This window comes from Streptomyces sp. NPDC056738 (genome assembly GCF_042790435.1).
GTDB lineage: Bacteria > Actinomycetota > Actinomycetes > Streptomycetales > Streptomycetaceae > Streptomyces.
On record NZ_JBHTZF010000001.1, the window covers coordinates 549264 to 765750 of the forward strand.

The window sequence follows — 216487 nt, forward strand, 5'->3', positions numbered from 1 at the left end:
CTACGGCATCACGGTGCTGGTCGGCACCATCGCCATGCTGCAGATCGCGTACAGCCGCTACGACGACCCGTCGGTCCGTACGCTCCGCAGGCGCCCCAAGGACCTCGCGTCGTTCCCGTCCCTGCCGGCCGTGCCGAAGGTGTCCTTCCTCCTCGCGGTCAAGGACGAGTTCGAGTACATCGAGAGCTGTGTGCGCTCGATGGCGGCCGGCGACTATCCCGACCTGGAGATCATCGTGATCGACGATCTCTCCGAGGACGGGACACGGGAGATCCTCGACGGGCTCGCGGAGGAGCTGGGCATCACCCTGCTCAAGCTGGAGAAGAACCTGGGCAAGAAGCACGCCCTGGTCCGGGGCGCGAGCATCGCGACCGGCGACGTGCTGGCGTTCACGGACTCCGACTGCGTCCTGGCGCCCGACGCCCTGCGCAAGTGTGTCCAGGCGCTGGTCGACCACCCCGAACTGGGCGCGGTCAGCGGCCACTGCCGGGCGCTGAACGTCGACGAGACGCTCTTCACCCGGGCTCAGGACGTCTGGTACGAGGGGCAGTTCCGGGTGGCCAAGGCGGCGGAGTCGGTCTTCGGATCGGTCACGTGCGTCTCCGGTCCGCTGGCGGTCTTCCGCCGGGACGCGGTGTACAACTACTTCCCCGCCTGGGCGGGCGACCGCTTCCTGGGCGCCCCCTTCCGGTTCGCGACCGACCGTCAGCTCACCGGCTACGTGCTGGGGCAACTGTGGGTCGGCAAGAAGCTGAAGAAGCAGTACGCCGACTCCCCGTTCGTCACCGCGCAGGACTATCCCGAGCGCAAGTGGCGTATCGGCTACGTCCAGTCGGCCAAGGTGTGGACCAACGTGCCCGAGCATTTCCGGCCGTTCATGAAGCAGCAGATCCGCTGGAAGAAGAGCTTCATCCGCAACACCTTCTTCACCGGCACCTTCATGTGGCGGCGCGGTGTCGGCCCGTCCTGTCTGTACTACGGACATGTGCTGTGGGTGATGGCCGCGCCGTTCATGGCGGTCCGCCACATGATCCTGTCCCCCCTGCAGGGCGGGATCTTCGTGAGCGTGCTCTATCTGTGCGGCGTCGTGCTCAAGGGCAGCATCTGGGGTCTGGCCTTCAAGATCGACAACCCCGGTGACGCCCGCTGGCGCTACCGGCCGCTGATGAGTCTGCTGTCGGCGCTGCTGCTGTCCTGGCTGCTGCCCTACTCCCTCGCGACCATCCGTCGCGGTGTCTGGTCGAGGACTCGGTGATGAGGAACTTCCTGCGGCGCAAGTCCGTCCGCGTCATCACCGATGTCGTCGCCATCGTGGTCGTCACCGGCATCTATCTGATCGTCCTGTCGCGAGGGAGCGTGCTCTGATGGCTCCGTGGCGCGAGCCCGCCACCGTCGTCGTGCACGACCACGGCAACGGTCCGGAACCCTGCTTCCGTGGTCACTACGCCGACACGGCCGCCCACGACCGCGGTCGTGGCCGCCGACACGGGTGGGGCCGGGGCTGGACGCAGTGGCCCGTCCGCGTCCTGCTCGGAGCCCTCACGCTCTCCGTGGTGGTGGCGTCGGGTGCCGCGGGCATCGAGCGCTACCTCAGCCGCAAGTACATGTCGCCTCAGGCCCCGCTGACCCAGGCATCCGTCACGACCGCGGACAAGGCCGGCTGGACGAGACAAGGCGGAGGCCTGCCGGACCACGCTCCGCCCGTCGTGCTGACGTTCCACGACGTCAACAAGAGCAGCAAGAGCCCGTACGCCCTCACCCCGAAGGCGTTCGACGCGCAGCTCACCGCCCTGGAGAAGGCCGGCTACCGCACGCTGACCGCGAAGCAGTTCACCGCCTACATGAACGGTGGTCCGGTGCCCCGGCGTTCGGTGCTGCTGACCTTCGACGACGGCACCGACGGACTGTGGAAGTACGCCGACCGCATCCTGGCCAGGCACAAGATGCACGGCACGATCTTCCTGATCACCGGGTCGATGGACAAGCACCGCCCCTACTACCTCACCTGGCGCGAGATCGAGCGGATGAACCGGTCGGGCCGATGGGACTTCCAGAGCCACACTCGGGCCATGCACAGCGTCAAGCAGGTGGACGGCGCAGGCAACACGGGCGCACCGCTGATGAACCGCCTGTGGCTGGAGGACGAGGGGCGGCGGGAGAACACGGCCGAGTACCGCGCCCGGGTGCTCCACGATCTCGCCGGATCCGTCAAGGACATCGTCGGCCACGGCATGCCGACGCCGACGATGTTCGCCGTCCCCTTCTCCGACGGACCCGGTCAGCAGGACGCCGACTCGACGGACTCTCAGGCCAGGCATCTGCTCAAGGAGCTGTTCCCGCTCGTGATGACGGACCATTCGAGCGTTCCGCTCACGGCCAGCCGCCGGTCCGCGACGGCGGGGCTCGTCCAGCGGGTCGAGGTCTACGCCCGGACCACTCCCGACCAGATGCTCACGGACGTCGCGAAGAACGTCCAGGTCCCGGCCGACGCGCACCGGCCGCTGGCCGAGCCGGAGAACTGGGGAGGACGCCAGACCCGTACGAGCTTCGACGTCTTCCTCGGCAAGGCGCCCGCGTCGGCGCGGACGCCCCGGTACGCCAAGGCGGACTACCGGCCGAACAGCAGCGTGGACTGGACGGACTACAGCGCCACCGCGCTGCTCGGGTCGCTGGGCAACGGCACCAACCAGGCCGCGCTGGGGGTCCGGACCAACAGCAAGGAGCCGGTGACCGTGGTGATCACCAGGAACCGGGCGACCCTGCTGGCCAACGGCTACAAGGTGGCATCGGGACCGCTGGACCCGAAGTCTGATCACACCGTGACGGTCAAGGTCGGGCGCAACACCACCACGGCGTACGTCGACGGCGGGGTGAAACTGAGCCATGTGTCGGACCAGCCGTCCGATCAGCTCTCCGGCGGCGTCACCATCCGGTCGGGTATCAACCGGGCCGGGAACCAGTGGCCGGTCTTCAAGTCGCTCGACGTCTCACCGCTCGCGGACGCGTCGCGCCACGGATGACCCGGCGGCCGTACGGCACTTGGTGGGTTCGTCGCGTTCCGGTGTGACCGGGACGGACGATCCCACCCCGTGTCGGGTGCCCTCTCAGGTGCCACTGTTGATCGTGGCGTCGGTCACCGCGCCCTCGCTGACGTTCCATCTCTTCAGGACTTCCATGTAGGAGCCGTCCCGGATGGCGGCGTCGAGGGCGGCCTGGATCGCGTCCCGCAGCCGTGTGTTCGAGCTGAGCACCGCGATGCCGTACGGGCCGGCGCCGATCTGTTCGCCGGCCATCTCGAAGTCCTTGCCGCCGCCCGCCGTCTTCACCGCGTAGGCGACCACCGGGAAGTCGGCGACGTCGGCCGCCACGGCGCCGCTCTTGAGGCGGGCCTGTGCCTCGTCATGGGTGTCGTAGGCCTCGATGTCCATCGGCTCGTCGCACCTCTGGGACTGGAGCAGGTCGTACGTGGTGCTGCCGCTCTGGACGGCCACCTTCTTGCCGCAGAGATCGGCCAGTGTCTTGACGCCCTCGGGGTTGCCCTTCTTCACCATGATCGACGAACCGGCCTCGAAGTAGTCGACGAAGTCGATGTCCTCGCCGATCTTCTCCCCGGTGGCGGGGTCCAGCCCCTCCTGACGGTCCTTGGTGTCGGTCATAGCGGACATGACCACGTCGTAGTGCCTGGCCCGCAGACCGGTGAGCAGGGTGTCGAGCGCGCCGTTGACGAACTGGAACCGCACGCCCAGTTGCCTTCCCAGGACGGCGGCCAGGTCGGGATCGACGCCGGTCGGCCTGCCGTTCCGCACGAACTCCATCGGTGGATAGAGCATGTCCGAGCCGACCCTGACGACCCCGGACCGCTTCACCGACTCCGGAAGTTCGTCGTGCAACGGCGCCTCGGCCGTGCCGGACGCGGAGGGCGAGGCCTTCTTCGGGGCGTCGTCGCCGCAACCGGTCAGGGCCAGGGCGGCGGCGACGGTCATCGCCCCGAGCGCGGCGAGGCGTTTCCTCATCCGGACAGCTCCTCTCGGGCGCCCTGCCGGGCCGCGAACCGGCACGTCACACCCGTAAGTGATCATCACCTCTCATTAGGTCATTTCGTCACTTTTCATGTCAACGTCCTGAGGTCGTTCCGGGGTGTCGTTCACGCATGCGGCCGTGGCTCTCCGGTCATCGACATGAGCAGGCGGTGGGTCCCGGCGTCGGCGGCCACCACGAGTCCCCGGCCGGACGGCCCGATCGGGGCACCGTCGATCCCGGTGACGACGCAGCCCGCCGCCCTGCACAGGGCGATGCCGGCCGCGAAGTGCACGCTCCCGGACAGGTCGCCGCCGTCCGTCACGTACGCGGCGCGCTTGCCGGCGGCGACCCAGGCCAGGGCCAGCGTGGTGGACCCGACCCGGGGCCGGAAGCGTTCCACGAACTCGGGCCGGGCCAGCAGGTCCACGGCGCGGAATCCGGGCGCGCCCGGGAACGGCGGGTCCAGGTTGACGTCCACGAGCCCGGTGGCGGACGAGGGCACCAGCCGGGCATCGGCACCGTCGCGGCGCACCCACGCGGTCTCACCGTCGGTGAAGTAGATCTCGCCGCCGAACGGGTCGGCCACCGCCGCCGCACCGCCGCGCAGCGCCACGTTGACGGCCACCAGCAGGGTGCCGACCGCGTAGTTCAGCGTGCCGCACAGCGGGTCCACCAGCCACTGGCGCTCGGCTCCCGCGACACCCTGCGGCCCGCTCTCCTCACCGAGCACGGCGTCATCGGGCCGGGCCTCCCGGAGGATGTCGAGGATCCTCTTCTCGGCCTCCACATCGGCGGTGGTCGCGAAGTCTCCGCCGCCCTTGTCGATGCGCGCGAGACGCCGCCCGTACAGGGCCCGCACCACGTCCGCCCCGGCGCCGGCCGCGGCTGTCGCGACCGCGGCATCGTCAAGTCCCGCATACGAGTTGCTCACCTCCGGCACGATATCGGCGGGGGGCGCGGGTCGGGTGCGGCCGCCGGGATCTGTGGGGCCGCGGGGCCGATTGTCAGTGGCCGCCGCTAGCGTTCGCTGCATAGTCGCACTCCGCCCGGGACGCACTGACCTGGGTGAACTGTGCTCTGATCCGGTGTTCTTGACGCGGAAGGCTGTGGCTCGTGGGGTGGGTGTCAGCGGGTGACGGGTATGAAGTCGCCCTTGTGGAGGGGCGGGTGGCGGCGCGTGCCACCTCGGGCCGGTCGGCGGGGCGGCAGCTCAAATCGCTCCCGCGCGCGCTGAAGGACCACCCGGAGGTGGACCGGTTGCGGCGCTTCGCCGAGTGGCTGGACCGCCACGCCACGGCGTGTGTGGCACAGGTCGACGCGTGGATGGTGTCGTCGCTGCCCGTGCCCACCGGCCTGCTGGCCCGGGTGTGGCCGGACGAGGCCTGGCAGTCCGCGCTGCGCGATCTGGTGGTGGTCGGCGACGACCCCGACGACGTGGGCTTCCTGCGCGGCGCCACCGACGCCGGCGAGCTGATGCTGGTGAACCTGGACGGCGAGACGGTCCGGATGGCCCCGCGCACGGTCACCCTGCCGCACCCCGTGCTCCTCCCGGACCTCGACGATCTGCGCGAGTTCGCGGCCGAACTCGGCATCGTCCAGCGCGTCGAGCAGATCCACCGGGCCACCTGGCGGCAGCCCGGGGACCTGCGCGCCAAGGCCACCGAGGTGAGGGACTTCGCCGGTGGCTCGTTCCGCTCCCGCTTCGCGCTCGCCGCCCGGGCGAGTTCGCTCGGCTACCGCGTGTCCGGCGGATACGCGACCGCCCGGGTGCGGGACGGCGGACGCGGCCTCGAATCCTCGGTCTGGATCGGGGAGCCGTACTGGGACAGCGAGGTCGAGACCGGGGCGCTCACCTGGCGGGACCAGGACGGCCGCGCCCTGCCGCTGGGCGAGGTGGGACCGGTCGCCTGGTCGGAGGGGATGCGCATGGCCGCGGCGCTGTACGCGGGCCGCGTCATCGAGGAGGGCAAGAACGCATGAGCGGGGGGACGCAGGTGTCGTACGAGGAACTGCTGACGGCGGGCGCGGTGCTGCCGCCCGGCACGGAGGGGGCCGGCGAACTGGGGGTGCCGCTGACGGCGCGGACGTACCGTCACCCAGGCCTGGACGACCGGGTGGTGGTCCGGCTGGTCGCGGGCGAACTGGGCGCCGCGGAGGACCTGGCCGCCGGGTTCCTCGGCCTGGAGCAGGACGCCGAACCCGTCGTCGTCGGATTCGGGCCGCGCCAGTCGCTGGGCTTTCCCGAATGGGTGCTGGTGCACCACCCGAAGGACGGTCACCACGCGCTGCGTGTGGTGCCGGACCTGGAGCGGGCCGGACGCCAGGCCAAGTCCCGTCCGAAGGCCGCCCTGGACGCCTTCGTGGAACTCGGGGAGCGGCTGGCCGCGTCGGTGCCGCACTTCCTGCCGACCTTCTACGAACAGGCCGGACGCGTGTTCCTCGCGGAGGAGAACGCGACCTACGCGGCCCAGCTCTTCACCCGGGCCCGCAAGGCCGAGGCGGAGCACGGTCTGACGGTGCAGGAGGAGCGGCTGGACGCCGTGTTCCTGGAGTTCGCGCTCGCCGGGGCCCTCCCGGTCAAGGTCCTGTCGGCCTACGCGAGGGAGCTGTCGGCGCGTGTGCCGGCCGAGGACGCGCTGCGGCGCTTCACCCGGCTGTGCCTGCGCCGGACGGCGGGCGGGCTGCCGCCGTCGGCGCAGATGGCCAACGACCTGCGCAAGCTGGCCCGCGCGGCCGGCCGGGACGCGAACCTCGCCGAGCAGGAGTACGTGTCCGAGCTCCTCACCCTGCCGGCGACGCTGCGCGCGGCGGCCGGCTGGTGGAAGGGACACCGCACGGCGCTGGTCGCCCTGGCCGCGCGCGAGCCGCGGGCGCGGGGCACCCTGCTCGATCTGATGCCCGCCGCTCACGACAGCGACATGCCCGCGATGTGGCTGGAGCTGCTGGAGGCCTCCGGAGCCACCGCCGGACTGTGGGACGCCTCCCTGCCCGACGAGCAGCGGCCGCAGGACGGTGCCGCGGGCTGGCTGGAGCGGTTCTTGAACTACCGCCAGCGGGCCCGGTCCTGGCGCGACTCCAGTCGCATGGCCGAGCTGTATCCGCTGGTGGAACGGACGGCGGACCGGCTGCGGGCCGAACTCGCCGCCTCCGGCGCCTCGTTGAGGGTCGTCCACGATCTCGATCTGATCGACCTGCTGCTGTCGCTGGACGTCCCGGTGGCCGCTCCGCGGAAGGGCGACGCGCTGCTGCTGACGCAGTGGTCCCTGGGCGAGGGCCGCCGCGACCTGCTGTCGGTGGCCGCGGACAACCGCTTCCACGGGGCCTTCCGGCGGGGCGCGGACCGGTTCGGCAACGACGACCAGTCGCTGCGGGCGATCGCCCTCCTCGCGTCCTCTCCGGGCGGCGGTCCCCTGCTCGCGGACTGGGTGCGTACGGTCGTACGGCGCTTCACCGCGGTCGGCCTGCCGCAACTGCCCGATGCGCTGGCCCGGCTGAAGTGGCTGCCCGCCGAGGCGCTGGCGTTGGCCGAGGACGAGGTGCGGGCCGCCGCCGGCACCGACCTCGCACCGGTGCTGGCGCGCACCCTGCGGGCGGGGCTCTTCGACGAACTCGGCTGGCCCGCCTGGGAGGACGCGGTCGCGTCTCTCGTCCCCAAGACCGACGTGGAGGACGTGGTCGTCGCCGACGCCTGGCCGCACCTCGTCGTGGCCGGGGCCGCCCAGGCGCGGGTCATCGGCGCCGAGGGCACGCTGCTCACCCACGACCTTCGGATCCCGGCGAACGGCACCTGGGGCGATCCGGGCTTCCACCATGTGGACGGAGAGCTTCTCGTCTACTGGAACGACCGCACCGAGGGCCTGCGCGGCTACTGGCACCCGCGCCCCGACCGCCTCGTGTCGCTGGAGGGCGCCCGGAACACCCGCGGCACCCGGATGGACTGGTACCAGGGCCACGGGCCGATCACCCTGCCGCTGGCCGACGGCGGCCGCACGACCGGCGGCGGCGTCCTGCACGCCGGGGACACCACCCTGCCCGAGGAGCGGCAACTGCTCTGCGACGGCGTCTCGTACTGGGTGTGGTGCGCGGACGGCGGCGCGCACGACTGGCACGAGTACGACCCGGCGACGGGTGAGCACGGCCGCGCGAGCAGGCCCGCCTTCTTCACCGACGCCCTGCGGGACGCCCCCGAGGGCAGCACGTTCGCAGGGGGCCGGCTGAGCCCGTCACCGACCGCCGGCACCCGGCCCGCCTCCGCGCCCGTGGACGGTCTGGTCGGCCTGCGCGTGGTGACGCTGCCCGACGGCTCCGTGCGCGCCCAGGATCTGGCCGGGCACACGGTCACCCTGCCCGCGGACGTCGGCCGGCCCTCGACGCTGGTGGTCTTCCCGGGCTCGCAGGAGGCACGGGGGATCGTCCGTGAGAGCTGGAGCCTCGCCATCGTGGACGCGGACGGCGTCGTCACGTCCGTGGCAAAGACCGACCGCGCGCCCGGAGCGTTCGGCGAGGGCTCGCTGCTGCTGCCGCCGGTGCAGTACTGGGAGTGCCTGACGGCGCGCGACCCCGAGGGCTCCGCGGCACTGCGGAACGTCGACCGCGACACGGCGGCGGCCCTGCTGTCCGCCGCGGGTGACGAGGACAAGGACGTCCTCCTCCAAGCGATCCGCTCCCGCCTCCCCGTCACCCACGACGCGCTGGTCGCGGGGATCGCCGGTGTCGTCCGGCACGCGGGCGGTCAGCAGGCCGTCCTGGACGCGGTGGCGGCCCGCCTCACCCGCGCCCTCGACGGCGGCCCGCAGGAGGAAGGCCCGGCCGGACCGCCGGACACCGTGCTCCTCGACGCCACGAACGGGCTGTGCGGATCGACCCGCTCCTGGTGGAACCGGGACGACGAGGCCGACACCGTCTTCCGCGCCCTGCGCGAGATGAAGCGGGCGGCCAGCCTCTCCGGCACTCCCGCCACCGAGGCACCGGAGGGGCTCCTCCACCTCGACGGACGACGGATCCCCGTCGGCCAGCCGCATCTGGAGACCCTGCTCGACCGCGTGCCCGCCCTCGCCTTCCGCACAGCGGCCCTCACCACCCCCGACGACCACCGTGCGGCCCTGCGGGCGCTGCTCGCCGAGGTCGACGCACTGGACCTGGCCACGACCGCCGAGTCCTCGCACTGGCGGGCCGTGGAACTGCGCCTGGGGGCGGGCGTGCTGCGCACCCCGTCGGGCGAGTGGCGCGAGGGCGCCTGGAACGGACTGCTGCCGCTCGGCGGCGGTTCCTTCATCGCCGTGGTGGGACGTGTGTCGCAGGGCGAGGACGGCTGCGTCTTCACCGGCTTCTTCCACGATCCCGCCGGCCGCTTCGAGACTCCGGAGCCCTACGAGCTCCACAAGTCGGCCCCGCTGGGCGTGGACCCGTACGCGGGCCGCCTCGGCGCGTTCCTCGCGGAGCTGTCCGCGCGGGGTCCGGCGCCCTGGTTCCCGCGGGCGGCCGAGGAGTTCGCGCGGCTGACGGGCGTCACCGACACCATGGCCCGGCTGATCGTGGCCGGTCTGCCCCAGGTCGACGTCTACGAACGGTCGTTCCTGACCGCGCAGGCGTGCGCGGCCATCGGGGTGAAGGCCGCCGCCGCGGCCGTCGCCAAGGAGGAGCTGCACCAGGTGGATCCGGCGATCCGTGCCGCGGTCGTGGCCGCGCTGCTGCCCGCCGAGCCTGCCCGCCTGTGGACCGAGGGCCCGGACTGGGCCGCCGCGGCCGAGGTCTGGAACGCCGGGGTGGGCCGACGGGCCGCCGTGCCCGAGGAGTTGCTCGCTGACGCGATCCGCGCCTTCAAGCACGGCCAGTGGAACGTCCGCCAGGCACTGCCCGCACTGCTGGACCCGGCCGGTGAGCCCCGGCTCACCCGTGACCTGGAGTGGGCGGTCGACGGTGACCGGGTCAAGTGCGTCGACCAGGACGGGGCCGGATTCGGCGGGCCGGTCCTGACGGGCTTCGTCGGACTCGCCGCCTGGCTCGCCCACCGGCTGCCCGCCGGCGATCCGATCCGCGCCGCCCTGCCCGCCACGCTCGACGTCGTCCGCGACCGGCTGTCCCACCCCGGGCTGATGCTCGACCTCAACCAGTACGTCAGCCTCACCGCCTTCCGGAAGACGGCGGGCGCACCGACCGAGGTCGGCAAGGGTTACGAGCGCTACGGCGCCGTCGTCCTCGCCACGCACGACGACCAGCCCTCCCCCGCCCTGCGGGTCTCCCTGCTCGACGAGGCGGGCCAGGACCCGTACCTGCCCGCGCTGCGCGTCGACGGCCAGCGCCCGTACCAGGTGGAGGTGGCCCTCCGCCTCGCCCGCTCGGCCGGCTTCGAGGCACTGCTCGCCGATCCCGGCGACCCGCAGGCCGGCGGGCGTTCTGCGGACGGCACCTGGTGGCCCCAGGACCCGACCCGATCGGTGCCGGATCTGGTGACCGAGGCCGCCAAGGAGTACGACCTCGGTGAGGACGCCGCCGCGCTCTACCTGATGCTGCTCGCCCTGCCCGACCCGACGGACCGGATGACGGCCCGCTGGACGGGGTGGAAGCCCGCCCGGCTCAAGGCGGCCCGCGCCGAACTGGCCGCCACCGACCTGGTGGTGGAGGCCAGTCGCACCCGGGCCGGGCGCTCGCTGTTCCTTCCCGGCGGCTGGGTGGTGCCGAAGGCTCCGCGCGTTCCGCTGGAGCAGTGGAAGCGGCCGCTGTACGAGGACCTGCTGTGGCAGGAGGAGGCCCTGCTCGCCGTGATCGTGCCGACCGAACCCGTCGCGGACCTGTACCGAAGGGCCTGGCAGCGGGTCCGGGAGGGCGACGGGCCCCGCTTCGAGGAGTTCGCGCTGCGGACGGGCCGCCGCCGCTGACCCACCGCCGGGGCCCTGGCCGCACCGACCCGCCCCCTGGGCCCCGGCGGGGCCGACCCGACACCGGGGCCCGGGCACGGCCGGCACGGGGCGGGGCTCCGGCGCCCTCGGGCACGGGCCCCGCCACCATCCGGCGCCCGCGACGCACCCGGCCGTCGAACGCCCCGTACACCTCCGCACCTCACGACCCGCCTGATCACCGCACGCCCCGGACACCATCCGCAACTCACCCCACACGTACCCGTCGAGCAAGGAACACGCATGACCCCGACCGACACGGCGACCGCCCTTCCGGCACGGCAGACCCTGCCCGCCGAGGAACGCCACGCCACCGAACTCGCCTTCCTCGCCGCCCACGACACGGGCCCCCGCCCGCCCGGCTGGCGGCTGACGCCGCGCGCCGTCATCACCTTCGTGTGCGGCAGCGGTGGCGAGCCCCTCGTCCTGCCCGAGCGCCACGACACGCTGCCCGACAAACTCGTCATCGCCCCCAAGTTCGTCGGCGAACGCGCCCTGGTGGAACGGTGTGTCGTCACCCTCGCCGGGGAGCGTGGTCTCCTGCTGGTCGGTGAGCCGGGCACGGCCAAGTCGATGCTCTCCGAGCTGCTGTCCGCCGCCGTCTCCGGCACCAGCGCGCTGACCGTCCAGGGCACCGCGGGCACCACCGAGGACGCCCTGCGCTACGGGTGGAACTACGCCCTGCTGCTCGCCCAGGGCCCGACGCCGCAGGCACTGGTCGACTCGCCGGTGCTGGCCGCCATGCGCGCCGGGCGGGTGGCCCGCGTCGAGGAGATCACCCGCTGTCTGCCCGAGGTGCAGGACGCGCTGGTGTCGATCCTGTCCGACCGGCGGATGAGCGTGCCCGAACTGGCCGGCACCGACGACGCCCAGGTCGCGGCGGCCCCCGGGTTCACCGTCATCGCCACCGCCAACCTGCGCGACCGCGGTGTCTCGGAGATGTCGGCCGCGCTCAAGCGCCGCTTCAACTTCGAGACCGTGCACCCGATCGCCGACGTCGACGCCGAGACCGCGCTGGTGCGGCGGCAGGCCGTCGCGGCCGTGGAGCGGGCGGGCGCCGCCTTCGGCGTCGACGACGCCGTCCTGGACGTGCTCGTCACCGTGTTCCGCGACCTCCGCGCCGGCCGGTCGGCCGAGGGCTGGGACGTGGAGCGGCCCGGCACGGTCATGTCGACGGCCGAGGCGGTGCAGGTCGCGGTCTCCCTCGGCGTGGCCGCCGCGTACCTTCCCGGCGCCGACTCCCTCGACCTGGTCCCCGGTCACCTGCTGGGCGTCGTCCGCAAGGACGACCCCGCCGACCACGCACGCCTGCTCGGCTACTGGGACGGCCCGGTGCGCCGCCGCGCCGAGGACGGCTCCGCGCTGTGGCGCAGGCTCTGGGACCTGCGGGAGAACCTCCGGTGACGTACACCCAGGAACCACGGGCGGCCGTCGCCGCCCTCGCCGACTCGGTGGCGCCGTACCTGCTGGGGGTACGGCACCACAGTCCGGCGCTCGCCTCGGCGGTGCCCGCCCTGCTCGACGCCTGCGCGGCCGAGGTCGTGTGCGTGGAACTGCCGGCCGACTTCCAGGCGTGGCTGCCTCATCTGGCCGCGCCGGGCACCCTCGCCCCGGTCGCGCTCGCCGGGGCCGGTGAGAACGGCAGGCTCGGCTTCTATCCGTTCGCCGACTTCTCCCCGGAGCTGGCCGCGGTCCGCTGGGCGCGGGACCGGGGAGCGGACGTGGTGTGCTGCGATCTGCCGATGTCCGATCCGCGGTGGAACGCGGACGGTCCCTTCCCGCCGGGGGACACGTCGCCGACCCCTGCCGGCGACACGCGGTCCGCCCCTTCGCGTGGCACGCGGTCCGCGGTGGCCGAGGAGGTTGCCGTCACCCCTGCCGTCTCCTTCGGGAACGCGCTCGCCGCGTCCGGGACCGGCCGTGACGGTGACGATCTGTGGGACCGCTGTGTGGAGGTCCTCGCCCCGGGATCCACTCCCGAGGCGATCCGCCGGGCCGCGCTCGGTGTCGGCTGGGCGCTGCGCAGCGACGCCGAGGCCTCGGGCGGTGCTCCGGCGCTCGACCTGGCCCGTGAGGCGTACATGCGCGAGACCATCGCCCGCACGGCGGTCGGCGGGCGCCGGGTCGCCGCCGTCGTCGGCGCGTTCCACGCCCCGGCGCTGACGGCGATCGCGCCGGTGGCGGACGTGGGGCCGGGCGCCGATCCGATGCCGGGTTCAAGCTCAGGTTCAGGTTCGACCTCGAGCTCAGGTTCAGGTTCAGGTTCAGGTTCAGGCTCGAGCTCAGATTCAGGCTCGAGCTCAGATTCAGGCTCGAGCTCAGATTCAGATTCAGCTTCCGGTTCCGGTGGCGCCGACGGGGTCTCGACGCAACCCGGACTCTGCGCTCGGACGAATGCCACAGAGGACGTCCGTCTCCGCACGAACGCCGCGGAGGTCGTCACCTCGCTCGTCCCCTACGCCTTCGATCTGCTGGACTCCCGCTCCGGTTATCCGGCGGGCATCCGGGACCCTCGCTGGCAGCAGGCCGTGTTCCGGGCCGGCGGCGACCCCGAGCGGGTGCGGGAGGCGGCCGCGCGTGCGGTCACCGACGTGTGCCGGGAACTGCGTGCGGCCGGGCACCCGGCCGGCACGGGCGAGGCCGCCGAGACCCTGCGGATGGCGGACGACCTCGCGCGCGTCCGCGGGCTCGCCGCACCCGGACGGGGCGAGGTCCTCGAAGCGCTGACGAGCGTGATGGGCCAGGGCGAACCGCTGGGCCGCGGCCGTGCTCTCGCGCGGGCGCTCGAAGTGGTCCTGGTCGGCACCGAGCGGGGCCGCGTCGCACCGGGCACGCCCCGCTCGGGGCTCGGCCCGTGCGTGGAGGCGGAGGTCGCCTCCCTCCGCCTGCCAGGACCCGACGACCCCGCGGCGCGTGAGCTGCGGCTCGATCCGCTCCGCTCCGCTCTCGACGGCCGCCGCGAAGTCCTCCTCCAGCGTCTCGCCGTGTGCGGCGCGGGCTATGGGGAGACCGTGGCGGTGGCCGGTACGGGCGACGGGTCCGCCCTCACCACGCGCTGGCGGGTGTCATGGACGCCGGCCGTCCCCGTACGTCTGGATCTGGCCGGGATGCGGGGTGTGACCCCGGCCCTGGCCGCCGAGGGCACCCTGCGGGAGACCTTCCGCCGGGAGTCCGCGGACGGCGGGCCCACCTGCGCCCTCGTCCTCGCGTCCCTGGGCGCCGCCGCCCGCTGCGATCTGCCCGCGCTCGTGTCGGAGCGGCTCGCCGATGCCGCCGAGCTGTTCCCGGCCGCGGCCACGCTTCCCGAACTCCTCACCGCGCTCGACCTGTTGGAGGCCCTGTGCCGCGGCCATCTGCCCGGCACCGACCCGGACACCCGGCAGGCCGCCGCCGAACTGGCCACGGATCTGCTGGAGTCGGCGGTACGCACCCTGCCCGGGCTGGCGGGCAGTGACCGTCCGGAGGACACGGCCGCGCTGATCGAACTGGCCTCGCGGGCCGGTGAACACCGCCTCGGACTCCGGATGGACGACGCGCTCGGCACCCTCGCCCGCACCGGCTCCCCACTCGTCCAGGGCGCCGCGCTGGCCGCCCGGGTGCTGCTCGACCTCGACGACGCCACCGTCCTCGGCGCCCGGACCGCGGGCTGGATCGACACGGCCACCGGCCCGGAGTCACGGCATGGGCTGGGCCGCCGTCTCGGCGGGCTGCTCAGCGGCGCGGCCGCCCTGCTCCAGTCGGCGCCGACGGCGCTCGACCCGCTCCTCGACCGCGTGGACACGCTCGGCGACCAGGACTTCCTGGACCGGCTTCCCGCCCTGCGCGGAGGCTTCGACACGCTGACCCCGGCGGGGCGCGACCGTCTCCTGCACACCGTGACCGAGCGGCTCGGTGACCGTCCCGACCTGTCGCTCACCGCCGCACCGCACCTCCTGGCGCTGTGGACGGCCGCGGACGCGGCGGGACGCGCGGCCCTCGGCGCGCTGGGTCTGGCCGCCGACACGGACCTCGCCGCAGCGGGCGACTCCGGGATCGGCGCGATCCCCGGCCCGCCCGAGGCCGGCCCGCCCGAGCCCGAGCCGGCCGCGTCCGAACCCATCGCATCGCCGCAGGCCCCGCCCACCGCACCGTCGCGCACCGGGATCACCGCACCGTCGCGCGCCGCGATCGCCGCAGCCCCGCGCTCGGCAACCACGGCGGCCTCCACAGCGCCGTCCGCCGATGTCCGGATCACGCCCGCCGACCGCTGGCGGCTGCTTCTCGGCCGCGAGACCGACAAGCTCCCGAAGAACGCCCGCCGGTACGCGCACGCGCTCGACGAGCTGTACGGGACCGGTCGCGGTGAGGGCTCCTACGACCTCGGCCGGGAAGGCGGCGCCTCCGGACAGGGCGGCGGCCGGGAGGCGTCCTTCCCGACGGCCCGCGAATGGGCCGCGGAGCTGGAGGCCCTGTTCGGGGCACAGGTCAGGGAAGAGGTGCTGGCCCGCGCCGCCGACCAGGGCCGCAGCGACGTACTGGCCGAACTCGACCCGGCCTCGGTCCGCCCCTCGGTCGACCTGCTGACCTCCGTGCTGTCCCTGGCCGGCGGGATGCCGGAGAAACAACTGGCCCGGCTGCGCCCGCTCGTACGGCGTCTGGTCGACGAACTGGCCAAGGAGCTCGCCACCCGGATGCGCCCCGCCCTCACCGGGCTCGCCACACCTCGCCCCACGAGGCGGCCCGGAGGCCGGCTCGACCTGCCGCGCACCCTTCGGGCCAACCTCGCCCACACCCACCGCACGGCCGACGGACGAACCGTGGTGGTGCCCGAGCGGCCGGTGTTCAGCACCCGCTCGCGCAAGGAGGCGGACTGGCGCCTGATCCTCGTGGTCGACGTGTCCGGGTCGATGGAGGCCTCCGTCATCTGGTCGGCGCTGACGGCGGCCGTCCTGGGGGGCGTGCCCACTCTGTCGACGCACTTCCTCGCGTTCTCGACGGACGTGATCGACCTGACGGACCGGGTCGACGACCCGCTGTCGCTGCTCCTGGAGGTACGGGTCGGCGGCGGCACCCACATCGCGGCCGGGCTGCGTCACGCCCGCTCCCTGGTCACCGTGCCCAGCCGGACCCTCGTGGTCGTGGTGAGCGACTTCGAGGAGGGCTACCCGCTGGGTGGACTCCTCGGCGAGGTCCAGGCCCTGGCGACCTCCGGGGTGCGTCTGATGGGCTGCGCCGCTCTGGACGACACCGGCACCCCGCGCTACTCGGTGCCCGTCGCGCAGCAACTCGTCGCGGCCGGCATGCCCGTCGCCGCGCTCAGTCCCCTCGCCCTCGCCCGCTGGGTGGGCGACCGTCTCCGCGGAGAAGCCCGTTGAACCCCGAACTGCCCCCGGTGGCACCCGATGTGGTCGCCTCCGCCGTGGAGGGCCTGACCAGCAGGCTGCGCAAGAAGCTGGACGCCACGATCACTTCGTACGCGGCCCTGCCGGTCGTCGCGGACGGCGTGGTCCGGCGCGTTCGGTGCGGTGAGGACGCGGAGGTCGCCCTCACGCCCGGCGCGTCCGGCTCGGTCACGGACGCGGGTCAGGTGGTGTGCAGTTGCCTGCTCGCACCCCGGTGCCTGCACAGGGCCGCCGTCCTCGGCGCCTGCCCGCTGGCCGACCCGGAAGCCGAAGCGGAGACCGCGGGCGGCGGGGAATCGGTGGGTTCGGAGACGGTGGCCGACGGGGCCTCCGACGCCGCGCCCACTGCTGCTCCCGTAGCCGCTCCGACCGCTCCTCCCGGCGCCCCTCCGTCCGCGCTTCCCGTCGCTTCTCCGGCCGCCCCTCTCGGTGTCTCCGCGGCCGGCGCTCCCGGCGGCTCGCGCACCGCCGCTCCCACCGCGTCGCCCGCCGGGGGATCCGCCGGGCAGCCCATCGCCGGAACCGGCATCGAGGCCGAGGAGGTTGTCTCCCTCACCGAGGCCCAGCGGGCCGCCGCGTCCGAACTCTGGTCGGCGGCCGCGGCGTTGCTCGCCGCCGGGGTGCCCGCCGCGGGCGCGGTTCCCCAGGCCGAGTTGCTGCGGGCCGCGCACACGGCCCGGCTCGCCGGACTGCACCGCGCCGAGGCGGCCGCGCTGCGGGTCGTCCGCGGGCTGCGTGGCGCGCGTGCCCGCCAGGACGGCCACCGGCTGGCCGACCTCGTCGCACAGGTACGGGAACTGCTCCTCACCACGGCCCTGTTGGGCTCGCAAGCCCCGGGGTCCGCACTGATCGGCACCGCCCGTCGCGCCTACCGGCCGGGCGGCAGCCTGCGCGTCCACGGGGTGTGCAGTGAGCCGGTCATCGCCGCGACCGGCTACAGCGGCGTGGTCACCCATGTCGTCGCCGAGGACGGCCGCTGGTACTCGGTCGCCGACGTCAAGCCGGGCGGACCCGCTCGTGCCCAGGGCGCGGTCACCGCGACCGTGGCGCTCGGCTCGGGGAACCTCGATCACGCCCAGCTCTCCCGCGGCGGGCTGCTGATCTCCGGTGCCACGGTGTCCGCGGACGGCCGGCTCGGCTCCGGAAAGGGGGTGCGGGCGACTCCGCTCGCGGGCGGGTCGTGGTCCTCGGGGCCGCTCGCCGCGCTGTTCGGGCGTCCGCTCGCCGCGACCGTCGCCGAACGGCTGGGCGCGGCGCCGGACGCCGACCCGGAGCGCGCCGAGCAGGCGGCCCGGGAGCTGGTCGGCTGCGATCTCGTCATCGTCGGGGCGGCCGGGGACCACCTGATCGCCCGGGAGCTGCCCGCCGGACGGCCGGACAGTGAGGGCATCCTGATGCGGCTGGCCCCGGCCGCCGACCACCCGGGGCTCACCCACACGGCCAACTTCCGCCGGCTCGCTTCCCGGCCGGGGCTGCGATTGCGGCTCGTCGGCCGCCTGGACCCGGACCGCGCCGCCACGCTCCGCCCGCTGGCCGTCGCGCCGCTGCCGGGAACGGAGGCGACGCTGCGGCTGCCCGCGGAATGGCAGGGGCACGCAGACCTGGGCTACAACCGGCTGGAAGGCTCCCACTTCCCGCCACAGGATGTCGTAGAGGCCGCCGCGGTGCCCGCAGTGGACGGGGCGGCCCACGAAACGCCGGATCCGCTGGCGCAGGCCCCGCTGTGGCGGCTGCGGCAACTGGTCGAGGTCGCCGTGTCGGGCGGCCGCAGAGCGGTGGCGGAGCCCGCGCGCGACGGCGACCTGCGCGGGGACGGACCGGCCTTGCGGCGCGGTGGTTTCCCGACGGCCGCGGATCTGGCGGCGGGCCTCACCGCGGAGGCCGACCGGCGGACGCGTGACGTCTTCGGCCGTGCCGGCGGGGCCGATCCGGACCGCTACGCCCGTGCCTGGCTCGCCGCCGCCGTCTATCTCGCGGGCGTCGAACGAGCCTTGGTCCAGGCGACCTGGCAGCCGGCGGCCGCCGGTTCCTGATCAGCCGTTCTGGCGTGGCAGGCGCACCACCTGCACGAAGAAGTCGTCGATCTGGCGGACGGCCGCGATGAACTGGTCCAGGTCGACGGGCTTGGTGACGTAGGCGTTGGCGTGCAGTCTGTAGCTGCGCAGGATGTCCTCCTCCGCCGCCGAGGTGGTGAGGACGACGACCGGGATGTGGGAGAGGGCAGGGTCCGACTTGATCTGCTCCAGGACCTGACGGCCGTCGTACTTGGGCAGGTTGAGGTCGAGGAGGATCAGGTCGGGCCGGGGCGCGTCGGCGTGGGCGCCGCGCCGGTAGAGGAAGTCGAGTGCCTCCTCGCCGTCGCGCACCACGTGGAGCGTGTTGCCGATCTTGTTGTCCTCGAACGCCTCCCGGGTCATCAGCTCGTCGCCCGGGTCGTCCTCGACGAGGAGGACGTCGATGGGGGTGCCGGCGGGAGTTGTCATATCAGGGCCTTGTCCTCGGTGCCGTCGTGAAGGGTGTCCGCCGTGTCGGCGGACGGGAGGGTGAAGCAGAAACGTGTGCCGTCGGTGTGGGTGGTGTCGATCCAGATGCGGCCGCCGTGGTATTCGACGATCTTCTTGCACAGCGCGAGGCCGATGCCCGTCCCACCGTAGGCATCGCGGGCGTGCAGCCGCTGGAAGATGACGAAGACCTTCTCCTCGAACTCACCGGGGATCCCGATGCCGTTGTCCGTGACGCAGAAGCGCCAGGCGCCGGAGTCCTCCGGGTCGCGCGCGCAGGTGATGTTGATGTGCGGGGTGCGGTCGGGGTGACGGAACTTGACGGCGTTGCCGATCAGGTTCTGCCAGAGCATCGTGGCCAGGGTCGGATCCCCGACGACCTGGGGGAGTTCGTCCGGCCGGTCGATGCGTGCGCCGCTGTCGGCGACCGAACTGTCCAGGTTGGCCAGTGCCTTGTTGAGGGCCTGGTCGAGATCGATCGGCAGGCGGGCGTCGTTGACCCGGCCGACGCGGGAGAAGGTGAGCAGGTCGTTGATGAGGATCTGCATGCGCTTGGCGCCGTCGACGGCGAAGCCGATGTACTGCCCCGCGCGGTCGTCCAGTTGGTCGCCGTAACGCTTCTCCAGCAGTTGGCAGAACGAGGCGACCTTCCGCAGGGGTTCCTGCAGGTCGTGGGAGGCCACGTAGGCGAACTGTTCGAGTTCGGCGTTGGAGCGGCGGAGCTCGACGGCCTGCGCGTCCAGGTCGGCGGTCTGCCGGGTGAGGATCTCCCGCTGCTCGCGAGACGCGCCCAGTTCGGCGACGATGCGCTGACGCATGTTCTCGACGTCGCCCGCCACGGCGGTGAGGTCGACGGGCCCGCCGCCGGCGATGACATGGTCGAAGTCGCCCTGCGCCACCCGCCGGGTGGCGATGCGCAGGTCGTCCAGCGGACGTGTCACCAGGGCGCGGATCAGGAACGTCAGCACGACACCGGTCAACAGGAACACCACCACCATGGCGGTGAGCACCGCGTCGCGGATCTTCCGTGAGGACTCCAACTGGTCCTGGCCGTCTTCGACCGCCGCCGCCAGTCCGGCGATCTGCTCGGCCGAGGCGCCACGGATACGGTCGAAGGACTTCTTGCCGCGTTCGGCGGTCGACGAGTCGATCGTGCGCGGCTTGCCCGGTGTGATGCTGCCGACGAGGGGTTCGGCGTAGGTCCGCCGCCAGTCGGCCGCCCGCTTCTCGACACTCTCCAGATCGCCGAGCAGTTCGGAACGGTCGCCGATGAGGGCACGCAGCCGGGCGACGGCGTGTGCCTCGTCCTGCTGTCCCTGTTCGTACGGGGCAAGGAACTGTCGGTCCGCCGCGATGGCGTAGCCACGGATGCCCGTCTCCTGGTTCACCAGGGCCGCCTGCAGCCGGTACGCCTCCGTCTGCGCGGGCTTGACGTCCAGGAGCAGATGGTCGGTGACCGAGGCCGTCCGCTGGAGCAGCGCGCCCCCGATCACGGCGCCCACGATCACCACCAGGGACATGAGCGCCAGTACCAGCCTGATCCAGCCCTGTACCGTCAGCCGACGTCCGGCCCATCGTGCGCCGGTCATGTTCCGTGTCCCGTCCTCGAAGTCAGTTTTCTCACGCTCGCCGTTCACCGGCGTCAGCGCCAGCGCAGATAGAGCACGGCGACGTCGTCGGCCAGCCCGCCCTGCGCCTCGGCCAGGGTCTCGGCCCGGTCGATGAGTCCGTCGACGAACGCCTCCGGAGGCCGACCGGCCAGCTCACGGGCCATCGTCAGCAGTCCTTCCTCGCCCAGCCGCTCCGTGCCGCGGCCCACGCGCCCCTCGAAGAGGCCGTCGGTGAACAGCACCATTGCGGTGCCCTCCGGGAGCGGCACCTCCTCCACGGGCCAGCGCGCCCCGCCCGGAACGATGCCGAGCGCGGGGCCGCCCGGGACCTCCACCCACTCGACCCCTCCGGTCCCGCACAGCAGAACGCCGTGATGACCCGCGCGCACCATCCGGGCGCTCCGCCGGCCGGGGCCGACACTGAGGATGACCAGGGTGGCGAAGACCCCGCTCTTGGCCCGCTCCGCCAGCAGGATCTCCTCGAGCCGACCCACCTGGTCGGCGCCGGTGACACCGCTGAGCACGAGCGTACGCCAGGCTATGCGCAACGCGACCCCGAGGGCCGCCTCGTCCGGACCGTGCCCGGACACGTCACCGATCAGGGCGTGCACGGTGCCGTCGGCGGTCTGCACGATGTCGTAGAAGTCACCGCCCAGGAGCGCGTGTGCCCGGCCGGGGCGGTAGCGGGTCACGACCTCGACGCCGTCCCCGCGCAGCAGCGGGCGCGGCAGCAGGCCGCGTTCCAGACGGGCGTTCTCCCGAGCCTGCATCTGGCTGGCCTGCAGGGCCACGGCGTCCCGCTCGGCCTGCTTGCGCTGGATCGCGTAGCGGACCGCCCGTCCGAACAGCTCGGGCTCGACCCGGCCCTTGACCAGGTAGTCCTGCGCGCCCGCGGCCACCGCCGCCAGACCGGTCCCCTCCTCGGCGAGTCCGGTGAGGACCACGACGGCGACGTGCTCGGCGCGCTCGCGCACTCTCGACACCGCTTCCAGGCCCTGCGCGTCCGGGAGGTGCAGGTCGAGCAGTACGCAGTCGGGGACCTCGGACGCGAGCACGTCACAGGCCTCGGCCATCGACCGTACCCAGCGCAGGCGCATGCCGAGCGCGCTGTCGGCGACCATCTCCTCCACGAGCAGCGCGTCGCCCGGGTCGTCCTCGATCAGCAGCACTGACGGCTCTTCCGTCCCCCAGGCCGCGGCGCGCTCCAGCTCGGGCGAAGCCACGCCGGCAGCCCCGGGCTGCGACGTCATCATTGAATGAACCCCCACACCCGCCACCACTCCGCCGCTTCATGACGGACAACTCCGCGAGCATACTCACGCCCGCACGAACGTACGTGGGGAGGACTTCGGGGAGGACTTCATGGTCGGGGCGCCGCCGCCGGAAATTCGATACCCCGCCGGGCGGGAAGGGCTCAGACTCGGCGCATGACCGACATGGGGGCGTTCCGGGAGACGGTGACCACCTGGGCGGCCGGCGGCACCGGGGACCTCGCGCGCGAGTCGGCGGCCGCGTTGTCCGTGAAGACGGTCGTCCTGCTCGAAGGGCCGAGCGATCTCGCGGCGGTCCAGGCACTCGCCGAGAGCCGCGGCCGGGACCTGGAGGCCGAGGGAATCTGCGTCCTGGCGATGAACGGCGCCATGAGCGTCGGCCGCTTCGCCCGCATCCTCGGCCCGACGGGCCTGGATCTGCGTCTCACGGGACTGTGCGACGAGGCGGAACGGGGTTACTACGCCCGGGCCCTGGAAGAGAACCCACCAGAGCGGGAACAGAACGCCTCGAAACGGGATCAACATGCCGTGGCACGGGATCAGCATGCCGTGGAACGGGAACGAAACACCATGGAACGGGCACGGAACGCCGTGGAAGGCGACGGGGCACGGCGAAGCGCGTTCTTCGTCTGCTCGGCCGATCTGGAGGACGAACTCATCCGTGCGCTGGGAGTGCCCCGGGTGGAGGAGTTGATCCAGGCGGAGGGCGATCTACGGGCCCTGCGGACCTTCGTCCGCCAGCCCGCCCAGCACGGCCGCTCCCCCCAACGGCAGTTGAGGCGCTTCCTCGGCACGAAGAAGGGCCGCAAGATCCACTACGGCCGCGTCCTCGTCGAGGCCCTCCCACCCGACCGCGTACCGGCCCCGCTCGACGCGTTGCTCGCCGACGTGTGACCGCTCCGTTCGGCGCGCGCACGCGTGAGGACCGATCGGCCCGCGTCCATGCTCGCCCCGTCCTCGACGGGCCCGGGACGAGAGCTGGTGATCCCTCTGGTGATCCCTGGCGCCAGGAGCCCGGCTTCTAGAGTGAGGCGTCAGGGCTGAGCGGCAGGGCGGGGAGGACGCGTGACGGAGATCGAGGTTCCTGGGCCGGAGCCGGACTGGGAGAGCGCGCCTTCGTACCAGGGTGGGAAACGAAACCCGGCGTTGCAGGCCGGCATGTGGGAGTACGCGGCGAGTTCGTTCCGGCTGGTCGCCGGCCTGTCGCCGTCCCTGGAGGTCCTGGCCGCGCGGCTGCGCTTGGACATCGAACAGAGCTGGGAGGATCTGGGCCGGGTGGAGGCGGCCATGTTCAGAGTCAAGAGGATCGATTTCGCGCTCAGCCGTCTGGAGGGCAACCCCTCCCCCGATGTCTTCGTCTGGGTCCACCGCGCTCAGTCCGACGTCGATACGGCGCTCGGCATCCTGCTCGACGCTCTCGGTGTCGGCCAGGAAGCCATCACCTTCCGCGACGACGGCGTGGGCGGATTCGTCGACCCGCGGAGCGCTCCCCGGCCCTGACGCCTGGAGGCCACCGTCCTCGCGGCTTCGCGAATGCCGGGACCCGATTCTGGCGGCAGGTCCCGCAAGCACATGATGGCGGCCGAGAAGGGGATGATTGCCGTCATGGCCCTGTCGACCGCGTTCACGGCGTTGTTCGGTGTCGAGCATCCGATCGCCCTGGCTCCCATGGGCGGATCGGCCGGCGGTGAGCTGGCCGCGGCCGTCTCGCGTGGGGGCGGACTCGGTCTGCTGGGTGCCGGAGGGGGTGATCCGGACTGGCTCGCGCGTGAGCTGCCGATCGTCGCCGGGGCCGGGAAGCCGTGGGGCGTCGGGTTCCAGACCTGGGCGGTCGGCCCGGCCGTGATCGAGCAGGCCCTGGAGTTCGGTCCGGCGGCCGTGATGTTCTCGTTCGGCGATCCCGGCCCGTACACCGAACGGGTCCGTGAGGCCGGTGCGGCCGTGATCGTCCAGGTCACCGATCTCGACGAAGCCAGACGGGCATTGGACGTCGGGGCGGATGTCGTCGTGGCGCAGGGCACGGAGAGCGGCGGGCACGGCGCCCGGCACGGACGGTCCACCCTTCCGTTCGTGCCCGTCGTCGTGGACCTGGCCGGGGGCGTACCGGTGCTGGCGGCGGGCGGGATCGCGGACGGCCGGGGTGTCGCGGCGGTTCTGGCTCTGGGCGCCGCCGGGGCGGTCATCGGCACCCGTTTCCAGGCCACCGCCGAGGCCCTCGTCGATCCGTCGACCGCGAAGGCGCTCCTGGACGGGCACGGTCAGGACACGGAGCGCAATCGGATCCTGGACATCGCCCGGAGCTCCCGATGGCCGTCGAAGTACACGGCTCGCACGCTGGGTCACCCGTACCTCGACCGATGGCGGGGCCGGGAGGCGGAACTCGCGGCGGATCCCGAGGCGGCACGCCTGGCGTATCAGGCCGACGTGGCGAGCGGGGACGTGCCCGCGCAGCCGGTCTGGGCGGGCGAGGGCGTCGACCTCGTCACCGACCTGCCGCCCGCGGCCGAACTCGTCGCCACCCTCGCGTCCGAGGCCGGTCAGGCACTGGCCCGCGCGGGACGCAGCACGTGACCGAGGCGGTCAGGCACTGGCCCGCGCGGGACGCTGCACCTGACCGGGGCGGCGCATGGGCGCCGGAGCAGCCGCCACCGCTGACATGAACCCCACTTCCCTCCTCGCGCACCACGCCAGGTGCGACTTGACGAAAGACGGGAAGTCGTACTGACGGAATGTCACCATTGCCGCGAGAAACCGTCCGAGTCCGCCCCTCAGCCCCCGGGGAGAGCCACCGTCGGCCTCCGCCCTGGTTGGCCCCTACTCCTTTGACCGCTGCCCCCTTGACCTCTGCCGCCTCGACCGCCGGCACAGTGCCACCGCTCGCCCCAGCTCGCCCTCTGCTCGCTCCCCCATCGCCGGAACAGGAGCACGCCCATGCGCCTTTACGCCCAGACCCCAGCGCGTCGGAGCCGTCAGGTGGTCGCCGACCTGATCGCCGTGGCACTCATCGCGGCCGCGGTGAAGTTCGCCCTGGTGGTCCACCACGCGATCATGCTGCTGGCCGAGCCGGGGCGAGAGGCCCAGAGCGCGGGCAACAGTCTCTCCAGCGGTCTCGACGACGCCGGCGACGCGGCTTCGAAGGTGCCGCTCGTCGGCGACACCCTGAAGAAGCCGCTCCGGTCCGCCGCCGACGCGGCCACCGGCCTGTCCGACGCCGGGCAGTCGCTGGAGGACCTGGTGGGGCGCGTGGCCCTGCTCGCCGCGATCGCCCTGATCGTGCTGTCGGTGGCGTTCGTCCTGGTGCTGTGGCTTCCGCCGCGCGTTCGCTGGATCCGGCGCAGTACCACCACCCGTCGTCTCCTGGACGCTCCCGGAGGCGCGGACCTGCTCGCGCTGCGCGCCCTGACGGGACCACAGCGCGCCCTCATGGCAGTCCCCACCCCACCCGGCGGCCTGGCCGACGCCTGGCGCCGCGGCGACCAGCGGGTGATCGCGGACCTGTCCAGGCTGTCCCTCAGGCAAGCGGGCCTGCGACCGTGACGACGGCGACAGCGACAGCGACAGCGACAGCGACAGCGGTACGGAACGCCAACCTTGGAAATCGGTCGCGGACCGCCTCGTCCGCCGCTAGACAGGGACGATGACAGGCAACGACTCCAGCATCAGTCAAGTAGCCCAGTCCGGACTGGTGGTGACGGTTCCCGAGGCGGAGCCCGCTGTACGAGCGTGGCGGGACCGGCTGGATCCGTCCGTCCCTTCCGGCATGCCGGCCCATGTCACGGTGCTCTTCCCCTTCCTTCCCGAGAGTCGCTTCGACGGCGACACCTTGGCCGCCATCGCCGACGTGATCGGGCGGCACAAGGCCTTCGAGGCGCGGTTCGAGGGGTGCGGTCGCTTCCCGGGGGTTCTGTATCTCGCCCCGGAGCCGGCCGCCCCGTTCCGCGCGCTCACCGAGGCCGTCGTGGACCGGTGGCCCGAAACCCCGCCGTTCGGCGGCCAGTTCGCCGAGATCGTGCCGCATCTGACCATCGCCCAGGGGCAGGACGACACCATCCTGGACGAGGCGGAAGCCGGGCTTCGAGACGGACTCCCCATCGTCACCCGCGTGGCGTCGGTCGATCTGATGGTCCATGACGGATCACGCTGGCGGCAGCGGGCGTCATTCGCGCTGGGGTGATCCGGGAAGAGGAGGGACCGGCCAGTTCCACGCGCGATCAAGGACCCTCGACCGCTTTCACCTTACTTTTCCCTTCACCTTCTTCGTCGCCTTCTCGGCCTGGCCGGGCGGCCGGCGAGCTTCTGACTTCGCAGCGCCGTGAGCTGCTGCGCCGGGCAGACCTGCTTTGCTCGACCTTGCGGGTACCGAGGCCGCGGACGAGTCTGGCGCTGCGCCGACGCCAGATGCGTGCATCGAACCGGCGGAAGCGTGTCCGTCACTTCGCCCCGGCACGCCGTCAGCGGAGCGACCGGTGCCGGTGCGTTCGGTAGGGACCTTCCCCGCAGGGGCCGTGGTCTGCTTCTTCCGCCCGGCGTCGGGGACGCCGGTGATCCCGGTCCCGCTTCGATCATCGCCGTGTGATGTGGAATTGCCGGAGACGCCAAGAGCAGTCACCAGGGCTGCGGCCAGAGCGACGCCGACACCGACGGCCAAGGGGCCCTTCCGCACCGCCCTGGTGCGCGCAGCCACCTGTTCCCTGCCGCCGGGCAGCGGGTTGCCGTGTGTGCGGCCCCCTGCGCGAGACCGCGTGTGGCTGATCACGGAACTCTCCGCGTGGTGCGCGGGGTTGACCGCGAGTTGCCCTGTTTCGGTCGACTCGGCCAGTGCGCGGGCGCAGTCGTCGGCTGTCGGGCGGTCGTTCTCGTCCAGGGCTGTCATGGCCCGCACGAGGTCGGCGAGTTGTGGTGGAAGATGGCGGGGCAACGCGGGTTGCCGGTGCAGGCGCGCGATCGCCGCTTCCAGCGGGGCGCCGTCGTACTCGAGCCGGCCGGTGAGGCATTCGAGCAGTACCAGACCAAGGGCGTAGATGTCGGCGGGCCGGCCGACGGGCTGTCCGAGGACCTGCTCGGGTGCGAGGTAGGCGGCCGTGCCGATGAGTGTCCCGGTGGCGGTCTGCGTGGTGGCGTCCAGCAGTCGGGAGATGCCGAAGTCGGTCAGGTAGGGCCGGTGAGAAGCATCGAGAAGGATGTTGGACGGTTTGACGTCTCGATGGACGACGCTCTCCTCGTGGGCGTGAGCCAGCGCGTGGGCGACACCGGAGCCCAGTGCGGCGGTGTCCTCGAAGGTCAGCGGACCTGCGGTGATGCGGCGCCTCAGCGTGGTGCCTTCGACGAGTTGCATGACCAGGAAGACACGACCGTCGTGCTGTCCGGCGTCGAAGGCGGTGACGAGTCCTGGGTGGTGCAGGCGGGCCAGGATCGCGGCTTCGCCTTGCGAGGTCTCCTCCGTGTCGAAACCGGTTTCGGGCCGGAAGACCTTGACTGCCACAGGCCGCCTCAGCCGCAGATCGAAGCCGCGGTGGACATCCGCGGCGCCACCCGAGCCAAGAAGGCCGTCCAGACGGTACCTGCCATTGAGTATGTCGGCCGAGCATCGGGACGCCACGGCCCGAGCCGATTCACGAAGCCTCATTTCCCTCTCCCACCGCATCGAGGGGCGGATACCCCTGGCGAGCCGTGGCCGACGCGCCGCCGCAAGCAGGTACCCGCAAGGAGCTGGATTACCCGTCACGGTCGCGCGAGTCGGTGCATAGGCCATCGTTCGCGGACGCTCAACCGACCGGACCACCAGGTAGCTCGGCATCGTCCTCCGCGGCGACTGCGCCGACCGGACGCGTGGCCGCCCAGCCGGGCAGCGGCTGCCTGCGGGCGCGACAGGCACGCGCGAGGGCCAGGCGAGCCTGTTCGGCGCCGTCCTTGGTGATCCGGTAGAAGCGACGACGCGGTCGACCGGCTTCCTCGTGGACGGTCGGGTCCTCCCAGGTGCTGTCCACCCAGCCGACCTGTTCCAGCCGGGCCAGGATCGGATGGCCGTACACGGGTGCGCCGTGGGTCGATGTGACGCGGGTCGCATTCGTTCGTGTCACAGGTGGGCGGGCTGCCTCGTCTCGGGGATGTAGACACCGCCGAACACGAGGAGTCCACGATGGAAGCGCGACTGAACTACTTCGCCGACCCGACCGCCGGCAAGGCCCTCAAGCACCTGATGGCGGCCGGGAAGGCGCTGAAGGACTCGGCGTTGCCGGCCGCGACGCAGGAGCTGGTGTCGCTGCGGGTGAGCCAGATCAACGGATGCGCCGTCTGCATCGACATGCACACCAAGGAGGCCGCGGCCGCCGGTGAGACCTCGGTGCGGCTGAACCTGGTCGCGGCCTGGCGGGAGGCGACGGTCTTCACGGAGGCCGAGCGCGCCGCGCTGGAGCTCGCGGAGGAAGGCACCCGGGTCGCGGACGCGGCCCAAGGGGTCGGCGACGAGGTGTGGGCGCGTGCCGTCAAGCACTACGACGAGGGACAGCTCACGGCCCTGGTCATGCTGGTCTCCTTCATGAACACGGCGAACCGGCTGAACATCATCGCCCGGCAGCCGGCCGGCGACTACGAGCCGGGACAGTTCCACTGATCGGCGACCGGGGCAGGGCAGGAGCGAGGGAAGGGGAAACAGGCGTGAACAAGGCCGAGGAGTTCGAGGAGCTGCGGGCGCTGCTGTTCTCGATCGCCTACCGGATCCTGGGCAGCGTCAGCGAGGCCGAGGACGCGGTGCAGGAGACCTGGCTCCGCTTCGACCGCTCGACGACCCTGCCCACCTCGGCGAAGGCCTTTCTGTCGGCCACGGTGACGCGGGTGTCGATCGACGTACTGCGCTCGGCGCGCGTACGGCGGGAGGAGTACGCGGGAGCGTGGCTGCCCGAGCCGCTGCTGAGTGATCCGTACGAGGATCCGGAGCGCTCGGCGGAACTGGCCGACTCCGTGTCGATGGCGGCGCTGCTCCTGCTGGAACGGCTCAGCCCGCTGGAGCGGTCGGTGTTCGTGCTGCGGGAGGTGTTCGCCTTCGGGTTCGACGAGATCGCGACGGCGGTGGGGCGTTCGGAGGCGGCGTGCCGGCAATTGCTGGTGCGGGCACGCCGCCACATGAAGGCCGGCCGGCCGCGGTTCGAAGCGGACCGCAAGGAGCGCCAGGAACTGGCGGAGCGCTTCTTCGACGCGCTGAGGGACGGAGACGTGGGCGCGCTGCGCAGTCTGCTGGCGGCCGACGTGCAGATGGTGGGGGACGGCGGGGGCAACGCCCCGGCTCTGGCCCGGACCGTCGTCGGCGCGGAGAACGTGGCCCGGCTCCTGGCCGCCGCCTTCCCGGTGCTGGCCCGGGTCGACGTCACCTTCGAGCCGCACGAGGTCAACGGGCAGCCCGGGGCGGTCTTCCGAACCTCGGACGGCAAGATCCTGCACACGCTGGCGCTCGATGTGCTCGACGGTCAAATCCAGGCCATCCGCTCGGTGCTCAACCCGGACAAGCTCGGGCACCTGGGCCCGGTCGCCGACGCCTGGGCCGTCCATCGCGAGGTGAAACAGGCGCGCCGCCGGACGGACTGACGCCCCGGTCCGCCGGCGGCGCGGCAGACCTCGCGTTCGGTCCGAGCCGAGGACGGTGGCGGTTGAGCCGAAAACGATTCGCCCCGGCCGGAGGGTGGCGGTTACCCTGCGCGACGTGAACGACCCCCGCGTGACCCACCGTCCCTCATGAGCCTGACCCGAACCTTGATCGACGTCCGCCCACTGCGTACGTCCCCGGCCTTCCGGCGTCTGCTGATCGGCCGGACCGTTTCCGTACTCGGCAGCTTCATGACCATGGTCACCGTCATGTACCAGGTCTGGGACATGACGCACAGCACGGTCTGGACCGGCGCGGTGGGGCTGGCGCAGGCGCTGCCGATGGTCGTGTTCGGACTGTTCGCCGGTTCCTGGGCGGACCGCGGCGACCGTCGGCGGATCTACCTGTCCGCGAACGTCGGTCAGGCGGCCGTCTCGCTGCTGCTGGCGGTGCAGGGCTTCACCGGGCATGTTCCGGTGGCGGGCGTACTCGCCCTGGTCGCCGCGCAGTCGTTCTGCTCGGCCGTCGGTGCCCCGGCGGCGGGCGTGTTCGTGCCGAGGCTGCTGCCGAAGGAGCAGGTGGCGGCCGGGCTGGCGCTCCAGCAGATCAGCGGTCAGGCCATGATGCTCGTCGGTCCGGCCCTCGGCGGCATCCTGCTCGGCTGGGCCGGCATCGGACCGTGCTACCTCGTCGACGCCCTGTCCTTCGGGCTCTCGTTCTACGGAGCGTTCGGGCTGCCCGCTCTGCCGCCCGAGGGCGAACCGTCCCGGGCCGGGCTGCACGGGGTGCTGGACGGACTGCGCTTCCTGGCCGGGCACCGGGCGGTGCGCGGTGCGCTGATCACCGACCTGGCCGCCACCGTGCTCTCGATGCCGACCAGCCTGTTCCCGCTGGTCAACGCCGAACGGTTCGGCGGCAGTCCGCGCACCCTCGGTCTGTTCCTGTCCGTGCTCGCCGTCGGCGGCATCGCCGCGTCCGCGCTGTCCGGGACGATCACGCGGCTGGGGCGTCCCGGGCCGGTGATGCTGTGCGGGGCCGGGCTGTGGGGTGCGGCCCTGGCGGCCTTCGGCCTGGTGCGCGACCCGTGGGCCGGACTCGCGCTCCTGGTCGTGGCGGGCGCCGCCGACGCCCTCTCGGTGATCGCCCGCAGCACGATCGTCCAGACACACACCCCGGACGCCCTGCTGGGCCGGGTGACAGCGGCCGAGACGATCGTCGGCCAGGCGGGACCGAACTTCGGCAACCTGCGCGGCGGCGTCGTGGCGGGCTGGACCTCGGGGGCCACCGCCCTGGTCAGCGGCGGCCTCCTGTGCCTGTTCGCGGTTCTCTGGGTCGGCGCGAAGACCCCGGAACTGCGTGGCAGACCCATGCCCGAGGCCGACGCCAGCGACACCCCGCTCAAGCCCGTGGACATCCCCGTAAGGGAGGCATCATGACCGGCGGGGCCGCTTGTCGGTCGGCGGGAACGCGAGACCGGTCGGGGTGTTGAGCCCGGAGGCGGGGAGCGTGACCTGGCCGCCGCCGGTCTCGCCGACTCGTACCACCCGGTTGTTGAACCCGTCGGCCACGTACAGGCCGCCGCGGCCGTCCAGGGCGAGGCCCAGCGGATCGCTCAGTCCGGTGATCGGCACCGTGCTCTGCGTACCGCCGGCCGCGGACACCTTGACGACACGGTTGTTGCCGCTGTCCGCGATGTAGAGGTCGCCGGCGGCGTTCAGGACGAGGCCGGTCGGCTGGGACAGGCCGACCGTGGGAACCGTGGTCTGGCCGCTGCCGTCCGCGGCGATCCTGACCACGCGGTCGTTGACGAAATCGGAGATGTACAGGTCGCCGCCGGTGCCCAGGGCCAGGCCCCAGGGGTGGAGCAGTCCCGTGGTGGGGACGGTGGTCTGCCCGCTGCCGTCGGAGGGGACCTTCACGACGCGGTCGTTGAAACTGTCGGCGATGTACAGCGTGCCGTGGGCGTCGACGGCGAGACCCAGCGGGCGGGAGAGGCCGACGGTCGGGACGGTGGACTGCGCGCCGCCCTTCTCCTCCAGCTTCAGCACCCTGTTGTTGCCCGTGTCGGAGACGTAGAGATCGCGGGCCGCGTCCCACGCCAGACCGGTCGGGCGTACGACACCGTCGATGGGCACCGTCGTCTGCCCGTCGCCCATCGCCGCGAGCCGCACCACACGGTTGTTGCCGTAGTCGGAGACGAACAGCGGGGGCCTGGCGGGTGAGGGCCCGCTCTCCTGGGACGCGCCCGCAGGTCCGGTGGGCAGTGCGCAGAGCACGAGGACTCCCGTGACGGCGGCGAGCCGACGGGCCCACCCCGCACGGCCGTCGGCCGGTGCGGACCTGCGTGTTCGTGCTTGCGTCGCCCTGTTCCTCACGGTTCGCCCATCTGTTCTCGACGGCCGGCGCGTCGCCCGGCCGTCCGCGGACACGATGATCGATGCCTTCCCCCGACGCGCGGCGCATCCCACCGCCGTCGCCCGCTCGGCCGACCGCCAGGTGCGAGGAACCGACGGCTCTGGGGTGCGCGGAGCCGCAGACGGCAGGGAGCCCGAGGAAGAGCAGACCGCCGGGGGTGCGCGGAGTCGCGGACCGCCGGGGCGCGAGGAACCGCAGACCACCGGGGCGCGAAGAACTACCGTGCGCCTGCGCGACGGGTGCCGGGCGAGGCGCTTGAATACCGGAGCGTGACTACCGAATCTCAGCGTTTCACCGTCCTGCTGGTACCCGAGTACGTCGAGCACACCGACGCCACCTCCGTCCAGGAAGCTGCCGTGCGGTCGGCCGACGTCGAGGCGACCGGAGAGACGGGCGAGACGGGCTACCCGCGCTACGCGGGCGAGGGCGTCGTGGCCGACATCGACCCCCGGACGCGCACGGTCGAGGCGGTTCTCGTCGACGGCTCGGAGCTGGACTACGGACTCAGCGCCATCGTCTCCCCCTGATCCGGCCACCGGGGCGCGTGATCCGACGAGAGAGCGGCCGCGGCGATGAATTCGGGGCGGCCGAGGAGTCGTTGTCAGGAAGAGGAAGGGAGTTCCGTCATGCCGACACAGGAACCCGTGAAGCAGCCCGCCACCGAGCTCGACGCCCGCTACAGCTCCGCGCTCTCTCCCCGCCCGGGAGCGGCGGACGTCACGGCCACCGAATGGGCCGAGGCCCTGCGCACGATGGAGGCCGCCGAGATCTTCTGGGTGTCGACCGTCCGGCCCGACGGCCGGTTGCACGTCACCCCCGTGATCGCCGCGTGGCACGAAGGAGTGCTGTACTTCTCGACCGGCCCGGGCGAGCAGAAGGCGAAGAACCTCGCCCACAACCGTCACTGCGCGCTGACCACCGGCGCGAACTCGCTCACCGAAGGCCTGGACGTCGTGATCGAGGGCGAGGCCTCACCGGTCTCCGATCCGGCCGTCGTGGAAGAGGTGATCACCGCGTACGCAAGGAAGTACGGGCCGCACATCACCTCCCCGGAGGGAACCTTCCACGGGATCGGGGACGCGTTCCGCAAGGGAGACGCGGTGGTGTACGCGGTCGCTCCGGCCACCGGTTACGGCTTCGGCCGGGACGACGGGGTCTACACCCATACGCGGTGGGCGTTCTGAGCCGCCTCCTCGACCTTCCCGCTCGGGTCGCTCACGTCACGAGCCATACCTCGTGCGACGACTCGAGCAACCCGACACGGACGGCGCCGTCACCGACCTCCTCGACCTCGAGGTCGGTCAGCCGCATGTCGTCCGGCACGGTCAGGTGCGGCAGACGCAGCCGGTGGAGCAGCTTTCCGCTGTGGACGTCCAGGACGAGCAGGTCGGCCTGGAGGTCCCGGTCCTCGTACTCTTCGAGGACCGTCGAGTTCTCCACGACGTAGACCCGTCCGTCGGCGATCCTGGCCCAGCCGAACGAGAAGCCCGCCGCGGCCCGGCGTTCCCAGGCGCGCTCGCCGATTCCCGTGTCGTAGGCCGTCAGGACGGTGCTGTGAGCACTGTCCGGCGGTACGTCCTCGCCTGCGGAGATGACGACGCCCTCCCGCGCGTCCATGGGAAACCACTCGTCGCTGGTGAATTCGGCCCGCGGTTCGGCACCGTGCCGGCCGACGTCCAGGAGTTGGACGCGGGCCGCTTCGCCCACGTTCCCGGAATCCGTCGGGGAGTCCGCGACCAGGGTGTGGTCGTCGGCCTGGTGGACCTCTTGCCGCACCGCACGGGTCCACAGGGTGGCGCCGGTGCGATTGTCGACGCCGATCACGACACCGGCCATGTCGCCCGAGGTCTTGCAGCTGAGTTCGACGACGGTCAGGTGCTCCGGAAAGTCGTACGCGTTCCAGGGCCCGGGGTCCTCGCAGGACCGGGGTTGTCTCAGCCTCCACAGTTCGTCTCCGTCGCGCTCGGAGAAGGCGGCGACACCGCCGGGGGTCTGCGCGACGACCTGGCCGGCGCCGATGTGAAGGTCCTGGAAGCCGTTCCGCGAGAAGTCGGTGCGCCACCGTACGCGCCCGGTGCGCAGGTCGATGCCCACGAGCTTCCCGTCCTCGAACCAGGCCACCACCGTGTCGGCCGACACCTCGACCGACGCGAGGTCGCCGTGGTGGTCGCGGCGCTCGTAACGCCAGTACTCCTCGCCCGTACGCACGTTCAGGGCCATGACAGCGGAGTGGGTGGAGTCGACGGCCAGTCCGTGGACCAGTGCTTCGGGGCGGTAGGACCGGTGCGCGGCATGTGTCGGTGCGGCCGGTGCCTCCGACCCCAACGCCGCCGGAAACGGCCCCTGGTTGCCGGTCACCAGATCCCGTTCTATGTACCAGTCGATGAAGGAGTGCCAGGCCATGGCGATCAGGAGGAGCACCGCGAGCATCATGGCGCGCCGCTGCGCCGTCGGGTCCGGTTGCCCCAGCAGACGTATCTCTCCCGCCACCGCTCTCCCCCCACCGTCAACCGGCAGAACCCCATGATCCGTCGGTCCGGTGATCTTCCCGTCTCACTTCTGGAGGACACAAGGGACGGAACCGGGGGATGCCAGGTTCAGCCCGCCCGGGCGACTTCGTCGTCCAGTGCGGCGCACAGCCAGTCGTGGATGGCGCCGGGGGTCGGTTCGGGTGAGGCGGTGATCTCGGCGGTGAGATTCCAGTAGTGGTCGATACGGGGGTCGGCGGCGAGTTGCCCGCTGAGCCCGCGGCGGAACGCGGGCGTGTCCCGGGTGTCACGGGAGCGGGCGTAGGCGGAGACGAAGCAGTCGAGCGCGTCGCCCGCTCGCGGTGTCCGGTGCGCACGCAACTGGGGTGAGGCCAGCGCGTACGCCTCGACGAGACCGTCGTAGAGCACGGCCGGACGGCCGCCGTCGGGCTGATGCGCCGCGGGCTGGCCGTTGTCCGCGCCGGGGCACGGGGCGGTGACGAAGGCGTGCAGCCGGGTGAAGGCCAGCACCTGGGCCGGTGTCGGGCCTTCGGGGAGTTGCGGGACCGAGTGTTCCACGATCGCGGAGACGAGCCGGGCCGGGAGCCGCGGCGGCAGCCAGCGCCGCCAGAAGCGGGCCAGTGGCGCGGTGCTGGGCGGTACGGACACGGCGCCGATCAGCCGCAGACGAGCGGCGCGTTCCTCGGGGGCGCTGTCCCGGAGCAGTTGGAGGGCCGCTTCCTGCCAGCGCAGGGCGGTGAGCCGCGAGCCGATCCGCCGCAGCTGCCCCGCGACGACGTCCTCCAGGATGTCGTCCTGGTCGAGGATCCGCTCCACTTCCGGTACCGGCAGGTCGAGGGTGCGCAGCGAACGGATCAGGTTCAGGCGGTCGAGCGCCTCGGGGCCGTAGCGGCGGTGGCCGCCCGAGCTGCGGGCGCCTTCGGGCAGCAGCCCACGGTCCGAGTAGAAGCGGACGGTCTTGACGGTGACTCCGGCGCGCTCGGCGAGCTCTCCGATGCTCCACATGGTGTCGGGGGACACGGACTTGAACCTCCCTCAGGGGGAGTTCCTACCGTACCGGCGAGCGCGGAGCGCCGGTACGCCCGGCCCGTGGAACCCGGTACGAGGAGACAGCGATGACGACCTTCATCCTGGTGGCAGGCGCCCACACCGGCGGCTGGATCTGGCGGGAAGTGGCCGCAGGGCTACGGGAGTCGGGGGCGCAGGTCCATCCGGTGACTCTCAGCGGCATGGGCGACCCCGGGCGTCCGGCCGGACCGGGCACGGACCTCGAGACGCACATCGACGAACTGCTCCTGCTCATCGACGAGTTGGATGCGCCGGAGGTGGTTCTGGTGGGTCACTGCTACGGCATCCACCCGGTGCTCGGCGCCGCCGACCGACGTCCTGAGCGGGTCGCCCGGATCGTCCATCTGGATGCCGGCATGCCACAGCACGGGGACCATGCGCTGGCCTTGGTGCCGGACGAGACGGTACGCGCCCGGCTGCTGCACCGGTCCGGTGCGGGCGGGGACGACTGGCTGATCCCTCCGCCGCCGTCGCCGGAGGCGTGGCAACGCTGGGGCAGCGTCGCCGGCATCCCGTCGGCCGCGCTCGCCCGGCTGGCGGAGAGCGCCGAACCGCAGCCGGCGGGCACGCTCATCCAGCCGCTGCGTCTGACGGGGGCGGTCTCCGCGCTGCCGGCGACCGGCGTCCTGTGCACCGGGAACGGTTCGAGCATCGCGATGGTCGAGGGCTTGGTGGGGTTGGGGGACCCCCGGTTCCTGGCACTCGCCGAGCCTCGTGTGACCTTCTTCGAACTCGACACCGGACACTGGCCGATGCTCTCCCGTGCGCAGGAGGTGGCCGCGATACTCCTCCGGGCCGCCGCGGGCGAAGGCCATCGGGTGAGCGCCGCGGTGAGCGAACGGCCCGCGCACCTCAGGCCGTTCCTGCTCGACGTACCGGAACGGCGCCGTGAGCGGATCGGGCGGATCGATCTCCACCTCCCCGGTGACGTCGCCGACGAGCCCTCGGGAGACGAAGGTCCGTGGCCGGCGGTCGTGTTCGTGCACGGTGGTCCCGTTCACCCCGGTGTGCGGCCGACTCCGCGCGACTGGCCGGGCTTCGTCGGCTACGCGCGCCTCGTGGCGGACCTGGGGGCGGTCGGCGTGACGCCGGACCATCGGCTGCACGATCTGGCCGACTTCGGGCGGGCCGCCGAGGACGTAGCCGAGGCGGTGGACCTCGTACGGGCCGATCCGCGGGTCGATTCCGACCGTGTGGCCCTGTGGTTCTTCTCCGTCGGCGGCCTGCTCTCGGCGGACTGGCTCGCGGCGCCTCCTCCATGGCTGCGGTGCGTGGCGGCCACGTATCCGGTCCTCGCTCCCATGCCGAACTGGGGGCTCGTCGATGCCCGGTTCCGCCCGGCGGTCGCCGTTCGAGGGGCGGAGGGGCTGCCGTTCGTGTTGACCCGGGTCGAGTCGGAGCGCACCGAGATCGCGGCGACGGTCGAGGAGTTCCTGGCCGCCGCCAAGGAGTGTGACACCGCGGTCGAGGTGATCGACGTGCCCCTGGGCCGGCACGGCTTCGAGACGACCGATCGTTCCGAGGGGGCCCGCGATGCCGTGGAGCGCGCGGCGCGGTCCGTCCTCGGCCACCTGCGCGGTTGATCGCTCGCCGCTTCCGCCCGGGCGGTTCAGGCTGAGGCGGCGGTTCGAGGCTGCCTGGCATGCAAGCACCGGCGAAGAGGGGCTGGTTGCCGAGGAATCAGTGGTCGGGTGTCGCGGGATCCGGCTTCCCGCGGAGCCGCGCCTTGCGCGTGAGGCTGACGAGAGCACCCGTGACGCCCACCAGTGCCGTCAGGACGGCGACGGGCCCGGCCGCGCTGTCGTCGACGGAGGCCACCGCGACGGTCAGTGCCCACAGGGCGACGCCGCCGAGTACCCAGGGCCGGGCGGCGAGTTCGCCTCGTACGCGCCACTGGTGGAAGAGGAGACCGAAGCCGCCCATGCCGAGCAGCATCACCGTGACGAAACCCCGTTCCGGCCAACTGTGCAGGCGCAGCGCGACGGATACGACGATGGACCCTACGCCGATCACTCCCCCGATGATCTGGCGCATCCGTGCACCACGCATCCCGGCCCCCGTCCGCCTTCGCCGTTTCAGCGCCGAAGCGTAATCCTCACGTCGCCGGGTGGAAAGATCCGCGTCCGCTCCTGAACCGCCTCCCCGCCTCCGGGCTCACTTCCGCGTCCGCTCCGGGACCCTTCGGGTGAAGGGGGTGACGGGGCGTTCCAGGGCTGCGCCGTCGACGGTGATGTCGACCGCCTCGTTGTAGAAGGACAGGAGATCCTTGATCGGGCCCACCGCCGGTAGCGGGTCCGGGTAGCTCCAGACGATGTTCGTGGCGTGGGCGGCTCCGTCCCGGAACGACCAGTAGCCGGCCGTGCCCTTGTAGGGGCAGCCGGTGTGGTGGCCGGTGGGGACGAACAGGTCCATGCGGATGTCCTCGCGCGGGATGTAGAAGCGCGTCGGCAGTGCCGTCTCGAAGAGCAGGACCGGGCGGACGGTGTCGGCGACGAGCGTGCCGTCGATCTCGACCGTCACATGCCGGGTGCTGGCCATGGCGTCCACCCGTTTGTGCGGGTCGCGCGGGTGGATGAAGATCTCTTCCTCCTCCTCGTACCAGTGGTCGAGGCCCCGGCCGACGCGGCCGAACCATTCGAAGGCGATGTGTCCGGCCAGGTCGGCGCCGGGGAACGTCCAGGCCGCGTTCTCCTGGAGCTCTCCGTCGATCTCGAGGTCGTAGAAGATCCGTGATCCGGTGTGCGTGCCGGTCGCGGGGTTCTTCGCGGGGCGGAGCAGGTCCTCGCGGACCTCCGCGCGCGGGAAGGCGTACAGCGGGACCGGTACGGCCGGCTCCCACACGAGGACGGGGTGCCTGCTGTCGACGACGGTCACCTCGCCGCGCACGCCGCGCACCCAGCGGTCGCTGGGCTCCCACAGAAGTCCCTCGGGGGTGGTCCGGACGGCTCGCTCGGTGGGGAATGGGGTCATGACCGGTTCTCCTTCGGATCTTCCGGGTGGTGACTCGGCACATCGGGCACGGTCGTCCTCGTCCCTCGCGAGCCGTCCAGGGGGCCGGAGACCCGCGGGGCGCGCCCGTCCGCCGCGGCCGCCGGAGCCGTTCGGGCCACCTGGACGACGGCTATATCCAGTCATCCGGCCCAGCGCTCACGGGTCTGCTTTTATCGGACTTGTTCAGCATCATATGCCCCATCGCGATGTCGCCTTCGGATGCTCGCCCGTGCACGGCAAGCGCGGGTTTGGCATATTGCGTACGGAGGCCGACCGTGCCGTCGTCCCGGATCGGCGCCGACCTGTACAGAGCGAAGAACGCTGACACGAAGCCGCAGGCTTCTCGCACTTCCTGGGGAGAACAGTGCGCAAGGTAAGGGTCATGCGTCGTCTGGTCGACGAGCTGGTCACCGGTGTGGAACTGCCGGTCCCCTCCGAGCCCGACGCCCTTTTCGACGCCTTGATCCGCCTGGTCGGCGCGAAGACCGGTCGCGAACTCGTCGTCCTGCGCAAGGAGTTCCCGCATCGGACGGCCAGTGGTCTCTGGCTCGATCTGCCCGACCGCGACATCATCGTGATCGACGAGCGTGCGACACCGCTCCATCAACTGGCGATCTTCTTCCACGAGGTCTGGCATCTGCTCGACGGCGCGTGCGGCAACCACGCCGTCGGGCACTCCGTGGCCACCCGGATGCTGGCCACCCGCCCGGATCTGCCCGAGCTGGACGAGACCGTGCGCCGGGTGGCCGCGCGCACCGAGTTCAAGCACAGCGAGGAGCGGGCCGCCGAGACGTTCGGCCTGCTGGCGGCCACGCGGTTCCGCGTATGGCTGGAGAGCGAGCCGGGCAGTGCGGCGACGGGTCGCGACGACATCGCCGGACGCATCAACGCGTCGCTGGGAAACCGTCGTCGGCAGGTCTGAGCCCGTGGACTCCTTCGACTACTACATACCCGCCGCCGCTCTGTGGATCTGCCTCGGCGTGAAGATTCCGGATCTGTGGAGAGCCTGGCGGGACCCGCTCGTCCGGTCGGTCTGCGTCGTCATCGCCGTGGGGGGCGCGGGATTCTTCTTCGCGGCGCCCCCGACGATCGCCGCCGTGAACAGGATCAGCGGGGTCCCGAACGCGTCGAGTCTGCTGGTGTACATCATCATCAGCGGGTTCAGCGCCTCCTGCCTGCTGCTCATCGTCCACTGGCGCGGCGGCTCGCCCGAGCACGTACGGCGGGTCTCGCGACACTGGCTCCTCGGATACACACTGGTCGTCGCCGCGCTGGTCGCGCTGTTCGGCCTGGGTCACGCTCCGGTGGAACGTCGAACCGATTTCGACACGTACTACGCGTCGACGCCCTACATCGGCGAGATGATCATGCTGTACCTGCTGGCGCACATGACCGCCGCTCTCGTCACCACGATGATGTGCTGGCGCTGGGCTCTCCAGGTCCAGGGCTGGCTGCGTGCCGGCCTGTGGATCCTGTGCGTCGGCTGGCTGCTGAATCTCTCCTTCAGCAGCCTGAAGCTGGTCGCGGTGGCCGCTCACAGGACCGGCCGGGACTGGGACGTTCTCAGCACCACCTTCTCCCCCCTCGTCTCGGCCATGGCCGCTCCCTTCGCCATCGTCGGATTCCTGCTGCCCCTGGTGGGCCCCTGGGCGGTCGGCATCGGACGGACCCTTGTCGCCTTCGTACGGCTCGGGCCGCTGTGGAACGAACTCAGTGGCGCCAGCCCCGGCACCTCCCTGGCCGCGCCCATCCGCTGGTACGCCTCGCCCCAGGTGCACCTGACCCGACGCGAGGCGGGCATCCAGGACGGGCTGAGCCTCGTACGCCCGCAGCTCGACGACGACGTCCGGGCACACGCGCAGTCGGCCGCCGAAGCCGCCGGCAGCAGCGGCCCGGAAGCCGTTCTCGTCGGTCAGGCGGCGATGATCCGCGCGGCCGCGCAGGCCACCCGCCAGGGCCGCACCCGCGCACCGCACGCTCCCGGGGACTCGGCCGTCCCGACCGCGCGTGCCGCTCTCGTGGGGGTGTCCCGTGCCCTGCGCAGCTCACCCGTCGCGGCCGCCGTCCGCACGGATTCGGCGGCGCCGCCCCGTCCTGCTGTCGAACACGTCGAGGATGGCGAGAAATCATCCACATGAGCCCATCCGCAGCGCCCGCCCCGGGTCCCGACCAGGCCGCCGCGAGCCCGCGCCCGGTCCGCACCCGGAAGGGCCGTGATCGATGAACGGCAGCGGCTTGGTCTTCTACATCCCCGGCGCCATCCTGCTCATCGCCGTCGCGATCAAAGTCCCCTCGCTGAGGGAGACATGGCGCGACCCCGCGATCATGCCCAGCAGCGCGATCCTTCTGATCGGCTCCGCCGTGTGCCTGTTCTCCGCGCCCCCGACGATCACCGCGGTCAACGCGTTCACCGGGATATCCAACTTCTCCGGACCGCTCGTGTACTGCGGCATGTCCGCGCTGAGCGCCGCCTACATCGTCCTGATGATCGTGTGGCGGGGCGGGCCCCTCCCGGAGGTCAGGCGGCGGATGCTCCTGGTGGTGGCCCTCTACACGGTGGTGATCATCGGGATCGTCGTGCTCTTCGCACTGGCCGACGCGCCCGTCGAGCGGACACGGGACCTGGACACCTACTACGCCAACACCCCGTACATGCGCGAAATGATCCTGCTGTATCTGGCGTTTCACACCCTCGCCACCGTCATTCTGACGGGCATGTGTCTCGGCTGGCTCCGGATGGTCACCGGAATCACCCACACGGGCCTGACCCTGATCGTGATCGGCAGTTGCTTCGACCTGTCCTACCAAGCGGCGAAGTACGCCTCCCTGGCGGCCCGTTGGACCGGCCGTGACTGGGACTTCCTCAGCACCGACGTGTCACCGCCGCTGGTCGCGCTCGCCGGCGTCCTGGTCGCCACCGGCTTCGCGCTGCCCCGCCTCGGCCCGCCTCTGGCGGACAACGCGCGCGCCTGGAACCGCTACCGGCTCCAGAAGCCGCTCTGGGCGGAGCTGCGCGACCTGCGGGGTTCGGCGACGGCGGAGTTCCGCTGGTGGACCTCGCCCGTGGTACGCCTGACCCAGCAGGAGATCACGATCCTGGACGGTGTCCTGGCCTGTGGGCCCTACCTGGACCTGGAGATCCGTGACGCCGCCTACGCCGAGGCACTTCGGCAGTCGGCCGCACCGGCGGAGTCCGGCCGCGCGCGACAGACGGTGCTGGAGGACGCGCGGGTGGTGGCGGACGCCGCCATGCTGGCCGCGGCACGCATTCATGTGACGGAGCGTCACAGTGCTTACCGCACAACCGAGGTGAGCCTGCTCGAAACCGTGGAACGCCCCCACACCAGGGTCCGACTCGCCCGGGCCATCGGGTCCTCGCCCATCGTCGCGGCGGCCCGTCGGCGCGCGGCCCTGCGCGACGTGCGGCAGGAGGGATCCCAACCGCCGCGGTCGTGAAGGTACGTTGTCTCCCCGCAGTTCGAACTTCGGTGCTCCTGGCGGCAACTGCCTGACAGGAGCCGTCACGGCCGGACGGCCGCGAGAAAGGGTGCTTCCGCCAATGCCCGAGAGAACGTCCGGTCGCCGGCCTGCCGCTCTCGTGATCGGAGGAGGGATGACCGGCATGCTCGCGGCGGCCGTACTCTCCGGCCACGCGGACGTCACGGTCATCGAGTCCGACGTCCTGCCCCGACTGCCCGCCCCTCGCAAGGGACTGCCTCAGGCCCGCCACGCGCACCTGTTGTGGTCGGGTGGGGTGCTGGCTCTGGAAGAACTGCTGCCCGGCATCACGGATCAGCTCGTCGCTCGCGGCGCCCGCCGCGTGCCGATCATGTCGGGCATGGTCAGCAAGGCTCCCTCCGGACAGTGGTTCAGGCGGTTCGAGAACGCCCACCACGTCAACCTCGTGTGCAGCCGCGACCTGCTCGACTCGACGATCCGCGCCGAGGTCCTCCGGGGGTCCGGTGTGACCGTGCGCGAGCGGACCGAACTCCTCGCCCTCGAAGGCGGCTCCGGCCACGTGACGGGGGTGCGCATACGCGGCGCCGAGGGAGCGGAGATCCTGTCGGCCGACCTGGTCATCGACGCGACGGGGCGGGCGAGCCGCGCACCGGTCTGGCTGGCCGGCCTCGGGCTGCCGCCGGTCCAGGAGAAGGTCGTCGACGCCGGTGTCGGCTATGCGAGCCGGATCTACCGCGCCCCCGCCTCCACGGGCGAGGACTTCCCCATCGTCAACGTGCAAGCGGATCCCTCGCGGCCGCCGGGCCGGGGCGGCATCATCCTCCCCATCGAGGAGGGCCGCTGGCTCGTCACGCTCTCCGGCAGCAGGGGAGGCCAGCCCAGCCGCGAGAACGACGAGTTCGTGCCCTTCGCCCGTACCCTCGCCCATCCCGTCATCGGCGACCTTCTCGCCAAGGCCGAACCACTCACCGATGTCGTCACGACTCGCAGTACGGCCAACAAGCGGCGCTACTTCGAGAAGGTGCCCGGGTGGCCGTCCGGCTTCGCCGTTCTGGGGGACGCCATCGCCGGATACAACCCGGTGTACGGACACGGCCTGACCGCTGCCGCGCAGAGCGTCCTGGAGCTCAGGAGAGTGCTCGCGAGGCAGGACATCGGCTCCCCGGAGACGGCCCGGCTCATCCAGCGTCGCGCGGCACGCCCCGTCGGGCAGGCCTGGGATCTCGCCGTGGGCCAGGACGCCCTCTACCCGGGTGCCACGGACGAGGCGCCGAGCGGACTGGAACGCGCCGCCGCCAGGTTCATCGACCGCGCCGTCGACGCCGGGGCGCGCAACCCCCACGCCTTGCGGGTCCTCCTGGACGTCATGAGCATGGAACGGCCCCCCGCCCGGCTCCTCGCCCCCGACATGCTCTTTCGTGTCTTCCTCGGCCGGAAGAAGCCCCTGCTGGACGGCCCTCCGTTGACGGAGGACGAACGCAAGGCCGCAGGGCTCTGATCCATCCCGCGCGATAGTCTGATGATCATGGTTGATTGGGATCTTCGTCCGGCGTCGCTTCGGGACGTCGATGCGGTGGTCGAGTTGCGTGCCGTGGTGATGCGGCCGGATCTGGAGCGGCTCGGGCGCTATGACCCGCAGCGCGTGCGTCAACGGCTGCGGGACGCGTTCGACCCGTCCCACACCTGGGTGATCGAGGTCGGCGGCACGTTCGCCGGTTCCGTGGCCCTGCGTCCGGCGGAGGACGCCCGGTGGTTCGAGCACTTCTACCTGGCGCCGCATCTCCAGGGGTGCGGGATCGGTTCGGGCGTGCTGAGCGAGTTGCTGGAGCGGTGCGACCGCGCCGGTGCCCGGGTCCGGCTCAACGTATTGCAGGGCAGTCCGGCCCGGAGGCTGTACGAGCGGCACGGGTTCGTGGTCGAGGCGGAGGATCCGGTGGACGTGTTCATGGTGCGTGAGCCTCTGCCGGTGGGTTAGGGAGGCGGGCCGGGCCGGTGGGCACGCCTGTGGAGGGGGGCGAGGCCTGCCGACGGGCGAACCTGGGTGGGCGAGCCCGGGTGACTAGGGCGGGAGCCCGTTCTCGGGTCGTTCGGGCTCGGGCAGGCCCTTCGGCTCCCCCTCAGTAGGGCCGACCGGCCCTATTCGGTCCCGGTGCGGGCAGGGACGATGGCTGGATGTCCCAGGAAGACACGATTCACGAACTCGACCGGCAGGAGTGCCTCCGCCTCCTGGCGAAGGTCCCGGTCGGCCGCGTGGTGTACACCCGGCAGGCCCTGCCCGCGGTCCTCCCGGTCAACTTCTGCCTGAACACGGACGGCTCCGTGCTGTTGTGCACCTCGTCGGACTCGGAACTCGTCCGTGCGATCGACCGTGTGGTGGTCGCCTTCGAGGCGGACGAGTTCGACGCCGAGACCCGGTCCGGGTGGAGCGTCGTCGTCACCGGCCGCGCCACCGTCGTGACCGACCGTGCGGAGCACGAACGGCTGGCGCAGGTCGGCCCGACCTCCTGGATGCCACTGCGGAACGCGGTGTTCGTACGGATCGAATCCGAGATGGTGACCGGCCGGGAACTCAGGGGACCCGCCTGACCCGGTAGCCGTCGAGCAGACCTCACACACCCCCCGGCCCGCGGCCTCCGGCGCCGGCCAGTCCCTCCCCCACCGTCTCCGGGTCCCGGTCAGGTGCTCCGGACGTCAGGTGATCATGTGCGGTGGAACGGTGAGTTCCTCCGTGGCCGACAGGCGTGTCAGCGTGGCCGGGTCTCCGGCGGCGCACGCCTCGGCCACCTTGTCGATGAGCAGGTCGTAATCGGGGCCCGTCGTGCCCTCGTAGGCCTCGGTCATCCGGCCCCACTCGTCCCAGGGCAGCATTTCCAGCTTGCGGAGCGCGGCGAGGTCGCGGACCGCGTTGCCGCTGATCTCGGCGGGGCCCCAGGCGTGGTCGGTGCCGAGCACTCCGAACCGGGCCGGATCGATGAGGCCCTCGCGGTGCCGTGTCCACGCTTCGCCGCCCGTGAGGAACTCGCCCGGCGCGAGGTCTTCCGGGTGCTCGACGAAACCGTGGCCCAGGTGCTCGGTGTCGACACGTACCCAGCGCTGTTCGACTGCGTGCCAGTACTCGGTGATCCAGTGGTCGAGTCCGCGCCCCTCCTGGAAGCACATGCCGAAGCCGCACCTGGCCCGGGAGGGGATGCCCCGTGCCCGCAGGATCGCGCAGGCGAGGGTGGCGAAGTGGCGGCATGTCCCCACCACCCGCGTCTCCGGTGTCCGGGCACGGTGGAGCGGAGCGGGATCCAACTCCGTCAAGGTGGCGACCAGTGCGCTCACCGGCCGGATGTTCTTCTCCGCGAGCCGCTCCTCGGGAACACCGAGGGCGGCGGCGTCGGTCGGCTGAACGACGAGGCCCTGTACGGCGGCGCACACCCCCACCGGGTCGTCCGGCAGGCCCTTGATGAGGCCGAGCTGGTCGGGGGTGAGGAGGGTGAGCAGACCGGGTCGGGCGTAGTCGAGCATGTCATCGGTCATGACGGGGGATCGTAGAACGCTGGTGTGACACCAGGAGGGAATCGCGTTGTTCGCGCGATCGCGTTGATCGCATTGATCGCGTGATCGCATTGATCGCGTCCCCCGTCCTGGTGCGCACGTCCGTGCTTCAGGCGTGTCGCCCGCGGCTCAACGGCCCCGTCGTTCGGGGATCTTCGGAAGGACCTTCTCGGCGATGTCGAGGAGAGCGGTGTCGTTCGGGAGGGCTCCGGACTCGCTCCACACGGTGATCTCGCAGTAGCCGCCGCGGTCACCACGGTCGAGGGCCACGGACAGCGTCCTCTCCAGGGGACCTTGTTCGACCGGTCCACCGGATCCGCCGCTGCCCCCGAGATTGAACTCGAGCTTCATGGTGTGGTCCGTCGAGAAGACCGCGGACCGGCCGTGAACCTTGAGCTTCTTGACGTCGGTCTCCTCCCCGTACTTCATCAGCTTCACGTACTGGTCGATCGACAGATCGTTGTACGTGGCCGAGACGTTCACGGTGTACGTGTCGAAGTCGACCTGGGCTTCCGGTCGGGCCACCTTCCCGTCCGTCAGCGGCGCGGTGTTGTCGCTGCCGGAGGCGGTGGTCGCCTTCTCGCCAGGCGTTCCGAGGAGCTCGGCCAGGTCCGGCCCGTTGAGCACCTCGCACAGCTCCTCACCGGTCACGGGCCGGGGCTTCTGCTTGAAGGCCTTCGGCAGTGCCTCGTGGGTCTCGTCCGAACACGAGGCGGGCGGCGTGGCGCTGACGTCGTCGGACGGCATGAAGCGCGGGCCCAGCCACAGCACCGCGCCGAGTACCCCGAAGAGGGCCACGGCGCCGACGGCCTGGGCCCACGGGTTGTGGTCCTTCTTGGGGGCGCCCGCGCCGGGACGCGGCCCGGTTCCGGCCAGGGCCTGCGGCTCCGCCTGAGACGGGGCCTGAGGCTGAGCCTGGGCCTGTGACATCGCAGGCTGAGCCTGGGCCGGGACGGCAACATCAGCGGTCGCTCCGCCCGCGGACGCCGCCGGGTTCGTGTTCCGGCGCGCACGCAGCGCCTGGACCACCCCGTGGACACGTATCGCGGTGAACACGAGGAACACCAGACCGAACCCCGCCGCGACCAGACCGTGACCGGTCGCGGCGAGATACATGAGGCGTACGCCGAGAACGGAGCCGATCACGATGAGGAGGGGTTCGCGAACCCAGAACGGCAGGAGACGGATGAGGAAACCGAGCATCCGGAGATCTCATCAGACCATGATCGGATTCGCCATGACGGAAGCCACAATTCCGGGCATGTACAGGACCAAACAAGCGGGAAATGCCAAGCCGCCGATCCCGAGGGGCGGGCTGGGCATCTGATCCGATCCGCGGGTGCGCGGACCGGCGCGGCCGTCGTCATGGTCGGTCCCGCGCCAGCGCGTCTCGAGTCGTTAGTCTGGGAGACATGACTGTTCTGCGGATGGACAACGTCGCCATCGTCGTCGACGACCTGGACGCGGCTGTCGCCTTCTTCACCGAGTTCGGCATGGAGCTGGAAGGCAAGGCGCAGATCGAGGGCCTCTACGCGGACCGCACCGTCGGACTCGACGGCGTCCGGAGCGACATCGCGGTCGTGCGGACCCCGGACGGTCACAGCAAGCTGGAGCTGACCAAGTACAACGCTCCGGCGTTGTCCGACGCCGGGCCGCGGAACCCGCCGCCCAACACCCTGGGCCTGCATCGCGTCATGTTCGCCGTCGACGACATCGACGCCACCATCGCCCGCCTGCGCGCCCACGGCGCCGAACTCCTCGGCGAGGTGGCCCAGTACGAGAACATCTTCCGGCTCTGCTACCTCCGCGGCCCCGCGGGGATCATCGTCGCCCTGGCCGAACAGATCGGCTGAGGCGGGCCTGTCGCGCGGAGGGTGTCGGCGGTCAGGACCGCTGCGACGCATGCGCGACAGAGGCAGTACGGAATGCTGTACGAGCCCGGGGTTCCGTCGGTGGACCGTTGCCGCGCAGGGTTCGTACGGTCTGCCGGTCGGATGCTGGGATCATCGGGCACGTGGCGGCCGACCGGTCCGGCCCCTAGCCCCCGAAGGAGACACCACGCCGTGGACGGCAGCGTCTGGGACACCATCGAGCAACTCGCCCGCCGCTTCGAGGAACACGACACCGCGCTCGGCCTGGACCAGGCGGAGCAGTGGAGCCTGCAAGTGCTCAAGATCGCCGAGGAGACCGGGGAGGCGTCCCAGGCCGTCATCGGAGCCCGTGGCACCAACCCCCGCAAGGAGACCACGCCCTGGGCCGACGCCCACGCCGAGGTCGCGGACGTGGTCATCACGGCCCTGGTCGCCCTCGCGCGCATGCGCCCGGACGACGCCCCCGAGTATCTGGCGCGGCATCTGGCCGCCAAGTCGGCCAAGTTCCTCTCCCCGGGCCCCGTGGCGGTGCCGACTCCGACGGACTCGGCATGACGGACGGACTGTCGAGCGGAGGCGACGATGCCGCCGCCACGTCGCTCGCAGGACGAGGCGGCCACGGCATGACGACCGATTGGATCGCGGAAGCCCGACGCGTCGCTCGCGGAAGGCGCTTCGAGGAGCTCGGTTCTCCACCCGCGCGGCGGGATCCCGCTCCGCCGCCCCTGTCCGAAGCGGAGATCCGTGCCGCGGAGGCGGAGTTGGGCGTCACGTTCCCCGACCAGTACCGCGATCATCTGCTCCGGCACAGCGCCGGCGGTGCCGTGAACCGCCTCCGCCGATCCGCGACGGGCTGGGGCTGGCAGGGGGACTCGACCACCAACTACGCCTTACTCACGTCCGACTTTCCCCATCCCGATTCCTACCGCGCCTACGAGGACGAGCTGGACGAACGCGAGCCTCGGGCTCAAGACTTCGCGGATCCCGAGGCCCACCAGGCGGCCTGGGACCAGTGGGACGCCGAGTACGAGGTGTTCCAGGAGCTCAAGACGTCCGGCGCCGTCTTCATCCAGGAGAACGGCTGCGGCTTCTCGACCCTGCTCGTCGTCACCGGTCCGCACCGGGGCTCACTCTGGTTCGACGGCCGGGCGACCTGCGACCGGATCCTTCCCATGAAGCTGGACGGCCGGCCCGTGTCGTTCACGGACTGGCTCCCGCGTCAGTGGCCGGACCTGGTCCAGTGGTGAACACGTCCGGCCCGGCACCGCGTTGAGCCGGACCGGCCGTCGGCTCACGGCAGGCCGGCCCGTGCACCGCGTACGGCGGCTGCTGGGACTCGGCGTCAGCCCGCGGCGGCGGTGAGTGCTCCGAGGGCGCTCGCCTGGGTCCGCCAGTCGGTCTGGTTGGGGAGGGTGCCGGCCCAGCGTTCACCGAGGGCGTTGAGGGAGGTGCGGTCCTGCGCCCACAGGGTGTCCGCCTGCTTCTGGACGTAGGCCTGGTAGGTGCTGGAACCGGTGACCGTCGCGAGGTCGGCGAGGTTGCGCATGAAGATGCCCTTGAACTGCTTCTGGTTGTCGTCGCAGGAGGCCGAACCGAGGTCGCAGGACTCGGTGAGCACGCCGTCCCGGGTGAGCGCGGGGTTGCCGATGGCGGCATCGGCCAGGGTCCGCGCGGTGGCCAGCAGTGAACTGTCCCCGGTCGACTTCCACAGCTCGGTGAAGGCGCCGATGGCCAGTCCCTGGTTGTAACTCCACACGGTCCCACCGTTGTTGGCGCAGGCGGAGGTCAGCCCGTCGTTCACCAGCCCGGATGAATCGATCATCCCGCTGGACCTGTACCAGGCGGCGGCGGTCCTTGCTCGCTGGAGCCAGACCGTGTCGCCCGGGATGCGCTGGTGCAGCGCGGTGGTCAGCCAGAGGTACTGGCCGTTCGTGACGGCGTTCTTGTAGGTGCGTTCCCGGTCCCACCACACGCCGCCTCCGCAGGTGCCGGTGTCCCAGTACTGCTGGACGTACCCGGCGATGGTCACGGCCTCGTCGAGATAGCGGGAGTCGCCCGTGTGGTCGTACGCGTCGATCCAGGCGATGGCCCACCAGCCCGAGTCGTCGATGGAACGGCTGATGAAGTGGCCCTCGATCGTGTCCGAACTGCGCACGCCGGCGGCGAAGTTGCCCTTGTTCTGGTCGAAGGTGCGCGCGACGGCCCAGTCGTAGTCGTGTGTGCCGGTCGTCCTGGCGAAGTCGACGAGCGCGGTGAGCGTGGCGGCGGAGTTCCACCAACTGCTGGGCCACCAGCCGTTGTAGGGGTCGTACGAGGACATGAGCGCGTCCGCCGCGGCGCGGGCCCGGGTCGGCGCGGGCCTGACCCACGCGGTGCAGCTTCCCTCCTGGTGTCCGGCCTCGCGGCCGCACGCGCGGACCGCTCCGCCGTAAAGGAGGCCGCGTGGATCCCGGGTGGCGTACATCGTCGTACGGGTGCCGGTGGCCCCCTGCGGCACGGCGGTGCGGCCGAGGGAGGAGCCGTCCGGCCAGGTCGAGCCGCCGTTCCAGGATCGGTCCAGCCAGATCTCGTCGCCGCCGGCACCGGATTCGATGCTCGCCCAGGCCATGGAGTTCTTCTGGTCGACGTGCAGGCGGATCGTACGGCCGTAGAGGGTGGCGGACGGCACCGGCCGGGCGTCGCCGGCCGCCTGGCCCGCGTCGGTGCGGTCGCAGAGCGTGTCGCAGACGGTGGGGTAGACCCAGTCGGTGCAGCCGACGGCGGCGGCGTCGCCGCAGGCCCGCACCAGTCCGCGTCGGTGGTTGCGGGGATCGGTGATGTTGTACATCAACGTCCTGGTGCCGGTCCACGTACCGGGTATGGCGGCCTTGCCGAGCAGTCCGTCCCAGGTGGCACCGCCGTCCCAGGAACGGTCGAGCCACACCGAGTCGCCGGTCACACCGCCGTCGATGCTGGCCCACGCCATGTCGTCCGCGTCGGAGACGTGCAGCTCGAGGCGGCGGCCGTTGAGGTTCTTGGCCGGGACCGGAAAGCTCTCCTGCCGCGCCTGCGAGGGGTCCAGGGTGTCGCAGGCCAGTACGCACACCTGGGTGGCGGCGGCCGCGGGAGACGCGGCCGGGAGGAGCACCGCACACGCGAGAACGGCCGCCAGGAGGAAACTGAGGAACCGCGATCCGACAACGATGTCGGCGCTGCGCAAGGTCACCGGAACTCGCCTCGATTTCACGATGGGGGATGCCGGGCGGCGGGTTCGCCCGAGGCCGACGGCGGCGTGGCGAGCCCGGCAGGCGGCGGTCGAACCTGGTCCGTACCTTCTTCAAGGAAGTGAATCCAGTTGGCGCGTTCCTGTCAATGTCACCAACAAGGCTTTCCCGTAAGGGAGTTCATGGTGTCGGCGACCTCGACTCACGACCCACGGCCGGAGATCCGGGAGACCGCGATCGGCGAAACGCCTACCATCACCTCCCATGCTCACCATGATCGTCACTGTCGGGCTGGCATTCCTCGGCTACCTCGCGACGTACGCCAACGGCCTGCGACTCACTCAACGGCAGGCCCGACTGGACCGGGTCAACGCGCAGTTGAACAACTTCTACGGCCCTCTCTTCGCGCTGATGGAGTCCAACAGCCGCGTCTACGACACCTTTTCGGCGATGTACGCCCGCGAGGACGGCCGGGACCCGTTCGACCACGACATACCGCCGACCGAGGAGGAGCTCGTCCAGTGGCGCACCTGGGCCACGAGCGTGTTCATCCCCAACATCCGGGCGATGCGGGACGTCGTGGTCACCAGGGCGGACCTGCTCATCGAGGAGGAGATGCCCGAAGCGCTGCTGGAGCTCTGCGCGCATGTCTCCGGGTACGAGATCACCGCCGCGCGCTGGGCCCAGGGCGACTTCAGGGAGCATCTGTCGGTGGTGACCTTTCCCGGCCGCGGGCTGCGGGAGTACACCCGCGATCGCTTCACACGGCTGAAGAGTGAGCAGGCCAGGCTGTTGGGGAACACCGGCCGTCGGCCACGTCGGTGACCACGGGGGTGTGCGCTCCTGCCGCCCGGAGCAGCCGGATCGCCGCGATCCGCTGGTGGCGCGGACGATCCTCGGTCAGTCGTGCGCGGAGCAGTTCCAGCGGTAGGCGGTCGGCCCACGGAAGCAGAGCCGCGGTCGCCTGCCTGACCACGACCGCCGACGGGTCGTCCAGCAGCGGCCGTACGTCGTCGATACGCACGGCGTCGAGCGCTCGAAGTCCCGCCACGGCGGAGGCACGCACCCCGGGTGCCGGGTGCGTGAGCAGCGGCCGGATCAGCTCGGCGTCCTCCCGGACCCCGCACTCGCCGAGTCCCGCCGCGGCGGCGGGACGGTTCGCCGGGTCGGCGCAGAGGGCGCGGTACAACGGTGCCGGGTCGGTGCCGCCCTGCCGCAGCACCCACCGGGCGCACGCCCGGACCACGGCGGACCGGTCGGTGAGATACGGCTCGGCGTCCGAGTGCCGCCCGGTGCGGCGCAGCGCCGTCACCCCCGCCGACCTGACCCGGGGCTGCCGGGACTCCAGCAGCGGCGCGACGACCTCGGCGGACCCCTCGGAGGTGCCTTCACCGAGGGTGGCCGCGGCCGCTTCGGCGCACAGGTTCTGCACCACGACGTCACGGTGGTGGGCGGCGGTCCGAGCGAGCCGCGGCGCGGGGAGCAACCGTCGCTCGACGGCGACCCGGTGCACGAGGCGGGAAGTGGCCCGGTCGCGGCTGTCGAGCAGCGCCTCGGTTCGGGCGGCCGGGCCCCCGCGCAGTGCGTGGGTCAGGAGTTCCTGGGCGAAGCCGCCCCGGGAGCGCCGCCCGACGCGCAGGATCAGCGGGGCGTGCGCGGCCAGCCGGTCCGGGGGTGTCTCGGCCAGGATCCCGCGAGCCCGTTCGCGTACCGGTCCCACCCAGTCCGCGCAGCGGATGACGATCAGCGAGAGCAGGGCGGGCCGCCCCTCGACACGGCTCAGCGCGGCCTCCCGGATGAGGCCGCTGGGGTGGCAGAGGGCGATGGCGATCTCGGCGTCGCCCGGCTTCCGGGACCACGTGACGGTGGGCGCGGACGACTCCGGGTCCCAGTACATCCGCCGTCCGGAGGGCGACGCGTTCGAGTGGAACAGCTCCGGCCGCCGCCGGGCCAGTCCGCGGACCTCGACGTCGAGATCGATCCAGGAGTCCGGCTCCGTCGCATCGAGCACCTGGTCCAGAGCGACCCCGGCAGCCAGTCGCCTGGCGCTCTCGTACGACTCGGCGTCACTGGTCAGCATGGACGAAGCCTAGACACCATCCAGTTGATCATGGTGGGGAGTGTGCCGGGGCACACTACGCTCCTGCCTGCTGCCAGGTCGATACGCTCCTGCTGCCAGGTCGATCGACAGCCGGCCGGCTTCGTGAACGACCACAGGAGCATCGTGTCGCCCTTCGCCTACCGGATCACCAAGTACGATCCCGCCGACCGCGACGAGCAAGGCAGCTACGTCGGCGCCGAGGACACGATCAGTGACCACGGTCCGGTCGAAGCGGCCTATCTGCAGGCGGTCGCGGCCTTTGCCGAGGACACGGGGGTCGACCGGCTGCACATCCGTGAGCCCGGGGTCGTCGGCCTTGCGCACTTCGGGCGGGAGCCCGTCGTCGACGGCCACGGCCTCGCGGGGCTCTTTCCCGCCGATCTCCGTGGGTATCACGACGGCGCCGAGGTGTCGCTCTCCGTCGGTCTCGAGCTGGTCCGGGGCATGCTCCGGGACAACGGCGCCTGGTGCCGTCTGGAGGTCGAGAACAGGTTCGCCGTGGACGTCGGATGGGATCAGTACGTCTACGTCACCAGCGAGGATCCCTGCGAGGGCGCCCTCGTCCGCACCCGGGCGCTCGGACTCTTCCCGGAGCGGCTGGCGGTCTCTCCCTACGCTGCGGATCTCGACGAACCGGGCGTGCAGCGGCCCGCCGACGAGGTCTTCTGGGCCCGGCTGCGCCGCTCCGTCGCCACGCGAGGGGCGGCCATCCTGGAGGAGGGACACGTCTTCAACGCATCCCGCTGGCACCGTCTCACCGAGGACAACCTCGACGCGGTACGCGGCACACTCGCCCCTCGTGCCCGACTGACCGTCTGGCCGGACCTGTCCGGCGACGTCGACGCGGTCCTCGCCGCGCTGCCGGACGACGAGACGGTGGAGTTCGTCTGGGAGGACGAGGACGGGGTGATCTCCAGCGTCGTCGCCGACGAGACCGAGCATCGGGAACTGACCGCCCGGGTCGCCGGTGCCCGGGCCGCCGCGGCGCTGTCCCTGTACGTCGACGAACGCCACCCTCTGTTCACCGCGGTCCTGCCCGACAGCGACGGCGTCCTGCGTGCCCGGTGGAGGACCGAGCCGACGCCGAGCGATCTGAACTGGGCGTTCCTGAAGACGCTCCGCCCTGGTGACACCTGCACCGGAACCGTCACGAGGATCGCCCCCTTCGGCGTCTTCGTGGACATCGGGGGCTTCACCGCGCTGATCAACATTCCCGAGCTGTCCCGACGGCCCATCCAGCATCCCTCCGAGGCCGTGAGTCTCGGTCAGCAGGTCTCGGCCGTCATCCTCGGCGTCGACCTGGTGACGGAGCGGGTGACGCTGTCCCTCAAGGCGCTGGAGCGCTGACACGGCCGCGGATGCACTCCGCCCCGCCGGTGCCGGGGGGTCACGCCGCTGGCCCACGTACCGCGTTGTCGTCCGTCACCTCGTACACCTCGATCAGCAGCGCCTCACGGACGTGTCCCGGAACCTCCTGCCATCGTGGAATCCAGCGACGTGCGGCCCCTCGCACTAGGGTCGTGGCACATGACCGTGCTGCGTGGCGCCTCCGTCGTTCTCCGGCCCACCGTCCCCGAGGACATCCCCGCCCTGGCCGCCATCCGGGCGACTCCGGAAGTACGTGCGCGATGGCGGGGCGGGGACGATCTCGAGGCGGAGCTCGCGACCGATCTCCAGGACCCTGACACCCATTGCCTGACGGTGGAGCACGACCGGCGGATCGTCGGCATGATCCAGTGGTACGCCGAGGAGGAGCCGGACTACCGGCACGCGGGCATCGACCTCTTCCTCGATCCCGCGGTGCACGGCAGGGGCCTGGGCACCGACGCCGTACGAACCCTGGCCTGCCATCTCGTCGATGCCCAAGGCCACCACCGGCTCATCATCGACCCGGCGGCCGACAACGACGCCGCGATCCGCTGCTACGCCAAGGTCGGCTTTCGCCCGGTCGGCATCATGCGGCGCTACGAGCGTGGCCTGGACGGCAGTTGGCACGACGGCCTGCTGATGGACCTTCTGGCCGACGAGGTGGTGCGCTGATCGCCGTCGGCCGTCGGCCGGGCTGTACAGGCGCCCAGGGACCGCGATAGCGTCGCACTGACGAGAATTCTCCTCAGTGCGACGCTATCTGTTGCGCGGTGTTACTTGTTTCGAGGGGGAGCCATGACACAGGCACTGCTCGCCGGGCGGTACCGGCTCAAGGACGTGCTGGGGCGCGGCGGCATGGGGGTCGTCTGGCGCGCAGAGGACGAGCGGATCGGCCGGACGGTCGCGCTGAAGGTGCTGCCGTCCGCGTACGGTGTGCCGGCCGCGCAGGAACGGCTCGCCTCGGAGGCCAGAGCGCTCGGGCGGATATGGGATCCGCGGGTGGTGGCGGTGCTCGACTACGGGCAGGACGCGGACGGCACGGTGTTCGTGGTCATGGAGCTGGTCGCCGGTCACACCCTGGACCGGGCCGCCGCCGGTGCGCCGGTGCCCTTGATCCTGGACTGGGCCGGGCAGATCTGCCGGGCCCTGGAGGTCACGCACGCCGCCGGACTGCTGCACCGTGACATCAAGCCCGGCAATGTGATGGTCACCCCCACGGGGACCGTCAAGCTCCTGGACTTCGGCATCGCCCGGTTCGTCCGGGAGCCGGACCAGGCGCACCCGCTCACCCTCGCCGGCCAGGCCGTCGGAACACCCGCCTACATGGCACCCGAACAGCTCGGCGCGCCCGGAACGACCGACGGCAGGGCCGATCTGTACGCCCTGGGCTGCGTGTTGTACGAACTGCTGACCGGCGCCCGCCCCGACTGCGGCGGCCTCTACGAGAGGAAGTTGCCGACCCCGCCCTCCCTGCACTCCCGCGAGCCGCTGCCTCCCGAGGTGGACGGACTCGTCCTCGCGCTGCTCGCCCCGGAGCGGGCGGACCGGCCCGCCGACGCGGGAACGGCGCGCGCCATGGTCGGGGCCGCGATGGACGCGTGGAGCAGGACGCACGGACCGGCCGGCCTCGGGTCCGACGCCCCCACGCCGCCCGGCGGGGGCGCCGGTGGCCCTGGGGACACGCCCGGCACCCCTCCCCCGTACGACTCGACCGTCCTGCTGGACGGCGTGGTGCCCTCCCCCGTGCGGGGCGGCGCGGTGGCCCGGACACGGGTCATGCCGATGTCACTGTCCGGCCTCGACCGTGTCCGCGAACTGGCCGACTGGCAGCGCGGGCACCGGGAGGCGTGCCGCGACCCGCGTACACCCGCCGTCAAGGAACTGCGCCACCTCGTCGAGGACCTGGTCTACCTCCCGGAAGGCCTGCTGGCCCACATCGACCTGTCCGGCCTGAACCTCGACAGCGCCGTCCTCATCCAAGGGAGGCTGGCCGGAGCGCGCCTGACGGGCACTCAACTCTCTTTCGCCCTCATGCCGTTCGCCGATCTGCGGGAGGCCCACCTCGCCGGTGCGGACCTCGCGGGCACCTACCTCGGCTCGGCGAACCTGGTGGGCGCCGACCTGTCGAACGCCCAGCTCTACACGACCCACCTCACGGAGGCGAACCTGGCGGGGGCCCGTCTGACGGAGGCCAACCTCGTATCCGCGGTGCTGTCCGACGCCGACCTGAAGGGCGCCGACCTGCGCGGCGCGATCCTGCACGGCGCCTCACTCCGCGACGCCCGGCTGAGGGGAGCCGATCTGTCGGGCGCCGACCTGCGGGGCACCGACCTCGCGGGCGCGGACCTGAGCGGTGTGCACTGGTCCGTCGAGACCTGCTGGCCGTTCCCGTCGACCGCCCTGCGGAAGCTGTCGTACTCCTCGCAGGCCCCGGGCGGATTCGTCCTGCCCGACCCGGGCACGTCGTGGAAGCTTCGGCGACTGCTGGACGGGGACGACGGGCGGTAGCGCGCGGTGGCGCCCCGACCGCCGCCGGCCGCCGCGGCTGCCGCCCCGGCCTCAAACCGGTGTGAGCCGGCGGCGGCCGTCTGCCATTCTGCGGGGCATGCCCGCGCGCGATCGAAGACTGCCCCGCCACCGTTCCTGGCCCTTGAGCACCACCGACGTCGAGGAATGCCTCGGCCCGTACATGAGCCGCGTGTCGGACCTGCGTTTCCTCACGGGGCAGGGCGGTGAGCCCATCGTCCTGGGCGTGGCATGGGTCGCTCCGCTCTCGCGCAACCACGGCCGCGGCATCCATCCGGACACGGTCGGCTTCCGTATAGACGTCCACCCGGTCGATGCCACGGAACGCGCCGCCACGCGCGCCCTCCTGAAGGCCCGTGCGCTCCCCCAACTCCACGCATGGATCGCGCGGGCCGGCGCCGCCGACGAGACCTGGCGACAGACGCCGCACCAGCACCACTGGCGCCTTGCCGACGGGCGTCTCACCCGGCACGACGAGGAGTGACGTCCGGCTCGGCCCGGGACGCGCGGCGCTGCGTCCGCGTCCCCACTCCCCCGGTTCGGCGTCCACCGCCATGCCGAACGTTCGAACCCTGACGTGCGGGTGGGCGTCGGGCAGGGAACCTACGCGTAGCGCTCCATCAGAGCGGCGATGTAGGCCTCGAGCCTGGAGGTCAGCAGGGCCGGGGTCAGATCGGTGCGGCCGAGTTCGCGCCAGGGGACGGCGACCTTCTCCGCGTCCGGCGCGAAGGCCAGGGCGTCGAGGAGCCGCCAGTACAGATGCGCGTCGTGCCGTTCGGCAATTCGCCCTCCCACGGCGAGGTACCGGTCCGCGAAGCTCATCCCCAGGGGAACACCGTGCAGCAGGGCCAGGGCAGTCGAGCAGTGGGCCACGTCGAGATCCGCCGGGCCCCATGAGGTCTCCACCCAGTCGACCACACCGCTGAGGCGTACGTCGTTCCCGTCGCCTTCGAACAGGACGTTGCCCGGGTGGAAGTCACGGTGCAGGAAGCACGGTTGGTGATGCGGAGGATCCTGCCGGATGACGTCGACGGCCCGCTGCCACAACTCCGGCCGCACCGTGGCCTCGGGGAGCGTCACCCGCTCCGGTGAGGTCCAGGCCTCCCAAGTCCGCGGTCTCGACTCCGCGGAGACTTCGACCCGATGGATGCGCAGCAATTGCGAGGCAAGGAGATCGGCCCGGCGCTCGGCGCCCCGGTCGTCCAGACGGACGGCCCCGGGCAGCGACGACATCAGCAAGGACGGGTGGTCGCAGTACGTGCCGGCCGCGTCCACGTCCACGAGCTCGGCCGCGGGGACGGACGTGGTTCCGAGCAGGCGCAGCATCGCGGCTTCGCGGGAGAGAAGACCGTTCGCGTGCCGTACGAAGAAGGGCTTCTCGAAGGAGCGCAGGACCAGGGCCCGTCGGCCGTCCGGCCCGGAGACGCGGAGCCTGCGCATGTGCGAGGTCCAGCCGCCGCGCAGGCGCTCGGCACCTTCCATCCGCTCGCCGGGGGCGAGTCGCTTCTCCACCCACGCTCGGGTCGCGCCCCACCCGTCCGCCTCGAGTCGGTCGCCGCCGCCGTCTCCGTCTCGAGCGCTGCCCTCACTCCTGATCACACAGGGGAGGCTATCGGCACGGCGGGAGGCCGATCCTCCGCACGGGGGCCGTCACAACAAGGTGATGGAGTCCGTCCTTCACGACTGTTCGGCGGTGCGAACGGCCGTCAGTGGCCGTCGGGGCCGTGCGGTTCGTCGGACAGCAGGTCGGCGGCGTGGCCGTCGAGTGCCTGCTGCATGTCGGCGGAGCGGGGCAGCATGGTCTTCTCGTAGGCCAGGACGGCGTCGCCGATGGTCTCGTGGTGGGCGAGCGCGAGGGCGAGTTCGCAGGCGTCGAGCATGGCGAGGTTGACGCCGACGCCCAGCGGGGGCATCAGGTGGGCGGCGTCCCCGAGCAGGGTGACGGTGGGGTCGTGCTCCCAGGTGTGCGGGACGGGGAGCGCGTACAGCGGACGGTCGACGTAGAGCCCGTCGTTGTGGCTGAGCATCCGCCGCAGGCGGGGCGACCAGCGGCGGTAGCGGTCGAGGAGGAGGTTCCGGATGCCGTCGGTGTCCTCGGCGGTGAGGCCGGCGGCGGTGATCCAGTCGGCGGGGACGCGCTGGATGACGTAGACGCGGATGTGGTCGCCACTGCTGCGCTGGGCGAAGAGCCCGCGCTCGCCGTCGGCCGCCGCGGCGCTGCCCTGGCCGACGAGTGCGGCGATGTTGGGGTGCCGGTCGTCGACGTCGTGGAACCACGCTTCGAGGAAGCTGATTCCGGTGTACTGGGGGGTCGCGTCGGAAAGAAGGCGGCGCACCTTGGACCAGGCGCCGTCGGCTCCGATGACGAGGTCGGCCTCGACGGTCGTGCCGTCGGTGAAGCGCAGCAGCCGGGGTCCCTCAGAGGGGCCGTCGACGGAACGCAGGGTGTGGCCCCAGCGCACGGTGCCGGGCTGGAGGGAGTCCAGGAGAAGGTCGCGCAGTTGCCCGCGGTCGATCTCCGGCTTGAACCGCTCGCCCGCCTCGGGGACGTGGTGGAAGCCGATCGTGCCGGCCGCGTGGTTCAGTTGCCGCATCTCCTGCCCTTCGGGGCGGGCCATACGGAAGAAGTCGTCCAGCAGCCCGGCCTCGCGCAGCGCGATCTGGCCGTTGTCCTCGTGCAGGTCGAGCGTGCCGCCCTGGTTGCGGGCCTCCGGGCCGGTCTCGTGGTCGTAGACCGTGGCGCCGATGCCGTACCGCTGGAGGATGCGGGCGCAGGTCAGACCGCCGGGACCGGCTCCGACGATGGCGATGCGGGGGGTGCGTTCGGTGTTCATGGTGGTGCTCCGTTCATGAGAGAGGGGATCTGCCGCGGGCGGGACTGATCGCTCCGTTCGCACAGCGGGAAATGCGGTGCGGGTGTCGGGGCCGGGCACTGCCTCGCGGCCACCACAACAGAAAAGCACACCGAGTCCATAAGTGCAACGACTCAACTTTTTGAGCGAGGCAACCAATGATGCTAGATTTGCTCCATGCCTGAAGCCACCCGCCCGAGCGATGGCGCTGCTGCCCCCGTGGGGCGTCGCGAGCGCAAGAAGGCGGCCACCCGCCAGGCCATCGCCGATGCCGCCCTGCGCCTGTTCCTCGACCGCGGGTACGACGACGTCGGCATCCGTGAGATCGCCGACGCCGCGGACGTGTCGACCACCACGCTGTTCAAGCACTTCCCCGTCAAGGAGGCGCTGGTCTTCGACGAGGAGGCCGATCAGGAGGCCGACCTCCTCGCCGCCGTACGCGAGCGGACCGCCGGTCAGTCCATCCCAAACGCCCTGCGCGAGCACGCGCTGCACCACCGCAGAGCGGGCGCCGACAGCGATCCCCGCTTCACGACCTTCCTCGCTCTGGTGAACAGCACACCGGCGCTGCGCGACTACCACCAGGCCATGTGGCTCCGCCACACCACCGCGCTCGCCGAGGTGATCGCCGAAGAGAGCGGCCTCCCCGCGGGCGATCCGGCCTGTACCGCCCTGGCCCACTTCGCCCTCGAAGCACCACACGCCGCCCGCTCCCATGACGACCCTCAGCAGGTCATCACGAGAGCCTTCGACCTGCTCGACAGCGGCTGGCGGGAACTCACCTGAGACCGCGATCTCACCGGAGGTGAGGCGCCGACCGCGTCAGCCCCATTTGATGCGGTCCTTCGGGAAGTTCTCGGCGCCACGGACACCGGGGTGGTTCCGTGGCGTGCCGACGCATTGGATCCGCAGGTCCGGCATGCGCTCGAGCCCCGTCAGATCGGCCTCCCAGCCGAGCCCCGTGACACCGAGCGTGAGTCGGCGCAGGGCCGGAAACACGGCCGGCAGGCGGGTCAGGTCGATCTCCTTGAGCCCGTGATCCGCGTGCACCATGAGCCCGAGGTGGTTCACTCCGCCGTGGCCGAGACCCGAGGGCAGGCTGAACTCCCGGGCCTCGCAGGAGACGGACAACTGTGTGAGGGCGGGCAGTGCCTCGAGCATGCCGATCCCTTCGACCGCGGAGCCGGTGAGCCAGACCTGGCTCAGACTCGTCCACTCGGTCACATGGGCCTGCCAGTCGAGCGGCATGGACGTGAGCGCCAGATCCCGTACCCCGGGCAGCGCGGGCAGGGTGAACCGGAGCTTCTCGTACTCCCGATGGGGTCTGAGGATCATGGAGGCGAGGAACAGCGGGTCACTCGTGGTCGGGGCGATGCCGAGAAGGAGGCTGGTCAGCCCCCGTACCTCGCCGAGAAGATCGAAGGACTTGGTGTACCTGAGGGCCGTGGGCGTCCAGTTCAGCAAGGTGGTCCGATGACGGTTGGCGAAGTCGACGACCTCGTCGAGCGGCACCGCCACACGTACGGTCAGACCCTCGACCGAACCCAGGACGCGGGCCTGGCCGAGCTGCGCGGTCGAGTCGGCCACCAGCCGGGAGACGTCCAGACCGGCGAGCACGGCATCGGCGTATTCCTGACCCGGACAGTTCTCCCAGATGCCGACGAGGACCGAGGCGAGCTTCTTCCGCTGCTCGAACGGCATCTGGGACAGAAAGGCGAGGGCCTCGGAACCACCCAGTCTGCCGGCCAGCTGGGCGGCGCTCCGGCAGAGGTCCATGTCCTGCCAGTCGAAGTCGCGTTGCAGAGCGGAGAGCAGGTCGGGGCCGACCGAGGCGTACCGGTCGGTCTTGTGCGGGAGCCCCTCGTCCGCGGACCCCGTGGGTTGTGACGGAGTCTTCTCCGGCCCCGCTGTGAGTGCCATGCTCTCCTCCTTCGCCGCGGCCCGGAAGGCCTTGGCGACGCCCGCGATCAGGGCTCCGCGGTCCTCCTCCTCCATCTGCACCGCGTAGGGAATGCACGACGCCGCGGCCAGCCGCATGCGGGCACGCTGATCCCGGTTGGTCACCAGTCGTGCCTTGCGCCGCAACTGGGCGACGAACTCGCGGGTGTCGGCGAGGTTGCACTGGCTCATGGCGAAGCGCAGCACGTCGTCCCACATCTCCTCCCCGGCGTGACCGGCGAGTTGACCGAAGGATCGCTGGGCGACCAGATCCGTGGCCGCGAGATAGTCCTGGAAGGTGCGGTGGCTGAAGCGCAACGTGTCCTCGGCCGGGGCGACGAGAAGCCCGCTCCGCTCGTGCAGGGCCTTGCGGATCTCGCCGGGCGTGTGGGCGCCGGGCTCCCGTCCCAGACTCGGCAGCCGGCTCCGCACCTTCTCGTCGAAGCGCGACAGGGTGATCTCCCGTTCGCCCTCCGCCGTCAGGTAGCCGGCGATCCAGGAGAGAACCGCCCTGCGTTGATCGATGTCCAGGCCCGGCAGCGGCTCGGGCACCTCGCGGTCCGCGTCGCGCAGCCCGAGCATCATGTCCACGGTCCGCGCGTACAGCTCCTGCCGGAACCGCGGGAGCCGGGTGCCGTGGACCTCGTGCAGTTTGCACAGCACGGCGCAGAGCAGCGGGGTAGCGGCGAGCGCGGAGAGATCCGACGACGCGTTGATGTGGCGGGTCAGGGAGATCTCGTACCGGGACAGACGGTCGATGCGCCGGTCTCGCTCCTCGTCCGTGAGCCGCGAGGCGCTGACCCCGAGAATGGCCGCCCGGTGCCATTTGTGGATGAGCTCCGCCCGTTGGTCGGCGTCGAGTTCGACGAGCTTGAGCTCCACGAAACCGAGGCTGGCGGGCGGGTACCAGTTCTGCAGCGCCTCGGGGCGTCCCGTCACGATGACATGCAGGGCGGGGAACTCGCGCAGGAGATCGCCGATCCAGCGCAGCACGCCGTCCCGGTGCCCCTCCAGCACCTCGTCGAGGCCGTCCACGAGCAGGAGCGCCCGCTCCTGGCCGAGCATCCGGCGAATCCACCCGTCCGGCGGGGCGACGTCACTCGCCATCCCGCTGAACTCGAGGAACTGCCCGATCCGCGGTGGAACCCCGTCGCGTCCCTCGACCCGTTTCCATCGCGGCGCGTACATGTCCCGCAGACGCAGCAGGAAGGGAATGCGGTCGTTGAACGGCGCGAGTTCGCCCTTGCACGAGCCGCGCGCCATCGAGACGGCGAGCCACTCGAGCAGGGTGGACTTCCCCGCTCCCGGGCTGCCTCTCAGCAGCAGCCTCGAGTTCTTCGCGATCAGGGGCTCGACCGGTCTGGTCTGCTCGGCGCTCGACGACAGGCGGAGCGACGGAACGCCCGCGCGCAGGCTCACGTACGCGTGGTCGATGCCGATGTCGTCCTCGAGGTGGCCCTGGAGGCCGAGCCCGAACAGCTCGATGTGCCCGTAGCGGCGGATCGTGTCGCTGCGGTACCTGTCCAGGAACGCGGCGTCGCGTGCGTCCGACTCCGTGAGCGGCGGCGAGGGCCGGACCCGGAACAGTGCGTCGGCGAGCGGCGCTCCCTGGAACAGGGCGCTGATGGGGCTCGCCTCCAGCCGGGAGTGGTTCCAGCCCGTCGAGTCCCGCACGACCACGCCGATCAGCCAGCGGCCCGCGTGGAACACCGGCGCGCCTGACATCCCCCTCCAGGGTTCCTGGCCCGTCGGCGCGTGTCCGTCGAGTTCGAGGGAGAGGTAGCCGTGGTTGTCCCCGCTGTTGGGCGCCACCTTGAACGCCGCCTCGAGCGGGGCGACTCCGGCGGTCGCGCGCGTCATCACGGCCGGCAGACCGAGGGCCGAGCAGGAGTCGAAGTGCGCGTCCGCCGCCAGCTCGCGCAGCGGCACCGCGGTCAGCTCGTCCGGTGCGGCAAGGTCCTCCGCCGTGAGGAGTACGGCGATGTCCTTCTCGATCCTGACCACTTCCGCGGTCGTCACGCGCAGGGTGTGCAGCCGGCACACGCGGAGGTCCTCGGCCGGAATGTCGTCCACCACGTGGCCGGCCGTCAGGACCACACGGCTGTTGAGGAGGTAACCGCTGCCGCGCACCTGGTCGTCTCCCGTCATCAGGGCGACCAGGTGGAGGCGGCTGGGGTGCCGGACGGCGGCGGTCATCGGACGATGCGGTGGACGGAGTCGGTGTTGCGGATCTCGGGGCTCTCGCCGGTGGCGGCGGACACCGGCGTGAGGTTGAGCGTCACCCGATGAGTGTGCGCCGCGGACCGCTTGCGCTCCGCGTCGGCGGAGACGACCCACGCCCTGACCCCGCCCTTGGCGGTCCGGTCACGGGTCAGCGTGACGGTGAACTCAAGTTGGATCGGGCCCACTTGGAATCGGACGTCCGAGTCGGGGTCGGACGCGGCCGCCTCCGTGATCTGCGTACGCAGCGCCTCCACGGCGGCCACCAGCTCGACGGAAGTCCCGGCGGGACCGTCGTCCGGTCTGCCACGAGAGAACCACATCTCGCCAACTCCTCCCCCGGACACAGCATTTGGGACACATCATGATGAGCCCCGAGGCGTGGCCGAGCAAGACCGTCTTCCCCGGCGCCCCCACCACCCCCGGTGCTGCCCCGGTGCTCCCCGTCCGGCCCGGTGCTCCCCGTCCGGCCCGGTGACGGTTCGGAGGCCGATCTCGGCGCTCAGCCTTCGTACAGGCCGACGCCCTCTCCGATCGCCGCGCGCGTCAGTACGTCCGCCAGTTCCACCGGGGTGGAGAGCATCGGGTAGTGGCCGGTGGGCAGTTCGAAGAAGGTGACTCCGGGCTCGGCGAGTTTGGCGAACCGTGGCAGGCCGGTGCCGTGCAGGGTGCGGGCGAGCTCCAGGCTGAGGCCGTTCGCGAGGCAGAAGACCCCGGTGGTCGGGAGCTTGAGCCAGGCGCCGGTCAGCTCGATCGGCTCCGTGACGGTCCGGACCGGCTGCGGGGTGGCGAGACGGTGGTAGCGCTCCCGCTCCGCCGGCGGGACGGCGTGCACCGCCGGGATCTCCTCGGGCACCGGGATGACGCCGTCGAGGGCGCGGTCGAGCAGGCCGAGCTGCGGCATCTGTGCGACCACCGACTCACCCGGCTCCGGGAAGCCGGTGTCCACGAACACCACCCGGGCGACCTGTCCGGGGTACCGGTCGGCCGCCGCGAGGGCGGGAAAGATGCCGTAGCTGTGCGCCACCAGCACGATCCCCGGGCCCTCGGCGTCCAACAGCGCCGCCACGGCGTCGGCGTGCTCGCCGAGTCCGACGCCCGCGGGGTCCATCTCCCCCGCCCGCTCAGCCATGCCGGGCAGGGTGACCGGAAGCGCCCGGTGCCCTCGCGCGGTCAGCTCGGCGGCCACGGCCTCCCAGGCCCAGCCGCCCATGAAAAGTCCCGGCACCAGCAGAAACGTCGTCATGACAGACCTCTTTCGAAGCGTCCTGTGTGGTCGGTCAGGACCGTAGGACCTCCCCTGGGGGGAGATTCCAGCCGTTGCCGGCGCGGCGCGGGGCGCCTGTCGTGACGGTCGGTGCCCGGCAGGCACGCGGCCTTCGCACCCGGGCGTACGGAACGGGATGGCCGGGCCGTGCCCTCGACCGTGCGGACGGAGGGAAATGAGTGGCGTCGGTGACGCCCTGTTGTTTGGATGCCCGGCGTGACTTCTGCTGAATTCGACGATCATCCCGAGCGGGCCTCGCTGGACCGGCTCGAGGGGTACTACGACGCGGTCCCGCGCCACGGCGCCCGTGCCGAGGACTTCGGGCCGCTCACCTTGTTCGTACGGGAGGGAGAGGGCTGGCCGTTCTACGCACGACCCGCACGGGGATGGTCCGGACCCGTGGAGACCGCCGACGTGCGAAGGGTCCGTGCCCGGCAGCGGGAGCTGGGGATCCCGGAGAGTTTCGAATGGGTCGCCGAGACCACGCCCACCCTGCGGCCGGCAGTCGAGGAGTCGGGGCTCGTGGTCCACGAGCATCCGCTGATGGTGCTCGATCCCTTCACACCGGCAGCCCCGGTGGAGAGGTCGTCCGGTACCGCGTCGGTACGGATCGTGGGCGCGGACGATCCGACGCTGCCCAGCGCCCTGGCCGTCCCTCACCTCGCTTTCGCCGAGCCCGGAACCCGCGTCGGTCTCGCGGGAACAGCGCAGTTGGCGGAAGCGGTCGAGGCCTGCGTCGCCGACGGAACGGTGGAACGAGCGATACGGCGTGTCGAGGCAGGTCTGACCGTGGTCGCCGCGGCTGTCGAGCAAGGGGTGGCACTGTGCGCGGGACAGCACCAGCCGCTCGCGGGAATCAGCGAGGTCGTCGGCGTCGGAACGCTTCCCTCGGCCCGCCGCCGCGGGCTCGCCCACGCGGTCACCGCGGCCCTGGTGACCGACGCCCGGTCGCGGGGCGTGGACACCGTCTTCCTGTCGGCCGGTGACGACGACGTCGCGCGAATCTACGCCCGACTCGGCTTCCGCAGGATCGGTACGGCACTGATCGCCGAACCCGCCTCATAGGTCCGCTCCGGCAACTCCCGCCCGGGCGCGGCCCCTCGATCGCGGAACTCTCTGACGTGGGGGCGGTGAGAAGCAGGACCGCCGGACGTCAGAGAGCCGCGAGCCAGGCGGAGGTCTCGTCCGGGTGGGCGAAGCGCAGAGTCGTGAGCGGGGAGAAACGCGGGTCACGGGTTCGGCGTTCGAGCTCCTGGCGGCGGGTGGCGTACTGCGACCAGGACCACCAGACCGGGTGCTCCCGGCTCAGCCACCCCCGCCAGGTCTCCCGGTTGCCACCGAACAGGGTCTCCCGACGGGCGGAGCGGCGCAGCGAGCGGCGCACCACGCGGGGCGCGACCACGTGCCTCGGATAGTCGAGCCAGACCACCGTGTCCGCCCTGCCCCACAGGAGATCGCGCACCTCCGGGTGGCCGAGGGAGTCCACCACCCAGCGGGGCTCCGCGCTCAGCCGCGCCACGTCCTCGGCGAACGTGCCGTTCACGGACCAGCCGGGGCCGTCGTAGTAGAGCGCGTCCATCTCGTGGTACGCCAGCCCCAGCCGCTCGCCGAGCGTACGCGCGAGCGTGGACTTCCCCGCGCCCGTGACCCCCACCACCAAGATCCGCTCCACGACGGCAGCCTATCCGGCACCCCTGGGGTCCTAGAGGGTGCGTCGGCGGCTGTGTTCGGCCGACAGGTGCGCGGCGGCGCGGGCGGCGTGTTCGGCGAGATGGGCCGATCCCCAGGCGCGCGCCGTGCGCTCGGCCAGGGCGTAGGCGTCCGCCGCCCGTCGGTGTTCGCCGAGGAAGCGGTGGAGGTCGGCGAGGGCGTGCGCCAGGGGTCGGCTCGCGTAGGCGACGCCGGCCGCACCCGCGAGCTGGTTCCGCAGTGGCTCCAGGTGAGCGGTGAGCGCCACCGCGCCCTCGTGGTCGCCGAGGAGCACGGCGAGCTGGGCACGGAAGTCCAGTTCGAGACCGTAGAGGTGGTCGCGCATCGGGTCCGGGGGCACGGGTACGGCTCGCGCCTCGTCGAGCCGGCCGAGGCGGGCCAGGACCAGGGCCCGCGCCACCGAGACCGAGCTCCCGGCCGACTCGTACACGGCGTCCACCAACGGCTCGATGTCGGCCGCGCGGTCCTGGAGGAGTCGCATGCTGATCAGGCCGAGCGTGCGCAGCCCGGCCGCGTGATGGGCTCCGACCCGCTGGAGCAGGGTGTCGGCCTCCGCGTAGGCGGCCTCCGCCGCGTCGAAACGGCCGGTGACGGCGGCCAGCATCGCGGAGGCGGCGGCGTTCAGCCCCTGCGCCCACACCAGACGGTAGCGGCGGGCGAGCACCAGCCCCTCGGCGGTGTGGCGGCGCACCGCGGCGGGGTCGTTGCGGGCGGCGGCGGTCATCGCGTCGAGGTGCTCGCAGACCCAGCGGTAGGCCGGCAGGTCATGGGCGTGCGCGAGGTCGCGCAGCTCCTCGGTGAGCGGGGGCCGGACCTCGGCGTGGGCCTCGTGCGGCAGCAGCCTCGCCGACGTCATCAACGCGGCCGCCATCAGCCGTGGTTCACCGTCCGTGCGGGCCAGGGCGAGCTGGTCGCGGGCCGCCTCCAGGGCGCGGGGAGCGTCCTCGCCCGCGACCGCGTCGACGAGCACCTGGAGGACCCGGGCTCGCGTGGGCCCGTCCAACTCCTCGTCGCGCGCGAGGCGTTCGAGGCGGGCCAGGGTCGTCCGGTCGTAGGGGCCGTCCAGCCGGCTGCGCCAGGGGGTGGGTTCGGTCCAGGCGCCGTAGACGGCCGCCACCAGGTCACCCCGGTCGGCCTGCTCGGCGAGTTCGACCGCACGCCGCCGGGTACGGCGGGCGGCGTCCGTGGCGCCGGTACGGACCTGGGCGCCGAGGAGGCGGACCAGCAGCTCGATCAGCCGGTCCGGCGGAGCGCCTTCGCCCGCCGCCGTCGTGTGGGTGTCGATGGCCTGCTGGATCAGGGTGACGGCGACGTCGTGGGCGTACCGGCGTTCGGCGGCCTCGGCGGCCCGCAGCGCGTAGTCGACGGCGAGCGGGGCGTCCTCCGTCCTGCCCGAGTGCGCGAAGTGATGGGCCAGGGCGGCGAGTTCACCGGGGCGGTGCCGGCGCAGCAGCCGTGCGACGCGGGCGTGCAGGCGTGCTCGTCGTACGCCGGACAGGTCCGCGTAGACGGTGTCCCGCACGAGGGCGTGGACGAACCGGACACGGCCGGGGCCCGGTTCGGCCAGCAGTCCGGCAGCGAGTGCCGCGTCCAGTCCGTCCAGGACCTCGTCCTCCTCCCCGTCGGAGGCGTCGACGAGCAGACCGGCCTCGGCCTCCAGGCCCAGCACGGCGGCGAGTTGTACGACCGTCCGGGCCGCGCCGGGCAGCAGCGCGAGGCGCCTGCGCAGCACGTCCCGTACGCCCTGGGGCACCTCGGAGACGGCGACCAGAGCCCCTTCGTCGGCCAGGAGGCGCGCGCTCTCCCGGACGTAGAAGGGGTTCCCCCCAGTGCGTTCGGCGAGCGCGGCCAGGGTCGCCTGGTCGACCGGTCCTCCGCAGACCGATTCCACCAGGGTCGCGGTGTCCTGCGGGGCCAGACCTCCGAGCGCGATCCGGTGCGGGGCGGCGGGGGCCAACTGGGCCAGGGTCTTGAGGAGATGGTCGCCGCCGTCCGAAGGGCGGTAGGCGGCGACGGTGAGCAGCGGGACGCCCGTGACCGCCGCGGCGGCCTCGACGAGGGCCAGCGTCTCGGCGTCGGCGCGGTGCACGTCCTCCAGCAGGACGGCGAGCGGCGTCCCACCGGCCGCCTGGCGCAGCCAGGCGGTGAAGGCCCGGTGCATACGGAAACGGCCGGCCGCCGCCTCGTCCCCGGCGGGGACGGCCGGGCCGTCCCCCGACTCCCGCAACAGGACCGCGAGTTCGTCCGGTGCGGCCGGGGGCACCTCGCGGGCGAGCGCGCCGAGCGCCTCGACCCAGGCCCAGGCGGGCGGGGCGCCCTCGTACTCGGGACAGCGCCCGATCACGACGCGCCAGCCGGACCGTCTCAGCCGGGCGGCCGCCTGGTCGAGGAACGCGGACTTGCCCGCACCGGCCTCACCGGTGATCAGCACGATGCCACCGCGCTGCCACGCGGCCCGGGCCGCGGCGTCCAGGGCCCGCAACTCCGCGCTCCGGCCGACGAACAGGCCGGGTCCGGCGGACGGTGGGGCGATACGGGCGGGCGGCGCGGCGGCCCGTGAGGGCGGCACGACGGCGGGCGCCGGCAGCCCGCCAACGGATCCGGGCGGCAAGGCGCCCGCTACGGACGGAGCGGCAGCGGTCATGAGCTTCAGAGCGGCCGGTGCGAGAGGCAGAGCGGCCGGTGCAGGCGGCTGGTCCGTCGGTTCGACCAGTAGAGCGGCCGGGACGGACGGATGGAGGTTCGGTCCAGGCGGCTGGGCGACCCGTACGGGCGGATGGAGGTTCGGGGCGAGCGGTAGAGCGGCCGGTACGAACGGTGGATCGGCCGGCGCGAGCAGCGGGACACCCGGTACGGGCGGCTGGACGGTCGGCGCGAGCGGTAGAGCGGCCCGTACGAACGGCGGATCGGCCGGCGCGAGTCGCAGGACACCTGGTACGAGCGGCTGGACGGTCGGCGCGTGCGGCTGGGCGGCTTCCGGGGTCGCCGCGCGCAGGAGGTCGAACCGTCCGGTGAGGACGGCGCGTTCCAACTCCCGCAGGGCGGGGCCGGGATCGCAGCCGATCTCGTCGCGCAGCACGGCGGTGGCACGGCGCAGCGAGGCCAGGGCGTCGGCCTGTCTGCCGCAGGCCCACTGCGCCAGGGCCAGCAGCCGCCAGCCCTCCTCGCGCAGCGGACTCTCCTCGACGAGCCCCTCCGCGTCGCACGCGGCCTGCGCGGCCCGGCCGGTGGCGATCTCGGCGGCGACGGCGAGTTCGCGTGCCTCGGCGCGCAGTCCGTCGAGCCGGGCGACCTCGGTGGCGGCCCAGGGTTCGTCCGCGTGCCCCGCGAAGGCCGGCCCCCGCCACCAGCCGAGCGCCTCGGCCAGCCGTACCCGCGCCTCCTCGGCCGGAGCGTCGCGGGCCCGGCCGACCCAGGTCTCGAACCGCCACGCGTCCACCGCGTCCACGGGCAGTGTGAGGGCGTACCCGGGCGAGGCCGTGACCAGGGCGGTGGCCGGGGTGCGGGGCGGCCGTCCCGGCTCCAGGCAGCGCCGCAGGTTCGACAGATAGGCGTGCAGGGACACCAGCGCCTTGGCCGGTGGTTCGCCCCGCCACAGCGCGTCCGTCATACGGTCCACGGGTACGACGCTGCCGCGGGCGGCGATCAGCAGCGCAAGGACGGCGCGCTGTCGTGGAGCACCCAAGGCGACCGGTTTCCCGGCGACTTCGGCGCCCAGCGGACCCAGGACTCGCAAGCGCAGCACGCCCGCCGAATTTACCCGAGACCTGCGTGTCTTCCGTCAACGGACGATAAACGCCCGCCGCTTCGGACGCCTGTCAGGCCCGGCCCCGGGCGCCAGAAGTGCGCGGAGGCGGACCGCCAAGACCGGCGCCAAGTGAACGCCAAGCGGAGCAAGTGACGCTGGGGCGGCCTTCGTACCCATCCGATCGTTGGAGCAAGTGAGCATGTCCGTCAACAGCAGCCACGGCGCGTCGTCCACCGCCGAGCGTCCTCATACCCACGAAATGGTCGTGGTGCACCGGGTGTTCCGCCGCGAGTCGGCCACGCTGCCACGGCTGGTGCGGGCCGTGCCGGACGGGGACACGGCCCGTGGGACGCGGATCGCCGGGGCGCTGCGGGACTACACCATGGGCCTGCACCACCATCACCACGCCGAGGACGAGCTGATCTGGCCGCTGTTGCGGACCCGTGCCCCGCACGACGAGGAACTCGTGGGCCGGATGCGGCTCCAGCACGAGGAGATCGACCGCACGCTCGCGGTGGTCGCCGAGTGGCTCCCCGTGTGGGAGCGGTCCGCCGACCGGATCTCCGGGGAGGAGCTGGCCCTGGCCCTGGACGCGCACCGGGCGGCGCTGCTGGTCCACCTGGACGAGGAGGAGCGGTCGGTCCTGCCGCTCGTCGCCGGGCATCTGACCGTCGCCGAGTGGGACCTGGTCGGTGAGCGGGGCATGGACGGCATACCGAAGAACAAGCGGATGCTGGCGTTGGGCGCCATCCTGGAGGAGGCGACGGCCGAGGAACAGGCCTACTTCCTCGGCCGGGTTCCGCTGATCGGCAGGCTGCTGTGGCGGGCCCTGGGACGGCGTCAGTACGCCGCCTACCGCACCGCCATGCGCGCCCCGCTGGCCGGGGAGTAGCGCGATGTCCCTCCTCGACTCCGCACCGCTCGACGTCCTGGACGCCTACCGGACCTGCGAGTTCGCCACTCTGGGCCGGGACGGCACCCCTCTCGCGTGGCCGACGGCCGTACGCCGCCGCCCGGACGGGACGCTGCTGCTGAGCACGTCCCTCGCGTTCGCCCAGAAGGCGCTGAACATCCGCCGGGACGGCCGTGTCGCGCTGCTCTTCTCCGAACCGACCGGCAGCGGGCTGAAGGAGCCCCGGCAGATCTTCGTCGGAGGGCGCGCCGAGTGCCCCGACGAGATCATGACGGGTCCTCAGGGCGCCGAGGACTACTGGCGGATGCTGTTCGAACGGCAGCCGCACAGCAGGTCGTACGTCCTTGCTCCGCTGAACCTGCTGATGGACTGGTACTACCTGCGGTTGCTGATCACGGTTACCCCCGACCAGGTCGTGGTGCGGCCGCCGCTGCCGGCCGCGGCACAGTCGCCGGACCGGGAGGACGGTCCGCTGCCCGGCGCCGGGCTGCTCGCGCGCTACCCGACGGCGGTCCTCGCCGCCCGTGACGCCACCGGCGCGCCGGTGCTGGCGCGCACCCGGCCCGTGCCCGCCGACGGCGGCTTCGCCGTGGACGTGCCGGCCGACTGCGCGGCCGTGCCGGGCCCCGCCTCCCTGCTGGTGCACCGGCACGACGAGCGCCTCAACAACATGCACAACGCGCTCGTACGCGGCGAACTGCGCGCCACGCAGGGCGGGTTGCTGCTGGTTCCGGCCGGCGTGGTGGAGCCGATGGGCTCGGGCCGCGCGAGCGAGGCGGTGTCCGTGCTGCGCACGACCCGCCGGGCCACGGCCCGCTATCTGCGCCGCCGCGGGCTCGAACGGCCCCAGGTGCGCTGGGAGGAGTTCCGGGCCCTCGCCCGCCAGGCACGCCGCGGCGACGGCGGCTGACCCGCGCGCCCGCCGCGCCCCGATCCTCCCTCAAGCTCCCTCTGGCGGAGTGGTCGCGGGTGATCGTGTCGTTCCGCCCGGGGCGCGGCGGGCCCGCGTGATGCCCCATCCCACCAGCCCCGCGGTCAGGAGCGTGAGGGCGAGGCCCGCCCACGAGATCGCGTCGCGGAACTGTGCGGTCTGGTGAGTGCTCCAGTGCGATGTGGCGATGTCGCCGGTGAAGAGCGCCGCCAGGATGGTCCCGCCGACCGCGATGCCGATGCCGGTGGTGACCTCACCGGCGGTGTCGACCAGCGCCGAGCCGATGGTGGTGCGGTCGGCCGGGAGTCCGCGCATCACGTTGGTCCCGGCGACGACACCCACGACGCGCATCCCGGCGGCGACGAGCATGAGGGCGAGCGCGATCCACCCGTAGCCGAAGCGGCCCAGGAGCCCGTAGACGGCGAGCCCGCAGACGACGGCTCCCGCGCTCAGCCAGGCGGCCTTGTCGAGCCCGACGCGCGTGACCAGCGGACCGATGAGCGCACCGCCCGCGATGAGCACCACGACCTGCGGCAGCATGCCCAGGGCCGCCTGGGCCGGTGTCCAGCCCAGGTCGAGCTGGAGTTGCAGGGTCACGAGGTAGCCGAGACCGGCCGTCGCGAGACTTGCGGCCGCCTTGAACGCCAGGCCGCTCGACACGAGGGGACGGGCGACGAGTTCGAGGTCGAGCAGCGGATGGCGGGCGGACCGCTGGCGGACGACGAACAGCACGGCCGTCACGACGGCCGCCGCCGTCGTCAGCCACGGGAGCGGCGACGCGGCACCCGCGTCGAGGAACAGCGTGGGCGTCACGAGCGTCAGGACGATCGTGGCCGTGCCGAGCAGGGCACCGGCACCGTCGATCGGGTCCCGGTGCAACTCGTCCGCCGTGTCGGCGGGGATGCCGCGCCGGATGCCGACGAAGGCGAGTGCGGCGATCGGCACGTTCACCAGCAGCAGCATCTGCCAGGGAGCGAACGCGAGCACGAAGCCACCGGCCGTGGGTCCGACGGCGAGTCCGACCAGGCCGACGGTCGAGATCAGCGTGGTCGCGCGGACGCGGAGCCCGTCCTCGTCGAAGAGGCGGAACGCCAGCGCGAGGGAACCCGGTGTGGTCATCGCTGCCGCGACGCCCATCGCCGCGCGGACGGCGATGAGTTGGCCCGCGGTCGTGACGAACGCGGTCGCCAGGCTCGCCCCGCCCAGCAGCACCAGCCCGACCAGCATGACCTTGCGGCGGCCGACCCGGTCGGCCAGCGCGCCGAGGGCCAGCATCAGCCCGCCGAAGACGACGGCGTACACGCCCGTGACCCACTGCAGAACGGTCGTCGACGCCGACAGCTCACGACCGATGGTCGGCAACGCGACGTTGAGGATCGAGTTGTCGAGCATCTCGAACAGGAACACCGCCGACAGGCCGGCGAGGGCTACCGCGGCGTCACGGAGGGAACGTGGTGAACCCGCGCGGAGGGGGCGTGGTGAGCGGGAGGTGTCGGGGGGAGCAGGGGCCTTCTCGGCGGCTCCGGGACGACGGGTATGCACGGCGCACTCCTTCGATGTGAAGAAGTGGCGGCCCGTCCGGTACCGCGTATGCGCGTGTGTCCTCGGCTCGGTCGACCTGCGTCGACGGCCGGAAGCGAACACACGTTTCTACTTCCAGTGTTCCGACAGTACACCCGGCCCGGAGGTCACGTCACCGCGCTCCGCGGACCGGCAGGCTCATCCGCGTGCGCTTGTCACCCCCCGATTTCTGGGGGATTCACGCGGTTTTCCGTCCAGGGCATCGTCCTGGGTGTGCTCCGGACCACGGTGCACGAGCCCGGCACCACAGTGCCGAGGAACGATCAGGGGGAAGCACATGATGAAAAGGGTCCTGCCGCGTCGTGGCGCCGTCGTCGCGGCGCTGAGCGCCGGCGTGTTGTTCCTGGGAGTCGGCAGCGCGTCCGCCGCGAACGCGCTGATCCACGTGGGTGACAGCGCGGGCGTCTTCAAGACCCCGCACACCCGCAACGGCAAGGTGGGCGTGCCGGACCTGCGGTCCGGAGACGCCATCGTCGCCGACTGCTGGGACCGCGGTGACAACATCAGCAACCGCGGGAACGTCTGGTACCACACGGTGTCCGAGCGGTACACCGCCACCACGGGCCAGGAACTCTTCGTCACGGGGTGGACCTTCGGGGCGTACGTGGACGGCAACGAGGCATTCCACGACGGGGCGATTCCGGAGTGCTGACGGAATGATCCCGGTCGCCCGGTCCGCGGTCGTGCGGACCGGGCGGCCGCGCCGAAAGGGCGGGAACGGAAACCTCCAATTCCGATGTCCGATGAATTTGGCGTATACGCGCCAAGGAGTGTCACCTCTCGGCCAACGTGGGGCGAATCCATGCTCGTCGAGCGACCCAGATCCACACTCCTTCCATGAATTCGGACGTGGAACAGGCGGCCCGTTCCCTGGCGCCCGCGGTGGCGGAAGCGACGACAATCCCTGAACTGGGTGCCGTGATCTCGCGGCAGATCGCGCCCCTCGTACCGCACGACGGATACATGCTGAGGGGAGTCGATCCGATCACGGGCGCGGCATGTTTTCTTACGAAAGAACATGGTTATGCGGCGGCCTTCTACCGTGAACTGGAATCGGCGGAAATCCTCGGCCACGGGAAGCACACCTTGACGGCGTTGGTCGAAAACGGCCGGCCTGTCGCGGTCCTTGAATCCGACCCGCCGAGTGGGCGGCACCGTGTCCGGCACCAGGAGATCATGAGCACGACCGACGTCGGCAGCGAGCTGCGGGTGGCGCTGGCCCTCAAGGGGCTGACCTGGGGCTTGCTGGTACTGCTGCGGGCGAGAGCCAGCAGACCCTTCTCGAAGACCGACGCGGTGAACGCCGGCCGACTGGCCGCCCCACTGGCGGAGGCGCTGAAGCGGTATGTCGCCGGTCGTTTCCTGCGTCCCGTTCGCAGCGCACCCCCGCCCGGAATTGTGGTGATCGACAGCAGCGACCGGATCAGGGCGGTGACGCGGACCGGCCATGAATGGGTGAGTAAACTCGTCCAGGACGCCGAGACGGCCGACGAGAGCGAGATATTCGCGCATGTCTGGAACATCGCCCTCATGGCACGGCAGCCGGGCCGTCAAGCACTGAGCCGTATTCCCGGCCCCGACGGGTGGATCGTGCTGGAGGCCCAGCGGCTCGACGACGCGGATCTCGGCGGTGTCGCGGTGACCATCCAGTCCGCCTCGTCCGAGGTACTGCTGCCCGCCGCGGCCGTTCTGTACGGGATCACCTCGCGGGAACAGGAGGTGATCCGGCGGGCTCTCGACGGTCTCGCCGTCAAGCAGATCGCGCGCAGTCTGAACCTTTCCCCGCACACCGTCAACGATCATTTCAAGGCGATCTACCGAAAGACGGGGGTCAACAGCCGCGAGGAACTCCTGTCGAGCCTTTCGCTGTGATCCGGCCGTCCCGTGTCGACCTCTCCGGTCAGCCGCGGGGCAGGAGGAGGCGGGACAGCGCGGCGGTGGCGGTGAGCAGGGCGGCGACGGCGAGCAGGCCGGTCCGCATGCCCGGCAGCGAGAAGTCCGCGCCGGATCCGGCGAGCAGCCCGCCGAAGAGGGCGACGGCGAGCGCACCGCCGGTCTGCCGGAAGGAGTTGAGCAGGCCCGACGCCGTCCCCGCCCGCTCTCCCGGGACCGCGTCCATCAGCAGTGCGGTCAGCGCGGGCACCACGAGCGCGCCGCCGACGCTCAGCGGCAGCAGCAGGAGAAGGACCAGCGGGACGGGGGTGTGCGCGGCAAGCGGCAACATGGCCAGCATCGCTCCGGTGAAGATCACCTGTCCGGCGACGATCACCGGTCGCCGTCCGGTGCGCTCCGCGAGTCGCGGTGAGACGAGGTTGGTCGCCGTGACCACCGCGGACATCGGGACGAACATCAGCCCCGCTTCGATCGCGGACATTCCGCGCAACTGCTGGTAGTACAGGCCGAGGAGGAAGATCCCGCCGTAGAACGCGGCGTTGACGGCGAAGCCGACCGCCAGCGGGACGGCCACCCGGCGGTCCGTCAGCATGCCCAGCGGGACCATGGGCGAACGGTGCCGCGCCTCCACGACGACGAAGGCGCACCCCGAGGCGCCGGCGAGCGCGGCGGCCGCCGCGACGGGACCACTGGTCCAGCCCAGGTGGCCGCCCTCGATCACCGCGAAGGCCAGCCCGGCCAGGGCCAGTACGGCGGTGAGCTGTCCGCCGGCGTCGACCGCGGCGGGCCGGCGCGCGGAGCGCGGCACCCGGACCAGCAGGCCCAGGATCACCGCGCCCACCGGGAGGTTGAGGAGGAAGACCGCCCGCCAGCCGGCCGAGTCGGTGAGCAGGCCGCCCAGTACCGGACCCGCGGCCATCGCCACCGAGCCGCCGACGGTCCACAGCGCGATGGCGCGGGCGCGGGCCCGGGCGTCGTCGTACGCCTGCCGGATCAACGCCAGCGAGGCCGGCATCACGATCGCGGCGGCGCCGCCCTGCGCGACGCGCGCGGCGACCAGCGCGCCGATGCCGGGCGCCAGTGCGCAGCCGAGGGAGGCGAGGGTGAACAGGGCCACGCCCCAGCCGTAGGCGCGACGGGCGCCGGCCCGGTCGGCGAGGGCGCCGGCGGAGATCATCAGGGCCGCGAACATCAGGGTGTACGCGTCCACCACCCATTGCAGTCCGGTCATCCCGCCGCTGAGGGACGTGCCGATGGCGGGCAGGGCGATGTTGACGGCCGAGACGTCGATGGTGATCACCGTGAAGCCGAGCAGGGCCGCGATCAGGGCGGCGCGCCCACGCGGCGGCTCGGTGGCCGCGTCGGCGGCCGGGTTCGCTGGTCGGGACCCGTGCGGACGTTCTCGCCTCAGCGTGGACGCCGACGACCGCGGGTCGCGTCCGCGGGCGGTCGCGGCGGCCGCTGAAGGGACGGAGGCCGAAGAAGGAACGGAGGCCGAAGAAGGAAGGGAGGCCGCTGAAGGGGCAGGGGTGCGCATGATGAACTCCTCGGCAGGCAGCAGGAACCGGTCGTGGTCGGGGAGGGTCGGCGGGCGGCTCCGGACCGCCGGGGCCGCGGCCCTGTGCCTCGCACACCCTGGGCCTCGGCGGTCGGGCCGCCCGCTTCGGGTTCAACTCTCCGCCTCCGCGCGGCGGTCCGGCAGACCGGCCTGTTCCCGGGGTGCGGCGTTCCAGGGTCTGACAGGGCCCCCCACGTTCCCGGCCGGCCTGCCAGAATGGGCCGAATGGCAGCGACGGACGCGCGGGGAACCGAACTCGGCAGATATCTGAAGGCCCGCAGGGCACAGGTCCGGCCGGAGGACGTCGGCCTGCCGGCCGGCGCGGGTCTGCGCCGCACCCCCGGGCTGCGCCGGGAGGAGCTGGCCGCGCTGGCCGGGGTGAGCGTCGACTACTACATCCGTCTGGAGCGCGGCCGGGAGACCAATCCCTCCCCCGCCGTCGTGGACGGGCTCGGCCGGGCCCTGCGGCTGCGCGGCGACGGCTACGAACGCCTGCACGAGCTCGTGGAGTTGGCCTCCGGGCGGGTCGGCGAGCTGCCCGCCTCCGCCGATCACACGGTGCGTGAGTCGGTGGCGCGGATGCTGGAGTCGATGCGTCCGCTCCCCGCCTACGTGGTGAGCCGCTACAACCGGGTACTGGCCGCGAATCCACCCGGCCGGCGGCTGCTGCCGGGACTCTGGGACTGGCCCGAGGAGCAGCGCAATCTGACCCGCTACCTCTTCCTCCACCCGGTCGGCCGGACGCTGTACGAGCCGTGGGAGGAGACGGTCGCGCTCTCGGTGGCGCATCTGCGGGCGGTCGCCGGAGCGGATCCGGACGACCCCGAGCTGACCACGCTCGTCGGTGAACTGGTGCTGAAGTCACCGGAGTTCGCTGGGCTCTGGGAGCGGTACGACGTCTGCGAACGCGGGGGCGGGCAGAAGTCCTTCCGGCATCCGAGGGTCGGAGCGATGACGCTGACGTACGAGGTCATGCGGCTGGCCCGGACGGGCGGTCAGCGGATGGTGGTCTACCAGGCCGCACCCGGCACCCCGGACGAGGCGGCCATGCTCCGCCTGGACCCCGCGGAGACGCGACCGCGGTCGGCCCGCTCGGACCATCCGGAGCCGGCCGACGATCCGTATCTCACCGACACCCCGGCCCCGGCCCCCGCCTCGGCCGGCTGAGCCCCCGCCCCCGCACTCTGGCCGGGCTGGGGCCGCGGCTCTACGATGCGTTCGTGGACGGGGCCACCCTTTTGAATCTGCTGGCCATTTCGATCTCTGTGATAGCCGTCGTCGCCTCGATGTGGTTCGGGGCTCGGCAGGTGCAGATCGCCCGGCAGGCCAACTACATACCCGCGCTGATGGATCTGCTCGCCGAGTTCCGCTCCGCGGAGCTGCACGAGCAGTACGCCTACGTCCTCCGCGATCTCAACCGTGAGCATGCGCCGGACGGCGGACTCCGAGGACTGTCACCCGCCGCCAAGACGGCGGTGTACAGCGTCGCCTACTTCTTCCAGACGCTCGCCGGTCTCTACGCGCTGGGCGTCATCGACGAGACCGCCGCCATCGTCATGGCGCGGGCCCGGATCACGAAGGTGTGGGAAGCGATCGCACCGTTCGTGGAGCGAGAACGCCAGTTTCCGGACGTCGACCCGAACCTCCTGAGTCTCCTGCAGGCCTACGCGGGCGTCTCGCAGCGGTTCAACGGTCCCTCCAACGAGGAACTCATCTGGGCACGGTGGCACGAGAGGCGCTCCCCGTTGCGGCATCGCCTGTTCGGGCGTCGCGGACCCTGGCCGAGGTGAGACGACACCGCCGCTTTCCGAGGCTTCCGCGAGCCGTCAGGGCCGGTCCTGTCGGGGCCGGCCCTGGCGGCGGGGGTCAGGAACCGTCCGCGTGGACCGCGTACACGTAGCGCTTGTTGACGTACTCGCCCACGTTCCAGATCACGGACTCGCCGAACGACCAGTTGGACGCTCCGCTGCTGTGGTAGCTGAGGTCCTCGCAGCCGATGACGAGGTCGCACACCGCGCTCGCCGTCGAGCCTCCGGAGGTGAAGGTGCGCAGTGTCCCCTTGGTGGAGGGCCCGTCGCTGGCGGAGAGGTAGTGCTTGGTGTTGCGGGACACGACGCCCTGGATCTTCTGCTGGCCGACGGTGACGGCCTCCGTCGCGGTGAGCGAGGCGAGCTGCCGGTCGGTGTAGTCGAGGTCCCAGCGGACGACCTTGGGCGTGGTGGTGCTCACCCCGGTGCCGTTGAAGGTGCCGTCCGTGTAACTGACCGTGCCGGACAGGGAGTACTCGCTGATCACCAGGCTGTCGGGGGTGCTGGCGCGGTCGAGACCGATGGCCGTGTAGCGCAGGTACTTCCCCGCGTTGTCGTAGGCGTGGCTCTGCGGCAGGACGTACTGGTACCCGTACCCGTAGTACTGCCCGTCGGTGTGCAGACCGCACACGTCCTTCTCGGTCAGCGGCACCTTGAAGAGGGTGTTGAGGTCGAACACCCTCAGGCCCTTGTAGGTGTCCACCACGTAGAGCAGGTTGCCGTACCACATGATGCCGCCCGCGTGCTTGCGGATCGGGTTGAACGAGAACTCCCCCGCCGCGGTCTTCACGGGCTCGACCAGCAGCACGTGCCGGTACTTCGGCGCCGACTCGTTGTTGTAGTTCACGAACGTGAGGCGCAGGCCCTTGTCGAGCGCGTACTTGGGCTTCGGGGTCCCGTCGGGGTTGGTGTCGCCGTCGGGGTTGTCCTCGAAGTACCAGGAGGCGAGGACGACGCGGTCGGTGCCGCCGTCGGGGTAGGTGCCGTCGCCGTAGGCGTCCGCGCTGGTGGTGACACCCTGCGGAATCCAGTAGTCGACCGCCTGGTCGTCGGAGTCCCAGGCGAAGCCCGTCTGGAAGGCCTCGGACGTGCTGGGGGCGCTGGTCAGGTGGGTGGCGCTGCGGTTCATGTCGGCTATGACGGTGGTCGCGTCCACCGTGGGCAGCTTGGTCGCCAGACCCGCGGTCAGATCGGCGAACTCGCCGTAGCTGTTGGAGGTCCGGGCGGTGAGGCTGAACTGGCCGGCGTCGATGGTGGCCGCCTGGGCCGGGGAGGCGGAGAGAACGCTGCCCGCGGCTCCGACGAACGGGGCGGCGGCGAGTCCCTTGATGATCGCTCTGCGTGTCATGGTCACAGCAGGGGAAACTAGGGGTTTCTTGATCATCAACGCAAGCGGTCCGACGGGCGAACACCTGGGCCGCCGCGCCGCCGGGCATCGGGGCCCCGGGCATCAGACCCGCGATCGGGGGTACCCCGGCAGAGAAGCCCCGTATCGGAGGAGCAAGATGTTCGAGGCAGGCGACATCCGAGAATGGCGTGGTCACGACGTGGTGGACCCCGATGGTCACAAGATCGGCACCCTGGAGTCCGTCTACGTCGACACCGCCACCGACGCCCCATCGTTCGCCACCGTGACCGTGGGCCTGCCCACGCGCCGTCGCCTGGTGTTCGTACCCCTGGACCACGCGACCGTCGGTCCCGGTTACCTGCGCGTGGCCCATGACCGGAACCTCGTGAAGAGCGCCCCCTCCATCGACACGGACGGCGTCCTGCCCGCCACGGACGAGCCGGACGTCTTCGCGCACTACGAGCTCAAGTACACGCCGGGGCTCCAGGGCGAGCGCCGTCTCGCCCGTCGCTGATCCGCGCCGCCGAAGCCCCGGGAGAACCGATGAGCCTGTTCCTGTTCCTGATCCTCGTGGCCGTCGTGCTGGGCATCATCGGAGTCGCCGCCCACGGCCTGTTCTACCTGCTGGTCATCGGCGTCGTCGTCCTTCTCGCCGCTCTCGCCTACGGCATCCTGCGGCTGCGCCGCGGCGGCCGGAAGCAGCGCGTCGCGCGCTGAGCGCGGCACCCGCCCCGGCCGGCGAGGACCGTTCGCCGCGGTGAGACGGTCCCCGCGTCGCCCCGGAGCGGTGTCACCGGCGTCGCCGCGGCGCGACGGTCACCCGCCCAGGTACGGGCTGTAGAGCGCGGACAGGAAGCGGGTGACGATGACCTCGCGGGTCGTCGCCGGGAGGGCGTCCAGAAGACGGTTGACCGGGGCCATCCGGGCCGCGTCGTCGCCGCTCAGGTCGACGCCCGCGGCAGGGAGCAGTGCCGCGAAGGAGGCGTTGTCGAGTTCGGTCAGGTCCACCTGCCCGAGCAGGTCGACGATGTCCGCGGGCGGTGTCGGGGGTCCGAGCGGCCGGACGACGTCGACGCACTCGCGCAGCACGGTCAGCAGTTCCTCGACCCCTCGTTCACTGACCCCGGTGAGCGTCAGATGCAGATTGGCCGGCAGGCCGTCGAGGCTGAGCTGCGGCTGGAGGAAGAAGCCCCGAGCGCGGGTCTCGTCGGCGAGGGCGAAGAGGTCGAGCGGGGTCCCGGCCGCCGGGTCGGTGCCGATCGCGACGAGGGTGGCCTCGGGCGTACCGAGGACGGTGAGGCCGTCGATCTCCTTGACTCCGGCGATCAGTCTGCGGGTCGCGGACAGGGCGGCGCGGCCCAGTTCGCGGTAGCCGTCGGCGCCGAGTGCCTGCAGGGTGGCCCAGGCCCCGGCGAGCGGCCCGGCCCCCTTGCTGCTCTGGATCGTGGAGTTGACGACGCTGTAGCCGGGCCAGGTGGCGCAGGCGTAGTAGGCGTCGAGGCGCAGGGCCTCGTCACGGAACAGCAGGACGGAGGCGCCCTTGGGGGCGTAGCCGAACTTGTGCAGGTCGCAGGAGAGGGAGGTGACGCCGGGGACGGAGAGGTCGAAGGGCGGGACGGGCGCGCCCGCCTCGGCGAGCCAGGGCAGCAGCCAGCCCCCGACGCACGCGTCGACATGGCAGGGGATGCCGCGGGCGGCGGCGTCGGCGGCTATCTCGGCGACGGGGTCGATGACACCGTGGGCGTAGGACGGCGCGGAGGCGACGACGAGGACCGTGTTCTCGTTGCAGAGTTCGGCCATCGCGGCAGGGTCGGCGCGGTAGGTGACGGGGTCGACGGGCGCGCTGCGCACGGTGACCCGCAGATAGCTGCCGGCCTTGTGGAAGGCGGCGTGGGCGGTGACGGGGACGACGATCTCCGGGGCGAGGACGTCCGGGCGGGCGTCCCGGGCGGCCTTCACCGCGAGGATGATCGACTCGGTGCCGCCGCTGGTGAAGATGCCGGGCGTGGCGTCGTCTCCGCCGAGACGGGTGGCGGTCGCGCCGACGACCTGGCGTTCGAGGGTGACGATGCTGGGGAACGCGGTCGGGTCCAGACCGTTGACCTCCATCATCGTCAGGTACGCCTGTTCGGCGGCCTCGCGTACCTCGGGGCGCCCGCTGTCGTAGACGTAGGCGGTGGTGTTGCCGCCCCGCGTGGGCAGGTCAGCGGCGGTGAGGACGGCGAGTTCGGCGAGGAGGTCGGCGCCGGAACGGCCGGTCTCGGGCAGGCCCGGGTGGGCGGCCGGAGCACCTGTGGTGGTCTGCTGAGGAGTCGTCATCGAGGAGTTTCCGTTTCTCGTACGGCGCGGCGGCGGCCGTAGGCGCGCAGGGCCGGCAGGGAGAGCAGCATGAGCAGGGCGGGCACGAGGCTGAAGCCGAGGAGGATGCCGGTGCGCGCGGTGGCGGTCTGGGCGACCGGGTGGTCCAGGGTCGAGGAGACGAAGCCGGTGGCGGCCAGCGCGATCGAGTAGGCGCCGGGTCCGGCCGCGAGGCCGACGGTCTCCCCTGCCGTCCACAGTCCGGTGAACGCGCCCGACTGGACCTGTCCGGTCCGTGCCGTGTCGGCGTGCACCGTGTCGGGCAGCAGGGCGAGCGGCAGGACCTGCAGGGCCGCGTAACAGACGCCGAGCAGCCCGCAGAGCGCGAGGGTCGCGGCGACCGCCGCGGTTCGGCTGCCGCTTCCGGCGGCCGGGAGCAGGGCGGCGGCGCCGAGGGCGTAGCCGCAGGTGGCCACGGTGAGGCAGCGCAGTCGTCCCCACCGTCCGGCGGCCTTGGCCCACAGCGGGACGGCGACGGCGCTCGGTGCGACCAGGCAGACGAAGAGCATCGAGGTCAGTCCGTAGCCGCCGAGGCGGTAGGTGGCGACGTACGGCGCGGCGGCGAGCATGATCGCGACGGCGGCGGCCTGGAGCACGAAGGCGAGGAGCAGCGCGAAGAAGGAGCGGTTGCCGCGTGCGGTGCGGAAGGCGGCGACGAGTCCGAGGGGTTCGGGTCCGGGCCGTGAACGCACCCAGCGGGTACCGAGCGCGGGCACGAGCAGGACCACCGCGATGACGAGGCCGACGGTCAGGCCCATCGTCGCGTACCCCTTGCGGCCCCCGCCCGCGGCGTCGACGACGAGGGGTGCCGCGCCGCCGGCGACGAGGATGCCCAGGGTCAGGAAGACGATCCGCCAGACCATGATCCGGGTGCGGACGGACGGCACGGAGGACATCTCGGCGGGCAGGGCGACGTACGGCACCTGGAACAGCGAGAAGGCGCTGGCGGCCAGGACGAAGGTGACCGTCACCCACACCGCGGCGCCCGTGCCGGTCATCGGGGACAGGAACATCGCGGCGAACGCGGCGGGCAGGGCGAGGCCGCCGGCGACGAGCAGCCGGGTCCGCCGGCCGGTGCGGACGGCCTCGCGGTCGCTCGCGGCCCCGACCACCGGGTTGAACACGGCGTCCCAGGCCTTGGGCAGGGCGACGACGAGTCCGGCGATGCCGGCGGGGACGCCGAGCGCGTCGGTCATGAAGTAGAGGAGGAGCAGGCCGGGGACGGTCGAGAAGAGACCGGTGCCGACCGAGCCGAGTCCGTAGACGAACAGGCGGCGCCGGGTGAGTCCGCCGACGGCGGCCGGGGGGACGAGGGCGGTCGTCATCGGCGCTCCTGGTCGCGCGATGCGGGGACCCCGAGCCCGAGGTCACGCAGGACCAGGGCGCGCAGATGGGCGCGGAAGCGCGGGACCTGGGCACGGATGCCGGAGCGGCAGAAGCCGTGGGTGTTCCACAGGACCGTGTGGACGGTCATCTCGACGTCCGCGGATTCGGTGGACCGTCCGGCGGGGACGACCTCGCGGACGGTGTCGCGGACCGACTCGATGAGCGGCCGTGCGTAGGCGGCCTCCAGGTCGGCGAACTCGGCGGCGTCCGAGAGCCAGCGGCGCATCCACAGGGCCGGGATGTGCGGCTGGTCGAGACAGAAGTCGAGGTACCGGTCGACCAGGCCGGTGACGGCCGCGACCGGATCGGTGGGCGCGAGTTCCCGGAAGGCGGCCAGCGCGTCCGTCAGCACCCGCTGTTCGGCGAGGTGGGCGCGGAGCATGACCTCCCGGTAGAGGTCCGGCTTCCCGCCCACGTGGTAGGCGACGGTGGCCATGTTCAGCCCGGCCTCGGCGGCGATCCGCCGGGTGCTCGTGCCGTCGTAGCCGTGGTCGGCGAAGAGGGTGGTGGCGGCGGCGATGATGCGTTCGCGGCTGGCGTCGGCGGGCGGTGGGGCCGGGGCCGGTGGGTCGGGCGGAGAGTCGGGCATGGCGGGGAGACTATGCCGCCGGGCCGCGTCTATCAATCGATTGATGGAGACGATTTCCCGCGTGTCGGGGGGAGCGTGTTCTCCGGCTGCGCCGGGCCTTCGCCCTGTGCGTCGACTGTGATGCACGACACACGAAAACGGTCAGTTTTTACCCTGCGGAATGATCAATGGGGCCGTGGCGTCCGTACCCCTGGTGACATCTGATCGATACGGCAGGAGGCATCATGCCCGTCTCACGCAACTTGGCAGGAACGGTCTTCGTGGGCGGCGCGGTGACCCTGACTCTCGCCGCTCTGGCATACCCGACCATGCTCGGCTACCAGACCACGTCCAGCGCCCAGACCCGCGTCATCGCGGACACCCAGTGGGGTCCGCTCACCGAAGGGGACCGCGACTTCGTCGTGAAGGTGCGCGCCGCCGGACTGTGGGAGTACCCGCTGGGCGAGATCGCGCTGAAGAAGGGGTCGACTCCGGCGATGCGGGAGGCCGGCAAGCACCTGATCGTGGGGCACGCCCGCCTCGACGAACTGGACCGCAAGGTCGCCATCCAGCTCAACATCACCCTGCCCAACCAGGCGTCTCCGCAGCAGCAGCAGTTCGTGGCGACCTCCGCCGCCCTGAGCGGCAAGGACTTCGACAAGACCGCCGCCAACATCCTGCGCGTCACGCACGGTTCGATCTTCTCGGTGATCGCCAAGGTGCGCGCGACGACCAACAACTCCCTCGTACGGGAGCTCGCGAACCTCGCGAACGACACGGTGCTCGACCACATCACGATGATGGAGAAGACCGGCACCATCGACTTCGACCAGGTCCTCGCCCAGCAGAGCGCCCCGCCGACGCTCCCCAAGGACCAGCTCACGCCGCCCGCTCCGCAGCCCGGTGCCCCGATCGTCGTCCTGACAGCGCGCCCGGACCTGAACGTGCACACGGACACCCCGAGCCCCAGCCCGACGGTCGGCTGAACCACGCACCGAACCCCGGTGCGGAGCAAGGGCCTTCGGCCGCCTCTCCGCGCCGGGCGACGAGGAACGCCGCGATGGTCACGCCCTCGGCGGCGCGAAGTTCCCTTTCGTGAGTCACCCGTTGACGCTCGCACGTTCTACGGGGTGGTCCGGGCCCGGTTAGTTGACCGGTTCCCCGGTGCGCGCTACCTCTGACGACAGTCGCGGATGCGCGGTCGCGGAAGGGAGGCACATGATCCTGCTGGGGTGGGTCGTCGCCGTGACGGCCCTGGGCGTGTGGTGGGTGCTCTGGCGGCTCGTCCGGTACCCGGGGGGTTGGACGTACGCGTTCCACGAGGAGCACCGGGAGGCGCGGCGTGCTCTGGAGGGTGCCCGGGGTGCCGTACGCGCGCTGCGCAGAGCGGCTCGGCGGGAGAAGTGGCGGGCCCATGGTGCGGTGAAGCGGGCAGAGTGGGCGTACCGGCGCCGGGTTCGCCGGGCGGAGTCCGAGCTGGAGCGGCTCGGCACGACGCGCCGCGGGGCACGCGTCGAGCAGTTGGGCGAGATCACCTTGCACGAGCATGCGGTGGTCGTCGGCAACGACGAGGTCGCGCTGGCCGGCCTGAAGGTCCGGCTCGAACCGGGTCGCTTGAAGGCCACGTCGTACGTGTATCTCACGCAGCCCGACGGACGTGAGCGTATGGAGCGTTACGCCGGTGCGGACTACGCCGAGGACGCGGTGCGCCGCTTCGCCGTCCGGATCCAGAACGCCGTCGCGGCGGCGGACCGGCTGGAGGAGGAGCGGGTCGGCAGCATCCGTGCAGTCAAGGCCGAACTGCGGGAGGCACGGTCGGCGACGGATCAGGTGGAGGCGGCGAAGGAGCGGCTGGAGGAGACCCGGGCCCGCCATGACGCGGACGTCAGGCTCCCGAAGGCACGCATGGCGCTGGACGACGCCCGGAGCACCTGGCACGGGCTCACGGGCCGCCGTCCTCGCTGACCCACGACCCAGCGGCGCTGTTCGGCTTCTCGGGTCAGTGCGGGTGGGTGGGGCGCCAGTGGTTGTGGTGCAGGACCTGCTCCAGGGGTTGTCTCGGGCCCGGGTGGAACGTGGTGCGCAGGGGGTGGGCCGTCGGCAGCAGGGCGCCCTGGCGGACCGTCGGCGGCAGGCCCAGCAGGTCGGCGACCTCCCGTTCCCGGTCCAGGTGCACGGTCGTCCAGGCGGTGACCAGGCCGCGGCTGCGGGCGGCCAGCGCGTAGCTCCAGGCCGCCGGCAGCAGCGAACCCCACACCCCGGCCTGGTTGCCCGGGGGAAGTCGTCCGCCGGGCAGTTCGAGACACGGGATGACCAGGGCCGGTACCCGGTGCATCCGATCGGCCAGCACCCGCGCGCCGATGAGGACCGAGCGCGAGCCCTCGGGCAGCTCCCTCAGCCGGTCGAGCCCGGCCGCGTTGCGTTCGTAGAACGCGGTCCGGTACACCTCGGCGACGTCGGCCCGGACGCGCGGGTCGGTGAGCAGGATCCAGCGCCAGTTCTGCCGGTTGTTGCCGTTCGGCGCCTGCAGGGCGATGCGCAGACAGTCCTCGACCAGAGCGGGCTCCACCGCCCGGTCCAGGTCGAGGCCGTACCGGACGGACCGTGTGGTGGTCAGCAACTCCTCGCAGGTGAGGGAGAGTCGGCCGGTCACGGCAGCAGCACCGCCAGGACGGCCGACGCGAGGTAGGTGGCCACGACGAAGGCGATCGCGGTGGGCAGCGGCCACGCGCCGCGCCCGGCGGCCAGGAACCTCCGGGTGCCGTGGGCGGGAAGGAGGGCCGCCAGGCAGGGCAGCAGCGCGAGCGGACCGCGCGGGGCGAACAGCAGGACCTCGCAGACGACGGCACCGGCCGCGAAGCCGGCCGTCACCGCCGCGGCGCGTCCCGGACCGAGCCCGGCCGAGTACAGCCGGGCGCCGGGGGGTGCCTCCCAGGCGGTCTTGCGGGCGAACTCGAAGTGCAGGACGACACAGGCGCACAGGGCGAGCAGCGCGGCGCCGCGCCAGTCGGCGGTGACGGTCCCGGCGGCGACGAGCGACCCGTAGACGTAGACGCCGAGCAGGAGTTGGACCGGGTAGGCGACCGCCAGGCCGAGCAGCGGCCGGTCGCCCACCGCGGGGAACCGCCGCTCCAGCGGGGCGAGGAGCAGTCCGTATCCGAGGGCGGCGAGGATCAGCAGGACGTCGGTCACCGAGCGGACCGCGTTCAGACCGGTCACCCCCACGGTGATCACCGCCATCGCACCGCGCAGTTCGCCCGCGGTGATCGCGCCGGTGACGAGCGGCCGGTCCGGGTGGTGGACACGGTCGTGGTCGAGGTCCTTCTGTTCGTCCAGCATCCGCAGGAACAGCAGGGCCAGGACGACGCTGACGACCCGGATCGCGGTGGCGCCGGAGGGACGCCAGGCCGTACCGGTCGCGGTCACCGCCACACCCTCCAGGGCGAGGACCCACAGGAGTCCGTACGTGACGTAGATCTGCGGCCGGAACATGCGCAGCACGAACCGGCCCAGCCGGGCGGGGACGTGGGGCGCGGCGACGGTGGTCACTCCGGAGACCTTCCGGTCGGGTGCGGATCGGTTCGGTGGAGGGAACTCATGCGGCCCTGTGGGTGGTTCGCGCCGCGAGGCCGCGCGCGGGTCCGGCGTCCGCGTCGGCGAGCCGGATACGGGCCTCCGCGGCCAGGGTGCCGGGCTGGCGCAGGGTGCACTCGATGTCGGCGCCAGGCCGGGCCGGAGCGGTGCGGCACTCCAGCGGCAGGTCCATCTCGGCGAAGCGGCGGAACCGCGCGGCCAGGGCGACCGGCAGCGGACTGGGCGTGCGGACGGTCCCGGCGGACACGCAGGCGCGCACGGCGAGTTGGCGGAAGGCCTCCAGCTCCAGCATGCCCGGAACGTGGTCGACCCAGTGGTCGTAGAGGGTGGGGTGGTCGGTCTCGGCGAGCAGACGTGCCGTGTGGGTGCCGTCCTCCTCGGCGCGCGGCGGGGAGATCACCGTGTTGGCCCGGGCGCGCCGGCCGACGAGCGCGGGCTCGGCGTGGGGTCCGCGCAGTGCGACGGGCACGGCGGGCAGACCGAGCGCGCCGCGCTGTCCGGCCCGCAGCCTCGTCCACTCCTCGGGAGGCATCCAGGAATAGTCGATACGGGCCAGCAGGGCCTGGCGGCCGCCGATGGCGAGGGCGAAGCGGAGCCGCAGACCCCGCACACCGGCCGGGGTCCGGAACCGCCGCTCGATCCGGGTGGCGACGACCGCCTCGGTGTGCCTCTCGCCCCGGGTGAGGGCGGCCGGATCCGGCACCTCGAACCCGACCTCCCGGAGCAGGAATTTGTGGCCCGGCCGGACGCCGAGGTGCCGGTGGGCCACCACGAAGATGCCCTGCCGGCACGCCTCCAGGAGGAGGAAGGGGTCGAGCCGGTCGCCGGGGCCGAGCGTGTCGTCGTAGAAGGCGTGCCGGCGCGGGAAGCGGGCCGCCAGCAGCATCTCGTCCTCGCCGCGGCGCTCGGTGTCGGTCAGGAAGACCTCCGCGACGGCGGAGCGGTGCACGAGTTCCTTGGGGAGTGTCCGGGTGAACTGCATGGGCCGCTCCTCACTTCGCGGTGGCGCGGACGGTGTCCAGGTGGCGGCGCCAGGTGTCGGCGTCGGCTCCGTCCAGCACGGGCGCTCGGCCCGGCTGGCGCATGGGGAGCACCTTCGAGCCGACGATGACGGCGTCCCACGGGTCGAGGTCGACGCCCAGGCGCCAGGCGGTCTCCAGCAGGGTGCGCGGGCCGGCGCAGGGGTCGGCGCCCCCGTGCCGGGCCACGGTGTCGCGCAGGCGCGCGACGGCGGGATCGAAGGCGAGGTCCCGGGGTTCGGTGGCGGCGTACAGCAGACCGGTCAACTCGCTTGCGTGCGCGGCCCGGTCCTCGTCGGCGAGGGCCGAGCGGAACAGCCGGTCGCGCTCGGTCTCGTCGAAGTGGACGCCCAACTCGCGCAGGACGTCGGCGGGTTCGTCGGGGGTGTGCACGAGGTTCAGCAAGTAGCTGTAGCGGCCCAGGAGATGGCGGAGCTGGCCGGGCCTGCGGGCGTCCGGGTCCGTGGGGCCCTTGAGCCGGGTGAGTTCGACCGAGGCGGGTACGTCCAGGTCGTGGAGAGGCCGCACCAGGAGCACGAGGGCGTCGGCGTCCTCCAGGAAGAGCGCGGCCAGCCGCCTGCGGTAGGGGGTGGCGAGGTTCCACTGGAAGTACCAGAGGGAGCGGATCATGGTGCGGGTCAGGCGGGTGACGGCCGCGCCGACGATCCTGAAGCCCTGCCCGGCCAGCCAGTCCGCGGCCGCCTCCAGCCGGCGTGCCACGACGGCGTCGGGCTTGAGCAGCAGCAGCGCGTGCCGGTGGGCGAAGCCGGTGATGTCGCCGGTGAGCTGGGCGAGTTGGCCGTGGCTCTCCTGGTAGTAGGTGTCGGCGCCGTACAGCCGCTGTTTGTCGGGGTGACACGTCAGCAAGGGTGGGACGGGTATGCCGTACGAGGGTTGGGCCAGGTGGGCGGTGGTCATCGGTTCGCGCTCCCGTCGGGTCGGGCGGCCGGCTCCCTGGGCGGGGGCGGGCCGAGATAGCCGGTGGCGAGGCAGTGGTCGAGGAGGCGGCGCAGATAGGCGCGCGCGCCCGTCGCGGGCGGGCGGTGGCCGAAGGCCTCGGCGTGGGTGGTGTCGAAGCGGACGCGGCGCCGGAAGTAGGGGGCGTACAGGGAGACGACGCGGTCGTAGTACGGGCGTTCGCGGCCGGGCAGGGCCGTGGCCGAGAACGCGGACGGGGGGACGAACCGCGGCACGTGGAGGGACGGGTACTCCGCGAGGACGTCGGACATGTCCCGCAGGGTCAGCTCGTGGCCGACGGCGTGCAGGGTGCGCCCTTCAGCGTCCGGGAAGCGGGTGGCGGCCTCGGTCACCAGGTCGGCGACCCGGTCGACCGGGACCAGGTCGAGGACGGCGTCCAGGTGGCCGGGCACCGTACGCACCAGTCCCCTGGTCAGTACCCGGAGCACGGGGTAGATGGTCTTGAGGTCGCGGACCCGGCCGGTGCGGTCGGCGCCGGTGACGATGCTCGGCCGGACCACGGTGACGGGCAGACCGTCCGCCGCGGCCTTGCGGACCAGGGTCTCGGCGGCCAGCTTGCTCTTCTCGTAGTCGTTGCCGGGGCGTTGGCCGAGGTCGAGTTCGTCCTCGTACGCGGTGCCGTCGCGTTCGCCGCACACGTAGGCGGTGCCGACGTGGACCAGGGGGGTGCGGGTTGCCAGGGCCTGGCCCAGGACGTGCCGGGTGCCTTCGACGTTGACGCGCTCGTACCGGCCCGGTGCCAGTCCGAAGTCGGTGACGGCGGCGCAGTGGACGATCCGGTCGGCGGTGGCGGCGAGCCGCAGGTCGGCACCGCTCAGCCCGAGGCCGGGGCGGGTGATGTCGCCGGTCATCCGGGTCACGGCGCCCGGCCCCGGGTCGAGCTTTCTGCCGTTGTTGCGGACGAGGTCGCCGTTGCGGTGCAGGACGGCCAGCACGGTGTGGCCTGCGGCGGTGAGCCGGGCGGTCACCTCGGCACCCACGAACCCGCTGGCGCCGGTCACCAGCACGGTCGTCGGATCGGACACCGGAGCACCTGCCGACCTGGCACGAGACGCCTCGGGACCTGGGTTCTTCGGTTCGGACATCGGTGGATCCTCCGCACGGGACGTCGGGTGGGATGCTCGGGCGCTCGGCGCCGTCACCGGGCCTGGTGGGGCTGGGCCCCGTTGCCGGCCAGCAGGTCGCGGGCCTCCTCGATGGGCAGCTCCGCGCCGAGGTGGGCGCCCATGCGCAGCCAGTCGTGGCCGAGCTGAAGGGTGGCCCGCCAGGTGTACGCGGAGTCGAACGACAGCGGGAAGGAGTCGGCGCCCACGGCAGCGCGTACCCGGGCGATGAAGCGGCGCAGTTCCGCGCGCAGCGCGTCGCCGTCCTCCGCCGAGTCCACGCCGTGCCCCAGCAGCTCCACGGCGTGCGCGCCGATCGGCAGGGTGGCGGCGGGCAGCAGGTCCATACGGCGTACGAGGTCGGCGTCCGCGGGCAGCGGGTTGACCCCGTGGGCGCTGAACAGTCCGCGCAGCGCCGCGTGCACGGCGCGGCGCGCGGTGATTTCGGCCACCCTGTGCTGGCCGCGCCGCAGTGCTCCGGTCAGGTCCTCGACGGCGTTCTCGACCACGACGTTGGACCACACCAGGGCCATGGCCGCGGCGGCGAACCGGTCGGCGGGCAGGGGCATCAGGTCGACCGAGCGGGGTCCGCCGACGGCGGCGCCGCGCACCGACAGCAGCGGCTGGGCGGTGGAGGTGGGCGGGGTCAGGGGGCCGGGCGGGGCGGCGAGCGGAAGTGCGGGGGTGACGGCTCCGCCGCCCTTCCAGGCGAGGCGCACCAGCCCGTAGCGCAGGAACGCGGCGAGCAGCGGGCCGGGTTCGTTCACGCCGGTGGCGGCGCCGTCGGCCAGTACGCGGGGCAGCGGCTTGCCCAGGACGAGGGAGCGCCAGACGGCTCCGGCGTCGGCGCCGAGAGCGAAGACGTCGCGTCGGCCGCGTACGACGTGGATCCGTTCGCCGGTCTGCCAAGTGGTCACCTGGGCGACGCGTTCGACGGTGAGCCGCTCGGGCCGCCGGGGGACCTTCGCGAGTCCGAGGTCCTCGGCGAAGTCGAGGCAGGCGGTCAGGTGGGCCTGTGCCGCCTCGGCGTCGCCGGGCCGGACGACGGCGGATTCCAGCTCCCAGTAGCGGTCGCGCACGTCCGCCCGTCCCGCCCGGTCGAGCTGCAGGGACAGCCACTTGGGTTCCAGATAGGTCTCGCCCCGGCCGGCCGCCCAGGACTTGACGCTCTGCACGAGGGCGGCGCGGGTCCAGTCGACCGCCTCGTCGCTCTCGCCGAGGCACTGGAGGGCCGTCGCGTGCCGGAGGGACTGCCGGGCCCGGTGGGCCCACCAGTCGGCGGCGATCCGGCGGAACCGCTCGACCGGCAGCAGCGCCTTCACCTCCTCGATGAGGGCGTGGCCGCGCAGCGGGTGGCTGTGCAGGATCCGCTGGCAGCGGTTGAGGAGGTCCTCGGAGAGCCGGCCCGGCCGTCCGGCTCCCTGCTCCACCGCCGTGAACTGGTCGGCGAGTTGGCGAACCGAGCGGGTGCGGATCTCCACCCGCCTGCCGTCCACGAACAGCAGGGACGGCATGGTCGGCGGCTCGTCGTCGGAGCGGCTCACGAGCAGGAAGTCGATGTCGGAGGAGGGGTTGCCGAACCCCTCGGCTATGGAGCCTTCCAGGGTCACGGCCCATTCGGTGTCCGGGGGGAGTTCGGCGAGGGACTTGTCGAGCAGGTCCTGCAGCCGTTCCTCGGGGAGAATCACGGGTGCCTCTCCGTTCGCGGGCCGTCCGGGGCGGTGACCCTGCCGTCGGGGGCCGGGTCGGCCAGGACGACGGCCGATCCTTCGGGGGCCGGGTCGGCGAGGACGGCGGCCGAGTCGCCGCGGGCCGGGTCGGCGAGAGGGGTGACCGTGCCGTCGGAGGGCGGGTCGGCGAGGACCGTGACCGTCCCGGCGGCCCCGTCGACGCGCAGCCGGGCGCCGGTGCGGATCTCGGTGGTGGCGCCCTTGACCTGGACCACGGTCGGGATGCCCAACTCCCGTGCCACGACGGCTACATGGGTAAGGGGACTGCCCCGTTCGATGACGAGGGCGGCGGCCGAGGACAGCGCGGTCACCCATCCCGGGTCGGTGCGGTAGGTGAGCAGGACGCCGCCGCCGACGTCACGCGGGGTGTCGGTGACGACGGCGGGTCCTTCGGCGACACCGGGGCAGCAGGGGACTCCGCTCAGTTCGCGGGCTCCGCTGGGGGCGGCCGGACCACCGCTCCAGCCGGCCCTTTCGAGGTTCCCCCACCAGTAGGGCGCGCCGCGGGTGGTGAAGCGGGAGGGGGCGTGCAGTTCGGCGTCGGCGGCCTGTCGCCGGCGGCGCAGCCCGACGAGGTCCCGCAGTTCGGTGTGGACGATCGTGCCTTCGTAGGCGCCCTGGATCTCTTCGAGGCGCAGGTAGAAGACGTCGTCCCAGGTGTCGACGGCGCCGGCCCGTGCGAGATCGCGGCCGAGGGCGCGCAGCATGCGCTTGGCCGCTCCGAAGGCGCGGGTGCGGCAGAACCTGAGCCGTTCCCGGTCGGTGAGCGCGGTGCGGGCCTTGCTCCGCACCCGTTCGTACACCAGGCGCCGCGGCCGGCTGAGGTGCTCGTCGAGGTAGGCGTCGGCCTCGCCGCCGCGATCGGACGCGCCCGGGCCCCCGCCGTCGCCGGTGTCCGGCAGGACCTCGCGCAGCAGCGTGAAGACGCCCGCCGGGTTCTCGCGCAGGTCGGGGACCTCCAGCTTGAGTTCGTCGGGGCTGCGGTAGCCGTAGTCGGCGATGTACGCGTCGACGGACCGCAGGAATCCGGTGTACCCGGCGTCGAGCAGGGCCTGGCGGGCCTCGGGGTCGGGGGTGCGTTCCAGCAGTGCCAGGATCCCGGCGTCGGCGCGCGCCTGGACCGCCAGCTCGCGCAGGGCCCATACCGGTTCGGCGGACTCGATCGCGCCGCCCGGGGCCGCCGCGGCCCAGGTGAACCACTCCGGCGCCTCGGGCAGCCATCTGCGGGTGAGCAGGGCGAGGAGTCCCACGGAGAGCAGGATCGTCGCGTCGAGGGTCTGCATCGGGCCCCATTTCTCGATGAGTTCCCGCTGGAGCCGCCGGAATCGGCGGTAGGTCTCGTCCCCCGGCAATGCGTCGTAGTCGACGTTGTTGAATACCGTGTACGCGCGATAGAAATCTCGATGAAACCTGTCCACGGATTTTCGGATGGTGAGAAATCTTCCGGCAAAGATGACCGTACGTGTCAGCCGTGCGGCTTGGTCGCGCAGTCCGGACCGGGGTGTGAACGGATGGAGCGTGTCGGCGAGTTCGTCGGAAATACTCTCGGCGACCCCCAGGGATTTCTCCAGGACGCGCCGGTTCAGCGGGTACAGCGGCGCGAGACGCACCATGCGGTACCAGTGGAAGAGGTTGTAGTAGACGCGTCCGTGGACATGACCGAGGAGGTACGGGGTCCACTCCCGCACCTCGCGCAGCCGCTCCCCGCGGACGCCCAGGGCGCGGGCGTAGCTGTCGTATACCTTCGCGTAGGTGTCGGCGGCGAAGCTGAAGGTGAGCGGGGAGACGACACCGCTGAAGCTCTCGATGATGTTGGAGTTGTCCCAGAGCCGCAGGTTCCGTTCGGGCTCCGCAGTGGAGCCCGCGGCCGGGCCGAGGGTGGTGACGGGCCGGCTCTGGAGGATCCACAGGGCGTCGTCGTCGATGGCCCACTCGATGTCCTGAGGGGCGCCGTACACGGCGGTGACGCGCGCCCCGGCCGCGTGCAGCCGGGCCAGATGGGCGGCCGTCAGCGCGGGTCGGCCGCGGTCCTCGTCGGCGACGGGTGACACCTGGCAGCCGGGGCCCGATCCGGCGTCGTAGCGCTCCCGCTTGTCACCGACGACCGTGGTCAGCGGCTCGCCGGTGGCGGCGTCCAGGACGACGGTGTCGGCGTCGACGGCGCCCGAGACCAGCCCCTCCCCCAGTCCGCGGACGGCGCTGACCACATGCCGGTCGGTGCGTCCGCTCGCCGGGTCGGCGGTGAACAGGACACCGCTGAGCTCGGCGGCCACCATGCGCTGCACGATGACGGCGACGCCGCTCGTGTCGATCGCCAGCCCGTGCCGCGCTCGGTAGCGCAGGGAGCGCTCGCAGAAGGCGGAGGCCCAGCAGCGGCGGACGTGGGCGACGACCTCGTCGAGGCCCCGGACGTTGAGGAAGCTGTCGAACTGGCCGGCGAACGAGTGGCGCGCGCCGTCCTCCTGCACGCCGGACGACCGCACGGCCACCGCGCCGCCACCGGCCAGACCGTAGGCCAGTCCGATGGCGTCCATGAGGTGGTCGGCGAGCGGCGCGGCCTCGACGAGGCCGGCGATCTCGGCGGCGATCCGGCCCGCCTTCGGCTCCCAGCCGTCGGCGAGCAGCCGCTTCAGGTGCCCGTCGAGGCCGCTGCCGCGGCTGAATTCGGCGAATACGTCCAGGCCGATGATCGACCAGCGCGGTACCTGAAATCCGGACGCGGTCAGCGTGTAGAGGTTCTTCCCTTTTCCGCCGGCCCATTCGGTGATAAGGGATGCGTCGCTGGACGGTGTGAGGACGTGCGGGGACCGGCGTTCGGATCCCGTGGTGGGCGACAATGCGTTTCCCCTCCGAGGGTGGTGCTCGACCTCGCTCGAATGTTGCACAGCAGGGCCGGTCGAAAAAACTCCGGCGGCCCGTCACCGGCGTTTTTCGGTCGTTGTATCCCTTTCAAATTCCGATCGCCCTCCGCTGTTCAGGAGGAACACCGGCGGCCGGGACGGAAACGGGATGATCCAGCCGAAGTAGGTCCGCCCGGCCCCCGCGACGGGCCGCCCCACGGCGGCGATACGCGCCAGTAGCACCGCGTACGTCCTCCTCGCCCCCCACGCCGACGGCGGGAGGAGGCCGGGCCGGCGCGGACCTGAGCGGGGGGCCTTCATGGACCAACAGGGGCCGCAAAGCCACACGTTCGGACACCGGACGAGGGTCGAGCAGAAAGGAAAGCAACAAATATTGACGCAATCAACCAGCGCTTGTAACTTCCGTCTCAGTCGCCAGGCAGCCCTGATCTCGGCTGTCCCGAGGGCGAGTTGTAGCTCCACCCTCCACTCCGGGAGCACACATGCGCAGAAGAAGATCTGCCTCCTCGCGTCTCTTCCCCTCCCCCACGGCCGGGGCGTTACCCCGGCTGCGCCGCGCCCTGCTGTCCGTCGGGGCCGTCCTCGGCCTGCTGGTGACCGTCCTCGTCGGCATGCCCGGCATCGCCCAGGCCGCCGGTGCCCAGCCCTGCGACATCTACGCCGCGGCCGGCACCCCGTGCGTGGCCGCCCACAGTTCGACCCGTGCGCTGTTCTCGGCGTACAACGGCCCGCTGTACCAGGTCACCCGCGTCTCCGACGGCGCGACCGCCGACATCGGGCTGCTGGCGGCCGGCGGCTACGCGAACGCCGCCCAGCAGGACAGCTTCTGCGCGAACACGACGTGCAGCATCTCGAAGGTGTACGACCAGACGTCCCGCCACAACGATCTGTTCCCCGGTCCCGCGGGCACGGCCGGCATGGGTGCCGACCGGGGCGCGGACGCCGGTGAGCTGTCCGTCACGGCGGGCGGCCACAAGGTGTACGGCATCTGGATCTCCCCCGGCGTCGGCTACCGCTCGCACGGCGCCGCGTCCGGAACCGCGGTCAACGGCCAGGCGGAAGGCGCCTACATGGTCGCCAGCGGCACCCACGTCGGCTCCGCCTGCTGCTTCGACTACGGCAACGCCGAGGCCACCCCGGCCGACACCGGCAACGGTCACATGGACGCCGTCTCCATCGCCACCACCTGCTACTTCGCGCCGTGCAGCGGATCCGGGCCCTGGATCGAGGCCGACCTGGAGAACGGCATGTTCCAGGGCGACAACGGCTCCAACACCGCGAACAAGGGCAACAGCAGCACGTACGTGACCGCCGTCCTCAAGAACAACGGGCAGACCACCTACGCGCTGAAGGGAGGCAACTCTCAGTCAGGGGGCCTGACCACCTGGTGGGACGGAGCACTGCCCTCACGGGGCGGCTACCGGCCCATGCAGCAGGAGGGCGGCATCATCCTGGGCACGGGCGGCGACAACAGCAACTGGAACATGGGCACGTTCTTCGAGGGTGTCATGGTGTCCGGCTATCCGACCGACGCGGCCGAGAACGCCGTCCAGGCGAACATCGTCTCCGTGGGCTACTCGGGCCAGACCAACGTCCCCAACGGTCCGCAGGGCACCATCGGCGGCCCCGGCAACCAGTGCGTCGACGTCGCCGCGGACGACACCGGGGTGAACGGCGCCGCCGTACAGCTCTGGAACTGCCAGTCGTACGCCGAGGACCAGTTCTGGACCCACAACGCCAACGGATCGCTCGGCACCATCGGGCGCTGCCTGGACATCGTCGGCAACGGCACCGCCAACGGCGCCCAGGTCGAGCTGTGGGACTGCAACGGGGTCGGTGGCCAGAAGTGGGTGCAGCGCGCCGACGGTTCGCTGTTCAACCCCCAGTCCGGCCGCTGCCTCGACTCCCCCAACGGCGCCACGGCCAACGGCACCCGCCTGCGGATCTGGGACTGCAACGGCTCCGCGGCCCAGAGGTTCGCGGTCAACGCGGGCGCGCCCGTCATCGGGCCCGGCACCACCTGCGCCGACGTGGCCGGTGACGACAACGGCTCCAACGCGACCGCCGTACAGCTCTGGAGCTGCCAGTCGTACGCGGTCGACCAGCACTGGTTCCACAGCTCGGACGGCCGGCTGCACACGCTGGGCCGCTGCCTCGACATCGTCGGCAACGGCACCGCCAACGGCACCCAGGTCGAACTGTGGGACTGCAACGGGGCGGGGGGCCAGGTCTGGCAGCAACAGGCCGACGGCTCGCTGCTCAACCCGCAGTCCGGCCGCTGCCTCGACTCCCCCAACGGCGCCACGGCCAACGGCACCCGGCTGCAGATCTGGGACTGCAACGGGGCCGCCGCCCAGAAGTTCGCACTGGGCTGACCCCGCCGCTCCGCCCGTCGGCCCGGCCGGACGTCGAGTCCGGCCGGGTCCGCGTGTCCCGGGCTCGCGCGTCTCGGGCCCGGCCCGTGACCGTGACCGTGCGCGTCGCGTCGCGTCTGCCGAGGCGGACGGTGTGTCGGCCGCCCCGGACGCTGTCTGCTCCGCGACCGTCTGTGGTAATCGATCTGTATGCCGAAAAATACCCCGCCGGACGCGGACGACCACGACCGGACCTCCGCGCGGGTACGGCTGTCCGCGGCGCTGCGCGACTCCTCGGTCGGCCGGGGATGGCGGCACAGCAAGGACATCGAACTGGGCCAGAGGTCGCTGGGCTTCGCGGCCCTCGGTTTCCTCACGCTGGTGCCCCTCCTGATCGTCGTCTCCGCGGCCGATCCGGCCCACGGGCGTGGCTTCGCGCAGTGGCTGGGGGACGGCCTCGGGGTGTCCCGAGCCGCCAGGGACGAGGTCGCGCGGCTGTTCGCCGGGCCCGCGCAGGTGCGGCAGACGACGACGGCCTTCGGTCTCGCCGCGCTCGCCGTCTTCGGTCTGAGCTTCGGCGCGGCGGTGCAGACCGGTTACGAGAAGGTGTGGGAGCTGCCCGCGGCCCGCTGGCACGCGCGATGGCGCCACGTCCTCTGGCTCGCCGTGCTCATCGGCACCATCTACGTGACGGCGACGACCACGCTGTGGCGCCACTCGGTCGCCGGAACGGTGACCGCGACGCTGAGCGCCATCCTGTTCTTCTGGTGGTCGCAGTGGATGCTGCTCGGCGGCAGGATCGCCGCCTGGTCCCTGCTGCCCGGCGCCGTGTTCACCGCTCTCGGCCTGCTCGGCCTGCGGTTCTTCTCGCGTCTGGTCTTCTCTCCCCTGATCGCCTCCAGCACCGTCAACTACGGCCCTTTCGGCACCGTCCTCGTCGTCCAGTCCTGGCTGGTCGGTGTCGGCGTCGTCGTCTTCGGCGGCGCGCTGCTGGGGCGGCTGGCGCACGAGGAGATCAACACCGCGACGGAGACCATGCTGCGGCGGGCCCGGCAGCGCGGGCGGTGAGTCCGGGCGGACTCCCCCTCGAACTCCGCCTCTCGCCAGGTCAGTTGGGCGCGTCGAGCGGAGCGGTGACCTCCTTGCCCGGCGTCGGTGCGGCGGACGGCTCCCGGTCCCAGCGCAGGACGAGGATCGTGGCCGGGACCGCGATGAGGGCCCAGATGACCACGGTCATGACCACGGCCGTCCAGGTGTCCCAGAAATGCCCGGCGCAGATGGCCGCGACGAAGGGCAAGCCCACCACCCCCACAGGCGTCGCCTTGGCGAACGGGACCCGGGGTACGACGGGCCGGCCGGTGGCGAGGCGGCGGGCCCGGCGGGCGCTGCCGAACGCGGCGACGAAGGCCAGGGCCGCCGACCCGACGACGACCAGGGCGGCCCCGACGAAGGTGATGGGGCCATCGTCCGGCAGTCCCGCGAGCCGCTCGCGCACCCCGCCCCGGCTGACGGAGACCACGTCGTTCCGCCAGGTGGTGACGTCCACCCGCCCGCCCGGCCGGACGAGTTCGGAGAGGTCGCCGTTCCTGTCGAGGTCGATGAACTGATCGGCGGGGGCGGGAACGGGCGGCCGCAGCCGTATGCGGAAGACCTTGGTCCTGCCGCTCTTGACGGTCTGGGCGGAGAGGACCGTACCTGTGATCGTGCGCAGGCAGCTCATGCCCTGATCGCCGGCCCCGGCTCCCCCGGTGCACGGCCGGGCGTCGTGGAAGGCCGCCTCCGTGGCGACCTTTCCGGGGACGTAGAGACTCGGTCCCACCGCCACCGTCGACAGGGCCAGCCCGAGCAGCGTCCACGCCACCGCGCGCCACCACTCCTGCCGGATCCGTGCCGAGAGCCACCGGTCCGCCGAGAGCCCCCGGTCCGTCGTCTGCGCAGCCACCGCTGTGCCTCCTTCGTTCCCGAGCATTAGGTCATACGTGTCCGGCCTGCCGACACGGCAGGTTCCGGAAGCGTCGGCCCCGGGCGGAGCTGCCGGATTCCGGCAAGATCGGAGAAACTCGGGGCCGGACCCGAGCGGCGGTGGCCATGGCCCGAGCGGCGTCCCGGTCAGCCGGAGTTGTAGCCCCAGCGGGCGCGGCCGTCCCGGCCCATGAAGCACTTCGCCGGGCGTCCGTCGGCCGTCGTCGCGGTGGCACCGACGGGCGAGCAGTACTGCCCGAACCCGATGCCGGACCCGCCGCCCGTGCTTCCCGTGCTTCCCGTGCTTCCGCCCGAGGTGCCGGAGGAGCCACCGGAGGAACCGCCCGTGGAACCACCGCCGCCACTGCCTCCTGACGTGCCGCCCGTCGTGGTGGAGCCACTCGTGCCGCCGGCGCGTGGCTTGGGCTTCGGCTCGGGCTTGGGCTTGGGCTTCGGCTTCGGCTTCGGACTGGGCTTCGGGCTGGGCTTGGCGCACGAGTCGTCCGGACCGATCAGCCACAGGTCCGCCCGCGTCGACGGCGTGACCTCACGGTCGGGTTCCGGCCGCTGCCGGCACACCCGCCAGTCCTCCAGGTCCCCGGTCCCGCCGCCGAGGCGCTCGCCGGTGTGCGCGTGCCAGGCGGCGGTGTACGTGAACCCCAGGTCGTCGAGGGTGCCCGAGGCCGCGCGGTAGCTCTCGCCCCGGAGGTCCGGCATGACCACCCGTCGGGGGGCGAGGAGGCTCGTGGGGCACGCCTCCTTCTCGGGGACGGCGTAGAGCGTCAGCGCGCGGACGGCCGGGCGGACCTTCTCCTGCGCGGAGGGTGTCTGGAAGCAGACCTTCCAGCCGGGCCGCGTGTCCGTCACGGGCCGGAAGGACGAGGTGGCGTCGGCCGTCGTGACCGACATCCAGGACTGGCGTCGTGCGTCCGCGACGGCCGTGGTGAGGGCGGTTCCCTTGAAGTCCCGCACCGCCACGGAGCGGTCGGCGCCGGCGCGGGCCGACGCGTCGTGTCCCACGCCCCAGGCGGTGGCGAGCACGGTGGCCGCGAGCATGCAGGCGAGGACGGGGCGCCGGTGGGCCCACTCCAACACGCGTGCTCCGCCGCGCGGATCGGCCGAGGAGCCGGCGGGCACGGGTTCACCGCGCGCCGCGAGGAGTTCTCCCCCGGGATCGATCCGCGATCCCCAGACGGTGATCCGTCGTCCGTCCACGGCCAGGTCCACGCGTGACGCGGCCCCGTAGGCGGGGCGCAGGACCACCGGGGGCCGCGCGATCCGCGAAGGCTCCTCACCGCTCAGCAGGATGAGCGCGCCATCGGTGAGAGCGGCGTACCCCAGCCCCTGGTGGTAGAGGGCCAGCACGTGTTCTCCGGACCGGAGGGTACGGAGCAGCGCCTTGGCCTTGGGGAGCGGAAGGGCGACCTCGCGGGCGCCCACTTCGGCGGTGCGCGGGTCGTCACGCAGCAGACGCTGCGCAGCGGTTGGGGACATACGCGGAGATTAGCCGCTGTCGATCTTCGGCAGAAACCCTGCCCCCGAACCGATGCACGGCTGTGACCTGCGCAAATGATGCCACCGGCATCGCGTCCCGCGACAGTCCCCGGCCGAACGGCTCCGTCCCGCCCCGCGACGGTGAGGTCAGCCGATCAGTTCCGGCGCGAGCCGGTGATACCGCGCCAGGAGCACGTTGAGCGCCGCGATGACCAGGACCGCGGCGGCGATGGCGAGCAACGCGCGGCCCGTGCCCCAGGGGGTGATGAGCGTGCCGAGGGCGCCGCCCACGAAGATGCCGAGGACGGTGGCGACGAGCCGGGGACGGATCGTGTGCCGCTCGGGGGTCGCGGGGACGGCCCCGGTGAGACCGTGGATGAGACGGACCAGCGACACCTGGACGAGCAGGGTGGGCATACCGGGAACGGCCGCGCGCAGTGCGGTGTCGGCACGCAGTCCCATGGCGAAGCCGACGATGGCGATGACCAGGCTGTCCGGGTGCTCGGTGAGCGAGCCGGAACCGTGCCGCCACAGCGCGGTCGCGCCCGCGAGCGCCAGCAGGACGCCCTCCACCGCCAGCGCGGCCGCGAACCAGTGCCGGTGGTGTGCGACGAGACCCTTGGTGGTCAGGGCACCGGCCAGGGCACCGAGGACGAAGGCCATCAGGGCGATCGCGGGGCGGGCCACCGGCACCTGTCCCTCACCGGCGACGGCGAAGGACAGGAAGAGCACGTTGCCCGTGGCCAGCGCGGTGAAGACGTGCCCCATGGTCAGGAAGCTGACCGCGTCCGCGGCGCCCGCCAGGACGGTGAGGGTCGCCATGACGACCGTCCGTTGGCGTTCGCGTCGTTCGGCGTCCGGGCGCGGTGCGGATTCTTCACTCATCCGGTCAGTCTCGGCAACGGCGGCCCCGCAGCCGCGGTGTCCGGGCCGACACGCGCCGGCCGTGCCGCCAATGGACGCCGCGCCGGGGCCCGCGGCCGCCCCGGACAGCCGGGGATCAGACCGCCAGGCGACGGATGGCGACGACGGCCGCGTCGTCGCCGAGATGGCCGTGGACGTGGAGCAGCAGGTCGGTCTGGAGGCGGCGCAGGAGTTCGTCGGGGTCGTCCTTCGTCCACTGTGGCGCCCGTTCGGAGAACGGGTAGAAGGCTCCGTCGGTGTCGCGGGCCTCGATGACGCCGTCCGTGTAGAGCAGCAGGAGGTCGCCGACCTCGAAGGGGAACGTCTGGACGTCGTACGTGGCGATGCCGAAGGCCCCGCCGAATCCGATCGGCAGGTGGCTCGCGTCGGCCGTGAGAGGGGTGAGGTCGTTCCCGCGCAGGAGGAGCGGCGGCGGGTGGCCGCAGGTGATGAGGTGGACGACCGGATCGTGGTCGGGGATGTCGAGCAGCGTCACGGTCGCGAAGTCCTCGTTGGTGTCCTGCTCCGCCGGTGCCCGCCACTGACTGGTGTCCCAGCGGAACGCGGCGTCCAGGTGGACGGCGAGGCGAGGAAGGGTGGCCTGCCGGTGGGCGGCCGCGCGGAAGGCCCCGAGGAGCAGGGCGGCGTTGTTGATCGCGGCCAGACCGCTGCCGCGTACGTCGCCGATGAGGAGCCGGGTGCTGTGGTGGACGGTGCGCGCGGCCGCGTACAGGTCTCCGCCCAGATCGGCCTCCTCCTCGGCGGGGATGTACAGGCCGGCGATCCGCAGCGGACCGGCCTGCGTCGGCAGCGGCCGCAGCAGCACGCTCTGTGCCGCCACGGCCACCGAACGCACCCGGTGCAACTGCCTCTCGTTACGGTCCCGCACCACGCAGACGGTGACGCAGACGACGGAGACGATGATCAGGGCCGCGATCTGGGCCTGGATGTTGGCGGTGGCCAGGACGCCTCGGATCGCGCCGATCAGTACTTGGGCCGCCACCGCCAGAACGCCCATCAGCGCCGTGACGCGGGCCCCGGCGAACGCCACCGTGATCGCGGGCGCGGCCACCAGGAGCGGACCGAGGTGGATGTGCGGCGGAGCCAGCACGTCCACGACACAGACCGTGACGATCAGCGCCAGGGGGATCACGACCAGTGCGGGCGCGTGACCCGGCCGCCAGGAACTCCGCAAGTCCAGCCATGGTCGAAGAGCCATGCCGCAAGCCTTCCACTTCCTTCCGCGGACGGGGATGTCCGCCGCTCCCGGGACCGGGAGCCGGATCCGGCGATCCGCGAGGACCGGGACGACCTCCTTCGTACGGTTGCCCGCGGTTTGTCGCTGGCAAGTCCTTGCCATGGCGAGGACTTGCCGTCGCTGTGCCTTCTCGTCGGCCGGGACCGGCCGATAGACCCAGGGGCATGGTCTCTTCCTCCCACTCCGCCGCCTCCTGGCGCAGGCGGCGGCATCTGATATCGGCTGCCGCCGTGGCCTCGTTGCTGGCGTCGGGGCTCGCGGTTCTGCACGAGCCCGCACATGCCGCCCCGCGCAAGCCCATCGTTCCCGCCAGGTCCACGGCGACCCACAAGGTGACTCTGGTCACCGGCGACGTCGTCACGGTCACCACATCGGCCGACGGCGAGCAGACGGCCGACGTCGACCGGCCCGACAGCGCCGTCGGCGGCGTGAAGATGCAGACGGTCCACGGCGATCTGTTCGTCATCCCCGACGAGGCGGTGCCGCTGCTGGGCGCGGGCAAGCTGGACCGTCGGCTGTTCGACGTCACCGACCTGATCGAGATGGGGTACGACGACGCGAAGACGTCCTCCATGCCGCTGATCGCGACGTACGCCGCGTCGAAGTCCCGCGCGGCCGTCGAGCCGGCGGCTCCCCGGGGCAGCAGGCTGACCCGCACCCTCAAGGGCATTCGCGGTGCCGTGCTCAGCGCGCAGAAGCGGCGGGCCCGCACCTTCTGGAACACCGTCGTGCCGCGGGGCGGCAAGGCGATGGGCGCGGGAGTGGCGAAGCTGTGGCTCGACGGCCGGGTGAAGGCCGACCTGAAGGAGAGCGTGCCGTTGATCGGCGCGCCCGAGGCGTGGGCGGCCGGATACACCGGAAAGGGCGTCAAGGTCGCGGTGCTCGACACCGGCATCGACGTCAACCACCCCGACTTCGCCGGTGTGATCGACGGCACGGCCAGTTTCGTACCGGGTGAGGCCATCACCGACCTCAACGGGCACGGCACCCACGTGGCGTCCACCATCGTCGGTTCCGGAGCCGCCTCGGGCGGTGACTACAAGGGTGTGGCTCCCGGCGCCGACCTGTACGTCGGCAAGGTGCTCGGTGGCGCGGAGGGCTACGGCCAGGACTCCTGGGTCATGGCCGGTATGCAGTGGGCCGCCGAGTCCGGTGCGGACGTCGTGAACATGAGCCTCGGCGACTCCTACCCGACCGACGGCAGCGACCCGATGTCGCAGACGGTCGACGCGCTGTCGGCGAAGTACGGCACGCTGTTCGTCATCGCCGCCGGCAACGCGGGTCCGGAGAGCATCTCCGCCCCGGGGGCGGCCGCCTCGGCGCTGACCGTGGCCGCCACGGACAAGCAGGATCAGCTCGCATCGTTCTCCAGCACCGGTCCGCTGGCCTCCTCCGGCGCCCTGAAGCCGGACATCGCGGCCCCGGGCGTCGACATCACCGCGGCCCGCTCGCAGGAGATGACCGACGGCGGGACGGGCATGTACCGCACGCTCAGCGGTACCTCCATGGCCACTCCGCACGTGGTCGGGGCGGCGGCGATCCTGGCCCAGCGGCATCCGGACTGGACCGGCGCCCAGCTCAAGGAACAGCTCATGAGCACGGCGAAGGGCCTGGACGCGGGGTATTCGCCGTACGAGGTCGGCACCGGCCGCGTCGACGTGGCCGCCGCGGTGCGCACCACGGTCCGCGCCACCGGATCGCTGTTCTTCGGGAACCACACGTGGCCGTACGACCCGAACGGCACGGCCGTCACCAAGGACCTGACCTTCACCAACAGCGGATCCTCCGACGCGACGCTCGACCTGGGTCTGACCGACGACGGCGGCCCGTTCACCCTGGGAGCGAGCAGGGTGACCGTCCCGGCGGGCGGCACCGCGACCGTCCCGGTCACCGGCGACCCGCGAGCCGTCCCGGCGGGCCGGCACGTCGGTTACGTGACGGCGACCGACGCGGCCACCGGAAAGCCGGTGACCCGCACCTCCGTGGCGCTGCTCAAGGAGGACGAGCGCTACGACCTGAACATCAAGCTGGTCGGCCGGGACGGCAAGCCGGCCGCCGGCTGGGTCGGCATCAACCTGGCCGGCGACGTCTGGCCGTGGAACGTCTACGTCGACGGCTCGACCACCCTGCGCATGGCGCCCGGCACGTACACCGTCGCGGGCTACGTCGACGTGGCCGGTGAGAAGGCGGATCGCTCCGGTCTGGCCGTGCTGGTCGCCCCGGAGACCGTGCTCAAGGGCGGGTCCAAGGACGTGGTGCTGGACGCGAGCAAGGCGCGGCTGCTGAGGACCCGGGCGCCGCAGCGCACCGAGGACCGCCAGCGCAAGGTCGACTTCAACGTCCACTACAAGGGCCAGGACCCGTACACGGACTATCGCAGCGCGTACGTGCTGCCGCCGACGTACGACGACGTCTACGTCTCGCCGACGAAGCCGATGAAGCAGGGCGAGTTCGTCCTGACGACCCGCTGGCGCAAGGGCGAGCCCCGGCTCGCTCTGAGCACGCCGGGCGGCCGGCTGCGCTTCGACACGCTGGTGCAGGCGGGCAGTGCCCTGGGCACCGCCACGCAGACGCTGGGCGCCGTCTACGCGGGCGACGGCTCGGCCGCCGCGTACGCGAAGGTCAGGGCCAAGGGCAAGGTCGTCGTCGTCGAGCGCGGTGACGGCGTCTCGCCCGAGGAGCGTGCCGAAGCCGCGGCGGCGGCCGGCGCGAAGGCGCTGATCGTGGTCAACGACGGCGTCGGTTCCCTGATGGAGTACGTCGGCGAGTCGGCCCTCCCGGTCGCCACCGTCCATCGCGACGCGGGCCGGGCCCTCGTCTCGATGGCCAAGGCCGGCGTCTTCAAGCTGACCGTGAAGCAGACCGAGTACACGCCGTTCGTCTACGACCTGACGCGGAACTACCCCGGCCGGGTGCCGGACCGGCCCCTGGTCTACCAGCCGGCCCGGCGTGACCTCGCCCGGATCGACGCCCGCTACTACTCGGCCACGGACGGCAAGGCGGCGGAAGGCTACCGGTCCGACTTCACCCTCAGCCCGTCGTTCAACCTCCCCGAGGCCGAGTGGCACCCGGGCACCCGCACCGAATGGGTGACCCCGGGCCAGGTCTGGAGGGAGTTCCACGCGCAGGGTGTCGACGGAACCCTGCCCTGGGTGATGGTGTCGGGCGACAACACGTACACCCAGGGCAGCACCACCCGTCTGGACTGGTTCGCTCCGGCGACCCGCCCCGGCCAGAGCGAGTCCTTCGGCGTGTACAACTCCCGCTGGCAGAACTACATGACCTGGAACGTGCAGGCGTGGGCCTCCGCCAGCCGGAACATGCGGCTGGGCGGCTACCTGCCGTGGGGCGAGACACCGTCCCACCTGCAGATCTTCCAGGGCGACACACGGATCTACGACAACCCGGTCAGCGGGGACATGCAGTGGCAGGAGGTACCGGCGGGCAACCTGCCCTACCGCGCCGTCCTCGACGTGGAGCGGCCCGGTGACGACTTCCGGCTGTCGACCCGCACCCACAGCGAGTGGACGTTCATGTCCGACACCGTCGACTCGGACTCCTTCGAGCCCTTCTCGGTGCTGAACCTGAACTACGAACTGGCGTCGGACCTGCACGGTGACGTGAAGGCGGACGCGACCCAGCGGATCGCCCTCAGGCCGGTGTCCATGGACCTCGGCACCGTGCCGGGCAAGGTCACCACGGTGAAGCTCGACGTCTCGTACGACGACGGCGCCACCTGGCGGAAGGTGACCTTGACCAAGGGCGCCGGCGGCTACTGGAAGGGCTCGTTCAGGACGGCCAGGAAGCCCGGCGGCTTCCTCTCGGTCCGCGCGAGCGCCGAGACGAGCAGCGGCTTCGGCGTCAAGAACGACATCATCCGGGCGTACGGCCTGCGATGAACCACGCAGATCGGCCCCGGGGAGGCAACTCCCCGGGGCCTGTCGCGGCACACGCGCTTCCACCAGGGACTGTTCGGAGTCTGCCGCCATGGCGCATACTCTCCCCGCTGCGACGAGCGGAGGAGAGTCGGTCGCCGATGCTGGATGTCCTGGGCCTGGAACCGGATGACGAGCGCGTCTACCGGGCACTCCTCGGACGGCCGAGCTCCACCGCGGTGACCCTGTCGGAGCTGCTCTCCCTGACGCGGGATCAGGCCGACGACGCCCTGTCCCGTCTGGTCACATGGGGACTGGTGACCGGATCGGCGGACGACCGGTTCACCGCCGCCCCGCCCGCCATGGCGCTCGGCGCCCTGATCACGCAGCGCCGGGACGGGCTGCGCGCTGCCGAGCACGCGCTGGTCGCCCTGGCCGAGGAACACCGGGCGGCCACCACCGCGACCGGCATCGGCGATCTGATCGAGGTCGTCACCGGCGTCGACGCGATCCGCCATCGCTACCTCCAGGTTCAGCAGGCGGCCCGTACGCAGGTCCGCACCTTCATCACGGCACCGTTCGTCGCCCTGCCTCCGGGCGAGAACACGGCCGAACCGCTGGCGCTCGGTCGTGGCGTGAGGTTCCGGGCGGTACTGGACCGGGCCGTCCTGGAGGAACCGGGCATCATCCACGACGCGATCGACTCCCTGCGCAACGGCGTGCAGTTGCGGGTCGCCGACCAACTGCCCATGAAACTCATGCTGGCCGACACCGAACTCGGCCTCGTCCCGCTCGCCACCACGCCGGCCGGTGAGCCCGGAGCGGTGCTGCTGCACCGCAGCGGCCTGCTGGACGCGATGGACACGCTGTTCGAGACGGTCTGGCGCACCGCCCACCCGCTGGCACTGCCCGTCGACGAGGATGGACCCGAACCCACCGTCGAACTGGAGCCGGAGGGCCCGACGGCCCTCGATCAACGGATCCTCGCGCTTCTGCTGGCAGGTGCCACCGACTTGACGGTGGCGACACAACTCGGCCTGTCACCGCGCACGATGCACCGACGACTGCGCCGCCTCATGGACCTGGCCGGAGTACGCACCCGGATGCAACTCGGCGGCCACGCGGTCCGGCACGGCTGGGTGGAGGCGTCGCCGACGAGGCAGCCGTGAGGGCGTTCGCCGCATGGCTCGACGGCGGTCGGTCCCGAGGTGTTCCGGAAGCAGGCGCGGCAGCCGGTCCACTCCATGGTGCGCGAGGCGACTCGCCGGCGGCACAGCACAGTCGGCGAGAGGCTGCCGGCGGCCTTCTCGTGGCTGCCTGACGGTCCGGCACCTTCCGCGCCACGCGGGGGTCACCCGACTCCGAGGGCTGCTTCGGCCTTTTGGACGTGGTGTTCGACCGGCCCGAACGAGATCAGACCGCTCCCGGCACCGGCCCGCTCTCCCGCGGCGGCCGAGAGTTCGTCGCGGGCCCGGCGCAGGACCGGCCGGTGCCCGGCGGTCGCCGCCGCGCGGGCGAGTACACACCACAGCGCCTCCTGCAGGAGGTCGTGCGGAGGCCGGGGTACTTCCGTGAGCGCCTGCCGGGCCTGTTCCACGGCACCGGACTCGACCAGCAGGAGAGGGTCGAGCCACGGCCGGTAGGGACCGGCGTCGAGGTGGGCGAAGTCCTGGGGGTCGAGCGGGGTGTCACCCCGCATCACCGGGACCAGCGCCACGAGGACGGCGGCGCCCTGGACGAGGCCGGGCATGCCGCAGTCGGCGGTCTCCGCCAGGACACGTGCGTAGGGGGAGCGGGCGGCGGGCCAGCCCTCGGTCTCGCAGGTCCGCAGGGCGCGGTACCAGGCGGTGAACACTCCGGCCAGCGGCCGTTCGTTGCGGTGCGCGAGCCGGTCGATCTCCTCGGCCTCGGCGTCCGCCGCCGCGAGGTCACCGAGGCCGGCGAGAGCCTGGAGACCGACGATGCGGCCCAGAACTTCATGGCCGGGCATCTGGTGCTCGACGGCCAGCCGGGTCAGCTCATCGCCGAGGGCGTCTCTGGTCGCGGCGGACCCGCAGTCGGCGAACGACTGCATGAAGGCGGCGTTGAGCGCGAACGCGAGGAGCGCGGGGTCGCCCAGACGGCGGGCGATCCGGACGGCTTCCTCCGCGGCGCGTTCGGCGCGCCGGCGCCACGGTTCGGTGGCGCGGGCGTCGCCGGCCCGGGACAGCGGCGCGTCGGCGGCGGCGTCGCCACGTGACTCGACCGCCACGACGGACAGCAGCCGGGCGCGGAGCGCGGCCGGCCCGTCGGGACCGAAACGGGCGGCGGCACGGGCGGCGGCCCGGGACAGCTCGCCGGCGTCGTCGGGGTCGTCGGCGCGGGTCCACACCGCCGGGACGTCGTAGGAGCCGATGATCCTGGCGGCCAGCTCCGTGTCGCCGGTCGTCTCGGCCGCCGCGACCAGATCCCGTCGGTGCCGACGGGCCTCCTCGAGGCCGTCGGGGCCGGTCACCGCGAGGTCGCGGAGCAGACCGGCGGTCGCGTGCAGCCGGGCCTTGGAGCGAGCGGGCACCGTGCGGTCCCACGAGGCCGCCGCCCGGTCCCAGACACTGTCGGCCATCCCGGCCGGTTCGACCGCGGAGCCTGCCGTACCGCTGAGGATGCGCGCCTCGGTCCGTGCCAGGGCGCCCGAGGGGACACGCCCACCGCCCCCGCCGGCGAGGGCGTCGCGGGCCCGGTTCAGCGCCTCCAGCGCCTCACCCCGCCGCCCGGCACGATCGAGCGCCGTGGCCAGGAGCACCCAGCCGTCCTCCCGGCCGGGGTGGGCGGCGACATGGGCGCGCAGGTCGGCGACGGCGTCGCGGGCGGCGCCGGTGGCCAGCAAGGCATCGGCGCGCCGCTCGACCGCGTCCAGGCGGAGCGCCTCCAGCCGCACCTGTTCGGCGGCGGCCCACGCGGCGGCGGGGAAGTCGGCCAGCACCGGCCCCCGCCAACGAGCGAGCGCCTCGTCCCACAGGGCGACGGCCGCGTGGGGCGGTGCCCCGGCGGCACGCGCGGCGGCGTCCTCGAACCGCCAGGCGTCCACCGCCCCGCGGCCGGCGCGCAGGACGTAACCGGGGCCGTCGGTGACCAGCAGGCGCGAGGGCTGCCGGGGAGGTCGCGCGGGTTCCAGGGCGCGGCGCAGCGCCGCGACGAAGGTGCGGACCGCGCCCACCGCACCCGCCGGAGACTCGTCCTCCCACAGGTCCGCGACGAGCCGGCCGACCGGCACGACCCGGCCCCGGGCGATCAGCAGGCGCCCGAGCACCTCGCGGTGGCGGGGCGCTCCGAGGGGGAGGGCCGAGCCGTCGGCGTCCCAGGCGGCCACCGGTCCCAGCAGTCCGAACTCCACGCCCACGACAGGGTCCTTTCGCGGGCGGTGCCGTCTCCGGGCATACCGCGTGTGCACTCATCGATCGCTGATCCGGGGCCCGCAACCTGGGTGACGTCCCCGGACGACACGGACCGCCGAGTCCGGAACGTCCACTCTGCCACGAACCACAGGAGTCGCTGTGACACCCCCGAGCATCACCGGTTTCACCGAGCACCGCGTGCGCGTCGACGAAGGCGTCACCCTGAACGCCGCCGTGGGCGGCACGGGCGCGCCGGTCGTCCTGCTGCACGGCTTTCCGCAGACCCACCTGATGTGGCGGCACGTCGCCGCCGACCTCGCCTCCGACCACACCGTGATCTGTCCCGACCTGCGCGGCTACGGTGCCAGCGACAAGCCGGCCGAGACCGGTCCCGGCGTCTACTCCAAGCGGACCATGGCCCAGGACGTGGTGCGCCTGGCCGCCGACCTGGGACACGACCGGTTCGTCCTGGCCGGCCACGACCGCGGCGCCCTGGTCGCCTTCCGCGCCGCGATGGACCACCCGGACACCGTCTCCCGCGCCCTCTTCCTCGACATCCTGCCCACCCTGGACATGTGGGACGCCCTGCACGGGGTCTCCGCCGCGGTCGGCTTCCACCTGTACCTGATGGCACAGGCCCCCGGCCTGCCGGAGGAGATGATCCAGGCGAGCGCCGACCCCTTCTTCGCCTACTTCCTCGATGCCTGGACCAAGGACCCTGAAGCCATCCCCGCCGACGTCCGCGCGCACTACCTCGCCGCGTCCGCGGCGGCCGTGCCCTCCATCGTCGCCGACTACCGCGCCTCGGCCGGTGTGGACGTGGACCACGACACCGCCGACAAGGAGGCGGGCAACCGGCTCGCCATGCCGGTGACCGTCCTCCAGCAGGACTGGGGCGCCGCCCTCGGCTACCACGCCCAGGGCCTGTGGAGCGCCTGGGCCGACGACCTGCGCCACCGCACGGTGTCCTGCGGCCACTTCATGGCCGAGGAGGACCCGAACCTGATCGCCGACGAGATCCGTGCCCTGGCCGACCGCTGATCGAGACCCGCTGATGCCCCGGCGGCGACTGGCCTTGAACGGACGGCCCGCGTAGCCGGCCCGGGAGCTCCACGACCGTCCGATACAACAGCACGTGATCCAGAGGGAGTTGGGTCATGGTGCGACGGCGGGGATCCGGCACGCCGATCCGTTCACGGTCGGCCGGCGGCGCGCCGGGGTCCCCTTGGCTCGGTGCGGTTTTTTGCCCGTGTCAGGCGGGCCGGGCTGCGGCCTCGTCCAGGGCCTCTCGGGCGGCCGTCTCGGCGGCCGCCCGGTCCTCGGGGATCAGGCCGATGCGGGTGCGGCGGTCCAGGAGGTCGGCCTCGTCCAGGGCGCCCTCGTGCAGCACGGCCCACAGCAGCGCGGCCCGGGTGACCGGGTGTCCGGGCACCACGGCCTCACCGAGCCGGGGGTCCCGGGCGGCGAGGGCGTGGACGGCGGGAGCCTCGGCGCCGTACCGGCGGATCAGGTGGCCGGGGGCGGCCAGTGATCCGAGCCGCTGCGGGGCCGCCGCGCCGACCAGCGGCAGGGAGGCGGTCGTCGAGGGACCGGCGCGCAGTCCCCGGGCCACGACCGCCGCGTCCACGGCGTCCTGGGCCATGCGCCGGTAGGTGGTGAGCTTGCCGCCGACCACGGTCGTCACCCCGTCGTCGGAGGTGAGGACGGCGTGCCGACGCGAGATGTCGGAGGTGCGGGCGGCCGCTCCCGAGCGTCCGGGCGCGGTGTCGAGCAGGGGGCGCAGCCCCGCGAAGGCGCCGACGACGTCGTCGCGCCGCACCGGGACGTCCAGGGCGGATCCGACGACGTCGAGCAGGAAGCCGACGTCCGACTCCGGCACCTCGGGCACGTCCGGGAGGTCCCCGTCGACGGGTTCGTCGGTGAGCCCGACGTACACGCGGCCGTCGTCCTGCGGCAGGACGAGGACGAACCGGTTGCTCTCGCCCGGGATGGGGATGTGCATCCCGGCGGGCAGCGGTCCGAACAGGTCGGCGCGCAGCACCAGATGGGTTCCGCGCGAGGGGCGGATCCGGATGCCGTCGACGAGGTCGCCCGCCCAGACGCCGGAGGCGTTGACGACCGCGCGGGCCCTGATCTCGCCCTCCTCCCCCGTCAGTTCGTCGCGGACGCGGGCGACGGTCCCGCCGGTCCCCAGAACCCTGACGCGGGTGAGGATCCTGGCGCCGTGGGCGGCGGCGGTGCGGGCGAGCGCCGTGACGAGCCGGGCGTCGTCGGTCACCTTGCCGTCCCAGGACAGGAGCCCGCCGCGCAGCCCCGCGGGTCGCACCGACGGCGCGAGATGACGGGCCTCCACCGCGGAGAGGCGGCGCGGAGCGGGCAGGGTGGCGCGCGAGGTGCGGGCCGCGAGGCGCAGGGTGTCACCGGCCCGGAACCCGGCCCAGGCGAGGGAGGCCTGACCGCGTGACACCAACGGGGTCAGGGGCAGGACGAAGGGCTGGGCACGTACGAGGTGGGGGGCGGTGCGCTCCATGAGGACGCCGCGTTCGACCGCGCTCTCGTGGGCGACGTCGAGCTGCCCGGAAGCCAGGTAGCGCAGTCCGCCGTGGATGAGCTTGGAGCTCCAGCGCGAGGTGCCGAAGGCGAGGTCGTGGGCGTCGACGGCGACGACGCTGAGTCCGCGCGCGGCCGCGTCCAGGGCGACTCCGGCGCCGGTGGCGCCGAGTCCGATCACCAGGACGTCCACGGTGGCGCCGCCCACGATCTCGGCGAGTTCACGGCGGCGGCGGGCGGCGGAGAGCGACGATCCGGGCGCCGGGGCCGCCGGGCCGGACGGACTGCTTGTGGGACTCATGGCGTGAGGGTCCTCTCCAGAAGGGTGCGCAGTTCGTCGAGGAAGGCCGTGCTGGTCAGTTCGGGGTCGTCCTCGTCGGTCATGGTCCGCAGCGACAGGGTGAAGGACTGGACCACGAGCAGTACGGCACGGGCCTGTCTTCTCGTGGGGGCGATCCGCACCGAGCCGTCGGCGTGCCCCTCCGCCAGGGCGTCGGCGAGCAGTTCCAGGAGGGCTTCCTGGCTGGCTCCGCGGCGGTCCAGTACGTAGGGGAGCAGGAGTTCGGGGTCGACGTCGATGATCTTGCGGAAGAGCGGGTGGGCCCGGAAGCCCTCCACGCCGGCCACGAGACCGTCCACGATCCGGGTCCGCGTCGGCTCGTCCGGGTGGGGCTCGGGCATCGCGCCGGTCGCCACGTCGATCCACTCACGGGTCATCAGGTCGCCGACCAGCGAGCGCACGTCGGGCCAGCGGCGGTAGAGCGTCATGCGCGAGACGCCGGCGCGGCGTGCCACGTCGGTGAGGGTCGTACGCCGGACTCCGACCGCCAGGACGCAGTCGCGTACGGCGTCGAGGACGGGGTCGCCGTCCGAGTGCTTGTGACGAATAGGCGCCATGTGTCACAGTGTAACGCCCCGTGCGGCTGTGCGGGAGACGGCACGTCGCCACCGACCGATGAGGACTAGTTCATGGACATGCTGTGGAGCGGCTGGGGCGACCCGGCCAAGGCGGCGCCTTTGCCCGACTCGGTGACCGGCCTGCTGCGGGACCTGCTCGGCGTCAAGCCGCGGGACACCGCCGCGCACGCCCTCGATGAGATCGCCGTTCCCGAGCCCCTGCCGGACCCGGCCCTGGACGCGCTGGCGGAGGCCGTCGGCGGCGCGGAGCACGTGCGCGCCGACGCCGAGTCGCGGATCAGGCACACCCGCGGGAAGTCCACGCCCGACCTGCTCAAGCTCCGCGCGGGCGACGCGGGGGACGCTCCCGGGGCCGTCGTCCTGCCCTCCACCCACGACGAGGTACTCGCGGTCCTGCGCGTGTGCGCCGAACACGGCCTCGCCGTCGTGCCGTTCGGCGGTGGCACCTCCGTCGTCGGCGGCCTGGCCCCGGAGCGGAGCGCCTTCGTCGCCCTCGACCTGCGCCGTATGAACGCGATGCTCGGCATCGACCCGGTGTCGCGGACCGCCACGCTCCAGCCGGGCCTGCGCGCACCGGACGCGGAGGCACTCCTGGCCGAGTACGGCTTCACCCTCGGGCACTTCCCCCAGTCCTACGAGTGGGCGACCATCGGCGGGTTCGCCGCCGCCCGGTCCAGCGGCCAGGCCTCGGCCGGCTACGGCCGCTTCGACGAGATGGTCCTCGGGCTCACCCTCGCCACCCCGGAGGGCACCCTGGACACGGGCCGCGCCCCGCGTTCGGCGGCCGGCCCCGATCTGCGCCAGCTCGTCCTCGGCTCGGAGGGCGCCTTCGGGGTCATCACCTCCGTCACCGTACGGATCAGGCCGCTGCCGCAGACACGCGTGTACGAGGGCTGGCGGTTCGCCTCGTTCGAGGAGGGCGCCACCGCGCTGCGCCGGCTCGCCCAGGACGGACCGCGCCCCACGGTGCTGCGGCTGTCCGACGAGACCGAGACCTTCGTCGGACTCGCCCAGCCCGACGCCATCGGTTCGGCCGACGCGGCCACGAGCGCGGGCTGCACCGCGATCGCCGGATACGAGGGGACCGAGGAGGAGACCGCGCGCCGCCGCGAGGAGGCCGCTGCGGTCCTGCGCGCCGCCGGAGGCACCTACCTCGGCGCCGAACCCGGCGACCGCTGGGCGCACGGCCGCTACTCGGCGCCGTATCTGCGCGACGCGCTGCTCGACGCCGGGGCCTTCGCCGAGACCCTGGAGACCGCGACCTTCTGGTCGCGGGTCCCCGAGCTCTACACCGCCGTCCGCACCGCCCTGACCGAGACGCTGACCGCCGCGGGCACCCCGCCCCTGGTCATGTGCCACATCTCGCACGTGTACGAGAACGGCGCCTCGCTCTACTTCACGGTGGTCTCCGCGCAGGGCGAGGACGCCGTCGCCCACTGGGCACCGGCCAAGGAGGCCGCCAACGAGGCCGTGCTGAACGCGGGCGGAACCATCAGCCACCACCACGGGGTGGGGACGGACCACCGCGACTGGTACCTCCGGGAGGCGGGACCGCTGGGCATCGAGGCCCTGCGGGCCGTCAAGGAGCGGCTGGACCCCGACGGCGTGCTCAACCCCGGGATCCTGCTGCCCGTGGACTGACGCCCGCCGCGATGATCCGGCGGCGGCCGGGGGCCGCCGCCGGATCATCCGCACCCGCACGCCTGCCGGCCGGCCCGGCGCCGTGCACCCTTCACCCTCTGCCCGCTCCGTCCCACCGTCACTGCCCGGAGGCACACCGATGCGACAGTTCACCGCCGTCGTCAATCCCACCGCGGGCGGCTCCACCGGGGCGGCGGCGCTGCTCCCGGTCGCCCGCCTGCTGCGGGAGGCCGGAGCCGGCCTGGAGACCGAGTACAGCCGCAGCCTCGCCCACGCGCAGGAGCTCGCGCTGCGCGCCGGGGAACAGGGCCGGGTCGTGCTCGCCGTGGGCGGCGACGGGATCGCGGGCGGGATCGGCGGCGCGCTGAGCGGGACGGACACCGTGCTGGGCCTGGTCCCGGCCGGGCGCGGCAACGACTTCGCCCGCGCGCTGCGCCTGCCCACCGCCGCCGAGGACCTGGCACGCGTCCTGCTGCACGGCGAGCCCCGGCGCGTCGACACCATCGAGGTGGAGTCCGCGGTGCATGCCCGCACCGTGGTTCTCGGCAGTGTGTACGCGGGCGTCGACGCGCTGGCCAATCAGCACGCCAACCAGGCGCGCGTGCTGCGCGGGGCCGCCTCGTACTACGCCGGCGGGCTGCGCGCGGTCACCGGGTGGCGTCCGGTGTCGTACCGCGTCACCGTCGACGGGGAGGAACACTTCCACCGCGGCTACACCGTCGTGGCCGCCAACTCGGCCTACTACGGCTCCGGGCGCATCATCGCCCCGGCGGCGCTGACGGACGACGGCCTGCTGGACATCGTCATGATCCGCCAGGCGCCGCGGCGGTTGTTCTTCACCCTCATGAACGAACTCAAGACCGGCGCGCACACCGCGCGGCCGGAAGTGGTGATCCTGCGGGGCCGGGAGATCCACATAGAGGCCGACCGGCCCGTTCCCTACGGAGCCGACGGGGAGGTCGAGGCCACCCTCCCCGTCACGGCCCGGGTGCGGCCGGGTGATCTGGCGATGCTCTTCTGATCACCCGGCCCGTGCACGCCGTCCGGCGTCAGCCCGCGGTGGTCTCCCCGGCCGCGCTGCCCGCCAGCCACTGGTCCCAGCTCAGGTTGAACGAGGCGTAGCCGTTGTCGGCCGGGGCCTTGGCACGCGGGGAGCCGGTGACGGACACCGGGTCGCCCTGCTTGACCTGGCCGTAGAACCACTTGGCGTCCGTGATCGACAGGTGGACGCAGCCGTGCGAGCCCCGGGCGCTGCCGCTGCCCGGGTTCGGGTCACCGGTCGAGTAGTGCACGTAGGTCCCGGACTGGGTCAGGTGGACGTCCCAGGGAAGGGTCAGGTCGTAGTAGTTCGCGTCGCCCTTGTTGCAGCTGATGCCGACGCTGCACGAGGTCATGTGGACCTTCTCCTGCTTGTCGATCACCGCCATCACGCCGTTCCACGTGGGGTATTCGGCGCTGCCCGCGTTGATGGAGAGGGTCCGCACCGGCGCGCCGTTCTTGGTGACCTTCATCGTGTGACCGGTGACCGACACGTCCGCGCGGACGTCGTCGCCGACCGTGAAGTCGTGGACGTAGGAACGCGTGCCGTAGCGGCCGTTGCCGTTCGCGACACCCTTCAGGTCGGCGGTGACCTTCACCTTCGTACCGCTCGCCCAGTACGACTTGGGCCGCCAGTCGGCGCGCCGGTCACCGAACCAGTGCCACGCGCCGGTCATCGGCTGCGAGCTGGTGACCTTCATGTGCTTCTCGATGCCGGCGCGGGCCTTCTGGGCCACCGGATTGGTGAAGATGACCGAGATCGGCATCGCGACACCGACCGTGGCACCGGTCTGCGGCGTGATCGTCTCCAGCAGCATCGGCGGCCCGGCGGGCTTCGATGGAGACGGCTTCGCGCTGGCCGTCGGCTTCTTCGCCCCGGCCTTTCCGTCGTCTGAACTCGCCTTCGGCGTACCCCCGCCGCAGGCACTGGCCCCCGCCAGCACCGCAACCATGACGAGTGCCGTCGTTATCCCGCTACGTCGCTTCACTTTTACCCCGGCTCACAATCGTGCCTGCCTCACTTCTCTCTTGGACTGCGGGCACGCGTCCACGGTTGCAGTTGATGTGTAAAGCGCGATTCAAAACCCGACTCGGGAGGCTCACACCCGCACGGATCGGACGCGAGGCGTGAACGGTTGCTGAGCGTTCGTCACAGTGCGGGAGCGGCCCCCGGTCACCACCGGAGGGTGAACTCCTGGCGGTCGGCGAAGTTCTCGTAGCCTGCCCGTTCGAAAGCCGTGATCATGGCGGTGTTGGCCGCGTCGCAGTCACCGCGGATCTCCTCGGCGCCCGCTTCGACAAGCAGCCGCGTGCCGCGGGCCACCACCGCCGTCGCATAGCCGTTGCCGCGACAGGCGGGAGACACCGCCACCAGGCCGATCACCGCGGCCGAGGGGTTTCGGGCGGGGAGGCTGAGGGCGGCCGGCGTGCCGTCCGGAGCGAAGCCCAGTTCCCACCACGAGGGCTCGTACGAGAACTCCTCCATGTCCGCGAAGAGGCCTTCCGCGGCACGCCGGGCGCCATGCCGGGCGACCTTGGCGGCGAGTTGGGCGTCGGCGCTGGTCGGCAGCGCATCGGCGAGGAGGGCGATGAACGGCTCACGGCCCAGAGCGAGCAGGGACTGCCAGGTCAATCGGTCATCATGCGAGGTGAGTTCAACCCCGGGGCGACGGCGGAAGCGGCGCCCGTCACGGGCCCGCTCGAAGCCCGCCAGGCGGAGAAGCTCGGCCCGCCGTTCCGGCTCCGCCTGGTACTGCGGCGGCTGCGTGGGCGAGTCGGTGACGTGCTCCAGCTCGGTGGCGCCGAGTTGGGCGGCCAAGGCGACGGCCTCGGCCAGCAGCGCCCGGCCGATGGCCAGGCCGGGTTCGTCCCACGGTGCCTCAAGGAGCACCAGGGCCATCGGGACGTCGTTCCCGGGGAGGGTCCACAGCGCGGTGGCCGCCGTGAGCCGACCGGCCTCGTCCTCCGCGACCAGGCACCACTCCGGCCGGGTGCACTTCTTGGCCAGCAGGTCGGTGAGGTAGGCGGCCGTCCCGGCGTTGCGCTCGAGCTGGTCGGAGTACTGGACGAGGGCAGGTAGTTCCTCTGGGCGCGCAATACGTACGGGCATGTACGGGGATCATCCTGTCTCTCGATGACGTAGCCGGCTTCGCTCGAAAGCGCCGGATCGCGTCGGCCGGTCTCCGGTTCGGAGCACGGGCCCTTGCCGACGCCGGAGCGGCGGGCCGATTGCATGGCTTTCCGCCCCTGGCGTGCCGGGGATGCATGTGCCGTGACCCGATCAGCGTTCCATAAACAGAACGTTCTGTAAACGGAACGTTCGTGTCGGCGCACACGCACCGCGGTTCGAGCGGGGCTCGGGCTGCCCCCTCTAGGAGCGTGATCGCGGGGCCGCGTCGACTCCCTCCGGTGCCGCCGCCGGCGCTTTCGCGGGCGGCGCGGTGCCGGATCTGACGAGGGGGACCAGCACCGCCGCGCCGGCCACGGAGAGCAGGGCGACCACGCGCAGCACCCCGTCGATCGCCGAGCCGTCGGAGGCCGCGCCGCCGGTGGAACCGCTGACCTCCTCCAGTACGGTCGCGGCCACGGTCACGGCCACCGCGCCCCACAGCACCAGCGAGGTGAGCACCAGACCCGACGCGGCGGCGAGCCGTCCGGCGGACACGTACGACTGGGTCGCCGCGTTGGTGAGCGCCCAGCCGAGTCCGACGCCCGCTCCGACGACGGCGAACACGGCGGCGTAGAGCGGCAGCGGACGGGCCCAGGTCAGCGCGCCGAGCGCCACCCCGCTGAGCAGCAGCCCCACCGCCATCAGCACCTCCGCCCGCCACCGCCGCGCCAGATGCCCGGACCAGTAGCTCGCCGCGCCGACTCCCGCGGACAGCGCCAGGAACACCACTCCCGACTCCAGTGGTGACAGTCCCCGTGCCTGCTGGAGATACAGCGCGGCCAGTACCGCGACGAGGCAGTACACGATGTTCGACACCGTCCCGGCCGCCGTCACGGTCACGAAGGGCCGGTTGTGCAGCAGCGACAGGTCGATCAGCGGCTCCACCGCCCGCCGCTCGACGACGACGAACAGGGCCAGCAACGCCGCGCCCCCGGCGAAGCACACCAGGGTGGCCGCCGAGGCCCAGCCCCAGTTCGAGCCCTGGTCGACGCCGAGCATGACGGCGGTCAGGCCGGCGGCCAGCGTGACGGCGCCCGGCAGGTCCATCCCCCCTGCTGCTCCCTCGTCCCGCGACTCCGTCACGTAGCGCAGCATGAGCAGCACCGCCAGCGCACAGAACGGCACGTTCAGCAGGAACACCGCGCGCCAGCTCACGAGTTCGGCGAAGGAGCCCCCGACGAAGGGACCGAGGGCCGTACCGACCGCGCTGAAGGCGAGCACGGTCCCGACGGCCCGGCCCTGACGGGCGTCACGAAAGTGCGCCGTCACCACCGCCACCGCGATCGGCAGGACCAGTGCCGCCGTCATCCCCTGGACCACGCGTCCCACGGTCAGCCACGCCGCGTTCTGCGCGGCACTGCACACGACCGACATCACGGCGAAGCCCGTCAGCCCGAGGACGATGATCCGTCTGCGGCCGTAGAGGTCGGCCGCCCGCCCGCCGACGATCATGAGCGCCCCGAGGGTCAGCATGTAGCCGCTCACGAGCCACTGCAGGTTCGTGGCCGGTGTCCCGAAGTCGCGGGCGATCACGGGCAGCATGAGGTTCAGCGCGAACCAGTCCAGCTCCACCAGCAGCATCGCGATCGAGGCTGCGGCGATGACGGCGCGGTCCTGGCGCGAGAACAGCCGCGTCGTCCGGCCTGCGGATCCGCTCACGACGACCATCCCCTGGCGCGGGTCACCCCTCCAGCCAGCGTGCGGGCGCGCGCGGGGCACCGCAACCGGAGCCCGGACCGGCCAGCCGCGCCGCCCCGGGTCCTCTCCGTACCCGCGCCGCGCCCGGCGCGTGCCGTGCGGGCGTCTCCTCACTCTCTCAACTCCCGTACCGTGCCGACCACATGACCGCTCCGAGTAGGATGATCGAACATTTGGCCTGCCGCGTTTCCGTGGTGCGATGGGAGCTAGCATGACGATCGACCGACAGTCGTTTCCGCCGCTCGACACCAGCAAGGCGCATCCCGCGCGGGTCTACGACTGGCTGTTGGGCGGCAAGGACAACTACCCGGTCGACGAGGCGGTGGGTGAGAAGCTTCCGCCCGAGGCGAGGGACGCCGCCCGGCAGAACCGCGAGTTCATGCACCGGGCGTCCGCCTGGCTCGCCGGGCAGGGCATCGACCAGTTCCTGGACATCGGCACCGGCATCCCCACCCAGCCGAACCTGCACCAGATAGTCCAGAACATCACGCCGTCGGCGAAGGTCGTCTACACCGACAACGACCCCATCGTGCTGCGTCACGCCGAGGCGCTCCTGGTCAGCCGCCCCGAGGGCGTCACCGACTACATACAGGCCGACGTGCGGCGGCCGGAGGACATCGTCCAACACGCCCGCCACGTCCTGGACTTCAGCCGGCCGATCGCGCTGTCGCTGATCGCGCTGATGCACTTCATCCCTGACGAGCAGGACGCGCACTCCATCGTGCGCAACCTGGTCCACACGCTGCCGTCGGGCAGTTACCTGGTGCTGTCGCACGCCTCCTCCGACGTGTTCCCCGAGCTGTCCGCCCAGGTCACCGCCGAGTACGCCAAGGGCGGCATCCAGCTCGGCTTCCGTACCCGGTCCGAGGTGGAGCGCTTCTTCGACGGCCTCGACCTCGTCTCCCCCGGCCTGGTGACGGCGACGCAGTGGGTCCAGTCGGGCGAGGTACCGGCGCCGGCGCCGGAGGACAGCGGCATCTACACGGCCGTGGCCCGCGTGCGCTGAGCGGTACGGGGACGGCGAACGACGGATCGCCGAGCGGTACCGGGGACGGTCGACGTGCCGTGCCCCGGTGATCCGTGCGGCGCGGACCGGTATCGCGTCCATGCGGGTGGCGTATGGGGCGGCGGCGAGCCCCCGGCGGCATGACCGGCGTTGTGCAGGATGCCAACTCACGCTCCGTCAGAGAGGACGTCCTGTGCGTCGAACCATGCTGTTTTCTGTCTGTGCTCTCGTCGCCGCCGCTGCCACCGGGTTCTTCACCACCAGCGCCATCCGCAACCGCTGACCGCGAGAGGCCCCGCGCGGCTCCGGGCGGCGCGCGATCGGACGGCGCGTGATCGGACGGCGCGCGACCCGGCGGCCGCCGGGTGGGACGGCTCCCGCGGCCGTCCCACCCGGGGCATGTGCCGGGACAGCCCGTTCAGTCCGCGGCACCGTCGTCGGGGCCGGCCCCTGAATCAGAGTCGTCGGCCGTGTGGCGCCCCAGGCGGATCCGGAGAACCACGGGGATGACGAGCCACCACAGGATGTACAGCGCCGCCACGCCCGCGACGATCCAGGGCACGTACCCGTCGTCGTGGGTGGCCGTGCGCAGCACCAGCAGCAGGGCGGCGGTCATGGTGAGCAGCAGGAGCAGCAGGCCGAGCAGGGTCAGCCTGGACGCCCACACGACGGCCTCCGGCTTGATGAAGCGGCCCGTCACGATGCGGTGGAACGCCACCGGGGCGACCAGCGCGCCCACGGCCGTGGCGCCGAGGACGATCGTCACCATGTAGAGCGTCTGGTCCGCGTCGGACAACCGCCGGTAGGACGGCTGGAACACCACGGTCAGCAGGAAGCCGAACAGGATCTGCACGCCGGTCTGGGCCACGCGGATCTCCTGGAGCAGGTCGACCCACTTGCGGTCGGCCCGCTCCTCGGGCGACTCGTCGCGGCCGTCCTTCCGGACGTCAGCCTTCATCGGCGGTCCCTCTCCTGGTCGTGCGGCGCCGGTGCGCGCCCCTCAGCGGCCCAGCGCGTTCTTGAGCTGCTGCTTGCTCATGGACGAGCGCCCGTGGACGCCGCGTTTCCTGGCCTCTTCGTACAACTGGTCCTTGGTCGGGCCCCGCGCGCCGGAGTGCGAGCGTTCGCCGCCCCGCTGCGACGCCGATTCGGGGTCTCGCAAGGACGTCTCGCTCGCCGTCTTCGACTCGCCCGCCCTGGCCCGTTCCTTGTTCACCGTGCGGGCCGCTATCTCCTCGGCGCGCTTCGTGGACTCCCCGCGTTCCTGTGCGCTCTCCTTGATGTGCTCGTACTGCCGCTCGCGCTTCCTGTTCGATCCTGCGGGCATGGTGCACCTTCTTCCTGGACGCGGCCTGTCGGGTGCGCGCGTGCCGCCTCGCGCCCGTTCATGGCTCGTGAGGCCCGGGTCCCGTGTGAGGGGGCGGTCGAACGGGACCCGTCGGCGCCGCGCGGGCCCCGGCCGTTCACCCCTTCCGGCGGCGGACGGTCAGCCATACGAGGACGGCGGCGCTCGCCCCGGCCAGGATCAGCATCCGGTTCTCGCGTGCCAGCCGCGCTCCCTGGGCCGTCTGCTGCCGCAGCGCTTCGGGGGCCTTCTCCTGCCACACGCCGCCGGCCTTCGCGGCCGTGTCCCGCACCTGGTCCGCGGCCTGGGCCGCCCGGTCCTTGACGGGGTCGGGCACCCTGTCCTGGACCGCGTGCGCGGCCTTGGACGCCTTGTCCCTCAGCTCGCCCGCCTTGGCGGCGGCCTGCCCGGCGACCTCCGCGGTCTTCTCCCTCGCCTGCCCGGCGACCTCCACGGTCCTCTCCTTGACCTCGGCGCCCTTGTCCTTCGCACGGGCCTTGACGTCGGCCTTGTCGGCCAGCGCCTGGACCGTCTCCCCCAGCTCGGCACGGGTCCGCTCGACCTGTTCACGCACCTCGTCGGGTGTCGTGGCCGTCTGCTTGCCGTCGGACTGTTCGTTCATCGGTGCGCACTCCTCTTGATCTCGGCCACGTCGGCCTTCACGTTCTCGATCGCCTGCTCCGGCTTGGGCGGTGCCGCCCGGCCGGCCTGCTTCTTCCCGGTCAGTGCCATGGCGGTGGCGACGGCGCCCAGGAGGGCGGTGACGATCAGTGCCCCCGCCCACACCGGCAGGGTCACGGCGAGCGCGGCGATGGCGGTGGCCACCAGGGCCTGAAGTGTCAGGAAGCCGACCACTCCGGCGCCCCCGAACAGGCCGCCGCTCTTCCCGTACCGCCTGCCCTTCTCCTTCATCTCCGCCTGCGCCAGCCGGAGTTCGCCCCGCACCAGTTCGGTGAGCTGCTGCGAGGCCCGCTGGACCAGCTCACCCACCTGATCCGATCCGTTCCCGCGTATCGGCTCGGCTGTTCCGTCGGTCGTCGCCCGTACATCCGACACGGTGATCACCTCCTGTCCGCTTCTTCGATCCGGGCCGGGCACTTCGGCGTGCTCCGGCCGTCGCTGACGCACCGGGTACCCCGAACCCGGCGGTCCAGGGCAGGTGCGTTCATTCCCGGCCGGACGAGTCCGGGCCGGGCGGTTCGGGGTCGACGGCGGTGTCCGGGGTGCTTCGGCCCGGCTGCCGTTTGGCCCCGAGCCGCAGGTCGACCTCCTTCTCCTGGTCCCCCGACGCGGTGCCCCGCTCCTGCACGGCGAAGGCGCCGTTCAGCGCCTCGCGCAGGAGGTCCACGGCGAGGTAGCCGCCCTGGAGCGTCGCGCTGACCGGGCCTTCCAGCGGGGCCGGACCCGTCGGGATGCGGTCGTCGGCGGGCGCGAACTCCGCGGTCCACACGGCGGGACGGGATCCGGGCGGATCCTCGGGGACGGTCGAGGACCGGTCGGTGGGGAAGGCCGTTCGCAGCACGTCGAAGACGGTGGCTGCGTCCTCCCTGGACGTTCCGGTGAGGGACACGGTGACCACGGGCCACTCTCCTTTCGCTGGGGTACGACGGTGCGTCACCCGCCCGAGCGCCCGCGGACGTCAGGCGGACGGCTCGTCCGGCACCGGCTGCTCGGGGCGGGAGCTGCCGGAGCGCGGGGCGCCCCTGGGGCCGGTGCCCGCCTCGTCCGTGTCGGGGACCTCCGTGCCGGACTTCTCCGCGTCGTCGGCCTCGCCGTCCGCACCGCGGCGCTCCGCCCCGGTGCGGCGGCTCCCGGTCGATGGCCTGGGTACGCCGACCACGTCCAAGGGGTCCTCGTCGGGTGCCGCCTGCTGATCGGGCAGATCCCTCGGTACGGGCTTCGGCATCGGCCCGTCACCGGTCCCGGGGCCTTGCGGGCGGGGCTCGCTCACGACGTCCTCTTTTCCTCGCGCGGGTGGGGTGTGACGCGTCGCAAGTACCCCTCTCGGTCGTGATGAAGCAGGTGGCCGCCGGAACGCCGGACCGCTCCGCGTCAGGTCCGGCGCGGGGCGCGAAGCCCCAGCGTGTCGGCCTCGGGCGCGGGAAGGCGCGAGCGGCGGCGGGGTCCGCGTGGGCACGGCCTCCCCGGGCCCCGGATCCCGAACCGCGGGTCCGGGCGCTCCGGCGTGCTACTGGAGCGCGCGGACGGCGGCGGTGAAGAGCGGGGGGAGGCGGGACGCCGCAGGGACGACCAGGCGGGCGGTGCCCGGGCGGCGGCTGGCGGCCAGGAGAGCGCCGGTCAGCAGGCGGTGCCGCCGGGTGAGCAGGGCCCACGCCCGCTCGTACTCCCCCACGCGACCTGCGGCGAGACAGCGTACGGCGGCACCGGCCGTCGCGAGGCCGAGGGCGATCCCCTCGCCCGTGAGGGCGTCGACATAGCCCGCGGCGTCGCCGACCAGCAGGACGCGTCCGGCGACCCTGCGGCGCACCCGCTGGAGCAGCGGCCCGGCACCGCGGACGCCGGTGGCTCCCTCCCCGGCCGGAGCACCGGCCGCGCGCAGCGAAGCGGTGAGGTCGGGGAAGTCGCGCAGGTGCTCGTCGTACCCGCGCCGGACCCGGCTGAGGACCGCGACGCCGACCAGGTCGTCGGCGACGGGGGTCACATAGGCCTCGCCCCGGCCGGACCAGTGGACCTCGACGAAGTCGGTCCAGGGCTCGACGCGGTAGTGCCGGCGCAGCCCGTAGCGCCGGTGCGTGCCGCCGGGAAGGTCCAGGCCCAGGCCGCGGCGGACGGTGGAGTGCAGTCCGTCGGCGGCGATCAGCCAGCGCGCCGTGAGACCCGCGGCGCCGACCGAGTCCGCGCTCTGGCGCACCTCCCCCACCCTGCCCGGCACGATCCGTACGCCGAGGCCGAGCGCGCGTTCGTGCAGCGCGCGGTGCAGCTCGGTACGGCGGATGCCCAGGCCGCCGGGCCCGTGGAAGCACGCCTCGGCGCGGGCGCTGCCGGCCACGTACCGGATTCCGCGCAGTTCCCTCCCCGCGGGCTCGACGCCCAGCACCCGCAGCCCGGCGACTCCGCTCGGCATGACGCCCTCCCCGCAGGCCTTGTCCACCGGGGCGGTCCGCGGCTCGACGACCACCGCCTCCAGGCCGGCCAGCGCGCTGTGGATCGCGGCGGCCAGACCGGCGGGGCCGCCACCGGCGACCAGGACGTCGATCACGCCGGAACGGACCCGATCGAGGGAGCACCGGCCACACCGGCCAGGGCCCGGTTCTCGCATCGGATGCGTACCGTGAGCACGACGGCGTTGACCAGCGTGAACAGGACCGCCGTGACCCAGGCGGTGTGCACCAGCGGGAGGGCGACCCCCTCCGCGACGACCGCCACGTAGTTCGGATGCCGCAGCAACCGGTAGGGGCCACGAGCCACGAGCGGCAGACCGGGTACGACGATCACCCGGGTGTTCCAGCGGAACCCCAGGGTGGCGATGCACCACCAGCGCAGGGCCTGGGCGCCCATGAGGACGGCCAGCATGGACCAGCCGAGCGCCGGGACGAAGGGCCGGTCGGCCAGCCACACCTCGGCGGGGCAGCCGAGCAGCAGGGCGGTGTGCAGGGCGACCATCGCCGGGTAGTGGCCCCGGCCCGCCTCGATCGCGCCGCGCGCTCTGCTCCAGCGTTCGTTGCGACGGGCGACGACGAGTTCGCCGACCCGTTCGGCGGCGACGGCGGCCACCAGCAGTGCGTACCAGTCCATGTGTCCGTGTCCCACCGTTCCATGTCGCGCGCCGGGCGGCCTACCAGCGCAGGAGCACCATCTCGCAGGCGAAGCCCGGTCCCATCGCCAGCAGCAGACCCGGAGTGCCGGGGGGCGGGCGGCGGGTGGCCAGGGTGTCGCGCAGGACGTGCAGGACGGACGACGAGGAGAGGTTGCCCACGTCGGCCAGGTGACGCCACGTCACATCCAGCGCTCCGTCCGGCAGTTCGAGCGCCTCGGCGACGGCGTCCAGGATCTGGGGGCCGCCGGGGTGGCACACCCACGCGCTCACGTCCTTCGTCTTCAGACCGTGGTCGCCCAGGAACCCCTGGACGTCGTCGGCGAGATGACGGCGCACCACGTCGGGGATGTCGGCGTCCAGAACGACCCGGAAGCCCGAGTCCTCGACCTCCCAGCCCAGGATGCGGCTGGTGTCGGGATACAGCCGGCTGCGCGTGTCCACGATCGTGGGCCCCTCGGCTTCGCCCGTACGACCGGAACCGCACGCCACCACCGCGGCGGCGCCGTCACCGAACAGGCCGGTGGCGACCAGGTTGGCCAGGGAGGCGTCGTCACGCTGGAAGGTCAGCGAGCACAGTTCCACCGACAGCAGCACCGCCACGTGTCCGGGCCGTCCCAGCAGACAGTCGTGGATCCGCGACAGGCCCGCGGCGCCCCCGGCGCACCCCAGGCCGAACATCGGCACGCGCCGGACGTCCGGCCTCATTCCGAGGCGGCCCGCCACCCGGGCGTCGACGGAGGGCGCGGCGACGCCCGTGACGGAGGTGAAGACCAGCAGGTCGACGTCGGTCGCGGACAGACCGGCCAGACGCAGCGCCTCCCGGACCGCCTTGGCGCCCATGTCCGTGGCGGCCTGGATGTAGACGTCGTTCGCGGCACCGAACCCGTCCAGTGCCTCGTACGCCTCGAGCGGGAGCGTCATGTGGCGGCCGCGGACCTTCGCGGCGCGGTGCAGCCGGTCGAGCGCGTGGCGGTCGGCGCCCTCGCGCAGACACCTGCGGGCCACCATGTCGGTGATCTCCGACTGGTCGTAGCGGTGCGGCGCGAGGCTTCCGTGAACAGCGGCGATCCGCGTCATAGGGCTCCCGTCCGAACCGGCTGGGGTGGGCTGCCCAACAGGCCTTCCCCGGACCGGCGCCGCGCCACCAGGGATCGCCCGTCCGGCCGTTCGCCCCGTGGCGCGCCCCGGCCGCGTGGGCGCGGCCTCCTACCATCGCCGGGTGGGTACTCCCGAGCACATGACGGCCGGCGACGGCGCGGGGCGCGGGAGCGGCCTGCCGGCCGGTCTGGCCCGGGCGTGCCACCCGGGCGCCGTCCTGGCCGTCACCTCGCTGACGGCTGCGCTGGCCGTGATCAGCGGCCGCGGACCCGCGGGTTGCGTGCTGGTGTGGGCCGCCGTGCTCGCGGGGCAGTTGTCCGTCGGCTGGTGCAACGACGCGTTCGACGCGCGGCGGGACATCGCGGCCGGCCGCCGCGGCAAGCCCGTCGTGGACGGCGCGATCGGCGCGGGCCGGGTGTGGACCGCCGCCTACGCGGCGCTGGCGCTGTGCGTACCCCTCTCGCTGCTCTGCGGCCTCGGGGCGGGCGCCGTGCACCTGGCCGCGGTCGGTGCGGCGTGGGCGTACAACCTGCGGCTCAAGACCACCCGTTGGTCCTGGGCGCCCTACGCCCTGGGGTTCGCCGCGCTGCCCGCCTTCGTGCGCCTCGGGCTGCCCGGCCATCCGTGGCCGCCCTGGTGGGTGCTCGGCGCCGGGGCGCTGCTGGGGATCGGAGCGCACCTGGGTGATGTGCTTCCGGACATCCGCGGCGATCTGGCGACGGGGGTACGGGGGTGGCCGCAGCGTCTGGGACCCGACCGGGCCCGGCTGCTGCTGCCGGTGCCGCTGGTGATCGCGTCGGCGCTGCTCGCCCTGGGACCGGCGGGACCGCCCGGCCGACGCGAGGTGACGGCGCTGGTCCTGGTCCTCCTGGTGGCGGTGACGGGGACGGTGCTGGGACGGCGCAGGGAGCGGCTGGCGTTCGTGACGGCGGTCGTCGTGGCGGCGGTGGATGTGATCCTGCTGCTCGGCGACACCGGGATGGGGCCCGCCTGAGACACCCGGCCCCCGGACACCCGGGCACCTGGCCCCCGGACACGCGGACACGCGGACACGCGGACACGCGGAAGACCCGCACCGTGCGGTGCGGGTCTTCCTCAGCGATTCCGTCCGGCGAGCCGAGCGATCACGGGGTCTGGCGGCGTCCGGCACCCGGCCGGTCGTCCGCCATCACCCGGCCCCGAACGGGGGTGCCGTCAGGGGTCGTTCAGCGACCGTCGTGACCACGGTGGTCGTCGCGGTCGTGGCCACGGTGGTCGTCGCGACCGTGGCCGCGGTTGTCGTCACGGCCGTGACCGCGGTGGTCGTCACGACCGTGGTTGCGGTCGTGGTGCCGGCCCCAGGAGACGCTGTCGACGAAGCGGCCGCGGTCGGTGCGCAGCGTGGCCTCGTCGGAGCGGTTGTCCCACACCTCGTTGCGGCGGTCCTGGTAGACGTCGCGGCTGGTGTCACGGCCGTAGCCGGTGTGGACCCGGACGGTGGCACGGCCGGCCAGGGTGAAGTGCCGGAACGTGTACCGGTTGCCGTCCTCGTCCGACAGCGTCCAGCCGTTCAGGTTCACCCCGTGGCGACCCGAGTTGGTGATTTCCACCCACTCCGCGTTCAGGGAACGGGCGGAGCGGTCGTCAAAGCCCGGCGCGTCGCTCTGGACCCTGCTGATGTCGACGTGGGTCCGCTCGAAACGCGGCTCGGCGGCCGAAGCGGAAACGGACGCGGAGCCGACCAGGGCGCCGGCCGCGAGAGCGGCGGCGACGAGGCGGCGGACAGTGACAGACGTGGAAACGGACATGAAAGCTCCTCAAGGTTCGAGAGCCGGCACACCCCGTGCGGGCGCCCCTTTCGGGGAACCCGCACGGTGCGACCCTGTGCGAGTCCCGGCCCGGTGGCCGAGGACTCATAACTTGCTGCACATCCGCGCCCTGGACGTGCGACACCCGACCGCTGTTACGAATTACGGACATGTCGGTTACAGATGCTTGTATCAGCCCTTTAACCGCCGAAAGCCGATGAGTGACGGCTCGTCATCGCCAACTCCCGTACTCCTACAGCATTTAGCCCGTAGCCGGACATCCCTCACGTCAACATGGCAAACCGGGCGCTCACCCTAAAGTGAGTAACGTCGTTCCGGTCCGGATCGGCGTGTGTGACGGGTCCGAGAAGCACGGCGGAAGGCCGGGGACTGGATCCGAGCGGCGATTCTCGGGACACGGGACCGGGATCCGGGATCGGCAGGACCGGGATCCGCGGGACCGGGATCCGGGATCCGCGGGACCGGGTGACAGGTGCCGGCGAAACAGGAACACCGTCGAGCCGGTGGGGGAATCATCGCCGCGACGAGCGGGCGTCGGCGGGACCGTCGTCGAGCGCCGGGCCGCGAGAGTTCGTGCGCCTCGGCACGGCCTGCGCGAGGTGGTGGGGCGCTGACGAGGGAGGACGGCGCCGCGAGGGTGCCGTCGGAGCATCGGCGCCGGTGGCGCCGGAAGGGGCGGGTTCGTCCCCGCGCGCGGGCGTGTCGCACGCTGCCGCGGTGTCCGTGCACGGACCGGCCGCCCCTCTTGGGAGGACGGGGGCCCGGGTGGTCCGCCGACCGCACGGCGCCTCGATCGCGGATGTGCGACGAGGCGCCGTGCCGGCGTGACGCGGGATCAGGCGGGGGTGATGTTCTCCGCCTGCGGGCCCTTCTGGCCCTGGGTGATGTCGAACGTCACGGCCTGGCCTTCCTGGAGCTCACGGAAGCCAGTGGCGTTGATGTTGGAGTAGTGGGCGAAGACGTCGGGGCCGCCGCCGTCCTGCGCGATGAAGCCGAAACCCTTTTCGGCGTTGAACCACTTGACAGTTCCGCTGGCCATGCCAGTGCCTCTCACTCGATGACGGGTCCGCACCGCGCGGACCCGGAGGTAGTCGTCCTGGTCCTCGGGCACTGCACAGCAAAACGCCCGCACCACGGCGCGGGCAGGTACTGCGAACCACGACATCTGGCGGCGACGTTACACGGCGAGAGCGCCTCTCACCAGAGAGCGAGGGCCGTCAGGTGGAGCGCCACTGCAGCCACACACACCCCACCATGGCCGGATGTCCGCATTCGGCCGCGGTCGTCGAGGGACGTCGCGACGCGGTCGGCCCATGTCCCGGGGTCACGAACCACCCGTCAGGTCGGCGCCGAAAGGGAGCACCGGCCGGGTCCGTCGCACGCGACGCAGGACATGGCATGAAGGCCCGATCGGCCACGGCGGCATCGGTCGGCGCGGTGCGGGGCGGGCGGCGCGACGCGCGGGGCGGCTGTCGGCCGGTGTGGTGAGTGGGTCGTACAGGCTGGATGCGGGCTCTGTCGCCGGTCGCTGACTGTCCGTACGCTGACAAGTCAGGTAGCTTCAGGCGTGATCGACGGGGGGAACCGTCATGTCCTGGGATCATCAAGGTGCTCGTGACGGCTTTGTCGTGCCGCCGATGCCGACCGCGCCACCGCCCGGTCCGGCGCATCCGTGGCGGGCCGTCGCGGTGGCGCTGCTGAACCTCAGCGGGCTCGGGCTCGGATACGCCGTGTTGCGCCGCTGGGTGCTCATGGCCGTGTGCTGGGTCGCGACCGGGCTCCTGCTGCTGGTGGCCCTGCCCGCGGACCCCGACGGGGTCCCCGGTACGGCGGTCGTGCTCTATCTGGCCTTCCTCGTGCTGGCCGCCGCGCACGGCGCGTCCGTGGGCCTGCGGAGCCGGCTCGCGCTGCTGCCGAGCGCCCTGATCGCGGCCGTGCTCGGCGTCGTCCTGCTGGCCGTGCCCGCCACCGGCGTCGTCCTGTACGACGGGGCGCGTGACGAGGCGACGGAGCAGATGCTCCTCGACCGGCTCGACCGGGCCGACGAGCTGGTCGTCCGCTCCGGGAAGTCGGACTTCGCGAACGGCGAGGCCGGCTATCGCCGTGCCCTGTCCGCGTACAACGCTCTGCGCGAGGACCACCCGGACTCCCGCGCGGCCTCGCGTGTGCCCGGGCGGCTCAAGACGTACTACGCCACCGTCGGCGCCCCGTACACGCGCAAGGACTACTGCGCCGCCGTCCAGCCCCTGAAGTACCTCCGTACGGTGCCGAGCACGATGGACAAGAAGGCGGTGGGAGATCTCGCCGACTGGCCCGACGACCGGCTGGCGACGTCGCTCTACGAGTGCGCGGCCGCGTCGCTGAGCGGCGGGAACGAGGGCTGGACCGCGCAGTTCGGCGAGCTTCTGTCGACCTTCCCCAGGTCCGCGCAGGCCGGGAAGGTCGAACCCGCCGTGAAGAGCGCGGTCGACAAGGCGGTCGGCTCGGTGGGCGGCGACGACCCGTGCGACGCCGTGAAGCAGCTCGACGGCCTCGCCACCCAGGTCCGGGGACTGCCCGGGGACGAGGCCGGTCTGTCCGACGCCCTCGGCAAGGACGCCGACCGCGCCTCGCGGAGCGCGAGCACGGGCGGATACGCCTGCGGCCTGGACCAGTACAAGGACAAGAACTTCGGTGACGCCGTCACCACCATGAACGACTTCGCCAAGAACAACCCGCACCACAAGAACCGGGCCCGCGCCCAGAAGATCGCCATCGCCGCGGAGGTCGCGCAGACCGTGCCGGCGGCCGGCAAGCGTCTGCCGACCACCGCCTCGGGCGGCAGCATCGCCGTCACGGTCAAGAACGACAGCCCCGACGAGATCACCGTCCTGTACACGGGACCCGTGACGGGGAGCTTCAACCTCAAGGCCTGCAAGGGCTGCACCTCGTACTCGCTGGGCAGCACGCTGGGGATCGGCTTCAAACCGTGCAGCGACAGCGGCAAGCACTACCCGCAGCGGACCATCCGGCTGCCCGTCGGCACCACCTACTTCGTGCACAAGTCCCGCAGCGCCACGGGCAAGTCCCCCGCCTCGGACACCGCCAAGCTGTCGCCGGGCTACATCTACACGGAGTGCGCGTACACCACGTCGAGCTTCGGCTACTGACGCGACGGCGGGGCGTCCGGCACCGGACCGGGCGTCCCGCCGTCGGCGCAGGCCACACCCACGGACACCACCTCACAGGGCTCGCGGTGGCGGTGTGTGGGGCGCGTAACCGGTGGTGATCGAGTCGCGTGACAACCGCGTAATGGGATCTTCGTAGCGTCGGTGGAGACAGGTGCCGATCACACGGAGGGCCGCTCGTGACCACGACCACCCAGCAGGTGCGGACGGTCTGCTCGTACTGCGGTGTCGGCTGCGGGATGGTCCTCGACGTCGCGATGGGTCCCGACGGACGGCGTACCGTCCTGAAGGCGTCCGGAGACAAGGCGCACCCCGCCAACTTCGGGCGGCTGTGCACCAAGGGAGCCACGACGGCCGACATGCTCGCCGCCCCCGGACGGCTGGCCTCGGCGCTGGTGCGGACCGAGCGGGGAGCGGAGGCCGGGCCCGCCCCGCTGGACGCCGCGATCGCCGAGACGGCCCGCCGGTTCAGGGCGGTGATCGACGAGCACGGCCCCGACGCCTTCGCCCTCTACGTGTCCGGGCAGATGAGCCTGGAGGCCCAGTACCTGGCGAACAAGCTGGCCAAGGGGTTCGTCGGGACCAACCAGATCGAGTCGAACTCCCGGCTGTGCATGGCCAGCGCGGGCACCGGATACAAGCTGTCGCTGGGTGCGGACGGCCCGCCCGGCTCGTACCAGGACTTCGAGCACGCCGACGTCTTCCTGGTGATCGGCTCCAACATGGCCGACTGCCATCCGATCCTGTTCCTGCGCATGATGGAGCGGGTCAAGTCGGGCGCCAAACTGATCGTCGTCGACCCCCGGCGCACCGCGACCGCCGACAAGGCCCACCTGTTCCTGCCGGTGCGGCCCGGAACGGACCTGGCGCTCCTCAACGGTCTGCTGCACCTGCTGTACGAGAACGGGCACACCGACCCCGCGTTCATCGCCGCGCACACCGAGGGGTGGGAGGCGATGCCGGAGTTCCTGGCCGACTACCCGCCCGCCGCCGTCGCCGCGATCACGGGCGTGCCGGAGGACGACATCCGCGAGGCGGCCCGGCTCATCGGCGAGGCCGGGGAGTGGACGAGCTGCTGGACCATGGGCCTCAACCAGTCCACGCACGGCACCTGGAACACCAACGCGCTGGTGAATCTGCACCTGGCGACCGGCGCGATCTGCCGGCCCGGCAGCGGCCCCTTCTCGCTGACCGGCCAGCCGAACGCCATGGGCGGCCGGGAGATGGGGTACATGGGTCCGGGACTGCCCGGCCAGCGGTCGGTCCTGGTCGCGGAGGACCGATCCTTCGTCGAGGAGCTGTGGGAGCTGGCCCCCGGCACGCTCCGCGAGGACGGGGCGGGCCAGGGCACGGTCGACATGTTCCGGAGGATGGCCGACGGGGAGATCAAGGCCTGCTGGATCATCTGCACCAACCCGGTCGCCTCCGTGGCCAACCGCAGGACCGTGATCGAGGGCCTGGAGCGGGCGGAGTTCGTCGTGGCCCAGGACGTCTTCGCCGAGACGGAGACCAACGCGTACGCGGACGTCGTCCTGCCGGGAGCGCTGTGGACCGAGACCGAGGGCGTCCTCGTGAACAGCGAACGCAATGTGACCCTCGCCCGGCCCGCGGCCGATCCCCCCGGGGAGGCGATGGCGGACTGGCGGATCATCGCCGCCGTCGCCCGCGCGATGGGCTACGAGCGGGGTTTCACGTACGACAGCGCGGAAGAGGTCTTCGAGGAGATCAAGCGCGCCCACAACCCCAAGACCGGGTACGACCTGCGCGGCGTGAGCTACGAGCGGCTGCGGTCCACGTCCGTGCAGTGGCCCGCCGCGCGGGAGGACGGTCCCGACCGCAACCCCATCCGGTACGTGGACGGGCAGGGCGGCGGTCCGGTCTTCCCGACGGCGAGTGGCCGTGCGGTGTTCCACGCCCGCCCGCATCTGCCGCCCGCCGAGATGCCGGACGACGACTACCCGTACGTCCTGAACACCGGCCGGGTGCAGCACCAGTGGCACACCCTCACCAAGACCGGCAGGGTCGCCAAGCTCAACAAGCTCAACCCCGGGCCCTTCGTGGAGCTGCACCCGGAGGACGCGGCCGCGCTCGGTGTCGCCGACGGCGACTCGGTGGAGGTCGCGTCGCGGCGCGGCCGGGCGGTGCTGCCCGCGGTGGTGACCGACCGGGTGCGGCCCGGCTGCTGTTTCGCGCCCTTCCACTGGAACGACCTGTTCGGTGAGTACCTGAGTGTCAACGCCGTCACCAGCGACGCCGTGGACCCGCTGTCCTTCCAGCCGGAGTTCAAGGTGTGCGCGGTGTCGCTGGCCAAGGTGGCGACTGCGGTGTCGGTCGTCGCGCCGCACACCGCCGGGGTCGCGGCGACGGGCACGGCCGCCGGGGCCGGTACGGCGGTGAACGGGGCCGGTGTCGAGGCGCGTCCGGCCGGCGCTACGGCCGCCGCGTCCGCAGGGACTGCCGTGCCGGCCGCCCTGGCCGCCGGTCACGCCGGTCCGGCCGGTCACGCCGATCACTCCGGTGTCTTCGGGCTCGCGCCCGCCCCGCCTCCGGTCCTCGCCGAGCACGAGCGGCAGTACCTGATCGGCTTCCTCGCCGGTCTCGAATCGGGCGCCCCCGGCGTGCCGGTGCTGCCTCCGGGCGCGCCGTTCAGCGCCGAGCACGCGCTGTGGGTGAACGGCGTGCTCGCCGGCATGTACTCGCGGACGGCTCCCGCGACACCGAACCCGGCCCCGACCCTCGCGGCCGCCGGCCCCGTCCGGGAGGTCGTCGTCCTGTGGGCCTCGCAGACCGGCAACGCCGAGGAGTTCGCCACGGCCGCCGCCGACCGGCTCACCACCACGGGGCACAAGGCCACGCTGGTCGGCATGCACGACGCCCACCCGGGCGAACTGCCCGCCGGTGCCGACGTCCTGCTGATCACCAGCACCTTCGGGGACGGCGACGCGCCCGACAACGGCTCGGGGTTCTGGGACGCGCTGGCCGCACCCGACACACCCCGACTGGACGGCCTGCGCTACGCCGTCCTCGCGTTCGGCGACTCCTCCTACGACGACTTCTGCGGGCACGGCCGCCGCCTCGACCAGCGCCTCGACGAACTCGGGGCCGTACGCCTCGCCCCGCGCACGGACTGCGAACCCGACTACGGGCCCTCGGCCACGGCCTGGCTCGACCAGGTCCTCGCCTCCCTGACCGACTCCACCGAGGCGACCTCTCCAGGGACGCCCGGGGCACCGGCTCCCCCGGCACCGCCGTCCACCGCACCGCCGTCTCCCGCACCCCCGTCCGCCGTGCCGACGAAGCGGCCTGACCCCGTCACGGCCCGGCTCACCGGAAATCAGCTCCTCAGTCTGCCGGGCGCGGGCAAGGAGGTCCGGCGCTTCACCTTCGACACCCGCGACAGCGAGAGCCCGCTCCTCTACCGGGCGGGCGACGCCCTCGGCGTACGCCCCGTCAACTCCCCCGGTCTCGTCACGGAATGGCTGGCCACCACCGGGCTCGCGCCGGACGGCACCGTGCGTCTGGAAGACACCGGGGAGCTCCCCTTCTTCGACGCGCTGCACCGGCACCTGGACATCACCCGGATCACTCCCGGGCTGCTGCGCTTCGTCGCCGAACGCACCCACGACCGGGTCCTGAAGAAGCTGCTGCGCCCCGACAACAAGGACGAACTGGCCCGGTGGTCCTGGGGCCGTCAGGCGGTCGACCTCGTCGCCGAGCACCCGGTCCGGGCCGACGCCCAGGAGTGGGCCGACGTGCTGAGGCCGCTCCAGCCCCGGCTGTACTCCATATCCTCCAGCCCGTTGACCGACCCCCACCTCGTCTCGCTCACGGTCTCCGTCGTCCGCTACGAGACCCCGGGCGGGCGGCCGCGCCAGGGCGTCTGCTCGCCCTTCCTCGCCGACGCGCCCCTCGGCACACCGGTGCCGGTCTTCGTGCAGTCCTCTCCGAGGTTCAGGCCGCCGGCCGACCCCGACACCCCCATGGTGATGGTGGGCCCCGGCACCGGGATCGCGCCGTTCATGGGCTTCCTGGACGAGCGGCGCGCGCTCGGCCACCGCGCGCCCAACTGGCTGTTCTTCGGCGAGCAGCACCGGGCCACCGACTTCTACTACGAGGACGAGCTGGACGCGTTCCTCGCCGACGGCACGCTCAGCCGGCTGGACACGGCGTTCTCCCGCGACCAGCGGGCCAAGGTGTACGTCCAGGACCGGATGCGCGAACGCGGTCCCCAACTGTGGTCCTGGCTCCGCGACGGGGCGCACCTGTACGTGTGCGGCGACGCCTCCCGCATGGCCAAGGACGTCGACCAGGCCCTGCGGGACATCGCGGTCGCCCATGGCGGGCTCGGCCAGGACGGCGCCGCCGCGTACGTCAAGCAGCTCACGGCGGAGAAGCGGTACGTGCGCGACGTGTACTGACGCGTGAGCGACGTGACCTCACGACACGGGTAATTTGGGACACCTCAGAGCAGAGGAGGGCCTCCGTGGGCAAGGTGGTCATGTACAGCTCGGTGTCGGTGGACGGCTTCGTCGCGGACGAGGACGACCAGCCCGGGCCGCTGTTCGACTGGCTGTCCAGCGGTGACGTCCCGTTGGACGAGAGCGGCGCGGTGAAGGTGTCGCAGACGTCCTACGACTACACCCGGCCGTACTGGGACCGGATCGGGGTGACCATCGTCGGCCGCCACGTCTTCGACCTGACGGACGGCTGGGAGGGCAAGCCTCCGGGCGGGATCGACCACGTGGTCGTCGTGACGCACCGGCCGGAGCCCGAGGGCTGGGACCCCGAGGCGCCGTTCCACTTCGTCGACGGCGTCGAGGCGGCCATGACCGTGGCGCAGGAGCTCGCGGGTGACCGCATCGTCGAGGTCGCCGCCGGCGACGTCGGTGGCCAGGTGCTCGCCGCGGGGCTGATCGACGAGGTGCGCATGGACGTCGTACCCGTCGTGTTCGGGTCCGGCAAGCGCTACTTCGGGTCGGTCCACGCGCAGCACCTGTTGGAGGATCCTGACGTGGTGATTCGGGGCGACCGGGTGCTTCACCTGCGCTACCGGGTGCGCCGTTGACCGATCCGAGCCGACATGGGGCCCGACACCATCGGACGCCTCAACCGCGCGTCACCGGAGGTGGACGGGCGTCGTGGGCGGCCCGTCGCGTCGTACGGCGGCGAGCAGTTCCGGCAGCCGGGGCGGCCACAGCGGCTCGCCGACGCCCGAGAGCTCGCGCGGCGACCACCATCTGCCCCCGAGAATGCCCTCCGCCGCCTGCCTCGGTACCTGCATCCGTTCACCCTCGCAGAGCGGGAACCGGCTGTCGATCGGGCCGCGCGGGGGCGGGAGCAGGGGGTCCCTCGGGGGCGGGTGACCCCGCGGAGAGGGTGCCCGGTGTGATGGTGTGACGGCCGGTTCCGGCGGGCCGCGGGCCTCCGCCGGACGGCTGAGATCTGGATCACCGACAGCAAGAGGTCAAGGTCACAGCCTGGGCCTCTGCTGTCGCCCTAGTGCTCTGACCTAGCATCCGAGCATGACAGTCCTGCCCAACGACGGGCTCGCGCTGGCCGCCGAGTTCCCTTCCGCGACCCATGACCAGTGGCAGCTCCTGGTAGAAGGTGTGCTGCGCAAATCGGGCAAGGAGGTCTCGGGCGCGGCCGCCGAGAACGCACTGTCCACCTCCCTCGAGGACGGGCTCACCACCAGGCCCCTGTACAGCGCGCGTGACACGGCGGCGGACGCCGGCTTCCCCGGCTTCGCCCCCTTCGTCCGGGGCGGCAGGCCCGAGGGCAACACCGTGGCCGGCTGGGACGTACGGCAGCGGCACACGGCGGCGGACAACTCCCTCGTCCTCGGCGACCTGGAGAACGGCGTCACCTCGCTGTGGCTCACGGTGGGCGAGGGCGGCGTTCCGGTCTCCTCGCTCGAAGCGGTCCTCGACGGCGTCTACCTCGACCTGGCGCCCGTCGTCCTCGACGCGGGACGTGACGTCGAGGCCGCGGCCCAGGAGTTGCTGCGGCTGTACGCGGCGCGCGGCGTCGCACCGGGTGCCGCGCGCGGCAACCTCGGCGCCGACCCGCTCGGGCACGAGGCCCGTACGGGCACGGCGATGGACTTCGCCCCGGTCGTCCCGCTCGCCCTGCGGTGCGCCGACGCGTACCCGGGGCTGCGCGCGCTGACCGTCGACGCGCTCCCGTACCACGAGGCGGGCGGCTCGGCCGCGCAGGAGCTCGGCGCCTCGCTGGCCACCGGTGTCGCCTATCTGCGCGAGCTGACCGAGGCGGGCCTGACCGTCGAACAGGCCTGTGCGCAACTGGAGTTCCGGTACGCGGCGACCGCCGACCAGTTCCTGACGATCGCCAAGCTGCGGGCGGCGCGCAGGCTGTGGGCGCGGGTCGCCGAGGTGTGCGGCGCTCCGGCCGCGGGTGCGCAGGTGCAGCACGCCGTGACCTCACCGGTGATGATGTCGCGCCGCGACCCCTGGGTGAACATGCTGCGCGCGACGGTCGCGACGCTCGCGGCCGGTGTCGGCGGCGCCGACTCCGTCACCGTCCTCCCCTTCGACCACGCCCTCGGCCTGCCGGACGCGTTCGCGCGGCGCATCGCCCGCAACACCTCGACGATCCTCATCGAGGAGTCGCACCTGTCCCGGGTGATCGACCCGGCGGGCGGCTCCTGGTACGTGGAGAAGCTGACCGACGAACTCGCCCACGCGGGCTGGGAGTTCTTCCAGGGCATCGAGGCGGACGGCGGCCAGGCCGCGGTCCTGCGCTCGGGCCGGCTGGGACGCGACCTGGCACAGACCTGGGCGGCCCGCTCGGTGAAGCTCGCCAAGCGGCGCGAACCGATCACCGGCGTCAGCGAGTTCCCGCACCTGGCCGAGCGCCCGGTGGAGCGCGAGCCCGCTCCCGAGGCACCCTCCGGGGGCCTGCCGCGGGTGCGGCGCGACGAGGCGTACGAGGCGCTGCGGGCCCGCTCCGACGCGCATCTGGCCGCCACCGGGGCCCGCCCCCGGATCTACCTCGCCACGATCGGCCCCGCCGCCGCGCACACCGCGCGGAGCACCTTCGTCGCGAACCTGTTCCAGGCCGGCGGCATCGAGCCGGTCACCGACGGCTCGTTCGAGGACAGCGGCGCCACCGAGGCGGTCCTGTGCTCCAGCGACGCGCTGTACGAGGAGCAGGCGGCGAGCACGGCCGAGGCCCTCGCCGCCGCCGGTGCCCGGCACGTCTTCCTGGCCGGCCGCCCCGCGGACCACGCCGGGGTCGACTCCTACGTCTTCGCGGGCTGCGACGCCGTCGCCGTCCTCTCCGCCACCCTCGACCGCATGGGAGTGTCCTCCTGATGGGAATCCCCGACTTCTCCGGGATCGACCTGGGGACCCCCACCACCGACGGCGGCGCCGACGAGTGGAAGGCCGCCGCGGGCAAGGCCACGGGGGCCGGTGACGCGTTCTGGGAGACCCCGGAGGGCATCGCGGTCAAGCCGCTGTACACCGGGCGTGACGTGGAGGGCCTGGACTTCCTGGAGACCTACCCGGGCATGGCGCCGTATCTGCGCGGCCCGTACCCGACGATGTACGTCAACCAGCCCTGGACGATCCGCCAGTACGCGGGCTTCTCCACGGCCGAGGAGTCCAACGCCTTCTACCGCCGCAACCTCGCCGCGGGCCAGAAGGGCCTGTCGATCGCCTTCGACCTGCCCACGCACCGCGGTTACGACAGCGACCACCCCCGGGTGACCGGCGATGTCGGCATGGCGGGCGTGGCCATCGACTCCATCTACGACATGCGGCAGCTCTTCGACGGCATCCCGCTGGACAAGATGACCGTGTCGATGACGATGAACGGCGCCGTGCTGCCCGTGCTCGCGCTGTACATCGTGGCGGCGGAGGAGCAGGGCGTACCGCCCGAGAAGCTGGCCGGAACCATTCAGAACGACATTCTGAAGGAGTTCATGGTCCGCAACACCTACATCTATCCGCCGAAGCCGTCGATGCGGATCATCTCCGACATCTTCGCGTACACCTCGCAGCGGATGCCGCGCTACAACTCCATCTCCATCTCCGGCTATCACATCCAGGAGGCGGGCGCGACGGCCGACCTGGAGCTGGCGTACACCCTCGCGGACGGTGTGGAGTACATCCGGGCGGGCCGCGAGGCGGGCCTGGACGTGGACGCGTTCGCGCCGCGGCTCTCGTTCTTCTGGGCGATCGGCATGAACTTCTTCATGGAGATCGCCAAGATGCGGGCCGCGCGCCTGCTGTGGGCCAAGATGGTCCGGCAGTTCGACCCGAAGAACGCCAAGTCCCTCTCCCTGCGCACCCATTCGCAGACGTCGGGATGGTCGCTGACCGCTCAGGACGTGTTCAACAACGTGACGCGGACGTGCGTGGAGGCCATGGCGGCCACGCAGGGCCACACCCAGTCGCTGCACACCAACGCGCTGGACGAGGCGCTCGCGCTGCCCACCGACTTCTCCGCGCGGATCGCCCGCAACACCCAGCTCATGATCCAGCAGGAGTCCGGAACGACCCGGGTCATCGACCCGTGGGGCGGCAGCGCGTACGTGGAGAAGCTGACGTACGACCTCGCCCGCCGGGCCTGGCAGCACATCGAGGAGGTCGAGGCCGCGGGCGGCATGGCGCAGGCCATCGACGCCGGCATCCCGAAGCTCCGGATCGAGGAGGCGGCGGCCCGCACGCAGGCCCGCATCGACTCCGGCCGCCAGCCGGTCATCGGCGTCAACAAGTACCGCGTGGAGACCGACGAGCAGATCGACGTGCTCAAGGTCGACAACTCCTCCGTGCGCGCGCAGCAGATCGAGAAGCTGCGCCGGCTGCGGGCCGAGCGTGACGGCCGGGCGGTCCAGGAGGCGCTGGAGGACCTGACGCGGGCGGCGGCCGGTGAGGGCAACCTGCTGGAGCTGGCGGTGCGCGCGGCCCGCGCGAAGGCCACCGTCGGCGAGATCTCCGACGCCCTGGAGAAGGTGTACGGGCGGCACGCCGGCCAGATCCGTACGATCTCCGGGGTGTACCGCAACGAGGCAGGGGAGTCCCCGTCCGTGGACCGTACCCGGGTGCTGGTGGACGCGTTCGAGGAGGCCGAGGGCCGGCGCCCGCGCATCCTGGTCGCCAAGATGGGCCAGGACGGTCACGACCGCGGCCAGAAGGTGATCGCGACCGCCTTCGCCGACCTGGGCTTCGACGTCGACGTCGGCCCGCTGTTCCAGACGCCGGGTGAGGTCGCCCGTCAGGCGGTGGAGGCGGACGTGCACATCGTGGGCGTCTCGTCGCTGGCCGCCGGGCACCTCACCCTCGTACCGGCGCTGCGCGAGGAACTGGCGGCGGAGGGCCGGGAGGACATCATGATCGTGGTCGGCGGGGTCATCCCGCCGCAGGACGTGCCGACGCTGCTGGAGATGGGCGCGGCGGCGGTCTTCCCGCCCGGGACGGTGATCCCGGACGCGGCGTACGACCTCGTCCAGCGGCTCTCTGCCGACCTCGGGCACGACCTGTGATCCCACTCGACACCTATGTCAAGGGTGTGCTCGACGGGAAGCGGGCGCTGGTCGCCCGCGCCATCACGCTCGTCGAGTCCACCCGGCCCCAGCACCGCGCGCTGGCGCAGGAGTTGCTGACCGAGCTGCTCCCGTACAGCGGGAAGGCCCGGCGCATCGGCGTCAGCGGGGTGCCGGGCGTGGGCAAGTCGACGTTCATCGACGCGTTCGGCACGATGCTGACCTCGCTCGGCTTCCGGGTCGCGGTCCTCGCCGTCGACCCGTCCTCCACCCGTACGGGCGGCTCGATCCTCGGTGACAAGACCCGTATGGAGCGCCTGGCCGTGGACCCGGCCGCGTTCATCCGCCCCTCCCCCACGGCCGGGACGCTCGGCGGGGTGGCGAAGGCGACCCGCGAGTCGATCGTGGTGATGGAGGCGGCCGGCTACGACGTGGTGCTGGTGGAGACGGTCGGCGTCGGCCAGTCCGAGACCGCGGTCGCGAACATGGTCGACTCCTTCCTCCTGCTGACGCTGGCACGTACCGGGGACCAGTTGCAGGGCATCAAGAAGGGTGTCCTGGAGCTGGCGGACGTGATCGCCGTCAACAAGGCGGACGGCCCGCACCAGCGGGACGCGCAGTCGGCGGCACGTGAACTGGCGGGCGCGCTGCGGCTGATGCACGGCAAGGACGCCGTCTGGACGCCGCCGGTGCTGAGTTGCAGCGCCCGTGAGTCGGCCGGTCTGGACACTGTCTGGGACCGCCTGGAGCAGCACCGGACGCTGCTCGACTCGACCGGCCGCCTCGCCGAGAAGCGCCGTGACCAGCAGGTGGACTGGACCTGGACGATGGTCCGGGACGAACTGCTCGGCCGCCTGCACGCCGATCGGGCCGTACGGGAGGTGGCCCCCGACCTCGAACGCCAGGTCCGGGAGGGCGAGTTGACGGCCACGCTCGCGGCGGAGCGCATTCTCAAGGTGTTCGGCGGCGAAAGCCGCTGAGTCGGACGGCGGTGGCGGGGCAGGTCGGAGCCCGGCCACCGCTCGAAGCCGCGTGCGCGGGCCGACCGCAGCGGTGTCGGTCGGCCGCGCGCACGGTCCACAACCAGCCCTGTCCATGCGGGCGTTGCGGCGGTCCGGCCATGAACACGGCACGCGTGGCCACCGTACACAGGAGCACCGGAAACCTTCCGGTGCTCCCGCTCTTGGGCCCTCCTGTGCTCCCCACGGGTCTTCGAGCCGGGCGGGCGTCGCTACCGAGCGAGGTACAGATGGTGCCGAGAACCAGAGTGGGATCACCGCGGGCGCGGTACGTCAATACGCCTGCCGCGCACGTTCAGGACGCGTTCAGGTCGACCTTGTCAAGGTTCGACCGAGATCGAATCCCCCACACACCGCAGGAGCACCCCTTTGACGACGAAATCGGTGATGAAGAAGCTGCCCGAGGTGACGCTGGCCTTCTGGATCATGAAGATCGCCGCGACGACCCTGGGTGAGACGGCGGGTGATCTGTTCGCCCAGACCCTCAAGCTCGGCTACTTCGTGACCACGATCGTGCTGTTCCTGCTCTTCGTCGTGACGCTGGTCGTCCAGCTCAGGTCCCGCCGGTACAACCCGTTCTTCTACTGGACCGTGATCCTGTCGACCAGCATGGCCGGCACCACGATGTCGGACTTCATGAACCGCGATGCCAGCGCCAAGTACCTCTCGGGCGGCGCCTCCTCGCTCGGCTGGGGCCCACAGGGCCTCGGTCTGGGCTACCCCGAGGGAGCGGCGATCCTCGTCTCGCTCCTCCTGGCGATCTTCCTCGCCTGGAAACTGAGCGGGATGACCTTTCAGATCCGGGACATCGTCACCTTCCGCGGCGAGGCTCTGTTCTGGTCGGCGATCCTCGTCTCCAACACCCTCGGTACGTCGATGGGGGACTTCCTCTCCGACAGCTCCGGCCTCGGCTACCTGGGCGGGGCGCTGCTCGTCACCGGCGTACTGGCGGTGCTCGTCGCGCTGATGAAGGTGCCGACGGTGTCGAACGCCCTGCTGTTCTGGATCGCCTTCGTCCTCACCCGGCCGCTGGGCGCCACCGCGGGCGACTTCCTCACCAAACCGCTCGCCAAGGGAGGTCTCGACCTGGGCACCGCGGGCTCGTCGGCCGTGCTGCTCGCCGTCCTGCTCGGCCTCATGGCCTACGCACAGGTCCGGGAACGCCGAGACGCCGGGCCCGGCCCGGAGGCGGAGGCGCTCCGGCAGGAAGCCGGCCGTCGATGAGACCGGCCTCGGGCATGTCTCCAGGGCCCTGACGCGAGAGAGCCCCTCGGAACATCCGAGGGGCTCTCTCGCATTCCGGACCGGTCAGCTCGCGGCCGGGACCGAGTGCCCGGAAGGTACCTTCGCGGGCTTGGGGTTGAGCATGCGTTCGGCCAACTCGCCGAAGGCCAGGCCGAATCCGCCCCACAGGACGGTCTGGATGGCCAGGGCGGAGAGCCTGAAGCGCCACAGCAGCGTGGCCGGGAAGTCCGTGGGGACCTCGTTGACGGCGGGCAGGAACGCGTAGGCCAGGCCGATCACCACGGCGAACGCGGCCACCGCGACGACGGTGGCGTACCAGGCGCCCAGAGCGGGAGCCAGGCGCTTGCCGAGGATGGTGGCGGCGACGGCCAGCAGCACGCTGAGGACCATCATCAGGAAGTACAGGGCGGTCCGCTTGCCGATGGTGTCGGGGTCGCCGACCGACGGCGGGTTGGCCGGGTACTTCAGGAACGGCACGACGTACACGGCGAGGAGCGCGGTCCCGGACAGCAGGAGCGCGGTCGCGCGCGGGCCGAAGCGGCCCACACGGCCGAGGGCGAAGCAGTAGGCGAGCGCCGCGATGCCGCCGAAGGAGACGCCGTAGACCAGGACACCGGTGGCCAGGCCCGCGGTGGACTGGAGGCTGCGGGAGACGAGTTCGACCTCGTGCCCGTGCGCGTGGGAGTGCGCCTCCTCGAAGCCGATGGCGCTGTCGACGCTCGGTTCACCGAGCAAGTAGGCGACGACCAGGGCCAGTACACCGGCCGCGAGGCCTGCGAGCATGCCGCGTACGAGGAGGTTTCTTACCGTTGCGGAGTTCATGACGAGTGCTCTTCCTCGCGTCAGTGGCAGGGGAAGCCGAGCAGGTGGCGGGCGTCGTGCACCCACTCGTGGACGTCCTCGCCGGAGACGACGGAGGTGGCGCCCTGTTCGGCGCCGACGAAGTACAGCAGGACCAGCATCAGGATGCCGAAGAAGGCCGCCCAGGGGACGATCGCGCCGATCGGCAGCTTGGCGGGGAGAGCGGGGGTGGTGGCTGTCGGCGGAGCGACGGTCTGCGCCATGGCAGGACCTCCTCGGGAGTTCGCGTCCCATCTCGGTGGTGCACAGGATGCCGCCTACGGGTCTGACTCACGAGGTCCCGGCGTGGCCGGGACGGCTCGTTCACAGTGGCGCGACCGTGCCGGATTTGCACCGGCTTCCGTCTTGACGTCATCGATATCGGACCGACCGTACCGCGTGGCGCGTACCTGGCCAAGACCGCGCCGACCGGGGTGATCTTCCTCTCGTCCCAGGTGACACGCCCGTCCTCAGCCTTCTTCCGCCCCCGCACCCGTGCCGGACTCGCCCTCGGACAGCCCGAGTTCACGCTCGCCCAGCGGCGTGAAGAAGCGCTCGACGTCGGCGTCGGTGACCTCGGCGAGTGTGGCCGGGAACCAGCGCGGCCGGCGGTCCTTGTCGATGATCTGGGCCCGGACGCCCTCCACCAGGTCGGGGGCGGACAGGGCGGCACAGGAGACGCGGTACTCCTGGTCGAGAACACGCTCCAGCGATCCGAGCCGCCGGGCGCGGCGCAGGGAGGCCAGCGTGACCTTCAGAGCGGTGGGCGAGTTGCCGAGCAGGATCTCCGCCGTCTCCTTCGCGGCCGGGTCGTCGGTCGCGAGCAGCCGCCGGACGATCTCCTCGACCGAGCCGGCGTCGTAGCAGGCGTCGATCCACCCGCGCCGCTCGGCGAGTTCGGCCGGCGGGGCGGGCCGGGCGTGAGCGGCCACGGCCTCGGCCACGGGCCGGTCGGCGAGGTCGGACACGAACCCCTGGAGCGAGGAGGCCGGCAGGAAGTGGTCGGCGAGGCCGCACAGCAGCGCGTCCCCGGCGCCGATCGAGGCGCCCGTCAGGGCGAGATGGGTGCCGAGTTCGCCCGGGGCGAGGGCGAGCAGACGGGTGCCGCCGACGTCGGGGACGAAACCGATGCCGGTCTCGGGCATGGCCACGCGCGAGCGCTCGGTGACGATCCGCACGCCGCCGTGGGCGGAGATCCCGACGCCGCCGCCCATGACGATGCCGTCCATGACCGCCACGTACGGCTTGGGGTAGCGGGCAATGCGGGCGTTGAGGTGGTACTCGTCGCGCCAGAAGGCGGCCGACGCGGTGCCGTCCGCGTCGCGCGCGTCGTCGTGGACGACCCGGATGTCGCCGCCCGCGCACAGGCCGCGCTCCCCGGCCCCGGTGATGACGACGGTCTCGACGGCGGGGTCGTGTTCCCAGGCGGTGAGCGCCCGGTCGATCCGCCGCACCATCGCGTGGTTCAGGGCGTTCAGCGCCCTGGGCCGGTTGAGGGTGATGCGGCCGACGCGTCCTTCGGTGCGCAGCAGGACGGATTCCTCCACGCCGGAAGCCTGGGGGCCGGACGCCTCGGGGCCGGATGCCTGGGAGCCGCTCATCCGAACGCCTGCGCAGGGCGACGGGTCACGATGACGCGCATGATCTCGGTGGTTCCTTCCACGTCCCGGCCGCGCGGGTCACCACGGCCTCCGAACCACCGTACCCACCACACCCGTCCCGCGATCGAACGGCCCGCGCGGTCAGTTCCTCCGGCCTGGCTGCGGCGAGGACACGGATCACACGTCCACCGGGAGCCTGCGGAGCGAGGTGTCACCGCCGTCCGGGACGCGGCCCCTCGGCACCGGAAGGACGACACCAGGGCGCCGGCGACTTCGGCCCCCGCCCCGGCCACCGGGCTGACGGCGGTGGGGTGCGTCGGCGCCGGGCGGGGCGCAACCGCTCGAGCACGTCTCGCCTCCAGGCCGCCAACTGCCCCAACTACCCCAGTTTCACGACCCGTTCGACCGTCCCAGGCCCTGTCGTGGAACCGATCAGGTGTACCCAGGCGCAACCGAGCGTGGCTCTGGTCCAGGTGGGGAATGGTTGGCTGCGTGGGCGGGGTACCGGCGTGGTGTGCGATCACGGAGCACCCATCGAGGCTGGAAACGATCACCGATGGGAGGGTCGGCGGGGTCTGGCCGAGGGGCCTGCCCGGCGTGGCTCGGGCTGCAGGGAGTCCGGTGTGGAAGCCGCCGCCGATTGCCCGTGCACGGGTGAGCCGAGGGGATGCTGCTGATGATTGACCCAGGTCTGGCCGCGCGGGCACGGCATCTGCTCGCCCATCACCCGCAGCGACTCTCCGATGACGAGTTCCTCGCCGAAGCCACAACGCTCCACGACCTTGTAGAGGACCCTCCTACCGAGCAGCCGGCCCACGAGGCGGTCTTGTTGCGACGCCGGATGACGCAGATCTGGTCACGGTCCGAGCAGACCGCGATGCCACCCGTTGAGTTCCGGTATGGACTCTTTCGTGCGGGGCACCTCGACGAGCCCGGGCCGTTCCGGCAGTTGAGGGGGCACCTCTACTGCGCGACGGTCAAGTTCCATCGCGCGCTGAGCGGGGAGCGGCGGTGCCTGCAGTCGGCCGAGATGCACTGCCGGGATGCCCTCCTGATCGGGGGCCAGAACAGCGCGCAGCGGCACCCGAGCTGGACCGAGGCCGGGGACGAGAGCAGGATGACGCTCGCAGCCATCCTGTGCTGCCTCTACGAGCAGGACCGTGAGCTCCTGGCCGCCGGCGGACCGACGGCCCAGCGCATCCGCGCCTACGTCGACGAGGCGATCGCACAGACCGAGCAGCCGCCGGCCATGCCCCAGATGATCCACTCGTGGCGTGCCGTGCGTGGGCGCGCGCTGGTGTACCGCTGGTCCGACGCCGACCCCGCAGTCCGTGATGCTGCCGACATCGAAGGGGGGATCTCACTGCTGGAATCCGCTGCGGCCCAGCCGGGCCATGAGGGGCTCGGGAGCCAGAAGCTGCTTGCGGATGCCCTCATCGAGCGCCGCGGCCACGACGACCTGGTGCGGGCCATCAAGATGCTTTCCGCGTGGATCCACCAGGTACCAGCGGAAATGGCGCCTGCGGCGGAGCAGAGCCTCGCCCAAGCCCGTATGTTGCTCAGCGGCGACGATCAGCTCTTCGACGCGTCATACAGGGATGCCCTCGCAACCGGTCGGCTGCGCATCGCGTGGGACACGAAGACACAGCACGCCGGCTGGCTGCGGACGGCGGGCAGGACACGCGAGGCGGCACATGCCTACCTCGCGGCCTTCCAGGTGCTGCCTGGACTCGTCGGGCTTCAGGGCGAGCGCCCGGACAAGGAAGTGGTTCTCCTTCACACCGGTCGCGCTGCGTCCACTGCCGCCACCGACTTGATCCGCTCCGGCAGCCGTGACGATCTCATTGCCGCGGTCATGCTGCTGGAGGCATCCCGGGCGGTCATGCTCGGCGAGATGCTGGACCTGAGCGGGCCTCAGGCAAAGCCGGGCGGTCCCGAGCGAGCTCGGCTGGCACGACTGTCGACCGAAATCGTGGCCTTGGAGAATGGCACCGCCGGTGGGCAGCTCAGTCCCTGGCAGATCGCCGAACGCCTCGAGCGCGCGTACGGCGACCACGCCGCACTCACCGGGAACGGCACACACGGCCCACCCACGGTGGAGGTCGCCGGGCAGTCGACGTGGCGTACCGTTTGCCGGGCCGCGCAACCGGCACCTCTGGTGTACTTGACCGCCGGCGACAGCGGCGGCGGTGCGGTGATCGTTCCCAGCGGTCTCGCCGCCAAGAATCAGCAGCCCATCGGGATCAGCCTGCCCCGCCTCGACCACCCGACCGTGCTCCAACAGGTTGCCCTCCTCCGGCGGATGGACGAGTTGCAGGGGCAGAACCTGGATCCGAAGACGGGCGAATCTCGGATTCAGATCATGACGCGGGTCCTGGAAACGCTGTGGGACTGCGCCATGGAGAAGGTCGTGGAGGAACTGGGCGGTACGCGGCTGGCGGTTCTCCTCGCAGGTGGTCTTCTCGGCATGCTGCCGCTCCATGCCGCCGGCGAGATGCCGCAGGAACGACCGCAATCGTGGCGCTTCGCGCTCGACTCCATGGCGTTCACCTACGCCCCGACCGTGGCGTCCATGACCTGGGCACGCGCACACCGCAAGGATGCCTCCCGGTGGAAGAGCCTTTTCGTGCTCGCTCCTCCGGACGACTCGCCCAGGCCGATGAGCCGCGAGGCCGAGCTCGAAGCCCTCTCCCGGCTGGACGGTCTGGTACTTGAGAAGATCGACACTCTGGAAGACCGCAGGACGATCATGGGGGCGTTGAGGCGCCACGACGTCTTCCACTTCGCAGGCCACGGCTGGCCCTCCGCGACGGACCCGTTGTCCGGAGGTTTGTATCTCTCCGCAGGGCAGACTCTCCAGGTCGCCTCGTTCCTGGCAGAGCCCCCTCTTCCGGGCCGCGTGGCGATGATCCCAGGATGTTCCACCGCCATGATCGGAGACCATCTGCCGGAGGAGAGCGTGGGGCTGCCCACCGCGTTGCTCCAGGCAGGCTTCACCGACGTCATGGCGACGCAGTGGAGCGTCGAGGGTGGCCTGATGGCCGGTTTGATCGACGGGCTCTACCGCCGGTGGCGGGAGCCGGGAACGCACCCCGCCTTCGCTCTCGCAGGGATTCAGCGTGAGCTGTTCCGCACCGGCGACAACGGCCGGCCCCTTCACCCGCTGTACTGGGCGCCCTTCACACACACCGGGGGGTGACCGTCCCACGAGGGTCGCCGACCGCCCGTGCCCGCCGCGGGGCCAGGCGGTCGGCGCACCGTCACTGCGCGGCCGTACCTCCGGAGGCGTCCGACGGCTGCTGGGACGGCGCCTCGTCCGCCGGGGGCGCTGTAGCCACCGGGGGCGCCACGGCCGCCTGCGGAATGTGAGTCATCTCCGCGGGGGTCTTCTCGGACTGGCCGTGGCCACGGCCGTCGGTGTTGTCGAAACTCGCGAAGCCCGGCGCTCGCTGGTCGTCGTCCCTGCTCACGTTGTCCTGGGTCATGTCCCCGGCTCACCCCAAATCACTTCCATGAAGCTGATCTCCTCCCAGGAGATCAGGATTCCGATGTTCCGCAGCTGAGGGCGGTGGTCCGTCCCGAGCACGAACAGGCCGTCCTCGTTGCAAATGGCCGTGTCGCAGAGGTAGAGATCCTGCGGCTCGGGATACCCGGAGGCACGGGAGTCCAGGAAACCTCGCGCGTCACGCGCGAACGCCCCCAGGACCCAGCCGTTGCAGCCGCCCGCCGTGTCCTTGAGCCGTAGCCGCAGCCACAAGCTCGGCTGGTGTCCGAACAGAGCGTCCCAGGCGCGCGGCTCGGGCGTCCGACCGTGAACGCGAAGCGCCCAGCTCCGGTTCCTTCGGATACCCGCCCCGACCACACTGCCCGCGAAAAGCGGAAGGACCAGGTAGGGCAGCGGTGCCCACCACAGCATCCACGGCACAGGTGGCCGCGTCAGTCGTCCACCCGCCCAGACGTCCTGGTAGAGCCACAGCGACAACGGCGCCAGAGCGAAGTGGAAGAACACCGACACCGCGGCCACGCGGAGCGCGCGATCAGCGAGTCCGGCACGCGTGATCCCTGTCTGCCGCTCCACGGCGAAGATGTAGAGGGCCCCAGGAAGGACCGCGATCACAGTCACCGCCAGCGCCTCGAACGTGCTCACAACAAGGCCCCCGCTCTGGAGCCCCCTCCGACTCCGGCCACGCGTGCATGCGGCTCAACGCTCCTGCCCCGGCGCTCCACACAGACCCCGAATCCCGGACTGCCAACGATCAGAGGCGGATCTGGAACGCCCACCTGACATCGTTCCGACGAGGATGCTGACGGCACATCATCATCGAATCTTGACCACGACAGTGCCACAGATCTTGTCGGCGAACGTCTGACCCTTCACATCCCACGTCGGCCGCAGATAGCCGATCATCGTCATGGAGTCCGCGAAGTGCGCCAACTGACGGAGGATCGCGACCCTGAGACCGATCGGTGCGAAGTCGCGTTCACGGACCAGCTTGATGCCGACCAGCTTCATCCCGATGGTCTGCCCCTTTGCGTGCTCATGCAGAAAGGTAGCCGCACTTACGATGGACAGCACGCCGGAAATCGTCTGCAGAGTTACCCCGATGCCAATGTCTCGCAGCAGGGTGAATGCGAAGAAATCCACCGGGATGAGCTCAATGGTGAGGCCGATGAGTAACGCCCCTACGCGAGACCCCCAGCTCGCGTACATCGGCCTGATCGGAGCTCGCTGAGGTGGATACGGCACCGGATAGCCGGGATAGGGAAGCGCTCCAGGATACGGCGGCCCGGGATAGGGAGCTCCAGGATAGGGAGGCCCGGGATAGTTGGGCCCGGGAGGGGGAGCTCCGGGGTAGGGATACGGGTCGGGCCCCCGGCGCCCGTCTGGATTGTATGGGTTGTATGGGTTGTATGGGTTGTACATGCGTCCCCCCGGACCATATTCGCCATGTACACGACGGCCCACGTGACTCCAACCGCCCGCGCCAGTCAATTCAACCGCAAAACCGGTGCCCGCAGGCGAACTCATCCAGAACAGCCGGTATTTACTATCTTCAGGTGATATGAGATATCGGATCGGCGACGGTGGTGAGAACATCATGGGCATGACTGATACGGATGGAGCGACGCACAGGAGGAGCCGGGCTGCAGCCGACGGCAAGAGACGCGTCTTCCTCGACATCGACGAAACCGGATCCGGCTGGATGTTCGTCGTGGTGGCCGCGCCGACCGGCGTCATCTACCAGACTCAGGGCGGAGGTCACGGCTGCATTCCCTACGAGCAGGAAGGCTACCTGCTGCCCTTCTACGTCCCCGGTGCGGACGCCGGCCTGAGCGATCTGTTCGTCGGTGACCTCAAAGGCTGGGGATCGAGACAGTTCGACTGGCCGCGAAACCTGCTCGACCGGCTACGCCGAGAGGTCGCCGACCTGCACATCTGGGGGTCGGCCAACCAGGATGACCCAGTGCCCACTCCGCTGGTCCTCGACGAGTCCCGACTCGCGGAGACCGACGAAGCCTGGATTCCCGTTCTGACTCCGGACGGGCCGGGGTTTCTCGTCTGGCAGAACTCCGACTGACGTCCGCTCAGGACCGACCGTATCCACCGCACCCGTCCCGCGATCGAACGGCCCCGCGCGGTCAGTCCTCTTCGGCGTCCTTCAGCACGTACAGCCCCGGCAGGTTGACCACGATCGCCTCCTGGGTGCTGCGGGCGATCACGACGACCGCCTCCTCGGCGGGGTCCGGGTTCTCCTCGCGGTGCGGCACGAACGGCGGCACGAAGATGTAGTCACCGGGCGAGGTGCGCAGCCGTACCTCCTCGGGCGTCTCGCCGGCGTCGTCGAGGAAGACGAACTCGGGGTGCCCGCTGACCACGTAGATGGCGGTCTCGGATGCTCCGTGGTGGTGGTCCGAGGAGGCGGTGGAGGGGGCGACGTGGGTCTGGCCCATCCACAGCTTCTCTGAGCCGACGGTGGTGCCGCTGACGGCGGCGAATCTGCGCATGCCTCCGCTCTGCGCCGTGTCGCCGTCGAGGGCGTCGGCGCGGATGTGGTGCAGGCGGCTGCGCAGGGGACGTTCGGACTGCCCTTCGGCGTCCGGGAGATGGGGGTGGAAACCTTCGCCGGGGGTCGTCAACGGCTCGCTCATGGACGGGGACGCTAGAGCGGCCCGGAAAAGGATGTCAAGAGGTATCCATTGCGCTTCACCTGCGGCAATGTTCCCGCAATGAACGTGGGGAACCGGTGGAGACCCGCTCGGCGGACAGCGTGTCGGGCATCATGGGCCCATGCATATCTCCGCGAAGGCGGACTACGCCACGCGGGCTCTCCTGGAGCTCGCCCGCGAACCGGCCAGCCCGCTCACCTGTGAGGCGATAGCGTCCTCGCAGCAAGTCCCGTTCCGGTTTCTGAAGTCCGTGGTGGGCGAGTTGCGCAGGGCCGGACTGGTACGCAGTCAGCGTGGCTGCGAGGGCGGCTACTGGCTCGGCCGGCCCGCCGACGAGATCACCCTGCTGGACGTCGTACGCGCCGTGGACGGCGAGCTGATCACCCTCCGGGGCGAGCCGCTGGCCGGGCTCGACTATCCGGGGCCCGCCTCCGGGCTCCCCGGGGTGTGGCGCCGCATCGAGGCGGACGCGGCGGCGGTGCTGGGCGGCACGACCCTGGCCGCGCTGCTGCCCACCGGGACGGCCGGGCGACTGGACCGCAAGGGAGCCGCGTGACCCGCGCTCCGCACCGGACCGGGCCGGACACGGTGAGGACGGATGACGGTACGGACCCGGCGCCGGTGGTGGACTCCGCGGACACGACGCAGACGGCGGAGGCGGCGGGCGTGGTGGAGGTCGTGGAGTACACCGACCCGCTGTGTCCCTGGGCCTGGGGCTCGGAGCCGGTGTTCCGAGGGCTGCGCGCCGCGCTGGCGGGCCGGGTGCGCTGGCGACGCGCGTACTGCGTCCTGTTCGATGACGACGACGACCCGCCGCCCGATCCCGCGGCGGAGACCGCCTGGTACGCGCGGTACATCGAGGACGTCGTCGCCCACACGGGCGCCCCGCGGGCGCGGCGGCTGAGCCGGGTCGCGGCGAGTTCCTGGCCGTCCTCGCTGGCCGCCAAGGCCGCGGAGCGACAGGGCGGCGAGGTGGCCGAGTGGGTGGTGCGGCGGCTGCGGGAGAGCGTGTTCGTGCTGGGGGAACCGGCGGACACGGTGGCACTGGCGCTGTCCGCGGTACGGGGGGTGCCCGGCCTCGACCATGAGCGGCTGGCGTCCGACGTGGCATCAACCACCGTACGGGAAGCGGTACTTGCCGACCGTGCCGAGGCGCGGCGGCCGGTCGCCGAGGTGCTGTCGGTGCGCGGCGGCTCGCCGCATCCCGGTGCCGCGAAGGAGACCGCCGAGGGCGGGTACCGCTACGCGCTGCCGACGCTGCTGGTGCGCTCTCCCGCAGGGCTGCGCGTCGTCCCGGGCTGGCGGCCGTACGAGGAGTACGCGGCGGCGTTCGAGGAGCTGAGCCCCGGGCTGCTGACCGTGCCCGCGCGGCCGGCGCCCTCGGAGGCGCTCGCGCGGTACCGGAGTCTGACCGGCCCGGAGGCGGCGGTGCTGAGCGACGGGCCGTGGCCTCCCCGGGACGCCGTGCGCGTCGAGACCGGCAACGGCCCGCTCTGGCTGCACCCCGACGAGGCCGCCGTACACCCGGCCCGCGACCTCGGCACGCCTGCCACGCCCTGACGTTGCTCGGCCCGGACGGTCCGATCGGTCCTCCGGTACCGCCTGGATGACGGTCTCCCGACACCGCCCGGATGACGGTCCTCCGGCCGGAGCCCTGACGGTCCCCGAGGGTCGCCGGCCCGGCGGTTTCCAGCCGCCCCGGATGACGGCCCGCGGGCCGGTGCTCGAGCCGTCGTGACCGGCGCGAGGCGCATCCGCGCACCTCCGCGGCCTTCTGATCAGCGGTCAGAACCCGTCCCGCCCAATGAGACACCAATTGGTGTCCATTGACAGCCGCCGAGAACCGGCCCCAGGATGTGCACCATGCTTACGACGCACCCCGCCGTGGAGTGCCGCTACGTGGACCTGCGGCGCACCTGCAGCGCTCTCTGTCGCTGACCGCCCGCCAGCCGCGGCCCCCAGGCGCCTGACGTCCGTCCCGCCGACTCCGGCACCGGCCCCGAGCCGACCCGCCGTCCGGCCCCCGTCATCGCGCGCCGTCCTCCCAGCGTTTCGTCGTCTCCGCTCCCCCGGCCTCCCGGCCCTCCCCGCGATCCGCCGACGCCTCCTGCCCTGAACGCGGCATGCCCCGTGCGCACCGAAGCGCACACCGGCATGCGCCTCTCCGGCATGCGCGGCGTCCGTCCGCGGGGTGAGCCGCCCTCGCTCCGCGCTGCGCCGCTCCGGCGTGGGCGGGAGCCTTCGCAGAAAGAACTCCGATGCCCGGACGTCTCACGCCCCGCACCCCCGCCACGGCCTTCCGCTCCGCCCCGCGACCCGGCCGGCTGCGCGCCGCCGCCCTGGGCACCGCCCTCGCCACCGTGCTCGTCCCCGCGCTCGCCGCCTGCGGCGGCGAGAGCTCCGCGTCGGCCGGCTCCGCCGCGCTGAAGTGGACCTCCTCCTACTTCCCCGCCCACTGGGACCCGGTCGTCAGCGGAAGCGGCGCCCAGTTCCGCGAACTGGCCCTGGTCTACGCCTCGTTGACGCGGACGGACGAGAACGGGAAGGCCGTCCCGGACCTGGCCAAGAGCTGGGACTACAACGCCGAGGGTGATGTGATCACCTTCCATCTGCGGCCGAACCTGAAGTTCAGCGACGGCGCGCCGGTCGACGCCGCCGCCGTGAAGGCCGCCATCGAGCGGGCCAAGAAGCAGAAGAACTCCGCCCTGTTCGGCGACCTGACCTCGATCACGTCGGTGGACGCCAAGGGTCTCGACGCGGTGATCCACCTCAGCCAGGTCGACTACCAGATCCCCCAACTGCTGGGCGAGCGCGTCCTGCAGATCGCCAGCCCGAAGGCCGCGGCGTCCCCGGACAAGCTGGACCAGAGCCCGGTCGGCGCGGGCCCGTTCATCGTCACCCAGCTCGTCCCGGGCACCAAGGCCGTCCTGAAGAAGAATCCGGACTACTGGGACGCCAAGAACATCCACATCGACAACGTCGAGCTCAGCTCCGCCCCCGACGCGTCCACCGTCGTCTCCGGACTGCAGACCGGCGTCTACAACTTCGCCGACATAGCCCCGAGTCAGGCCGAGGCGGCCAAGAAGGCCGGGCTCGACGTCTTCGTGCAGCCCGGCTTCAACGCCTCCAACCTCAGCCTCAACACCAACAAGGCGCCGTTCGACAACGACAAGGTCGTCGACGCGGTCCGCTACGCGATCAACCGTCAGGAGTTCGTCGACAAGCTGACGTTCGGCTACGGCTCGGTGACCAATCAGCCCTTCCCCAAGGGATACGTCGCCTACGACCCGGAGTCCGAGAACGCGTACGCCTACGACCCCGCGAAGGCCAAGAAGCTGCTGAGCGAGGCCGGTTACAAGGCGGGCGCCCTGAAGCTGAGCCTGGTCATCCCGGCCGAGGACCCGCAGGCCGAGATCGTGCAGGCGCAGTTGGCGAAGGTCGGCATCACCGTCACGATCAGGATCGACAAGAACTGGGCCACGCCGTTCTTCGCCAAGAACCTGACGTTCTCGCTGTACGGCACCACCGGCCGTGACTCCGCGGCGCAGACCCTCACGGCCCACTTCGGCCCGAACGGCCCGCTCAACCTCAGCTCGCCCTACGAGCCGGCCGGCTTCGAGGCGGCCATCGCCAAGGTCCGCCGGACCCCGCTCGACTCGCCGGACTACGCGAAGGTCCTCCAGGCGGCGACCCGGGCCGGCCTCAAGAGCAAGGCGCTGGTGTTCACGTACTCCTCGCCCAATCTCATCGCCAAGAGCAAGTCCATCTCCGGCCTGCCGAAGAACCCCGCCCACATCGACTGGACCGGCGTGACCATCGCCGGCGGCAACTGACACCCCGCCCACGACAGAGAGGGGGCAACCCATGACGACGACGGTGGCAACGGCCCCGCCCGACGTCCGTCTCCCGGCCGCCGCGGCCAGAACCCGGCACACCCTGGGCCGCGTCCTGGCCACCCTCGCCCGGTCGGTCGCGATCTTCGTGCCCGTCTTCCTGGTCGCGACGTTCGTGACGTTCGCGCTGCGGTCGCTGAGCGGGCTCAGCCCGGCACGCATCCAACTGGGCGAGGAGGCCACTCCCGAGGCGGTCGCCCGCGTCGAGGCGCAGTGGGGCCTCGACCGGCCCTTCCTTGTCCAGTACGGGGACTGGTTCGGCGACGTCCTGCACGGCCGACTCGGCACGAGCTGGACCAACGGCGCCGACATCTCCACCCTCATCGGCCTCGGCCTGGGCGTGAGCCTGTCGGTGGCGACGTTCGCGCTGATCATCGGAGTCGTCGCGGGGTTCGGACTCGGCACCCTCGCGGCGCTGCGCCGCACCACCTGGGTCGACCGCGCGATCACCGGCTTCGTGACGGTGATCTCGGTGATGCCGGCCTTCGTCGTCGGCATCGTGCTGGTCGCGGTGTTCTCGGTGGGACTGCATCTGTTCCCGTCCGCCGGATACGTCCCGGCGGACCAGGGGTTCGGGCCCTGGCTGGCCCACATCACGCTGCCCGCGGTCGCGCTGAGCTTCGACGTCGTCGCCGACGTCGCCCGCCAACTGCGCGGGGGGCTCGTCGGGGCGTACGGCGAGAACTACGTGACGGGCGCGGTGGTCCGCGGGCTCGGCCCGCGCCGGATCTTCTTCGGCCATGTGCTGCGCAACGGCATCGGTCCCGCGCTCGCCACCCTCGGCCTGAAGTTCCCCGCCCTGGTCGGCGCGTCCGTCGTCACGGAGTGGATCTTCGGACTCCAGGGCTTCGGACGCTTCGCCAACGACTCCGCGCAGGCCGGGGACGTACCCGCCGTGCAGGGCGTCCTCGTGGTGTCGATCGTCCTGGTCGTCGCGTTCAACCTGCTCGTCAACCTGGTGCTGGCCCGCGTCACGCCGGCCTCGCGACGGGGGGTGTGACCATGGTGCGCCGCGTTCTCGCCCTCACCTCCGGCCGCATCGCCCTGGCCGTCCTCGCGGTGATCGCCGTGCTCGCCCTGTTCGGGCCGCTGCTCGCACCGCACAACCCGCTGGCCACCGGTGACCACCCGCTCGCGGACGCGTCCGGCGCCCACTGGCTGGGGACCGACTACCTCGGCCGCGACGTGCTGAGCCGGCTCCTCGACGGCTCCCGCGTCAGCGTCCTCGGCTCGCTGGAGGTCGCCTTCACGGCCCTGGCCATCGGCGCCGTCCCCGGCATCCTGTCGGTCCACCTCGGCCGGGCCTTCGAATGGGTCACCCTCCGGCTCGCCGACACGCTGGTCGCGCTGCCGTTCCTGCTGTTCGCCGTCGCCGTCGTCGCCCTGCTCGGCAACGGTCTCACCCAGGCGATGCTGGTCACGGGGGCGCTGGTGTCCCCGTTGTTCTACCGCGTGGCCCGCGCCGCCACCCTGTCCGTCGCCCGTTCCCCGTACGTCGAGGCCGCGATCATCGCGGGTGCCTCGACCGGCTGGATCGTTCGCCGTCACATCTGGGCCAAGGTGCTTCCGCCCATCGCGGTCGCGCTCGCCCAGACGGTCGGCGTCGGGTTCGTCATCGTGTCGAGCCTGACCTTCCTCGGGATCGGGGTCCAGCCTCCCGCGCCCACCTGGGGCGGCCTGCTCGCCTCGGATCTGGGCTATCTGACCCAACAGCCTTGGGCTCCGCTCGTACCCGCCCTGCTGATCATGATCACGGTCTGGGCCTGCAACCTCCTCGCCGACGCCATCCGTGACGTCTCCGGCGAAGCGGGCCAGACGCCGGCCGCCGGCCGTGGCACGCGCGCCGGCCGGCGTGTCGAGGCCGACCCCGCTCCCGCTCCCGCCGGAGGTGCGCGATGACCGCCCTGTCCGAGAAGCTCCTCGCCGAGGCCGAGAACACCACAGAGATCACAGAGACCACAAAGACCGCGGATACCACGGGGACCGCGGAGGCCGCGGAGTCGAGGGAGGCCGCGGAGACGCGGGAATCCGCGCAGGCCGCCGGTGCCGTTCCCGGTCCCAGTGCCAGTGCCAGTGCCAGTGCCAGTGCCGTTCAGGGTGCCGGTGCCCTTGCCGGTGCCGAGGAGACCGCCGCCGATGCCGGTACCGGAGAACCGCCGCGCTCGCAGGCCCCCGTGCTCTCCGTACGCGACGTCCGCATCGGCGACCCTGCCGCCGGCCAGGACATCGTCCACGGCGTGAGTTTCACGCTCACGCCCGGCCGGGCCGTCGGCATCGTCGGCGAGTCCGGCAGCGGAAAGACCCTCACCTGCCGCGCCGCGCTGGGCATCCTGCCCTCCCCCTTCGCGATCACCGGCGGCTCGGTGGAGATCGACGGCGGCGACATCGCCGGACTGTCCCCCGCACGGTGGACCGATCTGCGGGGCACGACGATCAGCGCGGTCTTCCAGGACCCGGCGTCGTATCTCAACCCGTCGATCAAGGTGGGGGCCCAGATCGCCGAGGTCCTGCGGGTCAAGAAGGGGCTGAAGCGGCGCGCGGCGCGCCGGCGGGCGGTCGAGCTGCTGCGGTCGGTGCACCTGCGCGACCCGGAACTCGTCAGCTCGCAGTACCCGCACGAGCTGTCCGGCGGCATGCTCCAACGGGTCCTCATCGCCGTGGCGATCGCCGCGGGACCACGGATCCTCATCGCCGACGAGGCCACCACCGCGCTCGACGTCACCGTCCAGGCCGAGATCCTCGACCTGCTCGCCGATCTGCGCGAACGGACCGGGCTGGCCCTCGTCGTGGTCTCCCACGACCTGGCCGTCGTCTCCCAGCTCTGCGACGAAGTCCTTGTGATGCGCCACGGCGAGGTGGTCGAGCAGGGCCCCACGGAGGAGGTACTCCACCGTCCGCGCCACGAGTACACCCGGCTGCTGATCGCCGAACACCAGCAGTACGGCCTGGAGAAGTTCCTCGCGCCCGGGGAGGACGCATGAGCACCGAACCCGTCCTGGAGGTCACCGGCCTCGAAGTGCGCTACGGACCGCGCCGGCGGCGCCGGAACGCGCTGCGCGGTGTCTCGCTCACCGTCTCGCCGGGCGAGACCGTCGGGATCATCGGCGAGACGGGATCGGGCAAGACCACCCTGGCACGCGCCGTGCTGGGCCTCGTCCGCGCCTCCGCGGGTTCCGTCGTCCTGGACGGCGAGGACGTCACCGCGTACGGCGGGCGCCGGTGGCGGGCGCTGCGCCGCCGCGGTGTGATCCAGTACGTCTTCCAGGACCCGCTGCGCAGCCTCGACCCGGATCTCACCGTCGAGGCCTCCCTGGCCGAACCGCTGCTGGTCCGCGGGGTCTCCCGCGAGGAGGCGGCTCGCCGGGTCCGCGCGTTCCTCCCCCGCGTCCAGTTGTCCGAGGACCTCCTCGACCGGCTGCCCGGCCGGCTCTCCGGCGGACAGCGTCAACGCGTCGCCGTGGCCAGGGCGTTGGTCACCGAGCCCCGCCTGGTCATCCTCGACGAGCCGGTCAGCGCCCTGGACTCCGCCAACCGGGTCCAGATCCTGCGCATCCTCCAGGAACTCCGCGACGACGGAGTGGCGCTCGTCTTCATCTCGCACGACCTCGGTTCCGTCGCCGGGGTCGCCGACCGGATCGCCGTGCTGTACCAGGGCGAACTGGTCGAGACCGGCGCCGCCGGCGAGGTCATCGCCCGGCCCCGGCACCCCTACACACGCCTGCTCGTCCGCTCCGCGCCCACGCTGCACGCGGCTCCGGCCGACCGGGCCGAACGCGCCGCCCTGCGGGCCCTGCTGAACGTCTGAACCCCTCGAAGAGACAGGAAGAAAACGCCATGCCCCGCACCATCCATCTCGCCCTGCACCCCTACGGCGTCGGCGGTCCCGGCCAGCACGGTCTGTGGAAGGACCCGCGCGTGGCGAAGAACGCCAGCATCGACATCGACTACTACATCCGGCTGGCGAAGGCGGCCGAACACGCCCTCTTCGACGCCCTGTTCATCGTCGACAGCCAGTTCATCAACGCCACGTACCCGGCGCACTATCTGAACCGCCTCGAACCGCTGACCCTGTTGTCCGCGGTGGCCACCCACACCCGGCACATCGGCCTCGTGGGCACGGCGAGTTCGACGTACAACTCGCCGTTCAACCTGGCCCGCCGGTTCGCCTCCCTCGACCACATCAGCGGTGGCCGGGCCGGCTGGAACGTCGTCACCAGCTTCGACACCGGTACGTCCCGCAACTTCGGACTCGACGAACACCTCGACTACACCACCCGGTACGGCCGCGCCCTGGAGTTCGTCCAGGTCGCCCGCGGCCTGTGGGACTCCTACGAGGACGACGCGTTCCCGGCGGACGTGGCCCGGGGCGTCTTCCTCGACCCGGCCAAGCTGCACGCGCTCGACCACGAGGGCGAGCACTTCAAGGTGGCGGGACCGCTCAACCTCTCCCGCTCCCCGCAGGGCCAGCCGGTCATCTTCCAGGCCGGGGTCTCCGAGGAGGGCCGCGACCTGGCGGCGCGGGTCGCCGAGGGCATCTACGCGCCGGGCGGGACGCTCCAGCAGGCCCAGGAGTACTACACCGACATCAAGCGGCGCACCGCCTCCTACGGCCGCGACCCCGAGCACATCAAGATCTTCATCCACGGAAGCCCGGTCGTCGCCACCACCGACGAGGCGGCCCGGCGACGCGAACGGGAGATCTTCGAGGAGGACAACGACTTCGACCGCAACCTCGCCCTGCTCGGCCGGTCCTTCGGCGCGTACGACTTCAGCGCGCACGACCTCGACGCGCCGTTCCCCGACGTCGCGCACCTCGCGGAGAAGGGCGGCCGCACGGGCGCGTCGGCCCTCATCGAGCGGGCCCGCACCGAAAACCTGACGCTGCGCCAGGTCGCCGAGTCCGTCAACCAGTTCCGGACCTCGCCGTTCGTCGGGGCCCCGGAGACCGTCGCCGACACCATCGAGAAGTGGTTCGACGCCGGCACCTTCGACGGCATCAACCTCGCCTTCCGCACCGAGGACGAGCTGAACCTCTTCGTCGACGGCGTCGTCCCGATCCTCCAGAAGCGCGGACTGTTCCGTACCGAGTACGCGGCAGACACCCTGCGCGGCAACCTCGGCCTGCCCGTGCCGGCCAACCGTCACACCCGCGAGCCGCAGCTCGCGAACGACTGAGATCCCACCGCGACCGGCCGGTGGAGCAGGACCCGTCCTCCACCGGCCGCGCCCGGCGGCCCCCTCACCCGGGAACCGTCCGGCACGGCGCCCCGAAGAGAGACGACCCGCACGGAAAGGCCGACATCCCATGACGAGCGAGCGACCACGCTTCAGGCTCGGCTTCCTCACCCACGTCCAGGGACGCGATCAGGACATCGCCCGTACCTACCGCAACGCGCAGGAACTGTTCGCCGTCGCGGACGAGCTCGGCTTCGACGTCGGCTGGGTGGCCCAGCACCACGTCGCCCTCGGCGGCGGCGGACTGTCCTCGCCCTGGACCTTCCTCGCCCACGCGGCCGCGAGGACCACCCGGATCCGGCTGGGCACGGCCGTCACCGTGCTCCCGCTGGAGGACCCGGTGCGCCTCGCTGAGGACATCGCCACCGTCGACGCCCTCAGCGGCGGCCGCGTCGAGATCGGCGTGGGCAGCGGATCGAGCGCCCTGGAGTACGCCGCGTTCGGCCAGGACGCCGACCGCAAACGCGAACTGACCAGCGAGAACCTCGACGTCCTGCGGCGGGCCCTGGCCCACGACGAGGTGGGCACGGCCGGCTTCCGCATCCAGCCGCGCCCCGGTGGCTTCGACCGCCGCGTCTGGCAGGGCGTGTTCAGCGCCCAGGGTGCCTCGTACGCGGCGCGCCGCGGCTCGAACCTGCTGCTGAACCGGGCCGCCTACGGGTTCGACTCCCCCACCGACGAGGTTCAGCGGCCCTGGGCCGACGCCTTCCTCGCGGCCTGGGACCGGCCGCACCGCCCGCGCATCGGCCTGTCCCGCTTCATCTTCCCGGCCAAGGACCGGCGCACCGCGCTCAGCGCCATCGGCGACGACGTGCACCGGGCGGCGCTGCGCATGGCCGAGAGCGGCGCGTTCCCCAAGGGCCTCGGCAGGGACGAGGCGCTGCGCCGCTTCCACTCCTTCTACGGCCATCCCGACGACGTCGTCGAGGCCCTGGGCCGGGAGAAGGTCCTGCCCGTGGCGACCGACCTGATCGCGCAGTTCAACCCCGCCGTCCCCGACCACGACGCCGCCGTCCGCGCCCTCGAACTCATCGCGACCGAGGTGGCGCCCGCGTTGGGCTGGAAGCCGGCGCACACCGGCGAGTCCGCACCCGCACCCGCACCCGCACCCGCACCCGCAGGAGCCTGAGATGACCCAGTACACCGACCACCACGGGCCCGAGGGGCTCCTCGTCCGCGGCACGATCCTCGTGGTTCCCGGCCGCGGCGAGACCCGGGCGACCTACGCGCGCTTCGGCGGACGGCTCGCCGCCGACGCCTACCGGGTCCGGGTGGTCGACCCCCCGGCCCTCGACGCCGGGGACCCGGCCGCCTCCCTGACCGAGCTGGAGGCCCGGCTCGCCGAGGCCGTCGAGGACACCGCCTCGCCGGACGGTGTCGCCCGGCCGGTCGTCCTCGTCGGGGCGGACTCGGGGGCACTCGCGCTCGCGGCGCTCCTCGGCGGGGCCCGGACTCCGGCCGCCTGGTGGCCGAACGCGCTGGTACTCGCCGGGCTCCCCGGCCCGTCCGCGAGGACCGCTGGCGCCGGCGGGACATGGGACGCCGAGCTCGACGTCCGTACCTCGTGCCCCACCCATCGGGGCCGCCTCAGCCAGGACCCCGGGGTACGGCGCGGGTCGCTCGACGACGCGCTGCCGGACTCCCTGATCGGCGCGGCCTACGACAGCGAGTCGCCCCTGCCCACGCTGCTGCTCGTCGGCGACTCCGATCCGCTCGCCGACGACGAGGCGCTCGCCCGCCTGGCCAAGTCGCTTCCCCTGGCGCGTCTTTCGGTGGTCCACGGCGCTCACCACGACGTCCTCAACGACCTCCAGCACCGTTCGGTGGCGGCCGAGGTCGTCAGCTTCCTGGAAGCACTCCGGGGGGACCTGCGGCCGCAGGTCAGCGTGCGGTCCAGCGCCTGGTGACCGGCCCGCCGGGCGGGGCGCCGTATGCCGCCGTCGAGCTCCCGTCCCGCCCGGCACCCCGCACCCCGCACCACGACCACGCACGCCGGCACCGCCACCTTGCCATCGCCACCGCCGCCGAACCGCCCACTCCCCCCCGGCAGTTCGCCGCACACCCGCCTCACGCAACCGAATCCCGACCCGGAAGGTCCGCCATGGCCACGATCGTGTCCGTCTCCGGAAGCCCCTCTCCCACCTCCCGCACCACGCGCCTCCTGCGCCACCTCGACGACCGGCTCCGCCTCCAGGGGCACGAGGTCATCCCCTTGGAGGTCCGTACGCTGCCCGCCCACGCGCTCCTCGGAGCCGACTTCCGGCATCCGGCGATCGTCGAGACGGCGGCCCTGTTCGAGAGGGCCGACGGCGTGGTGATCGGCACGCCGGTCTACAAGGCGGCCTACTCCGGCCTGCTGAAGTCGCTCCTCGACCTGCTCCCGCAGTACGCGCTGGCCGGCAAGACGGTGCTGCCCCTCGCCACGGGCGGCAGTACGGCCCATGTCCTCGCGATCGACTACGCGTTGCGTCCGGTGCTGAGCTCCATGGGCGCGTCGCACATCGTGCCGGGCTGGTTCACTCTCGACAAGGACGTCACCGCGGACGCCGACGGCGCTCCCGTGATCGCGGCCGCCGCGGCCCAGGCGCTGGAGCAGGTGACCGACCACTTCTCGGCAGCACTGGGCGGCCGTACGACCGCACTCGCGTCGACCGGCTGAACCGGTCCCCCGGCATCGCCCCGCGTCTCGGGAATGTCAGTCCCCGATGCCAGGCTGGAGCCATGAAATACATGGTGCTGATGTACGCCGATCCCGCCGCGACCGAAACGATGACGGCGGAGCAGCGGACCGAGGTGTTCCGCCGGCACGAAGCCCTCCACAAGGATCTGGAGGGCTCGGGCGAGCTGCTGAACGGAGCGGGGCTGGCCTACCCGCGCGACACCACGACTCTGCGCTGGAGCGCGGAGGGGCCGGCCGTGGCGGACGGCCCGTTCGCCGAGGCCGACGAACACCTCACCGCCTACTACGTGATCGAGTGCGCGACCCCCGAGCGGGCGCGCGCCATCGCCGAGCGTGTACTCGACTTCCACGTCGTGGCGGTGGAGGTGCGGCCGATCCACGACGTGTTCGGCATGGGGGACGCCTGATCGCACACCCCGTCCCCGCGCCGCGTGCGCGGTCACCGGAGGCGGCTCTGCGCGGGGACGGCGCGGGAGGCTGATCCGGGCAGGGCAGCCGTCCGGACTTCAGTGCGGGCCGCAGGTCAGCCGGTAGGCCTCCTGGATCCAGGGTTCCTTGGTGTGGGGGTGCACGCCGCAGGCCAGGGACGCACCGGAATGGCCGAACCAGGTGGTGACGCTGCCGTAGACGTCCTGGCCGGCGCAGGTCACGGTGAAGCTCGCGTCGACGGTCTGGACTCCCTCGGCCTCGACGAAACGCCCCGCGTGCCCGAGGAAGTCGGTCCTGACGGGGGTGCGCGGACGGTCGGCGGACTCCTTCCCCGGGGCGGCCAATTCCTCGAGGTCCCACCACTTGAGGTGCTTGGCGAGCGCGGCGAGGACCTGACGCTCCGACACGCGGTCGTCGCTCGTGCTGACCTGGGGCACTATGGTGCGCACGAGCCCGGGGTGGAACGTGACCCAGCCGTCGCTCTTGCTGACGTTCACGACCGGTGACACCTCTGTGAGTCGCCGCTCCCGGTGGACCGAGGTCCACCGGAAGGCCCCGCCCGCGCAGGACGGTGCGGAGGCGGTGCCCTTCGTCCGTGCCCCGGCATCGGTCGTCTTCCCTGCCGCCGACCGGTCCGTGGCCGTCGGTCGCTCCGTCGCCGTCGTACAGGCCGTCGCGGACGGCATCACCGCGCACAGCAGCGCTGCTATCGCCCACCCGTGCCGTCGGGTCATCCCGCTGCGTGCCATGCGCTGCCGTTCCGCTCGTTCGAAGGCCGGCCCCGGCCGTTCCGGCCATGGGTCCAAGATCCGGGAGCCTGCGAATATAAGCTCTCTGACCAGCCAAAACGGAGTTCGTGATGCAGTCGTGACGCTCGGGCGCGATGTTCGTGGCGCCCGGGTGGGCACGACGGGACGGGCGGGCCGCAATCACGGCCCGCCCGTCCCGAACGTCACCCGGCGGTCGACGCCGGCTCACCGCGTGCGCCACTCCTCGGCCAGCAGTTCGTACGACCGCACCCGGTCCGTGTGTCGGTGGGTGATCGTGGTGATGAGCAACTCGTCGGCCCCGGTCGCCTCCTGGAGCTGTTCCAACTGGCCGGCGACCCGCTTCGGGGAGCCGACGAACTGGGTGTCGAGACGGTCCTGGACGAGTGCCCGGTCGGCGTCCGACCAGGTGTGGGCACGCGCCTCGTCCGGGGTGGGGAACTGGATGGCGCCCTCGGCGGTACGGATGCTGCGGACCCACAGGCCATATCCCGTGGCGAGTTCGCGGGCCTTCTCGTCGTCCTCGGCGACCACGACGTCCGCGGACACGCTGACGTACGGCTTGTCGAGGACGTCGGAGGGCTGGAACGTGGCCCGGTAGCCCTCCACCGCCTCCAGCACGGTCGCGGGGCTGACGTGGTAGTTCGCTCCGAACCGCAGGCCGTTGCGGCCCGCGACCTCGGCGCTCTGCCCGCCGCTGCTGCCGAGGATCCAGACCTCCAGATCGGCGCCCTCGCCCGGGACGGCGTGCGCCTCGACGCCGTCCGTGGAGCGGTAGGTGCCCGCGAGCAGCGCGAGGATGTCGTCGATCTGCTCGCCGTAGTCCTGCGACTCGGCGTGGGGCTGCTGGAGGAGGGTGCGCTGCAGGGCCACCCGCGGTGAGCCGAGAAGGTGTTCGTAGGAGAAGCGGGCCGGTATGCGGAGCCCGTTGGGGGCACGGCCGTCGACCACGGGGGTCGCGGTCGCCGGCGGGGCGGCGGACTTGCCGGACGGCCGACCGCCGGAGCGTCCGAGGCCCAGGTCGAAGCGCCCGGGGTGCAGCGCGTCGATCAGGCCGAACTCCTCGACCGTGGACAGGGCGGTGCGGTGGCCGAGTTGCACGGCTCCCGCGCCGAGCCGGATGGTCGAGGTCGCGGCGGCCGTCAGGCCGAGGACGACGGCGGGCGAGGTTCCGGCGACACCGGGGTTGAGGTGGTGTTCGGCGAACCAGTAGCGGCTGTATCCGAGGTTCTCGGCCCGCCGGGCCAGGTCGATGGAGTTGCGCAGGGCGTCCGTGGCCGTGGAACCCGAGGAGATCGGGATCAGGTCGAGAACGCCGAGAGGGATGTCGGACATGTGCGGAGGCCTCCTCAGCGCTCGGCGGCTGTGCGGATCGGTACGGGAACGGGCTGCGTCGGCGACGTCACGACGCCGCCCGGCCGGCGTACGCCTCGGCGTCGGGGTGGGCCAGGCCGAGGTGGTCGCGGAGGGTGGTGCCCTCGTACTCGGTACGGTGGACACCGCGTTCCTGGAGGAGCGGGACGACCTTGTCGGCGAAGGCGTCGAGGCCGCCCGGGGTGATGTGCGGGACGAAGATGAAGCCGTCGGAGGCGTCGGCCTGGACGAAGTCGTTGATGGTCTCGGCGACCGTGGCCGGGCTGCCGACGAAGGCCTGCCTGCTGCCGGTCTCGATGACGAGGTCGCGGATGGACCACTTGTTGGCGGCAGCCCGCTCGCGCCACTCACGGACGGTGGCCAGCGGGTCGCGGTACATGCGGACCTGGGCGCGGCCGCGGGCGACGGTGTGTTCGCCGAGGTCCGGGTCGATGTCGGGAAGCGGGCCGTCGGGGTCGTACGCGGACAGGTCCCGGTTCCAGACGAACTCCAGGTGCTTGATGGCGGTCGCACCGCTGACCTGGAGGCGCCGGACCTCGCGGGCGTGTTCCTCGGCCTCGGCGTCGGTGTCGCCGAGCACGAAGGTCGCGGCCGGCAGGATCAGCAACTGGTCGGATCGGCGGCCGTACCGGGCGAGCCGCGCCTTGACGTCCGTGTAGAAGGCCTGGCCCTCCTTGAGGGTGGAGTAGCGGCTGAAGATGGCGTCGGCGCTCGACGCGGCGAACTCGCGGCCCTCCTCGGAGTCTCCGGCCTGGAAGATCACCGGGCGGCCCTGCGGGGAGCGCGGGACGTTGAACTGCCCCTCGATGTCGAAGTGCTGTCCGTGGTGGACGAAGGCTCCGGCCTTGGCGTCGTTCAGGAAGGTGCCGCCCGCCCGGTCGGCGAGGATCTCGTCGCCGCGCCAGGAGTCGAAGAGTTCGTTGGCCGTGGCCAGGAACTCCTTGGCCCGCGAGTAGCGCTCCTCCTGCGGCAGGAAGCCGCCGCGGCGGAAGTTCTCGCCGGTGAAGGCGTCCCAGGAGGTGACGACGTTCCAGGCGGCGCGTCCGCCGGAGAGATGGTCGAGGCTGGCGAACTGGCGGGCCACCTCGTAGGGCTCGTTGAAGGTGGAGTTGATGGTGCCGGTCAGGCCGAGGTGTTCGGTGACGGCGGCCAGGGCGGCGAGGACGGTGAAGGTGTCGGGCCGTCCGACGACGTCCAAGTCGTAGATGTGGCCGCCCTGTTCGCGCAGCCGCAGGCCTTCGGCCAGGAACAGGAAGTCGAACTTCGCGCGTTCGGCGGTGCGGGCGAAGTGCGCGAAGGAGCTGAACTCGATGTGGCTGCCGGCCTCGGGGTCGCTCCACACGGTGGTGTTGTTGACGCCGGGGAAGTGCGCCGCGAGGTGGATCTGCTTGAGCGGCTTGCTCATGGTCGGGGGTCCTTCCGGCTCAGGCGGTGGTGGCGGCGTAGCGGTTCGCGGGCCGGGCGAGCCCGAGCAGTCCGCGCAGGGTGTCGGCCTCGTAGGCCTGCCGGAAGGCGCCCCGGCGCTGGAGTTCGGGCACCAGTCCCCGCGTGATGGCGGGGAGGTCGTGTCCGGCGACGGCGGGCCTCAGCCGGAATCCGGACAGTCCCGCCTCGCTCAACTCCTGCAGCAGATCGGCGAGTTCGGCCGGGGTTCCGGTGAAGATCCGGGCGTCGCTCGTGTACGGGTGGCCCGCGAGGGCGTCCAGTCGCTCGCGGCGGGTCTCGGCGGCACCGGGGGTGTCGTCCAGGAAGACCACGAGGTCGCCGAAGACGTGCACGGTCTCGTCCGCGCGGCCGGCCGTGGTCTGTTCGGCGCGGATCTCCTCGACGACGGCGCGTGCCTGTTCGGCGTCGTGCGGGGTGACGTAGCCGACGTCGGCGGCCCGGGCCACCAGCCGGTACGGGACGGTGGCGTGGGCGAGAGCGCTGACGATCGGCTGGCCCTGGGGCGGCCGGGGGGTGATCGAAGGGCCCTTGACGCTGAAGCGGCGGCCCTCGAAGTCGATGTAGTGGAGCTTGTCGCGGTCGATGAAGCGGCCGGTGGCGACGTCGCGTATCTCCGCGTCGTCCTCCCAGCTGTCCCAGAGCCTGCGGACGGCCTCGACGTGGTCGGCCGCCTCGTCGAAGAGGTCGGTCACGAGTTCCTGACCGGCGGGCGTGCCGTAGTCCTCGAGGCGGAACGGCGGGAGCGTACGGCGTCCGAAGTGCGCGGCCTCGTTCTGGCGGGCCGAGACCTGGACACGCACGCCGGCACGGCCGGTGCTCACATAGTCGAGGGTCGCGATCGCCTTGGAGATGTGGAACGGCTCTGTGTGCGTGGTGACGACGGTCGGCACCACGCCGATGTGACGGGTCAGCGGGGCGATCCGCGCGGCGACGAGGACGGCGTCCAGGCGGCCGCGGACCTGGTCGGTGCGGCCGTCGGGCTCCGTGGGCGAGGAGGACTGGAGGCCGAGGGAGTCCTCGATGGTCACGAAGTCGAGCAGGCCGTGCTCGGCCTCGGTGACGAGATCGGCCCAGTAGGCGGCGGTGAGCAGCTCACCGGGCCGGGCGACGGGCTCGCGCCAGGCCGCCGGGTGCCATCCGGCGCCGTCGAGGGCCACGGCGAGGTGCAGAGGAGAGGGTGACGAGGACACGGGAGGTGCCTTCCTGATCGACCGTACGAGGAATCGCGCCCCGGCGAGCGGGGCGTGGCTGCGTGGGAACGGGTCAGGGGCGACAGAGCGCGCCGGCGACCCGCAGCAGATCGATGTGCGGCCGGCCGTACAGGTGCAGCGGTGGGGGCGCGAGCGGCCTCGGCGCGCGGCGGGACCCACGACGCATGTGTCCCACCTCCGCCCTCTCGGCCCGGTGCTCCCCGGCCCCTCGTCCGCCCGGCCCGTGCGGGTCCCCGCCGGGGTGCCGCACGGTCCTGAACAAGCCCAACCTCACTGGTGCGCCGTTTCTTCCTGCCGCCCGGCCTCTTCCTGTCCCGCGTCAACGGCCGGCTGTCCGCCGGGTGCGCGGACGAGCAGGAACCGGGTACGGCGGCGCAGGGTGAACCCGATCGACTCGTAGAGCCGGATGGCGTTCGTGTTGTCGGCGGCGGCGTGGAGGAAGGGGGTGTCCCCGCGCTCCCTGACGCCCGCCGCGACAGCCCGGACGAGGCGGGTCGCCAGACCTCTGCCGCGGTGGTCGGGATGGGTGCACACGGCGCTGATCTCGGTCCAGCCCGGCGGGCGCAGGCGCTCTCCGGCGAGGGCGATCAGCCGGCCGCCTTCCCGGATGCCGAGGTAGGTGCCGAGTTCGACGGTGCGGGGCAGGAAGGGACCCGGCCGGGTGAGGGCGATCAGGTCGAGGATCTCGGGCACGTCGTCGGGGCCGAGTCGTACGGCTTCCGGCGCGGGCTCGGAGCGCAGTGCGGTGGCGGTCAACTGAACGCCTACGCCGCTGTGTTCGACCGTCCAGCCGTCGGGCACGGACTGGACCGCGGTGACCGGGGTGACCGCTCCCGGACCCACCAGTTCGGCCAGGTCGTCCCATGAGCGGGGGTCGGCGGGATCGGAGAGCGCGGTGAACGGGGACACGTCCGTGGGATAGCGGGCGGCCCGGCCGACGCGCTCGGCGAGGTGCGCGTGCGGACCGGTCAACGCGGCCCACGCCGCGTTGTCGAGGACGTGCGGTGCGGTCGGAGGCGAGGAAGGGGCGGGTGCGGGATGGACGCTGGTGGACATGGCGGTGCGGGTTCTCCGTCTCTGGAACTCGGCCGGACGCGCCCCGGGACTCCGCCGCGGCGCGGCGGAGTCCTTTGTGTGGGCGGTGGTTCAGGAGTTGTCGAGCGGCAGGCCGGGAGGGTTGACCTCGGAGGTCTTCACGGCCTCGTTCGAGAGGTTCCAGGCGGCCAGCCACTTGGCGTACTGGCCGTTCTCGATGAGGTAGTTGATGGCGTCGGCGACCGGCTTGGCGAGACCGCTGTCCTTCTTCGCGGTGGCCGCGATGAGCCCCTGGATCGTCGCACCCGCGCCGGAGAACTGGCCGGCGTTGCGGGTCGGGTGGGGCGACTTGGCGTTCTGCGTGACGTGGTAGGCGACGGCCGGGTTGGGGCCGAACGAGGCGTCGATCTTCCCGCTGTTCAGCGCCAGGGCCGTGGCGTTGTTGTCCTGGTAGTACTTGACGGTGAGCTTCTTGCCCGCCTTGGCCAGCTTGTCCTTCCACTCCAGCAGGATCTTCTCCTGGTTGGTGCCGGCGCCCACGGCGACCGTCTTGCCGGCGAGGTTGCGGTAGTCGCCGTCGAAGTTCCACGTGCTCTTCTTCGGCACCTCGAAGGCGAGGTTGTCCTGGCGGTACGAGGCGAACTCGTACTTCTTCTTCCGCTCCTCGGTGTCGGTCACGTTGGAGAAGGCGACGTCGACCTTGCCGCTGTCGATGCCGACGAACAGGTTCTCCCAGGTCGAGTTCCGCACCTCCGGCTTCAGCCCGAGGACCGCGGCGACCAGCTTGCCGAGGTCGGGTTCGCTGCCGGTGAGCGTTTTCTGGTCCTGTCCGACGAAGTTCAGCGGCGGCGACCCCGCGGGCAGTGCGCCGATGCCCACCACCAACGTGCCTCTCCGGGCGACGGACTTGGGCAGCTCGGCACTGATCGACTTCACCTCGGAGACCTTCAGTGTGGTCTCCTTCGCGGCGCCGTTGGAGAGCGCGCCCACGGTCACGGTTCCGGCCGTGTCGGTCTTCGTCCGGGTGGCGGCGTCGCTGTCCGCGCCGCAGGCGGCGAGGGAGACGGCGAGGGAGGCGACGGCGGCGGTGGCGGCGACGCCGCGGAGGGCTGTGCGGTTCGGGCTGAGGGTGCGCATGGCTGTCCTTGTCGAGTGTGCGATGAGAGATGTGGGGGAACGGTCCCGGCGGGCCGCCGAATCGGGGGGCTCGCCCCGCTGTGGGTCGGGGCGGTGGGGCGGGAGACACCCCGTGGAGCGGTGTCTCCCTGTGTGAAGTGCGAAGCGGTCAGAGGACCTTGCTGAGGAACTCCCTGGTGCGCGCTTCGCGCGGATGGTCCAGCACCTGCTCGGGCGGGCCCTGTTCGACGATGCGTCCGCCGTCCATGAAGACCACGCGGTCGGCGATCTCGCGGGCGAAGCCGACCTCGTGCGTGACGATGACGAGTGTCGTGCCGCTGTGCGCCAGGTCCTTGATGACCGCGAGGACTTCGCCGACCAGTTCGGGGTCGAGCGCGGAGGTGGGTTCGTCGAAGAGGATGACTCCGGGACGCAGGGCGAGGGCGCGGGCGATGGCCACACGCTGCTGCTGGCCGCCGGACAACTGCCGCGGGTAGGCGGCGGCCTTGTCGGCGAGGCCCACCCGGCTGAGCAGGTCGCGGGCGAGCTCCTGCGCCGCGGCCCTGGACAGCTTCCCGGTCGCCACCGGCGCCGCGGCCACGTTGTCGAGCACGGTCAGGTGGGGGAAGAGGTTGAAGTTCTGGAACACGAAGCCGATCCGGCTGCGCTGGGCCAGGATGACCCGCTCGCTCAGCTCCTTGAGACGGTCGCCGTGCCTGCGTACGCCGATGAGCTCGCCGTTCAGGCTGACGTGGCCGATCTCGGGCTTCTCCAGGTGGTTGATCACCCGCAGGAGGGTGGACTTGCCGGAGCCGGACGGGCCGAGAACGACCGTCACCTCACCGGGGCGCACGGTCAACTCCACGCCGTCCAGTACCCGTTGGGCCCCGTACCACTTGTGCACATCGTGCACCTCGACGGTGGCAGGCTCCACCTGGAGCCCGTCGGCGATCTCGCCCGCCGGAGCCGTGTCCGCCCCCTTGGCCGACGCCGACGCCGACGCCGACACCGACGCCGTCGGCACCACGTCCGCGACCGGAGCCGTCCGCGTGCTCACCGTCGTCACCTTCGTCTCGCCGCTCATATCGCCGTCTCCCTCCGGAACCGGGCCCGCACGTCGCGCAGACCGTTCCGCGCCTTCTGCAACGGAGTCGGCGGCAGGGTGCGCAGGGCGCCCCGCGAGTAGTGCCGCTCGACGTAGAACTGGATGACGGACACCACGCTGGTGAGGATCAGGTACCAGGCGGTGGCGACGAGGAGCAGCGGCACGATGTCGCCGGGGTAGGTGCTGCCCATGCTCTGCACGGAGCCGAAGAGGTCCAGCAGGGACACGTAGAAGACCAGCGAGGTGCCCTTGATCAGGCCGATCAACTGGTTGACGTAGTTGGGGGTGATGGAGCGCAGCGCCTGCGGAAAGACGATCTTCGCGAACTGGTACCGCCTCGGCAGACCGAGTGCCGACGCGGCCTCGTGCTGGCCCTGGTCGACGGAGAGGATGCCGCCGCGGACCACCTCGGAGGCGTACGCGGCCTCGTTCAGGCTCAGTCCGACGACGGCGACGGCCATGTCGGTCGCCAGCCGGGACTCGTCGAAGGTGAAGAAGGCCGGCCCGAACGGCACTCCGACGCTCACCGTCTGGTACAGCGCGCTGAAGTTGTAGAGGAAGAGCAGGACCACGATCAGCGGCACCGACCGGAACAGCCAGGTGTAGACCCAGCTCACCGCGCGCAGCACCGGGCTCCGGGAGAGCCTGGCCAGGGCCAGCAGGACGCCGCCGAGCAACCCCAAAAGCGCACTGTAGAAGGCGACTTCGAGGGTGATGAGCAGGCCGTCGAGAATGGTCGGGCGCAGGAACCAGTACTGGAAGCGATCCCACTGGTAGAAGGGGTTGGTCACCAGTCCGTGGGCGATCTGGGCGACGAGCACGAGCACGACGGCCGTGACGATCCAGCGGCCGGGCCGCCGGAGCGGAAGGACCCGCTGGGCCGCCGGACGGTCGGACGCGCCGGGGAGGTCGAGACGGGGGACCGCCTCGGCGGGCGGCGCCGATCCCAAGGACACGGCGGCGCCGGGTGGTTGACTCATGGAGGACTCCAGCGGATTCGGACACCCCGGACCACGGAGCGGCGGCGCACCGCCGAGCGGGACGGCTCGGTACACGGCGATGCGCGCGGCCCACGTGGGACGAGGGCTGGACGGGGAAGGGGCGTTTTCACGACAGCGGTGGTCGCCGAAGGCTCGATGGAGCGGATCGGCGCGTGGCCGTCGAGGACCTGACGGAATCTCAGCTCGTGGCCGTCGAAGGCCGGCGAATCCTCAGCTCGTGGCCGTCGAGGACCCGACGGAACCCCTCAGCTCGTGAGCGCCGAAGACCCGGAGGACCGCCCGGTCCGTGATCGCGGGGGATTCGGACGGGCCGTCGTTTCCCGATCGCCGAAGACATGAGCGCCGAGGGCTCGAAGGAGCCGTGCGCGAGGGGCCGTCGAGACCCCGGAGGGGGCCGTTAGCCTCGGCTGAGGGACAGACACATGCCCGTACACAGGGCGCTGTTGACACGCAGCAGGTCCACGGCACGGTCGGCGCAGAGCACGTTGCGGCCGAGGCGCCGCCATGCGGCCGTCCCGTCAGCTCCGTGCATCGTCGTCACCATTTCTTCTCCGGCCGAAAAGGCATCCTGTGGTGCGCCGCAGGTTAGGCCCGGCCCGAAAACAATGTCAATGCGGGTGACCACCAGGTGAGACCGTGCGTACGGCCTTCTTGACGCCGCAACAGGGCGCACCGAGACTGGCATGGACGGTCACGATTGTCAGCGCCCACGGAACGGGTACACCCCGCTCCAGTGGTCATCGGCCCCGGCCCGCTGACAGGCAACCCTTCCACCGCGACGGGGTGCCCCGGGTGACGACCGGGTCCCGCCGGTGCGGCGGGGCAAGCGTGGTCTCGCGTCTCGCGAGCCCTGAACCGGGAACGGTGGGAATTGCCCAAGAGCGGTTTGACGAGGCGCCTGCACATCGACCTCCTGCGCGTCTCCAGCGCTTACTGATCGCGGCCGGTCCGTTCGATCCGGACCGGTGCGACAAGCGCAGTCAATCCGCATCAAGCTGCCCGCGCGCCCACAAAGCGGCGGTGGCTTCCGTCTTCCCCCAGGGAGAGTCATGCCCGAGACAGCTTCGCGCACGTCCAGCACTGCCAACTCACGCCCCTGTGACCAGATTTCGCTCCCCTCGGCCCTTCGGCTCAAGCCGGCGGCGACGCCGGCCGCGCTCCCCCACCGTGTCGACAGCCGCATCGGTGTGGGCCTCGCCGGGGGCTTCTACCCGGCTCCGCACCGCTACGAGCTGTATCTGTCGCGGAGTTGTCCGTTCTCGCTGCGCATCGCCATCACGCTCGGGCTGCTCGGCCTGCGGGACTCGGTCGCCACCACACTCCTGGCCGACCCCGCGCGGACACCCGAGGCCTTCGCGTCGCTGCGCCGTGCCTACGAGGCCACCGAGCACCACTTCGACGGGCCGCTCACGGCGCCCGCGCTGTGCGACCGGTGGAGCGGACGCATCGTCAGCAACCACCCGCCCGCCATCCTCCGCGATCTCGCCGGGCTGCTCTCCGGTCACACCACGACATGCCCGTCCACGCTCCGCCCTCCGTCGCTGGCCGCCGACATCGAGGCGCTCCGGGATCTGCTGGACCGCGACGTCACCCCGTCCGCCGAACCTGCGGGGCTCGCGGCGGCCCTGGACCTGCTGGACTGCCAACTCGCGGGTCGTACCTACGTGTTGGGCGACACCCTCACCGCGGCGGACGTGGACGCGTGGACGGCGCTCACCGGTCTCGGCCGGTCCCGCGCCCTCGGCGCCCGCCCCCGGCTCCTGGACTACGTACGCCGTCTCGGCGATCACCCGGCCTTCCGGCACGCGCAGGACGTGGTGCCACTGACGGCAGGGGTCTGACGCTTCCGACGGAAGCCTGGGTGCCGGGCAGGTGGGTGGCTCCTCGCGATCGGCGATCGCCGATCCGCGCCCATCGGCCCGGCGTCCGCACCGGTCACGCGCGCGAGCCACGACCGGCACCGGTCAAGGGCGCGAAGCCACGTCGGCACCGGTCACTCGCGCGGAACCAGCAGGATGCTGACGCCGTTCACGGTCGAGGTCCACCGCCGGCCCTGATCCAGTACCTCGCGCCCCGGACCGAGGATCCGGTCCTGGAGCACCAGCGCCGACGCGCGAAGTTCCTCCCACGGCTCAGGCGTCTCGAAGGCACGCCGGGACCGCTCCACGGAGCCGACCAGAGAACGGCAGGCCGCTTCCACGTCGGGGACGTTCTGGCCCGCCGATCCGACGCCTTCGAGCGACCACGTCATCCACAGGTGGCCCATGGCATCACTCTGTCCCATCCCCGGGAACGACGCATTCCCAGTACGCGGGGCGACCGGTGCTCCGATGCGTGACCGGCTCGCGCACAGGCACCTCCGCCGAAAATAGGCGATCCTGGCGAAAACCGTCTCCTCAGGGCGTGTCCCGTCTCGCGCCGTCAGGGGTCCGCACTTCGATGTGGACTCCACGGCCCACAGGACCCGGTCCAGGCAGGCATCTCCATGAAACACGCACCTCCCCTACTCCCGCCGCCTGCACCGGTGCCGCGTCCACCCGCGGCACCCGGATCCACCGGGTCCCCGCGGCTGGGCCGGCTGGACGCCCTGCGGGGGATCGCCGCGCTTCTCGTGGCGGTCGACCATTCCTCGTACTCCTTCATGCCGGAGTTCCGGGAGCGGGTGATGCCCGAGCTGAACATCGGCCGGTACGGGGTCATGCTGTTCTTCCTGGTGAGCGGTTACGTCATCCCCGCCTCGCTCGAGCGCCGGGGCTGCGTCAGGAGCTTCTGGATCGGGCGGGCCCACCGCGTCTACCCGCTGTGGGCCGTGGTGGTGGGCTCGGCACTGGTGCTGAACCTCCTGGGCTTCACGCGTCTCGGCGCTCGCTTCGAGGGGCGGAACCCCCTCACGGTCGCCGTCGCGCACGCCACCCTGCTCCAGGAACTGCTGGGGACGCCGAGTGTCGTCCTCGTCCTGTGGACGCTGTCGTACGAGCTGGCGTTCTACCTGCTGGTCGTCACCCTGTTCACGGTCCGGCTCCACCCGCGCTCGGGGACCGTCTCGGTCGTCCTGGGCGTGCTCGCCGCCGTGAGCGCGACGGTGGCGTTCGTGCCACCGGCGTCCGCACTGTCCTTGGCCGTCGGCACGGGGCCGCTCGTCGCGCTCGCCTCCGCGGCGCTGGTGTTCGCCGTCCTCTGCGGGAGCTCCGGCAGGTACGAACTGCGGGTGACGGGGGCCGTGGCGGGAGGTGTGCTCGCGCTGGTGCTGGTGCCCTTCAACGGCACCGTTCCGCTCTGGGAAGGCCTCGTGATCCTGGCCGTGATGTTCCTCGGCACCGCCGTCCGGCGGGCGGAGAGCGGGGAGAGCACCTGGCCGCGCGCGGCCCGCACGGCCCTCGTGGTGGTGGTCTGCGCGGCGGGGAGCGCGTACGAGCACGGCGACACCGCCACGTTCGCACGGCGCGGCTGGATCACGGCCTTCCTGCTCGCCGTGCTCACCTTCGGTGCCGCCCTCGCGCTGCGCGGCACAAGGTTTCCTCGCGCGCTGACCTGGCTGGGGACGGTCAGCTACTCGGTGTACCTGGTGCATCCGGTCCTGCTGGCGGTGAGCGACGGCGTGATCGGTCGGTGCCGCCGCGACAGTCTCGTCCTCGAAGCGGTGTTCTTCGCCGTGCTGCTGCCGTTGTGCGCGCTGACCCACCGCTTCGTCGAGGTGCCGGGTCAGGCCCGGGGCCGGAAACGGATCCGCCGCGTCACCGAGGGAACGGGCGGCAACCTTTTCGCTTCCGGCGGCGACTGACGAGGACACCATCGGCTCGATCCTCGGAACGGACGCCCATGAAGGAAACGAGGCAGGCCGCGCGACGGCGCGGACGTCGGCCGTCGCCGAGGGCCCTCACCCCGATCGCCGTCGTCGCCCTGGTCGCGGTCGGTGCCCTGGTCTGTCTGGTCGTGGCCTTCCGGCCCGGCCATCAGGCCGCCACGGGAGACGGCGCGGGCCCGGCGGTCGCCGGTTCCCGTGGTACCGCGACTCCGGGCCGGACTCCTTCGGCCGCCTCGACGCCAACCGCGCCGACCCGGTCGCCCAACCCTGCCGCCTCCCCGACCGTGACGCCCCGCCCTTCCAGCGCGTCGGCGCGGCCGTCGGCCGCGAACACCTCCCGCACCACGACGGCGACCGCTTCGCAGGCGGGACGGATCCGTCCGGGCGTCGCCCACCGGGGTGTGGCGACCATGTACGACGCCGGGAGCGGCGACGGCGCCTGCTCGTACGGTCCGACGGACGACGTCATGACCGCGGCGATGAACCACACCGACTACGAGACGTCCAAGGCGTGCGGGGCCTATCTGCTGGTGCGGGCCGCCGGCGGCGCGAGCGTCACGGTCCGGATCACCAACGAGTGCCCGACGGGCTGCGCCCCCGGCCAGCTCGACCTCAGCACCCAGGCCTTCGCCCGGCTCGCGAACCCGGTGGCCGGCCGGATCCCGATCACCTGGAAGCTGCTGAGCCCCGCCGACTCGGGCACACTCGCCCTGCGCTACAAGACCGGGTCCAGCCGCTACTGGTGCGCGCTCCAGGTGATCGGCCACCGCAATCCGGTGGCCCGCCTCGAACTCCGCTCCGGCGGTGCGTGGCGGCCGCTTCCTCGCACCGAGTACAACTACTTCCTCGCCGAGGACGGCGGCGGCTGCGGTGGCGCGGTCCGGATCACCGACATCTACGGTGAACGCCTGACCGTCGACGGCATGGCGCTGCGCCCCGACGCCGTGCAGACGACCCGGCTCCAGTTCGCACGCCACTGACCCCGTCCGGGCCGGCTACTCCGCGCTCCTTCCGCAGCGCACACCCGTGGCGGGCGGCCCCGGCGGGGAGGGCACGGTGACCGAGCCACCACCCGCGGCGACCACGGGTGCGGACTCGACGGGTGCCGGCTTGCGCAGCAGGAGCAGGGCCGCGTCGTCGTGCAGCCGACCGCCCACATGGGCCTGGAGCTCGGCGTCGAGCGCGGCGAGCGTGGACGCCGGCTCGTCGGACACGTGGCGGGCCAGTCCCTCTGCGAGGGCGTAGAACTCCCGGCCGTGGTCGCGGGCCTCGGTGACCCCGTCCGTGTACAGCAGGAGCTGATCGCCGTCGGCCAGGGGCAGCACCTGGAGGCTCGGGATCTCCCCCGTCAGGGCCCGCAGTCCGAGCGGCGGAGCGGGGTTCACGGGGTCCACCGACACGACCTTCCCGGACGCGCTGACGTGCAGCGGGGGCGCGTGTCCGCAGTTGACGACCTCCAGCCGGTCCGGTTCCGGGTACCCGGCGACCACGGCGGTCACGAAGTCGTCGTATCCGAGGTTGCGCGCCAGACTCCGTTCGATCCGGGCCACGACGGTGAGGAGGTCGGGCTCGTCGTAGGCGGCCTCGCGGAAGATGCCGAGGACGAGCGCGGCGGTGCCCACGGCCGGCAGACCCTTGCCCCGGACATCACCGATGATCATGCGGACCCCGTACGGCGTCGGCACCAGGGCGTAGAGGTCCCCGCCGATCCGGGCCTCGGCCGCGGCGGCGCTGTAGCGGACGGCGACCTGGAAGGGGCCGACGCTCGACGGTATGGGGGCGAGCAGGGCGTGCTGGGCGGCCTCCGCGACGGAGCGGACGGCGGCGAGGACCCGTTCCCGGCGCCAGCGCAGCGCGCTGGCCAGGGCGCTCGCGCCGGTGACGGCCGCCAGGGCGGACAGGACGGCGAGGATCTCGGCGCCCGGGACACCGTCGCGGGTACCGAGCAGAGCGCTCAGCACCGCCGCCAGGAAGCCGACGCACAGAACCCCGAGCGGCCGGCTGGTGGTGGCCGCGAGCGCGGGTCCGGCGGCCAGCAGGGGCAGCCAGATCACCCCGGCTCCGCCGGCCAGGTCGATGAGCACGATGGCTCCGACGACCAGTAAAGGCAGCACCGGGGTGCCGAAGGCGAGGTGGGCGGCGCGCTTGCGGGCCGCCGCTCCGGAACCGACGCCTCGGTTCCCGAACGTCCGTTTCGGCCAGTGCTCGCTACCGTGCTCTCGGGCCTGACTCATGCTCGTCCGCAGTCCTCACCTGGGTTCATCCCTGAAATGTCCGGTTGGTCTAGGAAAGACGTTCGAGACCTGATCCACAAGCGCGGGGATTTCAAATAGTGAGCGACAGGCTCCTGGTCACCCGGTTCGCGGTCGGGATCAGCCGGGTGAGGACGTCGTTCAACCGGGACAGCCGCTCGGCGGGGAGCGAGACACCCAGCGAGCCGAGCGTGTCCCCGCTGTAGACGGGGACGGCGACACAGACCGTGCCCAGAGCGTACTCCTCCAGGTCGGTGACGGCCGGGGCCACCGGCGACGAGGCCAGATGGCGCAGCAGTTCCCGCCTGCTGGTGATGGTCCGCGGGGTGAGGTCGGGGAGGGCGTGGCGGGCGAGGTACTCGTTGCGGGACTCCTCGTCCATCTCGCGCAGGACGGACTTGCCCAGCGCGGTGGCGTGTCCGGCGTCCTCGAACCCGACCCACAGATCGACCCGGGGTGCTCGCGGCCCGTCGACGATCTCGGCGACCCTGATCTCGCCCTCCTCGTAGAAGGTGAGGTAGGCGGCCGAGGCGAGTTCGTCACGCAGAGCGGCGAGCGTGGGGCGCACCCGGCTGAGCAGCGCCTGTCCGCGGCCCTGGGTCCGCAGTGTCTGCATCTTGTCGCCGAGGATGAATCCGCCGTCGTCGAGTTTGCGGATGTAACCGTCGTGGACGAGGGTCCTGAGCAGGTGGTACGCGGTGGCGAGGGGCAGCTCGGTCTCGCGTGCGAGCTGTTTGGCGGGCGCGCCGTTCTCGTGCGCGCTCACCGCCTCCAGCAGGCGGAAGGCCCGCTGAACGGAGGTGATGAGCGTGGGCCCGTCGCGAGCTCCCATGCCCCCAGCGTGCGCCGCGCCCACGAGACAGGCAAGGCGTCACCCGTAACCCACCCGATCCGCACCCCATCGCGTGACGGCGTACGACGCGTCCCGTCACCCCCGGCCACCAGGATTCCGGGGCGTCCCGGGCGGGGTGCACCGGGATGGCACCACCGCACCACCGCACCGACGGGACGGAGGACGAAGGCGAACCGCGTGGGCCGGCGCGCCCCCGCAGGACACCCGTCCCGGGCGTGGTGCGGCCGGCGCACCCGGCCGCCGCCCGGCCCGGGCAAGGTGCCCGAAGCGTCCGAGCCCAGCGGAACGCCGGTCCCGGGCGGAACGCCCGCGGGGCACCCGCCCGGGACCGGCCGGCTCAGGAGGCGGGGAACCCGGTGCCGCCGAGGCGGGCGAGGAGGCCGGCGAGGCGTGTCGTGTCCTCCTTGGTCCACGCCGGCTCGGCGAACACCTCCTCGGCGACCCGTTCGGCGGTCACGAGCATCTCCGCCAGACGCTCCCGGCCGGTCTCGGTCAGGGCCGCGTAGGCCACCCGCGCGTCCCGGGCGTCCGGGTCCCGTCGGACCAGGCCGATGCGCTCCAGCGGTACGAGTCCGCGGGTGACGCCGGAGGCGGTCAGTCCCAGCGCCTCCGCCAGGTCCACCCGGCGCATGCGGTCACCCGGCGCCTCGGACAGGCGCAGGAGCATCGTGAAGTCGGCCAGGCTCACCCCGTGCAGTCCGCCGAGGCTCGCGTCGAGCCGCTTCACCAGGGCGGCCTGCGCCCGCACCAGACGCAGCACCGCGTCCAGCCCTCCACTCATCGACGTCTCCTTGACATCTCTTTGATAGGTCCTTGACTACTCAAGCATCTGTGAAGCATGAGATCCCCTTGGTCTTCGAGAGGTCAGGGGGTGTTCTGGGCGATGGCCCGCCGCTGTCGCTTGCCGAGGGGCGCCTGGGAGAGATCCTCGGCCTGAGACTTGAGCCGCTTGAAGCCGTAGCCGCGCTCGGTGAGCCAGGCCGTCGCGGCGGCCTCGGCCCGTTCGACGGCCTCCAGGATGTCCTCCTCCGCCTCTCCCGAGTCCAGGTAGCGGAAGGTGAAGGCCGGGCGGGCGGCCAGGTCGTAGCTGAGGTGCCCCTCGGGGGTGAAGGCCGCCCTCAGGACGTCGTGTTCCGGGGCGTGTGCCAGAAGTTCGGCACGCTGGTCGGCGCTGAGTCCGTCGAAGACACCGCGAACGGTGACACGGAAGGTGCGTGTGGTCATCGGACGAGCCTAACCAACGGGATCGGCCCTGTTCCACCGCGTTTCCGTCGGTCACGCGGTCGGCACCCGGGGCGCGCCCGGATCGGATCACGGCGACGAGCGGACCGGGCGCGGGGGTGACCGCACCCGGTCCTCACGCAGCTACGGGGACGCTCAGTGGACGTGGTGCCGGCAGTCCCAGTGGGCCTTGACCCACACCTTGTCCCAGTGACCGGGAACGTAGACCCACTTCTTCACCCAGCCATGAGTGTGGTGACCGTGGTGCCAGGAGTCGTGGTGGACCCACTTCTTGACCCAGTGTCCGGGCACCCACTTCTTCTCCCAGTGGCCCTTCTTCCACTCGCAGCGGTCGTGGTGACCGTGATGGTCGGGGGCCGTCGCCGACGGTGCGGGCGGCGGCGCCGGACTGGCGGCGGCGGCACCGGACGTACCCAGGGCGGCCCCTCCGGCCAGCAGCGCCGTGGCGGCCGCACCGGCGAGCAGCCGCCGGGGACTGATGCGTGCGGTCATCGGACTCACCTCCCTCGCAATGTGATGGACGTACGCAACGGGGGCCGGTGTCCGTGGTGTTCGCGCCGAAGCTGACGGGACGTTTCCAGGCCCTCGTTGCGCGGGACATAAGGTATTCGGAGCGACGAAAGGTATGTATGAGGATAGACCTGGGTGTGTTTTCGGTACGAGTTTTCGACAGGGGTCGGCCACGGCCGGCCGACGGGAACGTACGGGCCCTTCGGCTCATCCACGCGCCGGGTGGCTACGAATACACGGTGACGAGGCCCCCACTTCGCGGGACCTGCCCCCGACCGCACCGGCCCCGCGCCTGCCGAACACGACGGACGGGCCGGGCGAGCAGGAAGCGACGGACGGATTCTGTGAGCGATGCCAAGACCGGCCGGGACGGACAGGGTTCGCGACGGCACCCGTCGGCGGAGGTGTGGCTGGACGCACGGCTCGAACGCGCCGCACAGGGCGACCAGGACGCGTTCGCGGAGGTGTACGACACCCTCGCGCGGCCGGTCAAAGGCCTGATCTGCCGCGTCCTGCGGGACGAGGCCCAGGCCGAGGAGGTGGCACAGGACGTGATGGTGGAGATCTGGCGGACCGCGGACCGCTACCGCCCCGAACTCGGCACCGCCCGGGGCTGGGTCCTGACCCTCGCGCACCGGCGGGCCGTCGACCGGGTCCGGCAGGTCCAGGCCAGTTCGGAACGCGAGCGGCGCAGCGCCCTGCTCGCGGAGGACCGACCCTTCGACGAGGTGGCCGAGGCCGTGGAGCGGCACGAGGAGCACGATCGCGTGCACCGTTGCCTCGCCGACCTGGAACGGCATCAGCGCGTACCGCTGGTGCTGGCCTACTACCAGGGCATGACCTATCTGGAGGTGGCCGCCTGCCTGGCCACCCCGGCGGGCACCGTGAAGTCCAGGATGCGCTCCGGCCTGAGGCTGCTGCGCAGATGTCTGGAGGCCGGCCGATGACCCCCGCCGACGACCCGCATCAGCTCGTCGGGGCGTACGTCCTGCACGCCCTGCCCGCGGCCGAGGAGGCCTCGTTCGAGAACCATCTCGCCGGCTGCGCCGCGTGCCGGGACGAGGTGGCGGAGCTGTCCGAGGTCACCGTGCGCCTCGCGTCGGCCCAGGACGCGACGCCGTCCCCCGAACTGCGCCGCAACGTCCTCGATCGGATCGCCCACACGCGCCAGGAGCGTCTCCCCCGCGCCCTTCCGGTTCGCCGGCGGGCCGCGCGATGGGCGCTGGCGGCATGCCTGGCCCTGGCGGCCGCGCTCGGCGGAACCGCCGTCTGGCAGCACGGCCAGGCCGAGGACGCACGGGCGGAAGTCGCCGCCGGTGAGGCGCGGGCCACCGCCCTCTCCGACGTCCTCACGGCCCCGGACGCGAAGATCAGCACGCAGCGGCTGGACAACGGGGCCGACGTCAGCGTCGTCGCCTCCCGTTCCCAGGGCCGGGCGGCCTTCATCGCCTCGGACCTGCCCCGCCTCGGTAACGACCAGGTCTACGAACTCTGGTACGCCGCCGGTTCCGGTGACCTTCGCCCGGCGGGCCTGCTCGCCGGCTCCGGCGGCGGGCAGGCGCGTCTGCTCCACGGCTCCCTGAAGGACGTCAGCGCCGTGGGCATCACGGCCGAACCGGCGGGTGGATCACGGCAGCCCACGAGCGAGCCGCTCGGCATCGTCACGGTGCCGGCCTGATGCCCCGAGCCCACTACGACGAAGGCTCCCCGGCCCGCATCGAAGAGCGCCTCCCGAGCCCACGCCGAAGAGCGCGGGCACCGATCCCCGCGAACCGCATCAAACTTGAGAGTTACCGGATATGACGCATCAAAACGGGATAGTTAAGTATTGATGCAATTCATTCTTGATCATCCTATGCTGATGTGAGGGAGGGCTCGGGCGGCGGTCAACAGCCGGTCCTGGACCGGCGGGAAGCGGGCTTCCATGACTGAGCGGTTCAAGATGTCGGGGATCATCGGCGAGGTGTCCGGTGAGTTCCTCGGCACGATGATTCTCATCCTGTTCGGGTGTGGCGTGGTGGCCCAGGTGGTCGCCGGCGGTGCACTCACGACGCCGCCGGGCGGCCTCGGCAACCACGACAGCATCGCGTGGGCCTGGGGCATCGGCGTCACCATGGGCGTCTACGTCGCGGCACGGCTGAGCGGCGCCCACCTCAACCCCGCGGTCACCGTCGCGCTGGCGACGTTCAAGGGCTTCCCGTGGCGCAAGGTGGCCCCCTACGTCCTGGCCCAGACCCTCGGCGCGTTCGTGGCCGCGCTGATCGTGCGCTGGAACTACACGGAGGCACTCGCGAAGGCCGACCCCGGCCACACCATCAAGACCCAGGGCGTGTTCTCCACACTGCCCGCCAACGGCAACCCGAACCTGCCGGTCCACGAATGGGGCGCGTTCCGCGACCAGATCATCGGCACGGCCATCCTGCTCCTGGTGATCTTCGCGGTCACCGACCTGCTCAACACCCCGCCCGGCGCGAACCTCGGGCCGTTCATCATCGGTCTGCTGGTCGTGGGCATCGGCATGGCATGGGGCACCCTCGCCGGCTACGCGATCAACCCGGCACGTGACTTCGGACCGCGTCTGGCCAGCTTCCTCACGGGATACGGAGGGGCCTGGCGAGATCAGTACGGCAACTTCTACTTCTGGGTGCCGATCATCGGTCCGCTGATCGGAGGCGTGCTCGGCGCAGCCGTCTACAAGCTCTTCATCGGCCGGTTCCTGCCGACCGCGGAGCCCGAACCCCCCGGACGCATCCCGGCCCCCAAGGACTGACACACCCTGCAAAGGCGGCATCCCATGGCTGACTTCGTGGGCGCGGTGGACCAGGGGACCACCAGCACCCGATTCATGATCTTCGACCACGCGGGCAACGAGGTGGCGAAGCACCAGATGGAACACGCCCAGATCCTTCCGCGCTCCGGATGGGTCGAACACGACCCGGTGGAGATCTGGGAACGCACCAACTCGGTGATCCAGAACGCGTTGCGGCACAAGAACCTGAGCGCCGAGGACCTCGCGGCCATCGGCATCACCAACCAGCGGGAGACCACGGTCGTGTGGGACCCGCGCAACGGCCGGCCGTACTACAACGCCATCGTCTGGCAGGACACCCGCACCGATTCCATCGCCGCGGCGCTGGAGCGTGACGGGCGGGGCGACGTCATCCGCCGCAAGGCGGGGCTGCCACCGGCGACGTACTTCTCCGGCGGCAAGATCCAGTGGATCCTGGAGAACGTCGACGGGGTCCGCGAGGCGGCGGAGCAGGGGCACGCCCTGTTCGGCAACACCGACGCCTGGGTCCTGTGGAACCTGACCGGCGGCCCGGACGGCGGCGTCCACGCCACCGACGTGACCAACGCCAGCCGCACCATGCTCATGGACCTCGAAACCCTCGACTGGGACGACGAACTCCTGGGCTTCTTCGGCGTGCCGAGGGCCATGCTGCCCAGCATCAACCCCTCGTCCGACCGTGAGGCGTACGGCACGGCACGCACCTCCAGGCCCCTGCGCGCCGCCATCCCCATCACCGGGGTGCTCGGCGACCAGCAGGCGGCCACCGTCGGACAGGTCTGCTACGCGCCCGGCGAGGCCAAGAACACGTACGGCACCGGCAACTTCCTGGTCCTCAACACCGGTACGGAACTGGTCCGTTCACAGCACGGCCTGCTGACCACCGTGGCCTACCGGTTCGGCGGCGAGCCCGCCGTGTACGCGCTGGAGGGCTCCATCGCGGTCACCGGGTCCGCGGTGCAGTGGCTGCGCGACCAGATGAAGGTCATCAAGGACGCGGCCGAGAGCGAGACACTGGCCCGTACGGTGGAGGACAACGGCGGGATGTACTTCGTGCCCGCGTTCTCCGGGCTGTTCGCCCCGTACTGGCGTTCCGACGCACGCGGCGCGATCGTCGGACTCGCCCGGTACAACAGCAACGCCCACCTGGCCCGGGCGACGCTGGAGGCCATCTGCTACCAGAGCCGCGACGTCGTCGAGGCGATGGAGCAGGACTCCGGCGTCCATCTCGACGTCCTCAAGGTCGACGGCGGTGTGACCGCCAACGACCTGTGCATGCAGATCCAGGCCGACGTCCTCGGCGTACCCGTCAGCCGTCCCGTCGTCGCCGAGACCACCGCGCTCGGCGCCTCGTACGCGGCGGGTCTGGCCACCGGGTTCTGGCGCGACACCGACGAACTGCGCACCCACTGGCAGGAGTCCAAGCGCTGGGAGCCGCAGTGGTCCGAGGACCGGCGGCAACAGGGGTACGCGGACTGGAAGAGGGCGGTGGAGCGCACGCTCGACTGGGCGAAGGTGGAATAGCCGCTCGCGCCGGTCGTCCCGGTGACCGACGGCGCTCCGTTCGGCTCCCGACCCGTGTCGTGTCGGGGGCCGATCGCCGCCGTGGGCGCGTTCCGGGTGTGCGGTCGCGAACCCGTCCGGTCCCTCGCGAGGGCGCGGCGTCCGGGACGTTTCGCGGTGCGCGTGCCACCGGCGGCCCGGCGTTGCGTTCCCCGGGGCCACACGCCGAATGATCACCCCCGGTCACGCGTCCACCACCTCGTCTTCTCTATGCTCGGGGGCGAACCTTCGCATCCATGAGGAGCAGAGCAATGAGCGAAAACGTCTTCTTCGAGGTCACGGCCGACGGCGAGCCGCTGGGCCGCATCGAGTTCAAGCTCTACGACGACGTCGTCCCGAAGACCGCGCAGAACTTCCGTGAGCTCGCCACCGGCCAACACGGTTTCGGTTACGAGGGCTCGCCGTTCCATCGCGTGATCCCGGACTTCATGCTCCAGGGCGGCGACTTCACCCGGCAGAACGGCACGGGTGGCAAGAGCATCTACGGCGAGAAGTTCGCCGATGAGAACTTCAAGCTCAAGCACACCAAGCCGGGTCTGCTGTCGATGGCCAACGCGGGCCCGAACACCAACGGCTCGCAGTTCTTCATCACCACGATCGTCACCGGCTGGCTGGACGGCAAGCACGTCGTCTTCGGCGAGGTCGTCGAGGGCATGGACGTCGTGAAGGCGATCGAGGCGCTGGGCAGCGGTTCCGGTGCCACTTCCAAGGAGATCGTCGTCTCCAAGAGCGGCACCGTCTGAGCGGTCCGGCAGCCCCGTCCGGGTCCGTCCCGCGGGCACGTGCCGGAGGGAGCGGCGGGTGACGTACCCACCGCTCCCTCCGGGCGGCCCGCCGCACAGGACCCCGCGGCCCCCGGAACCGATCGTGCCCCACGCGCAGCGGCGCCTCGAAAGGGTTCAGCCGGATTCGTGGCCGGATCCCGTACTCCAGGGGACCCGCCCTCCCGCGAGGGGTAGCCCTCCCCGAGCACGCCGAAGCGTGTCGGGGTTGGGGGGAGCTGGCCCGAGTGAGTTGGTGGGGGCGGACACCGGGTAAACGCATGTCAGCACGCGCGCAGCGACGCGGAGCCGTCCGCCGACTGCGTGCGGAAGGGGCCTACGGGCCCGTCCTTCGCGACGTGCTGCCCGCTCTCGCGGGGGTCGTCGTCACCTTGTGCGCGGTCGTGGCGGGACTCGCCTTCGGCTACCGCGTGGCCGGGATCGGCGTGCCCGTCGCCGCTCTGGCCGTCCTGGCCGTCGTGACCCCCGCCGCGGTGCGGCGGCACCGGCCGACGGCCCGCCGGCGCCACGGCATCTACACACCCGAGGAACTCGCGGAGCTGGACACCCAGGGCCTGGCCCTGGCCGTCTCGCGGATGCTGCGCCGGGACGGCTGGCGCGTGCTCCCGCCGCGCGGAACCGAGGAGCGCGTCCGTGTCCGCGCGCGGGACCGTCAGGGTCACCGGCTGGAGGTCGCCTTCCGGCCCGTGGCCGAGCCGCTGCCGGACGAGGAGGCGCCCTCGCGTTCGGGGCGTCCGGGCGGTCCGGCCCCGCCGCTGCGGCTCGTGGTGCACCGCGGGGCCTTCACCCGGCGTGACGTGCGGTGGGCGCGACGCCAGGGCGGTGTCCGTCTGATCGACGGTTCGTGCCTGCGGCACTGGGCGCACGGAACCCCGCTGAACGAACTGGGCGACGGCTCCTGGAGCCCGTACGAACCCTCGTCCTGAGCCCGTACCAAGCCCTCCTCCCGAGCCCGTACGGATCCGTCTCCCGGGCCCGCCCGGACCGGCCCGCGTCCGCTTCGCCCCGACCACAGGCCTCACTCCGAGCTCGTGCGCAACAGCGGTTTCTTCGGCAACAGGCGAGGTCAGCGGCCTGTACACGTTCCGACCAGGTAGTTGAAGGAAAGCCCTTCGCACGGGCCGACCGGCCGCATAGCGTGCGAGGACCCGAGCCGTTCCCCCCACTGTCCCGCGGCCCGTGCACGCCGGGCCCGCACCCCACCAGGAGGCCGGCATGTCGTACGACAGCTCAGCCCCGAGGCCCGCGCGACCGCCGCGGGGACACCACAACTCCTTCGCCCCGCACGTCCCCGACCCGGCCGCGGCGGAACCCTTACGCGGTGGGGCAGCACCCCACGCCTGGACCGGGCACCACCGCGATCTGCGCATCCTGCGGCGCGCCTACCGCCGCCAGCGGCGCGTGACCACGTTCGCGGTGCTCGGCTGCTTCACCCTCTTCCTCGGGCTCTGCGCCGGATACCCCCGCCTGATGGACCGTCCCGTCGCCGGCGGTCTCTCGGCCGGCCTCGTCATCGCCCTCTGCCAGATCCCCGCGACCTGGCTCGCCGTGCTCGTCTACGAACGCACCGCTCGCCGCTTCGTCGACCCACTCGCACACCGTGTGAACCGGAGTGTCCCGTGGGCGAGCGGCGAGCAGGGGCGGAAGCGGTGAGCGGCCTCGCCGGCTCCACGCAGTCCTGGTCCCTCGTCGCCTTCTCCATCGCCGTCACCGTCACGCTGCTGCTGTGCGTCCTCACCGGCCCCGACAGCGACGACCTCGCCGAGTTCTACACCGGATACCGCTCGCTCTCCCCGTTGCGCAACGGGCTCGCCATCGCGGGCGACTACATCTCCGCGGCGACCGTCCTGACCATCGGCGGCGTGATCGCCCTGTGCGGTTTCGACGGGGTCGTCCTGGCCCTGAGCACCCTGCTCTCGCTGCTCGTGCTGATGTTCCTGCTCGCCGAACCCCTGCGGAACACGGGCACGTTCACCATGGGCGACGTGCTGGCCCGCAGGATGCCGGGCCGGGCCGTACGGATCACGGGGTGCGCGGTCACGATCGCGGCTCTCGTACCGATGATGCTCGTCCAACTCGCCAGTACAGGACAGTTGTTGGCGTTCATCCTCGGCTTCACGGACAGCTCGATGAAGACGGGCTGCATCGTGGGCGTCGGCACCCTGATGATCACCTACGCGGCCATCGGCGGCATGCGGGGCACCGCGCTGATCCAGCTTCTGAAGATGGTCGTGCTCCTCGGTTCCGGAATCACCGTCGCGGTGCTGATCCTCGGCCAATTCCACTGGAACCCGGGGGCGTTGTTCACCACGGCCGCGCACCGCAGCGGCTCACCGGACGCGTTCCTGCGCGGCGGACTCCAGTTCGCGGGAGGTCCGCATCCTCGCCTCGACATGATCAGCACCCAGTTCGCCATCGTGCTGGGCGGTGCCTGCCTGCCGCACGTGACCATGCGCATGTTCACCGCCAACAGCGCCCGCCAGGTGCGGCGTTCGATGTCCTGGGCGGTGTCCTCGGTGGCGCTGTTCATGCTCGTGGCGGGCGTCGTCGCGATCGGCGCGACGGCGATGATCGGCCGGTCCGGCGTCACCGCCGCCGACCCGCGCGGACACACCGCCTATCTGCTGGGCGCACGTGCCGCGTTCGGCCCCGTGGTGTCCCGGGCCGAGACCCTGGTGCTGACCACGGTCACCACGGCCATCTTCCTCACCCTGCTCGCCTCGGTCGCCGGCATGACCCTCGCCTGCGCCAACTCGCTCGCCCACGACGTCTTCGCGGGCGGCGGCACCGCCATGTCGTCCCAGCGGGAGACGGCCTTCGCCCGGGGCTCGGCCCTCGTCGTCGGCGCGCCGGTGATCGCGCTGGCGGTCCTCGTCCAGAACCGGAGCCTTCAGCCGCTGGCCACGATGTCCTTCTGCGTGGGCGCCTCGGCGATCGCCCCCGCCCTGGTCTACAGCCTCTTCTGGCGCCGCTACACCCGCGCCGGTCTCCTGAGCACGCTCATCGGCGGCACGCTCGCCGTCCTGGTGCTGATGCCGGGCACCCGACTGGTGTCCGGCTCCCCGACGTCCGCGTTCCCCACCGCCGACTTCAACTGGTTCCCGTTCACCACGACGGGACTGGTGTCCATCCCGCTCGGCTTCCTGTTCGGCTGGCTCGGCAGCATGCTGTCCGGGCGCCGCGCGGCGGACCGCGAACGCGGGGTGTACGAGAGTGTCGAGAGCCTGATCCTCGCGGGGCCGCGGCCGAGGGACCGGTGAGGGTCACGGGCCGCGGCCGAGGGACCGGTCAAGAGCCGCGGATCGCGGCGGCGGGAGCGGTGAGAGCCGCGGGATCGCCGCCACCCTCACCGGGGAGTCGCCCTCTGTCCGACCCGTGCCGTCCTCGGTTCAGGAGCCGTCGACCACGATCTCCCGCTTGAGGATCTTGCCGGTGGGCCCCTTGGGCAGTTCGGCCGCGATCGTCACGAGGCGCGGGTACTTGTACGCCGCGACCCGCTCCTTGGCGTGCGCGCGGATCTCCTCGGGCGTGGCCGCGACGCCGGGCCTGAGCGTGACCACGGCCGCGACCTCCTCGCCGTGCAGGGGGTGCGGCACGCCCACGACGGCGGCCTCGGCGACGGCGGGGTGCTCGTACAGCACCTCCTCGATCTCGCGCGGGTAGACGTTGTAGCCGCCGCGGATGATCATGTCCTTCTTGCGGTCGACGATGAAGTAGAAACCGTCCTCGTCGACGCGGGCCAGGTCACCACTGTGGAACCAGCCGTCGCGCACCGCGTCCGCGGTGGCGTCCGGGCGGTTCCAGTACCCGGTCATGACGTTCTCGCCGCGGATGGCGATCTCGCCCACCTCTCCGGGTGCCGCCGTGCCCCCCTCCTCGGTGACGAGCCGCATCTCGACCCCGCGGATGGGCACGCCGATCGAGCCCGCCTTGCGCGGACGGTCCGGGTGGTTGAACGCGGCGACCGGTGACGTCTCGGACAGCCCGTAGCCCTCCAGGACCGCCGCGCCGAAGCGCCTCTCGAATCCGTGCAGGACCTCGACCGGGAGCGCGGCCCCGCCGGAGACGGCCAGGCGCACCAGCCCGGCGTCGAAGCCGTCGGGGAGTTCGGCGTGCAGCAGCGCCGCGTACATCGTCGGCACGCCGAGGAAGACGGTGACCTTGTCCCGGGCGATGACCTCGAGGGCGCCGCGCGGGTCGAACCGGGGCAGCAGGGTCAGCGTGGCCCCGGTCGCGACGGCCACGTTGAGCGCGCAGGTCTGGCCGAAGGCGTGGAACAGGGGCAGGCCGCCGAAGAGCACGTCGTCCGGTCCGACCTGGAGGAGGGTCTCGGCCGTGGTGAGGGTGTTGGTCGCCAGGTTCCGGTGGGACAGTTCGGCGCCCTTGGGCGTTCCGGTGGTGCCGGAGGTGTAGAGGATGAGGGCTGCGTCCTCGTCTGCCCGGTCCGGGGTCTCGCGCGACGGCTCGTGGCCGCGCAGCAGGGCGTCGAAGGTCTCGGGGTCCGTCACCAGGCAGTCGGTGCCCGTCTCGGCGGCGGCCTTCGTGACCTCGTCGGCGAACAGCGGGAACACCAGCGCGACGCGCGCTCCGCAGTCGCGCAGGGTGAAGGCGACCTCGCGTGCCTTGAGCAGCGGGTTCATCGGAACGACGACTCCGCCGGCGCGCAGGATGCCGTAGTAGAGGACGGGGAACAGCGGGACGTTGGGCATGGTCAGCGCGACGCGGTCGCCCGGCCGGACGCCGCGGTCGCGCAACAGCGCGGCCACCCGCGCGCTCGCGTCGTCGAGCTCGGCGTAGGTGAGCGTGTGGTCGTCGTGGCGGACGGCGACGCTCCCGCCGTGGGCCGCGACGGTGGCGGCCAGAAGGGTGACGAGGTTGGTCATGCCGTGGATCTCCTTGCGTTCGTCGCGCGGGTCGCGGCGGTGCCGCGCGGTCGGATCACATCGCGAAGTGTGACCCAGGGATGGGGGTCCTGGCTGCCCGATCCCGGCGGGAAGGCCAGCCAGAGCCTCAGCAGGTGGCCTCGGTGCTCCGGCGGTCCATGATCCTCGAACGCCGCGGCGGCGTGCATCACCCGGTGGGTGTCGAGCAGCAGCAGGTCCCCGGCCCGCAGGTCGAGGTCGAGACGGTACTCGGGGGAGGCGGCCACGGAGTCGACGAGGTCGAAGAGCTCCCGGTCCGCCGGCTCCAGGCGGGGCACCTGGGGGAAGCGCTGGGCCGATTCGAGACAGCGTCGGTCGTACCGCATGCTCGGCGCGCCGTCGCGACGGGAGAACAGCGGTACGGCCGTGCAGGGCGGCTCACCGGGGGCGTGTTCCCCGCGGCGGTCGAAGTGGTACGTGCCGTACAGGCGCCCGGCGAGGTCGGGGCGCCGGTCCAGTACGGCGTTGTGGACGGCGGCCGAGCTGACGAGGGAGACGCGTCCGCCGGCGCGGGGCGTGCGCAGTGCCAGCAGGGCGAGGAGATCGGTGGGGTCGGTGTGGAAGGGCGGTGCCGCCCCGCGCTCGGGCAGGACCGCCGGGGTCTCGTGACCGCGAGCGGCGGGGTCGCTCCGGCCGGGTCCGGGGTCCCCGACGTGTCCGGTGTCCCCGACGTGCCCGAGGACGAGTCCGTCGGCGTTCTGCGGCACGGGGTGCCCCAAGTGCCGGCCGATCCCCCAGAACACGGTGCTCGCGGCCTTCTCGCCGAGCCGGTCGACCGGGAGGCCGCGGACGACCGCGAAGCCGCGTCCGTGTTCGAGTTCACCGGAGAGGCGGGCCAGATCGGGGCCGAGGCCGGGGAGCGGGAAATCGGCGGCTGTCAGCCGGAGCAGGGTGAGGTCGCGTCGGCGGGTCTCGCACAGGGCGGCTTCGATCTCGGCGAGCCCGCTCTCCGACAGGCGGGTCCGCCACCGCTCGGGGTCCGTGAGTCCGGGGCCCCTCCACACCGCGGGGCCCGAGAACGGCGTGGGCGGGGACGGCGTCTGATCCGGGTCCGTGCCCGGGCGGGACGGTGTCCGGTCCGGGTCCGTCGGTCCTGTCATGTTCGCCTCCAATCCGTCGGGCGTTCACCTGCCGGTGAGCGGCCCCCCATGAGCGGCCCGGCAGGCGAACGGCGTCATGCTAGGTTCCTCGACCACCGCCGCGCTTGTCATGGCGGGACAGGAGACTTGGCTTTTCGGGACATCTGGAGTGCGCCCATGAGACCGCTGGTCCGCACCGCCGCCCTGAGCGGCTATGTCGAGCTGTGCCGCTCCCTGGACATCGATCCGCAGGCGCTGCTGAAGCGGGTGGGGCTGGACACCGCCGCCCTCACCGTCCAGGACCGGTGGATCTCGGGCACGGCCGCCGTCCAGGTGCTGGAGCTGTCGGCGGCCGAGTCGGGCCACGAGGACTTCGGGGTGCGGCTGGCGGAGTTCCGCCGCTTCTCCACGCTCGGTCCCATCAGCCTCGTGGTCCGCGAGGAACCGGACGTGCGCAGCGCGCTGGAAATGCTGATCCGCCATCAGTACATGTACAACGAGGTGCTGCACGCCCGGCTGTCCGAGGGCGACGGACTGGCCACGCTGAAGGTGGACCTGCGCCTCGGCGAGGCGATGGAGTCCCGGCAGGCGACGGAGCTGGCCGTCGCCGCCTTCCACCGCATCCTGAGCGACTTCCTGCACGCCCGCTGGCAGCCGCTGTCGGTGTGGTTCCGGCACTCCGCGCCGGTCGACACCTCGGCGCACCGGCACGCGTTCGGGCCCATCGTCCAGTTCGACCGCGAGATCGACGGGATCGTCTTCTACGCGGACGACCTGGACGCCCCCAACGCGATGGCGGACCCGCTGATGCGCGAGTACGCCCGTCAGTACTTCGACGCCATCGCCGTACCGAAGGACACCAGCGCCGCGGACCGGGTGCGCGAACTGATCGAGGTCCTGCTGCCGACCGGGCGCTGCTCGATCGAGCAGGTCGCGCGCAGCCTCGGTGTCGACCGGCGCACCGTGCACCGTCATCTCGCCGCGTCGGGCGAGACGTTCTCCTCGCTCCTCAACGTCACCCGACGCCATCTCGCGGAGCAGTTCGTGGCGAACCCCCGGCGGTCGCTGACGGAGATCTCCGACCTGCTGGGGTTCTCGTCGCTGAGCGGGTTCTCGCGGTGGTTCCGCGAGCAGTTCGGGTGCAGCCCGCGAGCGTGGCGCGGGAGCAGGACTCCGTAGGACGCGTTCGCGAAGTCGCCTCGGGCCGGGGCGACTTCGCGGACGCGTCACGGCAACTGCGCGGCCGGGACCGGTGGGACGGATGGGGCGCGCGGCTCGACCGTGGGCCGCCCCGGCGGCGTTCCGCACCACGGATGTCCCCAAATGACAAATCATCTGTCCCCTGACGGCAAGCACGCCTCTGGGCTCGGCCCTACCTTTGCACCACCGCACAGCACGACGCGGTCGGCCGTCGGAGGGAGCCGAACCACTCCCCCGGACTCCCTCCGGACCGGCCGATCGCGGCGGGCCGCCTCGCGCCCGCTGTCACCGGTCACCCGCATCGATCCCCGCCGGACGTCCCAGGCCCGCGCAGCACGCGGCGATGCCCCCGGCGAGTGATCACCGATCCGACGAAGGAGACGGACCGTGCATTTCCACGACGACTCGCTCTTCCCCGAGAACCAGGAAAAACTCGTCATCCAGGCCGCCCCCTACGGGCCCGAATGGCTTCCCGGCGACGCCGACGACCTTCCCCTGACGATGGACGAGCACGTGCAGGCGGCCGTCGACTGCTACAACGCCGGTGCCACCGTTCTCCACATCCACGTCCGCGAGCTCGACGGCAAGGGCTCCAAGCGCCTGTCCATGTTCAACGAGCTGATCGGACGGCTGCGCGAGGCCGTGCCGGACATGGTCCTGCAGATCGGCGGGTCGATCTCCTTCGCCCCCGAGGGCGAGGGCTCCGAGGCCAAGTGGCTCGACTTCGACAGCCGTCACATGCTCGCCGACCTGGACCCGAAGCCTGACCAGGTCACCATCGCGATCAACACCAGCCAGATGAACATCGTCGAGATCATGACCGACGACGATCTGGAAGGCACCTCGATCGCCAAGCCCGACTACTACAAGGCCTACCGGGACATGTACCTGGAGGCCGGCCCGGACTTCTACCTGGAGCACCTCAAGCGGCTGGGCGAGAGCGGTATCCAGCCGCACTTCCAGCTCGCCACGCTGGCCCAGCTCGAGACCGTCGAGCGGCTCATCCGTTCCGGCGTCCACACCGGCCCGCTGGTCCTCAACTACGTGGCGATCGGCGGCGGTTTCGCCGGCCGTCACCCCGCCGACCTGATCGAGTTCGTCCGTCGCGTCCCCGACGGCGCCGTCCTCACCATCGAGAGCTCCATGCGTGCCGTGGCGCCCATGAACGCGATCGGCATCGCGCTCGGCGTGCACGTCCGGGTGGGCAACGAGGACAACCTGTGGCGGCGCAAGGGCGAGCGCATGTCGAGCGTCGAGCAGGTCGAGCAGATGGTGCAGATCTCCCAGGCGCTCGGCCGTGACATCGCGACCGGCGCCGAGGCCAGGAAGATCTACAAGATCGGCGAGACCTACGGGAGCACCGACGAGACCCTCGCCCGGCTCGGGATGGTGCCGAACCGCCGTCCGGGACAGCGCGGCTTCATGCTGCGCGACGCCTGACCCCACCGCTGCCCGCCGCGCCGGACCGCACCTGGGACACGGCCCGGCCGTGACGGCCGCCCGCCCGCGGGGACGGACTCCAGGACGCCCCGCCCGGCAGCCGCACCGGCCGGCCCGACGGTCCGCCCCGTGGGCGACGATCCGCCCGTGGACGACGATCCGCCCGTGGGTAACTCCCCGCCCGTGGACGACGGTCCGGCTGTAGGCGACGGCCCCACCGTGGCCGCGGTCACCACGCCACGGGGCCGCCGGGGCCAGACCCCCCGGTTCCGGCGGTCCCCTCCTCCGCCCCCCGACCACCAACCGACACGAACAACGGAGCGCCCCCGTGGCCCACGCCATTCGATTCAAGGAGACCGGCGGTCCCGAGGTCCTGCGCTGGGAGGAGGTCGTCGTCGGCGACCCCGGCCCCGGCGAGGTCCGGATCCGCCACCACGCCGTCGGACTCAACTTCGCCGACACCTACTTCCGCACCGGGCTCTACCCCGCGCCGCTGCCCGCCGGGCTCGGCGTCGAGGCGGCGGGTGTGGTCGAGGCGGTCGGCGCCGGCGTCGTCGGGTTCACGGAGGGCGACCGGGTCACGTACACCGGAAGTCCGCTCGGCGCCTACAGCACCGAACGTGTCATGCCCGTCGGCTCCCTGATCCGGCTGCCGGACGGCATCGGCTTCGAGACCGCCGCGGCGATGACCATGCGCGGTCTGACCTCCGCGTACCTGCTCCGCAGGATCCACCCCCTCACGGCGGGTGACTCGATCCTGCTCACGGCCGCGGCGGGCGGCGTCGGCCTCATCGTCTGCCAGTGGGCCAAGCTGCTCGGCCTGAACGTCATCGGCACGGTGTCCACCGAGGAGAAGGCCGAACTGGCAAGGGCGCACGGCTGCGACCACGTCATCCACCATCAGCGCGAGAACGTGGCCGAGCGGGTGCGTGAACTCACCGACGGCGCCGGGGTCCCGGTGGTCTTCGACAGCGTCGGCAGGACCTCGTACGCCTCCTCGCTCGCCTCGCTGCGACGGCGCGGCCTGCTCGTCTGCTTCGGCACCGCATCCGGCCCCGTCCCGCCCATCGACGCCATGCAACTCGCCGTCCAGGGTTCCCTGTTCGTCACCCGCCCGGCCCTCGCCGACTACATCGCGGACCCCGCGGAGCGGGCCGAACTCGCCGGTGAACTCTTCGAGCACGTCACCTCCGGGCGCATCCGCATCCGGGTGAACCAGCGCTACGCCCTCGAGGACGCCGCCCAGGCGCACCGTGACCTGGAGGCCGGCCGGACCACCGGATCGTCGGTCCTCGTCCTCTGACCACCGGCGTCCGCGCCGCCGACTCCACCCCGTTTCCCGGCACTTCACCGCCTCCAGGAGGAAGCACCATGGAACACACACTCGCTCCGCCCGAGGGCGCACCGGTCCGCGCCCACCACCGCGGCTCGATCCGGGTCGAACCGCTGACCTGCTCGATCGGCGCGGAACTGTCCGGCGTGAACCTCGGCGACGCCGCCCGCGACGACGACCTGTTCGCCGAGATCAAGGCCCTGCTGCTCCAGTACAAGGTGCTGTTCCTGCGCGACCAGGACTTCACCCGCGCCGAACACGTCGCGTTCGCCGAGCGATTCGGCGCGCTGGAGGACCACCCGGTGGCCGGCAGCGACCCCGAGCACCCCGGCCTGGTGCGGATCTACAAGGACCTGGACAGTCCCGCCGAGCACTACGAGAACGCCCTGCACACCGACGGCACGTGGCGCGAGAACCCGGCCATGGGTGCCGTACTGAGGTGTGTCGAGGGTCCCCCCGTCGGCGGCGACACGATCTGGGTCAACATGGCCGAGGCCTACCGTCGGCTGCCCGAGGAGATCCGCACCAAGATCCGGGGGCTGCGCGCCCGGCACAGCATCGAGGCCACGTTCGGCGCCGTCATGCCGCAGGAGAAGCGGCAGGCCCTCAAGGCGCAGTTCCCGGACGCGGAGCACCCCGTCGTCCGCGTCCACCCGGAGACCGGCGAGGAGATCCTCTTCGTCAACGCGTTCACCACGCACTTCGTCAACTACCACACGCCCGGGAACGTGCGGTTCGGACAGGACTTCGCGCCCGGCGCGAGCCTCCTGCTCAACTACCTGATCGCACAGGCCGCGATCCCGGAGTACCAGGTGCGCTGGCGCTGGACCCCGAACAGCGTCGCCATCTGGGACAACCGCTCCACCCAGCACTACGCCGTACAGGACTACTGGCCCGCCGTCCGCCGCATGGAGCGCGCGGGAATCGTCGGCGACAGACCGTTCTGACCCCTCCCTTTTCCCACAGCGCGTGAGGTGATGACAATGGAGTTGCACACCACTGCTGGCGCCATCCCCGGGACGGACCCGGCCGTATCGTCCGTCCCGTCCGTCTCTTCCGGATGGCCCGTGTCCCGACGCTATGCCTGGGTGGTCTTCGCCCTCAGTTTCGGCCTGCTGCTGTCCGACTACATGTCGCGGCAGGTCCTCAACGCCGTCTTCCCGGATCTCAAGAGCGAGTGGCTGCTCTCGGACGCCAGGCTCGGCACACTCAGCAGCGTCGTCGCCCTCATGGTCGGCCTGCTCACCTTCCCGATGTCGCTGATCGCCGACCGCTGGGGCCGGGTCAAGAGCCTGCTCCTGGCCGCGGTGATGTGGAGCGTGGCGACCCTCGGCTGCGCGCTCTCCGCGAACTACGACCAGATGTTCGTCGGCCGCCTCTTCGTGGGCGTCGGCGAGGCGGCGTACGGAAGTGTCGGCATCGCCGTCGTCCTGAGCATCTTCCCGATCGGGCTGCGCGCCACGCTCTCGGGTGCCTTCATCGCGGGCGGGGCCTTCGGTTCGGTGCTCGGCGTCTCGATCGGCGGCGCCGTCGCCCAGCACCTCGGCTGGCGCTGGGCGTTCGGTGTCATGGGCGTCTTCGGCCTGGTGCTGGCCGCGGTCTACGGTGTCGTCGTCACCGAGAGGCGACTGCGCCCGGAGGCCGCTCCCGCCGGGGCCGAGCCCGATCCGGGACCGCGTGGCCGGCTGCGTCTGCTGCTGCCCCGGCTGTTCTCCTCCGTCTCGGTGATCAGCGCCTACGTGGGCAGCGGGCTCCAATTGTTCATCGCCGCCTCCCTGATGGCCTGGCTGCCCAGCTACTTCAACCGCTACTACGACATGCCCACCGCGAAGGCCGGCGCGACGGCCGGCGTCTTCATCCTCGTGATCGGTGTCGGCATGATCGGCGGCGGCATCGTCTCCGACCGCGTCAGCCGGGCGTTCCCCCTCCGCAAATGGGCGGTGGCCATCGGGTGCAGCCTCGGCTCGCTCGCCCTGCTCATGACCGCGTTCCGGCTGCCGACCGGGCCGCTCCAGCTCATGGTGCTGGCGGCCGGGGCCCTGCTGTCGGCGGGCACGGCCGGGCCCGCGACCGCCATGGTCGCGAACCTGACTCCCGCGGCCATCTCCGCGACGGCCTTCGCCACCCTCACCTTCGCCAACAGCCTGCTCGGTCTGGCCCCGGGCCCCGCGGTCACGGGCGCGCTCGCCGACCAGATGGGGCTGCTCGGTGCCCTGCGGATCGTCCCGCTCGGCGCGCTCGCCGCCACCACCGCGTTCCTGATCGGCCGTCACTTCTACGAGCGTGACCTGCGGCGTCTGACGAGCGGCCCCGCCCCGGCGGCCGAGCCGGAGGAGGCGGTGGTGACCGCGTGAGCGCCGGAACCGACCCGGCCGCCACGAGCGCCGGCCCGGTGGCCGCGGCGACCGGTCCGGTGGCGGTGACCAGGGACCAGGTGGGCGCGACGACGGATCCCGTGGTCGTGATCGTCCCGGGGCTGCGCGATCATGTCGCGGAGCACTGGCAGACCCTGCTGGCGGACCGGCTGGCGGAGGCGGGGCGCACCGTACGCACCGTGCCTGCGCTCACCGAGGACGGCCTGAGCCGTGAGGCCCGTGTCGCGGCGCTCGACAAGGCGATCACGGAGACCGAGGGCCCCGTCGTGCTCGTCGCGCACAGCGCCGGCGTGATCACCACGGTCCACTGGGCCCAGGGAACCGCGGACCGGGTGCGCGGAGCGCTGCTCGCGACACCGCCGGACTTCGACACCCCGCTGCCCGAGGGCTATCCGACCCCGGACGTACTCCGCGAGAACGGCTGGACGCCGGTGCCCCGGACCCCGTTGCCCTTCCCCAGCATCGTCGCGGCCAGCGCGAACGACCCTCTCGGCACGGCCGAACGGGTCGCCGCCCTGGCCCGCGACTGGGGCGGCGCCCTGGTCGAACTCGGCGAGGTCGGCCATCTCAACCCCGCGTCCGGCCACGGTCCCTGGCCGCGCGCGGAAGAACTGCTCCGCGACGTGGAAACCGGCTGAACGGCCGCGTCCAGCCCAGGAAGGCACCCGATGAACACCGACACCGACCTGCTGTGGTCCCCCGGTCGCCGCGAGTTGGAGGACTCCGACGTCGCGCGCTTCATGGCCTGGCTGGGCGAGGCACGCGGGCTCCGCTTCTCCGACTACGCCGAGCTGTGGCGGTGGAGCTCCACCGACCTCACGGGATTCTGGTCGGCGGTGTGGGAGTTCTACGGGCTGGACGCGGTCTCCGACTACGAGGAGGTCCTGGCCGACGCGTCGATGCCGGGAGCCGACTGGTTCCCCGGCGCCCGGCTGAACTTCGCCGAACGCTGCTTCGCCCGAGCCACGGACGCCCGCCCGGCGCTCGTGAGCCTGGCCGAGGACGGCACGCCCGAGGAGACCTCCTGGCGGGAACTGCGCCGGCAGGTCGCCGATGTCTCGGCGGCGCTGCGCGGCATGGGCGTCGAGCCCGGCGACTGCGTGGCCGGATACCTCCCCAACCTCCGCCAGACCGTGGTGGCGCTCCTCGCGACGGCCGCCGTCGGCGCCGTGTGGACGGCCTGCTCCCCGGACTTCGGCACACCCGCCGTGCTCGCCCGGCTCCGCCAGGCACGGCCGAAGGTCCTGGTCGCGGCGGACGGATACCGCTACGGCGGCAAGACGTACGACAGGCGCCCGGAGGTCGCCGAACTCGTGGACGGCCTGCCCACCGTCCGCCACCTCCTCGCCGTCGACAACCTCTTCACCTCCCCGGCCGACCCGTGGTCCGGGCGGTCCGGCGTACAGCGGCACCTGTGGTCCGCGCTGCCGTGCGCGGACGGCGAGCCGGAGTTCGCCGAGGTGCCCTTCGACCACCCGCTGTGGATCCTCTGGTCGTCCGGAACGACCGGGATACCGAAGGGGATCGTCCAGGGGCACGGCGGCATCGTGCTCGAACTGCTCAAGGCCCTGGGCCTGGGCATCGACCTGCGCGCCGACGACCGTTATCTCTTCATCACCTCCACGAGCTGGATGGTGTGGAACTTCCTGGTCGGCGGGCTGCTGCACGGCAGCACGGTCGTCCTGTACGACGGCAGCCCGACGTATCCCGGCCTCGACGGCGTCTGGGAGATCGCCGAACGGACCGGCGCGACCGTGCTCGGCGTGGGGGCCGCGTACCTCACCGCGGCGGAGAAGGCCGACACGCGTCCCGCGGACACGTTCGGTCTGGGCCGGCTGCGGACCGTGCTGCAGACCGGATCGACCCTGCCGCCCGGCACCTGGCGGTGGGTCCACGACCGGCTGACGCCCGGAGTGCGGCTCCAGTCCATCTGCGGCGGCACCGACGTCTGCTCGGTCCTCGCCGGGAGCACCCCGCTGCTGCCCGTCCGCGTCGGCCGCATCCAGGCGCCCGCCCTCGGCGTCGCCCTGGCCTCCTGGGACCCCGAGGGACGCCCGCTGACCGGTGAACAGGGTGAGCTGGTGGTGACCGCGCCGATGCCCTCGATGCCGCTCCGCTTCGTCGACGACCCGGACGGCGCCCGCTACCGGGCCGGCTACTTCGACACCTACCCCGGAATCTGGCGGCACGGCGACTGGGTCACCGTCGACACCGATCTGTCCGTCGTCGTCGCGGGGCGCTCGGACTCCACCCTGAACCGTTCCGGCGTACGCATGGGGTCCGCCGACATCTACGCCGTGGTCGACCAGCTCCCCGAGATCGCCGACAGCCTCGTCATCGGTGTCGAACAGCCCGACGGCGCCTACTTCATGCCGCTGTTCGTCGTACCCGCCGAGGGCACCGCGCTCGACGACGGGCTGCGCCGGCACGTCGCCGGGGCCATCAGGAGCCGGCTGTCCCCGCGCCATGTGCCCGACGTCATCGTGCAGGTCCCCGCCGTGCCGCGCACGCTCACCGGCAAGAAGCTCGAGGTCCCGGTCAAACGCGTCCTCCAGGGCGCCCGCCCCGGCGAGGTCAGCAGTGAAGGGTCCATCACCCACCCGGAGATGCTGGCGTGGTTCGCGGAGTTCGCCGTCACGCGCGCACCGGGCGCGGGGCGCCAATCGTGATCAACGACAGCCCAATGACGATCAATTAACTGTCCCCTGACGCGCCTTTCGACGCTCCTTCCGTCAGTCCCGAAAGAAGCCGGATCTCCCCGGCGGGCGGTCCGTAGGGTCCGGGTCACCGGCCGGTCGGGAACTCCTCCGTCCGCGCGGTGACCCGAAGGAGACATCGGTATGGCAAATGTGGAGATCTCCCTCAAGGAGACGATGACGTCGATCGAGGGCGCGCTGGGCGTGGCCCTCGTCGACTACACGAGCGGCATGGCGCTGGGCACGCTGGGGGGCGGCAAGGACCTCGACCTGAACGTCGCCGCGGCCGGCAACACCGACGTGGTCCGGGCCAAGGTGCGCACGATGGAGCACCTCGGGCTCAAGAGCAAGATCGAGGACGTACTCATCACGCTGGAGAGCCAGTACCACCTGATCCGTCCCCTGACCGGCCGCGACGGCAACGGACTGTTCCTGTACCTGGTGCTCAACAAGGGGACGTCCAACCTGGCCATGGCCCGCCACCAGCTCGCACGCATCGAAGCCGAACTAGAGGTGTAGACAGCCACGTTCTCCGCGCTTTCGCATGCCCACGACTTGAAGACTTCTTCATTTAGGTACATCCAGATGGAGTCAATCTCGTGGGCGTGCGGAGGTGGAGCCGCCAGGATCGGTCCTTCGGGCACCGTTCGCGGCGGGACGCGGACAGCCACCGCACCAGCCCGGAGAAACAGCCCGTCCCCAGGCGGCAGGGAGCGAACGATTTTGAACAGGCAGGTTCCCCTCTACCAGGCCAAGGCCGAGTTCTTCCGCATGCTCGGACACCCTGTGCGCATCCGCGTCCTGGAGCTGCTGCAGAGCGGCCCCGTCTCGGTACGCGACCTGCTCAGCGAGATCGAGGTCGAACCGTCCAACCTCTCGCAGCAACTGGCCGTGCTGCGCCGCTCGGGCATCGTGGTGTCCATCCGCGAGGGCTCGACCGTCAGTTACGCGCTCGCCGGCGGCGACGTCGCCGAACTGCTGCGTGCCGCCCGCCGCATCCTCACCGAACTGCTCGCCGGACAGACCGAGTTGCTCGCCGAGCTCCGCCAGGCCGACGTCGAGACGGGCCTGCCTCCCGGTCCCCGCGAGGGTGACCTCGTCGTCACCCGGTCCGTACGGCCCTCACCCGCGGTCCGCGGACACTGACGCACGCGCGCCCCGGCTCGCTCCCGTCGAGCCCCCGCCCGCCACGAAGCGGGCCCTCAGGCCCAGCCCCGGCGCGCGGCATGCCAGCCGAGCTGGATACGGCTCTCGGCGCCGGCCCGCGCCATGAGTTCACCGATGCGCCGCTGCACGGTGCGCCGCGAGACGCCGAGGCGCGCCCCCACCGCCTGGTCGGTGAGCCCGGCCAGCACGAGGGCCAGCATCCGGGCGTCGAACTCGTCTATCTCGTCCGGGCGTTGCTCCACGATCCCGTCGCCGGCCGTGTGCGGCGCCAGCGGATAGGCGTGCTCCCAGGCCAGCTCGAAGTAGGCGACGAGGGCGTCCAGGAGTCCCCCGGCGTGCACGAGCACCGAGGCGGCGGCGGTGTTGCGGCCGCTGTACAGGGGGAGCATCGCGAGATCGTGGTCCGCGATCATGAGTTTGACCGGGACGGCGTCGGCGACCCTCACCTGCTGTCCGGCTCCCAGTACGGCGAGGGCCTGGGTGACCAGACCGGGCTCGCTCAGCGCGTCCCGGTGCAGGATCGTCCGGTAGAGCACCCCCCGGTGGATCCCGCCCTCCTCCGCCGTGTTGTCGTCGCGTGACACGACCGTCTGTTCGGGCACCATCATCGACCGCACCTCGTGCCGGGCGGACTCCTGGAGCTGCCGGAACCGGTGCCGGACCGCGTCGATGTCGCCGATCACCTCGACCGCACCGCCCTCGGCCCCCGAGCGGTGCTGCTCGGCGAGCGTGAGCACCGCGTGCTCCGCCGCGCTCAACTCGTCGCGCCGACGCCGCAGTTCCCCGCCGAGGGCGACCGCGGGAGGCGCCGCCACGAAGACGGTGGCGGCGCCCTCGGCCGTCTGCGGCACGACGAGACCGCGCCCGGCCAGCGTGGTGAGGATGTCGCGCGCCTCGGACTCGGGGCGGCCGCTGCGGGCCGCCAGTTCCTCGACGGCCGCCCGTCCCCGCGCCACCAGGAGACGGTAGATCTCCTCCTCGGCCGGACCGAGACCGAGCGCGGTGAGCATGGGCACTCCTTGAGGGCGGCTGGGGGCCGGGCGGGGACCTGCCGGTGCGGCCCGGGGGACCCGCGCGGTGGCGCGGTCGTCCCAGGTCTACTTCACCCTCCGGCCCCCTGTCACCTCCGGGTGACGCACTTGCCCGCATCGCCCGAAGTGCCTATCCCGAAGCAGCCGCCGGGAGGGCATTGTCAGTGGTGGCAGGCAGGATGACGGGTATGACAACACCTGTTGCAGTGATCGTGGACGCCGTCGCCTACGCGCAGGCGGTCGAGGACGCGTTGAAGGCGTCGGCCGCCTATTACGAGGGCGGCACGTCCGTGCTGGACGACGACGCGTACGACCGGCTCGTGCGCGGCATCGCCGCGTGGGAGGCGGCCCATCCCGAGCAGGTGCTGCCCGACTCGCCGACCGGGAAGGTCGCGGGCGGCGCCGTCGAGGGGGACGTCCCGCACACGGTGCCGATGCTGAGCCTGGACAACGTCTTCTCATCCGAGGAGTTCGTCGCCTGGACGGCGTCGCTGGCCCGGCGCACCGGTCACGAGGTGGAGCGGTACAGCGTCGAGCCGAAGCTCGACGGCCTGGCCATCGCGGCGCGGTATCAGGAGGGGCGGCTCACCCGGCTGATCACCCGCGGGGACGGCACCGCCGGTGAGGACGTGTCGCACGCGATCGGGACGATCGAGGGCCTGCCCGGCGAGCTCGCCGAACCGCTCACGCTGGAGGTGCGCGGCGAAGTCCTCATGACGACGGCACAGTTCGAGCACGCCAACGAGGTCCGCACGGCGCACGGCGGGCAGCCGTTCGCGAACCCGCGGAACGCCGCGGCGGGCACGCTGCGCGCCAAGGAGCGCGCCTACACCGTTCCGATGACCTTCTTCGGCTACGGCCTGCTGCCGGTGCCGGGCACCGAGGCCGCGGAGGCCGCCCGGCTCGGCGAGCTCGCGCACAGCGAGCTCATGGCCCGGGCGGCCGGTCTGGGCGTGAACACGACCGCGAGCACGGCCGTCCCCGGTGTCACGGCGGCGAACGCCGAGCAGGTGCTGGCCCGGGTCCAGGAGATCGGGGCGCTGCGCGCCGAGCTGCCGTTCGGGATCGACGGGATCGTCGTCAAGGCGGACCTGGCCGCCGACCAGCGGGCCGCGGGGTCCGGTTCACGCGCGCCGCGCTGGGCGATCGCGTACAAGCTCCCGGCCGTCGAGAAGATCACCCGGCTGCTGGCGGTCGAGTGGAACGTGGGCCGCACCGGCATCGTCGCCCCGCGCGCGGTGCTGGAGCCGGTCGAGATCGACGGTTCGACCATCACGTACGCGACCCTGCACAACCCGGCGGACATCACGCGTCGCGATCTGCGGCTGGGCGACCATGTGATGGTCCACCGCGCCGGGGACGTCATCCCCCGCGTCGAGGCTCCGGTCGCCCATCTGCGCACCGGCGAGGAACAGCCCATCCTCTTCCCCGAGACGTGCCCGAACTGCGGGTCCGCCATCGACACCAGCGAGCAGCGGTGGCGCTGCGAGCAGGGCCGCAACTGTCATCTGGTGGCCGCCCTCTCGTACGCGGCGGGCCGCGACCAGCTCGACATCGAGGGCCTCGGTCACACCCGGGTCGTCCAGCTCGTCGAGAGCGGACTGGTCGCCGATCTCGCCGGTCTGTTCCACCTGACGCGCGAGCAGCTCCTCGGCCTGGAGCGGATGGGCGAGACCAGCACCGACAACCTCCTCGCCGCGATCGAGACGGCCAAGGGCAGACCGCTGTCCCGGGTGCTGTGCGCGCTGGGTGTCCGCGGCACCGGCCGTTCCATGTCCCGGCGCATCGCCCGGTACTTCGCGACGATGGAGCACATACGGGCGGCGGACGCGGAGGCGATGCAGCGGGTGGAGGGGATCGGCACCGAGAAGGCCCCCTCGATCGTCGCGGAGCTCGCCGAGCTGGCCCCGCTGATCGACAAGCTCGCCGCCGCGGGCGTCAACATGACCGAGCCGGGCGCGACGCCGCCCGCCGCGCCCGGCGAGGACGGCCCGGACGCGGAGGGCGGCGAGACGGCCGGCGGGCCGCTGGCCGGGATGACGGTGGTGGTCACGGGTGCGATGACCGGCGCCCTGGAGCAGCTCAGCCGCAACCAGATGAACGAGCTCATCGAGCGCGCCGGCGGCCGTTCGTCCTCCAGCGTGTCGAAGAAGACGACCCTGGTCGTCGCGGGTGAGGGTGCCGGATCCAAGCGTGCCAAGGCCGAGAGCCTCGGGGTCAGGCTCGCGGCGCCGGAGGAGTTCGCCGAGCTCGTCGCCGACTACCTCTCCTGATCGCTCCGGGCACGCGGTACGCCCACGCGCCGGGCCAGCACCTGGCCCGGCCAGGCTCCGGACAGGAACCGCTCGGTGGGGGTGAATCCCTGGCGCTCGTAGAACGCGACCAGTTCGCCCCCGCCGCCCGCCCAGCAGTCGACCCGCAGCAGCTCGACGCCGGACCGCCGTGTCTCCTCGACGGCGTGGGCGAGGAGCGCGGCCCCGATGCCGCGGCCGGCGTGCCGTCGGTCGGACACCAGCAGCCGGACGTACCGCTCGGGTTCTCCGGCGGGCTCGATCGGCATCTGCGGGCTGGGCCCGGTGTCGAGGACCATGGCGCCGACGGGTACTCCCCCGGCTTCCGCGACGAAGGGCGCGTTCTCGGTCATGTACCGCCGGACGCGCTCGGCCCCGCCCGTCGTCGCCGAGTACGGGGTCGTGCCCCACTGCTCGGTGTTGCCCCGGGCGTTCATCCAGGCCACCGCTCCGTCGAGCATGTCCAGCACGGCCCGCGCGTCGCCCGGTCCGTCGGGCCTGATCCGTATCGCCCCTGAGAGATCCCGCTCGGTCTCGATCATGGCCGAAGCCTAGGGCGTGTCCTCGGCGTCCCGCCCGGGACATGCCAGGCGCCGCGGGTACGCCCTAGGCGCACGAAGGGCACAGCCCCCGGTAGGTGACCTCGACGGCGGCCACGGTGAAACCGAATCGTTCCGTCGCGGGAAGGTCGGCCAGCGGGTTGCCGGTGGGGTGGACGTCACGGACGGTGCCGCAGGCGGAGCACACCAGATGCTGGTGCGGGCGGTGCGCGTTCGGGTCGTAGCGTTTGGCGCGTCCGTCGGTGGTGACCTCGATCACCTCGCCGAGCGAGACCAGCTCCCCCAGGGCGTTGTAGACGGTCGCCCGGGAGATCTCGGGCAGCCGTTCGGCCGCGCGGGCGTGCACCTCGTCGGCCGTGAGATGCACATGATCGCCGTCGAGGACCTCCGCAACGACGCGCCGCTGGGAAGTCATCCGCCAGCCACGCCCTCGCAGTCGCTCCAGCAGGTCACTCATATCGGTTCACCTTTTCAGGATCGGTGGGAACCCGCAGTTTATCCGTGTGCATCCTGGGTCCGATCGAATATGGGTCTGGTGTCCTTCTTGACTTGGACTCTGTCCATCGTAGGATCGGTTTCGGCACTGGCCAAGGGACAAGAACACTTCGGCACGAGCAGGAGAGACACAGATGTCGGGACCACCGCCGTGGAACCACGCGGCGCCGGCCTGCGCGTGACGGCCGCCGTGACACGCAGCCCGGGAAGCTCCCGGAGCCCGGGACCGCCCCGGCGGCGACGCGATCGCCGCCGCGGCGGGCGACCCGGCGCCGCACCTCCCCGCACGTGGCACACAGCCCTCCGTCCGCTCACCGTGGCGGGATCCGTACCCCGCATCGGACCGGTCCAGCCGGTCCGGCGCGCGCCGCGTACGGCACTCCCACCCCCGGTCGCGCGACGGATCGCCCCCTTTGCGCGTTATCGTCCGAAAACAACGGCCTCCCCGTCGGCTCCGCCGAAGGTTCCGGGGCCGGATTCCGGGGCCCGGCCCCGGCTGTTCCCCCCACCCGTAGTCGCTGAGCACGTAGATCGGCCCTTCCGGAAGGATTCCCATGTCTGAGAACCACGACGCGATCGTCACCGACGCGAAAACGGAGGGGGCGGGCGGCTGCCCGGTCGCGCACGGCCGCGCTCCGCACCCGACCCAGGGCGGCGGCAACCGCCAGTGGTGGCCGGAGCGTCTCAACCTGAAGATCCTTGCCAAGAACCCCGCCGTGGCCAACCCGCTCGGCGAGGACTTCGACTACGCCGCGGCCTTCCAGGCCCTCGACCTCGCCGCGGTGAAGCAGGACATCGCCGAGGTGCTCACGACCTCGCAGGACTGGTGGCCCGCCGACTTCGGCAACTACGGCCCCTTCATGATCCGTATGGCCTGGCACAGCGCGGGCACCTACCGCATCAGCGACGGCCGCGGCGGCGCCGGTGCCGGACAGCAGCGCTTCGCCCCCCTGAACAGCTGGCCGGACAACGGCAACCTGGACAAGGCCCGCCGTCTGCTGTGGCCCGTGAAGAAGAAGTACGGCCAGAGCCTCTCCTGGGCCGACCTCATGATCCTCACCGGCAATGTCGCCCTGGAGCAGATGGGCTTCGACACCTTCGGCTTCGCCGGTGGCCGTGAGGACGTGTGGGAGTCCGAGGAGGACGTGTACTGGGGCCCGGAGACCACCTGGCTCGACGACGAGCGCTACACGGGCGACCGCGAGCTGGAGAACCCGCTCGGCGCCGTCCAGATGGGTCTCATCTACGTCAACCCCGAGGGCCCGAACGGCAACCCGGACCCGATCGCCGCGGCCCGCGACATCCGTGAGACCTTCCGCCGGATGGCGATGAACGACGAGGAGACGGTCGCCCTGATCGCGGGCGGTCACACCTTCGGCAAGACCCACGGCGCCGGACCGGCGGAGAGCGTCGGCGACGACCCCGAGGCCGCCCCGATCGAGGCGCAGGGCCTGGGCTGGAAGAGCACGTACGGCACCGGCAAGGGCGCCGACGCCATCACCTCCGGCCTGGAGGTCACCTGGACCACCACGCCCACCCAGTGGAGCAACGGCTTCTTCGACAACCTCTTCGGCTACGAGTGGGAGCTGACCCAGAGCCCGGCCGGCGCCAACCAGTGGAAGCCGAAGGACGGCGCGGGCGAGGGCACCGTCCCGGCCGCGCACGACCCGTCGAAGAAGATCGCCCCCTCGATGCTCACGACGGACCTGTCGCTGCGCTTCGACCCGATCTACGGGCCGATCTCCCGCCGCTTCCACGAGAACCCCGCCGAGTTCGCGGACGCCTTCGCGCGGGCCTGGTACAAGCTGACCCACCGCGACATGGGCCCGAAGTCCCTCTACCTCGGCCCGGAGGTCCCGGAGGAGACGCTGCTGTGGCAGGACCCGCTGCCGGAGGCGCAGGGCGAGGTCATCGGCGCCGAGGACGTCAGCGCCCTCAAGGCGAAGATCCTCGCCTCGGACCTGACGGTCGCGCAGCTCGTCTTCACCGCGTGGGCGTCGGCCTCGACGTTCCGCGGCAGCGACAAGCGCGGCGGCGCCAACGGCGGCCGCATCCGTCTGGAGCCGCAGCGCGGCTGGGAGGCCAACGACCCCGACACGCTGGCCACGGTGCTGCGCACGCTGGAGAGCGTCCAGCGCGACTTCAACGCCGGTGACAAGCACGTCTCGCTGGCCGACCTGATCGTCCTCGGCGGTGTCGCCGCGGTCGAGAAGGCCGCCAAGGACGCCGGTCACGACATCCAGGTGCCCTTCACCCCGGGCCGTGTCGACGCGACGGACGAGCACACCGACGCGGAGTCCTTCGCCGCGCTGGAGCCGACCTCGGACGGCTTCCGCAACTACCTGGGCAAGGGCAACCGCCTCCCGGCCGAGTACCTGCTGCTCGACCGCGCGAACCTGCTGACCCTGAGCGCACCGGAACTCACCGTCCTCGTCGGCGGTCTGCGTGTCCTGGGCGCCAACCACGGCCAGTCCGCGCACGGTGTCCTCACCGCGACCCCCGGACAGCTCACGAACGACTTCTTCGTCAACCTGCTCGACCTGGGCACGACGTGGACGCCGACCTCCGAGGACGCGACCACCTTCGAGGCCCGCGACGACGCCACCGGCGAGGTCAAGTGGACCGGCACGCGTGCCGACCTCGTCTTCGGCTCGAACTCCGAGCTGCGCGCGCTCGCCGAGGTCTACGCGAGCGACGACGCCAAGGCGAAGTTCGTGAAGGACTTCGTCGCCGCCTGGGACAAGGTCATGAACCTGGACCGGTTCGACCTCGTCTGAGGTCGGGCGGCGCGTGACGCCGCCTCACACGGCCTGACGTCGGGCGGCACGTGACGCCGCCCGACACGGCCTGACGTACGGGCCGGCCCCTGCCCAGGGGCCGGCCCGTTGGCGTGCCACGGCCCGCCCTTCCCGCGGCCTCCACGGCCGCGCCCGTCACGTCGCCGGGCGTCGTGGCGTTCTAGGCTGAACGCCATGAGCGCACACTTTGACGTTGTGGTCCTGGGCGCCGGCCCGGGAGGATATGTCGCGGCGATCCGGGCCGCCCAGCTCGGACTCAGCACGGCGATCATCGAGGAGAAGTACTGGGGCGGTGTGTGCCTCAACGTGGGGTGCATCCCGTCGAAGGCGCTGCTGCGCAACGCGGAGCTCGCCCACATCTTCACCCAGGAGGCCAAGACCTTCGGCATCCAGGTGAACGGCGAGGTGACCTTCGACTACGGCGCCGCCTTCACCCGCAGTCGCAAGGTGGCGGACGGACGTGTCAAGGGCGTCCACTACCTGATGAAGAAGAACAAGATCACCCAGTACACCGGCCGCGGCACCTTCCGCGACGACCGCACGCTCGACGTCGCCCTGACCGACGGTGGCTCGGAGACCGTCACCTTCGGCAACTGCATCATCGCCGCCGGGGCCACCACCAAGCTGCTCCCGGGAACCTCGCTGAGCGAGCGCGTGGTGACGTACGAGGAGCAGATCCTGTCGGACACCCTCCCGGACAGCATCGTCATCGCGGGCGCCGGCGCCATCGGCGTGGAGTTCGCCTACGTGCTCCACAACTACGGCGTCCAGGTCACCCTCGTCGAATTCCTCGACCGGATCGTCCCGTTGGAGGACGAGGAGGTCTCCGCCGAACTGGCCCGCCGCTACAAGCGGCTCGGCATCAACGTACTGACGTCCACCCGCGTCGAGGCGATCGACGACTCGGGAGGCTCGGTCAAGGTCATGGTGACCACGGGCGGGCAGCGGCAGACGCTCGAGGCCGGCAAGGTGCTCCAGGCGATCGGGTTCCAGCCGCGCGTGCAGGGCTACGGCCTGGAGAACACCGGGGTGAAACTCACCGACCGCGGCGCGATCGACATCGACGGCCGCTGCCGTACGAGCGTGCCGCACATCTACGCCATCGGGGACGTGACGGCGAAGCTGATGCTCGCCCACGCGGCGGAGTCGATGGGCATCGTGGCGGCCGAGACGATCGGCGACGCCGAGACGATGGAGCTCGACTACGTCATGATCCCGCGGGCGACCTACTGCCAGCCGCAGATCGCCAGTTTCGGCTGGACGGAGGCGCAGGCGCGCGAGCGGGGCTTCGACGTCAAGGTGGCGAAGTTCCCGTTCACGGCGAACGGCAAGGCCCACGGCCTGGGCGAGACGGCGGGCTTCGTCAAACTCCTCAGCGACGCGCGCTACGGCGAACTCCTCGGCGCCCACCTGATTGGTCCCGAAGTCACCGAGCTGCTCCCGGAGTTGACGCTCGCCCAGCAGTGGGACCTGACGGTCAACGAGGTCGCCCGCAATGTGCACGGCCACCCGACTCTCGGAGAGGCCGTCAAGGAGGCCGTCCACGGGCTGGCCGGCCACATGATCAACATGTGACGGGCGAGTGCCGCCGCACGGCTTCCGACCGGCAGCGGAGCCGGCCCGGAAGCGGTGCGGCGGAGCCTCGGCGACGCCTCACGCGGAACGTCTCCGCGACGCGGACGGCGTGCCGTCGCCGAAGGCGCCGGTCCGTGCCACGGGGACGGTGGATCCGCTCACGCTGCCCGACCTGCCCCGGACCCGCGCTCCTGCCTGGGCCTCGGAGACCAGGCGGTGATACTCCAGGTCCGCCGAGTCCGTGGCCCGCACGGTGAGAAGACTTCCGTCGAGCCTGCGCAGCAGGGCGGCACGGCCGTGAGCGTAGGCCGCCTCGTGCTGGGGCGTGATTCCGCGCGGCACCCAGGAGATCAGCAGGATCTTGTTGCGGCGCGCTCCGTCGACCGACGCGAAGGCCAGGTCGAGGAGGACGAGTCGGGGATCGTGCGCGGGCAGCGCCGACAGAAGCTCGTCGTGCGTCAGATTGGCCCGGCGTTCGACGACGCAGGTGTCCAGGGCGTCGCTGAGCCGGTAGAGCACCGTGTTGACTTCACGCTTCCCCTTCAGCTCCCAGAACGCGCTGACGCAGGTGTCGTCCACGGAGATGTGGTTGCTCATGGCACTCTCTCCCTCCGCCCCGGATACGTAGGCCGATCACGGTCTTGCGGCAGGAGCGTGTCGTGAGGTGATGATCGCGGGGTCGGCCGCGCGCCGAACGGGAAGGAACCTCCGCCGTTCAAGCCCGGCGACTGGTCGCCGAGTCCCGCGGGACGGCCCTCGCGGTGGTGTCGGAGGTCGCGGAGGCGACGCGCTCCACGGTTCGGGCGAGGCGGGGCAGCATGCTTCGGTGCCGCAACTGGATCAGGAGGTCGAGAGGCGCCGCGTGCAGGGCTCCTCCCGGTCCGCGCAGCGGGTGCTCGTCGACCAGGACCAGGGTCTGTCCGCCCCAGGGGCGCACTTCGACGGCGATGCGCGCCGTGCCCAAGCGGCCGCTGTCGGCTTCGAGTTCCAGCCGGCGGGGCGGTTCCCACCGGCGGACCACCGTCCGCCCTTCCCGTGTCCAGGGGCCCAGGTCCACGCGATACGCGAGCGCCGCGTCGACCTGCGGCCATCGCCTGTCCAGTGGCCAGGAGGCGGAAGTCCCCACGACCCACTCGGCATAGAGCCGGGGATCCTCGAGAACCGCCCAGACGGCGTCAGGAGGCTGCTCGATCACTTGGTGTCGAATGGCCACGACAAACCCCAGGAGTAGCGGAGAACACGCGGAGACCGACGAGTACCCGTCCGCACCGGGATCATGCGGCGGTCCGCACGGGCATGACGCGCGGGTCTCCGCGGGCATCATGCGCGGGTCTCCACGGGCATCATGCGCGTCTCCTCCCGGCACGCGGGCCGACAGGTCGCCGGCCTTCCGCCGCTCCCTCGGACACAGCACAGGTCCCGGCAGCCTGGCCCGCAGGACGGGGCGGCTACCGGGACCGGCCGGCGGGGACTACTTGGGCTTGATGGCGTCCTTGGCCTTCTCCTTGGCCGTGCGCAGATCACCCTTGGACTCTTCGGCACGCCCCTCGGCCTTCAGGGACTCGTTGCCCACGGCACCGCCCACGACCTTCTTGACCTTGCCCTTGGCCTGCTCGCCCTTGGCCTGAGCCTTCTCGTCCGCAGCCACAACCGCTCACATCCTGTTTCCTGAGGAGAAATATTTCCTCTCCTGTGTCACCCCTTATGACAGTCTCAAACCCGGAACACGCCCCACAGAATTCCGGCCACTCCGAGGCCCGTAGGAAATATCTGGGATCCGCTGGAGTGGAGATCGTCGGGCAGGGCACACGACGGCTCGGAGGTTGATAATCATGGTTCCTGTTCTTCTCGTTCTCCTGCTCGCCCTGATCCTCTTCGGTGCCGGTTTCGCACTCAAGGCCCTGTGGTGGATCGCTGTCATCGTGCTGGTCGTATGGGTCCTCGGCTTCGTGATCCGGCCCACGGCCAGCGGCGGCAAGCGGGGCCGTTGGTACCGCTGGTAGAAGAATTGATGTGTAGCGTCCGATATTCAGGACACTCGACATCACGAGGAAAGTCACCGAATTTTGATGACGCCTGTACGACTCCGCGGTCTTTCCTGCGGACCCTGAACACAATTTCGATGAGGGAGCCGTTTCATGAGTGACAGCATCTGGGGCTACCAGCCGACCACCGGCCACGTCGCGGGCACCGACCTGACCGGATACAAGGTCGAGGCGACCGACGGCAGCATCGGGAAGGTCGACAAGCACTCGGACGACGTCAGCTCCTCGTACCTCGTCGTCGACACCGGCGTATGGATCTTCGGCAAGCACGTCCTGCTTCCGGCCGGCACCGTGCAGTCGGTCGACCAGGACGAGCAGAAGATCTACGTCGCGCTCACCAAGGACCAGATCAAGAACTCCCCCGAGTTCGACAAGGACAAGCACGTCGGCGACGCCGGATACCACGAGCAGGTCGGCGGCTACTACGAGAACAACCGCGCCTGACCTCGCGGCACCGTACGCCGAGTGGGGCCGCCCGGAAGCACTCCGGGCGGCCCCGCTGTGCGTGCGTCCATGGGCTGGCGTTACGAAGGGACAGCGGGCGCGTGAACCCCTGCGACGGCCCCTGTTTGACGGGGCTTCGTTCGGGAACTCGGCGCAGGTGAACGATGGTGTCAGGGGTCTGGATCCGTCCGCTGCGGCGGACGGATCCCAGGACATCGAGCTGACGTTGGTGCAGCGGCTGGCGGAGGCCATCGAGTCGATCCGCTCGCGGAGAGCGATGGTTCCGGACGTGCCACCGCGGCCGATCGATCGGGCGGATTCTGATCAGTGATCACACCGCCCGCTGTGGAGCGGGTTGACGGCGCACGCTGTCGGGGGGGGGCGGCGCGGGGCCGGGGGCCCCCGCTCCCGGGGGGGGGCGCCGCCCCCCCGGGCGCAGGGGTGTGGCGGGGGGGCCCCCCCCCGCCGGGGCGGGGGA

The 216487-nt window shown here is 71.9% G+C and carries 189 protein-coding genes and 2 riboswitches; of the genes, 100 read left to right on the plus strand and 89 right to left on the minus strand.

The window, feature by feature from the left end; translation table 11 throughout:
* The first annotated feature begins 34 nt into the window (after positions 1-34).
* The gene (locus ACFRIC_RS02230; RefSeq protein WP_382778877.1) at positions 35-1255 is read left to right on the plus strand and encodes a glycosyltransferase; all 1221 of its coding nucleotides are present in this window, start codon (positions 35-37) and stop codon (positions 1253-1255) included.
* A 109-nt stretch (positions 1256-1364) separates the two neighbouring features.
* Positions 1365-3020 carry a polysaccharide deacetylase family protein gene (locus ACFRIC_RS02235; protein ID WP_382778574.1) on the plus strand — a complete coding sequence of 552 codons (1656 nt, stop codon included), beginning with the start codon at positions 1365-1367 and terminating at the stop codon, positions 3018-3020.
* 84 nt (positions 3021-3104) lie between these two features.
* On the opposite strand, the gene ACFRIC_RS02240 is transcribed toward ACFRIC_RS02235, so the two are convergent.
* Positions 3105-4013, minus strand: a complete 909-nt coding sequence (locus ACFRIC_RS02240; protein ID WP_382778575.1) for a transporter substrate-binding domain-containing protein — start codon at positions 4011-4013, stop codon at positions 3105-3107.
* Between the two features lie 131 nt (positions 4014-4144).
* Positions 4145-4951: an inositol monophosphatase family protein gene (locus ACFRIC_RS02245; RefSeq protein ID WP_382778576.1), complete on the minus strand. Its 807-nt coding sequence runs from the start codon at positions 4949-4951 to the stop codon at positions 4145-4147.
* A gap of 182 nt (positions 4952-5133) precedes the next feature.
* On the opposite strand from ACFRIC_RS02245, the gene ACFRIC_RS02250 reads away from it, so the two are divergent.
* The 5 genes from ACFRIC_RS02250 to ACFRIC_RS02270 all read left to right on the plus strand — a co-directional run bounded on the left by ACFRIC_RS02250 (position 5134) and on the right by ACFRIC_RS02270 (position 18330).
* The gene (locus ACFRIC_RS02250; protein ID WP_382778577.1) at positions 5134-6000 is read left to right on the plus strand and encodes a DUF4132 domain-containing protein; all 867 of its coding nucleotides are present in this window, start codon (positions 5134-5136) and stop codon (positions 5998-6000) included.
* Positions 5997-10898, plus strand: coding sequence for a DNA-binding protein (locus tag ACFRIC_RS02255; RefSeq protein WP_382778578.1), 4902 nt, complete (start codon positions 5997-5999; stop codon positions 10896-10898). Before ACFRIC_RS02250 ends, ACFRIC_RS02255 begins: the two co-directional genes overlap by 4 nt.
* A gap of 261 nt (positions 10899-11159) precedes the next feature.
* Complete coding sequence (locus tag ACFRIC_RS02260) at positions 11160-12320, plus strand: AAA family ATPase (protein ID WP_382778579.1); 1161 nt, start codon at positions 11160-11162, stop codon at positions 12318-12320.
* Complete coding sequence (locus ACFRIC_RS02265; RefSeq protein ID WP_382778580.1) at positions 12317-16270, plus strand: DUF5682 family protein; 3954 nt, start codon at positions 12317-12319, stop codon at positions 16268-16270. Before ACFRIC_RS02260 ends, ACFRIC_RS02265 begins: the two co-directional genes overlap by 4 nt.
* Positions 16267-18330 carry a hypothetical protein gene (locus ACFRIC_RS02270; RefSeq protein WP_382778581.1) on the plus strand — a complete coding sequence of 688 codons (2064 nt, stop codon included), beginning with the start codon at positions 16267-16269 and terminating at the stop codon, positions 18328-18330. Before ACFRIC_RS02265 ends, ACFRIC_RS02270 begins: the two co-directional genes overlap by 4 nt.
* On the opposite strand, the gene ACFRIC_RS02275 is transcribed toward ACFRIC_RS02270, so the two are convergent.
* The 3 genes from ACFRIC_RS02275 to ACFRIC_RS02285 are packed head-to-tail and all read right to left on the minus strand — an operon-like array spanning position 18331 to position 21658.
* Positions 18331-18780 (minus strand): response regulator, encoded by a 450-nt coding sequence (locus ACFRIC_RS02275; RefSeq protein ID WP_382778582.1) that lies wholly within the window; start codon positions 18778-18780, stop codon positions 18331-18333. It lies immediately after the preceding gene.
* Positions 18777-20387: a CHASE3 domain-containing protein gene (locus tag ACFRIC_RS02280; protein WP_382778583.1), complete on the minus strand. Its 1611-nt coding sequence runs from the start codon at positions 20385-20387 to the stop codon at positions 18777-18779. The genes ACFRIC_RS02275 and ACFRIC_RS02280 overlap by 4 nt, the downstream gene beginning before the upstream one ends.
* A gap of 53 nt (positions 20388-20440) precedes the next feature.
* The gene (locus ACFRIC_RS02285) at positions 20441-21658 is read right to left on the minus strand and encodes a PP2C family protein-serine/threonine phosphatase (RefSeq protein WP_382778879.1); all 1218 of its coding nucleotides are present in this window, start codon (positions 21656-21658) and stop codon (positions 20441-20443) included.
* A 177-nt stretch (positions 21659-21835) separates the two neighbouring features.
* Between ACFRIC_RS02285 and ACFRIC_RS02290 the strand changes: the two genes are divergently transcribed.
* The 5 genes from ACFRIC_RS02290 to ACFRIC_RS02310 all read left to right on the plus strand — a co-directional run bounded on the left by ACFRIC_RS02290 (position 21836) and on the right by ACFRIC_RS02310 (position 25853).
* Positions 21836-22573, plus strand: coding sequence for a TOPRIM nucleotidyl transferase/hydrolase domain-containing protein (locus ACFRIC_RS02290; protein WP_382778584.1), 738 nt, complete (start codon positions 21836-21838; stop codon positions 22571-22573).
* Positions 22574-22744: 171 nt separating this feature from the next.
* Positions 22745-23179: a hypothetical protein gene (locus ACFRIC_RS02295; protein WP_382778585.1), complete on the plus strand. Its 435-nt coding sequence runs from the start codon at positions 22745-22747 to the stop codon at positions 23177-23179.
* Between the two features lie 105 nt (positions 23180-23284).
* Positions 23285-24250: an NAD(P)H-dependent flavin oxidoreductase gene (locus ACFRIC_RS02300; RefSeq protein WP_382778586.1), complete on the plus strand. Its 966-nt coding sequence runs from the start codon at positions 23285-23287 to the stop codon at positions 24248-24250.
* Positions 24251-24610: 360 nt separating this feature from the next.
* Complete coding sequence (locus ACFRIC_RS02305; protein WP_382778587.1) at positions 24611-25216, plus strand: hypothetical protein; 606 nt, start codon at positions 24611-24613, stop codon at positions 25214-25216.
* Positions 25217-25316: 100 nt separating this feature from the next.
* Complete coding sequence (locus ACFRIC_RS02310; RefSeq protein ID WP_382778588.1) at positions 25317-25853, plus strand: 2'-5' RNA ligase family protein; 537 nt, start codon at positions 25317-25319, stop codon at positions 25851-25853.
* A 57-nt stretch (positions 25854-25910) separates the two neighbouring features.
* Here ACFRIC_RS02310 and ACFRIC_RS02315 read toward each other — a convergent pair whose 3' ends face one another.
* Both ACFRIC_RS02315 and ACFRIC_RS02320 read right to left on the minus strand, forming a co-directional pair.
* On the minus strand, positions 25911-27305 hold the full coding sequence (locus tag ACFRIC_RS02315) for a serine/threonine-protein kinase (RefSeq protein WP_382778589.1): 1395 nt from the start codon (positions 27303-27305) through the stop codon (positions 25911-25913).
* A gap of 139 nt (positions 27306-27444) precedes the next feature.
* Positions 27445-27711: a PadR family transcriptional regulator gene (locus tag ACFRIC_RS02320; protein ID WP_382778590.1), complete on the minus strand. Its 267-nt coding sequence runs from the start codon at positions 27709-27711 to the stop codon at positions 27445-27447.
* Positions 27712-27818: 107 nt separating this feature from the next.
* Here ACFRIC_RS02320 and ACFRIC_RS02325 point away from each other — a divergent pair, with 107 nt between their 5' ends.
* From ACFRIC_RS02325 to ACFRIC_RS02335, 3 genes are all read left to right on the plus strand, one after another.
* A complete protein-coding gene (locus ACFRIC_RS02325) occupies positions 27819-28292 on the plus strand; it encodes a carboxymuconolactone decarboxylase family protein (protein WP_382778591.1) in 474 nt (157 codons plus the stop codon).
* 44 nt (positions 28293-28336) lie between these two features.
* Entirely contained in the window at positions 28337-29260 is a 924-nt protein-coding gene (locus tag ACFRIC_RS02330) for an RNA polymerase sigma-70 factor (protein WP_382778592.1), read from the plus strand.
* Between the two features lie 147 nt (positions 29261-29407).
* Entirely contained in the window at positions 29408-30694 is a 1287-nt protein-coding gene (locus ACFRIC_RS02335) for an MFS transporter (RefSeq protein ID WP_382778593.1), read from the plus strand.
* Here the strand turns inward: ACFRIC_RS02335 and ACFRIC_RS02340 are convergent.
* Positions 30689-31534, minus strand: a complete 846-nt coding sequence (locus ACFRIC_RS02340; RefSeq protein WP_382778594.1) for a hypothetical protein — start codon at positions 31532-31534, stop codon at positions 30689-30691. The genes ACFRIC_RS02335 and ACFRIC_RS02340 overlap by 6 nt on opposite strands.
* 408 nt (positions 31535-31942) lie before the next feature.
* Here ACFRIC_RS02340 and ACFRIC_RS02345 point away from each other — a divergent pair, with 408 nt between their 5' ends.
* Positions 31943-32200: a hypothetical protein gene (locus tag ACFRIC_RS02345; protein WP_382778595.1), complete on the plus strand. Its 258-nt coding sequence runs from the start codon at positions 31943-31945 to the stop codon at positions 32198-32200.
* A 99-nt stretch (positions 32201-32299) separates the two neighbouring features.
* The gene (locus ACFRIC_RS02350; RefSeq protein ID WP_382778596.1) at positions 32300-32857 is read left to right on the plus strand and encodes a pyridoxamine 5'-phosphate oxidase family protein; all 558 of its coding nucleotides are present in this window, start codon (positions 32300-32302) and stop codon (positions 32855-32857) included.
* Positions 32858-32888: 31 nt separating this feature from the next.
* On the opposite strand, the gene ACFRIC_RS02355 is transcribed toward ACFRIC_RS02350, so the two are convergent.
* Complete coding sequence (locus ACFRIC_RS02355) at positions 32889-34163, minus strand: PQQ-binding-like beta-propeller repeat protein (RefSeq protein ID WP_382778597.1); 1275 nt, start codon at positions 34161-34163, stop codon at positions 32889-32891.
* A gap of 107 nt (positions 34164-34270) precedes the next feature.
* A complete protein-coding gene (locus ACFRIC_RS02360) occupies positions 34271-35182 on the minus strand; it encodes a MerR family transcriptional regulator (RefSeq protein ID WP_382778598.1) in 912 nt (303 codons plus the stop codon).
* Positions 35183-35277: 95 nt separating this feature from the next.
* Here ACFRIC_RS02360 and ACFRIC_RS02365 point away from each other — a divergent pair, with 95 nt between their 5' ends.
* Entirely contained in the window at positions 35278-36813 is a 1536-nt protein-coding gene (locus ACFRIC_RS02365) for an alpha/beta fold hydrolase (protein ID WP_382778599.1), read from the plus strand.
* 97 nt (positions 36814-36910) lie between these two features.
* Here ACFRIC_RS02365 and ACFRIC_RS02370 read toward each other — a convergent pair whose 3' ends face one another.
* Both ACFRIC_RS02370 and ACFRIC_RS02375 read right to left on the minus strand, forming a co-directional pair.
* Positions 36911-37264, minus strand: coding sequence for a hypothetical protein (locus tag ACFRIC_RS02370; protein ID WP_382778600.1), 354 nt, complete (start codon positions 37262-37264; stop codon positions 36911-36913).
* A gap of 120 nt (positions 37265-37384) precedes the next feature.
* A complete protein-coding gene (locus ACFRIC_RS02375; protein ID WP_382778601.1) occupies positions 37385-38200 on the minus strand; it encodes a DUF427 domain-containing protein in 816 nt (271 codons plus the stop codon).
* 403 nt (positions 38201-38603) lie between these two features.
* Here ACFRIC_RS02375 and ACFRIC_RS02380 point away from each other — a divergent pair, with 403 nt between their 5' ends.
* From ACFRIC_RS02380 to ACFRIC_RS02405, 6 genes are all read left to right on the plus strand, one after another.
* Positions 38604-39143 carry a toxin-antitoxin system, toxin component gene (locus tag ACFRIC_RS02380; protein WP_382778602.1) on the plus strand — a complete coding sequence of 180 codons (540 nt, stop codon included), beginning with the start codon at positions 38604-38606 and terminating at the stop codon, positions 39141-39143.
* Between the two features lie 4 nt (positions 39144-39147).
* Positions 39148-40359, plus strand: a complete 1212-nt coding sequence (locus tag ACFRIC_RS02385) for an MAB_1171c family putative transporter (protein ID WP_382778603.1) — start codon at positions 39148-39150, stop codon at positions 40357-40359.
* An 82-nt stretch (positions 40360-40441) separates the two neighbouring features.
* Positions 40442-41677: a hypothetical protein gene (locus ACFRIC_RS02390; RefSeq protein ID WP_382778604.1), complete on the plus strand. Its 1236-nt coding sequence runs from the start codon at positions 40442-40444 to the stop codon at positions 41675-41677.
* Between the two features lie 103 nt (positions 41678-41780).
* Positions 41781-43178 carry an FAD-dependent monooxygenase gene (locus tag ACFRIC_RS02395; RefSeq protein ID WP_382778605.1) on the plus strand — a complete coding sequence of 466 codons (1398 nt, stop codon included), beginning with the start codon at positions 41781-41783 and terminating at the stop codon, positions 43176-43178.
* A 27-nt stretch (positions 43179-43205) separates the two neighbouring features.
* Positions 43206-43655: a GNAT family N-acetyltransferase gene (locus ACFRIC_RS02400; RefSeq protein WP_382778606.1), complete on the plus strand. Its 450-nt coding sequence runs from the start codon at positions 43206-43208 to the stop codon at positions 43653-43655.
* 197 nt (positions 43656-43852) lie between these two features.
* Positions 43853-44266: a pyridoxamine 5'-phosphate oxidase family protein gene (locus ACFRIC_RS02405; RefSeq protein ID WP_382778607.1), complete on the plus strand. Its 414-nt coding sequence runs from the start codon at positions 43853-43855 to the stop codon at positions 44264-44266.
* Between the two features lie 105 nt (positions 44267-44371).
* On the opposite strand, the gene ACFRIC_RS02410 is transcribed toward ACFRIC_RS02405, so the two are convergent.
* Positions 44372-45202: a transglutaminase-like domain-containing protein gene (locus ACFRIC_RS02410; RefSeq protein WP_382778608.1), complete on the minus strand. Its 831-nt coding sequence runs from the start codon at positions 45200-45202 to the stop codon at positions 44372-44374.
* 147 nt (positions 45203-45349) lie between these two features.
* Positions 45350-46423, minus strand: a complete 1074-nt coding sequence (locus tag ACFRIC_RS02415) for a DUF6215 domain-containing protein (protein ID WP_382778609.1) — start codon at positions 46421-46423, stop codon at positions 45350-45352.
* A gap of 209 nt (positions 46424-46632) precedes the next feature.
* Between ACFRIC_RS02415 and ACFRIC_RS02420 the strand changes: the two genes are divergently transcribed.
* The 3 genes from ACFRIC_RS02420 to ACFRIC_RS02430 all read left to right on the plus strand — a co-directional run bounded on the left by ACFRIC_RS02420 (position 46633) and on the right by ACFRIC_RS02430 (position 48338).
* Positions 46633-47073: a VOC family protein gene (locus ACFRIC_RS02420; protein ID WP_382778610.1), complete on the plus strand. Its 441-nt coding sequence runs from the start codon at positions 46633-46635 to the stop codon at positions 47071-47073.
* Positions 47074-47283: 210 nt separating this feature from the next.
* Positions 47284-47646: a MazG-like family protein gene (locus ACFRIC_RS02425; protein WP_382778611.1), complete on the plus strand. Its 363-nt coding sequence runs from the start codon at positions 47284-47286 to the stop codon at positions 47644-47646.
* A gap of 68 nt (positions 47647-47714) precedes the next feature.
* On the plus strand, positions 47715-48338 hold the full coding sequence (locus ACFRIC_RS02430) for an SMI1/KNR4 family protein (protein ID WP_382778612.1): 624 nt from the start codon (positions 47715-47717) through the stop codon (positions 48336-48338).
* A gap of 95 nt (positions 48339-48433) precedes the next feature.
* On the opposite strand, the gene ACFRIC_RS02435 is transcribed toward ACFRIC_RS02430, so the two are convergent.
* The gene (locus tag ACFRIC_RS02435; protein WP_382778881.1) at positions 48434-50056 is read right to left on the minus strand and encodes a glycoside hydrolase family 76 protein; all 1623 of its coding nucleotides are present in this window, start codon (positions 50054-50056) and stop codon (positions 48434-48436) included.
* A 502-nt stretch (positions 50057-50558) separates the two neighbouring features.
* Between ACFRIC_RS02435 and ACFRIC_RS02440 the strand changes: the two genes are divergently transcribed.
* Positions 50559-51119, plus strand: coding sequence for a hypothetical protein (locus tag ACFRIC_RS02440; RefSeq protein WP_382778613.1), 561 nt, complete (start codon positions 50559-50561; stop codon positions 51117-51119).
* Here the strand turns inward: ACFRIC_RS02440 and ACFRIC_RS02445 are convergent.
* Complete coding sequence (locus ACFRIC_RS02445) at positions 51055-52374, minus strand: HEAT repeat domain-containing protein (protein WP_382778614.1); 1320 nt, start codon at positions 52372-52374, stop codon at positions 51055-51057. The two genes, ACFRIC_RS02440 and ACFRIC_RS02445, sit on opposite strands and share 65 nt — an antisense overlap.
* Before the next feature lie 144 nt (positions 52375-52518).
* Between ACFRIC_RS02445 and ACFRIC_RS02450 the strand changes: the two genes are divergently transcribed.
* From ACFRIC_RS02450 to ACFRIC_RS02465, 4 genes are all read left to right on the plus strand, one after another.
* Positions 52519-53742, plus strand: a complete 1224-nt coding sequence (locus tag ACFRIC_RS02450; RefSeq protein WP_382778615.1) for a S1 RNA-binding domain-containing protein — start codon at positions 52519-52521, stop codon at positions 53740-53742.
* Between the two features lie 180 nt (positions 53743-53922).
* Positions 53923-54435 (plus strand): GNAT family N-acetyltransferase, encoded by a 513-nt coding sequence (locus tag ACFRIC_RS02455; RefSeq protein WP_382778616.1) that lies wholly within the window; start codon positions 53923-53925, stop codon positions 54433-54435.
* 123 nt (positions 54436-54558) lie between these two features.
* Positions 54559-56271, plus strand: a complete 1713-nt coding sequence (locus tag ACFRIC_RS02460) for a serine/threonine-protein kinase (RefSeq protein WP_382778617.1) — start codon at positions 54559-54561, stop codon at positions 56269-56271.
* A 142-nt stretch (positions 56272-56413) separates the two neighbouring features.
* Complete coding sequence (locus ACFRIC_RS02465; RefSeq protein ID WP_382778618.1) at positions 56414-56773, plus strand: hypothetical protein; 360 nt, start codon at positions 56414-56416, stop codon at positions 56771-56773.
* 119 nt (positions 56774-56892) lie between these two features.
* Here ACFRIC_RS02465 and ACFRIC_RS02470 read toward each other — a convergent pair whose 3' ends face one another.
* Positions 56893-57888, minus strand: coding sequence for a phosphotransferase family protein (locus ACFRIC_RS02470; protein ID WP_382778619.1), 996 nt, complete (start codon positions 57886-57888; stop codon positions 56893-56895).
* Between the two features lie 107 nt (positions 57889-57995).
* Complete coding sequence (locus ACFRIC_RS02475) at positions 57996-59123, minus strand: FAD-dependent oxidoreductase (protein WP_382778620.1); 1128 nt, start codon at positions 59121-59123, stop codon at positions 57996-57998.
* A 195-nt stretch (positions 59124-59318) separates the two neighbouring features.
* Between ACFRIC_RS02475 and ACFRIC_RS02480 the strand changes: the two genes are divergently transcribed.
* Positions 59319-59927 (plus strand): TetR/AcrR family transcriptional regulator, encoded by a 609-nt coding sequence (locus ACFRIC_RS02480; protein WP_382778621.1) that lies wholly within the window; start codon positions 59319-59321, stop codon positions 59925-59927.
* 36 nt (positions 59928-59963) lie between these two features.
* Here ACFRIC_RS02480 and ACFRIC_RS02485 read toward each other — a convergent pair whose 3' ends face one another.
* From ACFRIC_RS02485 to ACFRIC_RS02495, 3 genes are all read right to left on the minus strand, one after another.
* Entirely contained in the window at positions 59964-63275 is a 3312-nt protein-coding gene (locus ACFRIC_RS02485) for an NACHT domain-containing protein (RefSeq protein WP_382778622.1), read from the minus strand.
* Positions 63272-63622, minus strand: a complete 351-nt coding sequence (locus ACFRIC_RS02490; RefSeq protein WP_382778623.1) for a trypco2 family protein — start codon at positions 63620-63622, stop codon at positions 63272-63274. Before ACFRIC_RS02490 ends, ACFRIC_RS02485 begins: the two co-directional genes overlap by 4 nt.
* A 179-nt stretch (positions 63623-63801) precedes the next feature.
* The gene (locus ACFRIC_RS02495) at positions 63802-64545 is read right to left on the minus strand and encodes an alpha/beta fold hydrolase (RefSeq protein ID WP_382778624.1); all 744 of its coding nucleotides are present in this window, start codon (positions 64543-64545) and stop codon (positions 63802-63804) included.
* A 237-nt stretch (positions 64546-64782) separates the two neighbouring features.
* Here ACFRIC_RS02495 and ACFRIC_RS02500 point away from each other — a divergent pair, with 237 nt between their 5' ends.
* Entirely contained in the window at positions 64783-65631 is an 849-nt protein-coding gene (locus tag ACFRIC_RS02500) for a GNAT family N-acetyltransferase (protein WP_382778625.1), read from the plus strand.
* Positions 65632-65719: 88 nt separating this feature from the next.
* Here the strand turns inward: ACFRIC_RS02500 and ACFRIC_RS02505 are convergent, their stop codons facing one another.
* Entirely contained in the window at positions 65720-66238 is a 519-nt protein-coding gene (locus tag ACFRIC_RS02505; protein WP_382778626.1) for an adenylate kinase, read from the minus strand.
* 30 nt (positions 66239-66268) lie between these two features.
* Positions 66269-69886, minus strand: coding sequence for a BTAD domain-containing putative transcriptional regulator (locus ACFRIC_RS02510; protein WP_382778883.1), 3618 nt, complete (start codon positions 69884-69886; stop codon positions 66269-66271).
* A gap of 337 nt (positions 69887-70223) precedes the next feature.
* Here ACFRIC_RS02510 and ACFRIC_RS02515 point away from each other — a divergent pair, with 337 nt between their 5' ends.
* Positions 70224-70916 carry a hemerythrin domain-containing protein gene (locus ACFRIC_RS02515; RefSeq protein ID WP_382778627.1) on the plus strand — a complete coding sequence of 231 codons (693 nt, stop codon included), beginning with the start codon at positions 70224-70226 and terminating at the stop codon, positions 70914-70916.
* 4 nt (positions 70917-70920) lie between these two features.
* Positions 70921-71847 carry a pyridoxamine 5'-phosphate oxidase family protein gene (locus tag ACFRIC_RS02520; RefSeq protein WP_382778628.1) on the plus strand — a complete coding sequence of 309 codons (927 nt, stop codon included), beginning with the start codon at positions 70921-70923 and terminating at the stop codon, positions 71845-71847.
* A 30-nt stretch (positions 71848-71877) separates the two neighbouring features.
* On the opposite strand, the gene ACFRIC_RS02525 is transcribed toward ACFRIC_RS02520, so the two are convergent.
* A complete protein-coding gene (locus tag ACFRIC_RS02525; protein WP_382778629.1) occupies positions 71878-73410 on the minus strand; it encodes an MFS transporter in 1533 nt (510 codons plus the stop codon).
* Positions 73411-73726: 316 nt separating this feature from the next.
* Between ACFRIC_RS02525 and ACFRIC_RS02530 the strand changes: the two genes are divergently transcribed.
* Positions 73727-74101 (plus strand): hypothetical protein, encoded by a 375-nt coding sequence (locus ACFRIC_RS02530; protein ID WP_382778630.1) that lies wholly within the window; start codon positions 73727-73729, stop codon positions 74099-74101.
* Between the two features lie 185 nt (positions 74102-74286).
* Positions 74287-75321 (plus strand): helix-turn-helix transcriptional regulator, encoded by a 1035-nt coding sequence (locus tag ACFRIC_RS02535; protein WP_382778631.1) that lies wholly within the window; start codon positions 74287-74289, stop codon positions 75319-75321.
* Positions 75322-75349: 28 nt separating this feature from the next.
* Here ACFRIC_RS02535 and ACFRIC_RS02540 read toward each other — a convergent pair whose 3' ends face one another.
* Positions 75350-76879, minus strand: coding sequence for an MFS transporter (locus tag ACFRIC_RS02540; protein WP_382778632.1), 1530 nt, complete (start codon positions 76877-76879; stop codon positions 75350-75352).
* A 246-nt stretch (positions 76880-77125) separates the two neighbouring features.
* Here ACFRIC_RS02540 and ACFRIC_RS02545 point away from each other — a divergent pair, with 246 nt between their 5' ends.
* A complete protein-coding gene (locus tag ACFRIC_RS02545) occupies positions 77126-78067 on the plus strand; it encodes a helix-turn-helix domain-containing protein (RefSeq protein ID WP_382778633.1) in 942 nt (313 codons plus the stop codon).
* Positions 78068-78120: 53 nt separating this feature from the next.
* Positions 78121-78690: a hypothetical protein gene (locus ACFRIC_RS02550; RefSeq protein WP_382778634.1), complete on the plus strand. Its 570-nt coding sequence runs from the start codon at positions 78121-78123 to the stop codon at positions 78688-78690.
* Between the two features lie 76 nt (positions 78691-78766).
* Here the strand turns inward: ACFRIC_RS02550 and ACFRIC_RS02555 are convergent, their stop codons facing one another.
* Positions 78767-80056: a hypothetical protein gene (locus ACFRIC_RS02555; protein WP_382778635.1), complete on the minus strand. Its 1290-nt coding sequence runs from the start codon at positions 80054-80056 to the stop codon at positions 78767-78769.
* Positions 80057-80213: 157 nt separating this feature from the next.
* Here ACFRIC_RS02555 and ACFRIC_RS02560 point away from each other — a divergent pair, with 157 nt between their 5' ends.
* Positions 80214-80570 carry a PRC-barrel domain-containing protein gene (locus ACFRIC_RS02560; protein WP_382778636.1) on the plus strand — a complete coding sequence of 119 codons (357 nt, stop codon included), beginning with the start codon at positions 80214-80216 and terminating at the stop codon, positions 80568-80570.
* 29 nt (positions 80571-80599) lie between these two features.
* Positions 80600-80773: a hypothetical protein gene (locus ACFRIC_RS02565; RefSeq protein WP_382778637.1), complete on the plus strand. Its 174-nt coding sequence runs from the start codon at positions 80600-80602 to the stop codon at positions 80771-80773.
* Between the two features lie 99 nt (positions 80774-80872).
* Here ACFRIC_RS02565 and ACFRIC_RS02570 read toward each other — a convergent pair whose 3' ends face one another.
* From ACFRIC_RS02570 to ACFRIC_RS02580, 3 genes are read right to left on the minus strand one after another with little or no spacing between them, the layout of a single operon-like run.
* Positions 80873-82375, minus strand: a complete 1503-nt coding sequence (locus ACFRIC_RS02570; RefSeq protein ID WP_382778638.1) for a pyridoxal phosphate-dependent decarboxylase family protein — start codon at positions 82373-82375, stop codon at positions 80873-80875.
* The gene (locus tag ACFRIC_RS02575) at positions 82372-83739 is read right to left on the minus strand and encodes an MFS transporter (protein ID WP_382778639.1); all 1368 of its coding nucleotides are present in this window, start codon (positions 83737-83739) and stop codon (positions 82372-82374) included. The genes ACFRIC_RS02570 and ACFRIC_RS02575 overlap by 4 nt, the downstream gene beginning before the upstream one ends.
* Positions 83736-84389, minus strand: coding sequence for a TetR/AcrR family transcriptional regulator (locus ACFRIC_RS02580; RefSeq protein WP_382778640.1), 654 nt, complete (start codon positions 84387-84389; stop codon positions 83736-83738). The genes ACFRIC_RS02575 and ACFRIC_RS02580 overlap by 4 nt, the downstream gene beginning before the upstream one ends.
* A 224-nt stretch (positions 84390-84613) precedes the next feature.
* Between ACFRIC_RS02580 and ACFRIC_RS02585 the strand changes: the two genes are divergently transcribed.
* Together ACFRIC_RS02585 and ACFRIC_RS02590 are read left to right on the plus strand one after the other, a co-directional pair.
* A complete protein-coding gene (locus ACFRIC_RS02585; protein WP_382778641.1) occupies positions 84614-85354 on the plus strand; it encodes a DUF4142 domain-containing protein in 741 nt (246 codons plus the stop codon).
* Positions 85355-85586: 232 nt separating this feature from the next.
* Positions 85587-86333: a hypothetical protein gene (locus ACFRIC_RS02590; protein ID WP_382778642.1), complete on the plus strand. Its 747-nt coding sequence runs from the start codon at positions 85587-85589 to the stop codon at positions 86331-86333.
* Between the two features lie 34 nt (positions 86334-86367).
* On the opposite strand, the gene ACFRIC_RS02595 is transcribed toward ACFRIC_RS02590, so the two are convergent.
* The 7 genes from ACFRIC_RS02595 to ACFRIC_RS02625 form a co-directional block, all read right to left on the minus strand.
* Positions 86368-87021: a nitroreductase family protein gene (locus ACFRIC_RS02595; protein ID WP_382778643.1), complete on the minus strand. Its 654-nt coding sequence runs from the start codon at positions 87019-87021 to the stop codon at positions 86368-86370.
* Entirely contained in the window at positions 87018-87917 is a 900-nt protein-coding gene (locus tag ACFRIC_RS02600) for a hypothetical protein (protein ID WP_382778644.1), read from the minus strand. The genes ACFRIC_RS02595 and ACFRIC_RS02600 overlap by 4 nt, the downstream gene beginning before the upstream one ends.
* Positions 87918-87963: 46 nt before the next feature.
* Positions 87964-88944, minus strand: a complete 981-nt coding sequence (locus ACFRIC_RS02605) for a ScbA/BarX family gamma-butyrolactone biosynthesis protein (protein ID WP_382778645.1) — start codon at positions 88942-88944, stop codon at positions 87964-87966.
* 10 nt (positions 88945-88954) lie between these two features.
* Positions 88955-89899, minus strand: coding sequence for a nucleoside-diphosphate kinase (locus ACFRIC_RS02610; protein ID WP_382778646.1), 945 nt, complete (start codon positions 89897-89899; stop codon positions 88955-88957).
* On the minus strand, positions 89896-90984 hold the full coding sequence (locus tag ACFRIC_RS02615) for an SDR family oxidoreductase (RefSeq protein WP_382778647.1): 1089 nt from the start codon (positions 90982-90984) through the stop codon (positions 89896-89898). The genes ACFRIC_RS02610 and ACFRIC_RS02615 overlap by 4 nt, the downstream gene beginning before the upstream one ends.
* Positions 90985-91097: 113 nt before the next feature.
* Positions 91098-92750: a hypothetical protein gene (locus ACFRIC_RS02620; protein WP_382778648.1), complete on the minus strand. Its 1653-nt coding sequence runs from the start codon at positions 92748-92750 to the stop codon at positions 91098-91100.
* On the minus strand, positions 92747-95629 hold the full coding sequence (locus ACFRIC_RS02625) for a phosphoenolpyruvate synthase (RefSeq protein ID WP_382778649.1): 2883 nt from the start codon (positions 95627-95629) through the stop codon (positions 92747-92749). The genes ACFRIC_RS02620 and ACFRIC_RS02625 overlap by 4 nt, the downstream gene beginning before the upstream one ends.
* Positions 95630-96135: 506 nt before the next feature.
* Between ACFRIC_RS02625 and ACFRIC_RS02630 the strand changes: the two genes are divergently transcribed.
* Together ACFRIC_RS02630 and ACFRIC_RS02635 are read left to right on the plus strand one after the other, a co-directional pair.
* Positions 96136-98028 carry an arabinofuranosidase catalytic domain-containing protein gene (locus tag ACFRIC_RS02630; RefSeq protein ID WP_382778650.1) on the plus strand — a complete coding sequence of 631 codons (1893 nt, stop codon included), beginning with the start codon at positions 96136-96138 and terminating at the stop codon, positions 98026-98028.
* A 189-nt stretch (positions 98029-98217) separates the two neighbouring features.
* On the plus strand, positions 98218-99075 hold the full coding sequence (locus ACFRIC_RS02635) for a ribonuclease BN (RefSeq protein WP_382778651.1): 858 nt from the start codon (positions 98218-98220) through the stop codon (positions 99073-99075).
* Between the two features lie 40 nt (positions 99076-99115).
* On the opposite strand, the gene ACFRIC_RS02640 is transcribed toward ACFRIC_RS02635, so the two are convergent.
* The 4 genes from ACFRIC_RS02640 to ACFRIC_RS02655 all read right to left on the minus strand — a co-directional run bounded on the left by ACFRIC_RS02640 (position 99116) and on the right by ACFRIC_RS02655 (position 103585).
* Entirely contained in the window at positions 99116-99949 is an 834-nt protein-coding gene (locus tag ACFRIC_RS02640; RefSeq protein WP_382778652.1) for a hypothetical protein, read from the minus strand.
* Between the two features lie 167 nt (positions 99950-100116).
* Positions 100117-101463, minus strand: a complete 1347-nt coding sequence (locus ACFRIC_RS02645) for a hypothetical protein (protein ID WP_382778653.1) — start codon at positions 101461-101463, stop codon at positions 100117-100119.
* Positions 101464-101610: 147 nt separating this feature from the next.
* Complete coding sequence (locus tag ACFRIC_RS02650) at positions 101611-102348, minus strand: YoaK family protein (RefSeq protein ID WP_382778654.1); 738 nt, start codon at positions 102346-102348, stop codon at positions 101611-101613.
* Between the two features lie 115 nt (positions 102349-102463).
* Positions 102464-103585 (minus strand): PP2C family protein-serine/threonine phosphatase, encoded by a 1122-nt coding sequence (locus tag ACFRIC_RS02655; RefSeq protein WP_382778655.1) that lies wholly within the window; start codon positions 103583-103585, stop codon positions 102464-102466.
* A 203-nt stretch (positions 103586-103788) separates the two neighbouring features.
* On the opposite strand from ACFRIC_RS02655, the gene ACFRIC_RS02660 reads away from it, so the two are divergent.
* Both ACFRIC_RS02660 and ACFRIC_RS02665 read left to right on the plus strand, forming a co-directional pair.
* Positions 103789-107523 carry a S8 family serine peptidase gene (locus ACFRIC_RS02660; protein ID WP_382778656.1) on the plus strand — a complete coding sequence of 1245 codons (3735 nt, stop codon included), beginning with the start codon at positions 103789-103791 and terminating at the stop codon, positions 107521-107523.
* A 137-nt stretch (positions 107524-107660) separates the two neighbouring features.
* A complete protein-coding gene (locus ACFRIC_RS02665) occupies positions 107661-108668 on the plus strand; it encodes a helix-turn-helix domain-containing protein (RefSeq protein ID WP_382778657.1) in 1008 nt (335 codons plus the stop codon).
* 182 nt (positions 108669-108850) lie between these two features.
* Here the strand turns inward: ACFRIC_RS02665 and ACFRIC_RS02670 are convergent, their stop codons facing one another.
* On the minus strand, positions 108851-110878 hold the full coding sequence (locus ACFRIC_RS02670) for a BTAD domain-containing putative transcriptional regulator (protein WP_382778658.1): 2028 nt from the start codon (positions 110876-110878) through the stop codon (positions 108851-108853).
* Positions 110879-111032: 154 nt separating this feature from the next.
* Here ACFRIC_RS02670 and ACFRIC_RS02675 point away from each other — a divergent pair, with 154 nt between their 5' ends.
* On the plus strand, positions 111033-111914 hold the full coding sequence (locus ACFRIC_RS02675; protein WP_382778659.1) for an alpha/beta fold hydrolase: 882 nt from the start codon (positions 111033-111035) through the stop codon (positions 111912-111914).
* Positions 111915-112125: 211 nt separating this feature from the next.
* Here ACFRIC_RS02675 and ACFRIC_RS02680 read toward each other — a convergent pair whose 3' ends face one another.
* Both ACFRIC_RS02680 and ACFRIC_RS02685 read right to left on the minus strand, forming a co-directional pair.
* Positions 112126-113724, minus strand: coding sequence for a glycerol-3-phosphate dehydrogenase/oxidase (locus ACFRIC_RS02680; protein WP_382778660.1), 1599 nt, complete (start codon positions 113722-113724; stop codon positions 112126-112128).
* A complete protein-coding gene (locus tag ACFRIC_RS02685) occupies positions 113721-114320 on the minus strand; it encodes a TetR/AcrR family transcriptional regulator (RefSeq protein ID WP_382778661.1) in 600 nt (199 codons plus the stop codon). The genes ACFRIC_RS02680 and ACFRIC_RS02685 overlap by 4 nt, the downstream gene beginning before the upstream one ends.
* 72 nt (positions 114321-114392) lie before the next feature.
* On the opposite strand from ACFRIC_RS02685, the gene ACFRIC_RS02690 reads away from it, so the two are divergent.
* Together ACFRIC_RS02690 and ACFRIC_RS02695 are read left to right on the plus strand one after the other, a co-directional pair.
* The gene (locus ACFRIC_RS02690) at positions 114393-115982 is read left to right on the plus strand and encodes an FAD-binding oxidoreductase (RefSeq protein WP_382778662.1); all 1590 of its coding nucleotides are present in this window, start codon (positions 114393-114395) and stop codon (positions 115980-115982) included.
* A 139-nt stretch (positions 115983-116121) separates the two neighbouring features.
* On the plus strand, positions 116122-117003 hold the full coding sequence (locus ACFRIC_RS02695; RefSeq protein ID WP_382778663.1) for a YegS/Rv2252/BmrU family lipid kinase: 882 nt from the start codon (positions 116122-116124) through the stop codon (positions 117001-117003).
* A 28-nt stretch (positions 117004-117031) separates the two neighbouring features.
* On the opposite strand, the gene ACFRIC_RS02700 is transcribed toward ACFRIC_RS02695, so the two are convergent.
* From ACFRIC_RS02700 to ACFRIC_RS02710, 3 genes are all read right to left on the minus strand, one after another.
* The gene (locus ACFRIC_RS02700; protein WP_382778664.1) at positions 117032-117973 is read right to left on the minus strand and encodes an Ig-like domain-containing protein; all 942 of its coding nucleotides are present in this window, start codon (positions 117971-117973) and stop codon (positions 117032-117034) included.
* 221 nt (positions 117974-118194) lie between these two features.
* The gene (locus ACFRIC_RS02705; protein ID WP_382778665.1) at positions 118195-119130 is read right to left on the minus strand and encodes a GNAT family N-acetyltransferase; all 936 of its coding nucleotides are present in this window, start codon (positions 119128-119130) and stop codon (positions 118195-118197) included.
* A gap of 261 nt (positions 119131-119391) precedes the next feature.
* A complete protein-coding gene (locus ACFRIC_RS02710) occupies positions 119392-120849 on the minus strand; it encodes an MFS transporter (RefSeq protein WP_382778666.1) in 1458 nt (485 codons plus the stop codon).
* Between the two features lie 250 nt (positions 120850-121099).
* On the opposite strand from ACFRIC_RS02710, the gene ACFRIC_RS02715 reads away from it, so the two are divergent.
* Entirely contained in the window at positions 121100-121894 is a 795-nt protein-coding gene (locus ACFRIC_RS02715) for an SAM-dependent methyltransferase (protein WP_382778667.1), read from the plus strand.
* Between the two features lie 418 nt (positions 121895-122312).
* Here the strand turns inward: ACFRIC_RS02715 and ACFRIC_RS02720 are convergent, their stop codons facing one another.
* From ACFRIC_RS02720 to ACFRIC_RS02760, 9 genes are all read right to left on the minus strand, one after another.
* Positions 122313-122852 (minus strand): DUF6328 family protein, encoded by a 540-nt coding sequence (locus ACFRIC_RS02720; protein ID WP_382778668.1) that lies wholly within the window; start codon positions 122850-122852, stop codon positions 122313-122315.
* A gap of 42 nt (positions 122853-122894) precedes the next feature.
* Positions 122895-123221: a plasmid stabilization protein gene (locus ACFRIC_RS02725; RefSeq protein WP_382778669.1), complete on the minus strand. Its 327-nt coding sequence runs from the start codon at positions 123219-123221 to the stop codon at positions 122895-122897.
* Positions 123222-123357: 136 nt separating this feature from the next.
* Positions 123358-123861, minus strand: coding sequence for a DUF3618 domain-containing protein (locus tag ACFRIC_RS02730; protein WP_382778670.1), 504 nt, complete (start codon positions 123859-123861; stop codon positions 123358-123360).
* On the minus strand, positions 123858-124229 hold the full coding sequence (locus ACFRIC_RS02735) for a phage holin family protein (RefSeq protein ID WP_382778885.1): 372 nt from the start codon (positions 124227-124229) through the stop codon (positions 123858-123860). Before ACFRIC_RS02735 ends, ACFRIC_RS02730 begins: the two co-directional genes overlap by 4 nt.
* Before the next feature lie 175 nt (positions 124230-124404).
* Positions 124405-124818 (minus strand): hypothetical protein, encoded by a 414-nt coding sequence (locus ACFRIC_RS02740; RefSeq protein ID WP_382778671.1) that lies wholly within the window; start codon positions 124816-124818, stop codon positions 124405-124407.
* Between the two features lie 60 nt (positions 124819-124878).
* Complete coding sequence (locus ACFRIC_RS02745; protein WP_382778672.1) at positions 124879-125190, minus strand: hypothetical protein; 312 nt, start codon at positions 125188-125190, stop codon at positions 124879-124881.
* Between the two features lie 237 nt (positions 125191-125427).
* Entirely contained in the window at positions 125428-126459 is a 1032-nt protein-coding gene (locus ACFRIC_RS02750) for an NAD(P)/FAD-dependent oxidoreductase (RefSeq protein WP_382778673.1), read from the minus strand.
* Positions 126456-126995 (minus strand): isoprenylcysteine carboxyl methyltransferase family protein, encoded by a 540-nt coding sequence (locus ACFRIC_RS02755; protein ID WP_382778674.1) that lies wholly within the window; start codon positions 126993-126995, stop codon positions 126456-126458. Before ACFRIC_RS02755 ends, ACFRIC_RS02750 begins: the two co-directional genes overlap by 4 nt.
* 40 nt (positions 126996-127035) lie before the next feature.
* On the minus strand, positions 127036-128094 hold the full coding sequence (locus ACFRIC_RS02760; RefSeq protein ID WP_382778675.1) for a type III polyketide synthase: 1059 nt from the start codon (positions 128092-128094) through the stop codon (positions 127036-127038).
* Positions 128095-128236: 142 nt separating this feature from the next.
* Between ACFRIC_RS02760 and ACFRIC_RS02765 the strand changes: the two genes are divergently transcribed.
* Positions 128237-129109 carry a UbiA family prenyltransferase gene (locus ACFRIC_RS02765; protein ID WP_382778676.1) on the plus strand — a complete coding sequence of 291 codons (873 nt, stop codon included), beginning with the start codon at positions 128237-128239 and terminating at the stop codon, positions 129107-129109.
* Between the two features lie 211 nt (positions 129110-129320).
* Here ACFRIC_RS02765 and ACFRIC_RS02770 read toward each other — a convergent pair whose 3' ends face one another.
* Together ACFRIC_RS02770 and ACFRIC_RS02775 are read right to left on the minus strand one after the other, a co-directional pair.
* Positions 129321-129902 carry a lamin tail domain-containing protein gene (locus ACFRIC_RS02770; RefSeq protein WP_382778677.1) on the minus strand — a complete coding sequence of 194 codons (582 nt, stop codon included), beginning with the start codon at positions 129900-129902 and terminating at the stop codon, positions 129321-129323.
* 856 nt (positions 129903-130758) lie between these two features.
* Complete coding sequence (locus ACFRIC_RS02775; RefSeq protein WP_037622929.1) at positions 130759-130962, minus strand: cold-shock protein; 204 nt, start codon at positions 130960-130962, stop codon at positions 130759-130761.
* Between the two features lie 598 nt (positions 130963-131560).
* Here ACFRIC_RS02775 and ACFRIC_RS02780 point away from each other — a divergent pair.
* The 3 genes from ACFRIC_RS02780 (at position 131561) to ACFRIC_RS02790 (ending at position 138155) form a co-directional block, all read left to right on the plus strand.
* Positions 131561-133072: a hypothetical protein gene (locus ACFRIC_RS02780; protein WP_382778678.1), complete on the plus strand. Its 1512-nt coding sequence runs from the start codon at positions 131561-131563 to the stop codon at positions 133070-133072.
* A 257-nt stretch (positions 133073-133329) separates the two neighbouring features.
* Positions 133330-137508 carry a molybdopterin-dependent oxidoreductase gene (locus tag ACFRIC_RS02785; protein ID WP_382778887.1) on the plus strand — a complete coding sequence of 1393 codons (4179 nt, stop codon included), beginning with the start codon at positions 133330-133332 and terminating at the stop codon, positions 137506-137508.
* A 65-nt stretch (positions 137509-137573) separates the two neighbouring features.
* Positions 137574-138155 carry a dihydrofolate reductase family protein gene (locus ACFRIC_RS02790; protein ID WP_382778679.1) on the plus strand — a complete coding sequence of 194 codons (582 nt, stop codon included), beginning with the start codon at positions 137574-137576 and terminating at the stop codon, positions 138153-138155.
* A gap of 51 nt (positions 138156-138206) precedes the next feature.
* Here ACFRIC_RS02790 and ACFRIC_RS02795 read toward each other — a convergent pair whose 3' ends face one another.
* Positions 138207-138371, minus strand: coding sequence for a hypothetical protein (locus ACFRIC_RS02795; protein WP_382778680.1), 165 nt, complete (start codon positions 138369-138371; stop codon positions 138207-138209).
* A 241-nt stretch (positions 138372-138612) separates the two neighbouring features.
* Between ACFRIC_RS02795 and ACFRIC_RS02800 the strand changes: the two genes are divergently transcribed.
* The 4 genes from ACFRIC_RS02800 to ACFRIC_RS02815 all read left to right on the plus strand — a co-directional run bounded on the left by ACFRIC_RS02800 (position 138613) and on the right by ACFRIC_RS02815 (position 144841).
* Positions 138613-140424, plus strand: a complete 1812-nt coding sequence (locus tag ACFRIC_RS02800) for a methylmalonyl-CoA mutase family protein (protein WP_382778681.1) — start codon at positions 138613-138615, stop codon at positions 140422-140424.
* The gene (scpA, locus tag ACFRIC_RS02805; RefSeq protein WP_382778682.1) at positions 140424-142598 is read left to right on the plus strand and encodes a methylmalonyl-CoA mutase; all 2175 of its coding nucleotides are present in this window, start codon (positions 140424-140426) and stop codon (positions 142596-142598) included. Before ACFRIC_RS02800 ends, scpA begins: the two co-directional genes overlap by 1 nt.
* On the plus strand, positions 142595-143578 hold the full coding sequence (meaB, locus tag ACFRIC_RS02810) for a methylmalonyl Co-A mutase-associated GTPase MeaB (protein WP_382778683.1): 984 nt from the start codon (positions 142595-142597) through the stop codon (positions 143576-143578). The genes scpA and meaB overlap by 4 nt, the downstream gene beginning before the upstream one ends.
* A 408-nt stretch (positions 143579-143986) precedes the next feature.
* Entirely contained in the window at positions 143987-144841 is an 855-nt protein-coding gene (locus tag ACFRIC_RS02815) for a hypothetical protein (RefSeq protein ID WP_382778684.1), read from the plus strand.
* A gap of 84 nt (positions 144842-144925) precedes the next feature.
* Here the strand turns inward: ACFRIC_RS02815 and ACFRIC_RS02820 are convergent, their stop codons facing one another.
* From ACFRIC_RS02820 to ACFRIC_RS02830, 3 genes are all read right to left on the minus strand, one after another.
* A complete protein-coding gene (locus tag ACFRIC_RS02820) occupies positions 144926-145684 on the minus strand; it encodes a CbtA family protein (protein ID WP_382778685.1) in 759 nt (252 codons plus the stop codon).
* Between the two features lie 20 nt (positions 145685-145704).
* Positions 145705-145926, minus strand: coding sequence for a CbtB-domain containing protein (locus ACFRIC_RS02825; RefSeq protein ID WP_355775546.1), 222 nt, complete (start codon positions 145924-145926; stop codon positions 145705-145707).
* Between the two features lie 40 nt (positions 145927-145966).
* Positions 145967-146112, minus strand: a riboswitch (cobalamin riboswitch).
* A 60-nt stretch (positions 146113-146172) separates the two neighbouring features.
* Positions 146173-147303 (minus strand): enoyl-CoA hydratase/isomerase family protein, encoded by a 1131-nt coding sequence (locus tag ACFRIC_RS02830; protein ID WP_382778686.1) that lies wholly within the window; start codon positions 147301-147303, stop codon positions 146173-146175.
* A gap of 667 nt (positions 147304-147970) precedes the next feature.
* Here ACFRIC_RS02830 and ACFRIC_RS02835 point away from each other — a divergent pair.
* Positions 147971-150502: a CHAT domain-containing protein gene (locus ACFRIC_RS02835; RefSeq protein WP_382778687.1), complete on the plus strand. Its 2532-nt coding sequence runs from the start codon at positions 147971-147973 to the stop codon at positions 150500-150502.
* Positions 150503-150563: 61 nt separating this feature from the next.
* Here the strand turns inward: ACFRIC_RS02835 and ACFRIC_RS02840 are convergent, their stop codons facing one another.
* The 3 genes from ACFRIC_RS02840 to ACFRIC_RS02850 form a co-directional block, all read right to left on the minus strand.
* Positions 150564-150788: a hypothetical protein gene (locus tag ACFRIC_RS02840; RefSeq protein ID WP_382778688.1), complete on the minus strand. Its 225-nt coding sequence runs from the start codon at positions 150786-150788 to the stop codon at positions 150564-150566.
* Positions 150785-151450, minus strand: a complete 666-nt coding sequence (locus tag ACFRIC_RS02845) for a DUF6338 family protein (protein ID WP_382778689.1) — start codon at positions 151448-151450, stop codon at positions 150785-150787. The genes ACFRIC_RS02840 and ACFRIC_RS02845 overlap by 4 nt, the downstream gene beginning before the upstream one ends.
* A 171-nt stretch (positions 151451-151621) precedes the next feature.
* On the minus strand, positions 151622-152014 hold the full coding sequence (locus ACFRIC_RS02850) for an RDD family protein (protein WP_382778690.1): 393 nt from the start codon (positions 152012-152014) through the stop codon (positions 151622-151624).
* Between the two features lie 352 nt (positions 152015-152366).
* Here ACFRIC_RS02850 and ACFRIC_RS02855 point away from each other — a divergent pair, with 352 nt between their 5' ends.
* Positions 152367-152882, plus strand: a complete 516-nt coding sequence (locus ACFRIC_RS02855; protein WP_382778691.1) for a DUF6210 family protein — start codon at positions 152367-152369, stop codon at positions 152880-152882.
* Between the two features lie 61 nt (positions 152883-152943).
* Here the strand turns inward: ACFRIC_RS02855 and ACFRIC_RS02860 are convergent, their stop codons facing one another.
* Positions 152944-153453: a cupin domain-containing protein gene (locus ACFRIC_RS02860; RefSeq protein WP_382778692.1), complete on the minus strand. Its 510-nt coding sequence runs from the start codon at positions 153451-153453 to the stop codon at positions 152944-152946.
* 139 nt (positions 153454-153592) lie between these two features.
* Here ACFRIC_RS02860 and ACFRIC_RS02865 point away from each other — a divergent pair, with 139 nt between their 5' ends.
* From ACFRIC_RS02865 to ACFRIC_RS02920, 12 genes are all read left to right on the plus strand, one after another.
* Positions 153593-154027: an RrF2 family transcriptional regulator gene (locus ACFRIC_RS02865; protein ID WP_382778693.1), complete on the plus strand. Its 435-nt coding sequence runs from the start codon at positions 153593-153595 to the stop codon at positions 154025-154027.
* Positions 154028-154095: 68 nt separating this feature from the next.
* Positions 154096-155031 carry a DsbA family protein gene (locus tag ACFRIC_RS02870; RefSeq protein WP_382778889.1) on the plus strand — a complete coding sequence of 312 codons (936 nt, stop codon included), beginning with the start codon at positions 154096-154098 and terminating at the stop codon, positions 155029-155031.
* A gap of 698 nt (positions 155032-155729) precedes the next feature.
* Positions 155730-157304, plus strand: coding sequence for an ABC transporter substrate-binding protein (locus tag ACFRIC_RS02875; RefSeq protein WP_382778694.1), 1575 nt, complete (start codon positions 155730-155732; stop codon positions 157302-157304).
* A gap of 31 nt (positions 157305-157335) precedes the next feature.
* Positions 157336-158364 carry an ABC transporter permease gene (locus tag ACFRIC_RS02880; protein WP_382778695.1) on the plus strand — a complete coding sequence of 343 codons (1029 nt, stop codon included), beginning with the start codon at positions 157336-157338 and terminating at the stop codon, positions 158362-158364.
* 2 nt (positions 158365-158366) lie between these two features.
* Positions 158367-159263 (plus strand): ABC transporter permease, encoded by an 897-nt coding sequence (locus ACFRIC_RS02885; RefSeq protein WP_382778696.1) that lies wholly within the window; start codon positions 158367-158369, stop codon positions 159261-159263.
* A complete protein-coding gene (locus tag ACFRIC_RS02890) occupies positions 159260-160345 on the plus strand; it encodes an ABC transporter ATP-binding protein (RefSeq protein WP_382778697.1) in 1086 nt (361 codons plus the stop codon). The genes ACFRIC_RS02885 and ACFRIC_RS02890 overlap by 4 nt, the downstream gene beginning before the upstream one ends.
* The gene (locus ACFRIC_RS02895) at positions 160342-161169 is read left to right on the plus strand and encodes an ABC transporter ATP-binding protein (RefSeq protein ID WP_382778698.1); all 828 of its coding nucleotides are present in this window, start codon (positions 160342-160344) and stop codon (positions 161167-161169) included. Before ACFRIC_RS02890 ends, ACFRIC_RS02895 begins: the two co-directional genes overlap by 4 nt.
* Before the next feature lie 29 nt (positions 161170-161198).
* On the plus strand, positions 161199-162539 hold the full coding sequence (locus ACFRIC_RS02900) for an LLM class flavin-dependent oxidoreductase (RefSeq protein WP_382778699.1): 1341 nt from the start codon (positions 161199-161201) through the stop codon (positions 162537-162539).
* 130 nt (positions 162540-162669) lie between these two features.
* Positions 162670-163728, plus strand: a complete 1059-nt coding sequence (locus ACFRIC_RS02905; RefSeq protein ID WP_382778700.1) for an LLM class flavin-dependent oxidoreductase — start codon at positions 162670-162672, stop codon at positions 163726-163728.
* Position 163729: 1 nt separating this feature from the next.
* Positions 163730-164506 carry an alpha/beta hydrolase gene (locus ACFRIC_RS02910; RefSeq protein ID WP_382778701.1) on the plus strand — a complete coding sequence of 259 codons (777 nt, stop codon included), beginning with the start codon at positions 163730-163732 and terminating at the stop codon, positions 164504-164506.
* Between the two features lie 194 nt (positions 164507-164700).
* Entirely contained in the window at positions 164701-165258 is a 558-nt protein-coding gene (ssuE, locus tag ACFRIC_RS02915) for an NADPH-dependent FMN reductase (RefSeq protein WP_382778702.1), read from the plus strand.
* A gap of 62 nt (positions 165259-165320) precedes the next feature.
* Entirely contained in the window at positions 165321-165686 is a 366-nt protein-coding gene (locus ACFRIC_RS02920; protein WP_382778703.1) for a YciI family protein, read from the plus strand.
* A gap of 99 nt (positions 165687-165785) precedes the next feature.
* Here the strand turns inward: ACFRIC_RS02920 and ACFRIC_RS02925 are convergent, their stop codons facing one another.
* The 10 genes from ACFRIC_RS02925 to ACFRIC_RS02970 all read right to left on the minus strand — a co-directional run bounded on the left by ACFRIC_RS02925 (position 165786) and on the right by ACFRIC_RS02970 (position 175295).
* Positions 165786-166205, minus strand: a complete 420-nt coding sequence (locus ACFRIC_RS02925; protein WP_382778704.1) for a hypothetical protein — start codon at positions 166203-166205, stop codon at positions 165786-165788.
* Positions 166206-166682: 477 nt separating this feature from the next.
* On the minus strand, positions 166683-167810 hold the full coding sequence (locus ACFRIC_RS02930; RefSeq protein WP_382778705.1) for an MsnO8 family LLM class oxidoreductase: 1128 nt from the start codon (positions 167808-167810) through the stop codon (positions 166683-166685).
* Positions 167811-167877: 67 nt separating this feature from the next.
* Positions 167878-169254 carry an NtaA/DmoA family FMN-dependent monooxygenase gene (locus tag ACFRIC_RS02935; RefSeq protein WP_382778706.1) on the minus strand — a complete coding sequence of 459 codons (1377 nt, stop codon included), beginning with the start codon at positions 169252-169254 and terminating at the stop codon, positions 167878-167880.
* A gap of 19 nt (positions 169255-169273) precedes the next feature.
* Complete coding sequence (locus tag ACFRIC_RS02940; protein ID WP_382778707.1) at positions 169274-170485, minus strand: LLM class flavin-dependent oxidoreductase; 1212 nt, start codon at positions 170483-170485, stop codon at positions 169274-169276.
* Positions 170486-170558: 73 nt separating this feature from the next.
* Entirely contained in the window at positions 170559-170672 is a 114-nt protein-coding gene (locus ACFRIC_RS02945) for a putative leader peptide (protein WP_382778708.1), read from the minus strand.
* Between the two features lie 104 nt (positions 170673-170776).
* Entirely contained in the window at positions 170777-171562 is a 786-nt protein-coding gene (locus ACFRIC_RS02950) for a GNAT family N-acetyltransferase (RefSeq protein ID WP_382778709.1), read from the minus strand.
* A 90-nt stretch (positions 171563-171652) separates the two neighbouring features.
* Positions 171653-172678, minus strand: a complete 1026-nt coding sequence (locus tag ACFRIC_RS02955; RefSeq protein ID WP_382778710.1) for an ABC transporter substrate-binding protein — start codon at positions 172676-172678, stop codon at positions 171653-171655.
* A gap of 148 nt (positions 172679-172826) precedes the next feature.
* Complete coding sequence (locus ACFRIC_RS02960) at positions 172827-173591, minus strand: amino acid ABC transporter ATP-binding protein (protein WP_382778891.1); 765 nt, start codon at positions 173589-173591, stop codon at positions 172827-172829.
* A 146-nt stretch (positions 173592-173737) separates the two neighbouring features.
* Entirely contained in the window at positions 173738-174742 is a 1005-nt protein-coding gene (locus ACFRIC_RS02965) for an amino acid ABC transporter permease (RefSeq protein ID WP_382778711.1), read from the minus strand.
* A 418-nt stretch (positions 174743-175160) separates the two neighbouring features.
* Positions 175161-175295 carry a hypothetical protein gene (locus ACFRIC_RS02970; protein WP_382778712.1) on the minus strand — a complete coding sequence of 45 codons (135 nt, stop codon included), beginning with the start codon at positions 175293-175295 and terminating at the stop codon, positions 175161-175163.
* 157 nt (positions 175296-175452) lie between these two features.
* Positions 175453-175598, plus strand: a riboswitch (SAM riboswitch).
* 36 nt (positions 175599-175634) lie between these two features.
* On the opposite strand from ACFRIC_RS02970, the gene ACFRIC_RS02975 reads away from it, so the two are divergent.
* Together ACFRIC_RS02975 and ACFRIC_RS02980 are read left to right on the plus strand one after the other, a co-directional pair.
* Positions 175635-175700, plus strand: a complete 66-nt coding sequence (locus tag ACFRIC_RS02975) for a putative leader peptide (RefSeq protein WP_355773383.1) — start codon at positions 175635-175637, stop codon at positions 175698-175700.
* A 112-nt stretch (positions 175701-175812) separates the two neighbouring features.
* Positions 175813-176604, plus strand: coding sequence for a glutathione S-transferase C-terminal domain-containing protein (locus ACFRIC_RS02980; protein ID WP_382778713.1), 792 nt, complete (start codon positions 175813-175815; stop codon positions 176602-176604).
* Between the two features lie 152 nt (positions 176605-176756).
* Here ACFRIC_RS02980 and ACFRIC_RS02985 read toward each other — a convergent pair whose 3' ends face one another.
* Positions 176757-177047, minus strand: a complete 291-nt coding sequence (locus ACFRIC_RS02985) for a hypothetical protein (protein WP_382778714.1) — start codon at positions 177045-177047, stop codon at positions 176757-176759.
* 240 nt (positions 177048-177287) lie between these two features.
* Here ACFRIC_RS02985 and ACFRIC_RS02990 point away from each other — a divergent pair, with 240 nt between their 5' ends.
* Entirely contained in the window at positions 177288-178544 is a 1257-nt protein-coding gene (locus tag ACFRIC_RS02990; protein WP_382778715.1) for an acyltransferase family protein, read from the plus strand.
* Positions 178545-178582: 38 nt separating this feature from the next.
* Positions 178583-179548: an expansin EXLX1 family cellulose-binding protein gene (locus ACFRIC_RS02995; protein ID WP_382778716.1), complete on the plus strand. Its 966-nt coding sequence runs from the start codon at positions 178583-178585 to the stop codon at positions 179546-179548.
* Positions 179549-179563: 15 nt separating this feature from the next.
* Here ACFRIC_RS02995 and ACFRIC_RS03000 read toward each other — a convergent pair whose 3' ends face one another.
* The 5 genes from ACFRIC_RS03000 to ACFRIC_RS03020 form a co-directional block, all read right to left on the minus strand.
* The gene (locus tag ACFRIC_RS03000) at positions 179564-180802 is read right to left on the minus strand and encodes a PP2C family protein-serine/threonine phosphatase (RefSeq protein ID WP_382778717.1); all 1239 of its coding nucleotides are present in this window, start codon (positions 180800-180802) and stop codon (positions 179564-179566) included.
* 91 nt (positions 180803-180893) lie between these two features.
* Positions 180894-181652, minus strand: coding sequence for an IclR family transcriptional regulator (locus tag ACFRIC_RS03005; RefSeq protein ID WP_382778718.1), 759 nt, complete (start codon positions 181650-181652; stop codon positions 180894-180896).
* Positions 181653-182010: 358 nt separating this feature from the next.
* Positions 182011-182454: a MarR family winged helix-turn-helix transcriptional regulator gene (locus tag ACFRIC_RS03010; RefSeq protein ID WP_382778719.1), complete on the minus strand. Its 444-nt coding sequence runs from the start codon at positions 182452-182454 to the stop codon at positions 182011-182013.
* Positions 182455-182537: 83 nt separating this feature from the next.
* A complete protein-coding gene (locus ACFRIC_RS03015) occupies positions 182538-182897 on the minus strand; it encodes a DUF6204 family protein (protein WP_382778720.1) in 360 nt (119 codons plus the stop codon).
* A 153-nt stretch (positions 182898-183050) separates the two neighbouring features.
* A complete protein-coding gene (locus ACFRIC_RS03020; protein WP_382778721.1) occupies positions 183051-183407 on the minus strand; it encodes a hypothetical protein in 357 nt (118 codons plus the stop codon).
* A gap of 362 nt (positions 183408-183769) precedes the next feature.
* Here ACFRIC_RS03020 and sigK point away from each other — a divergent pair, with 362 nt between their 5' ends.
* The 8 genes from sigK (at position 183770) to ACFRIC_RS03060 (ending at position 191818) form a co-directional block, all read left to right on the plus strand.
* The gene (sigK, locus tag ACFRIC_RS03025; RefSeq protein ID WP_382778722.1) at positions 183770-184372 is read left to right on the plus strand and encodes an ECF RNA polymerase sigma factor SigK; all 603 of its coding nucleotides are present in this window, start codon (positions 183770-183772) and stop codon (positions 184370-184372) included.
* Entirely contained in the window at positions 184369-185103 is a 735-nt protein-coding gene (locus tag ACFRIC_RS03030) for an anti-sigma factor domain-containing protein (RefSeq protein ID WP_382778723.1), read from the plus strand. Before sigK ends, ACFRIC_RS03030 begins: the two co-directional genes overlap by 4 nt.
* Before the next feature lie 246 nt (positions 185104-185349).
* Positions 185350-186195, plus strand: a complete 846-nt coding sequence (locus ACFRIC_RS03035) for an MIP/aquaporin family protein (protein WP_382778724.1) — start codon at positions 185350-185352, stop codon at positions 186193-186195.
* 24 nt (positions 186196-186219) lie between these two features.
* The gene (glpK, locus tag ACFRIC_RS03040) at positions 186220-187737 is read left to right on the plus strand and encodes a glycerol kinase GlpK (protein WP_382778725.1); all 1518 of its coding nucleotides are present in this window, start codon (positions 186220-186222) and stop codon (positions 187735-187737) included.
* A 290-nt stretch (positions 187738-188027) separates the two neighbouring features.
* Positions 188028-188519 carry a peptidylprolyl isomerase gene (locus ACFRIC_RS03045; RefSeq protein WP_382778726.1) on the plus strand — a complete coding sequence of 164 codons (492 nt, stop codon included), beginning with the start codon at positions 188028-188030 and terminating at the stop codon, positions 188517-188519.
* A 299-nt stretch (positions 188520-188818) separates the two neighbouring features.
* Positions 188819-189484, plus strand: coding sequence for a hypothetical protein (locus ACFRIC_RS03050; RefSeq protein WP_382778727.1), 666 nt, complete (start codon positions 188819-188821; stop codon positions 189482-189484).
* Between the two features lie 289 nt (positions 189485-189773).
* Entirely contained in the window at positions 189774-190211 is a 438-nt protein-coding gene (locus ACFRIC_RS03055) for a DUF485 domain-containing protein (protein WP_382778728.1), read from the plus strand.
* Positions 190208-191818 (plus strand): cation acetate symporter, encoded by a 1611-nt coding sequence (locus ACFRIC_RS03060; protein WP_382778729.1) that lies wholly within the window; start codon positions 190208-190210, stop codon positions 191816-191818. Before ACFRIC_RS03055 ends, ACFRIC_RS03060 begins: the two co-directional genes overlap by 4 nt.
* A 129-nt stretch (positions 191819-191947) precedes the next feature.
* Here ACFRIC_RS03060 and ACFRIC_RS03065 read toward each other — a convergent pair whose 3' ends face one another.
* Both ACFRIC_RS03065 and ACFRIC_RS03070 read right to left on the minus strand, forming a co-directional pair.
* Positions 191948-193441, minus strand: a complete 1494-nt coding sequence (locus tag ACFRIC_RS03065) for a long-chain fatty acid--CoA ligase (protein WP_382778730.1) — start codon at positions 193439-193441, stop codon at positions 191948-191950.
* The gene (locus ACFRIC_RS03070) at positions 193438-194580 is read right to left on the minus strand and encodes a TauD/TfdA family dioxygenase (protein ID WP_382778731.1); all 1143 of its coding nucleotides are present in this window, start codon (positions 194578-194580) and stop codon (positions 193438-193440) included. The genes ACFRIC_RS03065 and ACFRIC_RS03070 overlap by 4 nt, the downstream gene beginning before the upstream one ends.
* Positions 194581-194736: 156 nt before the next feature.
* Here ACFRIC_RS03070 and ACFRIC_RS03075 point away from each other — a divergent pair, with 156 nt between their 5' ends.
* The 9 genes from ACFRIC_RS03075 (at position 194737) to ACFRIC_RS03115 (ending at position 204749) form a co-directional block, all read left to right on the plus strand.
* Positions 194737-195738: an AraC family transcriptional regulator ligand-binding domain-containing protein gene (locus tag ACFRIC_RS03075; protein ID WP_382778732.1), complete on the plus strand. Its 1002-nt coding sequence runs from the start codon at positions 194737-194739 to the stop codon at positions 195736-195738.
* A gap of 408 nt (positions 195739-196146) precedes the next feature.
* The gene (locus ACFRIC_RS03080) at positions 196147-197199 is read left to right on the plus strand and encodes a 3-keto-5-aminohexanoate cleavage protein (RefSeq protein ID WP_382778733.1); all 1053 of its coding nucleotides are present in this window, start codon (positions 196147-196149) and stop codon (positions 197197-197199) included.
* Positions 197200-197527: 328 nt separating this feature from the next.
* Positions 197528-198502, plus strand: a complete 975-nt coding sequence (locus tag ACFRIC_RS03085; protein WP_382778734.1) for a quinone oxidoreductase family protein — start codon at positions 197528-197530, stop codon at positions 198500-198502.
* Between the two features lie 68 nt (positions 198503-198570).
* Positions 198571-199479 carry a TauD/TfdA dioxygenase family protein gene (locus ACFRIC_RS03090; RefSeq protein ID WP_382778735.1) on the plus strand — a complete coding sequence of 303 codons (909 nt, stop codon included), beginning with the start codon at positions 198571-198573 and terminating at the stop codon, positions 199477-199479.
* Positions 199480-199599: 120 nt separating this feature from the next.
* Positions 199600-200886, plus strand: a complete 1287-nt coding sequence (locus ACFRIC_RS03095; protein ID WP_382778736.1) for an MFS transporter — start codon at positions 199600-199602, stop codon at positions 200884-200886.
* Complete coding sequence (locus tag ACFRIC_RS03100; RefSeq protein ID WP_382778737.1) at positions 200883-201545, plus strand: RBBP9/YdeN family alpha/beta hydrolase; 663 nt, start codon at positions 200883-200885, stop codon at positions 201543-201545. Before ACFRIC_RS03095 ends, ACFRIC_RS03100 begins: the two co-directional genes overlap by 4 nt.
* A gap of 30 nt (positions 201546-201575) precedes the next feature.
* Positions 201576-203576: an acetoacetate--CoA ligase gene (locus tag ACFRIC_RS03105; RefSeq protein WP_382778738.1), complete on the plus strand. Its 2001-nt coding sequence runs from the start codon at positions 201576-201578 to the stop codon at positions 203574-203576.
* A 171-nt stretch (positions 203577-203747) separates the two neighbouring features.
* Complete coding sequence (locus ACFRIC_RS03110) at positions 203748-204122, plus strand: hypothetical protein (RefSeq protein WP_382778739.1); 375 nt, start codon at positions 203748-203750, stop codon at positions 204120-204122.
* Between the two features lie 204 nt (positions 204123-204326).
* Positions 204327-204749, plus strand: a complete 423-nt coding sequence (locus ACFRIC_RS03115; RefSeq protein ID WP_382778740.1) for an ArsR/SmtB family transcription factor — start codon at positions 204327-204329, stop codon at positions 204747-204749.
* A gap of 56 nt (positions 204750-204805) precedes the next feature.
* Here the strand turns inward: ACFRIC_RS03115 and ACFRIC_RS03120 are convergent, their stop codons facing one another.
* Entirely contained in the window at positions 204806-205780 is a 975-nt protein-coding gene (locus tag ACFRIC_RS03120) for a helix-turn-helix domain-containing protein (protein ID WP_382778741.1), read from the minus strand.
* 200 nt (positions 205781-205980) lie between these two features.
* Here ACFRIC_RS03120 and ligA point away from each other — a divergent pair, with 200 nt between their 5' ends.
* On the plus strand, positions 205981-208074 hold the full coding sequence (ligA, locus tag ACFRIC_RS03125; RefSeq protein ID WP_382778742.1) for an NAD-dependent DNA ligase LigA: 2094 nt from the start codon (positions 205981-205983) through the stop codon (positions 208072-208074).
* On the opposite strand, the gene ACFRIC_RS03130 is transcribed toward ligA, so the two are convergent.
* Positions 208062-208634: a GNAT family N-acetyltransferase gene (locus ACFRIC_RS03130; protein ID WP_382778743.1), complete on the minus strand. Its 573-nt coding sequence runs from the start codon at positions 208632-208634 to the stop codon at positions 208062-208064. The two genes, ligA and ACFRIC_RS03130, sit on opposite strands and share 13 nt — an antisense overlap.
* Positions 208635-208698: 64 nt before the next feature.
* Positions 208699-209109, minus strand: a complete 411-nt coding sequence (locus ACFRIC_RS03135) for a Fur family transcriptional regulator (protein ID WP_355767177.1) — start codon at positions 209107-209109, stop codon at positions 208699-208701.
* A gap of 592 nt (positions 209110-209701) precedes the next feature.
* Here ACFRIC_RS03135 and katG point away from each other — a divergent pair.
* Both katG and lpdA read left to right on the plus strand, forming a co-directional pair.
* Entirely contained in the window at positions 209702-211924 is a 2223-nt protein-coding gene (gene katG / locus ACFRIC_RS03140) for a catalase/peroxidase HPI (RefSeq protein ID WP_382778744.1), read from the plus strand.
* Between the two features lie 195 nt (positions 211925-212119).
* On the plus strand, positions 212120-213520 hold the full coding sequence (gene lpdA / locus ACFRIC_RS03145) for a dihydrolipoyl dehydrogenase (protein ID WP_382778745.1): 1401 nt from the start codon (positions 212120-212122) through the stop codon (positions 213518-213520).
* 78 nt (positions 213521-213598) lie between these two features.
* Here lpdA and ACFRIC_RS03150 read toward each other — a convergent pair whose 3' ends face one another.
* The 3 genes from ACFRIC_RS03150 to ACFRIC_RS03160 form a co-directional block, all read right to left on the minus strand.
* Complete coding sequence (locus ACFRIC_RS03150; protein ID WP_382778746.1) at positions 213599-214117, minus strand: hypothetical protein; 519 nt, start codon at positions 214115-214117, stop codon at positions 213599-213601.
* Positions 214118-214235: 118 nt separating this feature from the next.
* The gene (locus ACFRIC_RS03155) at positions 214236-214733 is read right to left on the minus strand and encodes an SRPBCC family protein (protein ID WP_382778747.1); all 498 of its coding nucleotides are present in this window, start codon (positions 214731-214733) and stop codon (positions 214236-214238) included.
* A gap of 258 nt (positions 214734-214991) precedes the next feature.
* Positions 214992-215168 (minus strand): CsbD family protein, encoded by a 177-nt coding sequence (locus ACFRIC_RS03160; RefSeq protein WP_382778748.1) that lies wholly within the window; start codon positions 215166-215168, stop codon positions 214992-214994.
* Between the two features lie 184 nt (positions 215169-215352).
* On the opposite strand from ACFRIC_RS03160, the gene ACFRIC_RS03165 reads away from it, so the two are divergent.
* Positions 215353-215523, plus strand: a complete 171-nt coding sequence (locus ACFRIC_RS03165; protein WP_356288335.1) for a hydrophobic protein — start codon at positions 215353-215355, stop codon at positions 215521-215523.
* Between the two features lie 135 nt (positions 215524-215658).
* On the plus strand, positions 215659-216009 hold the full coding sequence (locus ACFRIC_RS03170; protein WP_382778749.1) for a PRC-barrel domain-containing protein: 351 nt from the start codon (positions 215659-215661) through the stop codon (positions 216007-216009).
* Positions 216010-216487 lie beyond the last annotated feature (478 nt).

Coding starts and splice junctions, on each gene's coding strand:
- ACFRIC_RS02730 (WP_382778670.1), bottom strand. CDS start 123,861: ATGAACGAACAGTCCGACGGCAAGCAGACGGCCACGACACCCGACGAG.
- ACFRIC_RS03050 (WP_382778727.1), top strand. CDS start 188,819: ATGTCAGCACGCGCGCAGCGACGCGGAGCCGTCCGCCGACTGCGTGCG.
- ACFRIC_RS02555 (WP_382778635.1), bottom strand. CDS start 80,056: ATGACACGCAGAGCGATCATCAAGGGACTCGCCGCCGCCCCGTTCGTC.
- ACFRIC_RS02390 (WP_382778604.1), top strand. CDS start 40,442: ATGAACGGCAGCGGCTTGGTCTTCTACATCCCCGGCGCCATCCTGCTC.
- ACFRIC_RS02420 (WP_382778610.1), top strand. CDS start 46,633: ATGACTGTTCTGCGGATGGACAACGTCGCCATCGTCGTCGACGACCTG.
- ACFRIC_RS02865 (WP_382778693.1), top strand. CDS start 153,593: ATGCATATCTCCGCGAAGGCGGACTACGCCACGCGGGCTCTCCTGGAG.
- ACFRIC_RS02515 (WP_382778627.1), top strand. CDS start 70,224: ATGTCCGTCAACAGCAGCCACGGCGCGTCGTCCACCGCCGAGCGTCCT.
- ACFRIC_RS02775 (WP_037622929.1), bottom strand. CDS start 130,962: ATGGCCAGCGGAACTGTCAAGTGGTTCAACGCCGAAAAGGGTTTCGGC.
- ACFRIC_RS02585 (WP_382778641.1), top strand. CDS start 84,614: ATGCCCGTCTCACGCAACTTGGCAGGAACGGTCTTCGTGGGCGGCGCG.
- ACFRIC_RS02260 (WP_382778579.1), top strand. CDS start 11,160: ATGACCCCGACCGACACGGCGACCGCCCTTCCGGCACGGCAGACCCTG.
- ACFRIC_RS02495 (WP_382778624.1), bottom strand. CDS start 64,545: ATGACGACGTTTCTGCTGGTGCCGGGACTTTTCATGGGCGGCTGGGCC.
- ACFRIC_RS02820 (WP_382778685.1), bottom strand. CDS start 145,684: ATGAACTCCGCAACGGTAAGAAACCTCCTCGTACGCGGCATGCTCGCA.
- ssuE (WP_382778702.1), top strand. CDS start 164,701: ATGGCCACGATCGTGTCCGTCTCCGGAAGCCCCTCTCCCACCTCCCGC.
- ACFRIC_RS02490 (WP_382778623.1), bottom strand. CDS start 63,622: ATGTGGTTCTCTCGTGGCAGACCGGACGACGGTCCCGCCGGGACTTCC.
- ACFRIC_RS02535 (WP_382778631.1), top strand. CDS start 74,287: ATGAATTCGGACGTGGAACAGGCGGCCCGTTCCCTGGCGCCCGCGGTG.
- ACFRIC_RS02485 (WP_382778622.1), bottom strand. CDS start 63,275: ATGACCGCCGCCGTCCGGCACCCCAGCCGCCTCCACCTGGTCGCCCTG.
- ACFRIC_RS03130 (WP_382778743.1), bottom strand. CDS start 208,634: ATGATCGAGACCGAGCGGGATCTCTCAGGGGCGATACGGATCAGGCCC.
- ACFRIC_RS02440 (WP_382778613.1), top strand. CDS start 50,559: ATGCTCACCATGATCGTCACTGTCGGGCTGGCATTCCTCGGCTACCTC.
- ACFRIC_RS02920 (WP_382778703.1), top strand. CDS start 165,321: ATGAAATACATGGTGCTGATGTACGCCGATCCCGCCGCGACCGAAACG.
- ACFRIC_RS02705 (WP_382778665.1), bottom strand. CDS start 119,130: ATGCCCGTACGTATTGCGCGCCCAGAGGAACTACCTGCCCTCGTCCAG.
- ACFRIC_RS02830 (WP_382778686.1), bottom strand. CDS start 147,303: ATGAGCGGCTCCCAGGCATCCGGCCCCGAGGCGTCCGGCCCCCAGGCT.
- ACFRIC_RS03110 (WP_382778739.1), top strand. CDS start 203,748: ATGGCAAATGTGGAGATCTCCCTCAAGGAGACGATGACGTCGATCGAG.
- ACFRIC_RS02545 (WP_382778633.1), top strand. CDS start 77,126: ATGGCAGCGACGGACGCGCGGGGAACCGAACTCGGCAGATATCTGAAG.
- ACFRIC_RS02285 (WP_382778879.1), bottom strand. CDS start 21,658: ATGACGTCGCAGCCCGGGGCTGCCGGCGTGGCTTCGCCCGAGCTGGAG.
- ACFRIC_RS02650 (WP_382778654.1), bottom strand. CDS start 102,348: ATGAGTGAAGAATCCGCACCGCGCCCGGACGCCGAACGACGCGAACGC.
- ACFRIC_RS03165 (WP_356288335.1), top strand. CDS start 215,353: ATGGTTCCTGTTCTTCTCGTTCTCCTGCTCGCCCTGATCCTCTTCGGT.
- ACFRIC_RS03010 (WP_382778719.1), bottom strand. CDS start 182,454: ATGAGTGGAGGGCTGGACGCGGTGCTGCGTCTGGTGCGGGCGCAGGCC.
- ACFRIC_RS02240 (WP_382778575.1), bottom strand. CDS start 4,013: ATGAGGAAACGCCTCGCCGCGCTCGGGGCGATGACCGTCGCCGCCGCC.
- ACFRIC_RS03090 (WP_382778735.1), top strand. CDS start 198,571: ATGGAACACACACTCGCTCCGCCCGAGGGCGCACCGGTCCGCGCCCAC.
- ACFRIC_RS02835 (WP_382778687.1), top strand. CDS start 147,971: ATGCTGCTGATGATTGACCCAGGTCTGGCCGCGCGGGCACGGCATCTG.
- ACFRIC_RS02235 (WP_382778574.1), top strand. CDS start 1,365: ATGGCTCCGTGGCGCGAGCCCGCCACCGTCGTCGTGCACGACCACGGC.
- ACFRIC_RS02760 (WP_382778675.1), bottom strand. CDS start 128,094: ATGACGCGGATCGCCGCTGTTCACGGAAGCCTCGCGCCGCACCGCTAC.
- ACFRIC_RS02900 (WP_382778699.1), top strand. CDS start 161,199: ATGCCCCGCACCATCCATCTCGCCCTGCACCCCTACGGCGTCGGCGGT.
- ACFRIC_RS03170 (WP_382778749.1), top strand. CDS start 215,659: ATGAGTGACAGCATCTGGGGCTACCAGCCGACCACCGGCCACGTCGCG.
- ACFRIC_RS02950 (WP_382778709.1), bottom strand. CDS start 171,562: ATGTCCACCAGCGTCCATCCCGCACCCGCCCCTTCCTCGCCTCCGACC.
- ACFRIC_RS02930 (WP_382778705.1), bottom strand. CDS start 167,810: ATGTCCGACATCCCTCTCGGCGTTCTCGACCTGATCCCGATCTCCTCG.
- ACFRIC_RS03135 (WP_355767177.1), bottom strand. CDS start 209,109: ATGAGTGACCTGCTGGAGCGACTGCGAGGGCGTGGCTGGCGGATGACT.
- ACFRIC_RS02280 (WP_382778583.1), bottom strand. CDS start 20,387: ATGACCGGCGCACGATGGGCCGGACGTCGGCTGACGGTACAGGGCTGG.
- ACFRIC_RS02635 (WP_382778651.1), top strand. CDS start 98,218: ATGCCGAAAAATACCCCGCCGGACGCGGACGACCACGACCGGACCTCC.
- ACFRIC_RS02995 (WP_382778716.1), top strand. CDS start 178,583: ATGAAGGAAACGAGGCAGGCCGCGCGACGGCGCGGACGTCGGCCGTCG.
- ACFRIC_RS03055 (WP_382778728.1), top strand. CDS start 189,774: ATGTCGTACGACAGCTCAGCCCCGAGGCCCGCGCGACCGCCGCGGGGA.
- ACFRIC_RS02885 (WP_382778696.1), top strand. CDS start 158,367: ATGGTGCGCCGCGTTCTCGCCCTCACCTCCGGCCGCATCGCCCTGGCC.
- ACFRIC_RS02840 (WP_382778688.1), bottom strand. CDS start 150,788: ATGACCCAGGACAACGTGAGCAGGGACGACGACCAGCGAGCGCCGGGC.
- ACFRIC_RS02715 (WP_382778667.1), top strand. CDS start 121,100: ATGACGATCGACCGACAGTCGTTTCCGCCGCTCGACACCAGCAAGGCG.
- ACFRIC_RS03075 (WP_382778732.1), top strand. CDS start 194,737: ATGAGACCGCTGGTCCGCACCGCCGCCCTGAGCGGCTATGTCGAGCTG.
- ACFRIC_RS02365 (WP_382778599.1), top strand. CDS start 35,278: ATGACGACCTTCATCCTGGTGGCAGGCGCCCACACCGGCGGCTGGATC.
- ACFRIC_RS02375 (WP_382778601.1), bottom strand. CDS start 38,200: ATGACCCCATTCCCCACCGAGCGAGCCGTCCGGACCACCCCCGAGGGA.
- ACFRIC_RS02460 (WP_382778617.1), top strand. CDS start 54,559: ATGACACAGGCACTGCTCGCCGGGCGGTACCGGCTCAAGGACGTGCTG.
- ACFRIC_RS02405 (WP_382778607.1), top strand. CDS start 43,853: ATGTCCCAGGAAGACACGATTCACGAACTCGACCGGCAGGAGTGCCTC.
- ACFRIC_RS02880 (WP_382778695.1), top strand. CDS start 157,336: ATGACGACGACGGTGGCAACGGCCCCGCCCGACGTCCGTCTCCCGGCC.
- ACFRIC_RS02335 (WP_382778593.1), top strand. CDS start 29,408: ATGAGCCTGACCCGAACCTTGATCGACGTCCGCCCACTGCGTACGTCC.
- ACFRIC_RS02770 (WP_382778677.1), bottom strand. CDS start 129,902: ATGTCCGTTTCCACGTCTGTCACTGTCCGCCGCCTCGTCGCCGCCGCT.
- ligA (WP_382778742.1), top strand. CDS start 205,981: ATGACGGGTATGACAACACCTGTTGCAGTGATCGTGGACGCCGTCGCC.
- ACFRIC_RS02445 (WP_382778614.1), bottom strand. CDS start 52,374: ATGCTGACCAGTGACGCCGAGTCGTACGAGAGCGCCAGGCGACTGGCT.
- ACFRIC_RS02540 (WP_382778632.1), bottom strand. CDS start 76,879: ATGCGCACCCCTGCCCCTTCAGCGGCCTCCCTTCCTTCTTCGGCCTCC.
- ACFRIC_RS02325 (WP_382778591.1), top strand. CDS start 27,819: ATGGAAGCGCGACTGAACTACTTCGCCGACCCGACCGCCGGCAAGGCC.
- ACFRIC_RS02905 (WP_382778700.1), top strand. CDS start 162,670: ATGACGAGCGAGCGACCACGCTTCAGGCTCGGCTTCCTCACCCACGTC.
- ACFRIC_RS02230 (WP_382778877.1), top strand. CDS start 35: ATGCTGCAGATCGCGTACAGCCGCTACGACGACCCGTCGGTCCGTACG.
- ACFRIC_RS02935 (WP_382778706.1), bottom strand. CDS start 169,254: ATGAGCAAGCCGCTCAAGCAGATCCACCTCGCGGCGCACTTCCCCGGC.
- lpdA (WP_382778745.1), top strand. CDS start 212,120: ATGAGCGCACACTTTGACGTTGTGGTCCTGGGCGCCGGCCCGGGAGGA.
- ACFRIC_RS02510 (WP_382778883.1), bottom strand. CDS start 69,886: ATGACGGACGCGCTGTGGCGGGGCGAACCACCGGCCAAGGCGCTGGTG.
- ACFRIC_RS02350 (WP_382778596.1), top strand. CDS start 32,300: ATGCCGACACAGGAACCCGTGAAGCAGCCCGCCACCGAGCTCGACGCC.
- ACFRIC_RS02785 (WP_382778887.1), top strand. CDS start 133,330: ATGGTCCTCGACGTCGCGATGGGTCCCGACGGACGGCGTACCGTCCTG.
- ACFRIC_RS02565 (WP_382778637.1), top strand. CDS start 80,600: ATGAGCCTGTTCCTGTTCCTGATCCTCGTGGCCGTCGTGCTGGGCATC.
- ACFRIC_RS02695 (WP_382778663.1), top strand. CDS start 116,122: ATGCGACAGTTCACCGCCGTCGTCAATCCCACCGCGGGCGGCTCCACC.
- ACFRIC_RS03020 (WP_382778721.1), bottom strand. CDS start 183,407: ATGACCGCACGCATCAGTCCCCGGCGGCTGCTCGCCGGTGCGGCCGCC.
- ACFRIC_RS02800 (WP_382778681.1), top strand. CDS start 138,613: ATGACAGTCCTGCCCAACGACGGGCTCGCGCTGGCCGCCGAGTTCCCT.
- ACFRIC_RS02605 (WP_382778645.1), bottom strand. CDS start 88,944: ATGCAGTTCACCCGGACACTCCCCAAGGAACTCGTGCACCGCTCCGCC.
- ACFRIC_RS02435 (WP_382778881.1), bottom strand. CDS start 50,056: ATGGCGTGGGCCAGCATCGACGGCGGTGTGACCGGCGACTCGGTGTGG.
- ACFRIC_RS02575 (WP_382778639.1), bottom strand. CDS start 83,739: ATGACGACCGCCCTCGTCCCCCCGGCCGCCGTCGGCGGACTCACCCGG.
- scpA (WP_382778682.1), top strand. CDS start 140,424: ATGGGAATCCCCGACTTCTCCGGGATCGACCTGGGGACCCCCACCACC.
- ACFRIC_RS02410 (WP_382778608.1), bottom strand. CDS start 45,202: ATGACCGATGACATGCTCGACTACGCCCGACCCGGTCTGCTCACCCTC.
- ACFRIC_RS02415 (WP_382778609.1), bottom strand. CDS start 46,423: ATGCTCGGTTTCCTCATCCGTCTCCTGCCGTTCTGGGTTCGCGAACCC.
- ACFRIC_RS02755 (WP_382778674.1), bottom strand. CDS start 126,995: ATGGACTGGTACGCACTGCTGGTGGCCGCCGTCGCCGCCGAACGGGTC.
- ACFRIC_RS03120 (WP_382778741.1), bottom strand. CDS start 205,780: ATGCTCACCGCGCTCGGTCTCGGTCCGGCCGAGGAGGAGATCTACCGT.
- ACFRIC_RS02720 (WP_382778668.1), bottom strand. CDS start 122,852: ATGAAGGCTGACGTCCGGAAGGACGGCCGCGACGAGTCGCCCGAGGAG.
- ACFRIC_RS03005 (WP_382778718.1), bottom strand. CDS start 181,652: ATGGGAGCTCGCGACGGGCCCACGCTCATCACCTCCGTTCAGCGGGCC.
- ACFRIC_RS02275 (WP_382778582.1), bottom strand. CDS start 18,780: ATGACAACTCCCGCCGGCACCCCCATCGACGTCCTCCTCGTCGAGGAC.
- ACFRIC_RS03065 (WP_382778730.1), bottom strand. CDS start 193,441: ATGACCAACCTCGTCACCCTTCTGGCCGCCACCGTCGCGGCCCACGGC.
- ACFRIC_RS02300 (WP_382778586.1), top strand. CDS start 23,285: ATGGCCCTGTCGACCGCGTTCACGGCGTTGTTCGGTGTCGAGCATCCG.
- ACFRIC_RS02520 (WP_382778628.1), top strand. CDS start 70,921: ATGTCCCTCCTCGACTCCGCACCGCTCGACGTCCTGGACGCCTACCGG.
- ACFRIC_RS02370 (WP_382778600.1), bottom strand. CDS start 37,264: ATGCGCCAGATCATCGGGGGAGTGATCGGCGTAGGGTCCATCGTCGTA.
- ACFRIC_RS02305 (WP_382778587.1), top strand. CDS start 24,611: ATGCGCCTTTACGCCCAGACCCCAGCGCGTCGGAGCCGTCAGGTGGTC.
- ACFRIC_RS02690 (WP_382778662.1), top strand. CDS start 114,393: ATGGACATGCTGTGGAGCGGCTGGGGCGACCCGGCCAAGGCGGCGCCT.
- ACFRIC_RS02580 (WP_382778640.1), bottom strand. CDS start 84,389: ATGCCCGACTCTCCGCCCGACCCACCGGCCCCGGCCCCACCGCCCGCC.
- ACFRIC_RS02965 (WP_382778711.1), bottom strand. CDS start 174,742: ATGAGTCAACCACCCGGCGCCGCCGTGTCCTTGGGATCGGCGCCGCCC.
- ACFRIC_RS02660 (WP_382778656.1), top strand. CDS start 103,789: ATGGTCTCTTCCTCCCACTCCGCCGCCTCCTGGCGCAGGCGGCGGCAT.
- ACFRIC_RS02700 (WP_382778664.1), bottom strand. CDS start 117,973: ATGGTTGCGGTGCTGGCGGGGGCCAGTGCCTGCGGCGGGGGTACGCCG.
- ACFRIC_RS02980 (WP_382778713.1), top strand. CDS start 175,813: ATGCCCGAGACAGCTTCGCGCACGTCCAGCACTGCCAACTCACGCCCC.
- ACFRIC_RS02955 (WP_382778710.1), bottom strand. CDS start 172,678: ATGCGCACCCTCAGCCCGAACCGCACAGCCCTCCGCGGCGTCGCCGCC.
- ACFRIC_RS02985 (WP_382778714.1), bottom strand. CDS start 177,047: ATGGGACAGAGTGATGCCATGGGCCACCTGTGGATGACGTGGTCGCTC.
- ACFRIC_RS03105 (WP_382778738.1), top strand. CDS start 201,576: ATGAACACCGACACCGACCTGCTGTGGTCCCCCGGTCGCCGCGAGTTG.
- ACFRIC_RS02665 (WP_382778657.1), top strand. CDS start 107,661: ATGCTGGATGTCCTGGGCCTGGAACCGGATGACGAGCGCGTCTACCGG.
- ACFRIC_RS02970 (WP_382778712.1), bottom strand. CDS start 175,295: ATGCACGGAGCTGACGGGACGGCCGCATGGCGGCGCCTCGGCCGCAAC.
- ACFRIC_RS03015 (WP_382778720.1), bottom strand. CDS start 182,897: ATGACCACACGCACCTTCCGTGTCACCGTTCGCGGTGTCTTCGACGGA.
- ACFRIC_RS02430 (WP_382778612.1), top strand. CDS start 47,715: ATGACGACCGATTGGATCGCGGAAGCCCGACGCGTCGCTCGCGGAAGG.
- ACFRIC_RS02875 (WP_382778694.1), top strand. CDS start 155,730: ATGCCCGGACGTCTCACGCCCCGCACCCCCGCCACGGCCTTCCGCTCC.
- glpK (WP_382778725.1), top strand. CDS start 186,220: ATGGCTGACTTCGTGGGCGCGGTGGACCAGGGGACCACCAGCACCCGA.
- ACFRIC_RS03000 (WP_382778717.1), bottom strand. CDS start 180,802: ATGAGTCAGGCCCGAGAGCACGGTAGCGAGCACTGGCCGAAACGGACG.
- ACFRIC_RS02630 (WP_382778650.1), top strand. CDS start 96,136: ATGCGCAGAAGAAGATCTGCCTCCTCGCGTCTCTTCCCCTCCCCCACG.
- ACFRIC_RS02380 (WP_382778602.1), top strand. CDS start 38,604: ATGCGTCGTCTGGTCGACGAGCTGGTCACCGGTGTGGAACTGCCGGTC.
- ACFRIC_RS03045 (WP_382778726.1), top strand. CDS start 188,028: ATGAGCGAAAACGTCTTCTTCGAGGTCACGGCCGACGGCGAGCCGCTG.
- ACFRIC_RS02290 (WP_382778584.1), top strand. CDS start 21,836: ATGACCGACATGGGGGCGTTCCGGGAGACGGTGACCACCTGGGCGGCC.
- ACFRIC_RS03035 (WP_382778724.1), top strand. CDS start 185,350: ATGACTGAGCGGTTCAAGATGTCGGGGATCATCGGCGAGGTGTCCGGT.
- ACFRIC_RS02610 (WP_382778646.1), bottom strand. CDS start 89,899: ATGACCACCGCCCACCTGGCCCAACCCTCGTACGGCATACCCGTCCCA.
- ACFRIC_RS02945 (WP_382778708.1), bottom strand. CDS start 170,672: ATGCGTCGTGGGTCCCGCCGCGCGCCGAGGCCGCTCGCGCCCCCACCG.
- ACFRIC_RS02315 (WP_382778589.1), bottom strand. CDS start 27,305: ATGAGGCTTCGTGAATCGGCTCGGGCCGTGGCGTCCCGATGCTCGGCC.
- ACFRIC_RS02255 (WP_382778578.1), top strand. CDS start 5,997: ATGAGCGGGGGGACGCAGGTGTCGTACGAGGAACTGCTGACGGCGGGC.
- ACFRIC_RS02400 (WP_382778606.1), top strand. CDS start 43,206: ATGGTTGATTGGGATCTTCGTCCGGCGTCGCTTCGGGACGTCGATGCG.
- ACFRIC_RS02680 (WP_382778660.1), bottom strand. CDS start 113,724: ATGAGTCCCACAAGCAGTCCGTCCGGCCCGGCGGCCCCGGCGCCCGGA.
- ACFRIC_RS02655 (WP_382778655.1), bottom strand. CDS start 103,585: ATGGCTCTTCGACCATGGCTGGACTTGCGGAGTTCCTGGCGGCCGGGT.
- ACFRIC_RS02890 (WP_382778697.1), top strand. CDS start 159,260: ATGACCGCCCTGTCCGAGAAGCTCCTCGCCGAGGCCGAGAACACCACA.
- ACFRIC_RS03070 (WP_382778731.1), bottom strand. CDS start 194,580: ATGACAGGACCGACGGACCCGGACCGGACACCGTCCCGCCCGGGCACG.
- ACFRIC_RS02530 (WP_382778630.1), top strand. CDS start 73,727: ATGATGAAAAGGGTCCTGCCGCGTCGTGGCGCCGTCGTCGCGGCGCTG.
- ACFRIC_RS03150 (WP_382778746.1), bottom strand. CDS start 214,117: ATGAGCAACCACATCTCCGTGGACGACACCTGCGTCAGCGCGTTCTGG.
- ACFRIC_RS02570 (WP_382778638.1), bottom strand. CDS start 82,375: ATGACGACTCCTCAGCAGACCACCACAGGTGCTCCGGCCGCCCACCCG.
- ACFRIC_RS02395 (WP_382778605.1), top strand. CDS start 41,781: ATGCCCGAGAGAACGTCCGGTCGCCGGCCTGCCGCTCTCGTGATCGGA.
- ACFRIC_RS02895 (WP_382778698.1), top strand. CDS start 160,342: ATGAGCACCGAACCCGTCCTGGAGGTCACCGGCCTCGAAGTGCGCTAC.
- ACFRIC_RS02780 (WP_382778678.1), top strand. CDS start 131,561: ATGCCGACCGCGCCACCGCCCGGTCCGGCGCATCCGTGGCGGGCCGTC.
- ACFRIC_RS02910 (WP_382778701.1), top strand. CDS start 163,730: ATGACCCAGTACACCGACCACCACGGGCCCGAGGGGCTCCTCGTCCGC.
- ACFRIC_RS02855 (WP_382778691.1), top strand. CDS start 152,367: ATGAGATATCGGATCGGCGACGGTGGTGAGAACATCATGGGCATGACT.
- ACFRIC_RS03030 (WP_382778723.1), top strand. CDS start 184,369: ATGACCCCCGCCGACGACCCGCATCAGCTCGTCGGGGCGTACGTCCTG.
- katG (WP_382778744.1), top strand. CDS start 209,702: ATGTCTGAGAACCACGACGCGATCGTCACCGACGCGAAAACGGAGGGG.
- ACFRIC_RS02860 (WP_382778692.1), bottom strand. CDS start 153,453: ATGAGCGAGCCGTTGACGACCCCCGGCGAAGGTTTCCACCCCCATCTC.
- ACFRIC_RS02310 (WP_382778588.1), top strand. CDS start 25,317: ATGACAGGCAACGACTCCAGCATCAGTCAAGTAGCCCAGTCCGGACTG.
- ACFRIC_RS02455 (WP_382778616.1), top strand. CDS start 53,923: ATGACCGTGCTGCGTGGCGCCTCCGTCGTTCTCCGGCCCACCGTCCCC.
- ACFRIC_RS02725 (WP_382778669.1), bottom strand. CDS start 123,221: ATGCCCGCAGGATCGAACAGGAAGCGCGAGCGGCAGTACGAGCACATC.
- ACFRIC_RS02480 (WP_382778621.1), top strand. CDS start 59,319: ATGCCTGAAGCCACCCGCCCGAGCGATGGCGCTGCTGCCCCCGTGGGG.
- ACFRIC_RS02850 (WP_382778690.1), bottom strand. CDS start 152,014: ATGTACGCGAGCTGGGGGTCTCGCGTAGGGGCGTTACTCATCGGCCTC.
- ACFRIC_RS02560 (WP_382778636.1), top strand. CDS start 80,214: ATGTTCGAGGCAGGCGACATCCGAGAATGGCGTGGTCACGACGTGGTG.
- ACFRIC_RS02795 (WP_382778680.1), bottom strand. CDS start 138,371: ATGCAGGTACCGAGGCAGGCGGCGGAGGGCATTCTCGGGGGCAGATGG.
- ACFRIC_RS02475 (WP_382778620.1), bottom strand. CDS start 59,123: ATGAACACCGAACGCACCCCCCGCATCGCCATCGTCGGAGCCGGTCCC.
- ACFRIC_RS02685 (WP_382778661.1), bottom strand. CDS start 114,320: ATGGCGCCTATTCGTCACAAGCACTCGGACGGCGACCCCGTCCTCGAC.
- ACFRIC_RS02645 (WP_382778653.1), bottom strand. CDS start 101,463: ATGTCCCCAACCGCTGCGCAGCGTCTGCTGCGTGACGACCCGCGCACC.
- ACFRIC_RS02590 (WP_382778642.1), top strand. CDS start 85,587: ATGATCCTGCTGGGGTGGGTCGTCGCCGTGACGGCCCTGGGCGTGTGG.
- ACFRIC_RS02825 (WP_355775546.1), bottom strand. CDS start 145,926: ATGGCGCAGACCGTCGCTCCGCCGACAGCCACCACCCCCGCTCTCCCC.